Here is a 200,542-nt window from a genome sequence, read left to right on the forward strand (position 1 = left end):
GTAGGGGACGTGACCGACCCGACCCTCGTCGTAGGCGTCCTTGACCCCCGTCAGGTCCCGCTGATAGCGGAGCGTGTGATCGACGCCGACGGCGATCCCCGCCCGATCGGCGGCCGCGAGCAGCTCGTCCGCCTCCGCGGTCGATCGGGCCAACGGCTTCTCGACGAAGACGTCGACCCCGGCGTCGGCGGCGCGTTCGACGGCCTCAGCGTGGAGGACGGGCGGCAGCGCCACGACCGCCGCATCGATAGACTCCGCATCCAAGAGTGCCTCGTAGTCCGCGTAGGTTCGGGGAACGCCGGCGCGTTCGGCCCGCTCGCGGTTCTCCGCCAGCGCGTCGGCGGCCGCGAGGACCTCGACGCCCGGCATCGCAAGGGCCGACTTCAGGTGAACCGTGCCGATGTTTCCGACACCGAGCACGCCGAGCGAGAGCGCGCTCGAATCGGTCCACCGGTCGAGAAGTCGTCGTGGCATCTGCCGGAGAACGGACCGGCGGCGTGCTTTGTTATCGTCGCCGTACAGAACGGGCCGCCGCTGTAGCCCGCCGTTCCTGTTACGGACCGTTACTGTCCGCTTTTCGGGGAGTGATCGGACGGGCGCCGTCGGCCACCGGTTCCGCGCCGACGCGGTGGGCCACGTCGGCCATCGTCTCGACGGTGAGATCGGTTTCGGCCCGGCGACGATCGAGGTACGAGAGGATCGTTCGCATCCGCCGATCGTCGCGCTCGTCCGTGAGGTTGTTCGGGTGGAGCCACATGTGGAAGATCCCGTCCGCGCGCGCGGCCTCGTCGATTCCGCGGCGGGCGACGGCGATCATCGGGTCCGCCCAGATCGACTCGGCGACCGTCCGCGCCCGCCCCTCGAAGCCGAAGAGGAACAGCGACGCCGGAACGTTCACCAGTCCGTACTCGTCGACGATCGGCTCGACCAGGAACGAGCGGTTGCGAACCGTCGAGTCGAAGATGGCCCCGGTGCCTTCGCGGAACGGCGTCCGGCCGCGGTAGGCGGCGATCCCCACCTCGGCGAGGACGTCCCGGTGACCGGTCTCGTTTCGCGGAAAGATGAACGACTCGATCGACTGTCCCCAGGCGGCGGCGAGGTCCTCACAGCGTTCGAGTTCGGCCACCGCGAGTTCGCGATCGGTGGTCGGGTCGTCGAACAGCACGTGAGAGAACGAGTGGCTGGCGAACTCGTGGTCGACGTCGGACTCGAGGAGCGCGGTCACGAGATCGGGGCCGAACCGCAGCTCCTCCCGATCGCGCCAGTCGGTTCGCTCCCGCTCGAACCAGCCCTCCGGTGCCGGGTGCGCCGGGTGTCTGCCGTCGCACGATTCGAGCATGAGGTGCCCGACGACGCCCCACGTCGCCGGAATCTCGAACTCGGCGAGTAATTCCAGCATGGCCGTCCACCCGCGGCGGCCGGACTCGACGCGCTCTCGCGGCAGGACGTCGAAGTCGTGGAATCCCCAGCCGAGTTCGGCGTCGAGCGAGAGCACGACGCTACCCACGGCACCCACCCCGGTCGGTAGCTCGCATACCCGTGTCAGATCGGAGACGGTCCTTTTGTTATTGTTCGCCTTTCGGGACCCACACGCGATCGTGACGATCGGCGACCGTCGACGCGAACCGCACTCCGAGGCCGACCCGCGATCGCGGAGTCCAGGCCGAACGGAGGCGTTCGCGAACGTGTCGGGGCCGGGTCACCGACGGGATCAGACCGGGTACGCCGGCGCGATCCGACGGCGGGGCGCTCGGGAGCGATCGGTGACAGTCCGCTGCCGTGTACCGCCACCCTAACGGATCGGCTCCCAACCTATTATCTCCATTACAAAGCGGCCGTCCCGCCACCTGCCCGACAGCGGGCGTTCTAGCGCCACGATACTCACTACGCAATCATGAGCGGATCCACAGGTTCGTCCGAGCGGGCGTTCGTCCTCGGACTCGACGGCGTGCCGTGGCGACTCGTCGAACAGTGGAGCGACGGCGGTGCGCTCCCGAACTTCGCTCGGCTCCGCGAGGAGGGGGCGTCCGGGCGGCTCGAGAGCACCCGGCCGCCGACGACCCCGCTCGCGTGGCCGTCGATCGCGACGGGCGTCTGGCCGGACAAACACGGCGTCTACGGGTTCCAGAACCTTTCAGCCGAGTACTCCCACGAGATGTACACGAGCGCCGACGTCCGGCAGCCGACCCTCTGGGAGCAGGTCGGCCCGGCCCACGTCGGGAACGTCCCGATGACCTATCCGCCGCGGGAGATCGACGGCACCATGGTGACCGGGATGATGACACCGTCGACCGACCGCGAGTTCACGCACCCGCCCGATCTCCGCGACGAGATCGCGTCCCGAATCCCGGAGTACGAGATCAGCCTCGACTACCCCGACTACGCCGATCGGCTCGACGAGTTCCGGGCGGCCGTCGACTCCGTGCTCGAAACGCGCCGCGAGGTCCTGCGGCTCCAGATGGAGCGGGCCGGCGACGACTGGCGGCTCTTTTTCTTCGTTTTCACCGCGCCCGATCGCTTCCAGCACCTCGTCTGGGAGGAAGACCTGCTGCTCGAACACTACACGCTGCTCGACGACCTCCTGGGCGAAGTGATGGCCTACGTCGACGAGCACGACGCCGACCTCTACGTCGTCTCCGATCACGGGTTCGGACCGATCCACCAGCTGGTTTACGTCAACCACGTGCTCGAGCGGGAAGGGTACCTGTTCAGAGCCGAAGACGAGGGAACGCGCGGCGCCCTCGCGAGCCTCGGCATCTCGCGCGATCGCATCACCGACGCGCTCGATCGCGTCGGCATCTCCGAGGAACTGCTCGTGTCGAAACTCCCGCGGAGCCTCGTCGACTCCGTCGCCCAACAGATCCCCGGCGAACACGCCCTCTACGACGTCGACTACGATCGGACGGTCGCGTTCGTTCACGACGCCGGGAACTGCTACGTCAACGACACCCGGCGGTTCGAAAACGGCGTCGTCGATCCGAGCGACGTCGACGAGGTCAAAGCCGAACTCGCCGAGGTCTTCGAGTCGGTCACCGACGCGGACGGGCGTCCGGTACTCGACGTCTTCGACGGCGACGAGCTGTTCCCGACCGACGACGACTCGCCGGACCTGATCGTCAACGGCATCGACGGCTACGACGTCCGAAACTCGGTTACGGATCACGTCTTCGGCGAGACGGGGACGACGACCGCGAGTCACCGCAGCGACGGGATCGTGCTCTGTCGCGGCCCGTCGATCGACGCCGGCGCGACCCTGCGCGGCGCGCGGGTCGTCGACGTCGCGCCGACGGTGCTGCACGCGATGGGCGAACCCGTCCCCAGGAACACCGACGGACGGGTGCTCTTCGACGCCTTCGCCGACGACGCGCGGCCCGCGCGGACCAAGGTCGAACGGATCGACGTCTCCCGGCGTGACCCCGAAGAAGCGATCGACGACGATTTCGATGGCGTCGAGGACCGGCTGAAGGGGCTCGGCTACATGGAGTGAGCCGGTTCGGCCGGACACGCGCTAGAATCGATCGCCCGGAGCGATCGATCGCGTCGGCGCCGTCGGAGCGTTACACTGGCCGAACTGTTTACACCGTTCACACAGTTTAAACCGTTTTCCGCCGGAGACGCCGGCCGGTGACGACGAATCGCGCGATCGGCGGCGAACTACCGGGCGGGTCGAACGCGCCGATACTTCGACTTCGCAGTCGCGTACGCGGGGTAGAGCGCGTTGTACACGCTCGCCGGCGCGTTGCGCGCGCTCGCTCGAAGCAGGCGATGGACCAGCGGCGACTCGGATTCGGAGACGAGTTCGTCGAGATCGGCGTCGACGAGCCACTCGAAAAAGGCCCGTTCTTCGGGCGAAGACGGCTCGGTCTCGCGGACGCGATCGCGGATGTCGTCCCACATGTACCGCTCGTCTTGGCCGAGAACCCACTCGCCGCGTTCGAGCGATCGCCGGAGATCGCGGTAGTCCGCGTCCGAAAACGGGTAGCCGTGGTCGGTCGGGTCGAGCCCCGCCAGACGGAGCCCGACGGCCGTTCGATAGCACTTCTCGCACTCGCCGCAGTTGCCCTCCATCCGGTCGTTGCAGGTCTGAAGCTGCAGGGCGGGCTCCTCGGCGCGAACGTACTCCGCGATCCGATCCAGCCGTTCCTGTCGGGTGCGGTCGTAGCCGTCGTGGTGACACCGCGTCCCGCTCCAGCGGACGGCGTCGTCGACGTCGGGGCGGGATCCCCACTCGAGGTCGATCCCCTCCCAGTGGGTGGCGGCGACGTACAGCTCCGACATCCCGCGCGCGTAGGCCATCGGGGCGCAGAGGCCGAGGAGGCCGAGCCCGTGGCCGACGGAGCTGTACCACGCCCCGTCGACGAACCGCTTGTAGTGGGCCAGCAGCATCGGGTGGTCGAGAAACGAGAGCATGTTGGACTCGACGAACGCCGTCTCCAGCCCGTGATCCGCGGCGAAGCTGGAGACGCGCGATCGAAGCTGGGCCCACTTCACGTCGTCGGCGGGGGCGGGCGTGATCGTCCACCCTCGAACGCTGATCAGGGTTGGCGACTCCTCGCGGTGGGTCACGTACGAGTACGTCGAGTCGACCCCGCCGGTGAAGAGGAGGCCGCTCTCCTCGCCCTTCTCCCCGTCCGTACCGGTATCGGAGTCGTCGCGGGGCTCGGGGTCGATCGTCCGGCGGGCGTACAGCTCGCCGCCCTCCATGAAGTCGTACATCGAGCACAGCGCATCCCGAACATCCGCTAGCGCGCGGGCGAACGTCGCGTCGACCTCGTCGACGTAGACGTCCGCTCCGTTCGCCCACGCGACGGGACAGACGTGCGCGAGAACGGGAACGGCGAGCACCCCTTCAGGCACCGACTCGATCGGGACGTCGTAGCTGACGCTGAACGGGTCGTCCGTGAAAAACCGCTGCAGATCGGCGGTGGTCCGGACGGTACACTCGAGGGTCGTTCCGTCGGCGGCGGGTCGATCGAGGACGATAGATGCCATGAGTAAGACGTGTTGTCGCTCGAGAGAGCACGACCGCGGACAAAAATCGACGCGTTCGTTGATCGATCGGGAACCGAGAAGGCCGCTCGTAGCGATCGACCGGGGAGCGATAGGATCGACGTACGGCCGCCGGGCATACGGCGAACGGTCGAATCCGATCAGCGACGGATACCGGCGAATTTCACCATCTCGACGACCGTCGCGGGCGATTCCGAGATCGAGCGTAGGAGCTCTATAACAAACCTCGCCATCGGTGACGCTCACCCGAAGACATGCGTGTCGACCGCCACTCGGCCAGCGCCGGGAGTGAGACGGAATGAGACGGCGGACGATGGACAGCACCTTCGCCGTCGGGTTCCTCGCCGTCGCGATCGCCGTCCTCGTCGCGCGAGCGAATCCGGCGACCGCGTACGAGCCGTCGATCTACGCGGCGACGCCGACGGCGACGTGGGTCGGCTTCGGCGTCGGTCTGGCGATCGCCGTCGCGACGGCGATCGCCTGTCGCGGCCGCGAGCGAACGATCGGCATCGCGCTCGGCGCGCTGACGGTCACGGCGATCGTGAGCCTCCCCGTGATCAGGAGCTACCGCTTCCTCGGGATGGGGGACGCCCTCACCCACCTCGGGTGGGTCCGCGACATCGTCGACGGCACCGTGTCGCCCCACGAACTGTTCTACCCGGGCGTCCACTCCCTCGCGACCGTCTTCCACGTCGTCGGCGGCGCCACGATCGAGCGCGGACTGCTGCTCAGCGCGATCGCCCTGTTCGTCCCGTTCCTGGTGTTCGTCCCGCTAGTCGTGCGCAGTGTAACCGGTAACGGCCTGGCGGTGGGCGTCGCCGCGATCCTCTCGTGGGCGGTGTTGCCGATCAACAACATCGCGACGCACATGGGCATCCACACGAACTCGAACGCTCTCTTTCTGACGCCGGTCGTCATCTTCGCGTTCGTCGCCTACCTGCGCCGCCGGGCGACGGTCGAACGACTCCCGATCGGGATCTCGCCGTTCAACGCGCTCATCTACCTGACCGCCGCCGCGCTCCTGTTGGTCCACCCCCAGCAGATGTTCAACATCATCGTCCTGCTCGGAGTGATCGCCGCCGTCCAGTTCCTCGCGCGCAAGCGCTACGACGACCATCCGATGGTGGCACAGCCGACGATGTACGCGCACACGATCGTCCTCGGATCGCTCTTCACGGTCTGGGTGGCGAGCGACGAGACGTTCAGAAGAGCCTTCGCAGGGCTCGTGTACGGGCTGATCAGCCAGAACGTCGGCGCCGGTGCGGAAGTCGATCAGCGGGAGTCGTCGCTCACGGAGATCGGCGCCAGCCTAAGCGAGCTGTTCGCCAAACTGTTCCTCGAGATGGCCCTGATCGGACTGATCGTCGGCCTGTTCGTGCTGTTGGTGTGGCTTGGCCGCACGAAGCTCGATCGGGAGCCGAAGTCGTTCGTCACCTACTTCGGCATCGCGCTGGTGCCGCTGGGAGGCGTCTTCGCGCTCTACTCCCTGGGGACGCCGACGATGGCGTTTCGACAGGTCGGATTCATCTACGTCGTCATCACGATTCTCGGAGGAATCGCCATCGCACGGGGGATCGGCGCGCTTTCGTCGGTGATCACGACGCCGGGCGCCAACGCGGTCGCCGCGGTGTTCCTCGGCGCCTGTCTCGTCCTCGGCCTGGTGACCGTCTACTCCTCGCCGCTCATCTACGACCCCAGCCAGCACGTGACCGAAGAGCAGTTCAGCGGCTACGAGACCGGACTCAATCGCGCCGCGGCGGAGCGGCCCCACGTCGGACTCGGCTACGATCCGTTCCGCTACGATCACGGGCTCAACGGGGTTGAACGCGACGGTGCGCTGAGCGGAGCGTCGACGGCCAGCGGAGAGGCCAACGCGACCGAGTTCAACGACGGCAACTACAGCGGCGCCTACCACGGACTCGACTACTACTTCATCGTGACTGAGTGGGACGAAACGCGCGAGATCGAGGTCTACGAGGAACTCCGCTACAGCGGCGGCGCGCTCCGGGAACTCGAAACCAGTCCGAGCGCCGACAAGGTGATCTCGAACGACGAGTTCCGGATGTACGACGTCGAGAGCGAACCGCCGACCGCCGAGTGACGACTCGGCCGTCGGACGGGCGCGGCCGATCGCGTCGCGGCTTCCGATCGACGATCGATCGGAAGCCGACCGCTATTATTTTTTGATCCGCGTGCACGTGCGCGAGTGTCGGGTCCCGCTGACCGGCGGATTCCGCCGATTCGACCGGCTTCGGCACTCGGCGGTGCGAACGGAACGGTCCGCGTCCCTGCGCCGGCGCGGCGGGCGTCGATGATGAAGCGAGCGCGACCCAAATGCCAGTCCGTAATCCGGCACTGCTTCGCTCCGCCGATCGTTTCGCGAACGAACGACTCCATCGGATACCGGCTCCGAAGAGGGCCAAAACCGACGAATTCGGTCGGTAGTGATCCATTACCTCGAGAAACGCGGGGTTTGTCGACTCAATTTCGCGGTATTCGTCGCTGAAGATAGTCGTAACTTCGAGAACGTTTTGGAATAGAATCTGACCGACTATGACTCGTTCAAAATACTATCTGTAAATTTAACCGATGATAGCAAGGAAAAGTTTATGAGTGTAAGCTCGGGTTACGGAATTGTATGGCGCAGAATCCCCGTACGTCCGAATCGGACACCGCTCCGACTACCGGTCGTAAGCCGCGATTAAGCCGCCGTAACTACGTTCGATCGCTCGCGACCGTCGCAGCCGCGACGGCAACCGCCGGCGTCGCCGGTACCACGGCAGCCGACGAGAAGTACGAGACGATCCCGGCCGAAAACCAGTCGATCACCGTCGGCGACGGCGAGACCTGGGAGAACAAGCTGATCGACATGACCACCGGGCAGGACATCACGATCAACGCCCAGGGGTCCGAGTGGACCATCCGGAACATCGGGTTCCAGGGCAAGAACGTCTCCGGAACCGGTTCGGCGACGTTCGGCGTCGCCGACACGGGGGGCACCAGCACGATCGAGAACGTCTACCTCGGCGACGGCTCCGACGATCGAAACGCGACCTCCCACGGGTACGGCCAGACCGCGGTCTGGGTCAACCCAATCCACAGCGGACACCTCGACATCAAGAACGTCAACATCCAGAGCTTCGCGGACAACGCGATCTACGCCTCCGCGCCCGGCCTCCCCGGGAAAGGCGGCGGCGGTACGGTTCACATCGATAGCAGTTTCGCCGCGAACTGTTACGTCTCGCACTACCGGCTCGGGTCCGAAGGCAGCAAAGTCACCAACTCGAACGTCCTCATCAACGACGACGGGTACGAAGGCCGCGGTATCTGGGCCTGGACCCCCGGCACGATCAAAGTCGAGGGCTGCCAGCTCGAGATGAACGGCCACCACACGGCGATCGACGCCGGCGCGAACGGCAACGCGACGTCCGTCGTCGTTAGCGAGACCGACTACGACAAGCAAGCCGGCATCGCCGAACACGCCGGCTCGGCCGTCAAACTCAAGGACGATGTCGGTACCGACCCCGAGGCGTCCATTCCCGACGGCGTTCCAACCTCGCCCGAAGAAGCGGCGAACGGCTCCGGCAAGTAACGACGATCGACTCCCTCCACCCGTTCCGATCGACAACCATCGCTGACGGCCCCTCCACTGATCGACGCCCGCCGGTCCCCCGCTGACGCAGGCCTTCCATCCCCGCTGACGCGCCTTCCACCTCCGCTGACGAACGCTCTCCCTCCGTCGACGAATACCGCCTTCACTGCCGCACCTTTTCTACTTCCGTTTCCGAGCCAAATCACGTCCCCGTCCCGGCACCGTCCCGATCGACCCTCTCGCAGATCGAATCCGCCGGTGTGGCGATTCGGCGGTCCTCGGCCGAAGTAATGCGCGACTACCGTCGCGATTTCAGGAACCACCACGCCCTGATTATTCCTCGGGAAATCGTTCATAGTTCACGTACTAAACGCTCCGGTTTGAGTTACATTCAGTTAATTTTATGGGTGTTACAGGGGAAAGTTTATATTGGTAGTCTCGGATTACCGGAGTATATGGCACGCGAACCTTCGGTCCCTGATGCGGAGCGGTCCGACGACGCCGACTCGGACGACGGTAATAGCGGATTACTCCACCGGCGTTCGTACATGAAACTCGCGGGCGCGACGACCACCGCGGCGGCGATCACGGGCGCTGCCGGCGGCGCGGGTGCGGCGGGGGGCGACTACGACGTCGTCGAGGCGAACGGGCAGATCGTTCGAGTAGGGCGCGGCGAAACGTACGAAAACAAACTGATCGATCTGACGACCGGGAACGATTTTCTGCTGCTGATCGAGGGGGGCGATTCGATCGTCCGGAACGTCGGCTTCGAGGGGCTCTACCGCGGGAGCCAGTTCATCATCTCGATCGCCGCTCCCGACGGCGACGTCCTCGTCGAGAACGTCTACCTCGGCGACGGGGCGACGAAAGAAGGGGAGAGTTTCGTCCACGGTCCCGGCGCGGTTTTCATGCACAAGCGCAGCAACGCGAACGTGACGTTCCGCCGCTGCAACGTCCAGGGCTACCCGAACAACGGATTCTACTGTTCGAACACCGCCACCGGGGGCAGCGTTCGGTTCGAACGCTGCTTCGGGAAGAACAACGGCGTCTCGACCTTCCGGTGTGCAAGCGGCGACGACGAGATCGTCGACTGCGTCGCCTACAACGACGGCACCGACTACGGTCACGGCTACGGCGGGTACATCGAAACGAACGGCCGGCCGGTCTGGATCTGGAACGGCGGCACCGTCTCGATCCGGAACTCCCACTTCGCCGATGGCCCGTACCCGTACGCGCTCGTCGCCGGCGCGAACGGCTCGCCCGGCCGCGCCTCGTTCGAGAGCGGCGGCTACTCCGGCGCGATCCAGCGCGCGAGTGGCTCCACAGTCTCCGTCGCCGACGCCGTCTCTCGAGAACCGGATCTCTCGATTCCCGACGGCGTTCCCCGATCGGCCGAGGAGGCGGCCGCCGGTGAGAACACCGACGCCGAAGACGAGTCGGCGAACGAGGAGTCGGACGATCCGGCGACCGTCATCCTGATCGACGGCGATTCCGCGGGCGTGACCCGATACGAGTTCGCCGTCGACGGCGACGTCGAGAAGGCCAACTACGAGGGCGCGACGATCGACGCCAAGGACACCGTCGAGGGCGGGGTCGTCCACGGTGCGGTCGCCGACTGGAAGGACACGTTCCGCGTTCACGGCGACCTCGAACGGGTGACCGTCGACGGACCGGGCACCGTGTACGTCGACGGCGAGGCCGTCGACCCGGCCGACTACGGCGCGGAACTGCCCCACGTCCTCGTCGTCGAGGGCCGCGGAACTCCCGCGAGCTTCGAACTCACCGTCGACGGAACGATCGAACTCGACTCGGATGCCGACCCTGAAGACGAGGGAACCACGATCTCCGGTTCGACCGTCCAGAGTTCGGTCGCCGACGACAGCCTGACGTTTCGGTTCTCCGGCGCGCTCACCGACGTCACGTTCACCGACGGCGAGGCCGACGTGTACCTCGACGGCGAGCGGATCGATCCCGCCGACTACGGCGACTACGAACTCCTTCCGCACGCGCTGGTCATCGACGGCACCGAGTCCGCCGACGGTACGAGTTACTCCTTCGAGATCGACGGCGCGGTGATCAAGTCCGAGCACCTGGACGCGTCGATCGACGAGAAAGACGTGATCGAAGGCCGCGCCGTCCGTGGCGTCGTCGGGAATTGGCTCGACGCCTACTGGTTCGAGGGGGACGTCGAGAACTTCACGCTGCTCGGCGACGCGACCGTCGACGTCCAGTACAACGTTCGCGACCGGTAATCGCCGCGAACGCGATCGATAGCGGCCGCCTTCGATCGGTCGAACCCGACGCCGCTCGCCGAGGATCGTTCGGTGATGACGCGCTGAACGGAATAGAGCGGCTCCCGGGCTGGAACAGCAAGCTGGCACGCGAACTGTTTCGGTACGTCGCCGGGAGCCAACCGTATCTACGACCCTCCGCGAGTAAACATTCCCCTTGCGAACTGCCGCCGGCGAATCGGGTGATCGATTCGGACTAAAACCGATCGATTTCTCGGCGGCGAGCGCGGCCCGATCGGAGCGAATTCCACGGGATCAAAACCGACCGATGACCGCGTCGAGAATAGCGGCGATCGCCCCTGATTCACCGACTGTTCGTCTCGGCACTCACTCGATGCGCGAGAGTTTGCCGTCGACCGTCCGTTCGTGCTTCCGGTTCGTCAGGACGTGCGCGATCGACAGCGAGAAGAACGCGACGACGACGACGCCGGCCAGGGCGACCGTCGGGATCGTCGACAGGACCGGCAGTCCGAGCACTGCGGCGCTGATGACGGCAGTCCCGACGACGCTAAGCAGCGCGTACCAGCGGTCCCACCGATCCTGTCGGTGATTATCCGTGTTCAGGTACATCATCAACAGATCGGCGTTGTCGGACAGGGAGATCAGGCCGCGATCCTGGTCGTACTCGACGATTCCGGCGTCATCCATCTTGGGGAGATGGGTCTGGTACAGCGCGACGTAGACCCGCTTTCGCTGGTCCGAGCTGAGGGCGTTGACCTCCGTGTCGTTCTCCCAGGCGGCGATCTGTTCCGCGAGTTCGCCGAGGGTTACGGTCTCGTCCGTCTCGAGAAGGTACTTCAAAACTTCCCGGCGGCGACGGTTCTTCAGGAGTTCGAAAATGACGTCCTTCGAGAGTCGCTCGTCCGCGTCCGAATCGGCAACCGAAGCGATTTCGTCCGGGAGTGACGTATCGATCGACGACATTCTCAGGACCCTCCGGACGCATCTCGTCCGATCCTGCCACCCCCCCACGCTCGATGGTGACCGAGAGCGGCGTCGGACTGTCGGATCGACAGCGACCGCTGTACTTCTGATAGGCTCGCAATCACGATTGACACACCAAGTTGTACACCAACAGTGACACTCTTAAGGACGGCCACGTTTCGCACCGGCTGCAAAGACCATACCCACTGACTTCGCCGCGGCGCTCGAGGTCGAACGGATTCCGCCGCTCGGCGTCGATACCCACCCGGTGCATCGGCTATCGGTATCGACCGATTGTGTGTCTGTATCGACGGCGTACGTATGGGACGGGCGCGGGAAGTCGGGCTTCTGCCACGGTCCGACGGGGAAATCGTCAACACGGCACTAGTGCAGAACGTTCGACTGGAGCGACATAAAAGCAGACGACGGTTCGTGCTCGAAAACTGGATTTACAGCGTGAACCGGTGATTTACGTCGTGACCTCGCCGGAACGATGGAAACGATTCTTGTCGCGTGTTCACGATACCCACTACCGGGCGAAGTGACTACTCGCGTTACTTCGGCCCGAACGCAACCGATGGGACACGGTTTCGGCACGATCGTCGAATCGCCCGACTGAGTCGGGTGCGACGGGAGTGTCGGTCATCTTTCTCTCTCCAACCGCACGAGAAGACGGCGTCGTCTGCCGATCGCGATGCGACCGCCGTAGTAAGTCGGGGTTTCCCGCGAAACCATGTGAACCCCTTACAGTGCCTGCACAGTTTTGTCCGGTACTGATGACGCGGTCTATCATCGATACCACCACCGAAAACAGCGAGGCGGAGTCCGGGCTATGCCCCGACTGTGAAACCGACACCATAATCCACGATCCGGACCGCGGCGAACGCGTCTGCGAGGAGTGCGGGCTCGTCCTCACCGAAGATCCGATCGATTACGGTCCGGAATGGCGAGCGTTCAACGCGCAGGAACACGACGAACTGTCCCGCGTCGGCGCTCCGCTCACGCAGTCGATGCACGACAGGGGGTTAACGACGACCATCGACTGGCGAAACCGCGATGCGAACGGCCACTCGATGTCCGCCGACAAACACGGACAGCTCCATCGCCTCCGCGTCTGGCAGGAACGAATCAGAACGAAAAACGCCGGCGAACGAAACCTGAAGTACGCGCTCTCCGAGATCGATCGGATGGTGAGCGCGCTCGGCGTCCCGAAGCCCGTCAAAGAAACCGCGAGCGTCATCTACCGACAGGCGCTCGAACAGGACCTCATCCGCGGCCGGTCGATCGAAGGCGTCGCGACCAGCGCACTGTACACGGCCTGTCGAAAAGAGGGGATACCGCGGAGCCTCGAGGAGGTAACCTCGGTTTCACGCGTCGACCAGCGCGAGATCGGCCGGACGTATCGGTACATCGCCGACGAACTCGATATCAATCTGGAACCGACCAACCCCAGGCAGTTCGTCCCCCGGTTCTGTTCCGAACTCGACGTCGGGAAGGACGTCGAGACGAAAGCGATCGAGATCATCGACGAGACGACCGACGAGGGGCTCCACTCGGGGAAATCGCCGACCGGATTCGCCGCCGCGGCGATCTACGCTGCCGGCTTGCTCTGCGACGAGACCATTCCGCAACGCGCCGTCGCCGACACCGCCCAGACGACCGTCGTCACCGTCAGAAATCGGTACCGAGAACAGCTCGAAGCGATCGATCAGACGCCGACTACATGATCGATCGTTCGTCCTCGGTGTAGAGTTCTTCGCTGGCCAGCGCCTGGAGGTTGGCGTAGGGCACGAACGCAATGAACTGATCGTCCTCGGTGTACAGTTCGATCCCCTCGTCGACGTGTTCGTATCGCTCGCAGGCGATCTGTCCTTCCGGGAGAATTGCGCGGTACATGGGACAGTCGACTGTACGGCACCCGCCCGGATATAGTATCGGGCGGCCGGGCGCCGGTTCGATAAGCCTACCCGGTCGCGCGCGTCGGTCGAACGCCGCGAGCGTAATCGGTTTACCCGCACCGCCGCTAGGCCGGACAGTGACCGACGAACGCTCCTCGTCAGCCGGCGGCGACGATCGAATCGACTCCGCGACGCGATCGACGACCGGAGAACGTGACTCCGTTTCCGACAGTCCGCCCGGCGACCGCCGAAGCGATCGCGCCGCGACGGACGACGCGGATGCGACCGACGACCGCCGCGGCGCCGACGAGGAGTTCACCCTCGCGGACTTCCACGACGCCTCCCAGTCCGCCGGCCGTCCCGTCCTCACCGCCGCGGCGGTCTCGCGCGCCCTCGACGTCACCCACGAGACGGCCAGCGAGGAACTCGAGCGGCTCGCGGCTCGGGGGGACCTCCAGCGGCTGTCGGTCGCGACCGACCCCGTGGTCTGGTACCCCAGCGAGCTCGAGGATCTGACCGATCGCGAGCGCGTCGTCGTGTTTCCGAAGCGTCGAGAGATCGTCGTCGATCGGCCCGGCCAGTTCACCCGCGCGCAACTCTCGCAGTTCGCCCACCTCGCGGACGCGAACGGCGATCGCGGCTACCGATACGTCGTCAGGCCCGAGGACGTCTGGCAGGCGCCCCACGACGAGTTCGACGCCCTCCGGCGAACGATGCGGCAGGCCCTCGGCCGGCGATCGACCGACCTAGAGGCGTGGGTCGAGAGCCAGTGGGACCGCGCCCACCAGTTCCGACTCGCGACCCACGAGGACGGCTACACCGTCCTCGAAGCGACCAGCCCCGAGATCATGGGGAACGTCGCCCGCCAGAAGCTCGACGAGGAACACGTCCACGCGCCCATCTCCGACACCGAAGACTGGGTTCGCGAGGGGGCGGAAGCGGCGATCAAGCGCATCCTCTACGAGGCGGGGTACCCGGTCCAGGACCACCGGGACCTCGAGTCGGGCGAAGCCCTCCCGATAGAGCTCCGCGTTCGACTCCGCGACTACCAGCGGGCGTGGGTCGATCGCTTCGCCGAGGCCGGCGAAGGGGTCTTCGTCGGCCCGCCGGGCAGCGGCAAGACCGTCGCCGCGCTGGGGGCGATGGCCCGCGTCGAAGGCGAGACGCTCGTGCTCGTCCCGAGTCGCGATCTCGCCCGACAGTGGGCCGACGCCGTCGTCGAGTACACCACGCTCGAACCCGCCCAAGTGGGCCAGTACCACGGCGGGCAAAAGAACGTGCGGCCGGTGACGATCGCAACCTACCAGATCGCGGGGATGGATCGCCACCGATCACTGTTCGACGATCGCGAGTGGGGGCTCGTGATCTTCGACGAGTGCCAGCACGTTCCCAGCGACGTTTACCGGCGCAGCACCCACCTCCAGTCGCGCCACCGCCTCGGGCTCTCGGCGTCCCCCATTCGGGAGGACGATCGCCAGACCGAGATCTTCACCCTCGTCGGCCCGCCGATCGGGACCGACTGGCAGGCGCTGTTCGAGGCCGGCTTCGTCGCCCAGCCCGAACTCGAGATCCGGTACGTGCCGTGGGACGACGACGAAGCGGGGAACGCCTACGCGTCGGCCGACGGCCGGGAGAAGTACCGGATCGCCGCACAGAACCGAGGAAAGATCGACGAGGTTCGGTACCTGCTCGCCGCTCACCCCGACTCGCAGGCGCTCGTCTTCGTCGACTACCTCGACCAGGGCCGGGAACTCGCCGCGGCGCTCGACGTACCCTTCCTCAGCGGCGAGACCCCGCACCGCGAGCGGCAACGGCTCCTCGATGAATTCCGCCGGAACGAACGCGACCTGCTCGTCGTCTCCCGCGTCGGCGACGAGGGGATCGACCTGCCGACGGCCGACCTGGCGATCGTCGTCTCCGGGCTCGGTGGCTCCCGCCGCCAGGGCACCCAGCGCGCCGGCCGCACGATGCGGCCAGCCGGGGGCGCGCTCGTCTACGTCCTCGCGACCCGCGGCACGCGGGAAGAGGACTTCGCGCGGCGACAGCTCCAGCACCTCGGCCGGAAGGGACTGACCGTGCGCGAGGAGACCGTCGACCGCGGCGGCGAGGGGACGGACTGAAACGAGTTCGTACCGATCGCACGACGACCGCACGATCGGGGTGAGCGATGAGATTCGGCGGGGACTAGCCCACCTCCGCTTCCAGCGGGGCCGCCTCCGGTTCGATCGATTCGACGTCGTCGACGGCGACGACGCCGACGCCGCGTTCGAGTTCGCGTCTCACGAGCGCCGTATCGCCGTTCGCCTCTGGATCCGCAAGGTCGATTTCGACGCGGAGATCGACCGTGGTATCGTTCAATCCGGGCGCGATTTTCCGAACGCGCGCCGACTTGAGTCGGTCGACCGCGTCGATCCGTTCGATAACTCTCGTCGCGCCGTCCGCGAGGTCGCCGGCCGCGCCCAGCGGGACGCGCACGGTGACCGTCGCGACAGCGGCGGTGATGTGGCTGTTCATGACGTCCCCCGTCGAGATTCGAACTCGACGCTCGGACTCGCAGCGTCCGCGTGTTGCCTGGTACACCACGGAGGACGCCGCGCGATCCGCGTCGGCCGGCGCCGTCGAACACTACCGGCAGGGTCACCCGAACGAACCCCAAAAACAGTGTCGCCGTCCGGCCGAGCGCGGCGTCACGCGGCGCGGACGGGCGTGAACCCGACCGTTTCCGATTCGCCGGCGCGAGTGCGAATCGGAATCTGCCCGCGACCACCGTACTCGAGTCCGTTGTGAGCGGCGGACTCGATCGCATCCATCCCCGATAGAACGAGGGACGGATAGCGAGGTGCGGTGGTCGGAAGCATCGGTCGGAACCCTACAGTAAGCATTCAGCGGGACCAATATAATTGTTGTTCCGGTGTGACATGAAGTGACAATGTCCGTGCCGCCCGGTACTCGGATCGGCCGATCGCGGCCGTCACACCGACGACTCGCGGCCGCGTTACTCCTCGCGGGCCGCGAGGATCTCCTCGATCAGCCCGTCGGTATCGGCGGCCGCGAGTCTGAACGCCGCATCGTAGAACTCCCGCCCGGTGAGATCCCGGACGTCGTGTCGGGTCCGCAGCTGTGCGTCTACCAACGCGCGCGCGTCTTCGAGGCCGTCGAGCGTGTCGGGGCGTACGTACACCGTCTTCTTGGTCGTCTCGTCGAACGCGAACGCGGTCGGATCGGTCCGACCGTCCTGTTCGGTCGTCGGCTCCGCCGGTTCGGCCGTCGGTTCGGTGTCGCCATTCTCGGTCGCCGCGCCCGTCGCCGACGATTCCTCGACGGCGCCGTCCCTCGAAGTCGATCCGGACGCGGCGTCCGAATCGGCCGTCGGGGCGGCGTCAGCCGACACATTCGAATCCGCACCCGCGGTCGGGTCGGGGTCCGACCCCGAGTCGCCGCCTTCGTCGCCGTCCTCGTCGACCGCCTCGCTCAGCCCCGCGAACCGGTTCTCGTCAGGCACCGTCGACACCTCCGCGTTCGACGATCGCCGCCAGTGCGTCCAGCCGAACGAGCATGTCGCTTTCCGGATCGTACTCCGCGAGCGGGACTCCCTCGCGCCACGCGCGACGGAAGGCGATGCGTTCGCGAAGCCCCGGCCCCGGAGAGTCGGGATCGTCGAAGTGCGACGATCGGCCGAACGCCGGCAGATACTCGCCGAACTGGGATTCCTCCAGGTCGCCGATGATCCGCTTCTCCTCGTTGTCCCCCGACAGCGAGTTCGGGACGATCGCCAGGATGTCGAGGTCGATCTCCTTGCGGATCGGGCCGATCTGCTGGGTGTACATCCGTTCGAAGCCGCTGACGCTGGGTTCGCTCATCCGCAGCGGGACGATGACGTTCTGGGTCGAGATGAGCGACGCGTCGGCGAGCGGCCCCAGGTTCGGCGGCGAGTCGACGACGACGTAGTCGTAGGCCTCGCCCAGCACTGGATCGACGATCTCGTTTCTGATCCAGAGTTCGCCGAAGGTCGCGCTCCGGATGCTGTTTTCGACGCTATCCAGATCCTCGTGGGCCGGCAGCACGTCGAACGCCCCCGCCGATCGGACGACGTCACCGAGCGTGACGTCCGAGCCGTCCTCGAGGACGTCGCCGATGTGCAGGTCGCTCGTGTAGGCGTCGTGCAATCCGACGCCCTCCGTGGCGTTGCCCTGCTGATCGAGGTCGATCAGCAACACGTCGTTCGATCGGTTGGCGAGCCGTTCCGCGAGGTTGATCGCGATGGTCGTCTTGCCGACGCCGCCCTTCTGGAGGGCGACGCTGACGGCGCGTGGTGTCGTCACGTGGGTTCACCTCCGTCGTCGCGTCGACGGTCGAGGCGGTGCGGACGTCCATCGCCGCGGACACCGCGAGGACTTCGTTCGAAGTGTACACGGTGTAGACCGTTCGCACCGTGTGGAGCGTGTAGACGGCGAGCAACTCTCGAATCGTACCACGTCGAACCACACCGGCGCAGCGGAAGCTGCTGCGGCGAACGTGTAAACCGCTCGCACGTCTGAGACGGTTCGAACTGTGCACACAGTCTACGCGGTGTCGACAGTTCGGACCTCCTGAAACGTCTGGGCGGTCGAAACGCACTGCACCGTCCGATCGATGCGGCCCGTTCGGACGCCCCGTGACGTTTCGACGGTTCGCGATGTTTACACTGTGTGCACATTCTTCGACCCTCGCCCGTCGTTCGACCGGACGCGACGACTGACACGAACACTATCCCCGTGTCACGACTTAACAGTAGCGGAAACAGTCTACACGGCGTGGATTGTTTCGACTGTTGGCACAGTTCGAACAGTGTAGATAGTTTAGACCGTGTGGAAATCCAGTCAGATTCGTCCCGCAGTCGGCGAATTGGGCGTCTCCGGTCGAAAGTTGGGTGATCGAGGCAGTTTGAGCGGTGTAGACGGCTGAAACAGTGTAAAATGTGTAAACTGTGTAAACAGTGCTAACGGTCTCGGCTGTTTCGATCGTCCGGGTCCGACGCTCGCCGTCTCACCGGCCGCGCTAAACGGTGCTAACTGTGTAGACCGTTCGAGCGTCTTACACAGTCTGAGCAGTTCAAAAAGTGTAGACATCGATCGGGAGGACCGATCGGAACGCAGCTGCGACAGCGTCCGCAAACGACGAGTTGTACACGGTGTAAACAGTGTATAAAGTTCAAACCGTCCACACCGTCTTCTACATCGCCAGGCCGTGACGATTCCCGTGAAACGGACCATCGTCGATTACCATCGACCCTCATCTGGCAATTCGATCAGCCCGGTGACACGGTTGACACGGTCTACAAAGTTGATACGTTCTACACCGTGTAGACGGTCCTAAATGCGAGTACGCGATTCGGTCATGGCGACCCTCCTCTTCGGCGAAAGATCGGCGCGCTCGATCGGAGGCCAATATTCAAGGTCACGGGTTCGAAGTGTATGGATAGCATGAACGCGTCGGGCCAACCCGGGGTGGGACGTCGGTGAGCGACCAGCGGGAGATCCTCGTCGGAGAGACCGACGACGGATCGGAGCTGTGGCTTCCCGTCGTCGAACTCCTGACCGGACGGGGATTCGTCACCGGAAAATCGGGCTCCGGAAAGTCGAACACCGCGTCGGTCATCGCCGAAGAGCTCCTCGAAGCGGGATTCCCGCTGTTGATCGTTGACACGGACGGCGAGTACTACGGGCTCAAAGAGGAGTACGAGATGCTCCACGCCGGCGCCGACGAGGAGTGTGACATCCAGATCGGGCCGGAACACGCCGAACAGATGGCCGCGCTCGCGCTCGAGGAGAACGTCCCGGTCATCCTCGACGTCTCCGGCTACCTCGACGAGGACGTCGCCGACGAACTGATCCGGGAGATCGCGCGACAGCTATTCGTCAAGGAGAAGAAACTCAAGAAACCGTTCCTCCTCGTCGTCGAGGAGGTCCACGAGTACATCCCCGAGGGCGGCGGCGTCGGCGAGACCGGAAACCTCCTGATCAAGATCGGGAAGCGAGGCCGAAAACACGGCCTCGGGATCTTGGGGATCAGCCAGCGGCCGGCCGACGTCAAGAAGGACTTCATCACGCAGGCGAACTGGCTCGTCTGGCATCGCTTGACCTGGGACAACGACACGAAGGTCGTCGGTCGAATCATCGACACCGAGTACGCCGAACGCGTCTCCGATCTGAACGACGGTCAAGCGTTCGTGCAAACCGACTGGACCGAGGTAAACGTCCGAAGGGTGCAGTTCCGCCGAAAGCGGACCTTCGACGCCGGCGCGACACCCGGACTCGACGACTTCGAACGACCCGAGCTCAAGTCCGTCTCGGACGCCCTCGTCGGCGACCTGCAGAAGATCTCGGAGCGAAAGGACCGGGAGGAAAACCGGATCGTCGAGCTCGAGAACGAACTCGAGAAGAAGGAAAAACGGATCGAGACGCTCGAGGACGAACTCGAATCCGCGCGGGACATCTCGAATGCGGCGAAGCAGATGGCCGACGCCCTGACCCGTCCCGAGACGATTCAGACCCAGCTTCCCGACGCCGACGAGAATCTGCGACGGCTCCACGACGAACTGGCCGAACTCGAGGCCGAGCGCGCGGACCTCGAAACCGAACGCGAGAAACTCGAATCGCAACTCGCCGATCGAGGCGAACGAATCGACGACCTGGAAGCCGAGGTCGATCGACTGCGCGCGACGAACGAACGGTTACGCGATCGACTCGAGGCCGAAAAGACGGCGCAGGGATCGAACGAGGCCGACGACGCCATCGTCCAGCCGACGGCCGACGGAGTCGAGATGGGATACACGCCCGACGACGGGGCGACCGATGTGGACATCCTCGTGGCGAATCACGACGACCGCGACGACGGCACGTTCGGACTCGCGTGGCTCGACGAACGGATCGGGCGGGCCTGCGAGAACTCGCAGTGTTCGCCGCCGACCGCGAAGACGGTCGTGAGCGCCCTGGCCCGCGGCGGGCCGCTCGAAACGGAAGCCGTCGCGGCGGAGGTGGACCGATCGACGGTCGCCGTCCAGAGTCTCCTCTCGGAACTCCGCACCGAATCCGTGCTCGAACGGCCGGCCGAACGAACGTACGCGCTGAGCGATCGCGCGCGATCGGAGCTCCGGGCGGCGGTCGCGAACGACTGATTCGTCCGGTTCCGTCGAGATCACTAGAAGGGTGGCGATGTCGCGTCAAATGGCGACGATCTCGGTCGGAGTCACCCGCTTTCGAACGGACAGGACGGCGTGCGATCGCGGGAGCCGCGTCGCGGTTTCGTACCGCACGTTTCCGTCGTCGACCGACCGCAACCGCGGCCGGGTAACGGCGCCTGCGGCGCCGCGATGGACGGGAACCCGCTTCGGATCGTCGAGACGAGTTCGATGGCGGAGTACCCGTCATACGGCGCGAAGCCGATCGGCCCTCCCGGCGATCGAATACGCGACGGCGCCCGCTGCCCGCTCGATCAGTCGTCGATCCAGTACTTCGACTGTCGCGCGTCATCGAGGCTGACGCGGCTGTCGACGAGGCCCCGGCCCTCGAGTTTTCCGAGGGCGTAGCGGACCGTTCGGGAACACAGCCTCGATTCCGCGGCGATCTCCTCCTGCGTCAACGATCCCTCGTACTCGAGAACCTTGTAGACGAGTTTCGAACTCGGCGGAAGTTCCTCGATCAACGCGTCGCGATCGGCGCCGTCCGCGTCGGACGCTCGCTCAAGTTCGGAGTCGGACGTGCTCATCGGTTCCCTCCGACCCCCGGACTCGGGTTCGATCGTCGACGCTTCGGAGGGCGCGCCTCCGGCGCTCGGGTGGCGGACTGCCGCGACCGCGTCCCGTCGCCGGACGTGACTGTGATTCGGCGTGCGCTGGGGTGCATTCTGTACGCACCACTGAGGCCGCTTCAACATATATACGATTACCAACGTTCAGAAACATAGGGAGACGTTAACGGCGTTCAGCGTCGGAATCTCCGGGGCGACGAACCCGCCGGTCGCGGATCGATTCGGAGTAGGACCCGCAAAACCTGAGTCGAAAGGGAGGGTGCAGCGGTCGCGGCGATCGAAGCGCTCGGAGTCGACGAGCGGGCCGAGACGGGAGCCGTCGATCGTTCGGACGGAACCGACGGAAAAGCGAGGTGGCGCCGAAGAGCGATCAGCGAGGACCGGCGACGGAAGGGGCAGGAACCGAGCCTGTACGCCGTTTGCGTTCCGCGCCCACCGATCGCGGAACGCTCCGAACGCGAGGGCTATCGACGTTCCTTCGGGATGAAATCGGACGTCTTCATCTCGCGGTACGTCGAGCACTCTGGACACGCGTGGACCACGTCCCGGTTATCGCCGAAAACCCGGGCGAACTGGCGGGTAACCTGGTGACCGCAGCTGACACAGCGAGGGGAGCCCGTTTGCTGACCTGACGTCATCGGCGTCCACTTGGCGTCGGATGGTTCAGTCGACATCACCAATCCGTATCCACAGAACGGTATTTACTATGGACCCCATAATTCGCAGGCGATCGATTAGTGCGACGTTTCGGACGTGAGTTACAGTTTCGGGAGACTATCCCGAATGTCGTACCGTTACGTTCTCTCTCCGGGGAAATTCAATATTTACGACCGGTTAGTTTCGGTTTTACCCGTCGAATAGCCGCGCTCTCCGGGGGCGAGATCGAGACGAAAGCCGCCGGAACCGGCGCCGAATCGAGACCGCCCGTCCCCGGCTGCGCCACCGTCGGGAACCGGGAGTCGGTCGGACGGATGCGAGCGTCGACAGGACACTCGGCGGGGCGGTGTGATCGGTCCGCGTCCGGGATCGGCTGTTGGACGCATCGACAAGCCCTCGAGAACTCACTGACCGGAGATCGTGCCACTTCGTGACGGCGTGTATCCCACCCCTGAAGGGCAGGATTTTCGCCTATTTAGCCCATAATAATCCCGCCGATCGGAGAAGTTACTCGACATGCAAGCCGTCGTTCTCGCGGCCGGAGAAGGGACCCGGATCAGACCGCTCTCCGCATCAGTGCCGAAGCCGATGCTCCCGGTGGCCGACCGACCGCTCGTCGCCCACACCGTCGACGCGGCCGTCGACGCCGGCGCGGACGAGATCGTCCTCGTGGTCGGCTACGAGGCGGCGACGGTCGAGGCGTACTTCGGCGACGAGTACCGGGGCGTTCCCGTCGCGTACGCCGAACAGACTGAACAGGCCGGAACGGCCGACGCGGTCAACGCGGCTCGCGACCACCTCGACGGGCCTTTCGCCGTCTTGAACGGCGATAACCTGTACGATCCGGCTGCGGTCGCGCGGCTGTTCGACGCCCGTCCGGCGGTCTGCGCCGTCGAGGTCGAGGATCCGCGCAACTACGGCGTGCTCAGCACGAGCGACGGCACCGTCACGGAAATCGTCGAAAAACCGGACGACCCGCCGACGAACCTCGCCAACGCCGGCGCTTACGCGTTCCCGGAGCGAGCGGCCGAGTGGCTCGACGTTCCCCGGAGCGAACGCGGCGAACGCGAGATCACGGACGTGCTCGCGACCGTGATCGAGCAGTTCGCCGTCACGCCGGTCATCCTCGATCGGTGGCTCGACGTGGGCCGGCCGTGGGAACTGCTCGAAGCGAACGAGTGGAAACTCGCGACGTTGGACCGGCATATCGACGGCGAGGTGAGCGACGACGCGAACCTGACGGGCAACGTCGTGGTCGAGCCGGGGGCGACGGTAAAACCGGGCGCCGTGATCGAGGGGCCGGTACTGATTCGGTCGGGCGCCACGGTCGGGCCGAACGCGTACGTCCGCGGGGCGACGTTGATCGATCGAAACGCGTCGGTCGGGAACGCCGTCGAAGTCAAGAATAGCGTTCTCTCGGCGGACGCGGCGGTGAATCACCTGTCGTACGTCGGCGACAGCGTGCTCGGCCGCGACGTCAACTTCGGTGCGGGGACGACCGTCGCCAACCTCCGGCACGACGACGCGGACGTTCGGCTCACGGTGAAAGGGGATCGCGTCTCGACCGGGCGGCGAAAGTTCGGCGTCGTCGTCGGCGACGGGGTCAAAACCGGGATCGACACGAGCCTCGCACCGGGAGTGAAACTCGGCACCGGAGTGACGACGCGACCGGGAGAAGTCGTCGAACGGGACCGGTAGCCGGCGCCGAGTCGACCGGCAGCCGCGGCCGAGCCCGGCTGACCGCGATTGATTCTCCATCGCGGTTCTCGCTGCAATCGATCGCCTGGAGAGCCCCGGCCGTACATATCACGTGTGGGCTTTATACGTCGAGGGGTAGCTATCGAACCCGGAGGGAATCGATCGGGATTTCAGTACGAATCGATCGTCACGGCCCTCCACGGACGGTTTCGACGTCGTTCGAGTGCGGGTCACCGGTTGACGCCGTTCGGACCGGGACGATGGGGGTGGTCCCGGGTCCATCGGCGTCGTCGACTCGCACTCGAATCCGATCGTCTCGAGCGTTCTTCGAACATCGACCACGGCGGCACCCGCCGGGTGGAACCGCAGCGACCGAACTCCGAGTCGAGACGATGGAAAAAGAAGGGGTCGACGCCGAGCCGGTCACTCCACGGTGACGCTTTTCGCGAGGTTACGCGGCTTGTCGATCGGCCGATCGAGGAGGTCGGCGGCGTGGTACGAGACGAGCTGGAGTTGCACGTTCGCGAGCAACCCGGCGAGGTCCGGCTCGGTGTTCGGGATCCAGAGGTGCTCGTCCGCCACGTCGGCCGCCCGGTGGTCGTCCGGACAGACCGCGACGACGGGCGCGCCCCGGGTCTGCGCTTCCTCGGCGTTTTTGAGCGTCTTCTCGTCTTCGTCGCCGGTAAAGATCGCGAACACCGGCGTCTTGGGAGTCACGAGCGCGAGCGGACCGTGTTTGAGTTCCCCGGAGGCGAACCCCTCGGCGTGCTCGTAGGTGATTTCCTTGAACTTCAACGCACCCTCGAGCGCGACCGGGAACCCGAGCCCGCGGCCGATGAAGAAGTACGACTCGCTGTCCTCGTACCGCTGGGCGATCCGATCGGCCGTTGACGTCTCCAGGACGCGTTCGACCCGGTCGGGGATCGACGCGAGCTCCGGGAGCAGCGACTCCAGGTCCGCCGCGGATTCGCCGCGAACGTCCCTGGCGATGCGATCGCCCAACAGCGTGAGCATGACCGCCTGCGACGAGAACGTCTTGGTCGCCGCGACGCCGATCTCCGGCCCGGCCCGGATGAAGAGCGCATCGTCGGCTTCGCGAGCGGCGGTCGATCCCACGACGTTGGAGACGGTGACCGTGTTCGCGCCCTCCCGGTTCGCTCGTCGGAGGGCATTCAGCGTGTCCGCCGTCTCTCCGCTCTGGGTGACCGCGATCACCAGCGTGTTCTCGTCGATCGGCGGCGCGGCCACGCTGTACTCGTTCGCGAGCAGCGCGGTCGATCGGACGCCGGCCTGGTTCAAGAAGAGCGACCCGTACAGGGCCGCGTGGTACGACGTTCCGCAGGCGACGAGCTGGACCGCCTCGATCCCCTCGAAGGTTCCGGGGTCGAAATCCGAGAGAGCGATGCGGCCGTTCTCGGGGTCGATGCGGCCCTCGATCGCCTGCGCCAGCGCGGTGGGCTGCTCGTGAATCTCCTTGAGCATGAAGTGGTCGAACTCGCCCTTGCCGGCCTGTTCGGGATCCCAGTCGACCGTCTCGGACTCCCGCGCGATGGGGTTCCCCTCGAGATCGGTGAACTCGACGCCCTCCTCGTCGACGATCACGACGTCGCCGTCCTCGAGGTAGACGACGGTTTCGGTGTACTCGAGGAAGGCGGGGACGTCGCTTGCGAGGAAGTACTCGCCGTCCTCCATGCCGACGACGAGCGGCGAGCCCTGTCGCGCCGCGTACAGAACGTGTTCGCCCGAACACATCGCGGTGACGGCGTAACTTCCCTCGAGTTCGTCGATCGCTCGTCGAAACGCCGTCTCGTTCTCGTACCCCTCGTCGAGATAGTACTGGATGAGATGCGGGATAACCTCGGTATCGGTATCGCTGGTGAACTCGTACCCCCGCTTGGCCAGCCGCGCTTTCAATTCCGCGTAGTTCTCGATGATCCCGTTGTGAACGACCGCGACGTCCTGGGTCCCGTCGGTGTGGGGATGAGCGTTTTCGTCGGTCGGCGGCCCGTGCGTGCTCCATCTGGTGTGGCCGATGCCGACCGCTCCGTCGAGCGATCGGTCGGCGATCGTCTCTTTGAGTTCCTCGACCTTGCCCGAGCGCTTCTGGACGGCGATGCCGGAACCGTTTTGCACGGCGACGCCGGCCGAGTCGTATCCCCGGTACTCGAGGTTCTCGAGGCCCGTCAGGAGCGTTTCGATAGCGTTTCCGTCGCCCACTCGGCCGATAATTCCACACATCGACGATTCACCCCACGCTCGATCCCGTTCTCGGGTCGGGAGCCATCGACGGTGGTTGCGGACGCGGACGGCCACCGGACGGTCGCCGACGTCGAACGGTCACCCGCGATGATCGTGTTCGTATCATGGTCAGTTGCTGGTCCGTGTCGACTGTTCGAGACGACGAACGGGGCACGGACATGCTACAGTCCAGATTCCACGAATCCATTACTATAGACGGGCTACCAGTTCCAGTAGTATCGGAGTAATGCGGCCGGTACGTTCCGATGCCGTGACGGTTCCGGGAAAAACACAATTCTACGTTCACGCACGTTTCCGGACCGAATGTTCAATTACGAACCGGTTCGATCGAAGGACAGGAGTTCTACGCGAGTATATCCGGGGTATGTACAGGCAAAATGAAGAGGCCGTTCGTCGAGTCAGACGACGGCGACGGCTACTCGACCGGTATGTCCAAAAAACGCCGTATCGAACCTCCGGCGAGAGACGCACTATGATCGGCCGTCCGGCGGGTGGCAACCTAATTTTTGGAAATTATGAGAGAAAAAGACCAAAGGCAGTGGCTTATCTCCATCTTTTATCGTTCGATCGTGAAAATGAGGATGTCTGATTCAGTATTCAATGCTGATCGAGCATGCCACCACCTGTCATATCACCGTCATTCTACGGTTTCGCCGCTCCGAGCCCGGTCGTCCGATGGGGCCGTCCGCCGGCGAGCCGCGTCGCGACTGCGTAGCGCGTCGAGCTCACCGGCACCGACGTGACGGAGCCAGCTCCACTCGTCAATTCGGCCGCAGACGCGTCTCGACTGTTCCAAACTTCACGGGCGTCAATCGAATTCGCTGGTACGATCGAATGCCCGAAGCGATCGTACACGGCGGCTTCGCTCGAGCACGCACCGCGAATACCGGCGGATGGAACGGGTACTACGCACGGGTGGCGATCGCCGAAGGGGAGAACACGGTTCTGACGGTTGACGATGACTTCGAACGATTCGACGCGTTCGCTACCGAAGTCAGTCTCTCGCTCGGCGGATTTCGCGAACGAAGCGGATTTCTCGGAATCCGACTCCGCCGATCGGCGGTGGAACGAAATAGCACACGCCGTGTGAATCGTATCGCGCGATCGGATCGCAGAGATGTGTCGAACCGCCACGCCTTTGGCGGTCCCGCCACCATAGTGCGTATGGGTTTTGGTAGCTACGACGAATCCGAACAGCAACAACGGACCCGGAACGCCGACGACGTGGAAGCCGTCAACGTCCACGAGAACGATCACGACGGCCAGATGTCGTTCGAATCCGATCTCTCAACCGACGAACTCGTTTCCAAACTCGGTTCGATGAAAGACGACGAGTCGAGCGACTGAGACGAGCGAAAACGCAGCCGCATTGGCTCGAGTTCCCTCGTTTCGGGTTCGACTCGGCGCGTTCGACACTCGATTTTCCGCCGCGCGGCGGAGCGACTACGTCGAGGAGAGCGACGATCCGCAGAGCTTCCCGATCGCCCTGCGAAGCCGCTGTGAGACCGCCGACTTGGAGACCCCGAGTCGCTCGGCGAGTTCGTCCTGCGAGATTCCCCTCGGCACCTCGAAGTATCCCTCTTCGTGGGCGACGGCGAGCAATTCCTGCTGTTTGTCCGTCAGCGCGATCACGCCGTCGTCCTCGTCGTCGGACACGCGCAGATGCTCGACCGAGACGGAGACGTCGCGGGCTCGGCAGTGCTCGTTGAATTCGACGAGCGCGTCCCGCGTCGGGAACCGAAGCTGGACGAGCCAGCCGTCGCGGGAGCTGGTACACTCGAGCAGCCGACCGTCTACCGCCGCCGTCCCTGAGACGATCGGTACCACGCGGTCGGCGAGGGCGGCCCGGTAGACCCGCCTGTTCGGATAGCGATCGACCAATACCGGGTCGAAGATCGTCGGATCCATCGCGAGCGCGTTTTCGAACTCCTCACCGGCGCCGAACGCGGTGAAAAAGACCAGCGTCCGGCCGGTATCGACCGTCGTCCAGTACTCCGGTTCGATAGTCACGTCCGGCGCCCGGCGTAGCGTCGGCCGCAAGAAGAGATCCGGATGGTCGACGCGGAGCTGTGCGATGATCCCGCCTTCGGCGAGAGAGCGGACGCCGGACCGCTCGCCGGTCAGACCGCGATCGGCGTCAACGACGTCGATGCTCACAGGGAAATCCGCCGTCCGGACGGACGACCGAAGTAACACGGACTTACCGCGGACTCGCTCATTAAATGGCCAATTAGACCGGGACTACAAGGTCGTAGACGCTATACAGCAAACCAGTCGCCATCTCGACATCAATATTGATTCACCCGTCCAATCAACTGAACTAACCATCAGGAATAAAAGAGCGATAATACCCGTGATAAATGGTTCGTTACCGGACCTACAGGGCCGATACTCGGTCGATACGCGTCGGACGCGATCGCCCGGCGAGCCCAAACGCGCGGAAGTAATAGCTCGTTACCCGTCGGAAACGGCGGGTAGCTGCGAGCGACGGTCACCGTCGCCTCGAACGATCCGATCGGTCGGGCTTCAGTCGATCGGTCGACCGGAATCCGGTCAATCGGTTGGAATCCGCCGGTTCGTTCGAACCTCGGTCGCTCGAGCCCCGAACTCAGCCGGGGTCGAGATCCACCTGATCGAGATACTCTTCGAACAGGAGTTCGAACAGTTTCTGCTGTGCGAGCCTGATGTGACGGCTGAACGTCGGCTGCGAGACGCCGAGCGAAGAGGCGACCTCCTCGCCGGTGCTCTCTCGCGGCCACTCGAAGAACCCGCCGTAATAGGCCGTTTCCAGCGTTCTGAGCTGTCGTTCGGAGAGGCGATCGCGGAACTCGACGTCGAATGCCCGCGCCGATCGCGCCGATCGGTCCTCTTCCCTACGGGCGACCAGTTCGGTGCCGGGGTACGCCCGATCCAGCATCCCGACGAACGACCGCACCTCGACGGTACTCGAGAGTTCGATCACGAGTCTGACGCGGTCGTCGACGGGCGTGATCGAGCGCAACACGGCACCGTGGTCGGCGAGCATTCCCGCGACCGTCTCGCTCGCACAGACCAGCTCGTACAGCGGTTCGTCGCCGTCGTCGCCGAGGGTTCGAACCGAATCGATCGCGTCGGCACCGGCCGCCACTTCGCGGACGATCTCCTCGTCTGCGTCTGGGACAGTGCAGTACAGCGTCGATCCGCCCGACGATCGCGGCACGACCGCGCGCACGTCGATCCGCTCGCCGATCCGGGTGGCGATCGACGACAGCGGCTCCGAGTCGTCGCGGAAGACGACCTCGAGTTCCGTCGCGCTATCGGACACCAGCGCCCGCTTTCGTTCGATCGCCCCGACGGCGAACCCGGCGACCGTCGCGAGGTGCTCGACAATCGCTTGCATCCGGTCGTCGAACACCTCGCCGTTTTCCGCATAGACCGTAACCGTCCCGACGGTGAAGTCATCGTACGCGAGGGGAACGCTCAGCGCGGCCCGGAATCCGCTGTCCGAAGCGAGTCTGCGCCATCCCGATCGATCGGCGTCGACGTTCTCGACGAACGTCGGCTCCCGGGTCGCGGCGGTTCGCCCCGTTGGGTCGTCCGCCGTCGGGTCGACGGCTATCGACAGCGAATCGAGGAATTCGCCGTCTCGTCCGGCCCACGTCCGCGGCGTGACCTCGTCGCTTCCGACGTCGACGTCGCCGACCCAGGCCAACTCGATCGACCCCTCCTCGGCCGCGTCGAGCGAGACGAGTCCCTCCGCGAGCCGTCGTTCGACGGCGTCGCGGGTGTCCGCGCGAAGCAGGTCGCGGACGAGTTCACGAGCCCGATCGATACGGGAGACGATCGATTCGAGCCGCGATCGGTCCCGGTCGACCTCGCGGCGACGGGCCGCCGTCGCCAGCAGGTCCACGCCGATCGCGCCGAGGGTCGCACACGATTCGATCGGCGCCGGGTCGAGTCCGTCGAAGGCCATCGGGTCCGTACTGGTCGCGAGGACCACCCCGCGATCGGCGACCGGCGCCGAGAGAATTCGCTCCGCGCGGATCCCGGCCCGCGAGAGGAACGGTTCCATCGGTTCGCGATCGTACACGCCGACCTCGTCGGGCGCGACGACGGTTTCCAGTAGCTCGTCGTCCACCTCGATCGACGGGAGTCCGCCGTCGTACGCCGCCGTCGACGTCGCGACCGCCGCCGGCCGCAACAGTCCATCTTCGATCCGGTACCAGGCGACCACGTCCGCCTCGGCGAACGTTCGCACGGCTTCCACAACGGCGCGGCGGACGGTCGACTGCGTCTCGGCCTCCCGGATAGCCGAAATCAGTCCTTCCAGGGTAGAGACGGCCGCGGCCGGCGATCGACGGCGGTCCCGGACGACGCAGAGCGTCCGGTCACGATCCGTCTCGTCGTCATCGAGCGGGGTCACGAAGACGTCGACCGGGCGGCCGTCGTCTCCGTCGTCGATCGTTCCCGTCACCGGGTCCATCCACCTGACGAACGGGGCCGATGCTCGCTCTCGAATCGCCGCCGCCAGCTCCGCGTCGAACAGGTCGGCGACGTCGCCGCCGACGAGCGTTCGTCGGTCGGTCAACGCGAAGAGCGCGGGGTTCGCGAACGCGATCGTCTCGCCGTCGAGCACGGCGATCCCGTCGTCCAACGAGTCGACGATCCCCTCGAGAAGAGCGAGTCGGTCCCGATCGGCCGTCGTCCGATCGGCGGCCCGTTCGGACGCGCGAACCGTCAGCCCCGACTCCGAGGGATGGACGGCGACTTCGAGGGGGCCGTCGACCCCCGGATAGGTCGTCTCGAACCGGACGACTTCGCCTGACGTATCGGCCTCGCGAAACCGCTCGGAGAACGTCGCCCGAACCGAATCGGGGACCAGCTCCCAGACGACCGTTCCCGGTTCCGGTTGGGGACCGACGAACAGCGCGTCCGCCGCCTCGTTGGCGACGCGAAGCTCCCAGTGCGGGCCGATCGCGAACATCGCGTCCTCGAGGCGGTCGATCGCTCCCTGAAAGACGTCGTCGGCTCCGGCGGCCGGGCCCGCGTCCGAGACCGTCACGACGATGCCCGCGACGGTCGGATCGGCGGTTCGATCGACCGCCGTGAGACCGTACACGTGCCAGGTTCCGTCCGCGTGGCCCACCCGCAGCGTCGCGGTCGCCGTCGCGCCGGTCGGTCCCGCCGCCGCATCCGCGATCAGCTCTCGGGCGCGGTCCCGGTCCTCGGGGTGAACCAACCTGAAGAACGTCGTTCGTTCGAGTTCCGCCGGCGTGTATCCCATCCGATCGTCGACCGCCGCGCTGACGTAGTCGATCGTCCCGTCGTCGTCGAGCACCCAGACGAGGGCGATCGAACTCTCGAGGACGGCACGGTAGCGGCGATCGGCGCGCGTCGACGCGAGTCGGTAGCGTTCGGCCGCATTTCGAACGCGCGAACTGACGAGGGGATCCGGATCGTCGGTCCCGACGACGTCCGACGCGCCGGCTTCGAGCGCGCGAGCCGCCGACTCAGTGATGGCGACGATCGGGAGTTCGGGGACTCGATCGCGGATCCGTTCGAGCGCCGATTCGGCGTTGGCGTCGGGCGGATCGAAGCCGCAGACGACGCAGTCGACGGTCGACTCTTCCAGGCGCTCGAGAGCGTCGTCGACGGTCGATTCCCGGACGACCGACTCCGGTTCGAACGCCGCCGAGAGCGTCGCCGCCGTCGCGTCGATCGGCTCGGTGTCACCGACGACGAGAACGTACGGCAGGTCGCCGACGGCGGTCGCGGCTCCGTCGCTCATCGGACTGCTCTACCTCGCGATCGCTCGTCCGCCGTCCGATCGGCCGTCGAACGGCCGAGCGCCGTTGCTATCGGTATCGTCAATTTCGTCGTATTCGTTGTATTCGTCGTCTTCGTTGCCCTCGTCGCACTCGGCGAGTTATCCGCCGGAGACACCCACGGGTGGCGCTCCACGACTCGTCGCCGTTTCACGACCCATTGCTTCCGGCACCCGATCCAGACGGACACGGTAGCCGAAATACCCTTCGCAATCCGTTAACTATCGGTTCCGTATCGGTCGGTAGCACGGGATTACGACCGCGACTGCCACCGTCGTTGTTGCTACCGTTGTCACGTCGCCACCGGTCCGCTGGCGATCGATCACTCGTCGGTTCGATCTCGAACCGTAACTACCGGAACCGGCGCGTGGCGCACGACCTCCTCGGCGACGCTCCCGACGACGAGGTGATCGAGTCCGGTCCGACCGCTCGTCCCCACGACGATCATGTCGATCTGGTTCGCCTCCGCGAACTCGACGATCTGCTCCTGGGGCACGCCGTCGCGAACGTTCGTCGTCACCTCGACGTTCCTCTCGGTCGCGACTTCCGCGGCCCGATCGACCGCCGCCGCCGCTTTTTCGTCGCGGTCGGAGCGGAGTTTATCGCTCTTGTCCGCGCTGTGGGGGCCCTCGTCGGTGACCGAGAGAACGTGCAGGGTCGCGTCGAGTCGATCCGCGAGCGCGATGGCGTGGTCGGTCGCCTGGCGAGCACCGTCACTGTCGTCCGTCGCGAGCAGCAGATCCTGGTACATCGGTTGCCTTCGGATTCGACGTCCGAAAGGATACGTCCCGGACCTGCGGCTGCCGGGCCCTGGCGCGCTTCGATCACGACGCGATCGCCATTCGACTGGACGGCTACATCGGAACCTGGAGGGGGACGCCTGACGCCGGAAGCGACACTATACCGGCCCGACGCGCTCGGAATCGAGCCGAATCGGCCTCACAGCACGTCCAAGACGAATATCGCCAAATACAGCTGTCCGAGACCCGCGACGACCATGATGCCACCGGCGATCCGTTCGAGCGTATCGCTGTAGGCGACGAGCTTCCCCGCACTCGCCGTGATCCCCATCCCGGCCGCAACCGTCAACGAAACCATGAGCAGAACGACGCTTCCGACGTAGGTCCCGAGGACGAGGATGCCCGTCGACGGGTGCATCGACAGCGCTCGAGCGATCACGCCGACGAAAAGCGGCGCGACGCAGCCGGCGCCGGCGAGCGCGTATCCAGCGCCGAAAACCCCGAAACCGAGGACGCTCGATCGGCGCTTCGGAAGCGCGAACGACAGCGAAGGCGCGCGATCGAACACGACGAGCATGCCGAAAACGAGCAGGAGCATCCCGGCGATCGGTTCGAAGAGAGTGATGTTCGACAGCGTTGCGTGTCCGACCCAGAACGCGGCGCCGAAGAGCGCGAGAAAGGTCAGGAGAACGCCGACTCCGGCGATCAGGCCGCGACTGACGGCGCCCCCGAGAGATGCGTCCTGGCCGTCCGTCTGGCTCACGTAATACCCGACGTATCCGGGTAGCAACGGGTACGCGCACGGTGAAAAGAAGGTCACGACGCCGGCCGTGAGCGCGAACGCGATCGAGGTCAGTACCGACGGATCGGCCCCGATCGACGGCGAGAACGCCCCCGCGACCATTACGTATCGGCCTCGGAGTCCCCGTCCGCTTTGATCGCCTGTTCGATTCCCGTGACGAGTTCGTCCGCCGACTTGATCCCAGAGTCACCCCACCGAACCGTTCCGCTGGCGTCGATCGCGACCGCGGACGGATAGCCGCCCTGCCAGTATCGGGCCGTCAGTTCGGCCCGCGAATCGAGGCCGAGCGTCCAGTTTCCGCCGTGGTCGTCCCACCAGTCGACGAGTTCGGCCTCGGAGATCGATCGGTTCTCGCCGATCGACTCGCTCGTGACCGAAACGAACAGGACCTCGTCGCCGATTCGATCGTTCGCCTCGGCGAGGGCGGGCATCTGCTTGACGCAGGGCGGACACCACGTCCCGAAGATGTCGACAAACGTCGGGCGATCCGGCGCGGGAACGAGCACCGTGCCGGCTTCGCTCCCCGGCGCGTCGACCGTCTCGATCTCGATCGGCTCGTCACCGGTGTTTTCGGACGTATCTCCCTCGGTCGACCCCGACGCGGGGTCGTCCCCGATCGACGGAAATCCGAACGCTGCGATAGCTCCGCCACCGACGACCACGCCCGCGCTGCCGATCCCGGCGAGGACGTCTCGGCGGCGCATCGCTATCCCTCCACCACCCGCCTGGTGTCCTCGACGATCGTTTCGACGCTGACCGCCTCGCGATCGTCGAACGCGTTCGGATACGCTCGCTCGACGATCCCGTCCTCGTTGACGAGCATGATCAGGTTGTAGTGAGTGAACGTGTACTCGCCGTGGTCGTGGGTTTGGTGGTCAGTCTCGTTCCCCGCGTTGTCTTCGTGGCTCTCGTTCCCGGCTTGACCCTCGTGACTCTCGTTCCCCGCGTGCTCGCCGTCGCTTTCGTTCCCCGCGTGGTCTCCGTGGCCCTCGTCGCCGCTGTTGCTCTCCTCGCTGCTGTCAGTCTTCGCACCGTCGCTGCTCGCGGGCAGTTCCTCGACCTGCTTGATCGGCATGCCGAAGTCCTCCTCGAGGAGTTGCTTGGCCGCTTCGTTACTCTCGGGTCGCAGGAAGTGCCAGTTACCCGCCTCGAGATCGACACCTTGCTCGTGGGCGTACTGTTCGATCGCCTCCGGCGTATCTCGATCGGGATCGAACGTCATCGCGAGCAATCCCACGTCGTCCTCGTACCCCCGCTGGGCGGCGTCCTCCTGGACGCGGCGGAGCCGCAAGAGCAGCGCCGGACAGGCGCCGTTCGGACAGGAAGTGAAGAAGTACGTCATCAAAAACGCCCGCTCGCCGACGAAGTCCTCGAGCGAAACGGTTTCGCCGGTCAGCGGATCCGGTAGCGAAAAGGACGGGAACTCCTCCCCGTGAACTGAGTGTGATGGATCGCCGCGGTTCTCCTCCGGAGGGTCGAGCACTGTCTCGTCGGAGCCGACGCCGAATGCGTCGCCGAGACATCCGGCGAGGCCGGCGACACCGGCAGCCCCGATCGATCGTAGATACGTCCGCCGTTCCATACGTAGAATGCGGGAGTCCGTGATCAAATGTCCGTTGGTTCGGTTCCCGAACGGCGTCGTTCGGCAGTATTCGCAGCGATCGCCCGATTCGGCGGTGTTCGACGCGATCGCCCGGTTCGATGGTGTTCGCAGCGATCGATCGAGGCCTGCGACACCGACGAATCGACAGGCGTTTCGCCGTCCGTCTCGAACCCTCGGATGATGCACCGTCGGGGATTTCTCCGTGGATCGGCCGTCGCGATCGGCGCGGGATTCGCTGGCTGTCTCGAGCGACTCGGTTTCGAAGAGCGATCCGCCTGGTCGAATCCGCCGCTCGTCGAAGATCGACCCGACGCCGTCTACCTGCCCGCAGGGAGCGAAGGAATGGGCAGTTACGGGAGTGCGCACAAAGGTGATTACGCCCTCGAGGTGACCTACACGATTCCACACCGGTTCTGGATTCCGGGCGAGGGCGGGAGCATGGTCGACGTTGAAACCGACGACAGCCTCCACCTCATGTTCACGCCGTGGGACGTCGAGACGGACACCGTCCTTCCGGTGGACATGCAGCTCGAAATCCTCCGGGACGACGAGCCGATCGACGGCGTCGGTAGCTCGCCGTGGCCCATGCTCTCCCAGCGGATGGGCTTTCACTACGGTGACAACGTTCCCCTCCCCGAAGCGGGGAATTACACGGCGCGCGTTCGTCTCGGTCCCGTCGGCGCCGCTCGAACCGGAGCGTTGGAGGGGCGTCTCGACTCCGCCGAGACGCTCTCGGTTGAATTCGACTTCGACCCGGCCCACGTCCACGACATCGATATCGAACCGATTGACGAGGATCGCCGCGGCGAACCCGGTGCGCTTCCGCTTATGACACACGGCGATCACGGCGACGGCGACCACGGCGACGGCGGTCACGGTGACGGTGAACACGATGGTCACGACGATCACGAACACGCCGGCGGGAAGCACGATCCCGGACCCGCGCCGACGTCTCGTGGGCCGCCGGTCGACGAACTCTCGGGCGACGTACTCGGGGGCAAGCGGAGTGCGGACGCAAAATTGTTCGCCGTGCTGACCGACGGCGATCGGTTTACCGACGAGCCGTCGTATCTGGCCGTGCTTCCGCGAACGCCGTACAACGATGTCATTCTGCCGTTTACCGCCCTGAGCGTGCGGATCGAGCGAGGAGGGACCGCCCTCCTCGAAACGCCGCTTGTCGAAACGCTGGACCACGAGTTCGGTCACCACTACGGGACCGGAACCGAGCGGCTCGAACGCGGCGACGAGATCACGATTACCGTCGATTCGCCGCCTCAGGTGTCGCGTCACGATGGATACGAAACCGCATTTTTCGACTTCGAAGACGTGACGTACACCGTGTGAACTCGGACGAGAAACCCGCCGTTGTGAAAGGAACCGCGCTGGTAACGGGTGTTCGAGAGATCGATTTTCTACAGACGCGCGACAGTGACCGTAGTGAAAGCGAACCTCACGGTAGCGAAATCGCCCGATCGAACAGTGAGAGTAGCCGAACTGTGAACGCAGCGCCGTCGAACGGTGCTCGTCGATCGGTAAGCGTAGTATCCGCCGATCGTAGTACCCGCCGATCGGTAACCGGAGGTGAACCTCAAGACGGAATTCTCGCGGTGGAGGAGACGAGGAACGGAAGTAGACTGTCGGGGGCGAACTCGGGACGTCGAGAGCGAAGTAGGTGGCGGATTAAGCGATTCGTCGATCGGTTTCAGGGGAGAAATCGCGTCGTTCCGGACGGCGAGCGACGAGAGATCTGCCGGGTGAATACCGTACGCTTACTATAACTATTGGGGGACCACGACTACGTTGGGGACATGTCTCGTGCGAACCGATCAGGGGTTGACATTGGATGTCCAGAATGTGACACCATTGTTAACACTGCCGTCCCGCCCGGCCCGGGTATTAACGTCGACGGGGATACCCACAGACTCCAGGGAAAGGATACGCAGTGCCACAACTGTGGTCACGAACTCGAACTATACTATTATTGAACTCAGCACTTATTAACACCTGTACTAGTATTGATCCACTATGGAGAACTTCAGAGTTGTACTAGGAAGAACTCCGTAGAGCGGAAGTTATCGACAGCGAGGGACGATCCCGACGGCCGATTGGACGCCTCCGACAGCGTGTCGATCGTCTGCGTGCCGCCGATCGATCGATACACTGGATTCAGCTACCTACCGGATTCAGCTACCGAAGTCTAGCAGTGGAGCCCCTCGACATCGGCGGCCCGAAATCCAGTGATCCTGGCTCGACCGATTCCTGGCGTCCGACCACACCGGGTTTCCGGTGAATCGGACCGCTTTACCCACCAGAGACCCGTCGCCGTAGCTTCGATACCACTGGAGCTTCGATGCCGCTATAGATTCGGTGACGTTGTAGATTCGTCGCCGCCGATCGCCGCCGTCGCGTTTCGAGAGGGACTGGATTGCGATCGGAGACGACTGCACTCGCACACCCGGTTTCCGGTGAAGACATGGGTGGGCCGGTGACATCCCACACCGTATTTCCGGTGAAAATGCTTGTAGAGTGAGCTGGTGAGGGGTGAAAACGTCGCGAATTCCTCGGAGAAATACGCGAACGCGCTACTCGATGCGAAGATCGATGGTACTGACGGTACGACGATCGACGGTGCTGACGCCGGCGAACGCTCCACTGGTGTTGACGAACGCTCGATCGGCTCATGGTAGATCAGAGAAGGAGAGCCTCCAGTAGAGACACACCGTATTTCCGGTGAACGCCGCATTTTCGACGTGAAACGCCGACCAATAACGGCGGTCACACACACACACACCAAGTTTCCGGTGAAACCAGGAAAGGGATCTCTCTTGGAGAGGATAGTGAGAGCGGAGTGAGGCGATGAGGGCGAACTCTCCGGAAAACGAAGACGGCGTCTGAAAAAGATGAAGGGGTCTGAAAGAGGAGGGGCCAAAAGCACAGGAAAAATAGAGAAAGCCGGAACAGGAGTGCTGGAAGGGGGTGATCGGACCTATTGAATGATCGAATCGAACTGAAGACGGAATGCCCTTCGAACGGAAGACACGCACACCGGGTTTCCGGTGAAACACGTGAACACAGCAACGCGTGACCGCAGAACGATGAGGTGATCTACTGGTCATGGGCGGCTCCTGACCGGTCCTAACCGCGGTATGACCGGTTTCAACCATGGTACTGGCTGCGAACGCCACCGATCGTAACACCGGTCAGCCATTGCGCACAGTCATAGTCAACACTAAATACTAGCAGCGCAAAAAGTCCATTGAGTAGATCGACAAAAAGAAAGTCGACTCTGTCGACAGCTGTCTTCACCGGAAATCGCCTTGTCTACTCAAGCAAAAGATCACCTCGAATTAGCCTCCCCGCACTGGTTTCCCGAATCGATCGCTCGGTAGACCGCTTCTTTGAATCTTTCTTTGGACCGTTTTGGGGCCCAATTGAGCCGATTGTAGAGTTCGATCGAACCGATCACAGAGTTCGGTTGAGTCATCCCTCTAGCATCTGTGTTGATCCTCGAACGATCTGATCGGCCCACACCGCATTTCCGGTGAACCGCAACCCCCGCTTCAACTGCACCATCCCCACCTTCACCCCCATTTCACCGGAAACTCGGTGTGTGTGTCCTCCACTTCTCCCATCGCCGATCGAAACGCCTCCAGTCTTCTCGAGAAGCCATCTCTCGGGTGAATTTCACCTGCTCACCGGTTCCGGAGTTTCGATACCAAACAGTAAAGACGTTTCACCGGAAACGTGGTGTCTACAACTATGTCGAGTTCCGGCGACGATCTCTTCACTCGAGATGATCCGATATTCGAAAACAAGGAGCTGCTCGAGATCAATCATCTGCCCGAGGAAGGTCGCATCGTCGGCCGGGACGACGAGATCTCCGATCTCGCGAACGCGGTCAATCCGGCGATTTTCGGCCAGAGTCCGAGCAATCTGCTCATCTACGGGAAGACCGGGACCGGCAAATCCCTCTGTGCAAAGCACATTTCCGAGCGGCTCATCCGCGTGGCGAAAGAAGAGGGCGTCACCGCGGATTTCGCCTACGTCGACTGCGCTCAGGACAGCACCGAAACGCAGGCCGTCCAGACGATCGCGTACTCGCTGAACGATTCGGACGTCACCGACGTCAAGATTCCGGACAAGGGATTGAGTACGTCGACGTACTACAAACGGCTCTGGAACGTCCTCGATTCGCAGTACGATGTCGTCCTGATAATCCTGGATGAGGTCGACAAACTCGACGACGACGACATTCTGATGCAACTCTCGCGGGCGGGCGAGGCGGGCAAACTCGACCACTGCAAGATCGGCGTCATCGGAATCAGTAACAAGATCAAGTACAAGGATCGAATGGACGAGCGGGTCAAATCGAGCCTCTGCGAGCGGGAGTTCGTCTTTCCGCCGTACGACGCGAATCAGCTCCGAGACATCATGGAGGCGCGCAGCGATGCGTTCAAAGACGGCGTACTCGATCCGTCAGTAATTCCTCGCGCGGCCGCGCTCGCCGCGCGGGAACACGGGGACGCGCGGAAGGCGATCGACATCCTCCGGTACGCCGGGGAGATCGCCCAGTCGAACGGCAGCGATCGCGTTCGCGAGGAGTTCGTCGTTCAGGCGCGGGAACGGGCCGAGACGGATCGGTTCCGGGAGCTCATCCGCGGTTCGACGCCACACTCCCGGTACGTGTTGCAGGCACTGGCCGTGCTCTCGCTGAACACCCCGAACGAGGACGGCTTCAGGACGACGCGCATCTACGACGTGTACGAGGAGATCTGTCGGCAGGAGGGGTCGGATTCACTTTCCCTCCGTCGCGTTCGTGACCTCCTGAAGGAACACGCGTTCCTCGACATTATCGAACAGTCCCGTCAGAGCGGCGGCAGCGCGGAGGGCAGCTACACCGAGCACCAACTTCTCGAAGATCCGGACGTCGTTCGGAAAGTCCTGGTGGAGACGGTCCAATCCGAACCCGCCGATTCGTGACCTCACGTTCGTGACCCCACGGCCTACGTGTTCGACTTGCAATCAATATTTCCTCTCGTGTTTGCTACTCGTTCTATACCCGGTCGTGTCCTCACTCCCCCTTCGTATCCTCGCTTCCCGTTACCGACGGTCTTTGCGCGACCTGTCCTCCGATCGTCGACAAGATCTCTCGCTTCGCGATGTCGACGACTCCTGCTCCGCGATCCGAGTTCGTTCACCAGAAACCCGGTGTCCCGAAGCCGTCCACGGATGCCGGTTTCACCAGAAATTCGGTGAAGGCGGTCGATTTGTGACGTAGTCGTCCGCATTCGCGCTCGAGCGGAGCCAGTGCCGGTGAGGTCATCGGAAACCCGGTGTGCGATCCGCCGGTTTTCATCGGAAGCCCGGTGTCCCGCCGTCGTGTGGATGCCGAACGGACGGTCCCGTCGCAACCGACGAGGAGACGGCTTCGTTGTAGTCGAAGAGGAGATGCCTTCGTTGTAGCCGATACGAGTCTTCGTCGTAGCCGACGAGTAGACGTCTTTGTTGCGGCTGGCGAAGAGACGGTCTCATCGCAGTCGTCGATCGCCCGTCGAATCGCCGTGTTCCCGATAGGCCGATCGTCGATCCGATCGGGGATCGGTCAGTCGGTATTCTATGCGGACTAACTACTGATTCCAAATAGAATCGATAGAATTTCGACACGATCGCTGCCGATCTATTTGAGGCCCGAATGCGTCGCGACGTCCGGGCTCGGCTGGCACGTTTCACCGGAAGTCCGGTGTCTCACTTCACACCACGTGTCGGATCGGTGAGGTTCGGCGAACTGGACGATACTGGGCGTCGATTCCCGAGTGTCGGTGATCGGTGATGGCTGGTGTCGTCGTCGATCGGTGATGACCGGTATCGTTTACCGGAACGACCGCTCGATCGGCGGGATTTCACCGGAAAGGCGGTGTCCCGGAATCAGGGCGCGTCGAACCGATCGCCGGTTTTCCATCCTCGGGGAGAGTCGTTCAATCGGTCGGCCCCGTCGTCGGTGACGACGACGAGGTCTTCGATTCTGACGCCGAACGCTCCGTCCAGGTAGATCCCCGGTTCGACGCTGAACACCATCCCAGGTTCGAGTTCGCGATCCGTACCGGCGGCGATGTACGGCGGTTCGTGAACTTCCAGTCCGACGCCGTGGCCCGTCCGGTGGATGAAGGCGTCAGCGTAGCCGGCGTCGTCGATCACGTCACGCGCTACCCGATCGATCTCCGCGGCCGCGACACCGGGTTCGACGGCGTCGACGGCTGCCTCCTGTGCGTCGCGGACGATCTCGTGTACGTGTTCGAACTCGGCCGACGGCTCGCCGACGACGACGGTTCGGGTTTGATCGCTCGGATACCGCCCCGTTCCGTCTTCGAGGTCGGCTGAAGCGGTCGTTCCGAAGTCCAGAACGATCGGGTCGCCGGGTTCGATCCGTCGCTGACCGCCGTGGTGGTGGGGAGATGCGCCGTTGGGTCCGGAGGCGACGATCGTCTCGAACGCGGGCTCGTCGCCGCCTTCAGCCGTCAGTAGTCGGTCGATCTCGGCGGCGAGTTCCGCCTCGGTCAGTCCCACGAGGTCGCGTCCCCGCGATCGGACGGCGACCGAGACCCGATCGGCGATGGCGCCGGCCCGCTCGAGCGCGTCGAGTTCGACGTCGTCCTTCTTGAGCCGAAGCGGTTCGATCGCGGCGCTCGCGAGTCCGAACTCGGCACGGGGAAGCGCGGACCGGAGATCCTGCGTGAACGTCGCCCACATCCGATCGTCGACGAGGACCGTCGGCGGCTCGCCGGACGCCTCGTCGAATCCCAGATCCGAGACGGTTCGCTCGAGCACGGCGAGGGGCTCCTCGTCGTCGTCCCAGAGCCGGAGTTCGTCGATCGGGCACCGATCGAGCTGGGCTTCGTACATCGTCGGCGCGAGAAGGACCGTCGGTCCATCCGTGGGCACGAAGAGCAGCAGGTGCCGCTCCGAGGGCGATTCGTCGAAGCCGACGAGGTACGTGAGGTTGGGGCTCGGAAAACAGACGGCCAGGTCGGCGTCGACGGCGGCGAGTCGCCGTCGGGTCGCGGCCAGCCGGGACTCGAACACGGATCTCATACCGGCGATTCGGCCGGTCGAGAAATGAACGTTTCGTGGGCGGCGCACCGACGTCGAGCGCCGTCCCGTCATCGAGCCCCGAAGTGGCATCAGGTGCCGCGGCGACGTGGGAACCGCGCGTAACTACAACGGCCGGTGCGCACAACTACAACGGCCGGTACACGGCTGATATCGGGCACTGCAACGGCCGGTACGGGGAGGTAGTAAATCCTCCCGGCGCCTGCAGGCCGCGAACCAACCCGCGATGAGGCTGTCTTGATGCAGCGAATGGTATTTCCCGAGGAGCGGTCGTCGTCGCCGACTCGTCCCTGGCAGTGCCGAATCGAAGAGAACGGCCGATCCGTCGTCGATACGCAGCTCGACGAATCGGTCTGTCCGGGATCGCTGATCGTCGTCTCGAACCGACAGCCGTACCGACACGAGTACGATGAGGCGACGGATCACGGGTCGACGGCGGCGGAACGGGAATCGGAACAGTCGGCGGACGGCACGATCGGAACGGGGTCGCTCGACGATCGGTCGATCACCGTCGACGAACCGACCGGCGGGTTGACCGCCGGTCTCGATCCCGTGATTCAGCACGTCGAGGGGACCTGGATCGCGTGGGGCGACGGCGACGCGGACTTCGCCGTCACGGACGATCGAAACTGCGTCGCGGTTCCGCCCGACGCCGAAGCGTACACGTTGCATCGAATCGACCTCTCGGAGGACGCCGTCGAGGCCTACTATCGCGGGTTCAGCAACCGGGTGCTCTGGCCGCTGTGCCACGAGTTTCCCGACCTCGTCGAACATCGGGACTCCGATTTCGAGTGGTATCGAACCGTCAACCAACGGTTCGCGGACGCGGCCGTCGAGCACGCGTCGGCCGACTCGGTGATCTGGCTGCAGGACTATCACTTCGCGCTCGCGTCGCAAGCAATTCGACGGGCGGCCCCCGACTCGGTGACCATCGCCCAGTTCTGGCACATCCCGTGGCCGCCGGCGGACACGTTCCGTCACTGCCCCGCGGGGAAGCCGATCCTCGAGGGCCTACTCGGTAACGATCTTCTCGGCTTCCACGTCGATCGGTACGTTGACGCCTTCCTCGAGTGCGCGGATCGATTCCTGCCGGCGGCCGACGTCGATCGGGAAACGAGAACCGTCCGTCACGACGGGTCGACGACTCGCGTCGTCGCGACGCCGATGGGCGTCCACGCCGACTCGTACGCGCGGAACGCTCGATCGGCGTCGGTGGATCTCGGATCGACGTTCGAGGAGGCGGCGATTCCCCGCGGCTGCGCCGTCGGACTCGGGGTCGATCGCCTCGATTATTCGAAGGGGATTCCCGAACGGTTCGCCGCGATCGAGCGGTTCTTCGAACGGCATCCCGGGTGGCGCGGCGAGTTCACGTTCGTCCAGAAAGCGACGCCGTCGCGGACCGAGATCGAGACGTACCAGCAGTACGGCGAGTTCGTCCGGAGCGAGGCGGATCGGATCAACCGGCGGTTCGCCCGTCCCGACTGGCAGCCGATCGTCTACATCGAGGAGTACATCTCGAACGAAACCCTCGCCGGGCTGTACCGCCACTCGGACGTCATGGTGGTGAGCGCGTTGCGCGACGGGATGAACCTGGTCGCACAGGAGTACGTCGCCGCGAGCATCGACGGGAACAGCTGTCTGCTCTTGAGCGACAGAACCGGTGTCCACGATCGACTCGGATCGCACGCGCTCACGATCGATCCGACCGACACCGAAGGGGTGGTCGACCAGCTCGAACGGGCGCTGACGATGCCGCCGCACGAACGACAGTACCGGATGAACGCGCTTCGGTCCCGCGTCTTCGACGGCGATCTCGAATCGTGGATGGGAACGCAGTTCGACTGGATCCGGCGCGTGCACGCGGACGGCGCGAGGGAGCGCACCGACGCGGCTCTCGACCGGGAGCGGAACCGAGATCACGATCGCGACTCGCACGAACCCACGCCCCCGGTATAACCGATGTCGGAACGGACGCCACCTGCCCTCGTCTGGGAGCAGCGCGATCGGATCCGAGAGCGGCTTCGCGGCGCCTCCGAACTGCTCGTCTGTCTGGACTTCGACGGGACGCTCGCACCGATCGTCGAGGATCCGGACGAGGCGACGCCGCGGCCGGAAAACGAGGCGGCGGTCGAGCGACTCGCCGCCCACCCGGCGATCACGACCGCGATTGTCAGCGGCCGTGCGCTCGCGGACGTCCGCGAGCGAATCGACGGGCCGTCGATCTACGCGGGGAACCACGGGCTCGAACTCGAGCGCGAGGGGTCGGTCGCCGTGCATCCGGTCGCCCGGTCCCGCGCGAATCGCCTTGCGGCCGTCACCTCGGCCCTCGAAGAACTGGCTTCGACGGTGCCGAGCTGTCGGGTGGAGAACAAGCGGCTGACGGGAACGGTCCACGTTCGATCCGTCCCCGAGGCGGCCCGACCGCTACTCCGCCGTCGAACCCGCGAGATCGTCGATCGGATCGGCGGCGACGATCTCGAGATCTCGACCGGAAAACGGATTCTGGAGATCGAACCCGCCGTTCCCTGGGGAAAGGGGAACGCGGTCGAGTTACTCGAGACCGATCGCTCCGCCGGTGTGCGGTCGATCTACGTCGGCGACGACGTCACCGACGAGTCAGCGTTTCGGGCCGTCGAGCCGGAGGGCGTCGGAGTCCGAGTCGGGGGAGACGATCCGTCCGTCGCCTCGGCGCGAGTGGAATCCCCGTCCGCGGTCGGCGGGCTCCTTCGGTGGATCGAATCGATCGCCGACGAGGTAGTCGACGATCCGCCGACCCCCTCGAATCCGCCGGCGCTCCCAAGGTCGACGTAGCGGACGTCGAGTCCGGGATTCGGATTCCACTCCTGCCGACGCAAGTTGACAAATCCGGTGCTTTTCCGCCGGTAGTTGTCATTCCTATCACAACTTCCACCGATCGACGACAGCAGCGGCACGATCGAGGCGGTAAGATTCGAAAGTATTAGTCAGTGCTGGATATATAGTGAGATAGGAGCGTGACAGCAAGTGAAATTACGCCAGCCAACTGATTTCCTGATCCTCGAAGAGCTCGAGGACAAGGGTCGAAACGTCGCGACGAATCTGGCCGAACACACGGGTAAGAGCCGAAAGAACATCAATACGAGATTACCGGTCCTCGAGGATTACGGACTCGTCCGGAAGATCGGCCCCGCGGAGCGGTCCGGACTGTACGAGATCACCTCTCTCGGGAAGGCGGCGATCGTCTACCGGGACCAGTACGACGAGGTCGACGACTTCGAGACGCTCATCGAGGGTCCCAACGCCGGGTCCGCGAACGGCGGGGACCAGCAGCGGAGCTTCGCACGCGGCGAAGACGAACGGAGCGAAGAGCAGTAACGACGCTCGCGATCGATTCGTACCGACGGTACCAGCGTCCGGTCGTCGCGAGGATCGAGTGTACGGCCGTCACGTGGGCCAGCGCGCGGCTGCCGCGGGAATCGGTTACGACGGTGGTGCGGCGTCCCGGATCGGCGTGTTGTCCGCGTTTCCTTCGCGTTCGAGTGGTTACGCCGGAAGACTGCCGCCGTACCGCGCCAGTTCGCGGCGCGCGCACGCCGAGAAGACGAGGTTGAGTCGGCGTTCGAGCCCGTCGGGGTCCGGATACGACGTGCCGCAGGCGGATTCGCTTCGATCGTGATCCGGGCTCCAGGCGTAGCTACTGAGCATCGGCGTCGACACGATGGCGTCGCCGTATCGGTAGGCGACGCCGTGCTTGTGGCCCAGCCCGAGCGCGTGACCGATCTCGTGCGCGAGAATCTGTATCGAGCGCGTCGGCGCCGCGTTCGGAACGATCTTCTGGCTCGCGTCGACGTCGTCCCTGGCGAGCAGGTCGTCGAACGGCGGGAGCGCCGCGAGGTGTCGAGCGCCGCCGACCGACGCGACGTGCGGGATCCCGTATCCGGTCGGTGCGGTGACCATCTGCCCGTCCGTGATCAGTACGTTAGCGTCGGCCGCGGGCTCGATATCCCGCCGACCGATCGCCCCGGACGCGACGATTCGAGGCCACTCCCCGCGGCTGGTGATTCGCGCACCGTCTTCGGTCGAAACCGATACGACGCCGCCGGCCGAGAGGTCGAGCGACCAGTGGTCGAAATCGAGCATCGACCCGAGGTACTCGAGGACGCGATCGATGACGCCGTCGTACGTCGCGGCGGTTTCCGAGAGCCAGACGCGCACCTCGAGGGTGGTTTTCGGTGTTCGCATCGCGTACCCGATCGTCGCGAGCGAACCGACCGTCCCGATCGCGCCGAGAAACGCACGCCGCTTCACGGGGGTGGTTCTCGCGGAGGAAGACAAGTAGGCGCCCGTTCACTCGTACACGCTTTATACGTCGTTCGACGAGGGAGCGGGAAGGGAGACGCGCGGGTTCGCCGGCTCGGGGGTTTCCACTCGTAGCTCGACGAGGCTCGTTGTCGGGACGTCGAAGTGGACGGACAGTCACGCGCCGCGGTTCCGGACGGGGCGATCGAAGCGTCGATTCCGTAGTCGTCGCCCCGGGTTCGGACGGAAATCGGCGGTCCACGCGCCGAACTCGACGGCGATCGCGCTGTGCCGGATCGCGACGGCAGCATACGATTCGAACGAATTCCGCATCGACGTTCGTGTTGGATAGATGCTTTCCCCTTCGAGCCCGTACCGGACGGTGATGACTCGTCCCGCCACCGAACGCGCGAGTAGTCAGCCAGCGCGACGCAAGTCACTGCTGTTCTGTCTGGAGTGCGACCACCGGAGCCCGATCGATGGCGATTGGCTCCGCGAAGAACGGGGTGAGTCCGTCGCCTACGTCTGCCCGGCGTGCGAGACCACGATCAGCGAACGGCCGCGATCGACCGAGCTCGAGTCGCGGCGACCCCGGGTTCAACCCGCAACCGCCTGGAGCCGAGTCCTGTACACCTCGATCGACGTCTGGCGTGCGAGCGTCGACGCGGGCCTCCTGAGCGTTGCGGCGATGACGCCAACCCGTCCTCGGCTCGATCGTGCGTAGTTCGATCGCACGTAACGTCGGTAACGCGGTTCTCCTTCCTCTCGACTTCGACGGTGTCACCGAGACGCCGTCAGCGGCCGACGACCGGTAATCGGGAGTCGAGCCACCACTTGTCCAGTTTTCGCCGCGGAATTTTCACGCCGCGACGCATCGGGGCGCCCTGCCTCCGGTTACATGTGGTCAAACGTCCAGCTTTATATCTAACTCAGCATATTTGCCAACGACAGCAGAGCTTTAATAGTGGAGATAGTCCGTTACGACGAATAAAAGATGACGGATGGGAGCTTAACGACCGCGGAAGAGGAGGTACTCGAAACGATCGACGCGGAGGACATCAACTTCCTTCGCCTGCAGTTTACCGACATTCTGGGTACGGTCAAGAACGTCTCGGTGCCGGCCCGGCAGGCCGAGAAGGCGTTTATCGAGGGGATTTACTTCGACGGATCGTCGATCGAGGGCTTCGTGCGGATTCAGGAGTCGGACATGCGCCTCGTGCCCGACCCGGAAACGTTCGCGATCCTTCCGTGGAGAAACCACGACGACGGCGCCTCGGCGCGGATGATCTGCGACGTCTACGACACCTCCACGGGCGAACCGTTCGAGGGAGACCCCCGATACGTCTTGAAGAACGCGCTCGAGCGTGCCGACGAAATGGGATACACGGTCAACGCCGCACCCGAACCCGAATTCTTCCTGTTCGAGGAGGACGAGGAGGGGCGCGCGACGACCGAGACCAACGACGCCGGCGGCTACTTCGACCTCGCGCCCAAGGACCTGGCGAGCGACGTTCGCCGCGACATCATCTACGGCCTCGAGGACATGGGCTTCGAAGTCGAGGCGAGCCACCACGAGGTCGCCGAAGGCCAACACGAGATCAACTTCACCTACGACGACGCCCTCGCGACCGCCGACAACGTCGCCACATTCCGCATCGTCGTCCGCGCGATCGCCGCCGAACACGACCTCCACGCGACGTTCATGCCGAAGCCGATCCCGCGGATCAACGGCTCGGGGATGCACACCCACATCTCGCTGTTCACCGACGACGGCGAGAACGCCTTCCACGACGACGACGACGAGTTCAACCTCTCCGAGACCGCCCGCTCGTTCCTCGCGGGAATCCTCGAACACGCGCCGGCGATCACGGCCGTCGCCAACCCGACGGTCAACAGCTACAAACGGCTGGTGCCGGGCTACGAGGCGCCCGTCTACGTCGCCTGGTCCGACCGCAACCGATCGGCGCTGATCCGCAAGCCGGCCGCGCGCGTCCCCGCGGCCTCGCGCGTCGAACTGCGCTCGCCGGACCCGTCGTGTAACCCCTACCTCGCGATCGCGGTCATGATCCACGCCGGCCTCGACGGCATCGAACGGGGCCTCGAAGCGCCCGACCCGGTCCGCGAGAACATCTACGAGTTCGACGAGCGGAAACGCGAAGCGTACGGTATCGATACGCTGCCGTCGAACCTCGGCGAAGCGGTCGACGCCCTCGAGGCGGACGAGGCCATCTACGCCGCGCTGGGCGAGCACATCGGTCCGAAGTTCGTGGAAGCCAAGCGCGCGGAGTTCCAGGACTACCTCGTCGACGTCTCCCGGTGGGAGCTCGATCGCTACCTCGAGACGTTCTAAGGAACCCGGTCCGCTTCGGCGGCTCCCGACGCGCGCCGATTACGCGACGACGTACGCGTCGTCCCGCTCTTCGACGTGCCCGGCGCTGGCCAGCGTCTCGAGCAAACTCAGGATGGCGATCTTCTTCATCGACAGTGTTTCACTCATCTCGTCGGCCGTCGCCCCGCCGGTCGCCGAGAGGTACAGGTACACGAGCTTCGCCTGCGCCGATTCGAGGTCGTCCGGAATCGGTTCGATCGCCTCCGGGGAGAGCCGATGCTGTTGGTGTCGTCGAACCGTCATTATTCGATCGAGAGGACCACCTTCGGATATATAAATTTCCGTTCTAATTGAGTTTATATCGTTTTTGAGGTATTAATATGCGGATCGTTCGCACCCATCCACTTCGCGAACCGGGCGCGGCGCTCGCGATCGGCGGACGGATTCGCCGTCCCGTTCGAAGGGCGTTTTACCGTCGTCGTCCCACGTCCGAACGGGATGACGAGAACCGATCGACCGACGCCGCCGCCGGAACTCGACGACGACCTTCGCGCGTTCCTCGAGGCGCTGGGGGAGGCGGACCTCGAGACGCTTCGTACCGTCGCGACCTACGTGGACGAGCTGGTCGCCTGGACCGACGCCGAACGGAACGCCGAATCCGGGTCGTCGACCGGATCCGACGAGGCGACCGCCGGTCACCGCGATCGGTCCGCCGACGAGGAAGCGAGCGGGAGCGAGGATCCGCCCGATGATCCGCCGTTCCCGGACGACGTTCCCGACGGTGCCAGCGTCTCGGTGGACGAAATAGCGGGCACGACGTACTACTACTTCCAGTGGCGCGAGGGCGACGAGATCCGGTCGAAGACGGTGGCTCGCGACGAGTGACGACGCGACCGCCGATCGGTAGAGACGCGAAACGCCGGCCGCGACGGTCGGTACTTCCGAACGGTCGCCGTCACTCGGCACCGAGCTCGTCGTCGTCGATTCGAACGACCGCCAGTTCGTCCCGATCGCCGAGCAGTCGGAACGCGAACCCTCCGTCGGTGCGTTCGACCTGGAGGTCAATCGTCGTGACGTCGGCGGTCACTTCTTCGGTGTACGACGGCCCGTTCCCGGCCTCGTCCGGGCCGATCGCGTAATCGTCGTAGGAGACGTGCGTCGAGTCCTCGATCAGGTCGTCCTCGCCGTAGACGTCCGCGTCGATCCCGCTTCCCTCGACTTCCTCGATCTCGAGGCGGTAGGTCGAAAGCGACATACGCCGCGTTTCTCGCGGCCGGAGGATGGCCATTCGGCTTACATGCGCTTGCGACCGGCCCTCGGCCGCGTTCGTCGAGCCGCTCGGAGGAATCCGGCTCCTCGCTCGGCGCGAGCGCCCCGCTCCGCTGCCGCGCCGATCGGTGCTACACCGATCGGTACGAGCCGAGCCGGGTTCCATCGAGCAGGTACGCCTCGCCGTCGACCAGCCCCGCCGGCAGAAACGGGGCGAGAAACGACTGGCCGGGGACGTTGATCCAGGTGCCGCCGACCAGGTCGTTGAACGCCGGCACGACGACCACCCGCGGCGGGCGCGGGGACTCGGCTCCCGGGGAGAGCCAGGGGAGGCCGTCGTACGCCGGCCGATCGCGAAACGGTTCCGGGGTGAGGCGGCCGCGAAGCCACGCCCGTTCGACGCGACTGCCGCCGACTTCGTCTTCGAGGCGGACGCACGGGTGCTCGTGTCCCAGACAGACCACGTCGCAGTCGAGCACCTCCGGCGTCGGCCACGTGTGCCCGTGACAGACGCCGACGCGGTCCAGCGCGACCCCCTCTCCGGGGACGACCGCGGCGTCGTCGAGCCAGGTTTCGATCCCGCCGTCGTGGTTCCCCTTGACGACCGTCACCTCGAGCTCCGCCGGCAGCGATTCGAACAGCACCTCGAGTTCGCCGCGCTCCGCGCCGCCCGGATCGCCGATCGAGTGCATGAGGTCGCCGAGGACTACGAGTCGCCCGGGCGCGGTCCGCTCGATCAGCCCCAGGAGTTGCTCGCGGCGATCGGCGGCCCTGCTGGGGACGTCGACGCCGCGCTCGTATCGGAGTCCGGCCTCGTAGCCGGCGTGGTAGTCGGCGACGAGCAGCGTCCGATCGTCTCCGATCGTCGCCGTCGCGGCCGGTTCGCCCGGAACGGGTTCGACGCGGGCCGGTGACGTCCGGGGCCGGTCGTCCGTCATCGATCGCGTTAGATCGCCTTCAGCGTCCCGTCGTCGGGTTCGTAACACTGTCCGCCCATGAGCGCGTCCTGGATGGCGTCTTCGACTTCGCCCTCGCTCGCCCCGGTATCGGCGGCGACTGCCTCGACGAGTTCGGCGCGATCGGCACCCGAGCCGTCGTCGAGCTCCTCCATCGTCTCGACGACGAACGACTCCAGATCGACGTCCTCCGCGGCCGGTGCATCTTCGTCCGCATCAGTCTCGTCTTCATCGACTTCGTCTTCGTCGGCTCCCGTCGATTCCTCGCCGTCGATTTCTGGAGCGGATTCCGCTTCGGGATCTTCGAGCTCGTCGTCTGCGACGTCTTCCTCGTCCGCTGTCGTCTCTGCGTCAGCTTCGGCGTCCGTCGGTTCGCCGTCGAGACTCGACTCCGGCGGCGCGCCGAGGTCATCGGCATCGGATTCGGACGCGCTCGCGGCGGACTCGCTGCCGTCGTCCGCCGGTTCTTCGGCGGGCGACGAGGTATCGATCTCCGACTCGCCCGGCTCGTCCACGTCCGCACCGGTGGTGAACTCGGTGCCGTACTCCTCCTCGATCTGTTCGCGCTCCTCCTCGTCCATCTCGTACATGCCGCCGTCGAAGTCGCCGATATCGCCGTCGGTCGAATCGACCGCGTCGGCTTCGTCGGCCGCATCGGCGTCGACGTCGCCGGTCTCGGCGTCCGTCTCGTCGATCGCCCCGTCGTCGCTTCCGGAGCTATCCCCGTCGAAATCGCCGAGATCGTCGGTCTCGGCCGATTCGCCGGTTTCGGCGGCTGCGTCGATCGCCGACTCCGACTCCGACTCCCCGTCGCTCCCGGTCGATTCGGGGGCGGCGCTCGCCGTTCCGGCGGCCGATCCGCTGGCGGTCGCCGCGACCGGTTCGGCTTCGGGTTCTTCCGCGTCGGACTCGTCGGCTGCGTCGCCCTTGGACTCGGCAGCCGAGTCGTCGATCGCCTCGACGTCGGCCGCGTCGACGTCCGCGAGGGTCGCGAGGTCGCCGAACGTCCCGCCGATCTCGGGACTGGACGCGTCCGGATTCAGGGTGAGGCCGCTCACCTGCTCGCGATCGCCCGCGACGACCTCGACGGCCTCGATCGCGCAGTCGCGCAGGGCGGCGAGGTAGTCGGCCGTCGTCCCGTAGTGGTCTCTGGCGAGCGGAATCCCCGAGGCGAGCCCGCGGTCGACGCCGGCCTCGCGCAGCGCCGCCGTCAGCGCGTCGTCGCTGGCGTCGCGTTCGGCGACCCCGGCGTAGGTACCGATCCGGTCGAGGGTCTGCTCGGCGGCGCTGACGACCCAGCGATCGCGCGTGTCGGCGTCGACGGGCGCGATGCTCTCGGGGCGGATCGACGTGTAGACCCGATCGGAGTCGTCGGGCTGGTAGGTCCGGGCCTTGCCGGTCACAGCGACGAACACCGGCGGTTCGAGCTGTTCGAGGGCGGCCAGTTCGTCGGGCTGGTACTGGCCGGCGTAGACGACGAACGCGCCCGTCGGATCGACGACGCGCGCGCGGAGCATCTCGTCGTTGACCGCCGTCACCTCGGTGAGCGTCCCGACGGCGAAGAGTCGGTTGAGTCGGGCCCCGGTCGGCGTGATCACGTAGTTGGGGGCGCGTTCCTCGTCGCTTTCGGCGTACGACAGCGACGCGTCGTCGTACTCGGCGGCGAAGAGACGGTAGGCGATCTCGCGCCCCGGAATCTCCTCGTCGCCGTCGCCGTTTGCGCTCATGCTCGCACCTCCTCGAGGAATGCCGCGGCGCGTGCGGCCGGATCGTCGTCGCTTTCGTCGAACGATTCGGCGTCGAGGTTCGCCCCGTACTCGTCGACCGAGAGGTGACCACGAATGCGGTACTCGCGGCCGACGATTCGATCGCGGATCTCGTCGGCGACGACTTCCTGATCCATCGCTTCGCGGGCCTGCTCGAGGGCGTCCTCGAGCGTCCCGCCGTAGACGTCCTCGGTCAGATCGTCGTCGAGGACGACCGTCACCGTACCGGTGCCGTCGTCGAGGATCGCCTTCACGCGCAGGTCGTCGATGCCGTCGACGTTCCCGTGGGTGCGACACTGCCCCTTCTGGATGACGCGGTAACACTCCGGACAGCGCTGGATGAGCCCGGAGCCGTCGCGGACCGCGATCGCGTTCCCGACGAGTTCGACGTCGTAGATGCCGCCGGTGCGGACCGCCTCGCCGACCTCCATCGTCGTCGCGTCCGCGCCGACCTCGATCTCGCGATCGAGCGGCGTCACGGTCGAGAACTCGGAGACGTTGATCTCGGGGACGCCCCGGAACTCCTGGACGTAGGCGTTCTCGATGCGGACGGGCCCGCCCTCCTCGATCGCCGGCGCCGGATCCCAGTTCGTGAACGGCAACCGGCCGCTCTCGTCGCCGAAGACGCCGCTGAGGATCTCCGTCTCGCCGTCCCGCCCGTCGATCGTCCGTCGCTCGTACTCGAGGACGTCAACCTCGACGTTCACGGCGCGATCGCCGGTCTGGAGGTCGGCCAGTTGCGCGTCGCCGCCGATCTCGTGGTCGACGTCGATCGCCTCGTCGACGAACGACAGCGAGGTGCTCTCGCCGAGGTTAAGCTCGGGTTCGCCGTCCCATTCGCGGACGCCCGCGTTGCCCGCGGTGATCGTGTTGCCGGGCGAGAGGCCGAAGTCCTCCCAGGCGGTGTAATCGATCGCGCCGGTTTCGTCGGCGATCCGTCCCTCGACGATGACGTGATCGTCGCCCTGATAGCGGATCGATCGCTCGCCCGCCGCGAGGACGACGCCCGTCACGGTGACGTTGCCGTCATCGGGCGTGATGTCGCCGATCTCCTTGGCGGCGGGCGCGCCGCCACCGCTGCTTCCGCCGCCGTACTTGCGGCGCAGGCTCTGTTTCGCTTCGTTGATCGGGACGCTGTACTCCACCAGGTTCTGCAGGTCAGCTTTGACCTCCTCTTTGTCGACGCCGAGGTCGGAGGCAAGATCCTCGGCATGATCATCGAGTTCCATCAGTGGCCATTCGAGTGGGGGATTAAAAAGCGTTCCCGCGGGGCGGTGAAAGTGAAGCTCCTCGATCCGGGTCCCGGGACGTTCCGGATCGCGATCCGGCGGGTGCGCGGACGGATCCGCGATGATTTAATAAGCGATCGGCGAAACCGGTGTAGACGTGGCTTCGATCGTCGATGTCGTCGCAATCGCCCTGCTCGCGGGTGCCGCAACGGGTCTCGGTGCGCTGCCGATCCTCGTTACGGACCGCATCAGCCACCGGTTCTACGACGCCGCGATCGGTCTCGCGGCCGGAATCATGTTCGGCGCGGCCGTCTTCGCGCTCGTGGTGCCCGGCCTCGAGTTCGGGTCGCTGTGGGAGGTCGTCGTCGGCATCGTCGCCGGCGCCGCGTTCCTCCTCGCTGGAAACCGACTCCTTCCGCACGTCCACCTCGTGATGACCGGCGAGGGCGATCGGACGTTTCCGCCGTCGACCGCCGCCGAGGAGGTCATCGAACCCGAGGATATCATCGAAGCCGTGGTGGCCGCTGAGGCAAACGGCTCCCGATCCGAAGGCGACGGAGCAGCGGCGGACGTCGACTCGAACGCGCGACGGGCGATCCTGGTCGGGAGCGCGATCACGATCCACAACGTTCCCGAGGGGCTGGCGATCGGCATCGCCTTCGCGGGCGGTCTGGAGGCCGTCGGCGTCGCGCTCGCCCTCGCCATCGCGATCCAGAACGTCCCCGACGGGTTTGCGATGGCCGTTCCAGCGAGCCAGACGGACCTCTCGAAACTGAAGACCATCCTGTACACGACGCTGTCGGGCGCGATTCCCGAACCGATCGCGGCGGCGTTCGGATTCGCCCTCGTCGCGCTCGTCACCGGGCTCTTTCCGATCGCCGCGGGGTTCGCCGCCGGGACGATGATGGCCGTCATCTTCCGGGAGCTGATCCCCACCAGTCACGGCCACGGGTACGCAGATATCGCCACCCTGACGTTCGTCGTCGGCTTCGTCGTCATGGTGATCGTCGACGTCGGGCTGGCCGTCTGAGCGCGCCGCTTCGTCTCCCGCAGATCCCGGAAACCCGAGCATACGAGACCGAACGGCTAAAATCCGAAACGAAGTCGTTACCAGCGGGAAATCGTATGGCATTCGGGTATACGAACGGGCAACCGGACCGTGATCAACGGTCGAGATCGCCGCGGGGTTTCCGACAACTATCCCCGGACGCTACGACCAGTATTATCGAACGCGACCGTTTACCTGCTCGTATGGTTGCCCTGTCCGCGCGGTTCGAAGCGTTCCGCGAGTCGCAACTCGCACAGGTGATCGGGTCGGTCGGGTTTCTCCTCGCAACCGGGATATAGACCACGAAGCACGTGGCGGATCGATCGTCGGTTTCGCTGGTGTTAGCACTCTTCTTCGGACTTGTCGGAATCCGTGGACTGTATCGTGGAGGTAGTGGCGAGTTCGGGTGACGTCGCGGACGGAGTTGGCGCCTTTCGTCTTCACGAGCGTTCGGTCTTCACGCGGTGTCTTCTTTAGGGCCGCTCTCGCAGTGTGGGTATGCACGTGGTCGTCAACGCCGCGATGAGCGCGGACGGCAAACTCTCGTCGCGACGCCGGGAGCAGATCGCCATCAGCGGCGACGAGGACTTCGCCCGCGTCGATCGGCTTCGGGCCGACAGCGATGCCGTCGTCGTCGGCGTCGGGACCGTCCTCGCGGACGATCCGCACCTCACGGTCAAAGACGAGACGCTCCGGGGGGAGCGCCGCGACGCCAGCCGCCCGGCCAATCCGGCCCGGGTAGTCGTGGATTCGACGGGGCGAACGCCGCTGGACGCGGCGATCCTCGACGACGCGGCGTCGACGTACCTCTGCGTGAGCGAGTCCGCGCCCGTCGATCGCCGGCTGGAACTCGCCGATCGCGCAAAGCTGGTGACGGCGGGCGACGATCGGGTCGATCTGATGCGGGCGTTCTCGGCGCTCCGGGACGCCGGCCTCGAACGGATCATGGTCGAGGGCGGCGGCGAACTCATCTTCTCGCTGTTCGCGGCCGGACTGGTCGACGAACTCCGCGCGTTCGTCGGTCCGACGGTGATCGGCGGCCGCGACGCGCCCACGCTGGCGGACGGCGAGGGGTTCGTCGAGAATTTCCCGGCGCTCGAACTCGTCAACGCCGAGCCGCTCGACGACGGCGTGCTCCTGCGGTGGCGAACGGACGCCGAGTGACGGCGCCCGCTATCGACCCAAAAACCGCCTCGATCGGCTCACGCCCGTTCGAGTTTCGCGTCGAACGTCTCGCGCACCTTTTCGACCTTCGGCGCAGCGTGCATCCGGCAGTAGGCGTCCTGCGGGTTCTTCTCGAAGTAATCCTGGTGGTACTCCTCTGCGGGATAGAACGTCTCGAGCGGCTCCAGTTCGGTGACGACGTCGTCGTCGTACTCCTCGTCGAGCGCCTCGACGTACGCGTCGGCCTGCTCGCGCTGCGCGTCGGTTTCGTAGAGGACGATCGATCGGTACTGCGATCCGACGTCGGGCCCCTGCCGGTTCAATTGAGTCGGATCGTGGATCGTGAAGAAGATCTCGAGGAGGTCGTCGTAGCCGATCGTCTCGGGATCGTACTCGACCCGAACGACCTCCGCGTGACCGGTCTCACCGGAGCAAACCTCCCGGTAGGTCGGGTCGTCGGTGCGACCGCCGGCGTACCCCGAGGTGACGGAGTCGACCCCGTCGAGTTCCTTGAACGCCGCTTCGATGCACCAGAAACAGCCGCCGCCGAACGTCGCGGTGTCGGTCATGTGCGATACTTAGCCCCTGAATCGTATGTAGTTGACGCGGATCGATCCAGGCGGCGGCCTGTCGCGCGTACGCTAGCCTCACATCATCGCGCCGTGAAGCGCGTCAGATCGGGCCGCTCTCGGCCAGCGTTCGAGTTCGAGGTCGACGAGAATCGGGTCGTTACTCGGACTCGTTTCCGCCTCCCGTTTCGTTGCCGCCCTCGGTCTCGTTTCCGCCTTCGGTTTCGTTTCCTTCGGTTTCGTTTCCTTCGGTCTCGTTCCCGCCACCGCCGCCACCGCCGCTTTCGACCTGGATCTCGCCGTTCATCGTCCCCTCGTGGGGCTGGCAGACGTACTGGGTCATCTCGCTTGTGACCTCGTCGACCGTGAGCGTCTGGGTCTCGCCCTGTTGGTCCATGACCTCGGTCGAGTAGTCGTCGACGACTTCGTCGTTGTCGTTGCGGATCTCGATGTTGTGACCCTGGCCGTCGAGGTTCTCCCAGGTGATGTCGTACGATTCGCCTTCCTGCAGGACAAGCGTCGGATTCGTCTGGTCGGCGATCTGATCGGGTGCTTGTCCCTGCCATCCCTGGACCTCGCCACCGAGTTCGATCTCCGTTCCGGACTCGATCAGTTCGCTACTGCCGCCGCCGCCTCCGCCGCCGTCACCGCCATCACCGCCGCCGTCACCGCCATCACCGCCATCGCCGCCGCCACCGCCTCCGCCGTCTGTACAGCCTGCGGCCAACGGGGCGACGGCGGCGGCGCCTGCTAGTTTGAGGACGGTTCGTCGGTCGGGCAGAGTGTCTTGGGTCTCTTCCCCCATGCGAACCCCTTCTGAGTGCCCATAGTTAAAATCCAACCAAGCAATGGCGGATAATCAGTGCATTATGCAAGAAGTGAGCAAATTACTATAAAAGCATCTATCAAATATCGTGAAAGACTCGAAAGTATATACAAACGAATCCGGTGCTGGGCCCCTCGGAGAGCCGTCGGGAGGTCAGCGCCGAACGGCGTCCATCGAGCGACGCGGACCGTCACGTACGATTCGCACAGCGTAGACCGTTTACGGCGTCTCCGTTCAGCGCGGTGTACAGCACCGGTCGGAAGCACCGAACGGGTCGATCGCCGACGAAACCGCCGAGCACGGCTACCGAACTCGAGCGAGCGAACCCGGCTGCGATCGCCGGCCTGGGGAGATCAGCGGTCGACGTGCGGGTCGTTAGAACTCCCGGGTCACGTCGGCCCAGAGATCGAGCGACCGCCGGTTCGATCGGGTGATATCGACGCGAAACTCCTGCTGGTCGTCGAGGTCGATGGAGACGCGATCGAAATCGACCGCGTACCTGGACTTGCGGTGGCGGCCGCGACGAACCCCGTCGGTTTCGGCGACGAGCCGCGCGTCGGTGAGGCGATCGAGTTTCCGGTAGGTCGACGACAGCGGAAGCTCGGCCGCCTCCGAGATCTCCGGGACCGTCATCGGCTGCTCGAGAACGGCGATGATGGTCCGACAGTCCTCGTCGTCCAGGACGGTGATGACGTCCCGAAACGGAGGCGCGTCGTCGGGCGGAGAGATCTCGAGTGACATCTGACGCGGATCGGTTCGCACCGGAGCCTAAAGACACGTTTGATCGTGACGCGCTCGTCACCGTTCGGAGCCGAGTGGAACCGATGCCGTAGCTACATATACGGCGGGATCGACGCCACTCGTATGAGCGACGATCGGACGCCCGACTCGACGATCGAGAACACGCCCGGCCAGGGACGAACGCCGACGCCCGAGCGGATCGAACCGTCCGCACCGGCGGAGTTCGGCCTCGTGCAGGTCTGGTGGGGTGACGGCAAGGGCAAGACGACGGCCACGCTCGGGATGGGAATGCGCGCGGCCGGTCACGGCTACCGCGTCCACGTGCTCCAGTTCATGAAGGGCGGTGCGTCGAGCGTCGACGCCGTCCGCGGCGAGTACAACGCGATCGCAACCCTGCCGGGGATCAGCTACGAGAACCTCGGCCACTACGGCTGGCACGGAATGGCCGACGGCTCCGCCGAAGAGGATCACGAGGCGGAGGCGCAGGCGGGGCTCGAACGGGCCCGCGAACTGCTCGACGCGGCGGCCGACGCCGCCCTCGACGAACCGATCCCGCTCGACGCCGACCCCGAGGTGGGGATGCACATGCTCGTTCTCGACGAGATCCTCTACGCCGCCGATCGGGGCCTCGTCGGCGAGGACGACGTGCTCGATCTCGTCGAATCGAAACCGGCCGACCTCGAACTGGTCCTTTCCGGGAGCCACGTCGAACCCGAGTACCTCGCGGACGTCGCTGATCTCATCACGAACGTCCGGAAGGTGAAACACCCGATCGAAGGGGGTCAGCGCGCGCGTCGCGGAACCGAGTTCTAACTGTTCGTCCGTTCTCGCGTCACCGCCCCGACTCGGCGGGATAAATGTTATGTGTGATGTAATGCATTACATAGAGCATAACGAATGAGCGTCGAAGTACGACTGCCCCTTCCCGACGAGCAGGTCTTCCGGTACGGGGCGATGGACGACAGCATCGAGATACTCGCCCGGAACCCGTCGGAGGAATTCTCGAACCGAGAGCTGCAGCGACTCACCGGATACGGCGGCCCCAGCGTCTCGAAGGCGCTCTCGCTGCTCGAAGCGATGGGGGTGGTCGTCAGACGCGACGCCGGGAACCGAACGCTCTACCGGATCGACGAGCGGCGGTTACGCGAGCCGGACGATCCGCTCCTCGAAATCCCACAGCCGTCATTTCGAGAACCGCTGCGGCGGTTCGTCCGGCGTCTCGACGACGAGCTGGATTCGATCGCCGGGATCGTCTGCTTCGGCAGCGTCGCCCGCGGCGAGGCCGATCGCGCGAGCGACGTCGACGTCTTCGTCCTCGTCGCCGACGAGGAGGCGGTCTCCGCGCGGCGAACCGTCGCGGACGTCGTTCGAGACCTGGAGGCGGAACCGATCGACGGCGATCGGTACGAGTTCGAGGTCTTTGTCGAGTCGCCCGAGAGCGCCCGCAAGCGAGGCGCGGATCTCCGGCCGATATTCCGGGAGGGAGTCACCCTGGTCGAGAGCGAGACGCTGCGGCGAGTGAAACACGAGATCTTCGGGGTGGCAGAATGACCTCCAGGGAACTCGAAGCGGCGCTCGCGGACGCGGAGGACGCGTTCCAGCGAAAGCCCGAAAACCCGGAGGTGGGGCTCGAGTACGTCTCCGATCCGGCTCTCATCCAGCTTCGGAAGGCGTGTCGCCTCCTCGACGCCGCCGGCTTCCTCCGCGATCGAAACGGACACTTCACGGTCATCATCGAGAGCTCGTTTGTCGCGATCGAGCGATCGATCCAGTTCTACGTCGAGGAGAAGGGGTACGACGTCGCCGGCCAGCGCCACACCGAGGTGTACGAACTGGGAGTCCGCGCCGGCCTATTTTCGCGGGACGTCGCCGATCGGCTCGAAGCGCTCTGGATCGAGAACCGATCGGAATCGTACTACCGAACCGGCGTGGCCGGCGAGTACCGCGCGCGAACGATCCACGAACTCGCAACGCGACTCCACGACGAGATCGTCCGGTTGACCCGGACGCGAGACTGCATTTGCGAGTGACCGGCGCTGACCGGTACCGAGGACGGCGGGTCTACGTATTCGGGAGTTCGCGGATCGAAGAAGGCGCAGCGGGACAGGTGCCAGCACAGTTATTACCGATCAACCGAAATGTCGCGATAGCTGATGGGTGTCATACGCGCTACCGACCTACGGAAGTCGTACGGGACCGTCGACGCGTTAGACGGGCTGAGTTTCGCGGTCGATCGGGGCGAACTGTTCGGATTCTTGGGTCCGAACGGGGCCGGGAAGACGTCCACGATCCGCGTGCTGACGGGGCAGATCGAACCCGACGCCGGTGAGGTCAGCGTTCTCGGCGTCGACCCGGTCGAACGGCCGATCGAGACGCGTCGTCGGGCGGGAATCTTGCCGGAGCAGGCGTCGCCGCCGAGTTTCCTCACGCCGCGGGAGTACCTGGAGTTCGTCGGCGAGGTTCGGGGTCTCGACCCCGATCGCGTGGCCGATCGAGCCGGCCGGTGGGCCGAGCGGCTCGGATTCGAGAGCAAGCTCGATACGCTCCACACGGATCTCTCGCGGGGCCAACAGCAGAAGGTGATGATCGCCCAGGCGTTCCTGCACGAACCCGACGTCGTGTTCATCGACGAGCCGCTCGCGAACCTCGACCCGCTCGTCCAGGAGCAGGTCAAGGCGTTTCTCGTCGGCTACGCGGCCGCGGACAACGCCGTCTTCGTCTCGACGCACAACATCGAGGTCGCCGAGGCGATCTGTACCCGCGTCGGGATCGTCGCCGACGGGCGGCTGGTCGCCGAACGATCGGTTTCGGATGCCACCGACGCGTCGCTTCTCGAGTTGTTCCTCGATCGCGTCTCCGACGAAGCGGCTCGCGATCTCCCCGCATGCTCGACAGCATGAGTCGATCGACGCCCCGGCCGTCGACGATCGACCGGACGCTGTTCCGGGCGCTCGTTCGCGAGGAGTGGCGGCTTCACACCCGGCTGTTCGGCGGCTGGCGCTTCGCGCTGTTTCCGGTCATGGTCGCCGTACTGGCCGGTCTCGGTGGGCTCGCGCTTCTCGCGAACGGCACCACGACCGGGACGGTCGTCACCGGGTTGCACGTGCTCGCGCTCGGGTTCGGCCTCTACAGCGGGACGGCCGGTTTCGTCGGCTCGGACATGCTCGAGAACGTCTTTGGGGACCTCTCGCTCGTCCTCGCGTCGTCGACCACCCTTCCGATCGGGCGCAGACGGTTGCTCGGCCTCTTCCTGCTGAAAGACGGGCTCTTCTACGCGCTCGTCTTCGTCCTCCCGATGGCGATCGGCGCCGGACCGCTTCTGGGGCTTACCGCGGGCACCCCGTTCGCCGTCGCGACGCTCTGGACGTCCCTCACGATCGTCTTCGCGGCCGGAATGGCGATCACCGTCATGCTGATCGCCGTCCGGACGCGGGGCGTTTCCGTGCGGGCGATCGTGGCCGCGGTCGGTGTAGCGATAGCGCTCGCCGTACTCTCGGGCCGGGACGAGCTCGCCGTGGTCACGGCCGCGATCGTTCCGATCGAGTCGCCCGCGATCGGCGCCGCGTTAACGGTCGGGACGATCGCTGTCGGAGCGATCGCGCTGGCCGTCTACGACCCGACGTACGGCCGCCCCGCCCGGACGGCTAGCGACGGGTTTGCCCGTCGAAACGGCCCGGTTCTCGCCGCGGAGGAGCCGTTAGTCAGGAAGGCCCTTCTCGACCTGGCTCGGTCGTCCGGCGGCGTCTGGAAGCCGTTCGTCTCGGTCGGGATCCTCCTGTCGCTCGTCGCCGCGCTGGTCGGGGTCGTCGACTCGATCACCGGCGTCGAGCCCGCGCCGGGCGTGTTCTTCGGCGGCGTTCTCGGACTGTCGGCGTTCACGACGTACAACTGGCTCACGCAGTTCGACTCGGTCGAATCGTACCTCGCGTACCCGGTGTCGGTCGCGGACGTGTTCGACGCGAAACGCGCGGCGTTCGTCCTCGTCGGGGCGCCGGCGGTCGCCGCGCCGTACCTCGTGGCCGTGGTCTGGTTCGAGGCCACCCTCGTCGACGCCGTCGCGGGCGCGGTTCTGCTCGCCGGCTACGCGCTGTACTACTACGGCCTCACGGTGTACATCGCCGGCTTCGATCCGAACGAGTTCCTGTTCGACGCGGTCCGGTTCGCGCAGTTCACCGCCGGCGTCGCCCTCCCGCTCGTCCCGACGCTGGTCGCGGGGTTCGTCGTCGGTCCGCCGTCGCCGCCGATCGCCCTCGCGATCGCACTTTCGGGCGTCGGCGTCGGGGCCATCGGCTGGGTACTCTCGAGCCGGGCCGGACCGCGGTGGGAACGGCGTCACCGAACCGGATGACGCCTCGAGATCGTGCGGCTTCGCTCGGCTGATCCCGAGCGCGTCGACGCGTTCAAAAAATATCGGCCGTGCCCCTGATTGCCGGTTCCGTCGCCATCCCGAATCGATCGGTCGCCGGCATCGGATCGGTATCGCCGTCACGTATTGAACGTACAGGTCGTTCTCCTCGATAGACGCGAATTTATTACGCTTCGACTGAATTTATCGCAGTTCAGACTGACAGGACAGTGTGAACGACGGCGACGAGGCGGGACGATCGTTCGAGAGCGATCCGACCGCGACGATCGGGACGGGAGCTCGGCCGGGAGGGAACCGATAGGACGAATACCACCGCACGCGCGAGTACCGCCTACGCGGATGACACGGACCCTCCTCGTCGCCGGTACCGCGAGCCACGTCGGCAAGTCGACGGTGGCCGCCGGCCTCTGCCGTCTCCTCGCCGATCGGGGCGTCTCGGTCGCCCCGTTCAAGGCGCAGAACATGAGCAACAACGCTCGCGTCGTCGTTCGCCCGGACATCGGCGCGGGCGCGGCCGACCACGGTTCCGCAGCCGAAACGGACGGCGGACCGGGAGACGGGACGAACGGCGGCGCGGTCGATCGGTGGGGCGAGATCGGCGTCTCCCAGTTCGTCCAGGCGCGGGCGGCCCGAATCACGCCGACGACCGACTGCAATCCGGTCCTGTTGAAACCCCGCGGGGAGGGGGAGAGCCAGGTGGTCGTTCAGGGGCGGGCCCGCGAACACGTTCCGCCGGGGACCTACTACGAGGCGTACTGGGACGAGGCCCGGGCGGCGGCCGAGGAGTCCTACCGACGGCTCGCGGCCGAACACGACGTGATCGTCGCCGAAGGGGCGGGCAGCATCGCCGAGATCAACCTTCACGATCGCGACCTCGCGAACGTCGAGCTGGCCCGGTTCGCGGACGCGGAGATCCTCCTCCTGGTCGACATCGAACGGGGCGGCGCGTTCGCCAGCCTCTACGGAACGATCGAACTCCTGCCCGCGGACCTCCGGGAACGGATCGTCGGCGCGGTCGTCACCAAGTTCCGAGGGGAGCCGTCGCTGCTCGATCCCGGCATCGACGAGATCGAGTCCCGAACCGGCGTCCCGATCCTCGGCGTCGTCCCCTACGACGATCCGGGGCTCCCGGAGGAGGACAGCGTCGCCCTGCCGGCGACGAGCGAGCGCGCCGCGATCGGCGGCGACGACGGCGTTCCCGACGAACGGAGGATCAGGATCGCAGTTCCGCGGCTCCCGCGTATCTCGAACGCGACGGATCTCGAGGCGCTGGCGGCGGAGCCGGGGGTCTCGGTGCTGTACGTGCCGGTAGACGGCGACGACGATCCGGCGGGTCGACTCGCGGCGGCCGACGCGGTCGTCATCCCGGGAACGAAGAACACGGTTGACGACCTGCTCGCGCTCCGGCGGGCCGGGTTCGACGACGCGCTCGCGGCGTTCGACGGGCCGATCGTCGGCCTCTGCGGCGGCTACCAGTTGCTCGGCGAGCGGATCACCGACGCGGCCCTCGAGGGGACCGGAAACGAGGACGTCGTCGACGGGTTCGGTCTGCTGCCGATCGAGACCCGCTTCGACGCCGAGAAACACCTCGAACGGACCGCGGTGCCGGTCGACGGGACGGCAACGCCCCTTCTCGCGGGTGCGTCGGGAACCGCGTCGGGGTACGAGATCCACGCGGGTCGAACCGAGGCGCTCGAGGCGGTCGATCGGCCGCTCGGCGAATCGAGCGCCGCGGTCGGGTCCGTCCTCGGCACGTACCTCCACGGGGTCTTCGACAACGAGAACGTCCGGCAGGCGTTTCTCGATCATGTTGCCGCGTCGGCGGGCGTCGATCGACCGGAAATCGCCGGTGGCGCTCCGGGTCCCGTCAACGGAACGCCGTTCGATCGCGCCGCGACGCTGGTTCGCGAGCACGTCGACCTCGCCGCGCTAGGCGCGCCGTTCCGGTAGGTCGGTGCGGCGAAACGACGGCCACGGCTCGACGATCAACCTCTTCGATCGGCGATCGGCTCCGCCCGCCGCGTTCGCCGATCGCGTCAGGCCGGACCGTTCCGGTAGGTGCCGAGCAGTTCTTCGAGGATGATACACTCCTGGTCGGTCTCGTCGTAGTGGATGTCGATGAACCGCTCCGCGGCCTCGTAGTTCCCCCGCAGGCCCTGTTTCCGGACCGTGATCACGGCGTCCAGGAAGAACGTTCCGCCGTCGGTACCCAGCGCTTTCGCGTGATCCTCCTCGGAGATAGCGAGTTCGGACTTGATCTCCTCGAAGTTGAAGGTCTTCACCTCGTGGTCCGGATCGATCAGCGCCAGAACGTACTCCGCGGAGAATCGGTAGAACTCGGATTTGCTCTCGAACATACCGTCTTCGACGAGCGCGTCAATCTGCTCGACGACCTCGTCCGGGTACCTGACGGTATCTTTCGCCATGCAAAGAACGTCGTCCGTACTAACCTATTATTGTTTCGGACGGATTACTCTCTTCTGACAGTACTGGTGCGCGCCGATCGTCATCGTATCGGATCGCTCGCGGGCGGCTCGCTCGTTGCTCGCGCCGACTCTCGGAACGGGACGAACGATGAAGGCGCTCCCGGGAATAGCGAGACTGGATTCGCGTGCTCCGGAAGACGTCGAACCGTCTGATCCGACCGCCGCGAACGTCGATCGAAGAGCGATTCTCCGGCGGTATGCGTCGTCTCCGATCGGCGCGTCGATCAACGTCCAACTACATGAAGATTTATTATTTATCGTGTGTAACAATGAGACGCAATGCCAGACGAGGACGAGCTCCGCGAGCAGATGATCGACGCGTTCGAAGGGGCGGATTATCCGATTTCGAGTCCGATGGACCTCGTTCCGGCGCTTCCGAACGGGCCCGGCACGAAGTTCGAATCCGGCGATTACTCGATCACCGCCATGGAACTCAACACCAAGACATCGGGCGGCGACTGGCCCTACGAGGACGTCGAAACGTTCGTCGACGACATCATCGAGGATCTCAAAGACCAAGGCGAAATTTAACGGGGTCGATCTGGTCGGATCACGGTTCGGTCGTGTCCGGCCAGAATCGCGCCAGCTAGCTCCGATTATCGTCGACCGATCGGTTCGAATCCGCCGGGTTTCCGGGAGGTGCCGTCGATGCCCGTCGGCCCAGCACCACCAGGTTTATATCAATACGTCACGTTAGTGGATAAAACGGAGGAGTCACCGCGGTACGCTCCGCGGATCGGATTTCGACGCGGACGCTCGTGACGGCTCCAGTCGATGCCCCCGCAATGAATGTGACACAGCGAGACGGCCGGATCGTTCTCATCACGGCCTCCGACGAGCGACAACGTCGCCTCGAGGCGATCCTCCGTCGCGAACTGTCGGGTTCGGTGCGGTCGATCGAACCGGAGACCGACCTTCGATCGGAACTCGACGTCGATCGCGACCCCGAGGAAGTCGGCCGGGAGTCGACCGCGGCGGGCGCTGATCCCGACGCGGGCATCGATGCGACGGCGCGCCCGATCGGCATCGTGATCGCGTTGAACGGGCCGGACGAGATCCGACGGACCGTCCGACGAGTTCGGACGGTCGTTTCGGCGCCGACGGTCGTCGTCCCGAAGACGGGATCGGAGCGGGCGGCGACGGCCGCCTACCGAGCGGGAGCGACGGCGTACGTCGCCGAGGACGAGGACGTCGTCGCTCGGGTCGTCGAGACGATCCGGTCACAACCGTCCGACGCCGCCGACCGGAGTTCCGGCCGCAGCCGCGAGTCTTCCTCTCGACGGACGCACTTCGAGACGCTCACCGAGATCAACGCGGTGGTCCGGGACGTGATCGAAACGCTGGTCGAAGCGCCAACGCGGGAGGCGATCGAACGCGAGGTCTGCGACCGACTCGCCGAGTCGGAGCTGTACTGCGGGGCGTGGATCGCCGGACGGACCGGCGATCGGCGCCTCGCCTACCGGATCGGGGCCGGGCGGGCGGAGGCCACGCTGGATCGCGTCACCGACGTCGGCGCCGAGACCCTGCCGACGGTTCGGCGGGCCGTCGCGACGGACGCGGTCCAGGCTGATCCCTGTTCGCCCGGGGCCGACGCGACCCCCGAGCCGCTGTCCGACGCGATCCGTGCGGACGGCGTGCGATCGATCCTCGCCGTTCCGATCAGTTACGACAGCGCGACCTACGGCGTCCTCACCGTGTTCACGAGCCGATGTGACGACTTCAGCGGGAGCGAACAGGCCGGATTCCGGCTGCTCGGGGAGACGATCGGCTTCACGATCCAGGCCGTCAAGAACCGCCAGTTGCTCTTTGCCGACACGGTCGTCGAACTCGAGTTTCGAATCGACGGCGGCGAGACGTTCTCGTTCGATCTCTCGTCGGCGTACGACTGTCGCTGCTCGCTCGAGTGGGCCGGCACGACCGCGAGCGGACGCTCGTTCCAGTTCGTGACCGTCGAGGGGCTCGACGGGGAGACGGTTCTCGCGGAGGCGCGGGACCACGAGTCCGTCGAGGAGTGTCGGCTGATCCGGGACGGGATGGGCCGCTGTACGATCGAGATGCGGCTCTCGGAATCGGGGGTCCGGACGCTGGCGAACCACGGCGCTACGATCCGCGACGTCACGGTCGAAGACGGCGTGGGTGCCTGCGTGGTGGAGGTCCCGCAGGACGCGCCCGTTCGCGAAATCGCCGAGGCCCTTACCGCCGTCTACGAGAACACGGAACTGGTCGCCCGTCGGCAGATCGATCGACCCGTCCGGACGGCGGCCGAACGACGCAACCGGATCGTCGATCAGCTCACGGAGCGCCAGCACACCACGTTGCGGCTGGCGTACTACGGCGGCTTCTTCGACTGGCCGCGCGAGAGTACGGGCGAGGAGATCGCCGAGGCGATGGACGTCTCGCCGCCGACGATGCACCAGCACCTCCGGAAGGGACTGAAGACGGTTCTCGGCGAGTTTTTCGAAGCGGGCGGCGGCACGGACTAGCCCGCCACGCCGCGGGAGTCGCGCGCCGAAAATCCGTCCGACTACGACGGGGCGGGTAGGTGGTGGTTCGAATGGCGGCCCCGCGCATCGGACGACCTTCGTTCGGCGAAATTCGCTCGGCGGAAGGCACTGTTCTGTACGGGCTCGCGGGAGATAACGGTGGCCGTACGCGACGGCGGGCGATCGACTCGGGACAATCCGGACGGTCAGTCCGACCCGGCGTCGTCGATCGCCCGATCGGTCGCGGTGTCGACGAGGCCGTCTGCGAGCAGCGTCGCAACGGCTTCGACGTCCGTGTGAACGGGCCGGTCCGTCTCCAGCGGCGCCACGACCGTCCGGACGAGCGAGCGGACCGCTTCGGTGCCGACGCCGAGTTCGAGGTCGTCGGCCGCGAAGGCGTCGGCCGCGTACTCGGCGGCCTCCGTCGCGCAGACCAGTTCGGCCGCCACGATCTGGGTCGCGTTGTCGATCGCCGTGCGCGCGTGCAGCGCCGACTGGGCGCTCATACTGACGTGATCCTCCTGGCCACCGCTGACGGGCGTGTTGTCAGTCGACGCGGGGCCGATCGATCGCAACTCGTTGAGCAACGCGGCGGCCGTGTACTGGGCGATCATGTAGCCGGACTCGACGCCGCCGTCCCTCGCGAGAAACGGCGGGAGGTGCGGCTCCTGGAGGTTCGGGTTGAGGATGCGATCGATCCGCCGCTCCGAGATGGCGGCGAGATCGGTCAGCGCGAGCCGGGCGTACTCCAGCCGGAGCGCGAGCGGTGTCCCGTGGAAGTTCCCGCCCGAGATGACGCCCGCGCGGTCCGTGCCGGAGGCCCGATCGTCGACGCGCTCGGCCGGGAAGACCAGCGGGTTGTCCGTCGCGCTGTTGAGTTCGATCTCGACGCCCTCGCGGAGGTGGGCGAGCGCGTCCAGGACGGCGCCGTGGACCTGCGGGAGACAGCGCAGCGAGTAGGCGTCCTGGACCCGATCGCAGTTCCGGTGGGCCTCCACGACCTCGCTCTCGGCGGTGAGGCGGCGGATCCGCTCGGCGCTCTCGCGCTGGCCCGCGTGCGGGCGGACGTCGTGGATCGCCGGATCGGCCGTCGCCGTCGTCGCCAGCGTCGTCTCGATCGTCAGCGCGCCGGCGGCGTCGGCCCCGCGAGCGAGGCGCTCGCCGTCGACGACGACGAACGCCGCGAGGCCGGTCGTCAACTGCGTCCCGTTGATGAGCGCGAGCCCCTCCTTCGGTGCCAGCGAGAGCGGCTCGCGATCGATCGCGGCGAGCGCCTCTTCACCGGAAACCCGGTGTGTCGTCCCGCTGTCGTCTCCCGTTTTGTCCCCTTCGACGATCGCCTCGCCCTCGCCGATGAGGACGAGGGCCATGTGGGCCAGCGGGGCGAGGTCGCCGCTCGCGCCGAGGCTCCCGCGGGACTTGACGACCGGGCGGACGCCCTCGTTGCACATCGCGACGAGGGTGTCGATGACGTCCTCGCGAACGCCGGAGTATCCCTTGACGAGGGCGTTGATCCGGGCGACCAGCATCGCCCGAACCTCCTCGCGTGCGAGTTCGCGGCCGGCGCCGGCGGCGTGACTGCGAAGGAGGTTGACCTGCAGCTGCTCGATCTCGTCGGTCGGAATCCGCTCGTCGACGAGTTGTCCGAACCCGGTGTTGAGCCCGTAGACGGCTTCGCCGCCGTCAACGACGTCCGCCACCCGTTCTCGCGACTCGCGAACCCGTTCGCGTGCGGACTCGGGGACGCTGACCGGAGCGTCGTCGCGCGCGACCGCGACCACCGCGTCCGGGGTAAGGCTCTCGCCGTCGAGTTCGACGGTCACGGAATCCCTCCGTCGCGACGACGGCGATCGATCGACCGCGCCGGCGTCGGCAGCGCGAATTCGATTCGTCCGGATCGCATCGTGTCGGCGGCGGATCGTCCGAGCGTCCTCGTACCTGTCATATGTTCACCTCGACACGCGCTTTTATCACGGTATCGACGGCGAACGCATCGAACCGATCCCGCCCTCGAGATCGATCGCTCGCGCGGCGATTCGGGTTGCCGCGGAGAGCGCTTCGACGGGCGTACGGCCCGGATCACGATCGAGCTAGCCGCAGCCCCGAGGGCATGTTCCCGCTTCCCACACCGTCACGCGAATCGGATAGTCAGGGTATCTTAAAAGTCGTCCATATGAACCCGAGCGTCGATCACGCCGCCCGGACTCCGATCGATCGAGTATGGCGCAACTGACGCGGTCGCCCGAGGTCGACAGTGGCCGGCCGGAGGTGGACGGTTCGTGGCAGTGAACGTCCCTATCGAAGGCGTCTTCGAGGGAACGAACGGTCGGTACTACACCGGTCGACAGGTCGAGCGGCGCCTCCGGACGGGCGCGTGGATGCCGTGCATTCAACAGCGGAATCCGGATCGGCTACTGGTCGAAGTCGCGGACGGCGCCTTGCTCATGCTCGCGCCGATCGAACCGACCGACCTCCCCTCGTGGACGGAGATCCGAATCGACGGCCGGGGCGCTCGCGTGGTCGACACGCGGCGCCCGATTCCGGAGTGATCGGTTTCTCGACCGGCGGAACCACCGGTCTCGATCGCCCGGTAACGAGCGTCTGCTCTCGGCAGGCTACGTTCGTCGATCGTCGAATTTTCGCACTCTTACGGGTCACGAAACTGTCGTGACGAGCGAATTCGGGCGAGTTTCACACGTTTTCGAGCGATAGAACTATCGCGATGGGCGGCTCCGCACGCTCTCAGAAAATCCGGCGCAGTGGCCCGATCGAAGGGCGAACGTACCGTTCACGTAGCGAAACGGACGTCGGTATCGGAAAGGCGATCCGGCCAACTCGGACGATCCGGCCGATTGCTGACGGCGTCCAGGCCGCGTTCCGACGCGAACCGGCGTCGTCCGCTCGTCACGATCGACACGTCCCGTCGCACCGCCTCTCTCGAACGCTCGATCGGAGACGGTTTCCACCGCGCTCCGCAAACGCTTATCTTCGATCGCCCGTACCCTGCCCGTATGACCGACGGGTTCGGATCGAGCGTCGACCTGCTCGCCGTCCGGTGCGACGCGCTCGGCGGACCGGCCGGCGGCCCGCCGAGCGAGACGCTGCTGGCGGACGTCTGCGCCGAGTTCGATCCGGACCTCGTCTACGTCGTTCGCGACGGGCGGGACGCGCGGGTCGTGGGCCGTCTTCGACGGACGTTCCACGGCCCGATTGTCGATCCCGCCGGTCCGGCGTCGGTTCGCACCGAGACGATCGGCGGCGTGACGATCGCCGTCGCGAGTCGCCTTGCCGATCTCGAGGACGCGATCGGTTCTGGCGCGGCCGGCGCGGAGGACGCGGTAGACGCCGCGTACGTCGTCTGCGATGGGATTGACGCGACGGCCGACGAGGTAGCGTTGGAGGCGACCCTCGACGGCGCGGAGACGATCGCGCGGTACCGATCGCGGTCGCGATCCCGGGCGGAGTCGCCGGCCGAGACGACGTTTCTCACCGGCTCGCTCCCCGCGAGTTACGACCACGTCTGGCGCGCGTCCGTCGACGGTCGGGAGGTCCGCCTCCCGATTCGCGGTCTCGGGCCGATCCCGCGATCGGGCGCGCCCGAACTCGCCCGGCTCACCCTCGCGTCGAACGGGGCCGTCTCGGTCTCCTCCGTGCCGGCCGATCGGTTCGGCCTGCGGGCGCTCGAGGGGGTCGGCCCGACGACGGCGCGACGGCTCCGCGAGGTGGGCTACGACTCTCGCGAGAGGGTCGCCGGCGCGTCGCTCGCCGCCCTCCGATCGGTGCAGGGGATCGGCGACGAGACGGCCTGGACGATCCGCGCGAGCGCCCGATCGCTGGCCGAGGGCCTCGTGATCCGTCGGTCGGCGGAGCCCGTTCCCCCGGTCCGTTCGGACCCGATCTTCGTCGACATCGAAACCGACGGCCTCGCGCCGACGATCGTCTGGCTGATCGGCGTCTACGACTCGCAACGGGGGACCTACGTCGACTTTATCGACACCGATCCCTCGCGCGACGATCCGGGCGCTGCGACGCGATCGTTCGTCGAGTGGTTGGCGGCCGAGTACGATCGGCCCGCCCTCGTGACCTGGAACGGCCACGGGTTCGACTACAAACACCTCGATCGGTTCGTCTCCCGGTACGCGCCCGGTTACCGCGACTACTGGCGGGAGGACGTGCTGAAGTACGACTGCTACGACTGGGCGGTTCGACGCGACAACGCCGTCCTGCCGGGCCGGACGAACAGACTCGAGGACGTCGCCGAAGCGATCGGCGGCCGGCGCGACGGCGCGGCCGCGACACTGGACGGAAAGACGCTCGCGGGGGCGGTCCGGCGGACGATCGAGTCCGATCGCCCGGCCGGGATCGACTGGGAGGCCGCCCGCGCCTACTGTGAGGCCGACGTTCGCGAGTTGGCCGCGGTGTACGACGCGATCGAAGCCGCGGACATCGAACGGGCGACTCCCGTCTCCGGTTCGGGACGGGGGAGCGAACGCGAGAGCGAGGGTGGGACGGCGGAAACGACCCAGACCGGGCTCGGTGATTTCTGAGTATGGACGACGCGCACAGCGAGAGAGAATCGAACGCGGACGAATCGGCACGCGGACTCGAGCTGACGGGGCCGGAACTGCTGGAGACGTACCCGGACCGCCGCTACCGAGGACAACTCGAGGAGCGGATCACGATGCCGGCGCGGGACGCGACTCACGTCGCCGCCGAGTCGGTGCTGCCGCCCGAGCTCGCGGCGAAACTCGAGTTCGATCCGTGGAGTCACCAGGCGTCGGCGCTTTCCGCGCTCGCGGCCGGCGAGAACGTCTGCGTCGCCACCTCGACCTCGTCGGGGAAGACGCTCGTGTACGCGCTCCACGTCGCCCGCCGCTTCCTCGAGAATCCCGAGGTCCGGGCGCTGCTGGTCTATCCGACGAAGGCGCTCAGTCGCGACCAGGAGCGCGAACTCAACGAACTGCTCCGGGGGACGCTCGATCTGGACGTCTCGATCGGCGTCTACGACGGCGATACGAAGGCCGAGGAGAAGCGCCGGATCCGCGAGGAGGCGAACGTCGTCATCACGAACTTTGCGGGGTTGAATCACTACCTGGAAGGCCACCACCGCTGGGCGAACTTCCACGCGAACTGCGATCTGATCGTCGTCGACGAGGCACACGGCTGGACCGGACTCAGCGGGATGCACGCCGCGTGGATCCTCAGGCGCGCACGCCGGATCGCCGACTGGTACGGCGGCGACCCGCAGTACGTGCTGACCACGGCGACGATCGGCAACCCCGCGGAACACGCCGAGGCGCTGACGGGCGAGCCGGCGACGGTGATCGACGAGGACGGCTCGCCGCGCGGCCGGCGCGACCTCCTGTTCTGGAACCCGCCGACCGACGACCGCGGCGGCGAAAACGCCGGGAGCGATCCCGGCCAGGACGCCTGGAACGAGTTCTCGAAGCGGCCGGCGACCGTCGAGGCCCCGGAGGTCTGGGCGCACCTGTGTTACCACGGCGTGTCGTCGCTGCTGTTCTGCGGCTCCCGGAAGGGGACCGAACTGGCCGTCGATCGCGCCGAGTCGTTCCTCGCCGACGACCGACGAACCTATTCCGGGAGCGCCGACTTCGCGCCGTACAACGCGGGCCACGGGAAGCGATCGCGTCGCGCGACCGAGGGCCGGCTCAAAGACGGCCGACTCGACGGCGTCGCGACGACGAGCGCGCTCGAGGTCGGCATCAACGTCGGGGGGGTCGACGGCACCGTTCTGCAGGGATATCCCGGCTCCCGGCAGTCGTTCTGGCAGCGGATCGGCCGCTCCGGTCGCGACGAGCGCGACGCCCTTTCGGTGTTCGTCCCCAGCCACGCCACGCTCGACCAGTACGTGCTCCGCCATCCGGAGTACGTCCTCGAGGAGGAGCACGAGCGCGCCGTCGTCGACCTCGAGAACAATCCCGTCTACCGCCGGCACGTCAACTGCGCGGCCCAGGAACTCCCGCTCACCGAAGCCGACGCCGATCGGTTCGGCGGTCTCGACAGGCTCGAACGCGCCGTGGAGTTCGGGCGCCGACTGGGCGAACTCGAGGGATCGCTCGCCGGCGGCGTGACCTACGCCCACCGCGATCGCCCTCAGGACGCGGTGAGCCTCTACGCCTCGGGCGGGAACGCGTTCGAGGTGCGGCTGGCCGGCGACGGCGCGATCGACCATCAGCCGATCGGACGCGATCGGGCCTACCGGGACTACCACGAGGGCGCGATCGTCCGGTTCCAGGGGGACCAGTACGAGGTCGTCGCGCTGCGAGAGGACGGTCCGCAGCCGTACGTCGAACTCCGTCGGGTCGACGCGGACTACTACACCCAGTCGCAGGGCCGGGTGACGATCTACGATACGACGGTCCGCGAATCGCGCGAGGTGGGACCGTTCCGGCTCAACTACGGCTACGGGACGGTGACGATCCACTACGGGACGTACATGCGCCGCGAGATCGGTTCGGGGGACGTCCGCGCCGTCGGCCTCGAAACCGGCGTGCCGCCGCTCGAGATGCGGACGCAGCTGTGCTGGGCCGAGGTCCCGGCCGACGTCGAACGCGCGGTTCGCGCGGCCCACAGCGGATACCACAACGCGGAGTGCGAGGGGATCCCGCCCAGACTGCACGGCTACCTCGGCGGCATTCACGCCGTCGAACACGCGATGATCGCCGTCGCGCCGCTGGAGTTGAACGTCGACGCGGCCGACCTCGGCGGCCTCGCGACCAACCGGCTGCCCGAAACCCCCGACCGCAGCGGCTGGTTCCTCTACGACGCGGTCGAGGGCGGTGTGGGCTTTTCCCGGCGGATCTACGACGAGTACGAGGCCGTCGCCCGGCGCGCTCGCGAGCTGATGGTCGACTGCCCCTGCGGCCGCGACGAGGGCTGTCCGGCCTGCCTGATGGACGATCGGTGCGGCAACGACAACAGGCCACTTTACGCGCCGGCCGCGACGGACGCGATCGACGCCCTGCTCGGCGCGGCGACGGCGGACGAGATCGCCGCCGACGCGACGATCGACGACGAGCGACGACCGCCGGCGTCGATCTCGTAGCCGCGTCCGCGCTTCGCCCCGCGGCGTTCCCGTCGCCGGTCACTCCTCGTCCGACGGCAGTTCGTCGGGCTCGACCTCGCCGTCGAGGTACTTCTCGCCGAGGTCGGTGATGTCGTACATTCCCATTCCGTGTTTCGTCAGGAGGCCGTGATCGACGAGGACGCGACACCGATAGGCGACGTCCGGCGCGCGGAGGGCAACGTCCTCGGCGACGTGATCGGGCGTGAAGACGTCGTCGTCCCGCATCAGTTCGAGAATCTCCTCGTCTCCCGGTTCCATCCACTCGGGGGTCCGATCGGTCATAGTCTCCTCTTTCTGCTGGAATACCGTGTTTGTGTCGACTGCCGACCCGGATCTGGGGTCGGCACGTCGCGGCCGACCGATCAGCCGTCGAGAAACCCGAGCTCTCGGGCGATCAGATCGGCGATGTGGTCCGCGACGTCCGGGTCGACTTGCGCGACGTCGTCGCCGTCGTGGCGATGGTCGTTGTGTCGCTCGATCGTCTCGGCGAGCTCCGCCAGCGGAACGCGGGAGGCGGTATCGCACTCGGAACAGACGATCGGGACCAGCGGATCGTTCTCGTCGGCCTCTGATGGCGGCGCCATTTTGCGGGAATCTCGCGGGGATCGTCAAAATGTCGTCGGTTCGACCGGCATCGTCGACGGTAGTGTCGGCCAGCAGTATTATTAGTCCGTGCTCGAATCCTCAAGTAGACGGGGTGGACGCGACCGTCTATCGGCGGGTTCGACCCCCGCAATCCCCGTCTCGCTGTCGGTCGGGCGCTCCGCGATTCCCGATCCAGTGCCCCGTTCCCTGTCTTCTACGGCCCGGTAGGCTCGATCGCGGTACCGGTGTGGCTCATCGACGTCTCCCGAGGAGCGCGGCGATCGTCAGCGCGACGAGCGCAGCGAGGACGCCCATTCCGGGCAGTCCGTCGTTCTGGCTGCCGTCCGACTCCGCGTCGGAGTCGTTATCGTCGGTTTCTCCGTCGCTCTCGTTGGCAGTTCCGTCGTCGTCACTCGCCGGATCGGTCTGGTTTCCGTTGCGATCGAGCTGCAGGACGGCGACGACCTGCCCGTGCGACGCGTTCGGTTCGTACGTCCAGCTTCCGCCCACTTCCTCGTACGATTCCGCTGCCTCGATCGGGTCGATGCCGGTGTCCCAGCCGTCGCCGCCCGGTTGCTGCTCGATGTAGCCGACGACGTCGATCTCGTCGGCGTGCTCGCCCTGGACGCTGGCCTGGCCGTACTTGATCGTGATGTCCTCGGGGTGGCCGTGCATCTCGATACAGTGAGAATCCATGTAGCCGTCGCCTTGGATCACGTTCGGATCAGTGCCGAACTGGTCAGCGTCGAGCGGCCGCTCGTAGTTGTCGGTCAGCGGGAGGTCGACGACCATCGGGTCCGCCTGGGAGTGCCACGACAGGTTGTCGCCCGTCGGGATGACCACGCTCGTGTTCGGAACGGTCTCCCCGACGATCGGGTCGCCGGCTTCGTTGAGCAGCGTCACGCAGATCTTCCCGGAGCCCTCGCCGAGGTAGGGATTGCGGTACTCGTCGCGCGGGTTGACGTAACTGATCCAGTCGCCGTTGGGGTCGGTTGCCTCGTAGTACTTGTCCCCGCGTTCCGGGGCGGACTCGACGTACGCCTCCTCCGAAACGTTGTCCGACTGCGCCGCGATCGCGTTCTGCGGCGACGCGGCCGCCTGGGATGCGGTCGCGGCGCCGTCGACGGTTGCGGTGCCGGCGGCCGCTCCGACGACGCCCGGCGTGAGGAGTCCGAGGGCGACGACGAACGCGGCGATCGCTGCGCCGCAGCGAGCGATCGTCGCCCGATCGTTCGGAATCGATGACTGTCGTGATCGCGTACTGATCATCGGTCCACCGGTTCCGGGTCTTCCGAATAGACTATGCGCCGCCTACCGGACGATAGGCTCCGATTACTCGCGGCGTTCGTCGGAGTAGCCGCCGACTATCGGTTCGGGAGGGACCGCCAACCGGGACCGACGCTCGCCGTCGCGGGCTTGCTTGGACACGCCGAACCGACTTTCCGAGTCGGATCGAACGTCCGTCGATGCGCTTTCGGCTAGATCCCAGCGAGAGTCGGCTGTCGGACGGCGTCCGAGGTGAACCGGCGGGGACCAGCACGGAACGATACGCCCGAGACGCGATCCTCGCGATCGGCGTCGCCGCCGTCGCGTACGCGATCGTCCGGCGGTTCGCATCCGAATCCGACGACGAGGCGTCGCAGACGCGCGATCGGGCTGCTGACGCGCAGTCCGCGGGCGAACGGATCCCGATCGGCGACTCGGGAGAGACGGCTGCCGAGACGACCGACGAACCGGTCGCCGACGAGGAGACGGCCGCCGAGCTGACGGACGAGGAGCGATCGCCCGAGGAGCTCGAGGAGCTGGCGGCGTCCGACGTGCAGGACGAACCCGCGGAACCGGGGGAGATGGCGATCGACGAGGAGCTCGCCGACGAACTGGTCGACCAGGGCGATGCCGGCGGCGGGAACGGCCGATCGGCCGACGAACCGTCCGGCGGATCGACCGACGATCGGGCAGCCGAATCGGACGACGAGTAGACGGCCGACGGGTCACGCGCCGAGGAGTGACGCGATCGTGCCGGGAACGTGGCGCTTATCCGCCGCTCGCCCCTAGAGCCGCCGATGACCGACGGGGACGTCGCGGCCTTCACGCACCTCGGATCGACGGTTCGCGGGGCGCTCTCCGAACGCGGGTTTTCGACGCCGACCGCGCCGCAGCGACTGGCGATTCCGCCGCTGGCGGCCGGCGAGAACACGCTCGTGATCGCGCCCACCGGGAGCGGCAAGACCGAGACGGCGATGCTGCCGGTGTTCGACCACCTCGTCGCCGACCCGCCGGAGGGGTTCGGCGCGCTCTACGTCACGCCGCTGCGCGCGCTCAACCGCGATATGCGCGAGCGCCTGGAGTGGTGGGGCGACTACCTCGACCTCGATGTCGACGTCCGTCACGGCGACACGACCCAGTACCGGCGGGGCAAACAGGCCGAGAATCCGCCGGACGTGCTGGTCACGACGCCCGAAACCCTGCAGGCGATGCTCACCGGTGACCGTCTCCGCGAGGCGCTCCCGGACGTCTCGCACGTCGTGATCGACGAGGTCCACGAACTCGCGGCGTCGAAACGCGGCGCGCAACTCGCCGTCGGCCTCGAGCGTCTCCGGGACATCGCGGGCGGCTTCCAGCGGATCGGCCTCTCCGCGACGGTCGGCGATCCGGGCGAGGTCGCGAACTTCCTCACCGGCGGCCGGGCCTGCGAGATCCGCGAGATCGACGTCGGGAGCAACGTCGACGTCGCCGTGTGCCGCCCGGAGATCACCGACGAGGACGAGACGCTGGCGGGAAAGCTCATGACCGACGCCTCGACGGCGAGCCACGTCCGCCTCATTCGCGATCTGGTCGATCGGCACGAGTCGACGCTCATCTTCGTCAACACCCGGCAGACGGCGGAAGCCCTCGGCTCGCGCTTTACCGAACTGGACCTCCCGATCGGCGTCCACCACGGCTCGCTCTCGAAGGAGGCCCGGATCGACGTCGAGGACCGGTTCAAGGCCGGCGAGTTGGACGCGCTCCTCTGTACCTCCTCGATGGAACTCGGCATCGACGTCGGCCGCGTCGATCACGTGATCCAGTACCAGAGTCCGCGGCAGGTTACCCGACTCCTGCAGCGGATCGGCCGCGCGGGCCACCGCCAGGACGAAGTTTCGAGCGGGACGATCGTGTCGACCCGGCCCGACGATACGTTCGAGGCGCTGGCGATCGCGCGCCGCGCCCGCGAGGGCGAGGTCGAGCCCGCGGCGATCCACGAGGGGAGCTTGGACGTCGTCGCGAACCAGCTGCCGGCGATCGTCCAGAGCCGCGGCGCGACCCGCGTCGGCGAGGCCGTGGAGACGATCACCCGGGCCTACCCCTTCCAGGACGTTTCCGAGGAGACGATCCGCGAGATCCTGTCGGAACTCCACCGGAACCGGATCGTCTGGTTCGACGAGAGCGCCGATCGGCTCGAGACGACCGGCGGCACCTGGCAGTACGTCTACGCGAACCTCTCGATGATCCCCGACGAGGAGACCTACGAGGTCAACGACATCGCCTCGGGCACCCGAATCGGCACCTTGGACGAGCGGTTCGTCGTCAACTTCGCCCAGCCCGGCGAGGTGTTCGTCCAGCGCGGCGAGATGTGGCGAATCGCCGAGATCGACGACGACGAGGCGACCGTCAAGGTGAGTCCGATCGAGGACCCCGCCGGCGAAGTGCCGTCGTGGATCGGCCAGGAGATCCCCGTCCCGCTCGCGGTCGCGAGCGAGGTCGGCGAGATTCGGGGGGTCGCCGAACCGCAACTCCGGTCGGGGGCCGACGCCGCGTCGGTCGGCCGGGATCTGGCCCGCCGCTATCCGGCCGACGAGTACACGCTCGCGGACGCCTGCGAGCAACTCGAGCGCCAGGTCGACGCCGAGGTCGCGATGCCGACCGACGAGCGCCTCGTGCTCGAGCGGCGGGGCCGAACCGTCGTCCTGAACGCGTGTTTCGGTCACAAGACGAACGAGACGCTCGGACGCGTGCTCTCGGCGCTGCTCGGCCAGCGCGCCGGCAGTTCGGTCGGGCTGGAGATCGATCCCTACCGGATCGAACTCGAGGTGCCGAGTTCGATCGCCACGAGCGATATCGTCGACGTCCTCCGCGAGACCGATCCCGATCACGTCGAGGCGATCGTCGAACTCGGTCTGAAGCGATCGGACGCGCTCGCGTTTCGCCTCTCGCAGGTGTCGGCGAAGTTCGGCGCGCTCAAGCGTTGGCAGGGGTCGGGTCGGCTCTCGAACTCCCGGCTGCTTTCGGCGCTGGAGGACACGCCGATGTACCGGGAAGCGATCCGCGAGGTGTTCCACGAGGACTTAGACGTCGAGGGCGCCCGACGGGTTTTGCACAGCGTCCAGGGAGGCGAGCTGGAACTGGTGACCGAACGCGGCCGGACACCGATCGGGCGGGGCGGCCGGTCGTCGGGCAAGGAACTGCTCGCGCCGGAGAACGCCGACGCGAGCGTCATCCAGACGGTTCGCGAGCGCATTCGGAACGATCGGGTCATCCTGCTCTGTACCCACTGCAAGGAGTGGAAGGTGAAGACGAAGGTCAAGCGCGTCCCCGACCAGCCGAAGTGCCCCGAGTGCGGGTCGACGCGGATCGCCTCGCTGAACCCGTGGGCCGACGAGGTGGTGCAGGCGGTCCGGGCCGAGGAGAAAGACGAGGAGCAAGAGCGGATGACCGAACGCGCGTTCCGCGCCGCGAGCCTCGTCCAGAGCCACGGCAAACAGGCCGTGATCGCGATGGCCGCCCGCGGCGTCGGGCCGCACAACGCCGCGCGGATCATCAGCAAACTCCGTGAGAACGAGGATGACTTCTACCGAGACATCCTCTCCACGGAGCGCGAGTACGCACGCACGCAGTCGTTCTGGGACTGACGATTGCCGAACTCGGTATCCGTAACGGCCATACGACTCCTGCCCGATGCATCGAGTATGAACTTCGCGCCGGGGGCCTGGAAGTACGCCGTCGTCCCCCTGCTCGTCGCGCCCTTCGCGCTGATCATCAGCGCCACCGCCGGGCTCGTCACGGCCGCGATCGGCGTCGCCGCGCTCGCCTTCTTCCGCGACCCCGATCGGACGCCGCCGCCGACGGGCGTCGTCGCGCCCTGCGACGGAAACGTTTCCGTCATCCGCGAGGAAGGCGATCGGGTCCGCCTGGGGATCTTCATGAACGTCTGGCACGTCCACGTCGTCCGCGCGCCGGTCGACGCGACCGTGACCGACGTCGAGCACGTGTCCGGGGCGAACAAGCCCGCGTTTTCGAAGGAGTCCGATCGGAACGAGCGGGTCCACGTTCGCGTCGTGACCGAGGACGGCGAGCTTCCGTCCGGTGACGGCTCGAGCGACGAGGGCGCCCTCGCCGACGAAGGCGGCCTCGTCGGGGACGGGCCGGCCGGCGACGATCGCCCCCTCGACGGGGAGTCGACCCCGGCCGACGCCGCGGTCCCGCCCAACGACGCCACGATCACGCTGATCGCCGGCGCCTTCGCCCGGCGCATCCACCCCTACGTCGAGGCTGACGAGCGGCTCGATCGCGGTCAGCGCCTCGGTCACATCGCCTTCGGAAGCCGCGTCGACGTGCTCTTCCCGCCGCCGATCGAAATCGACGACCTCGCCGTCGAGCTCGGCGACTCGACGACGGCCGGCGAGACGGTCGTGCTGGAGGCGGCGGACTCGGCGCTCGAGGTCGATCTCGGCGTCGAGGAACCGGGACGCGACGCGGAGTCCGATAGCAGCGACGCGGCGTAGGGGCGCCCCGTCCCCGAATCCGTCGACCGGGGCCGCACGCTCGCCGGTCTCGTCGCGGCCGTCGCACCACCTCGACGCGCGGATCTCGAATCGCACAGCGCTGTCAACCCGCTCCGTAAAGGCACCGGGCCTGCTCGTTACGTCACCCCGCCGAAGATATTGTGTCAGAAGCGATAGTATCGTGGCGGTACTCGCGAAGTCGACGGTCAGTGAGGGTGGCCACTGAAACGTACGATCACGGCTGCAGTGCGCGGTTATCGGGGATTCACGAGGGCATGCTCTGCCACTGTCTGTCACTAGTACTTACTAGTAATAATTCCTTCACATGGATCGATTTATTAGCGCGAGCGTCTACGTTGTAATAGTTCGCGATGAAGTCTCCGGACGAGAGCGGCCGGCACGCGTTCGAATTTCGTCGCCAGCTGGGCGTGATACACGCGAGAGCGGTCCAACTCGAGGACGAATCGCTCGGACCGCTTACGCCGGACCAACGAGACGCAGTCGAGGAGATCGTCGAGGCGACTCTGAAGTTGACCGCGGAGACGGCGCAGTCGCTGGAAACTGGCGACGAGGGACGATCGACTCCCGGCGACGAGGTGGCCGTCGACGAATCGACCGCGTCGCTCGAGCCGTCGACGCCGCCGGACTCGATCGTGCTCGCGATCGGCGACGACGAGGAGTTCGTGGCGGCGCTCGAGGCGCAGTTCGAACGCGCCGGTTACGTGGTGCGCGGAGCGAGCGACGACGACGACCTCCGCGCGGCGCTCGACCGGTCGCGCCCCCAGCACCTCATCCTGGACTGTCGGTTTCCGTCGGGTCGGTCGCTCGAGGGGCTCGAACGGACGCTCGACGACCTCGACGACGACACGTCGGTGACGCTCGTGTCGACGGTCGCCGGCGACCACCCGGGCCCGTTGCAGGGGATCGCGGGCGTCCTCGCGGCGACCGTCGCCCCGGACGCCCTCGAGCGCCTCTTCGAGAACCGATTCGGACTGCCGATCAACCCCTCGGCTTCCGATCCGACCGCGATTGCGGTTGTCGGCGACGTCGACGATCGGCTGCTCGAGACCCTCGACGAACTCGACCGCCGAGTTACGCGAGACACGGTTTCGACCGAGGAGCTCGATGCGGTCGAGCCGAGCGACGTCGACTGCGTCTTCCTGTCCGAAGCGGCGATCGACGCCGTCGAGGAATCGACGCTGGCCACTCTTCGGTCGCCGATCGAGGAGGAAGCCGTACCGCTCGTTGCGATCGGGCCGACGCCGACCGACGGCGAGTGGGTTCCGATCACCGGTCGACAGACGTTCGCACAGACGCCCATAACGGCTGCCGAACTCGCGGCAACGGTGCTCGCCGCGATCGAGCCATCGCCATCAGAACGCCAATGACACGTCGAGTCCTGATCGCCGAAGACGACGCGCCGATCCTGGAAATACTCCGGTACAAGCTCGATACCGAGGGCTTCGACGTCGTGGCCGCCGAAGACGGCGACGAGTGCTGGGAGCACCTCCAGTCGACCGACGAGCCTCCCGAGGCGCTCTTGCTCGACATCATGATGCCGGGACTGGACGGGTTCACGGTTCTCAAGCGGCTTCGCAACGACGAGCGGTACGCCGACATCGTGGTGATCATGGTTACGGGCCGCGGCCTCGAGGAGGACGTCCTCCGCGGATTCGAACTCGGGGCCGACGATTACGTGATGAAACCGTTCAACCCGTCGGAGATCGTCGTCCGCCTCGAACGCCTGCTTCGATAATGGTCGGGCTACCTGAGATCGGACTGTTCGAGGTGTTCGTCGCGATCGTCGCCGTCTGTCTGTTCGCCGGCGCGATCACGGTGTCGCTCTCGGCCGTGCTCTTCTGGTTCGATCGCCGGCGAGAGGCGGTTCGACTCGACATCCTCCCTGCGCTGTTCGAACAGCTCGAGGAACCCGGCCCGGACGCGGCGGCGTGGTACGACGGCCTCTCGCCGATCGAACGCTACGTCGTTCGGCGGACGGTCGCCCAGTATCTGTGACGGCTTCGAGGCGGCGACTTTCAGCAGCTGGTCCAGCTGTCGACCGAACTCGGACTGGACGATCGCGCGACCTCGATGCTCCGAAGCAGGTCCATGTTCAACACGCTCCGCGGGCTCATCTGGCTCACCCTGCTCGAGCGGCCGGTGTCGATGGAGCTGTTGCGAACCCACTGCGCGGGGAACCAGGAGACGCGGACCGCGGCTGCGCGGCTCCTCTGTGCGGTCGGCGACGAGAACGCCGGCATGGACGGCACCGCGATGCTGCTCCGCGACGGCAACCGCCCGCTGACGGTGTTCGGACTCGACACGCTGTACCAACTCAATCGGCGGGACGCGACGCCGTTGCTGTCGCTCGCAGCTATCAACGCCGACGTGTGGGAGAACGAACTGCTGCTCCAGTGTTTGACCGTCCTCGCGCACTGTCAGTCGGCGGAACGGCTCGAGTACTTCGAGTGGCTTCCGCCGCTGCTCGACGCCTCGCCGCAGATCCGGGCCGGCGCGCTGATCGCGTTCGGTCGGCAGGGGTGGCGCGAAACGTTCCGCGATCACGTCGACGTCGAACGGGTGCTCACCGATCCCCACCCGCAGGTTCGGACCGCCGGCTACGAACTGCTGAGCCGGTGGGGAGACGAGCGAGCGATCGAGTGGCTGCGCTACGCCGTCGTCAACGATCCGGCCGATCGGTCTCGCCTCGCCGCGGCCCGCACGCTGGTCGCGAGGGGGCACGACTTGCCGCCGCCGAACCCGTCGGACGCCGCTGCAGCCCGAACGATCAAGTGGGCGGACGCGGAGGTACGATCGAGACGGAGGGTTGCGACTGGATGGTCGTAGGAATCGGTCTGGAGCCGATATTCTGGCTGTCGAGCTGGTTTTTCTGGCTTATTTCGCGATCGTCAACGGGAGTTACCTGTTCATTCACCTCGTCTCGATCGCCTCGCTCCAGTGGAACGTCCGGGATCGGCTGCTCAACCCGACGTACAATCCGTACCGATCGCCGTTCTTTCCGGGGATCGCGATCGTCGTCCCCGCGTACAACGAAGAGGCGGTGATCAGCGACTCGGTCCGCTCGCTTTTGAACCTCGAGTACAGCGTCTTCGAGGTCGTCGTCGTCAACGACGGCTCGAACGACGGGACGCTCCGGCGGCTCCTCGAGGACTTCGAACTCGATCCCGTCGGCGAGGACGTGCCGTTCGACCTGCCGTGTGAGCCGGTTCACGAGGTCTACCAGTCGAACGAGGTCGACCTCGTGGTCATCGACAAGGAAAACGGCGGGAAGGCCGACGCGCTCAACGCGGGCGTTTTCTTCACCGATCAGCCGCTGTTCTGCGCGATCGACGCCGACAGCATCGTCGAGCGAGGGTCCCTCCTCGAGGTGATCGAACCGTTCTTGCAGGATCCCGAACGGACGATCGCGACCGGCGGTGCGGTTCGCGTTGCGAACGGCTGTTCGATCACCCGGGGCACCGTCACCGAGGTCGCACTGTCGGGCAACCGGCTCGCGCCCCTTCAGACGGTGGAGTACCTTCGGGCGTTCCTCTCGGGACGGGTCGGCCTCAGCGCGTTACAGAGCCTGCTGATTATCTCTGGCGCGTTTGGGGTGTTTCGAACGAGCGCGGTGCGGGAGGTGGGCGGATACTCGACGAACACGATCACCGAGGACATGGAGCTGATCATCCGACTGCACCGCCACTACGTGGATACCGACTACCGGATCGCGTTCGTTCCGTACCCCGTCGTGTGGACCGAGATTCCCGACGATAGACGGGTTCTGGCGAGCCAGCGGATGCGCTGGTACCAGGGGCTGCTCGAGACGCTCTGGATGCACCGGCGGATGATCGGCAACCCCAAGTACGGCGTCATCGGCCTCTTCGCGCTCCCGTTTTTCTTACTCGTCGAGGCGATCGGCCCGCTGATCGAAGGGGTCGGCTACGTCATCGTCCCCATCGCGTTCGTCTTCGGCATGTTGAACGTCCCGTTCTTCCTGCTTTTTTTGGGCGTCGCGGTCGGAATCGGGACGTTGCTCTCCTGGCTGAGCGTCCTCAACGAGGTCATCAGCTTTCGCCGCTACCGGAACCCGAAGGATATCGTCACGCTCCTCGCATACGGATTGGCCGAACACGCGCCGTACCGCCAGTGGAAGGCCTGGATCGCGTGGCTCGCGCTCGCCCGATACGTCCGCGGCGACTCGGCGTGGGGCGAGATGGTGCGGGTCGGATTCGAGTGATAGCGATCGACGCCCTCGATCGCTCGTCGTTCGATCGCATCCGGTCGCGCGATCGGAACGTGCTGAAGTCGATACGGATCGGAGACGATCGGTCGCTGGACCCCGTTTACTGTCACTCCGATCGTTCAGTCGATTCTACTGAACATAAACGGCCGGAATAAAATTCGATACCTCTATCTGAGAAACAAATAAGTGATCGCTCGCCTTTTTAGTAGCACGATGGAAATCCCTGCCGTAGTACTCGCAGCGGGCGAAGGGAGGCGATTGCGACCGCTGACACACCACCGCCCGAAGCCGATGCTGCCGGTCGTCTCGAAGCCGATTCTCGAACACGTATTCGACTCGCTGATCGCGGCGGGAGTGACGGATATCGTCGTCGTCGTCGGCTACGGTCGGAACCGCATCCAGTCGTACGTCGGATCGAGTTACCGCGACGCGACGATACGGTACGTCGTTCAGGATCGGCAACTCGGGACCGGACACGCGCTGTTGACGGCTCGATCGGTCGTCGACGGCCGCTGTCTGGTCATCAACGGGGACCAGATCGTCACCAGCGACCTCGTCGACGAGGTCCTCTCGGACCACGACGCGACCGATTCCGTCGCGACGATCGGCGTCCTCAACCGCGCCGAGGTCGGGGAGTACGGCGGTGTGTTGCTCGACGACGACCGGGTTACCGAAATCATCGAACGGCCGTCGGACGATCAAAACTACCGGCTCAACGCCGGCGTGTACGCCCTGGAACCGACGGTGTTCGACGCCGTCGAAGCCGCGACACCGGACGCCGGCGAGCACTCGTTGACGGACGCGTTCCGGCGGGTAATCGAGTGGGGCGAGCCGGTTCGCGGCGTCGTGTCGCCGGGACCCTGGATCGACGTCAAGTATCCGTGGGACCTGTTGCAAGCCACCGAAACGCTGATCGCCAGCGACGCGTACGACTACGCGATCGAGCGCATCGATTCGTCGGCAACGATCCACGAAACCGCGGTCGTCTCCTCGTCCGCGGTCGTCGCGGCGGGGTGTGAGATCGGCCCCGGTGCGGTCGTCGGCCAGGACGTCAGCCTCAACGAGAACGTCACGGTGGACGCGAACGCGGTCGTCGAACGTAGCGTCGTCGACATGGACGCACGGATCGGTCAGAACGCGACCGTGATCGATAGCGTCGTCGGACAGGGCGTCGGCGTCGGTCCCGGAACGGTCCTTCCCGGGGGCCCGAGCGAGGTCCGCATCGGCAACCGGATCCACGAGAACGTCCAATTCGGCACCCTGCTCGCCGATCGGGTTCGAGACGAGGGCGGCACGACCTACGCGCCGGGAACGGTGGTCGGTGCCAACGCGCTCGTTCGCTCGGGCGGGACCGTCGACGGGACGATCGCCTCCGGGACGGAGGTGCAACCCTGATGTGCGGGATCATCGGCTACGTCGGGTCGAGCGGAGAAACGCTCGGCACGCTCCTGCAGGGGCTTTCGAACCTGGAGTATCGGGGTTACGATTCCGCCGGCGTCGCTCTCGCGGCTTCCCCGCTCACCGTCTACAAAAAGCAGGGCGAAGTGGATGCGCTCGAGGACGCGATCCCGAACCCCGCTCCCGAGGGACACGCCGGGATCGGTCACACGCGGTGGAGTACGCACGGCCCGCCGTCGGACGCCAACGCCCATCCGCACACCGACTGCCACGATCGCGTGGCGGTGGTTCACAACGGCATCATCGACAACTATCAGGAGCTCCGCGACGAACTGACCGCGTCCGGCCACGAGTTTCGCAGCGAGACGGACACGGAAGTCGTCCCGCATTTGATCGAGTCGTTTCTCGACAACGGTGCGAACCCGGAGGAGGCCTTTCGGTCGGCGATCGACCGGATCTCGGGTAGTTACGCGATCGCGGCCGTGTTCGACGAAACCGAAACGGTGTACGCGGTCCGAAACCAGTCGCCGCTCGTCTTGGGCCTCGGCGACGACGGAACCTACCTCGCGAGCGACGTCCCCGCGTTCATCGAGTACACAGACCGGGTCGTCTACCTCGACGACGGGGAGTTTGCGCGGCTCGAGCGGGACGAGGTCGTCGTGACCGATTCGGACGGCGCGGCCGTGGAGAAATCCGTCGAAACGATCGACTGGGACCCCGAAGACGCCGGCAAGAGCGGGTACCGTCACTACATGCTCAAGGAGATCCACGAGCAGCCACACGCGGTTCGCCAGTGCCTGCGCGGACGGGTGAGCGAACGCGACGAGTCCGTCCTGTTCGAGGAACTACCGAATCTCGATGCCGACGGCCCCGTCCACTTCGTGGCGTGCGGGACGTCCTACCACGCGGCGTTGTACGGCGAGTGCCTCCTTCAGGAGCAGGGCACCGCGGCGCAGTCGTTCGTCGCGAGCGAGTACGACATCGATCGGATTCCGGTCGACGAGGAGACGCTTGTTATCGGAGTAACCCAGAGCGGCGAGACTGCCGACACATTACGGGCGCTCCGAGGGGCGAACCGAAGCGGCGCGACGACGCTCGCGGTGACGAACGTCGTCGCGAGTTCCGCGGCGCGCGAGTGCGACGATGTCGTCTACATCCGGGCGGGACCGGAGATCAGCGTGGCGGCGACGAAGAGTTTCGTCGGTCAGCAGATCACGCTCGCGCTGGTCGCGAACGCGCTCGCCGGCGGCTCCTCGCCTGCGTTCCGCAGGGCGCTTCGGAACCTTCCCGATCAGATCCAGCGGATCCTCGACGAGTCTGCCGCCCGATCGGTCGCGACGACGTTTATCGGGTCCGACGCGTACTTCTTCATCGGTCGGAACTACCACGTCCCGGTCGCGCTCGAGGGTGCGCTGAAGATGAAAGAGATCACCTACGAGCACGCCGAGGGGTTCGCCGCGGGCGAACTCAAGCACGGTCCGCTCGCGCTCGTCACCCGGAAGACGCCGGTCATCGCGCTGGTGACCGGCGACGAACCGACCGCGACGAAGATCCTGGGGAACGTCAGCGAGGTAGCCGCCCGCGACGCGCCCGTCATCGCCGTCACGGACTCGCCGGGCGGCGTCGGTCAGGTCGCCGATCGCGTCCTCGTCGTCCCGACCACCCACCCGTGGCTCGTCCCGGTGCTGGTGAACGTCCAGTTGCAACTGCTCGCGTACTGGACCGCGGACGAACTCGAGCGTCCGATCGACAAACCGCGAAACCTGGCCAAGAGCGTCACCGTCGAGTAATTCCGACTCTGTTGAAACCCTCACACGGTGAGAGGTTTCAGTAGTCTTGCTGAATACAAAGCGCGGTTGTGATACGAATTGAGAGGAGCGGTGATCGGTCGGTGTAGGCGAAGAAACTAACGGTAAAGACCGAAACGTGCTGCACAACCTCTACTCCTACCGGGACCGATGGAACAGACGGAATGCCAAATGGCGATACTTCGTTGCAAGCGGCGCTAAACGGTAGTCGTGAACATCCCACTGTCCCCCGCACGCCGGAAGAACTTGCCGTGGAGGCGCGAGCGGCTGTCGATGCTGGAGCTACCTCTCTCCATCTTCATCCGTATGATGAGAACGGCCGCCAAACGCTTGCAGCGGAGCCGTGCGCCAACGCGTTACGCGCAGTCCGCGATGCGTGTCCCGGCGTTCCGATTTCCCTCAGCACGTCAGCGGGCATCGAGTCCAGTCCTGAGCGGCGACACGAACTCATTATGGCTTGGACGGAACTTCCGGACCTCGTGACGGCCAACCAAGGTGAGACGGGGATTCACGACCTCTGCGAGCTACTCGTTGAGCGTGGTATCGAAATCGAAGCGGGTCTTCTATCGCTGGACGACGCGCACACCTTCGTCGAATCGGGAATCGCATCACGTTATAAGCGTGTGATGGTTGAACCACTGAACCCCGATCCCGATGATGCTGTCGCTCACGCCGAATCCATCGAGCAGACGCTCACTGAGAGCGGCATCCAACTTGAACAGGTCCATCACGGCGACGGCATCGCTTCGTGGGCGGTTAATCGACGCGCCGTCGCGCGCGGCCACGGCATCCGTACCGGGCTGGAGGACACAACGGTCCTTCCTGACGGACGTTCGGCCAGAAATAACGGGGAACTGGTCGCTGCCGCCGCGACTTTGTTCGATTCGGGTACTTGATCACAGGATTCTGAGTCGCGATCAATGAGAAATTAGGTTGTCTTCTGTAGCGATAGATAAGCAGATTCTCTTCCGGGTAGTTCAGATATTCGAGGCGAAATAAGGGGATTGGCGTGCTGCGTACATCCTGTAGTTTGTTCAGATTATCCACTATTACACCACTCAGTGTCGGCATCAATCACTGAACGGATAGACGCTAGCCAAGTTACACTATCTAATTTATTATAGGTTCTTCAGGATACATTCTTGCTATCGTCGAAAGCCCTTCTTGGCTTAGCTCCCCCGAACATACAGTATGGAACAGTTCTCAATAATAAAGTCCGTGATCGATCGTGCGCGAGAAGAGAAAGTCAGTCTTCTCGCCGCAAGCATCGCCTATTACGCCTTCTTTTCGATTATCCCGTTGTTGCTGCTTATCCTCGCGATCGGGTCACTTATTGGGGGACAGACGCTCGCGGACCATATCGTCGGGTTTGTCGAAGATCACCTCTCATCACAGGGCCAAACCGTGGTTGAACAAGCACTAACGACTCCCGCCGGTCGAGGTGGCGCATCGGTTACCGGGATCGTTGGATTTGTCTGGGGGGGTCTTAAGGTATTTCGGGTACTCAGCATCGCATTCGATCAGGTGTACCAGGTAGAAGAGGAATCGTCGTTGGCTCGCCAGATCGTAGACGGCACGTTAGTGTTGACGTTGATTGGGCTCTCAGCGGTCATCATGTTCGGGCTCGGGGCGGTGATCCACCACGAGGAACTGATCGATATCCCAGGTATCGATATCCTTGGGTGGATAGGGTTGGGCATGGGACTTATCGTTTTATTTTTCCCGATATTTTACGTGATGCCGCCAGTAGAGGTACGTCTACGGGAAGTGGTCCCTGGGACGGTATTCACTGTCTTCGGCTGGTTCCTCTTCCAGGCTGTATTCCAGCTGTATGCTGGAAATGCCAGCGACTACCAAGCCTATGGGCTACTCGGGGCCGTGCTCTTATTTCTCACTTGGTTGTACTTTGCAGGTATTCTCCTTCTGCTCGGAGCGGCGATCAACGCCGTTTTCGCGGATCGATAATCTGTACAGGCGGCTCTGTTAAAATACTTAATATCTTACATATCATAGAGGTACTCTCTGCCGGCACTGTCTAGATCACCTCTGCAGGAGGTTGACGATCGAGTGCTTGATTCGGTCGGTGCCGGTTGTAATAGCGTCCGGACTGCTAGAGCCAGCATCTGACAGCCGGCCGACTGCCCACCCAACTCATATGAAAACGGTCAGTTCGATGTTTGAGGGTGTGAAACCACTTCTCGATGCGGTTTCGGAGCTCGTAGTCGAGCCAACCGCCCGATCCCAATTGAGAGAGGACAGTCCGATAGCCGTAGCCATCGACGGAAAACACAGCGTCTGAGCGGTCGTGGTTCTCGGTGAGTCGATACAGGAACGCAGCCACCGGATCCGTCCTACGCCGACTGAACAACTCAATATCGAGTATGAGCCTCGTGTCCACGTCGATCGCGGCATAGACCCAACACCAACTGCCGTTGATCTGGACAACGGTCTCGTCGACGGCGACCCGCGACGCCATCGGCGGGTCTGGGGCGCTGTCAGCCAACCGTTCTTTCCACTGCTAGAACGCACTATGAGAGCGTTGAACACCCAGTAGCTCTAAAAGACAGCGACCGTCTCCCTAATCGACAGCCCCGCCGTATGGGGAGGGGACTCCATGCCGCCGAACGGGTGTCGGCGTACGCTCATTCTCAAACTACTCGCATCTCAAACTCGCTCAACTAGACAGTGCGGCATAAACCGTCTCGATCATCGTGCAGTCTTACCGACTGGGAGGTTCGCGAGATCAACGTGAACCTCCCTCTTTCGGTGGGGAACCTCACAAACCGAGGTCTTTGCCTCCGGGATCGCCGACATCTCCCTCAAGCTGGGATAACAGCTTTTGACGCTTCTCTTCCGGGAGGTTCTCGATTAGGTTTTGTAGGTCGTCGACCTGTACATCCTCTGGGTTAGGTAGGTTACTACTCATAGTACTCACCGCCACGTTTACGATCACATTTTACTCACGGCCAGTTACAGCCGCTGTGTAGTTCTCAATAATTCGAATTGACACGCAACGAGGTTAGCGCGACGTTCAGCGTAGCCGCACCGCATATAGGGGGTCCCTCGCTGACTACCCCAGGTCCCCGTCTGCGGATCACGTTCGAGTTCACTCGGCCTCCCGGCCCTAAGAGCTCGAGATATCTGACACCGCTCCTCTCTTCACTCGCCTGGGCCCGCTGACTTACTAAAGCCATCTGCCCCCTCTTTTTCTCACTTGCTCCCGCTCTCATCAGGAGCCGTAATTCCGACTCGGCCTCAGCCGTCCAACTCTGCCCGGGCGTCCTCGAGGTGACGGCGCTCGATCACCACCTCGTCGGCCCGCTCGTTCGCCGTCTCCGGATCGTGTTCGGTGGCGACCTCGCGGATCGCGGCCATCGACGCGCTTCTGATCAGCGCCTCGAGATCGGCGCCCGTGTACCCGTCCACCGCCGCGGCCAGCTCGGCGAGGTCGACGTCCTCGTCCAGCGGTTTGCCGCGCGCGTGGACCGCGAGGATCTTCTCGCGGGCGTCCCGATCGGGTTCGCCGACGAGCACGTGGGTGTCGAGGCGCCCGGGGCGCAACAACGCGGGATCGATCTGGTCCTTGCGATTCGTGGCGGCCAACACGACGAGGTTCGGATTCTCCCGCATCCCGTCCAGTTCCGTCAGCAGCTGCGAGACGATGCGCTCGGTGACCTCGTGACCCTCGCCGCGGGCGGCCGTGATCGCGTCGATCTCGTCGAAGAAGACGATCGACGGGGCGGCCTGTCTGGCCCGTTCGAACACCTTCCTGATCGCCTTCTCGCTCTCGCCGACGTACCGATCGACGATTTCGGGGCCGTCGACGCGGACGAAGTTGACGTCGGTCTCCCCCGCCAGGGCGCGGGCGAGGAGCGTCTTCCCGGTGCCCGGCGGCCCGTACAGCAGAACGCCCGAGGGCGGCTCGGTGTTCGTCACCTCGAAGAGCCGATCGTAGGTCAGCGGCCACTCGACCGACTCCCGGAGCGTTCGCTTCGCGTCCTCGAGCCCGCCGACGTCCGAGAAGTCCGTCGTCGGCGACTCCGCCACGTACTCGCGCATCGCGGAGGGTTCGATCGACGCCAGCGCCTCGTCGAAGTGCGCTTTCGTCACCTCCGGCTCGCGGTTCCACGCCTCGCGGTCGTCCGCGTCGGTCGGCCGACCGCGGATGGCGGCCATCGCGGCCTCGCTCGCGACCGCGTCGAGGTCCGCGCCGACGAAGCCGTGGGTCCGCCGGGCGATCGCGTCGACGTTGACGTCGTCCGCGAGCGGCATCCCTCGGGTGTGGACTTCGAGGATCTCCTTGCGGCCCGCTTCGTCGGGCACGCCGACCTGGATCTCGCGGTCGAACCGCCCGCCCCGTCGGAGGGCAGGATCGATCGCGTCGACGCGGTTGGTCGCCCCGATGACGATCACCTCCTCCCGCGGATCGAGGCCGTCCATCAGCGTCAGCAGCTGGCCGACGATCCGGTTTTCCGCGTCGCCGTCGCCGTCGCGCGCGCCGGCGATCGAGTCGATCTCGTCGAAGAAGACGATCGCGGGCGCGTTCTCCTGGGCCCGATCGAACGTCTCGCGCAGCTTCTCCTCGGATTCGCCCTTGTACTTGGACATGATCTCCGGCCCGGAGATCGTCTCGAAGTAGGCGTCCACCTCGTTGGCGACCGCGCGGGCGATGAGCGTTTTCCCGGTGCCCGGCGGGCCGTACAGCAGGACGCCCGACGGCGGCTCGACGCCGAGGCGCTGGAACAGCTCCGGCTCCGACAGCGGGAGCTCGATCATCTCGCGGACGAGTTCGAGCTCCTCGTCGAGGCCGCCGATGTCCTCGTAGGTCGGCCCGGCGGTCGGCGGCTGTTCGGTCGCCGCGCCCCCGCCGCTCGCCTTGGTCGCGCTCGCCGCGTCGCCCTCGCGCGCCCCTGTCGCTCCCGGTTTGTCCGAGTCGTTTGGACCGGAGCCGACGATCCGCACCGTCGTCCCGCTGGTGATTCGGACGTCTCCGACCGGATCGGTGTCCGTGACGCGGAACGGCTCCTGTCCGATCCCCTCGATCCGGATCTGTTCGCCGGCCCGGACCGGGCGATTCCGGAGCTTCTTCGTCGCCGTTCGTTCGGCGACTTGCCGCTGGTTCGCCGAGAGCGAGGGCGGCGGCGATAGTGTGACCCGATCGGCCTCGCTGATGGCGGACGTTTCCGCCGGCCTGACGGTGACGGTGTCGCCGACGTGGACCCCGGCGTTCGCTCGCGTGTCGGCGTCGATCTGGACGACGTTTTCCGGGACCGACGGGTCGGCCGGCCACATCTTCGCGACGGTTCGCGCCTCACCCTCGATGACGACGGTATCCCCGCTCAGGACGCCGAGTTGTCGCCGCGCGAGTTCTGGAATCCGTGCGACGCCACGTCCGGCGTCTCGCTTCTCGGCCGCCCGGACCGAGAGCGTGACCCCGTCTGACTCCGACTGACTCATACGCGAGGAGTTGTCGCTCCCCCGTCTTGAGAATTGTCCTGCGAGAAACGGTCCCGTCCGGCCGGGATCGGCCGGCCGTACCATCACGACGCGCTGTCGCCTGTCAATCGGTGCGAGCCCTCTCCGTCGGACGACTCTCGGAATCGTACGCCGTCGATCGTGCCCGGTGAACGGGAACCCCGCGGGGGGACGGCGAGTGGCAGTGCCGGCCGCTCCCTCGCGGAGTCACACTGCAGCGTGCAGTCGGCCTTTCACGATCATCGGCAATGAATGTTTGTGCGAACTACAGTTCCTGGGTCTGGCCGCGCGACCGACGTCGAACTTCCGCGTCGCGGCCGCGGCCGCGACGCGCGATTCGCGACGGTTTGAACCGGGAGTCCATGCCGCGCCGGAGAAACGTCTTTGATCGTCCGCGGAGAGGTTCGAATATGGTGGTCCAGACCGAACGGGACGACGCCACCTGGTACGAGTGCGAAACCTGCGGCCTGCTGTTCGACGACCGATCGGACGCGGCCGACCACGAGCAACACTGCGACGGGAGCGATCCGTCGTACATCCAGTGAGCGACAGGCGACGAGCGACGATCGTCGGCGAGCGCCGGCTCGCTCACTCTAGTCTCTCGCGGTGTTCGGCGGCGAGTTCCCGGGCCCGATCGAGCGTGTGCGTTTCCGTCCAGCGAACCCGCTCGCCATCCCCGTATGCGAGGGCCGTTTTAAGGTCGTCGCGCAACACCCCGTGCTCGATCGCCCGCACCGTCCCGTCGTCGTCACCGAGTTCGTAGACGCCGGGCCGATCGGGTGCGCGGGCGACCGTCTCCCGATCGAGCTCGCGCCACGGTTTCCGGAGCGGCATCAGTTCGCTCCCTCCTCGACCCGGCTCTCGTCCTCGACCCGGCTCTCGTCCTCGCCGCTGTCATCCGCGTCGACGAGTTCGTACGCGTGTTCGCTCACCTCGTCTTCGGCGAAGACGAACACCCGTCCGTCTGCGACGGCGGGATCGGCCTCGACGCGGATCGAGTAGGCTTCGGTCGCGACGGTCACCCCCGGAAAGAGCTCCTCCTCGTCGTCGCGATCGAGCATAACGCGGCCGACGCCGGTCGATTCGAGGATGTCGTCGTGGGTGTTGCGGTCGTTGACGTAGGTCATGACGCCCTCGACGCCGTCGGGGTCGGTGACCAGGACGTGGACTTCCTTGCCGGGTGGCGTCGTGATTGTCCGCTCGACGGGCCTTGGCGGCCCGTGATAGAACACCTCGCGTCCGTCGAGGTAGCGGACGACGACCCCGCCCTCGACGAAGTCGACGCCGATCGTGCTGGGTGCGACGTTGCTGCGCGCGCTCATACGCCGTCGTTCGATCGGATCGGGGAAAAGCGACACGTTCCCGGCGGCGACTCCGGCCAGAACGGCGGCGACCGTCAGCCGTAAATACGCACCCTGAGACGTTTCGGTATGGACGGCCGCGCCGTCGCCCCCGCAGCCGGAACGGTCCTCAACGCGCTCGCGACCGGCACCGGTTCGGCGTTCGCGATCGACCTCGAGACGACAGCCGCCGTCGACCTCACCGACGACGGCGAGGTCGTCGGCGAGATCGCCGCCCGGCCCGAAGCCGATGCGACGCTAATCGAACGCTGTGCCGCGCTCGCGATCGAGGCGTACGCTGACGCCGCAGACCTCGACTCCGCTGCGATGGGTGCGCGAATCCGAACCGACAGCGACGTCCCGATGGCTTCGGGACTGAAGAGCTCCAGCGCCGCGGCCAACGCGACCGTACTCGCCACGCTCGACGCGCTCGGCGTCGCCGACGCGGTCGATCGACTCGACGCCTGCAAACTCGGCGTTCGCGCGGCTCGCGAGGCGGGCGTCACCGTGACGGGCGCGTTCGACGACGCCAGCGCGAGCATGCTTGGCGGCGTGACGGTCACCGACAACACGAACGACGAACTGCTCGCCCGCGAGGCGATCGACTGGCACGCGCTCGTCTACACGCCCCCCGAGCAGTCGTTCAGCGCCGACGCCGACGTGTCCGCGTGCCAGCGGATCGCCCCGATGGCAGACCTCGTCGCGGAACTCGCCCTCGACGGCCGCTACGGCGAGGCGATGACGGTCAACGGCTTCGCCTTCTGTGGCGCCCTCGACTTTTCGACGGGGCCGCTGATCGACGCCCTGCCCGACGTGACCGGCGTCTCGCTCTCCGGGACGGGACCGAGCTACGTGGCCGTCGGCGATCGCGACCGGCTCGAGGCGGTCGCGGACCGGTGGCGCGAGCGGGAGGGAACGACACGATTACTGCGAACGCGAACGGACGGCACACGAACGACATGACCCAGGACCCGAACACGGATCGGCAGACGGATCGACTCCCCGAAGAGATGACCCTCGACGAACTGCGCGAGGAGATCGAGACGATCGATCGCGAGATCGTCGAACTGATCGCGCAACGGACGTACGTCGCGGACACGATCGCGCAGGTCAAAGACGAACGCGACCTGCCGACGACCGACGAAGAGCAAGAACAGCAGGTGATGGACCGGGCGGGAACGAACGCCGAACAGTTCGGCGTCGACGCGAACCTCGTGAAGGCGATTTTCAGACTGCTGATCGAACTGAACAAAGTACATCAGCGTGAAAACAGATAGCATATAACAAACCGTTCGATCGATTCCTGAATATAGCCGGAACGGTACCGTGACGACGGTCAGAGTCCGCTTAACGAACGCAGTAATTTTTCGAATATTTGTTCAAAGAGGCGAGACAGTGATTCAATTTTAAGGTATCTACTCTCGACCGCTAGTGCATGTTAGAACCAAGCGTCGTCCTTGCGTTCATCCCGGTCGCAATCGCTCTCATCGTCTCACCCGGCCCAGATAGTATCTACACGTTGACGCGGAGTATCAGCGATGGACGCACTGCCGGTGTCACGGCCGCGCTCGGGTCTTCGACGGGGAGTATCGTGCACACGACCGCCGCCGTACTCGGGTTCTCGGCAATCCTGCAAGCGTCCGCGTTGGCGTTTACTGTCGTTAAATTGGTCGGCGTGGCGTATCTCGTTTATCTCGGCGTTCAGACGCTCAGAAATGCAGAAAAATTCGAAATTTCTCCGGATAGTACTAGCTACACGCCGCGCGAATCGTTTCGAAGCGCCCTGCTGATTAACGTTTTGAATCCGAAAGTGGCGGTATTTTTCCTCGCTTTCCTCCCGCAGTTCGTCCGACCGGAGAGTTCTTTCACCCTCCAAATTTTCACGCTCGGCGTATTGTTTGCGAGTCTCGGATTCATTTATCAAGCAATGCTCGCGGTATTCTCTGCGCGAGCAAGACGAGTGATTACTGAACGCGAACTCGTGAGAGATGCCCTTCGTGTGGCCAGCGGAAGTGTCCTCATCGGATTCGGGGTTGAACTGGCACTCGAACGAAGAACTCCTGCTTAGATTTACGGAGAACACCTGCGATACCGGCTACAATTTCGGACGCTGCGAAGAAAGCGACAAAGCAGGCGAGTGCTGTAACATTGATCCAAGACCTGAACAAAGTAGAACAGCGTGAAAGTTACGCGTAACCTCAAGGACGCAGGCTATTTGGATTTCGAGTTCGATAGTGGCAAGACAGCTGAACCCGGCGTTCTGTGACCCGTGGAAATGTTGATCGTCCCACACCACGTTCTGGTGGGTGAGTATGAGCACGTCCGGCCCACTTACCGCCCAACAGGTTTCCGAACTCGTGATGGCGAACCGAGCAATCAGAGCACCTTACTACCAAGCCGACCACGACGATGGAGTTCGATTCACGGATCTGGAGAAGGGCCTCCAGTGGGGTGTCGACGTCATTCCAGCAATGCTGGGTCTGTTCCGCGTTGAGCAAGACGCCCGGGACGACCACCCCGACGGATGGGTGGGATTCGCTCGCCAGTGGCGAGGAGGGACGTTGCGACTGGATTTCGACCTGTTTTCCGGATCCGAAGAGCCAGACCCGATCGTGGTCGTGACCGCGGTATCAGGTCGAGAGGGGGAGAACACCATCACGGATGAGGACTTCGGGGAAATCGAGCTGCCGGACCAGGTCCCGACCCAGGAGGAGTGGGAGGACCGGGAAAAACAGTATCAGAAGGCGCGGCGGAACGATGATACCGACGGGTCGGCAGCGGTTGAGGCCTATATTGCAGCGCTGCCGGGGTGGAAGCGGGAGTTCGCAACGCGATTCGACGAGATTATCCAACGGGAAGTGCCCCACGTGCGCCGTGCCGTGCGGTATCATCAGCCGTTCTATGGCGTCGAGGATACCGGATGGTTCGCGTCTTTCAGTGCGTTCTCGAAACACGTGAAACTCTCGTTCGTGTGTGAAACGTACCTTGAGCCGGAGCCACCTAGCGGAACGGCGCCGCAGAGACAGGCTCTCGATCTGAAGGCGAGAGACGCGCTGGACGAGGAGCAGGTCGCGTCCTGGATACGGCAAGCCGCTGACGATCCGGGGATGAGCTGGTGAGGAAGCCCACGTCTGTGTGATGGCCGTAAGCCAGCGACGAATCCTGCCCGCAGGCGTGTGTAATCACTGTCAACGCTGTATGTAACATTGAAGCCGGGGAACGTGTAACCGATCCGCGCCTGCATTCAGCACGGGTGTCAAAACATGTCTCCGGCTGGAGGTTTCAACAGAGCCACGGCACAGTACCATCGTGGACGCGGTTGTCGGTCGGTCGGTGGACGTTTCCGGGGGTATTCACAGTAGACCGCTGGCTGCCGTACTCTGTTGGTTATAAATGATGCCGAGTAATCGAACCGATCTGTCGCGTTCGAGCGTTTCAGATTCGAAAAGGGGCTTTCTTTTACATGTGTTCCGGTTTTCGACCGCTCACTCGAGGAACGATCGGATATCATCCACGGCGCTTCCGTGGCTCCAGTAGGCGTCTTCGGGAACGGCGTCGAACCAGTCGACTTCTACTTCGTCCCACGGGCCGAAACTGGGGTCGTCACCGACTGGCTCGCCCGCCACGGGAGCCGTGCGTAGGACGACGTCGTAGCTCGTCGTTTCGCGCTCTTCGTCGTTCGCCAAGCACCGAGTCAGCTGAGCTACGCGTTCCGCGCGGGCGATAGTGACACTGACGTCAGTCAGTTCCTCGCCGACGTTTTGACCGGCGAGAACCCAGTCCTCGTCCGCGCCGACTGGTCCATACGGCAGTCTCCACCCGTGTGGACTGTTCATCAGCAGCGCTGCTCCTGCCGCGTTAGTGACACCGACCGCAACCAGCCCGTCGATCGATTCAAAGTAGTCAAACTCGTCCTGTTCGTCGGTACACTGCTCTTCTCCGAACTCGACATCCGTCCGGTCACGGAGGGAAATCGGGTTGAGAAGCGACTCCATTACCGGCGACTTGTCGGCCCCCACTCTTGTTAGTTCGGATGGAAGTACGGTTCGGATACTATTCACGCTGGACACCAACGAAAGCGGAGCCGTCGAGGGAGTCGAAGGCGATAACAGAGACGGAATCTGTACCCGCCCGAGCCCTAAACAGGGTTCTTTCGCGCGAGAATCGCTGAATCAATCGAGACGGAGACTTACCGTGAGCGTTTCGTCCACCGCTATTATCGGTTCCGAGGCGAGACTTCCGATTCCGATTCGCGCCGGGTAGTATCGCGTGAGACGACGGATCGCAGCGCTCCTCGACTCCGATTCTCCCCGATCGTCGCTCGCGCGTCCGACTCGAGACTCCGTGGAACGAGGATCGATTCGAAAGAGCGACGGTTCATCGTTCGACCGCCGCAGTCGCGCGGATATTCCGCGACGATCGACCGACATCGAGTGCGAACTCCCCGCCTTCAGTCACCCACTCACCCTGCTCCGTCTCGTACACGGCGAACGCCCGTTCGTCGACGCCGACGTCGATCGTCCGAGTCTCGCCAGCGCCGAGTGAAATCGCCTCGAATCCGGCGAGTTCGCGGGGCGGACGGGGAACGCTCGCGTCCCGATCGCGCACGTACAGTTGCACGACGTCGCGACCGCGGCGTTCGCCGGCGTTTTCGACAGTTACCGTAACGGATGGACCAGTCTCGTCGAAGGAGACATCGAAGTCGTCGTACTCGAACGCCGCGTAACTCAATCCGTGGCCGAACGGGAACAGCGGCTCAATACCGTACTCGTCGACGTGTCGGTAGCCGACGAACACGCCTTCGTCGTGCTTCGCCTCCGGATAGTCGCGGGGCCCGTCGACGCCTGGATATCTCTCCGCCGAAGCCGCCGGATACTCGTCCGCGGCCGCGAACGTCACCGGAAGGCGCCCGCCCGGATCGGTCTCGCCGTAGAGGAGCGACGCGATCGCGGTTCCTGCTTCCTGGCCGGGGTACCACAGTTCCAGTACGGCGTCGACGGAGTCGATCCAGGGCATCTCGACCGGACCCGCCGTCTGGAGCACGACGATCGTTCGCTCGGCGATGTCGGCGACGGCCGAAATCAGTGCGTCCTGACGCCCCGGGAGCGAGAGGGAGTCCCGGTCGCGTCCTTCGGCGGCGTCGTCCTGAACGACGAGCACGGCGACATCCGCGTCCCCGGCGGCTGATCGGGCGTCTTCGATCGGAGAGGTCCAGGCCGACGCTATCCTGCCGAGCGACGGCACCTTCCGTCCGAAGGGCGGCGACGTCTCGATCGGCGGGTGGCCCCGCTCGGCGACGACGCGCCCGGTGCTCCGCGCCCGGATTCCTTCGATCGGGCTGACGGATTCCGTCGCTCGGACCGCCGAACTACCGCCGCCGCCGGTCTTGGCCTCATCGATGTGCGGACCAATCACGGCGACCGCCGCCTCGCGGTCGAGCGGGAGCGTTTCGGCCGCGTTCTTCAAGAGAACCGCTCCGCTGGTCGCGATCCGTTTTGCGAGTTCGCGGTGCGTCGGTGGGGGTCCGGCGACCGATCGTCGCTGCCCGTCGAGCGCGCCGACTCGCTCATGAAGCGTGAGGACCCGTTCGACCATCTCGTCGAGTCGGTCCTCCGCGAACCCGTCCCGATCGAGTTCGCGGGGAAGCGTTCGCGCGAACGACGATCGGTGTGGACTGGCGTCGCCGCCCGGCCCGCCCTTGTTTTCGAACAGCCACGCGGCCGCCTCTTCCGGCCCCGGTACCGTCTCAGGCCAGACGGTCTCGACGAACCGGAGGAGTTGCAATCGATCGTCAAGCATCGCCGCCCAATCGATTGCTCCCACGCCCGGCATCTCGAGGTCGAGTCCCGCCCTCGCAGCGTCGGGTCCGTTTTGAACGGCCCACCAGTCGGAGACGACCGGGCCCTCGAACTCGAACTCGTCTTTGAGGACGTCGGTGAGCAGCTTCCGGTGTTCCGTCGCGTAGGTGCCGTTCACGCGGTTGTACGCCGCCATCACCGCGCCCGCGTCACCGTCCTCGACCGCCGCCTCGAACGCCGGGAGGTACCGCTCGCGGAGCGTACGCTCGTCGACCTCGGCGCTCACGCTGACGCGTTCGTGCTCCTGGGTGTTCGCAACGTAGTGTTTCGGGGTCGCAACCACGTCCCGCGATTGGATGCCGCGGACCGTCGCCGCGGTGACGCGCGCGGAGTGGAAGGGATCCTCGCCGTAGTACTCGAAGTTGCGGCCGCAGGTCGGGACGCGAACGAGATTGCACGCCGGTGCGAGGATGACGTCGACGCCGCTCTCCCGGGCCTCGGAACCGATCGCCTCGCCGAACTCCTCGGCGAGATCGACGTCGAAGGCGGCACTGAGCGCGAGGGACGCCGGGAACGCGGTTCCGCCCGTCGACTTCACTCCCAGCGGCCCGTCTTCGAACCGAAGCGCCGGAATATCGAGTCGATCGATCGGTGGGAGATATCCGGCGGCGCCCGCTTTCGGGGCCCCCCAGTCGGGATAGGTCCCGTGAACGAGCCGTACTTTCTCTTCGAGCGTAAGCGCCTCGACGACTTCTGCGATCCTGTCCGCGTCTTCCGCTCCGTCGTTCGTTCGTAGAGATCCTGCCATTTCGATACGATAGCTGGGTAGCGATACGGGTTGCAACCGTGATAAATTGACGGCGATGGAGCCGCCCTTCGCACGCGGTGCGATATCCCGCCGGGTCAGAGCGCGCTTTCGCCGCCGAAATTCGACGGCCGCCGGCGTGGGCGTCACGATCGTCTCCTTGAGGAAGTCACTGTTGTTAATTAACTATCCCACTGAATGAAAATACTAACCGACAGGTTGACAATAAGTCGCCGTGTCGATTCCACTATGCCCGGGATCCTCTGGAGGACAGTCGAACGACTGGGATACGTTTCCGCGGTCATTCTGGTGCTGGCGATCGGCGCCTACCAGGGAATCCAAACCGAGACGTTCAACGTCGACCTCGACTGGCTGGTGGTTCAGATTATCACCGTCGACGCCGTTCCGGCCACGATCGCGTTTTCCACGCTCGTTACCCTGAGCGGCGTGATGCTCGCCCGCGAGGTCTACAGCGAACACGATCCCGACGAGCGCGTCCTAGACGGTCCTCGCGTCGCCGCTGTCGTTCCCGTGTACCGCGACGCTAACGTGATCGGGGAAAGCGTCGGGACGCTGTTGGAGTCGAACTACCGGAACCTCGAGATCGCCATCGTCGGCGAATCCGACGACGAGCCCACGCTCTCGGCCGCCCGCGAGTACGCCGACCACCCCGACGTACGGGTGCTGGTCAACCGCTATCCCGGGTCGAAAGCCGGCGCGATCAACGACGCCGTCGAGCGTCTCGAAGCCGACTACTTCGCGGCCTTCGACGTCGACGAGCGGATCGATCCGGACTTCATCCCGATCGCGATGTACCAGCTCACCGAAGCCGGTCAGGACGTTTTTCAGGCTCGGCGGGTCCCCCGGGTAACCGGGCCCGTGGAGGCGCTCGCCTACTGCGAGCGGCTGCTCTTTCACGCCAGCTACAAACTGGTCGAACCGCTGGGGTTTACGTACTGCCGGAGTTCCTCCTCGGCGTTCACCCGGGAGGCCTTCGAAACCGTCGATGGTCTCGATCACGTGCTGACCGAGGATATCGACTTCGCCCACAAGTGCTTCCGTGCGGGGCTTGCGGTCCGTCAGTCCCGGAGCGTCACCAACGAAATGGAGGCCCCGCACACGTTTCGCGATCTCTGGTACCAACGGAAACGCTGGCGGCTCGGCCACATCGAGCTATTCTTCAAGGCGGTGACCGGCGGCTACGAACGGGGCGGTCTGCGCGGAAAGCTGTCGACGGCGCGGATCGTGTTCAGTCTCGCGGCCAGCGTCTTCCTCGTCGCGCTCGCCGCGAAAGTGGCCGTGTTGCTCGTCCTCGATCTCGAGACCTTCTTCCTGCTTCCGTTCGCGGCGATCGCCCTCACGGTGGCGCCGGTCCTCTATCGGGATTACGAGGCGGGTCACGTCGTTACGCTCACGCCGATGATGATGCTGGTGCCGCTGGTCTACCCCGGATTCGGGTTACTGACGATCCGCTGTGCGTTCGAGTACCTTCTCAGTTGGAACGGCGAGTGGTACGAAGTCGAGAAAGCCGGCGCGTGAGAGAGGGCGTTCGGTGCAACGCTACGGCCGGTCCTCCCGTTCGACGGCGGTTTCGTTTTCGGTTCGCGGTCTCTCGCTCGACGAACCGCCGCTCATCACCCGCTCCATCTCGGCCTCGAATTCGTCGTCGTCGATCTCGCCCGCGACGTACCGTTCCCTGAGGCGCCGTTTACGGTCTTCGCGCGTCGGTTCCACGGTCTCCGAGATGTCGAGCCGTCGCAGGAGCGGAGACGTCCGTTCGAGCCGCTCGACGACCGCGACCAATCGATCGCTTCGAGGCAGTGACGCGCTCCGAAGGACGGAGACGACGGTTGCGGCGAGAAACGCTCCCGCGAGGAGTCCGAGGGCGAGCGCAACCACCACCCACTCGGCCGCTTCTCCAAGCATCGCCAACAGGACGGCCTCCTCGCCGTAGTACGCGTTTCCGGATAGCACCGACAGCGCATCCAGTACGCCTATCAATCCGACACCGACCAACAGCACTCCGGTGATCACGAATCCACCGAAGTACAGCCAGTGGCGAGATGCCATGCGTCGATATCGGTTCCGGGGGAAAGTAAACGTACGCACATTCGTCGACGGCCGGTTCGACCGACCTGACGCTTACAGTTCGGGGATCGAATCCCGAACTGAACGCGCGACCCACATTACAACCAAAAAATAGACAGATATTCGCTACAAATAGTTCACGTCGATGCAACGAGGGTCCACTAGCCGTCGGACGCTCCTCAAATTCGGCAGCATCGCCCTCGCGACCGGTCTTGCGGGTTGTAACGATCGATCGCCCCCTGCCGATACGTCCCCGGGACAGGCCGACAATCGATCGACGGAGACGCGACCGCAGGCGGATGGTAGCGTGTACACGCAGGTCTACCGGGAGACGATCTCGTCCGTCGTACTGGTTCGGACGAGCCAGGGCCAGGGGACCGGATTCCTGTACGACGACGCCCACGTCGTAACGAACGCTCACGTCGTCGGGAGTGCGCGTACCACCCAACTTCGATTCGACGACGGAACGTGGTCTCCCGGCGAGGTTCGCGGAACCGATGTTCACAGCGACCTCGCGGCCATCAGACTCGACTCGCCGCCCGACTCGGCGACGCCGCTTTCGTTCGCCCAGAACCGGCCCGTCATCGGTCAGGAAGTCGTCGCCATCGGGAACCCCTACAATCTCGACGGCACCGTTACGACGGGCGTCGTAAGCGGGACGGACCGGTTGATTCCGTCCCCTGGCGAATATCTGATCCCGGACGCAATCCAGACGGATGCGGCGATAAATCCGGGCAACAGCGGCGGTCCGTTGATGTCCGTCGACGGAACGGTTATCGGCGTCGTCAATTCCAAGCGCGGCGATAACATCGCCTTCGGGATCTCGGCGGCTCTCACGCAGCGTGTCGTTCCGCGACTCATCGAACGCGGGGACTACGAGCACGCCTACATGGGCGCCTCGTTCGAGGCCATTACGCCGACGATCGCCGAGGCGAACGAGGTAGGCGATCGCCGCGGGTTGCTAGTGGTCGAGACCGTCGACGGCGGACCCGCCGATGGCCCGTTACGACAGAGCGAGGGGCGACTTATCGACGGAAACCGAGTTCCGGTCGGGGGAGATATCCTCCTCGCAGTCGACGGGACCGAGGTGAGTTCGCTCGAAGACGTGGCGAGTTACATGTCGCTCGAGACGCAGCCAGGCGATGCGGTACGACTGACCGTGCTACGGGACGGAGCCGAGCGGACCGTCGAACTGACGCTCGAGTCTCGTCCGACGCGTTCCCGGTCACCGCTTCGATAATCGGCCGAGACCGCACCTCTATCGGGTACGCGAGTTGTCGATCGAACGGCCCGTCCGTTCGACCGGCTGATCGCCCTCGAAGTCGACCTCGCCCAGCGGCATCGCCGCGCCGACGAGACGATCGTCGGTCAGACGGCGTTCTCGGCGCCGCTCGATAAACGCGTGTCCGACGTCGGCGACGATTCCGCTACCGATCACCGGTCGGGGGCGTCAAATGATGACCGCTCCCTCCACGAGCAACTCCCGTTCCGTTCGCTCGGCCTCTGTCCCCTCCGTGACCAGGGTCGGCTCGTCGACGGATTCCTCGAATCGATTTCGATCGGGTTCGACGCGTTCGAGCATCGCGGAGAACGTCGTTCCCCGACGCCCTTCCGCCGACACGATGCCGCCGTACTTTCGCTCCTCGAACGTGCTCTCGTCGGGATCGGGAAACTTCTCGCGGATGCGCTGTGCGGTCTCTCTGATGTACGCCGCCGCCTCCTTCTGCGAGTAACTGCTGTCGTTGTGGTACGTTTCGGCGTGTTCGTCCTCGAGTTCCTCCTGTAAGTGCTCCGGCGACTCGTAGCGAACGGCGTCTGCCGTCGTGCGGCCGGTGGCGAACCGGATATTCACCGTGAAGCTGTCGGGATAGCGCAAAATGATGGGGAAAAAGATCACGTCCGTGACGGTCGTCCGCTGTTGGATCCGCCACAGCGCCTCCTGGTAGTAGGACGTGAGTTCGCCGAGCCGATCGTTCCGCTCGCCGCGGAAGTACGCCATCGCGATCTCTCCGTGGTCGTCCCCCGCGATGCGGCGGAGCCGTCGCTCGAAACTCTCGGCCAGGCGATCGAGCTCCGCCTCGTAGGCGTCCAGCAGCGACACGTCGGGATCCGCGAGCAGGGCCGCCTTTCGCTCGCGGGCGTCCGCCACGGCCATCATGTTCTCGTGGAACACCCGCTCGGCGGCCGCGTCCGGGAGCGGCGTTCTGACCGCTCGCCGGTGCAGAACCTTCGCGTCCCCGTTGAAGCGCCGTCGCTGATCGCCGCTCATTCAGGGGTGTACTAGGCGTGACGTGCTATTAATCGGTCGGATCTCGCACCGCGTTCGATCGGCGAAAAAAGGCCTCTCGATTCTCGTCGCGGTCGGTTGCTCGCCGGTCTGTCCCCGATCGACGACGGATGATCGACGGGCATCGTCCGGTGGGGAGTGCGTCGAGGATTTTCGTCCGGAGAATCCGGACGAGCTATCCGACGAACTCGTATCCGGCGTCGCGTACCGCGTCGCCGATCGTCCTCTCGTCGACGTCGTCGTCGACGCCCACTTCGACGGTTTCAGCGTCGTGGTCGGCGTCCACGCGACGGACGCCGTCGACGCCCTCCAGGGCGGTTTCGACGGTTCGTTCGCAGCGGGCACAGGACGTTCCCGAAACGGCGATCGTCTGTCGATCGGACATACGCGACGATCAGAGTTTCGAAGGGATGACCCTTGCGGCGACATCCCAGCAGGTGAGTCGCTTCGCGGACGGCTCACCCTCGCGACCGAATCGGTCGGGACGAGCGGACGTGCCGATCGAACCGATCGCTCACTCGAGTTCCGCGAGCCGTTTGGTCTCCCGTTCGAGTTCCGCCCCCTGAAGCGTCGATCGCATGTACTCGATCGATCGGTCGTACCGCTCGCGCTCGACGGGGTGCGGCGTGCCGTCCTTGCCGCCGTGGGCGTACGCGTACTTCGCCGGGTCCTCGCGGGAGCTCTCGGCGTCGTAGACGAGTTCGCCGATCAGCGCGAGCGCCCGGAGGGAGCCGGGGCCGATCCCGTCGAGTCCAACGAGTTCCTCGTAGTCTGCGGGCTGGTACTCGTAGGCGTTTCGGAGCCGTTCGAAGGCCTTCTCGGAGAGATCGGCTTCGTGCAGGTCGTGGTGGCTCGGCATCGTCAACGCGGGATCGCGATCGAGCGCGCGCCGAACGGCTCCCCCGTCCTCCGTGTTCGTTTCCGTGGAACCGGTTCCCGACGAGGCGCCCGCGCCGAAGTCGGCCAGCGATCGCTGCCCTTGCAACTCGCGTTTGAGATGAATCGGGTCGTCTCGCACGAGATCGACGGAGACGGCGCGGGTCTCTGCAGAGGCGGCCGCCGTCAAATCGAGCGGATCCGACCGCCGCTCCTGGGCACAGATCGCCGCCTGCGGCTCCTCGACGAAGCTGTCGACGCCCTCGGCGAGCCAGTGGTACCGCCGCGCGGTCGAGTCGCCCATCCCCTGCTGGACGACGCACCACGATCCCGACTCCGAGATCGCCATCGTGTGGTGGTAGAGGGTGTAGCCGTCCTGGACGCAGCCGTTGTCCACCGCCGCGCTCAGCCGCGAGGTCCGCTTCAGTTCGTCGCGCGTTCGCGAGGGGAGATCCAGCGCGGTGCCGTCGATCTCGTCGGGAGTCCGTCGTGACTGCGCCCCCTTCCCGCCGACCACGACGACGCCGTGTCGGTACGGCGAGAGGGTCTCCTTCAGCGCGCCCATCGTCGTCGTCGTGACGCCGGAGGAGTGCCAGTCGAAGCCGATGACGCAGCCGAGCGCCTGGAACCAGTACGGGTCCGCGAGCCGCCGGAGGAGTTCGTCCCGGCCGTACTCTTCGACGATCGCCGACGCGATCGCGTCGCTCAGGTCGACCATGCGATCGAAGAGCCACGGCGGGGCCGACCCCGTGTGCAGCGGGAGGTCGGCGCTTGCGCGTCGGTCCATCGGCGATCGGGTACGCGCCGAAGGAATAAGAGGACCCGCCGCGGGCCGAAAGTGGTGCCGACTCGGCCGAACGGGATCGATGGTACGCCTGATCCGCGATCCCCTTCCGATCGCCCGCCGTTGCCGGGCACTGCTTTTCCGTCTCTGCCGCGTACTCGGCGTAAATGCCGCCGAAACTCGAAACCGAGGATCTCACGCGGGTCGCCGACGGCGAACGGCTCGTCGACGGCGTCTCGCTGGCCGTCCTCGAGTCGGAGGTCCTCGCGGTCGTCGGGCCCTCGGGCGCGGGGAAGTCGTCGTTTCTCCGACTGCTCAATCGCCTCGACGAACCGACTGGAGGAACCGTCTACCTCGACGGAACGGACTACCGGTCGATCGAGCCGCAGTCGCTGCGGCGCCGAGTCGGCTTCGTTCCGCAGCAGCCGGCGCTTCGCGAGGGGACCGTCCGCGAGAACGCGACGCTCGCGTACCGGCTGTGCGACGAGCCGATCGACGACGAGCGCGTTCGGCGGCTGCTCGCGGCGGTCGACCTCGAGGGCTACGCCGATCGGCCCGTCGACACCCTCTCCGGCGGCGAACGCCAGCGCGTGTCGCTCGTGCGGACGCTGGTGACCGAACCCGAGGTCCTGCTTCTCGACGAACCGACCGCCAGCCTCGACGCCGACACCGAGGCCAGCATCGAGCGGCTGCTGTCGGGGCTCATCGACGACTACGATCTCACCTGCCTGCTCGTGACCCACGATCAGGATCAGGCGCGGCGGCTCGGCGATCGCGTCGCCCGGTTCGAGGGCGGCGAGGTGACGGGGATCGGGACGCCGGCGGAGGTGTTGGCGTGACAGCTCGGATCGCGCCCGCTCCGACGGCGCTCGCCCCGATTGTAACCGGCCCGATCGAACAGGTCATCCGCCAGGCGACCGATCCGGCCGTCGCGTGGGGATTCCTGCAGATCGCCGTCGCCGCCGCGCTGGTTGCGGCCGTTCTCGGCATCGCGACGGTCCGGCGGTTCGACTTTCAGCGGGAGGTCGGCTCAGCGATGGGGAGGGGTTTTCTCCAGATCCTCGCCGCGGGATCGGTCATCGGCGTGTTGCTCACGGCGCACCTGGCGTGGGCGGGGCTCGTGCTGGCGTTCATGGTGGCCGCGGCGGCGTGGATCTCCCACGAACGCGCCGCGGCGATCCCCGGCGCCTTTCGGGCCTCGCTGGTCTCGATCGCGATCGGCGCGGGAGCGGTCATCGCCGCCATGACGATCGCCGGCGCGATCGAACCGACGATGCGCGACCTGATCGTCGTCGGCAGCATGATCATCGCGATGGCGATGAAGACGAACTCGCTCGCGCTCGATCGGTTCGCGAGCGAACTCGCCGCGAACCGCGCGGAGATCGAGGCGGTCCTGAGCCTCGGCGTGCCGCCCCAGCGGGCGATCGAACCGCACGTGTCGACGAGCGTCTACGGGTCGTTGATCCCGATTATCGACCGGACCAAGAGCCTCGGCATCGTCTCGATCCCGGGGCTGATGGCCGGGATGGTCATCGCCGGCGCGAACCCGATCTACGCCGCCCAGTACCAGTTCGCCATCATGATGATGCTGTTCGCGGCCGGCGGGCTGACGACGATGCTGAGCACGTACCTGATCAGCGGGTACGCCTTCACGGCGGCCCAACAGCTCGATCCCGACGTGCTCCGGGCGGCGGAGTCGTAGCCCGGGTAACGGAGTCGTATCCCGGTCGCGGAGCCCGTCGAATCGTCCTTCGCCGCCGACAGTCTCCACGCGCGATACCAATCTTCATCCACGTCTGACGGCTACTAGGCCCCATGAGTTCGGAGACGCACTACGACGTCGCGATCGTCGGCGGCGGCGTCGCGGGAACCTCGGCGAGCATTTTCACGGCCCGACACGGCCTCGATACCGTCGTGCTCTCCGCCGGAGGATCGCTCCTCCGCCGGAACGCACACCTCGAAAACTACCCCGGCTTCCCCGCCGGCGTCAACTCGCGACTCCTCCTCGAAATGATGGTCGATCAGGCCGAGCGGAGCGGCGCCGAGAGACGCGACGCGGAGGTTACGGCGATCGAGTCGACCGACGAGGGGTTCGCGATCGAGACGGCATCAGGCGAACGGCTGACGGCCGACGCCGTCATCGCGGCCACGAAGAACCGGACCGATTACCTGGCCGACCTCGACGGCGTGACCATCATCCAGCGCGGGAAGGAGTACGTCGAGACCGACGAGCGGGGCCGAACCGGCGTCGAGGGCCTCTACGCGGCGGGGAGACTCGCGGGGAAAGCCCACCAGACGGTCATCGCCGCCGGTCACGGCGCCGAGGTCGCCGTGACGGTACTCGAGGATCACGAGCGCGGCTTCTACCACGACTGGGTCGCTCCCGAGCGGTACTTCTCCGGGCGCGGGATCAACGTGCCGCCGGGGATCGAAGAGATCGACGAGGACGAACGCAGACGGCGGGAAGCGGAGTCGATCGAGGTTATGCGCGAGTACTTCGACGAGCCGCATCCCGACGAGCCGGAGCAGCATCCGGACGTGCAGTAATCCGGGCCGGTCCGCGGTGCGGAGCGCTCATTGCGCCGGTCTGGATCGGCCGGAGATCCGCGATCGCGACGCGTTCGCGACGACGAGGGCCGTCGTCGTTAGAACCGCTACGGTCGTAACCAGCGGATTCAGGAACCCAGCGATCGCGACCGGAATCGCGATCGCGTTGTAGACGAGCGCGAGCCGGTAGTTCTGGCGGCTGCGCGTTCGGACCCCCTCGGCGAGTTCGAACGCCCGATCGACGGCCCCGAGGTCGTCGTCCGCGATCGCGAGGGCCGCCGCGTCGGCGGCGAGCGCGGTGCCGCTGCCGAGACAAACCCCGACGTCGGCGGCGGCCAGCGCGGGCGCGTCGTTCGTCCCGTCGCCGACCATCGCGACGGGGCCCTCGTTGGCGAGCGCGCGGATCGCGGCCGTCTTCCCCGCGGGCGGGACGCTCGCGAAGACCCGATCGACGCCGGGATGCGCGCTGACGGCGTCGGCCGCCCGCCGATCGTCCCCCGTGAGGACGACGACCTCGACCCCGCGCTCGCGCAGGTTCGTCACCGTTTCCGCCCATCCCGTCCGGGGCTCGTCGCCGACGACGACTATTCCTTCGGCCGATCCGTTCCGACCGACGACCACGGGAAGGTGGCCGCGTTCTCGGGCGTCATCGATCCGTGTTTCGAGACTCGGTTCGACGGCCCACCCCCGATCGGCGAACAGATCGGGGTGGCCGACGAGGACGCGATCGCCGTCGACGATCCCTTCGACGCCGGTCGCGTGGCTCCGGAACTCGCGCACCTCGCGGTCGTCGCGCGTCTCGCGGTCGCCGTCGCGGTCGATCGCGCCGCCGTCCGTCCGTGCGTCGGGCCGGTCGCCGTCGGATCCGGTTTCGGCGTCGAGAACCGCGGCTTCGATCGCCGCGGCGGCCGGGTGGGAACTGCGCTGTTCGAGGAGGGCGGCGGCGACCAGCAGGTCGTCCGGTGCGTCGGCGTGGCGAACGGTCATCTCGCCCGTCGTGAGCGTGCCGGTCTTGTCGAAGACGATCGTCTCGACGTCGCGAAGTCGGTCGAAGACGGTCTCGTCGAAGACGACGATGCCGTTTTCCATCGCCTCCCGGAGCAATGTCGCGACGGAGACTCGCGTCGCGAAGCCCAGCGCCCACGGACTCGCGACGATGGCCGCGAGGCACGCGGCGAGGAACGCGGTCGTGGCGGTCCCGCCGCGAGCGATCGCGCCGAGACCGGCGAGGCCCACGGCCGCGACGACGATCGGGACGAACCGGCCCGCGATCGCGTTGCCGCGCCGTTGGCCGCCGTGGTCCGCGCTCTGTACGTTCCAGACCGACCGGACGAGCCGATCGATCCGACTCGTCGTTTCCGGGTCGGGATCGATGACGGCGACGCCGGACGTCACGACGGAGCCGCCGACGACGTCGTCGCCCGCCGCTTTCGTGATCGGCAGGGATTCGCCCGTGACGATCGCTTCGTCGACCGTGCACTCCCCCTCGGCGAGGACGCCGTCGACTGGGATCCGTTCGCCCGCGGGGACCAGGACCCGGTCGTCCGCCGCCAGGTCCGAAACGGGGACCGTCGAGGTCGTCCCGTCCGGATCGAGCCGACGGGCTTCGTCCACCTGCGAGACCGTGAGCGCCGTGAGGCGGTCCATCGCGCGCCGTTTGACGTCCGTTTCGTAGAACGCCGCGCCCATCACGAGGGCGGCCACGAGGATCGTCAGGTCGTAGTAGATGTCCGTCCACCCGAGGACGAACGCCACCGTCCCGTACGCGTACGCGCTGACGATCGTGACGGTGGCGAGCAACTCCGCGGTCGGCTGCCGGAGCGTTACGCCCACGTACGCCCCGCGCAGCAGCGGCCTGCCCGTCAGGTAGAGGATCGCACCTGTCAGGACGACGAAAACGGGGACGTGGAGGTAGCCGTCGTTGCTCGCGAAGCCGCCCTCGTAGAGGGAGAGGAACCACCAGTCCGAGAACTCGGCGAGGTAGGTCGGATAGAAGATCGTCACGAACGGGACCAGCAGGAACGATCCGAACACGACCCCGAACACGTAGCGCAGTTCGAACACGTCCTCGGTTCGGCGCTTTCTGAGGCCGGTCATCTCCCGGTCGCGTCGCGTCGTTCCGGTCGGCTCGGCGCTGTCGCCGTTCCCCGGCTCTCCCCCGTCCTCGCTCTCGCCGGTTTCGGCCGTCGCGTCCTCCCGGAGGTACGCCGTGTAGCCGACGGTGCTCAGCGCGTCCCGGAGATCGATCGGCGACGTCCGATCGGGGTCGTGATCGACCCTGACCGTCTCCGTCACGTAGCTTGCCGCCGCGTTCGTCACCCCGTCTCGGGTTTCGGCGATCGACTCCAGGAAGGACTCGCACGTCGCGGCGTGCATCCCGTCGACGCGGAAAAACGTTCGCTCGGACCGCCCGTCGTCCTCGGTCGCGGCGTCGATCGCGCCGGCGTCGTCACCGCTCTCGGTCTCGCTCTCGCGGTCCGTTCCTGTCGTGCGAGCCGCCCCGGACTCGTCGCTCCCGCCAACGGTGCCGGGTTCGAGAGCGGCGGAGACGTCACGACAGCCGGTCGAGCAGAATCGAGTCGAATCGGCCGTCGCGACGGTCGGCTCGTCGAGTGGCTCGCCGCACAGCGCACAGCGTCCGTTGTCCGGCCGTCGATCGTCCACGTTCGCTAGTCACCGCGGAGTGCAATAAGCGTCGACGACAGCCGGTCTCGCTGAAAATTTCCCCGCGGATTACATTCGCCGATTACTACCGATAATGAGAGGGTAAAGCTTATGCTTAACTGCTGGGCTTTGCCGGGTATGGAACGTCCAGATACGGACCGACGCAGTTCAGTTACCGAGACACAACTTCCGAACGTCATCACCGTCGAAGGACAGGGCACACCCGCGAGCTTCGAGATCACGGTCGACGGTGCGATCGAGATGGATGGCGCGGTCGCCTCCGAGGAGGCCACGATCGTCTCTGGGACGACTGCCGAAGGGACGGTCGAAGCCGACGTACAGCGGTTTCGATTCTCCGGCGAACTTCGGGACGTGACGATCGTCAATCGCGGCGGACTCGGCTCCGAGGGCGTCGTCGATCCGGAGATCTACGTCGAGAGCTGACCGGGGCGGACGCCCTCCGGCCGGTCGATCGTCCACGGTCGAGTGATGCCACCGAACGTCGAGTCTCTCTTCGACGCTCGATTTTCTCTTGGACGCGATCGTCGACTGGAGAGACGTGCGTCGTCGGCGTCTAGGCGGCCGAGGCGGTGACCGGGACTGTCGCTCTCGGCTCCGGTCCGGAGCGCGAGTTCACTCGGAATCGACGGGAGTCGCCTCGACGACGGTTCCGATCATCGACCACCCCGACTCGTCCGGCCCCTTCCGACCGACGAGCACCGACTCGTTATCCTCGCTCGACACGAATCGATACGCCGCGTCGTCTCCCTCTCGCGTTCCTTCGGCCTGAAACTCCTGCTGGAAGAACTCCGCACCGGAGACGTGAAAGACCCCTTGGGTTCCGTCGGCGAGCGTGAGCGCGACGGGATCCGGACTGATGTTGTGAATTCGCTTCGCAACGGGGTTGAGCGATGCCATGGGTACGCACTCGCGTCGCGAGACTAAACGGTTCCCGAAACGATCCCGTGAGGTTGTCCGCCGTCGTCGATCGGTTTCGTTTCGAAACCGGTCGGCTCTGCCGACTGGGGAAGGGCTTTTTGTCGCGGTTGGATAGCTCAACTCGATTCTCGTGCCCCGCTCCATCCCGAACCCGATCCGGTCGTGCATCCTGTGGATCGGGGTCGCGCTCGCCGGCATCGGGCTCGTCGACCCCGACAGAGCGCGGCGGACGGCGGATCTCGCGTGGCCGCGGATCGTCACCGGCCTCGCGCGCATGTCGAAAAGCGCCGTCGACGTCGCGATGGTCGGGGTGGCGCTCGGCTCGGCGGCAATCGCGGGCGTCGGATTCGCGTCGCCGTTCTGGGGGCTCGCGTTCACCGTCGGCGGCGGCGTCGCCGGCGGCACGATCGCCCTCGTCTCCCAGCGCTACGGCGCGGAGGCCTACGAGGGTCTCGGCCAGGCCGTCCGATCGAGCGCGCTCCTCGTCATCGTGCTGTCGGTGCCGATCACCGTTGTCTTCTGGCGGTACCCCGCGGAACTGATCTCGCTGCTCGGTTCGGATCCGGCGGCGATCGAGTACGGCGCGACCTACCTCAGGATCGTCGGCCTCGGGATCCCGTTTGCCGGCCTCAACCTCATCGGCAGTCGGACCTTCGTCGGAATGGACGACGCGTGGACGCCGATGGTCGTCAGGGCGGGCGGCGCCGTCGCCAACATCGTGCTCAACGCGGTCCTCATCTTCGGCTTCGACATGGGCGTCGGCGGCGCCGCGCTGGGAACCGTCCTCTCGAACGTCGTCGTGACGGCCGCGTTCGCCGCGGGTCTCGTCTCGGGTCGGCTTCCCGGCGTCGGGACGCTTCCGGTCAGCGTCGACCCGCTCGGGGGCTACCTCCACCGCGAGACGATCTGGGATCTCACGACGATCGGCCTCCCGGTCATGGGAACGAAACTCGTCTGGACCGCCGCCGAGTTTCCGATGCTCGCGATCGTCGCCATCTTCGGGTCGGAGACGGTCGCCGCCTACGTGATCGCCCGGCGCATCTGGGGGCTGATGAACACGCCCGGCTGGGGCTTCGGCCTCGCGGCCTCGAGCCTCGTCGGCCAGGAACTCGGCACCGGCGACGAGCGCCGCGCCGAGCAGTACGGCCGGGAGATCGTCCGGTTCGCGATCGCCGTGTACATCGTCTCGGCGCTCGTCGTCCTCGTCCTCGCGGAACCGATCGTCCTCGCGTTCACCAACGATCCGACCGAACTCTCGATTCCGACGGCGGTTTCGTTGATCTACGCGGCCTGCGGCGCCGTGACTCTACAGGGGATCTACACCGGCGCCGCGGGCGCGCTCAAAGCCAGCGGCGACACCCGCTGGCCGTTCTACAGCCAGTTGTTGGGGATGTTCGGACTCGCGATCCCGATCGCCTACCTCGGCGCGGCCGGACTCGCGGTCCCCTCGCCGGGAACGGTTCCGCTCCTCGGCGTCGCGATCCCCGGCGTCTCGATCCCGGCGTTCGGGGTTGCGGGGCTCTACCTCGCCTTCCTCGCCGAGACGGCGATCCCCGCGGTGATCAACTACTACCGCTTTACCACCGGCCGGTGGAAGGTTATCAGTCGCGGCTACCGCCCGGAGCCGACCCCGAGCGACGATTGACGGGATGTCGATGGATCGACTCTCGACGAACGACGATCGAGCCGCTACCGATCCGGTCGCCGGCGATCGACGAACGTCGATCCCTTCGACCGCGATCGATTCGCCGTCCGCCGCGCCTCGATCGCACCCTGTCGCCGATCGTCCTCGAGAAACTGACGCTATTCGCCCGCGATCCTGAAGCTGTCGCCGTCCTTCTCGACGAGATCGTTCCGGCGCAGCGATCGGACGATGCTGTAGAGGCTCAGTTTGGGCAGCTTCGTCGTTCGCTGCAGTTCGTCGATCGTCTGGCCGCCCTGGAGCCGCAAACTCAAGTAGAGGAGCTTCGCTTCCGCCGATTCCACGGTCTCCGGAATTGCGACGGGCGGTTCGTTCAGCGTTCGTTCGTCCGTGGTGACTGTCATACTGCACCTTCTATATTCGACGATATTAAAGGTGGTCTACAACGATCGTCGAAAACCGGCAGACGAAGCGTCGTTCGAACGAGCCGATCGGACGAGCGGCGGGTTCGAACGGGAGTTCCGCGGTTACAGGTCGGGGATCGGAACGACGATCACGGGCCGCGACGCGTTCTCGAGCAGCCTTCGCGCCGTCGATCCGAGGTCGGCGGTCGCGTCCGGGGCCCCGCTGCGGGCTCCGATCACGATCTCGTCGGCGCCGACCTCGCTCGCGGCCGCGAGCAACTCGGCGGTCGGCTCTCCTTCCCGGAGTTCGGTCTCGACCGAACCGACCGCCGACAGGCGAACCGGGGCGACGTTCAACGCCTCCTGCCGATCCCGCTCGGCCGCCCGATCGTCCGGCGGCGCGACCGCCACGGCCGTCACCTCGTCGTCGGCCGTCGCGCGATCGTCGAGGTAGTCGCAGGCCGCCGCCGTCGTGTGCACCGAGTCCGTCCCGAGGAAATAGCGCATACCGACTCGAGGGCCAGCAGCCAAAAGAAACTGTGGAACGGCGGCGGCCGCGGGCGGCCACTCACTCCAGCCGCGAGAACAGCTCGACCTCGTAGCCGTCCGGGTCCTCGACGAACGCCGCTCGCGCGTTCGCAGCCTCGATCGTCGCGGGTTCCCGCACGACCGGACAGCCGGTTCGCTCGACGAGCCGTTCGAACACTTCGTCGGCGTCCTCGACGATGATCGCGAGGTGGCTGATCCCCGAGGGATCGATCTCGGCGTCCGGGTCGTGCGTGAACTGGATCTCGGTGCCCAGTTCGTCGCCGGTCACGTAGTAGTTGTGGACGCCGTCGTCGGTGTGGAAGTCGTAGCTGTACTCGAGGCCGAGACCGTCCTCGTAGAACTCTTTCGTCGCATCGAGGTCGGACACTCGGATCGCGGTGTGGTGTACGTCCATGGGATCGGATCCAGGGCCGGTCGTATAGTTCCGTCGCCACGGGCCGGCGTCGCGGAGGCACCGATGGAGGACCGTCGGGTCGCCCACCGCGCGATATGCACGTTTATGCCGGTACGGTCCGTCGTCCAGGACGACATGAGAGCCGTACGCCTTCACGAGCACGGCGGTCCGGACGCGTTGCGGGTGGACGAGATCGATCGCCCCGATCCCGGCGACGACGAACTCCTCGTCGAGGTCGCCGCCGCGGGCGTCAACCCCGTGGATACCTACTTCAGGGAGGGATCGTACGAACCGGTCGCCGTGCCGTTCACGCCCGGCGTGGACTTCGCGGGGACCATCGCTGAAACGGGTGCCGACGTCGACGAATTCGAGGCCGGCGATCGGGTCTTCGGGACCGGGATCGGGAACGGCTCCTTCCAGGGCAGCTACGCCGAGTACGCGGCCGTCCCGACCGATCGCGCGGTCCACCTTCCCAACGGCGTCGACTTCACCCAAGCCGGCGCGGCCGGCGTCATCGCTGTCACCGCCTGGCGCGCGCTGATCGACCACGCCGGCCTCGATCCTGCGGAGTACTGCCTGGTCCACGGCGGCTCCGGCGGCGTCGGCCACGCCGCCGTCCAGATCGGCACCGCGATGAGCGCGCGCGTCATCGCGACCGCTGCACCCGAGTATCACGACGCCCTCGAGGAATACGGCGCCGAAACCGCACTGGACTACGGCCGGGACGATCTCGCGGACGCCGTCCGCGACGCGTCCGGTGGCGGCGTCGACGTCGTGCTCGATCACCGACTCGACGACTACCTCCAGTTCGACGCCGACGTGGCCGCGACCGGCGCGCGCGTGGTCGGCATCGGCGAAAACTCGCCCGATCCGGGCTTTACGAACGACGGCGCCGCCCGATCGAAGGACGTCTCCTACCAGTTCATGAGTATGTTCAACACGCCGGATCTCCGCGTGCCGCTCCGCGGGGCCGCCCACCTCATGGATACCGGCGCGCTCTCGATCGAGATCGACCAGACGCACGGCCTCGACGAGGCCGGCGACGCCCAGCGCGCCGTCATCGAGGACAGCCTCTTCGGCAAACTGGTCGTCGAACCGTAACGGGAGTCGGAGCGCGGAACCAGATTGCGTTCGATCGCCTGTCCTTCGTTTCCGGGGCGATCGTTGCCGGATTCGGGGCGCCTCCTTCGTCGCCAACAAATCGAGGTAGTGAGCGGTACGTGATTCTCTCCTGAAAATCGCGTTAATTGGTATCTATCAACAAGGTCTATCCGTTTCCGTCACCCTACGTGCTAGGGAGGAACAATGACAGACAAACCCCACCAAAACCTGGCCATCATCGGTCACGTTGACCACGGGAAGAGCACGCTGGTGGGCCGCCTCCTATTCGAGACCGGAAGCGTCCCGGAGCACATCATCGAACAACACCGCGCGGAAGCCGAAGAGAAGGGCAAAGGCGGCTTCGAGTTCGCCTACGTCATGGACAACCTCGCCGAGGAACGCGAGCGCGGGCTGACGATCGACATCGCTCATCAAGAGTTCGACACCGACGAGTACTACTTCACGATCGTGGACACGCCCGGCCACCGCGACTTCGTCAAGAACATGATCACGGGCGCGAGCCAGGCCGACCACGCGGTACTCGTCGTCGCGGCGGACGACGGCGTGGCGCCCCAGACCCAGGAGCACGTCTTCCTGGCCCGCACGCTGGGCATCGACGAACTCATCGTCGCCGTCAACAAGATGGATATCGTCGACTACGAGGAATCGACGTACAGGGAGGTCGTCGAGGAGGTCACCGGGTTGCTCCAGCAGGTTCGGTTCGACACCGATGACGCCTCGTTCATCCCGATCTCGGCGTTCGAGGGCGACAACGTCGCCGAGTCCTCGGACAACACGCCGTGGTACGACGGCGAAACCCTACTCGAGGCCCTGAACAACCTTCCAGAGCCGGAGCCGCCGACGGACGCACCACTTCGGCTCCCGATTCAGGACGTCTACACGATCTCCGGAATCGGGACGGTCCCGGTGGGCCGGATCGAGACGGGGCAGATGCGCCCCGGCGACGACGTCGTCTTTCAACCCAGCGACGTGGGCGGCGAGGTGAAGACGATCGAGATGCACCACGAGGAGGTCGACCTCGCGGAACCCGGCGACAACGTCGGGTTCAACGTCCGCGGCATCGGCAAGGATGACATCCGCCGCGGCGACGTCTGCGGCGCCGCAGACGATCCGCCGAAGGTCGCCGAAACCTTCCAGGCCCAGATCGTCGTTATGCAGCACCCGTCCGTGATCACGGCGGGCTACACGCCGGTCTTCCACGCCCACACGGCCCAGGTCGCTGGGACGATCGAGTCCCTCGACAGGAAGATGGATCCCGCGAGCGGCGAGGTTGACGAGGAGGACCCCGACTTCATCCAGGCGGGCGACGCCGCGGTCGTCACGGTCCGACCGCAGAAACCGCTCTCGATCGAGCCGTCCAGCGAGATTCCGGAACTCGGAAGCTTCGCCGTTCGCGACATGGGCCAGACCGTCGCGGCCGGGAAGGTTCTCGAAGTGAACGAGAAGTAATGAGAGAAGCCGACTGCGCCGATCGCGGCGACCGATAGCCTTCGATCGAACGGACATCGCTCGTTCGGTCTCCGATCAGCCGTTCGACTTGCCAACGATCCCGGCCAGGCCTCTCGCGGGCGACCGGCGGCGGATGACGCGTTTTGAGTACCCCTTCGAATCGTCTGGATCGCACGGCTTGGCCGGGCGTTCGTCGGACGATCGACGTGACCGTTTTCGCACGTTCGCATACTCGATCGGTGATCGTGGATCGTCGCGACGGCCACGGTGGAGACCGGTCTGCTCCGGGAGTGTCGGGCACCTACAGACCCTCCGTGTGGCCACGTCTACTCCTCTTAGATGATCGCGTTTGTCGATCGCGTTTCGATCGGTCCGCCACGAAATCAGCCGCGCCCGGATACCCCGAGAAAAATACACTCTAATAATATTGGATAGACTATATGAATTATTATTTAGTATTATATATAAGTGGTAATTTTCGTGATATTTGGATAACTTGATAATGGATGAGTAATTGATCACCAATTGGAGTGGATCGGGAACCAAGAACCACAATACTGGGAAAATCGGGCGAAAAAGGCTCAAATAACGTTATTACAAAAAATAGATGGTGGTGATGAAGGGGTGGGGCCTTGGTTATCGAATAGTTGGAATATTTGGTTCTGACCCGGCATTTATTCGGGCGAGAGGCCATCGAGAATTCGAGAAAATTATCGAACGGCGGATGGAAACTGTAGCCGAACTATAATCTGATAGATCTATTATGCTATAAGTAACTCCTCTTCTAGATTATTTGACTGTTGGTGGATAATACCGGCTGTATGTAATAGTAGTCGTTTGTCCGTCGCCCGTAATGATCCATTCACGTCTCCCCCAGCGGTAAGTCGCGATCGGCCGGAGTAGCGTTCCTCGCTGTAGATCTGTTTACAATAGTATGGCTGTAATATGGTGGAACGCATTGGATTCGACGGCTAGCTATCGATCGGCAGGAGAGGTATCGGATTCTTATCGCGCTTCGCGTCTAACGAGCGGAACCGGCCATCCCAAATCGAGAGATGGCGCCGATAACTGTGCTATCGGACGAGATCAATCGTTAGGGTTCACCCTCGTTTCGTATCTACGTGCAGGCCGAATTTCGCGTCAGTACCCCCGGTTTGCGGACGGAACAACGGATACCCGTGGAGCAAGCGGATCGAAGCCATCGAAGCACCGCATTTCTCATCAAAACCGGCTCACTGACCGGACTTCGAGTCAAACGAAAACGGCCGTCGAATCCGAACTGGGTCGCCGCCTTGAACGTGACTGAATGATAGATCCGGCCGAGAAATACCGCTGCGATTTTATCGACAAAACCGAAATCATCCCTGTTTAGACTCGACGTCGCCGCCGTCGCGTACGCGATCGGGTGCGAGCGAAACGCTTAACATGGGAAAATGTTACTCTATGAGTAGAAACGAGACCAAATACGAATGGGGACCGATTCAACGCCAGGGGACGGATCGATATTTGCCGACGAGCGACTGCTGGATCCGGAGTACCTTCCGACCGATCGCTTTGCCGGACGGGACGAGGAGATTGCGAGCATCGAATACGCCGTGACGCCGATCGTATTCGGCACGCAACCGGACAACGTTCTCATCCACGGTCGATGGGGGACGGGGAAGACCACGTGCGCGACGTACAGCATCCGCCGTGAAGTCCAGCACGCCCGCGAGCAGGGGGTTCGAGCCGGCTTCGTTTACGTAGACTGCGGCGACCGTCCGACCGAGACGAACGTGACGCGCACGGTCGCCCAACGGCTGAACGATCCGTCGATCACCGAACTCGCCATTCCGGAGACCGGGCTCAGCCTCCGGGAGTACCGGGATCGGTTCCGGACGGTGCTCGACGCTCGCTACGACGTGGTGCTCGTCGTGCTCGATCGGATGGATCGAATGGACGACGAAACGCTGCCGCTGGAGTTTGTCCTCTCCGACGCGGACGGTCCGAGAGACTGTGCCGTCGGGATCATCGGTATCTGTGACGGTGTCGTCGAGGACGTTGCGAACGAGGCGGTCGAGTCGAGCCTCTGGGACAGCCACATCGGATTCGACCCCTACGGGAGGGACGAGTTGCTCGAAATTCTCGACCCACGGCTCGACGCCTTCGCCGATGGAGCGATCGTCGACGAGGCGATTTCTCGGGCTGCGAGCATCGCGTCTGAGCCGTACGGAAACGCTCGGACGGCGATCGATCTGCTCCGGTTTGCGGGCGAGCGGGCGGACGAGCGTGGTGACTCGGTTGTGACGGCTGAGACGATCGAGAGCGTCGCCGCTGACGTCGAAACGATCCGAACTCGTGAGGCTATCGCTTCGCTACCGCGGCACTCTCGACTCGCGCTGTTGGCGCTCGCATCGGTATCGAGCGACCGACCCGGGGAGTCCGTTCGAACGACGACGATCCACGAGGCCTACGAGGGGGTCTGCCGAGACCACGATACGCGCCCGCGGACGGCCCGCCGCCTTCAGGACTTCCTCAACGAGCACGCCGACCTAGGCTTCACGCAAACAGCCGCCCACTGGGGCGGTCGCGGCGAGGGCAACTACAAGACACACCGGCTCACCGTCGATCCGGAGGTTATCGCGCTGGTAGTCGACGATCGCTGAGCGACCGGCGCGCGATCTAGCCGAACGCGGAATTCGCTATCGATAGAACTTTTGTATACGTTCATGAAATACGCGGCTACGGTATGAAAAAGTTAGTCAACGATCCGGCAGCTGTGGTAGACGAAATGCTCGACGGGATGGTCGCCGCGTACCCCGAGGAACTGCGTCGTGTGGAAGACACGAAAGTCCTCGTTCGGACCGCCGCTCCCGTCGACGACAAGGTCGCGGTCGTCAGCGGCGGTGGAAGCGGCCACGAACCGAGCCATGCCGGCTTTCTCGGCGAGGGGATGCTCGACGGCGCGGCGGCCGGGGAAGTGTTCACGTCGCCGACTGCGGACGAACTCAGTGAGATGATCCAGGCTTGCGACGCCGGGGCGGGCGTGGTCTGCGTCGTCAAAAACTACGAGGGCGATGTAATGAACTTCGAGACCGCGGCTGAGATGGCCGAGATGGAAGGCGTCGACGTCGAGCTGGTCGTCGTCGACGACGACGTCGCCGTCGAGGACTCAACGTACACTTCCGGCCGGCGCGGCGTCTGCGGGACGATCTTCGTCCACAAGGTGGCGGGCGCGGCGGCCGAGCGAGGCGGCGACCTCCGGGAGGTGCGGCGCGTCGCGGAGAAAGTCACCGATAACGTCGGTACGATGGGGATCGCGCTCACGTCGTGCGCCACGCCGGAGAAGGGTGAGCCGACGTTCGACCTCGGCGAGGACGAGATCGAACTCGGCATCGGCATCCACGGCGAGCCCGGCGTCGAGCGGACCGGTGTCATGGACGCTGACGATGTCGCGACGAAGCTGACCGCAGCCGTTCTGGACGACGTCGAACCGGAGGGCACGGTCGCAACGATCGTCAACGGGATGGGCGGCACGCCGCTCTCGGAACTGTTCGTCGTCAATCGGGCCGTACAGGAGTTCCTGGCCGAGGAAGGCCTCGAGACGTGGGACGCCCGAGTCGGCGAGTACATGACGTCGCTGGAGATGGCCGGCTGCTCGATCACGGTTCTCGACCTCGACGACGAGCTCACGGACCTGCTGAGCGATCCCGCGAATACGCCCGCGTTCACGGTATGAGCCGACTGACGACTGGAAGTCCGAAGGGATTATCATCACGTGACCTAACACCATACCATGGCTTCTCGAGAGACGGAACGTGAAGCGATCCTGGAGGCGGTCGATCGGATCGCCGCCCGCATCGAATCGGAAAAGCAGCACCTGGCCGACCTGGACTCGGCGATCGGCGACGCTGATCACGGGGCGAACCTCGACCGCGGGTTTCAGGCCGTCGTCGAGAAGATCGAACAGAAGGACGACGCCGAGACGCAGGAACTGGTAAAGACGGCGGGCATGGCGCTCATCTCCAAAGTCGGCGGCGCATCGGGGCCGCTGTACGGCGGGTCCTGCATGCACGCCAGCCAGGAACTCGAAGACGGGATCACCGCCGAGACGACCGTCGCGTTCGCCGAGGCCTACCTCGAGAAACTGCGCGACCGAGGCGGTGCCGAGGTCGGCGACAAGACGATGGTCGACGCCCTCACGCCGGCGGTCCACACCTACAAAAAGTCGATCGAAGTGGACGAGTTACCGCCGCTGGAAGCGCTCGCAAAGGCCGTCGACGCGGCCGAACGCGGCGTCGAGTTTACCGTGCCGCTCAAAGCCGCGAAAGGGCGGGCCTCGTACCTCGGCTGGCGGTCCGTCGGCCACCAGGATCCCGGCGCCACGAGCACGCTGCTGATTCTGGAAGAGCTCCTCGCCACTGCCCAGGTGTATCTCGACGGGAACGTGGACGTTACCGCCGCTTCCCCGACGATTCCGGACGAAGACGTGGAGAACCAGGGGGAGTGAGATGATCGGAGTACTCGTCGTTTCACACAGTCGGAAAGCCGCCGAAGGAATCGGAGACATCGCTCGCGAGATGGGCGGAGACGCCCGGATCGAAGCCGTTGGCGGCGACCCGGACGGCGGGATCGGCACCTCCGTCGACGACATCCGCGACGCGTTATCGCGACTCGCCGACGGAACGGACGGCGTGGTCGTTCTCGCCGATCTCGGCAGCGCGGTGATGAACGCGGAGATCGCCGTCGAAGCGGCCGACGAGGACGTGGAGTGCGTCGTCGTCGATGCGCCGATTCTGGAGGGGGCGCTCAACGCCGCGGTCGCGGCGTCGAGTCCGAACGCGAGCCTCGAAACCGTCGAACGGGCCGCGGCTGAAGCGGCCGAACACGCGACGGGGACGTAGCCCCGAACGCGCGGATTGACTCCGTTTCGCGGCGCCTCTCGAACGGCTGCGATTCAACCGCCGCGAGCGTCTCCTCCTCTTCGGAGCCAGGCAGATTTGGAGGAAACCGTAATCGCCGGTAGGGGTACGAAATGACGCGCCGTCGGTCTGCGTTCGCAGACGTGCGGACGGACTCGGGAGTGATGTGTCGGCGCGGAACTAATTAGAGCAAACCGAGTGAGTAAAGGTAGTGTACGTGTAATCTGTGGGTACTGACATGGAGCGAATTATAACGGTGGTTCCGGAGGCTGGCCTCCACGCGCGACCGGCCTCGGAAGTCGTCCAGACGGCCACCGAGTACGAGAGCGAGGTTACGATCGCGCCGGTCGATAGCGAGGAAACCGTAGACGCACGGAGCATGCTCGCCGTCGCCGGGCTCTCCATCGAGTGCGGCGACGAAGTCAGGCTCGTCGCCGAGGGGGCCGACGCCGAAACCGCGCTCGACGCGCTGGTCGAAATCCTTACGACACCGGAATCCGACGCGGGAGAGCCCGAGCGATAAGCGAACTGGAAAGGATCGGCGTCGAACCGCTGTCGGGCGTCAGTACCGTGCGGTGGGGACGAGGCACCGATCGAACTGGGAGATCCAGCGTCACCTGCGCCCGTCGATTCGGACGCCCGACGGGTGACGGTGGCCGACCACTCGCGAAGCGGTCCGCTCCCTGCTTTGAGCGATGGCCGAACATCCGTCGGCATCGTTGGCGACATTCGGTCACCCACTGGCATCGTGAGCCCTCTGCTTCGTACGAGACGCGAAATTCCGGACCGCCGTCTCGACAGCAGTCGTACAGCAATTCAGTAAAGATACGCTGGGTTTTACCTGGGAAGAATAGTAAAAAATCGAATATATTTGCGGTTCCAATACTCACACGTCACAACAGGGACCAGCTCCTACTCCGATGAAGTGACGACCCACCGTGCGAACTCGGCGGAACCGATGGCCTCGATCGTATCCGGCTTTTCGGCGTGTTCGAAGCGCTGGTTCGATCGACAGGTGTAATTTCGACCGAGCAGCGTAGCGGAAGTATTCCGTCGAAATCGACCTCGACGGCGTTTTCAGGACCATCGCTGCTATCGTTCCGCGTTTCGTGTCGACTGCGGCTCCATTTTCTGGTCTGCAGTGAATCGGTAGCCGGCGATATGGACACGACACACCGTATAACGTTCATGTCTACAAATGTGATACGTTGGGTGTCTCGTCGTTGAATCTACTCGTTGCGTTCGCACTCGATACCGGGGTCAAGGTCCATCCGCGAGCTGGCCTGAATCACTCCTTCCACGGATTTCAGGGTGGCGAGACTGTTCGCAGCTCTCGATGGGCCAGATCGGATACCGCTTCGCGGACGCGATCGCCGCCACGGTCCGTGTCGACCGCCCGATCTCGGCCGCCGATCGTTCTCAAAACGAGACGGTTTCGTCTCGTTTTCAACTACAGAGACAGTCGGTGACTCCGAGTCATTCCGGTGAATCCGCTCTCTATCAACGCGTGGAATCTCCCACATTTCCCCGCTCGTCCGAATCGGTGGCGACCGGGATTCTACCCGGCGACGTCTCGTTGGCGGTCCACCAATCGTGCGCGGTCACTCACTCGAACCGTTCGACGTCGACGCCGCGATCGAGCGTCCGGTCGTAAACCTCGAGGACCCGATCGACCGTCACGCCCTGGCTCAGTTCCGCGACGGCTGCGCGGCCGTTCGACCGCTCCTCCCGCCGAAGGATGTCAGCGAGGCCGTCGACGAGTTCCGTATCGGACGTCGAAACCGTCGACGGTTCGACGCCGTCGAGCCGTTCGCGGACGTCCCCGACGTCGAGCGCGACGACGGGGAGGTTGCACGCGAGGGCCTCCTTGACGGCGGTCGGCGAGCCCTCGCGATCCGAGGTGAGCACCAGCGCGTCGGCGGCGTTCATGTAGACCGGAACCGTTTCGTGGTCGACGCCGTGGACGACCTGGAGGTTTACCGGCCGGTCGAGGCGGCTATCGACCGCTTCGACGACGCGTTTCGCACGCGGGTAGTTCTTGACGGTTCGATCCGGAGAGTAGGGAAACAGTACGTGGTACTCGTCGCTGGCCCAGCCGACCTCGTTCCGCGCCCGATCCCGATCGGTCGGTCGGAATCGGTCGAGGTCGATACCGAACGGGATCACCTCGCAGTCGCCGTCGAGCTGTCGGCGCATTTGGTCGGTCATCACGATCACTTCGTCGCAGCGAGGCGCGCAGACGCGCGTGAGCGGTCCGACCGGACCGGCGAGATCCGATCCCCACAGCGTGAGGACGACGGGCAGCCGTCGCTGCGCGAGGGCCATCGGCGCAGTCAGTCCGTAATGTGCGTGAAGGAGGTCGTACCCGTTGCGACCCTCGCGGATCACCTCGGGAAAGAACCGTAGATAGTCGGTTACGCTCCGAGACTCGGTCGCCGAGACGTGTCCGGGAACGCTCCGACAGTCGATCGAGACGCCGCGTCGTTCGAGTTCGTCGATCTGTTGCGTTAAAAACGGGGCCTCGTCGTACGTCGTGAGGGCGAGCACGTCCATCGATCGATGTTGCCGGAATTCCGACCGAGGCGCGCATTGTTAATGGTTCTCTTTTCGGCCGCCCACGATGACTTTCACGACGACGGACGGATCGTACGGACGCCGGATGCGCGGTGTCGTCCTGTACGCGGTACCTTACGATGAGCGCTCGGCGATCGACGGTTCGGGGCTCGCACTTCGCATCGTCTTTGGCGTTTTCGCGTCCGTATTGCACACGGTGGAATCGTCGAAGTCTTGCGACTGAGGGGAGGTAAGCCCGTTTCGGCGACAAATCAGGCACGACTGTTCATGGGGTAACCCGAACTTGGAAGTCAGAAAGACTTGCTTCAGACCGTCGCGTACCGGATCGGCAGCGAGTCGACGCCGTAGATGAACGAACTGCGGGTCGGCTGAAGCGTCGTGTCGGGAATCTCGACGTCCGCGAGCCGGCCGAACAGTTCCGAGAGGGCGACATCCGCTTCGAGGCGGGCCAGCGGCGCGCCCAAACAGTAGTGAGCTCCGTAGCCGAATCCGATATGTTGGTTGGGCGAGCGATCAGGAACGAACGAGTCGCCCTCGGGGAACTGACGATTGTCGCGGTTGGCCGAGCCCATCCAGGCGACCACTACCTCGCCCGCCTCAATGGATTCGTCCCCGATAGTCACGTCTTCGGTCGTGAACCGGCTCATCGCCTGCACCGGCGACCGATAGCGCAGAACCTCCTCGATGGTCGGCGTCGGAACCACGCCCGCCTCGGTGTAGGTCTCGAATAGATCGTTCTCGCCGAAACAGCGCATGGCGTTGGCGATCAGGTTCGTGGTCGTGATATTGCCCGCAACGAGCAACAGTATGCAAAGTCCAACCATATTCTCGGGGGGCAGAGGTTCGCCGTCGATCTCAGCGTTTGCGATCGTCGAGATGAGATCCTCGCGCGGGTCCTGGCGGCGCTCCTTGATGAGCTGCATAAAGTATCCGCTCATTTCCTGAAAGAGCTCAATCTGGCGCTCGGCGAACGCCTCGCCGCTCTCGGGGTCGCTGGGCGCGGCGATGAGCGCATCGGACCATTCCTTGAACTGGTCGCGTTCTTCGACAGGCACGCCCAGCAGCTCCGCAATCACCATGACTGGTAACGGATAAGCGAACTCCTCGACGAGGTCGATCTCGCCTTCCCTGTCGAGTGCATTGTCGAGGAGCTCACCGGTCAGATCCCGGATTCGAGGTTTGAGCTCGCGGATGGCCTGCGGGCGAAAGGAGTCGTCAACGACGTCGCGAAGTTCGTCGTGGCGCGGTGGATCCTCGGAGACCATCGAACTGATGGCCATTTCCTGGCCATCCATCTTGGGGCTGACGAAGTCAGGAGCGTTCTCAGGGTCCACCGAGAACGTCGCGTCGTCTCCTAGGATCCGCTTGACGTCGGCGTAGCGAAAGACGTCCCACGCATTGCGCTCGGGGTCGTAATGGACGGGCGCGTTCTCGCGCATCTCGCGATACCAGTCGAACGGTTCGAGCCACGCTTCGCGCGTTGAAAGTGCCTCGGGAAACACGTTTGCTCCCTGCGGTTCTATCGACATACTCTGAATAACAGCGGACAAGGAGATGGGCTGACTGCCTAGGATCTCAGGCAGTTTATTCTTTTACGCGCGTGTAGTACCGGTAACTCACATGAGAGCGCTGACGTTCCTCGTGGACATGCGGTCGTCGCACCCGGACTTCCGGCTGTTCGACGAAGCGTCGGGGATCAGCAGAGAACGCGTCTACCACGTCAACATATTGGAGAACGGGACGACAGTCATGCTGGGTCGGCTTCGAGGCGACCTTGACCGTGCGAGACAGCTGATCGAAGACCGGCTCGACGTGCTCGGTCTCAGCATTTCCGGCGACGGTGACGAAGGCGGGCTAGTGTATATCCACACGCGACCACCATCGGAGATCAGACGGTTCCTGAAACTTCCGCGAGAACACGAGGTATTCTTCGATTTTCCGGTAGAAGGCACGCGTGACGGCAAGCTGCGGGTCGTCATGGTCGGCGAGACGAACGAGGTGTTGCAGGAGGCCCTGGAGGACATTCCAGCGGAAATCGATGTCACTGTCGAACGGATCAGTCCGTACCTGGAGCACTCCGCGAACGTCATGCCGACGCTGACCGACCGCCAGCGGGAGGTGCTCGATGTCGCGCTCGAACTGGGCTACTACAACGTCCCGCGGCGAGCCACCCATCATGACATCGCAGAGCAGCTGGGGCTCACGGTCGGGACGGTATCGGAACACCTCCAGAAGGTCGAGGCACGGGTGTTCGGAGCGCTCTTTGACTGAACGTGCCCGACGCGACGACGGTGGTCCCGGCCGGAATCCTCGATAGAGCGCCGTTGATATGGGCTCCCCAGCGCCTGTTGGGATAGCTATCAATTTCGGCTTAGTCCGTACTACGTCCATCCTCTGTATCTATCCCAATCTACGTTAACGGCAAGGAAAGCGACCTATCGGATATCCTTAGTTTTGAGACAACTTCGGCCGGATCAAGCCTCGATGGAGAACACACTAGATTTGCTCTCTGGACGGGATTGTCGGATATCCGATGCATATAAGGTTGGTATCGAAGTGACCGAACACCTTCGAGATGGGAGTCCCTATGTGCAGGGGTTAGCGACGTGACAATCCGTGCTGACACCCTCGAAGACTCGTATCCCGATTGGCATCCTGCTCCAGATTCCTTTCTCGGAATGATTCGCCTGTTCATCTATCGGGAGATCACGGACGACAGCTATCGGACCCTCACCTAGTATCAGGAACTCGCCGATGCATTCGGTCTGGATTACGTCCCCGACGGGTCCGTACTCTCGCGCACTTGGCACAACCGGTTCGACGATGGAGTCCGCGAGTTCGTAACAATCGCCGCTCACTTCGTCGTGAAAGAAGTCGATGACTATGGCCTCTCTGTTTCCGCAGTTCGCCCGAAAGCAGACGTCACCGACCGAGAAGACGATTCATCCTCTGAGGGAGAGGACGATGCAACGGCTGGCCGTGAGTTTTCCGAGGAACAGATTTATCGAACGACGCGCCTCGCACGGGATCACGGCTTCGACAGGTTCGACTCTGGGCGCGCTCAGAACGCCTCCTACGATGACACGCAGTTTTTCGAGTTACAGACATTCATGGGGATGGTCGGTTGTGGCACCGCCCAAGGTGTAGTGCAGTTCAAATTCCGCTGAGGCAACGAGTATGGGCCCCATGGAGATACCAACCTCCGTGTTGTCAAGAAGTTCACTTCGAACGACCTACTCGACGGATTTGATACAGCCACAGATAACCTCCTTTCGGCAATCGCATCTGATGCCTCGTTTCGTCGCCCCGTACCGGCGGCCATTGACATCACGACGGTCCCGTACTACGGGGATGTTGAGGGGATGCCGATGGTGAGTGGCACGAAGGACAGAGAGGAACGGGCCTTCAAATTCGCGACGCTCTCAATCTTAGTGAAATATCCCATTGGTGGTCGCTATCGAACCCGTGCGTGAGCGTTCACCGCGGGATGAGAGTCCGCCGAATCAGATGCACCGCATCATCCGCGGATTAGTTCGACGAGCGACTGAGCACGTTCCCATCGAGATGGTGCTGTATGACCGCGAATTCGATTCGGTGCGGGTGATTCAGACCCTCTCGAATCACGACGTGAACTATCTCATCCCGAAGCGAATTACTAGCTCCGAGAGGGAGGTAATCGAGACAATGGAAGAGGAGAGACAGGAGGTTGCCGTCGAATCGGCGTCCGTCCACGTTGAGGCCGGCTCGCACCCGCTTCGGTTTCTGTACGTTCCGTCGACGAGCGCGGGGGAACGACCGTGTTCGCGACAAATCTCCGAGTCGGGCCGGATGAAGCTGAGACGTTTTGTCGACGCTGCAGCCGCCGCTGGCAGATTGATAACGAGTATAAATCGATCAAAGGCGATTTCCTGGCGAAGACTTCCTCAAAAGACTATCGAGTACGGCTGTTCTACTTCGTATTCGCAGTGCTACTGCACAATATCTGGCGGCTTACTGATTTTCTGTTGAAAGCAGGTGTCGGTGGGGAGATAGACTACGCGCCGGTTTTGACGGCTGGTGAGTGTGTCGAATTGGTTTGCTCAGCACTGATCCCGCCGGATTAGCGCTCTACACCAACTCAGGTTACTCGTTGTGAGTGGCGACACTCTACGAGACGTCGAATTTTGAGCTATTTTCGCGTATTCGGTGATGTATAACCGATTGAGGCGGTTGATTCCCTACCACTTTGACCAATTAGAACCACGATTTACCCAGGAAATTCGAGAAAACAGTCCGCCCTCCGAAACTGTGTGGGTCTACGACGCTCAAATTCGATATAGCACCATGTGATATATTGCCGGTGTGCAGTGGATGCTTCGATCGAAGTGTTCTTCCTCGCACTGCCAGAACCCATTACCGAACCGATCGTGCTACCCGCAAAAGTAAACGTCAGCGGGCCGAACGGCTCGGCATGGACGGTCCCGTTCTCGTTCCCTACGATGGAAGTGACGCCGCGGGAGCGGCGCTAGAACACGCCTTGGACGTCGTCGCCGACGCGGGCGCCACGCTTCACATCCTCTCCGTCGCCGACACGACCCTTCCCTCCCTCGTTCGATTCGAAGAGCGCATCGGCGACGCGCTCGAAGAGGAAGCGAAAGCACTCGCCGAACGCGCACGGTCGTTAGCCGAGGATCGGGGGGTTTCCATCGTCGGTAGCGTCGTTCGGGATGCGCCGCGGGAGGCGATCCTCGAGTACGCCGCCGAGCACGACGTGGGTTGTATCGTTATGGGCGCCCACGGTCGCCGGGGGATCGGCGAGTACGTGCTTGGCAGCACGACCGAGCACGTCGTCAACGCGAGTTCCGTTCCGGTACTAACCGTTCGCGCCGGCGAGGACGTGACGCGATCGTATCCCTACGAAACCGTCCTCGTCCCGACGGATAACAGCGTCCACGCGCGAGCCGCACTCGAGTTGGGATCCGAAATCGCGGCCGAACACGACGCCGCGTTGCACCTACTGTTCGTCGTCGACGAGCTCCCGGAGACCATCGATCCGCGATCGGTGCGACTTTCCGAGGACGTCGAACGAAACGCGACCGAGGTGCTCGACGAGGCGGCGACGATCGCCTCGCGGGCGGGCGTCGGCGACGTCGTCACCGCGATCGAGCCCGGGTCAGTTCCCCGCGAAATCACCGAGTACGCCGAGTCGAATTCGATCGACCTCGTCGCGATGGGAACCCACGGCTGGTCAGGATTCGATCGGTTCCTGCTCGGGAGTTTTACCGGACGCGTCGTCCGTACCGCGCCCGTGCCGGTGGTGACGACGACGGCGGCGGAAGACGGAACGGAGACGTAGCTTTCATCCGCCGGTCTCGCCTCGATCGTCGAATTCGATCCCTGAAGGTCCGGTTCGACGGTCCGAACCGGATGAGTGTTCGTCGAGGGCTTTCTGGATCGATCCGCATTGAGTGTATTCCGAATCCGCCGATCCCGTCGGCTGCGCCGAAATAGATAATTGCATGACTATTCTACTAATCAGGTTGTCCCATCCAGACAACCGAAATAAGTAAAATATCGCGATTCCTCTCGCCAATTTGAATAAACCAAAAGAAGCTATATTGAAGCCACGGGCATTTCGTGGGCGTGCAGAGGTCGAAACGATGGTCGGATGTTCCTCGATCGACGAGAACGGCGTTCGATCGAACCGACCGTTGTGACGCCGCAACGTTCCGTTCGCGTCCGTTTTAGGCCGGCCTAAGATTCGAAACCATTTTACACGATTACGCGAGCCTAATCGACATGGACGAAGACGGCACGAGCCGAAACGGGATCACTCGACGGGACGCGGTCAGGTACGGGAGCGCCGTCGTCGGCGGTGGAGTACTCGCCGGCTGCATGGGGACCGAGCCGAACGACGGTGAGGATGAACGGGGCGGAGCCGCCGCCTCGTCGGACGGCTCGTACACGGTCGAGATGGAACCGGTCGGCGAAATCGCGTTCGACGACGTTCCCGAAACGTGGTTCCCGTACACGGCGGACTACGCCGATATGGGCGTCGCACTCGGGCGGGGCGACGGGTTGCTGGCGATCGGCGTTCGAGCGCGGTACGGGACGCACCTCTACGAGGAACTGCCGGGCGTTTCGATCGACGGGGACGGATTGACGGAGCTCTGGCAGGGGAGCACCGGGAAGGAGATCTTCTACGAACTCGACGCCGATCTCCACGTCATCGATCCGAACTTTATGGTGAACCAGCTGGGATGGAGTCAGGAGGACGTCGACGAAATCGACGACACGGTCGGCCCGTTTTTCGGCAACACGATCTTCACGCGGGTGTACGACTGGCACGACTACGCCGACTACTCGATGTACGAAGCCTTCGAAAAGCTCGCCGAGGTGTTCCGGGAACGAGATCGGTACGAAGCCTTCGCGCAGTATCACGACGACGTGCTCGCCGACGTTCGGAGTCGGCTCCCCGACGAAACGCCCGACGTGGCGGTGCTGTATCCCGCGGAGGTTCCGCCGGAGTCGTTCTATCCGTACCTCGTCGGCGCCGGGACGCAGTCCAAGCACTGGAACGATCTCCGGGTCGGCGACGCGCTCGCGAAACACGGTTTCGAAGACGCACAGGCCGACGGCGGCACGATCGACTACGAGGGGCTCCTCGAGATCGATCCGGACGTGATCGCGATCCGTCTCCAGGGCGAGATCACGCCGGCGTACTTTGAGGACGAAATCGTCTCCCACCTCCGGGGCCACGACATCGCGAGCGAACTCCGGGCGGTGCAAAACGATCGCGTCGTCTACGGCGGCCTGACCTATCAGGGTCCGATCATCCACCTCTTTCAACTCGAACGAGCCGCGAGGGAGCTCTACCCCGACGAATTCGATGGGGAACGGCTGTTCGATCGCCGTCGGGTCGCGGATATCGTCACCGGAACCGACTGAACTCGAACGCCGCCGGTCGCGATCGGAACGCGATTTACTCTCTGACGGCGCCGGCGTTTGACCGGCCGACTATCAGAGGAGTTATTACGTTTTAGGGTTGCCTAAAATACATGGCAGAACAGGGCCCGATTCGCGGGGTACCGACGCGCAGAGACGCAATCAAGTTCGGCGGTGCGATCGTCGGGGGCGGCGTGCTGGCCGGCTGTCTCGGCGGGGAGCCGTCCGAATCGGAATCGGACGGCTCGTCTTCGGGGACCGACTCGTATTCGGTAACGATGTCGCCGGTGGGGGAGGTGACGTTCGACGCCGTTCCGGAGACCGTGTTCACGGTGTTCACCCAGTATGCGGATATGGCGGTGGCGCTCGGATACGGCGACGCCGTCAACGCGGTGTACGTTCCCGAGATGTCAGGGACGACGATGAACCACTACTACCACCACCTCGACGGCGTTTCCTTCGAGTGGGAGGACCTCCACGATCCGCTGACCGACGGGCTTTCGAAGGAACTGCTCTACGAACTGAACAGCGACGTCCACCTCGTGGATCCGGCTTGGGTGTCGACGCAGGACGGCTGGAACGACGGTGACATCACAGAGGTTGGGAATCAGCTCGCACCGTGGTTCGGAAACTTTTACAGCGGGACGCGGGCGGCCGCACCCGACGGATACGCCGACTACGAGTACTACGGTCTGTGGGATCTGTTCGGGAAGGTGGCGGAGGTGTTCCGCGAGCGGTCTCGCTACGAAGCGCTCGCGGCCGTCCACGAGGACCTCCTCGATCGGATCGAACGCGAGTTGCCGCCGGAGAGCGAGCGACCGACGGCCGTCCGCGTCACCTTCGACGCCGAGGCCGGGGTGTTCTACACCTACCACCTCAACAAACCGGGATACTGGCTGGCGGACACGCGTCCGCTGGGGGCGATCGACGCCTTCGCCGACGCGGACTGGGACGGTCTTTGGGGACAGGTGGACTACGAGGTGATGGCCGAGGCCGATCCAGACGTCATCCTCCACCTCTGGGGAATGACGCCCTCTTACAGCATGGCGGACGTGCGCGCGGCCCTGGAGGACGACCCGGTCGGGCGTGACCTGACGGCGGTCAAAACCGATCGAGTGTACGCACAAGGGATGCGCTACCAGGGGCCGATCATGAACCTGTTCCAGATCGAGATGACCGCGAAACAGCTCTACCCGGACGTGTTCGGGGAGTGGCCGGCGTACGAAGACGGCGATCCGTATCCGGAGATTCCGGACGACGAGCGCCTGTTCGATCGCGATCGGGTCGCGGCCGTCGTCAACGGAGAGGTCTGAGTATGGCCGCCACGAACCCTGACGACCCCGGCGAGTCGAACGCGCACGATCGCGACGTGGTCATCGTGGGTGGCGGTCCGGCGGGTTGTTCGGCCGGCCTCTTCTGCGCCCGCGAGGGCCTCGAGACGGTTATCTTCGACCGCGGCCGATCCTCGATCAAGCGCTGTGCCTACCTGGAGAACTACCTCGGCTTTCCCGGCGGGGTCGACGTCGAGACGCTGTACGGGCTGATGCACGCCCACGCCGACGCCGCGGGCTGTGAGATCGTCCCCGATCTCGTCGAGTCGATCGAACGTGCCGGCGACGCGGAATTTATCGTCGAACCCCAGGAGGGCAAACCGATCACCGCGACGCGAGTGATCGCCGCAACCCGCTACGACGGCGAGTACATGCGCGGACTCGACGACGACGAGGCGATGTTCGTGACATATGACCACCACGGCGAGAACGAAGAGTACTTCGACACGAGCTACGCGGCACGCGACGGGACGACGCCCGTCGACGGGCTCTACGTCGCCTCGCCGTCGGAGGAGGACGACCAGGCGATCACGGCGGCCGGTCGCGGTGCGCGCGTCGCGAAGTGCGTCGTCGCCGACGCCCGCGTCGACGGCGACTGGTGGCCGGGCGTCGCGGAGCGTGTCGACTGGGTGCGACGGGAGGCGGAACGCACCGACGAGTGGGCCGATCGCGAGACGTGGATCGAGTGGTTCGACGACTCGTTCGCGGAGGACGCGCCGATCGATCCCGAATCGGAACGGTTCCGACGGGTTCGCGAGGCGTACGTCGACGAGGCGCTGGCGGGGTACCTGACAGCGGCGGCGATCGACGAGCGGACCGACGCGGGCCACGAGGCGCTCGCCAGCCACCTCGATCCGGAGGCGATCGTCGAGGCCCTGGACGAGGAGACGCTGCTTGACGTCATCGACGACGCCAGCATCCGAGCATACGCCGCCGACGGCGAGTGACTCGACGACCGGGCGCGAATTCCCGATCGGGTCGGCGATAGTTAGGCCGGCCTAAAATAGAAAGCGTTATCAATTTTTAGGCTAGCCTAAAATTATGGCAGGCGACGAAACGGCGTACGGGTCGACTATCGACGGAGAGGAGCGAAAGTGTGTCGGGGTCGACGGGTCGATCGTCGGCGGTGATCGCTGAATGCTCGCCCGCGAGTGGGTTATCGCGAGTAACTACCGCGACCCGACGGATTACGACATCCCCGAGTTGCCGATCTGGCGGGTGTACCGGGGCGAGTGCGGCCGCGTGGCGTTCGCCGACGGCGACGGCGAGCCGTTCATCGCCGCGGACCGGCCGGTCCCGGTCCGGCGATAGCGGCCGGCGCCCGTGAATCGCACACCGCCCGTCGACCGCCGCTGCCACGACGGAACGCCGATCGAACGAGCCGCGTCACAGCTATGATTGGAAACACACTGGGCGACATCCGCGTGTACATCGAGTCCCTCGCGACGGAATCGGGACGGTACTTCCTTGTCTGCGGACGGACGGGGGATCGTCCGGTTCCCGCAGCCGGACTGTCCTTCGAGAACCGAGCGGTGGCCCGCGCCGCGGCGCGAGCGACCGAACAGTACCGCGCAGCCTTGCGTCGGTACGATCCGCAGGTCCCCACGTACGACGTGATCATCTGCGAGGAGCTTCCGGACGATCCGCCCGGCCGCGATCGACGATGGGCGGCCGACGTCGACGGCGACGACCCGCGGCGAAGACCCGAATCGGCGCCGATCCCGAGAGAGCGACGCGGTGCGATCGACTTCTGTCACACCGTCGCCGGCGTCGTTTTCGAGGCGATCGCCGCGTCGTCGCACGCCGGACTCCAGACCGCGGTCATGGAGACGTACCTCGACGTCGCCGAGACGATCGACCACCCCGACGAGCTCTGTCTGCGACTCCTCGAAAGCATCGCGACGGAACTCGACGCCCGACTCGACCCCGCCGAACAGGCCTCCCTGCTCGCCAGGGCGGCGACGACCCTGCCGATCGAGTCCGATCGTCGGGGGAGCCGCGACGAGTTCGAATCGCTCGTCGACGTACTCGCGGAGCTGCAGTCCGTCGGGTTGCTCGATTCGGCCCGCGTCTCGCTTGCTCCGGACGACTTCGGTTCGTCGGGCTGGTCCTGCTCGGTTCGGCTCGAAGGCTATTCGCTCGCCGCCGCGCCCGAGCGGATCGTGACGCTCCCGATCGTCGTCGAACTGTTCGCGAGACTGTCGACGCGGTCGATAACGATCACTGACGCCGAGCGGATCGATCGACCCTCGCCGGTCGCGTGGCGCGTGCGGATCACCACCGCCGAAACGGCCCATCCGCGCGGGCTCGTCTGCATCCGGGACCGTTCGTAATTCGTTTCCTTGCCGTCTTCGCCGACCGCTGCGACGAGCGCCGGAGAATCGTCCGCCGTCTTCCCGCCCGGCGCGTCCGGACCCGCGCCGCGTCCGAGGATCGCGTCACTCGACTCGGGGTGCCCGTTCGTCGGTTCGGCCGGGGAGTTCGAGTTCGATCTCGAGTTCCGGTTCGCCGACGCCGTCGAAGTCGATCTCCAACCCGACGGGCTCGCCGACCGCGAACGGCAACTCCCACTCGTCGTCGGCGATCGTCAGTTCGTCGCCGTCGCGGAGCTGCTCGCCCAGGGCGATCAGGAACTCGCCGGCCTCGCTGGCGTCGAGGCGGTACTCCTGTTCGAACTTGCGGCCGGTTCGGATGATCGTTCGCTCGTCGTCGCCGGTGGATTCGTCGGTCGACATCGTCACGGTGACCAGAGGGCTTCGACGGTTATGTCGATCGCGGTCGAAGCGAGTTCGGTGCGGGCGGCGCGACCGTCCACGGCCGGAATGCGTCGGAGGAGTCGGACGGACCGTCCTCGGCGATCGAAAACACAGTTTTAGGGTGATGGACCGGGAGGGTACGCACGGATGATACACGGCGCCGATCTCGCCGATCCGCTCACCCGATCGATCGGGCGGTCGGAGCCGCCGCGCCCCGCCGGCGTCGCCGTACCGATCGCCGGCACCGATCGCCGAAACGACGAGGTGACCCGCGCGTGACCGACGTCGCGATCGCGGACGCGATCGACGCGTACCTCCAGCGGAAGGCCGTCGGCGATCCCGACGGGCCGGGCGCGGGGACGTACGCCGCAAACGCCGAATCGATCCTGCGGCGCTGGGCGGAGTGGCTCGACGCGGAACACGACGTGACGTCGCTGTTCGCCCTCGAATCGGCGCAGATGCGGGCCTACGCGTCCGAACTGAAGGACCGAACGGAGCGCGGAACGTACACCGCCTCGACCGCGGGAACGTACTACGCGGTCGTCCGGGCGTTCCTCTCGTGGTGCGTCCGCGGGGAGATTCTGGAGGAGAACCCAGCCGCGAACGGGGACGCGAAGCGCGCGTTGCCGTCTGCCGACGGTCGGTCGGACGGCGACCTCTGGACGGGCGGGCAGCGGCGCGCGCTGGAGCGCTACGTGCGCGATCGGGCGCTCGACGCCCCGGAAGACGACCACGAGACGCGACGATCGCGGCTGCGCGAGTACGCGATGGTGGCCCTCTTCGCCCACTCCGGCGTCCGGGGCTCGGAGCTGTTCAGAGTCCCCGAAGACGAGCGGCGAACGGGGGCGACCTGGGACGACGTCGATTTCTACACGGGGACGATCGACGTCCTCGGTAAGTCCCAGCGGCTCGAAGAGGTGCCGCTCCCCGCCGCGGCGCGGACGCCGCTGCGGCGGTACCGGGTCGTCCTCGACCCGCCGTCGAACGACTGGCCGCTGTTTCCGACGCGGCACGCGCCGTCGATCGCTCGTCGGGTCAGGGAAGCGCTCGCCGAGCGCGGGCACGACGAGGCGGAGGTCGACGCCCTTCTGGCCGATTCGACGGCCGGCGAACTCGCACGCGAGCGATCGATTGCGCCGCCGGCGATCACGACCGAAGGCGCGCGATCGGTCCTCAGACGACTCTGCGAGGAAGCCGACATCGACGTCGAGGGCGGATACCTCACCCCGAGCGGCGTCCGCGCCGAGCCCGACGAGCACCGCTACCGTCGGGAAGCCAGCCCGTCGAAACCGACGCTTCGAGCCTCCGTCGACGAACGGTCGATCGCCGTGCCCGAGGAGCGACCGACGGCGCTCGACGTGGATCGGCGATCGCGAGACGAGCCGTCGGAGTGAGTCCGTCGAACGCGCCGAGCTCGGTCGCCGAGTTCGGGTGCAGAACCGGTCACATTCGCTGAAAAAGAGGGATGATGGCACGGGTCGTACCCCTACCGATGGACGCCGAATGCCAACACTGCCGGTGGAACGGTGACGCGAACGAACTCAACTGGATGATCGTCGAAGGCAACGACGTCGTCGGCGCCGAACGCGTCTGCCCCGAGTGCCGGAACGCGGACGTCGTCCTCCTTGCGTGATCGGCGGCCTCGTCGCTGGCGCGGGTCGCGATCGACGATTCTGACAGCAGTGTACACAGCGACGATAGCTTTTCGCGGGTATCGAATCCCGAACTCAACTTCCGCCCCAGACCACCAGTAGCCACAGGATGACCGTCAGCAGGAGCGTCAACAGTAGGATAGTCGTACCGATGCTCGCCCGCAGGTGGATCGTCGACGGGCGGCCGCCGTCGGCTGGTCGGCGCTCCTCGACGTCGACAATCCAGTTGGGGAGCCGGTGGGCGGCCTCGTCGACCGCCAGCGTGGGGTTGTTGCCGACCCAGTAACAGCGCGTGACGAAGCCGACGACGATCCGATCGACTGCGGAGAACGCGTCGGTGACTGCCAGCATCGACCACCGGCCGGTGTAGTAGGTGATCGGCACCACGACGGTGGCCGGATCGGGCAGGTCGATTTTCGAGAGCGGCTTGCGGATAACGGCGAAGCCGACCAGCGAGACGGCGAGCAGCATCGCCGTCTCTTCGAGGTGACCCAAGCTGTACGGGTGGAGGTGCCCTTCGGAGCCCTCGCCGTAGTAGAAGTGCGTTCCTTCGATCCCAGGCAGGAAGTCGACGAGTCCCTGCCACCAGACGCCGAGGAAGAGGCAGGCCCCGCCCACGGCGAGCATCGCCACCGTCTGCCCGGTCTTCGCGTCCGCGACCTCGACGTCGCTCTCGCCGTGGAGGAACGCGTAGTAGCCGAGCTTGATGAACGAGAGCAAGGTGCCGATCGCGCCGAGCAACAGGAGGTAGTACAGGTACTGGTACTCGGGGGCGCCGTAGCTGTGCGGATCGGCCGCGTCGAGGATCATCCCCTTGCTCACGTACCCGTTGAAGCCGGGCATGGCGGTGATCGAGAGCGCGCCGAGCGCGAACCCGATCGCCGTGAGCGGCATCTCGCGCCAGAGGCCGCCCAGCTTGTACAGGTCGTTCTCGCCGGTGCGGTAGATGATGACGCCGACGGCCATGAACAGCAGGCTCTTGAACAGGATGTTGTTTAGCAGGTGGCCCATCGCGCCGGCGGTCGCGAGCGTCGTCCCGACGCCGATGCCGGCGACCATGTACCCGACCTGGGCCTGGATGTGGTACGAGAGGAGCGCGCGCATGTCGTGCTGGAGCAGCGCGAAGGTAGCGCCGTAGACGGCCATCGCCCCGCCCATGTAGGCGAGAAGGAGGAAGCCCTCCTCGGGAAACGCGCGGTAGAGGACGTACGCGCTCGTCTTCGTCGTGAACACCGAAAGGAACACCGACGCGGCGATGTGCGGCCGCGGGTAGGTATCCGGAAGCCACGTGTGCAGGCCGATGAACGCGCAGTTGACGCCGATACCGAGCGCGGCGAGTACGGCGGGTAGTCCGGCCCCGATTCCGCCGTTATCGGCGGACACGCCGACGCCGTAGACGAACGAGTCGACGGCCACGTAGTGGGCGACGACCGCGAACATGACGAGCACGCCGCCGATCCCGTGGGCGATCGCGTACCGGAAGCCGGCGCGGACGGCGTCGCCGCCGTAGTGCCAGACGAGTACGGTGCTCGTGACCGCCATCAGCTCCCACATGAACAGCAGCGAGAGCCAGTCGCCGGCGAAGACGGCCGCGACACACGAGGCCATGTAGGCCAGCGCGATCGCCGTCATCCCGCGGCTGGCGTCGCTCGAGTAGGCGTAGACGACGCCGAACGCCCCGAGGAAGCCGAGGCCGGCGCCGACGACGCGACTGAACTCGTCCACGAAGAACAACTGGACGTCGGAGAAGCCGAGGAAGGTGATCGTCGCGTGTTCGCCTGCGGGCACGAACAGCGAAATCGCCAGCACGCCGAACAGGCTCAGCGCGCCCGCGGCGAAGCCGAGCGCTCGCGGGAGGACGAGCATCAACAGCGCGGCGACGAGCAGGAGCGCCGGCGGGTACAGCACCGTCAGAGCCTCGATCGTCGTCACGGGACGGTCACCCCCGTCACCGTCTCGACGACGGACGCGGCCAGGTCGAGGAAGACGGCCCAGCCGGGGACGACGCCGAGGACGACCGCGCCGATCGCGATCACGACGATCGGCATCAACATGAGCCACGTGCTCTCGGACAGCGGCGACGTCCGCTGCCAGCCGCCGATCGGCGGCCCGCCGGTGTGGTGATCGTCGCGGTCGCCGTGGTGGTCGACGCGACCGACGTGTTCGCCCGTAACGGTCTCGCGGGGGCCGTCGTCAGGGACCGTGTGGTCACTCGGGTACTTGTCGACGGCGTACTCGTACTCCTCGTCGTCCTCGATCTCGTCGGATTCGTCCGTTTCGTCGCCGTCGGGGTCGAGTTCGGGCACGGTCTCCGCGTCCGGGCCGCGGTCGGACCCGTGCTCTGGTTCCGGTTCCGAGCCGCCGTCCGCGGCGACGTGCTCATCGTCGGCTCCCGCCTCGGCCGCGTACGACTGACGCTCGCCGCCGATCGGGAATTCGAGCAGCGGTTTCGCATCGTGGCGATCCTCGCTCTCGAAGAACGCGGTGTAGACGACGGGCCAGAAGTACGCGATGTTGAGCACGCCCGAGACGAGCAAGCTGGCCGCGAAGATCCAGTAGCCCCAGGCGCCCCCGGCGGCCATGTTTCCGGCGCCGATCAGCATGTAGAACTTGCTGACGAAACCGGCGATCAGCGGCATCCCGGCCATCCCCGCGGCGCCGATCGTAAAGGCGGACATCGTCAGCGGCATCCGCTTGCCGATGCCGGCCATCTCGCTGATGTAGTCGGTGTGGGTCTCGACGTGGATCGCCCCCGCGCAGAAGAACAGGGTGAGCTTCGCGAACGCGTGGGCGGGGATGTGGAACAGCGCCCCGAGGATCGCGTAGGGATTGAGCAGCGAGAGTCCGAGGACGATGTACGACAGCTGGGCCGTCGTCGAGAACGCGAGCCGGCGCTTGAGGTGGTCCTTGCGCATCGCGATGATGCTCGCCGCGGTGAGCGTGAACGTCGCCAGGATCGCGATCGGGACGTTCAGGCCGACCTCGCCGATCGCCGGCACGTCGAGCGGCAGGTCGCGGATGAGATCGACGCCGTACACCTCGAGGATGACGCGGGCGACGCCGAACGCGCCGGACTTGACGACGGCCACCGCGTGGAGCAGGCCGGAGACGGGCGTCGGCGCGACCATCGCGTCCGCGAGCCAGGAGTGCAGCGGCATCACGGCGGCCTTGACGCCGAAGCCGGCGATGAGCAGGAAGAACGCCGCCTGCGCGTACGCCGGATCGGCCGCAGCCGCCTCCGCAAGCGCCGACATACCGCCGGCTTCGAACGCGAGGGGTGCGGCGTCTTGGGCGAGATACGGCTGCGTGAGCCAGTACACCAGCACGGTGCCGGCAAGCAGGAACACCCCGCCGCCGAAGAAGGTGTAGGCGAGGTACTTCCGGCCGGCGATCCGCGCTTCGGAATCTTCGTTGTGCGCGACCAGCGGGTAGGTGACCAGCGACAGCAGCTCGTAGAAGACGAAGATCGTCACCAGATTGCCGGCGAAGGCGATCCCGATCGCCGTCGAGAGACTGGCCGCGAACGCCGCGAAGAAGCGCGTCTGGGCGTGCTCGTCCAGGCCGCGCATGTAGCCGGTCGCGTAGAAGGACGTGAAGATCCACAGGAAACTCGCGAGCAGCGCGAACAGCATCCCGAGCGGATCGGCTCGCAGCACGAAGTCGATGCCGTGAAGGAATTCCACGCCGAGCGACCCGCTCAAGCTCCACTCGTAGACAGTGCCGTCGAGGACGCCGGGGAGCATGCTGGCGACGATCGCGAACTTCGACAGCGCGGCCACGACGGACCAGCCCTCGCGGACGTTCGGGCGGCGGTGCGAGGCGACGATCAGGACCACCGCGATCGCCGAGACGAGCACGGCGGCGAGCGGTCGAACCGATTCCACCATCAGGCGAACACCTCTGTAACGAACGGGTCGAGAAGCTCGAAGAACCACCCGCCGCTGAAGCCGAGCGCGACGACGAGCAGCGCGCAGGCGATCACGACGGTGCGCATGCCGATCGAGGCGGCGCGCGGATCGCGGCGATCCCTACGGCCGCCGTCGGTAGCCTGCACAGCGTCGGCAGCGCGGTCGTCGGTAGCCGAGCCGTCGATCTCGCTACCGGGTCCGCCGCCGCCGTCGGTGGCGACCCGACCGGCAGCGCGGAGAGACTCGGCCGGCAGCGCCGGCGTGAAGTACATCTTCTCGAGCAGTCTGGCGACGTAGGCGAGCGTAAGCATCGTACTGAGGAAGATCACGGCCGCGACGGGCCACATCTGGGCTTGGACGGCCCCGACGGCGATGTACCACTTGCCGACGAAGCCGATCGTCGGCGGAATCCCGACGAGCGAGAGGAGCATGACGGTCATCGCCCCCGCGGTGATCGGCCGCCGGTCGGCGAGACCGGCGTACTCGTCGACGGTTCGGGCGCCGGCGCTGACGGCGATCAGGCCGACCGCGAGGAAGAGACCGGCCTTCATGAGACCGTGGCCGACGAGGTGGATCGTCGCGCCGACGAGCGCCGTGTCGGTCACGACGCCGTAGGCGGCGAGGATCAGTCCGAACTGCGAGACCGACGAGTACGCGAGCATGCGCTTGAGTTCCTGCTGGATGACGGCCAGGGTCGTCCCGGCGAGGACGCTGACGCAGCCGACCGTCACGATCAGTTCCGTCGCGTACGGCGTCGAGGTCACGAAGTCGACCCCGAAGACGGAGTAGAGCAGCCGGCCCAGGGCGTACGCCGAGGCGGTCGACACCAGCGCCGCGATCAGCGGCGTGACGCCGTCGGGCGCACGCTGGTAGGCGTCGGGCTGCCAGGTGTGCAGCGGCCACTGGGCGACCTTGACGGCGAAGCCAATGAAGATGAAGGCGAACGACGTCCGAAGGAGCGTCACCTGCCGGCCCTCGGCCGCCGGAATCGCGTCCGCGAGAACCTGCATGTTGAGCGTCCCGGTCGCCATGAACAGGAAGGCGACCCCGATGAGGTACATCGACGCGGCGACGGTTCCCAGGATGAGGTACTTCAACGCCGCCACCGCGGACTCGGGGCCGTCGCCGCTCGCGACCAGCGCGTAGGTGGCGAGGCTCGTGATCTCGAGGAAGACGAACAGGTTGAACACGTCGCCGGTCATCGTGATGCCGAGCAGACCGCCGGTCAGCAGCAGGTAGGCGGTGTAGAACGTGTTCCCGCGCGGGCCGCCCGTGCGCGTGTACGCGAGGACGCCCGCCGCGGTGGCCGTCACGAGCACTGCGAACACCATCGAGAACTGATCGGCGACGAGTTCGATGCCGTAGGTGTTGGAGTAGCCGCCGAGGGGGTGCTTCACCTGCCCGGTGGTGTAGACCGAAATCGCGAGCGCGACGGCCATCCCGAACAGTCCGGTCGTCGTGATCGCCGCGATCGGCCACCCGGCGCGATCGTAGCGGAGACCGAGCGCGATCGGTAGCGTCGCTGCGAGGATCGGGACGGCGATGAGCAGCGCCGGGAGAAGGGTGACGCTATTCATCGGCGCGCACCTCCCGGAGGGTGTCCTCGCGGAGCGTGCCGTACTCCGCGTAGATGCGGATGATCAGCGCGAGGCCGACCGCCGTCAGCGCGATGCCGACGACGATGGCGGTCAGCACGATGACCTGCGGTAGCGGACTCGCGTACTGGCCCGTAAACACCACGTCCTCGCCGACGATCGGCGAGTCGGCGCCGTCGACGTAGGCCATCGAGATGAAAAACAGGAAGATCGCCGACTGGAAGAGGTTGACCCCGATCAGCTTCTTCACGAGGTTCTCGGTGGCGATCATCATGTACATCCCGATGCCGAGTAGGACGAACAACAGCGCGTACGCGTAGTGACTTGCGAGATACTCAATCATCGTCGCTCACCCCCGACTCGTCGGCCGCGGGTCGATCGATCGGTCCGGCGTCGGACTGCGACTCGGTGCCAGCCCCGGACCCGGCCTCGACCCCGGGGCCGGCTCCCGATCCGCCGCCCTGTCGCTCGGGCGTGAATCCCGCCGCCATCGCGAAGAACAGCGTGATGACGACGCCGGCGACGATCAGGGAGATGCCGCCGATTTCGACGGCTTCCATGTACCACTTCTGCTTGGGCCCGATGACCTTGTACAACTGGTCGTAGTCGAGGAACCGCCCGCCGAGCGCGATCGACGCGAGGCCGATCGAGACGAAGACGAGCACGCCGCCGGTGACGAGCGAGACGATCACCGAGTTCTTGAGCCACTGGCGGGTCGGTTCGATGCCGAACGCGAACGCGAGCATCAGAACGGTGACGCCGACGATGGCGCCGCCCTGGAAGCTCCCGCCCGGCGTGTCGCCGCCGTGGAGGATCATGAACATGCCGTAGGTGAGGGTAAACGGCGCGATGATCTGGACGGCGGTCATGATGACCTGGCTCTCCGTGTACGTATCGTCGACCGGACCCGCCATCAGACGAACACCTCCCGTTTCAGGACCAACAGCGTCGAGACGCCGGCGGCGAAGACGACGACCGCCTCGCCGAAGGTGTCGAATCCACGGTACGCGGCCAGCACCGACGTGACGGCGTTGTGGACGTGCGTGTCCTCGTACGTATTCTCGATGTAGTAGACCGACGGCGACTCGACGCCACCCCGGCCCCAGATCGGGGCGTCGGTGACGCCGACGGCGTACATCTCCGGCAGCACCGCCGCCAGGAGAACGACCACGAACGCGCTTACGACGATCAGTGCCGGGACGTCGATCCGCTCGACGAGGCGATCGGTCGTCGGCCGCGACGTTCGCACGATCGTCAGCAGCAACAGGATGGTCGTCACTCCCGCGCCGATCGCGGCCTCGGTCATTGCGACGTCGGGCGCCAGTAGGTAGGTGTAGAGGATCGCCATCCCGAGGCTGTAGGCGCCGAAGACGATGATCACCGCCAGCACGTCCCGGAACAGCGCGGTCGCGACCGCGGTCGCGAGGATGAACGCGGCGAGCGTGTAGACGAGCGCGCTCATCGGACCTCACCTCCGTCGGTCTCGGCGTCCGTCGCTGGCTCGGTCGGACCAGCGTCGGTTTCGGCCAGCTGCGGCTCGACGCCCGACTCCGCCGCGGAGCGAGCGATCGCGTGCGCCGCCGTCGGGTTCGTGATGAACACGAAGAATAGCAACAGGACGGTGTACACCGTCGCGTGTTGCCACCCGAGCGCGAGCGCGACGCCCGCGAGCGCGAACCCGGCCCCGAGCGTGTCCGTCTGCGAGGCGGTGTGCGCGCGCGAGTAGATGTCGGGGAGCCGGATGACGCCCACCGTCGAGACGAGCGTGAAGAACAGCCCGAACCCGACGAGGATCACGACCGCCCAGACGCGGATCGTCTCGATCACAGGACACCACCTCGCTCGACCGTGAACTTGGAGATGGCGATCGACAGCAGGAAGTTCAGCAGGGCGTAGATCAGCGCCACGTCGAGGAACCACGCCTCGTCGAGCCCCGCCGCGAGCAGGGCGAGGACGACGACCGTGTTCGTCCCGAGAACGTTCACCGCCAGCAGTCGGTCCTGCATCGTCGGGCCCGCGACCGCGCGATAGAACATCGCGATCGCGAGGACGACGAACCCCGCCGCCGCCAGCACGAAGACCTCGCCGAGGTCGGGGATCACACCTCGTCACCTCCGACGATTTCGGCGTCGCCGCGTTCGCGCGGCGAGGCGATCGCCGCCGATTCGCGGCCGTAGAAGACGAAGCGGATCCCCTTCTCGAGCCCGCCGTCGAAGAGGTCCTCGCGCGCCGAGGGGATCAGCGTGTGGACGATCAGGTGCTGATCGTTGGCTCTGACCGTCAGCGTCCCCGGCGTGAGCGTGATGCTGTTGGCGAGCGCGAGCAGCGGCAGGCCGCTGCGGACCCGCGCGTCGACCCGCGTTAGCGTCGGCTCGATCGGCATCGACGGCCGGAGGATAACCGCCGAGACCGCGATGTTGGCCTTCACGATTTCGTAGAGCAGGTACGGGATGTAGATGACAAACCGCAGGACGCGCAACGGCGACTGGACGCGATCGAGCGGGAACCGGAACGTGACGTTCGACAGGGTGACCGCCACGATGGTGGCGACCGCCGCGCCGGTGACGAGGTCGAACGGATAGGTCGGATCACCCAGGACGAGGTAGAAGCCAAAGGAAATCCAGAACGTCGCGAACAGCTTGTCGAACCGCTCCACGCCGTCGCCGACCAGCCGCTCGTGGCGAGCCGGGCGGTCCACGGGCGCTTCGTCGTAGGCGAGCCCGACGGCGTCGAGTTCGCGCTCCAGCGGCTGGATCATCGAACTCGTGACGCCGGGTCGGTACTCCGGATCGAGCACGACGCGATCGAGATCGTGCTCGTCGGCGTACGCGGCGAATATTTCGGCGTAATCGCGCGGCCCGAAGAGGTACTCGTCGGCGCCGAGGACGGCGGTTTCGATCTCGACCGCGGACCCGCTGGCGTCCTCTTCGACCCAGTTCTTCGCGCGTGCGAGCAGATCGTCTGCGTCCTCGAGGTGCCGGGCTCCCTCCGGCGCGTCGGACTCGTAGGGGAGCGCGACCACGAGGTGGCACTCGAGCGCGTCGGCCGACTCGAAGGCATCGCGGACGGCGTAGCTAACCGTCTGTCGGACGGTCACCGTGTCCGACAGCGGCACGAGTACGCGATCACCCGCCATGCGTCCCACCCGGTGACCGTCGTTGGTTACTCATGACTCTGGCTGTTAGTCGGACCAAGCGGTAGCCGGAGGAAAACGATTTCGTTCTCCACTTGCAGCCGCCGCGGACAGTTCGGTTTTCCGACCGGTCCCGACGGTTCGATCGCGTTTTCGCGGCTCGATCGATGAACGGGCGTATTCGAACCTGCTCGCGCCGATCTCGCACCACCGCAGGTGGCCCCCGCGTTCGCGTTCACAACCACGCTCGAATCTGCGTGTTCGTCCGCGTGGACGACCGGTGAGTCGGATGCGTACATGTACTACGAAGCGGGACGCCGACGGGACGATCGCACCCTGTTCGTGATAGCGCGTTGAATCGTCCCCGGTAGAGAGAATCTCACGTACCAAATACTGTGGGTAGTACGGTTATGACCATCGAACCGAATCGTCAGTTCAGACGGACGGCGCGAACGACCGTCGAGATGCGATCGGCGGTCGATCCGGCGATACAGCGACTGCTCTGTATATTCCCAAGAAGATACAAAATAAAACAATAGATTATATATGTTATCTCATCGAACATCACAACTCATATTAGTTAGAAATCAGTGGCGAAAAGTTTACGTCAGCATAGTTTCCCTCTCCGATTGCAGCCCATGAGCCCGAACGTCGAAGGTCGTCCCCGCGCTTCCGAAAGCCCCTCCACCTCGCCGGAATCCGTCGAGACCGACGGCCTCCCTCCGGACGATATCTTCCACATCTTACAGACCAACCGTCGTCGAGACGCGATCGCCTACCTGCTGAAAAACGACAGCCCCGTGAAGATGCGAGACGTCGCGGAGTTCGTCGCGGCGAAGGAAAACGGGACGACGGTGGCGCAGTTGACCTCCGCACAGCGACAGCGCGTGTACATCCCCCTCTACCAGTCACACCTCCCGAAACTCGATAGAGAAGGAATCATCGAGTACAACAAGTCTCGCGGAATCGTCCGGCCGACGGACCGACTGGAGATCTTCCGCCCGTACCTGGAGATGTCCGACGACGAGTTCGACCGGTCGGCTCGGAGCGGCGATCGATCCGCTCGCCTGCGATCCGAAATGGCGTACTACAGCGCGGCGACCGCCGCGAGCGTCGGTCTGCTGATCGCCGCGAAGATCGGTTTCCTCGCGCTGTCCGGGTTCCTCCTCGGCGCGATCATCACGCTCCTGTTCGTGACGACCGTGACCGTTACGAGTCACGCCCGCTCGCGGACGCCGAACCGATCGGCCGACGCGTGACGGACGACGCGCGACGCTGACGGCCCGGGTGTGACACTCGACGACCGCGCGGACTGTTCTCTCTGCCCTTCAACGCGCGACGCCGCTCTGTCGCGCGCCGCCGCGGCTCGACGCGAACTTTCATTTCAGTCACCCGCGTCGGTTACCGGTATGCCCGATCACGATTTCGACGCTGACGTCGTACTCGTCGACGGCGCACGAACGCCCCACGGAACGCTGCTCGGCTCGCTCGCCGACGTCGAGCCGGTCGAACTCGGCCGGATCGCCCTCGACGGCCTGCTCGATCGAGTCGCCGTAGACGGCGGAGACGTCGACTGGGTGAGCCTCGGGAACGCCATCCAGGCCGGCATCGGACAGGTTCCCGGCCGGCAGGTCGTCGTGGAGTCCGAACTGCCGAACGAGATCCACGCGACCACCGTCAACGAAGCGTCGGGATCGGGGCTGCGCGCGATCGCGCTCGCAGTCGATCGGATTGCGGCGGGGCGCGCCGACCTCGCGATCGCGGGCGGGTTCGAGTCGATGACGAACGCGCCGTGGATCCTGCCGGACTACCGGAAGGGACGGCGCTACGGCGATATCGAGATCAAGGATTCGATGCTGCTGGACTCGCTGTGGGACGTCAACCTCGACGTCCACATGGGCGAGATCACTGAACGGATGGTCGATCGCGAGGGGATCTCCCGGGAGGCCCAGGACGAGTACGCCCTCGAGAGTCACCGGCGGGCCGCCGAGGCGATCGAGGCCGGCGAGTTCGACGCGGAGATCGTTCCGGTCGAAACCGGCCGGGAGACCGTCGATACGGACCAGGGACCGCGGCCGGAGTCGACGCTCGAAGACCTGGCCGACCTCCCGACGTCGTTTCGCGACGACGGAACCATCACGCCGGGAAACGCCTCGAAACTCAGCGATGGCGCGGGTGCCGTGTTGCTCGCCGACGCCGAGGCCGCGGCCGATCGGGGCCTCGAGCCGATGGCGCGGGTCGTCGATTACCGCGTCGTCTACCGCGACCCCGACGAGTTCAATGAAGCCGTCGGCGACGTCGTGGCCGAGTTACTCGATCGCAACGGGCTTGACGTCGACGACGTCGACGCCTACTGGATCAACGAGGCGTTCGCCGCCCAGTCGGTGTACGTGATGGATCGGCTCAGTATCTCCCGCGAGCGGATGAACCCCGCCGGCGGCGCTATCGCCTTCGGCCACCCGATCGGGGCGTCCGGCGGCATGCTCGCGACCAGTCTGGCGTACCAGTTCCGAGACGACGACGCCGTCGATCGGGGCCTGGTCGGGATGAGCGTCGGCGGCGGCGGGGCGATCATGGCCCTGCTCGAGGCCGTCTGACGGGACGCCGGTTTTCGGGCCGTCCGCGGTCCCCAGCGGGTCTTCGAGGGGTTTACCTGTCCGTCGTTCCGACTGCCTAGGGATGACGCTGTACTCCCGGGTTCGCCCGCTCGCGTTCAAACTACCCGCCGAGACGGCCCACGAGCTCGGCAAGCGGACGCTCCGGGGCGTCCAGTCGACGCGGCCGACGCGCAAGGCGACGGCGTACGCGTACCGCTTCGAGCACCCCGCCCTCGAAGTTGACCTGTTCGAGACGACGTTCCCGAACCCCGTGGGGGTCGCCGCCGGGTTCGACAAGAACGCGGAGGTGACTCACGCCCTCGAAGCGCTCGGATTCGGCTTCGTCGAGATCGGGACCGTCACGCCCTATCCGCAGGCGGGCAACGATCGCCCGCGACTGTTCCGCCTGCGGGAGGACGAGGCGATGGTCAACCGAATGGGGTTCAACGGCGACGGGATGGTGCGGGTCAAGGAGCGCCTCGAGCGGGACGGCGCGCCCGACGTTCCGCTGGGGGTCAACGTCGGCAAGATGAACGCCTCAACCGAGCGGGAAGCGATCGAGGACTACCGGCGCGTCTTCGATCGGCTCGCGCCGTTCGCCGACTACGTCGTGGTGAACGTCTCCTGTCCGAACACACCCGACGAGTTCGACGAGGCTTCGCCCGCGCACCTCCGAGCGATCTTCGAGACGCTCGAGGCCGAGAACGACGAACACGTGCCGATCCTCGTGAAGATCGGCCCCGACGATCCCGAGGAGTCGGTCCTCGAGCTGGTCGACATCGTGCAGGCGTTCGACCTCGACGGGCTGATCGCGACGAACACGTCGACGAGTCGGGACGGGCTTCGGTCCGAGAGCCGCGAGGAGTGGGGCGGGCTCAGCGGCAAACCGATCGCCGAGCGATCGACGGCGGTGATCCGAGCGGTTGCCGACTACACCGACGGCGAGTTGCCGATCGTCGGCGTCGGCGGCGTCGACTCGGCCGAACGCGCCTACGAGAAGATACGCGCGGGCGCCTCGCTCGTCCAGCTCTACACCGGCTTCGTCTACGGCGGCCCCTCGACCGCCAAACGGATCAACCGCGGACTGGTCGAGTTGCTCGAGCGCGACGGGTTCGCGACGATCGAGGACGCGGTGGGCGCCGATCTCGACTGACCGGTCACTCGAACCGATACGTTTCGACGGTCCGGATCGCGTAGCGAGCGGAGAGGAGGCCCGCGCAGACGGACAGCACCGTCGTCCCGACTACCCCGATCAGCGCGACGACCAGCCGAGAGGTTCCGAGGAGCGAGGCGATCGCGTGGCCGACGATCGAACTGTGCGCGACCAGCGTCGGCGCGGCGACGATCGCGATCGTCGCGGAGTAGACGGCGAAGGCGGTTACGCTCGGAACGATCGCCTTCGTGCGTCGAGAGACGCTGACGGCTTCGAACCGAGGGACCGCCGCGCCGACGCCCGTCGCGATCGGGCCGGCACAGACGGTGAGGACGACCGCACTGGCCGAGAGCGTCGCGACCGCCGGCGCGGAGTGCGGGCTGATCAGGCCGAAGCCGACGGTCGCGGCGACGGTGATCGGGGTGACTACCAGCGCCCCCGCGATGGCGTGGCCGGCGACCAGCGCGCGACCCGCGTTGGCGCTGAGAACCGTCACCGGAAGCGCTGCACCCTCGTTCCCGACGACATTGAGCGTGAACAGCGTCCCCGAGATCCAGGCGCCACAGAGGACGATCCACAGGGGAAACGAACTCCCGACCGTTCCCGACTGGACGACGTTCATCGTCGGGACGACCAGTAGCACAAACGGATACATGACGAACGAGAGGGCGATCGGCTTTCGCCGCGCCCGCTTCCAGTCGACCGTCGCGACGCCGACGGCCGATCGAGGGAAGATCGCGGCGAGGCGCGACGTCGCGATCGCGGCCGCCGCCGACGCCCACCCCTCGTTGCGATCGGTGCGATCGTGAGCCACGCCGTCGGCGTACCAGAGCGACGCCGCGAGCCGCGCGAGAACCGGACCGCTGGCGAGGAGAAACGCCGCGCTCGCGACGACCGCCGCGGCGGCCCGGCCGATCGACGCCTCGTCCGCCGTGCCGACGAGCGCGAGGTCGGCGTACCAGCCGATCGGCGTGGGCTCGAGCAACCAGACGAGCGGTTCGACGATGGCGGCGACGTTCTGGGTGACGAGGATGCCGAAGTACGCGAGTCCGAGCGCGGCGAGGAAGACGGTCCTGAGCCGTGCGAGGCGCCGCGATCGCGCGCCGACGGTTCGAACGCAGAGCACCAGGCCGTATCCCGTGAGCAAGCCGGTCACCAAGGGCGCGACGAGCGCCAGTGCGGCGACCGGTGCCGCGAGCGGAAGCTGCCCGCCGACGGCGAACGCCGCCGCGAGCGCGAGGGCGTACGCCGCGGCGGGAAGTCCCCACAGGAGGAGTTCGGCGAGGACGAGGCCGCCGAGCAGGTCGCGATGGGACACCGTCGTCAGCAATCCGTCGAGGCAATCCGGCCGTGACGCCGTGTTGTACGCGCGAAATCCGCTGAACGCCGCGGCGAACAGCCACGCGTAGATGACCACGGACCGCGTCCACCGGAGCGGACTCCCCAGGGATCCGTCGGCGATCGCGGAACCGAACAGAAACGCGCCGACGAGTCCGGCGATCGCGATGGGGACGAAAAACAGGCCGGCGATCGCGAGTGCGAGCAGTTGCACCGGCTGGTTCCGGACGGTTCGCCACCGGCGCCGGAGCTCCGTTCGGGCGATCGCGACGACGCGAGATCGCCGGCTCACGGCCGTTCCACCGGCCTGGCGCCGTGATCGGTCGTGACCGCGAGGAACACGTCCTCGAGCGTCGAGTTGCCGTCGCTTTCGACCTGTGCGGTTAGGTCGTCCGGACGCCCCTCCGCGACGATCCGACCGCCGGAGAGGACGCCGACCGTGTCGGCGAGCTCTTCCACGACGGACAGGATGTGCGTCGACAGAAAGATCGTCCGTCCCCTGGCCGCCATCTCCGCGATGGCGTCGACGACCGTTCGAGCGGCCCGCGGGTCGAGCCCGCTCGTCGGTTCGTCGAGGAAGACGACCTCGGGCTCGTGCAGCAGGGCCTGGACGAGCCCCACCTTCTGGCGCATTCCCTTCGAATAGTCGTCGATTCGCTTCCCGGCGTCCGCCGCGAGGCCGAACCGATCGAGCCAGGCGTCGATCCGCCGCTCGGCCTCCGCAGGCGGGATGTCGCGCAGTCGAGCGAAGTACTCCAGTTGCTCGAATCCGGTCAGTTCGTCGAAGACAGGCGGCGATTCGGGGAGGTAGCCGATCGAGTCGCGGACGGCGTCGCGATCGGTCACCGGATTCCCGGCGATCGTCGCGGCCCCGGCGCTGGGCCGAGTGAGCGTGGTCAGCATCCGCATCGTGGTCGTCTTACCGGCGCCGTTCGGACCGAGAAAGCCGTACACCGTTCCGCGTTCGACGGAGAGATCGACGCCGTCGACGGCCGTGACGGATCCGAACCGCTTCGTCAGGCCGTCGGCGTCGATCGCGAGTGGAGGACTGGACATGATACCTGTACGCACCGATTACTGCCCGGGCCTCACTAACGTTTGGTTACGCAACAGAACGGGATCGGAACGAACGCCGACGGCGAACGGCCCGTCGATCGGGACCGGCGGACGAACTGTTCTCGGAGCGCTCAGTCGACGTCGACCCGCGTGCCGTACCCGGGCTCGCCGACGACCTCGCCGTCCTCGAAGACGACTTCGCCGCGAACGACGGTCGCGATCGCTTTTCCGACGAACGATTCGCCCACGAACGGCGTCACGCAGTTCTTCGAGTGCAGCTCCGACGCGTCCTCAAGCGTCCACTCGCGGTCGGGGTCGACGATCGTGAAGTCGGCGTCGGTGCCGACCTGTAGCGACCCCTTCCGCGGGTACATGCCCCAGACCTGGGCCGGGCGCGTGGAGTGCCGTCGAACCCACTCCTCGAGGGAGAGTCGCCCCTGATCGACGAACGTGAGCATCGCCGGAACCTCCGTCTCGAGGCCGACGAATCCCGAAATCGCCTCCCAGGTATCGCCGAACGGGTCGTCGACCAGCTTCTCCTCCGGCGTGTGCGGCGCGTGATCCGTCGCGACGCAGTCGATCGCGCCGCCGTCGATCCCGACGTCCCAGAGTTTCTCGCGTTCTGCGGCGTTCCGGATGGGAGGCTGGATCCGCGCCGGATTCCCGACCTCGCGCATGACCTCCTCGGTGAACCAGAGGTAGTGCGGACAGGTCTCGGCGGTGACGTCGACGCCGCGTTCCTTCCCGCGGGCGACCGCGTCCGCCGCCGAACCGGAGGAGACGTGGAACATGTGGACCTTCGCGCCCGTCTCCTCGGCGAAGGTGATCATCCGCTCGACGGCCTCCTGTTCGGCGATCACGGGCCGCGATCGGGAGTGGTCGATCGGCTCGTTTCGCCCCGCCGCCTGGAACTTGTTCGTGTAGTAGTCGATGATCTCGCCGTTTTCCTCGTGGAAGCCCAGCCGCTTTCCGGTCTCGCGAATTCGCGCCATCGCCTCCAGGATCTCGCCGTCGGTCGGCGCGGGCACGCCACCTACCGTCGACCCGAGGAATATCTTGTAGCCGAGGGCGCCGGCCTCGTCGATCGCCGGGATGAGATCGAGGTTCTCGCTCGTGACGACGGCGTAGCTCTGGAAGTCGACGTGGGCCGACGCCTCGCCGCGCTCGAACTTCAGCTCGAGGTGTTCGGGCCGATCGATGACGGGATCGGTGTTGGGCATCCCGACGACGGTCGTCACGCCGCCGGCCGCGGCCGCTCGGGTGGCCGACTCCCAGTCCTCCTTGTACTCGAGGCCGGGTTCGCGGTTGTGGATGTGGCAGTCGACGATCCCCGGAACCAGCACCTTCCCCGCCCCGTCGAGGACCCGATCGGCCGCCGGAAGCCGATCGCTCCGCCCGACGGCGACGATTGTGCCGTCCTCGACGGCGACGCCCGCGTCGGGGGTCCGCCCGGCGGGGGTCACGACGGTACAGTTTCGCACGACGAGATCGACGGTCATTAGCGATCCATTGCCGAGGACCGCGCATATAGCTTCTGTTGACCGCTGGGCCCAGCGGCGGCGCGCCATCGATCGGCGGAACGGACGCCTTACGCGAGGTTAGGCCGGGAGTACGTTCGAGAACGAGTCGGATACTAAACAGAACGGGGCTGGTGGATGCCGGATAATGGATTCGACTACCCTTCGGGACCGGACGGTGCTCGTGACGGGCGGCGCCGGCTTCATCGGGAGCCACCTCGTCGAGACTCTCGAGGCCCACAACGACGTCCGCGTCTTGGACGACTTCTCGACCGGCGACCGGACGTACCTCCCCGACAACGTGACGGTGATCGAGGGCGACGTCCGCGATCCGATCGCGCTCCAGGAGGCCGCACGCGGGGTCGACGTGATTTTCCACCAGGCCGCGGTCGTCAGCGTCTCCCAAAGCGTCGACGAGCCGCGGCGGACCAACCGGACGAACCTCGACGCGAGTTTGCTCGTTCTCGAACAGGCTCGCCAGGAGGACGCCAGGGTGGTCCTCGCCTCGAGCGCGGCGATCTACGGCCACCCGTCGGAACTGCCGGTCCCCGAAAGCGCCGCCACCGATCCGACGTCGCCGTACGGCGTGCAGAAACTCGCGCTCGACCAGTACGCCCGGCTCTACGGGGAGCTGTACAACCTGCCGACCGTCGCCCTGCGGTACTTCAACGTCTACGGTCCGCGCCAGCGCGGGCCCTACAGCGGGGTCATCTCGACGTTCTTGGAGCAGGCCCGCGCGGACGAGCCGATCACGATCGAGGGGGACGGCGAGCAGACGCGGGACTTCGTCCACGTTTCGGACGTCGTGCGGGCGAACCTCCGAGCGGCGGTCACCGACGACGTCGGCGAGGCGTACAACATCGGGACCGGAACCCGAACGTCGATCCTCGAACTCGCCGAGTTCGTCCGCGACGCGACCGAGTCGACGTCGCCGATCGTCCACCGGGAGCCGCGATCGGGCGACATCAGACACAGCGGAGCCGATGTCTCGAAGGCGGCCCGAGACCTCGGGTTCGAACCGCGGGTCGGCCTGGAGTCCGGAATCGCGTCGCTCGCGGACGGCGGATCGCTGACGCCCGTATCCGGGACGGAACCGGCCGATTCGAACACCGACCGCGGAACCTACAGTTGAGTCGCCCGTCCGGGGCGGACATCGAGTTCTCGGAACGCGGTCGGGTCGATCCCGTCACCGATCGATACAGTCGTAACTCGATGCGTCTCATCGGCCGGTTTCGGCGCCGGAAGCCGAACGAAACGGACGAATAGGGGCCATCCGACGACGAGTAACGCGCGTTCGCATTCGTGTAGGTGAGAGATAACTATCGGCGTCAACGGTCAACTCGTCAGTATGAGTGCGATCGAGAGTCTGATCGTCTTCGGCGTGAGCCTCCTCATCGGCGCGTTCGGCATATACGCGGGCGCAAAAGTAGTCGTCGACTCGGAGGATTACACCTACGCGATCGTTACCGCCCTTATCGGGGCGATCGTCTGGGCGATCGTCGGGTTCTTCTTCGGATGGATCCCCTTGCTCGGGCCGCTACTGGTCTTCATCGCGTACCTTGCGGTGATCAACGCCCGATATCCCGGCGGCTGGGTCGACGCAGCGGCGATCACGATCATCGCGTGGTTGTCCGTGCTGATCGTCCTGTACGTGCTGGCGCTCCTCGAGGTGACCGCGTTCGACGCGGTCGGCGTCCCCGGCGTCTAGAATCGGTCTCGTTTTCGTCGCTCGCTCGGCACGAGTAGCCGGCGCGGGCGTCGGCCGATCCGACGGTAAATCGACGGCCCTGCGACTGCGGAATGGGGGAGCGGATCGACGGGCACGATCGCGTCGTCCGTGCCGACGGGTTCAGTCGTTTCGATCGTCGCGTCGAGTCGGTACCGGCCGTCGCCGAGAGCGGCGCGCTCCGACGAACGTCGCGGGTTCGTCGTTGATGGGTCTCGTCGGTCCCTGTGGGCTCGCGCTGCTGTGGGCGGCGGACTTGTTGGATCGGCTCGCGAGTCGGCGCGTCGGTCCGGCCGTCGGAGTAGCGTCTCGATCGTCGGTGCCGCGTCGATACCCGTCACTATCCGTCGATCGGGCCGGAAACGGCGGATGCCGCGCGTCGGTCTCCAGCGTGCTCGGGCGAGGCGATCGAACGCGAGGCCGGCCCGAACAGTCCGCGTACGCGGCCCAGTAGTCGTCCGCAGGGCGTCCGCGCCCGGTATCGAGGAGACGAGTCGGCACGATCGTACCCCCGTCTGGCTGTCACGTGTGGGGCGCGATGCACCGACGTGATCCGATCAAAATACGCGTATTTCACGAGACGAGGCCCAGCTCGCCTAGATTTCGCGGACGGTCACGTAAATAATCAGTTATCGCACAAATCCCGCACAACTCGAACAAATAGTTTCGAACGTCCGTCCGAGTTTATTCGGTCGCTCCATCAACTCCGCGACATCCGATGAGGGACAAACATATCGAAAAACAGAACGATAGGCGGCCGACATCAGTAGGGTCCGGCTGAGTCGGGGATCCCGCCATACTCCGCGCGTATCAGGCGGTAGAAACGTTCGTACAACGTGAAATACAGCCGACCAAGTAACAGAACATGTCTTACGAGAAATACTTTGTAGAACGGTCACGACGGTATAGGAGAGGAGAACCGTGAGTCCGAACAGTACGGGTCGATCGCCATGAGTGCCGCCGTCCGAGCGGCGGAAACGGCCGTCTCGTTCGAATCGGCCGTCGCGAGTTTGGAACCCGCACAGTTGACGGTTCCTCTACAGCTTCACTGGGGACCGCACCTCGCTGCGATCGGCGGAATAGTCGTGCTGGCGCTCCTCGGCGGGATACTCGCGCTTCGGAACCGCCTGGAAGAACGACACGCGCTCGCCTCGATGCCGGAGTCGAACGCGGAGACCGAAGAGTTCGTGACCGATCGGGAGAAAGTCCAACAGCTCGTCAATGACAACGGGGGTCGGATGAAACAGTCGGAGATCGTCGACTCCGTGGAGTGGTCGAAGGCGAAGGTCAGCCGGTTGCTCGCCGAGCTCGAGGAGGACGACGAAGTGACGAAACTCCGCCTCGGTCGGGAGAACCTCGTCTGTCTGGCGGGCCACGAACCGACGGCATCGAAGTCGCCCGAACAACCGCAAAACGAGTAAGGGATCGTCGCATCTGTCGACAATCGTGGTTTTCTTGTCTCGAACGAGACACTGAGAGAGGCGCCAGGAAGCCGTATTATCCAGTTTCTCGATGAAATGGTAGTACCGGTTTATCTGTCATAATCCGCGATTCGTGGATGCCTTACGGCACACCATGAATGCACGCAATCAACTACTCGCTGTACTCACAGCGCTGATGCTGCTCACGACCGGGTGGGCGATGGTCGTCACCGTCGGTGCGACCTCCGGGACGAGTGGCGATGAGCACGACACCGGCGTCGAGACCGAAGAGCCGGTCGCGAACCAAACGGCCAACGAGACCCCGGCCGACGAGCACGATACCGGCGTTGACGGCGTCGAGACCGGAGAGCCGGTCGCGAACCAAACGGCCAACGAGACCCCGGCCGACGAGACCCCGACCAACGAGACACCGGCCGATGAGGAGGCCGTAGCCGAAGACGACAACCAGTCGGCACAGGTGACGTTCGAGGACCAGGCGACCGACGGTCAAACCGTCGTCGTCGACTCGGTCACGCTGGACGACGGCGGCTTCGTGGCGATCCACAACAGTAGCCTGCTCGTCGGGAACGCCGTCGGGAGCGTAATCGGCGTCTCCGAGTACCTCGAGCCCGGAACGCACGACAACGTTACCGTGACGCTCGACGAGCCGCTGACCGAGGACGAGACGCTCATCGCGATGCCCCACCTCGACACGAACGCTAACCAGACGTACGACTTCGTCGAAACCCAAGGCCAGGAGGACGGCCCCTACCTCACTCCCGAGGGTGAACCGGTGACCGACGACGCCGTCGTGACGGTCGACGGCGAACAACAGGTGGGCGAGAACGTAACCGAAGAGAATGTTACCGAAGAGAATGTTACCGAAGAGAATGTTACTGAAGAAGTCGTTGAAGAGAACATAACCGAAGAGAACGAGACCGACGCGATCGGCGAAGAAAACGAAGGGATCGTTGAGGAAAACGAGACCGAAGAGGTCGTTGAGAACGAAACCGACGAGCCCGCCGTCGAGGAAGACGGTGCTCCCGAAGAGATCGACGTTACGATCGAGCAGGCGCAGATCATCGTGATCGTGGCCGACGGTGACGATCTCGGTGACGATGTCGCCGAAACCGACACGGATGAAGCGGACACCGATACGAACGAAACGGACACCGATACGAACGAAACGGAGACGGGTGTAGACGAGGACGAAGCCGACGCAGATGACGAAGACGAGGACGAAACGGCGACGAATATAGACCAAGGCGAAGCAGACACGGGCGATGAAGCGGACACGGGCGATGAGGATGAAGCGGACACGGGCGACGAGAATGAAGCGGACACGGGCGACGAGAACGACAGTGGGGCCACGGTCATCGAGGAAAACGAATCGACGGAGAGCCTGCTCGGCTGAGCGGGTAGCCGTTCACGACCGATCGAGCAGCCTTTTTTACCGTACGGTAATCGGAACGACGCGCACAGGATCGCGCGAGAGTTCGCTCGAGCTGCGGCCATTCGTGTCGGAGCTTGCGGGACGGATCCGAGAGCCGAGCCGACGATCGAACCTGTCTCTCGGTCAGCCGAACAGTCGATAGATGCTGCTGGCGGCGACGGTGAGAAGGACAAAGACGCTCGAGAGGACGGGATCGATGCTCGAGACCGCCGGGAGATCGAGCCCCGAGAGGGCGACGACGGCGAGACCGAGCACGCAGAGACCGAGGTGTAGCTCTAACATCGAGGACTGGTCGGAACTGTGTCCATCGACGTACGTGAGGACGTCGTCGAAATTCGGGCCGGGCGTGATCGTCTTCGCGTCGGAGTCGTACTCGATGACCGCGTCTTCCTCCAGCTGTGGGAGGTGCGTCTGTTGCAACGAGACGTAGACGCTCTTGTAGAGATTGTTCGGGACGGGAGAGGCGTCGGACTCGCTCGCGGCGATCTCGGTAGCGACGTCGGAGACGTCGACGGTCCCCGACTCGACGGCGAGCAACTGTACGATGGCCCGGCGTCTGTCGTTACCGAGGATGTGAAAGACCTCGCTCTCTGCGAGCGACTCAGTTCGATTCGTCTGGACAGACATTGATCAGCAAAAAACTTCGATTATCGGACACTCCACCACCTATTACCATGTACGTCACTTCTTCGCTGACCACTAACTTTAACGTGCGGTATTATTTTCAGTATTATAAATAGCGGTTAAATTACTGGTTTGACGGGTGACTGCTCCCGCCGGCAGAACGACGAACGCAACTCACTCCCGGACGAGTGGAAAACGAACGGATGCTCAGTCACCGGGGAGGTGACCGCCGGATTGCATCTCTCGATACGTCGTACACGCCGGACAGCCGTGGACGACATCGCCGTTATCACCGAAGACGCGGGCGAACTGCTGTGTGACGTGGTTGCCACAGTTACGACAGCGAGCGCCCGCCGTCGACGATTCCATCGGCTTCCAGTTTTGTTGTGAGGGGGTCATATGTGCGGTGGGGGTGGATGGTACCGGACGAGCGGCTGCCCGATCGCGAACACCGCGCCCACGGCGGCTTTTCCGGAAGACACATCGTGCCGTGCGTTCCGGGGCCGGACGCCGCGGGTCGGATGGCGGTCTCGCGAACCGACTGCAACGCTCGTCCGGACATCAGTCCATCGAGGGGGGCAGATCCGAATAAAGGACGCCGACCGTTCACTCCGAGTAACGAACGCCGACCGCGGAAACTCCGTATTTCCGCCCGAGATCCTCGCACACCGGCTGTGAACCGGATTTTGCCGTGCGCCGTCCGAGATCGTCCTCGCCGTGGATTCACACGGATTGGACCGTATTCGGCGTGAAAACTTCGGATTGACCGGACGGTCACGCGCACGAAAGGGATAGTTTCCGATTCGAAACCCGACGTTTCGCGTTCGAATGACGCTCCTTCTGAGGATAAGGTACATCGTTATAAAATACCACTATGGCTTACCGATCGTAGCGCTGGAAGAAATGGAGTCAGTCGCGCCAGTCGTGGACGGTGGGTCCATCTGTCCGGTATCGACACCTCTCGGTACAGAGAGCGAACGACCCCAGCCCGTGGGAGACGGGTACGTACAACTATGTCAACGAACGTGAGTAATACGCGATCGGAAACGACGGACGACCCGGCGGCGCAACTGGACGTCCTCGGGGACGAGTGCGCCCGAACGATCCTTGTGGCGACGAGCGAGGGTCCGAAGACGGCAAAGGAACTGACCGAACGGACCGATAGTTCGTCCGCGACGGTGTATCGGCGAATCAATAACCTGCTCGAGAGCGACCTCCTGGCGGAGTGCGTCCGGTTCGACGAAGACGGATCGCACACGACGGCGTACGAGGCCACGGTGGATTCGCTCCGGGTCCGGATCGGCGCCGACGGGATACAGGTCTCGGTATCGAGTACCGACGCGTGACCGATCCGAAATCTCACGCAACGGACGCTCTGCGGGGCGGCCTCCCGGTCGCCTCGCAGTCCGTACGGCGATATCGAGCGACGGTTCGCCTCAGCTGACAGTCTCTGGAACGATCGTTTTCTATCGCGAACGATCGCTGAAAACCGGGCTAACAGCGCTGTATGATACGGATAACAAATATCTACTCAGTGGAACGGTCACTGTGATTGAGCAATGCACGATCTGACCGGCTTCCAGCGGGACCTGCTGTACGTGATCGCAGGTGCCGATCGACCGTCGGGACAGTCCGTGAAGGACGAAGTCGAGAAGTACTACAGCTCCGAGATCAATCACGGTCGACTGTACCCCAACCTCGACACGCTCGTCAACAAGGAGCTGGTCGAGAAGGGACAGCTCGACAGGCGGACGAACTACTACGCGATTACGGAGGCCGGTCGACGGGAGATCGAAGAGCGTCGCGAGTGGGAGGCACAGTACGTCGATTTCTAGCGATCGGTGTGTGCTGCGACCGGACGGTGGGGTTGAAGACCGAAGAGCCGCGGCGACGCCCCCGGACGTTCGAGACACGATCGGACCGGCTAGTCTCGACTCGGGTTTTCGAGGCCGACAGCCCCGCTCTCGGTGGTATCTCCCCACCAGGACGAGTAATATCGCCATAACAAACCGACAGGGAGTACTCCGCTACATCGATTATGGGCTTCGTATCGACGGCACTCGAATCGGCGGGCCGCCCGCGACCGGAGGCAAGCCGATGAGTCACGGGACGAGCACCCGGACCGGCGTCGGGCTCCTCCGGCGGTATCCGTTCGACCTCGCGTTGACGTCGCTCGCGGCAGCGGCGGCGTACCTCGTCGTTACGTCGTACCCCCAGGGAAGCGCGCTCAGACTCGGTCTCGCGCTGCCGCTCATCCTCTTTCTGCCGGGATACGCGCTGGTTTCGCTGTTGTTCCCGGCCGCCGATCGATCCGCTCGGGCGTCGGCCGCGACGGTCGCCGAACGGCGCCCGCGGGGCATCGACCTCGCCGAACGGCTCGCACTTTCGCTGGCGCTCTCGATCGCGATCGTTCCGGTGCTCGCGATGGGACTGGCCGTGACCGAATGGGGGCTCGCGACCGAGTCGGTCGCCGCCGGACTCGCCTTCGGGACCGTGGGTCTGGCCCAGGTGGGGGTCGTCCGTCGGCTCAGAACGCCCGAAGCGCAGCGCTTCTCCGTCGCCCCCCTCGATCGACTGCGCTCGAGCGAGGGCGGAACGGTAACCCTCTCGGGAATCGTGCTCGCAATCGCGATCGGCGCGGCCGTCAGCGCGTTGCTCGTCGCGATTCTGCTGCCCGCGTCGGCGGGCGGGTTCACCGAACTGGCGCTGTACACGGAAAACGACGAGGGCGAACTGGTCGCCGGCGACTTTCCGGACGAAATCGCCCCCGGCGAGCCGATTCCGATGACGGTCTCGATCGAGAACCAGGAGGGAACGGACGAGGAGTACACGGTCGTCGTGCAGCAACAGCGGTTCGAGAACGGCGATGTCGTCGATCGAACGGCGCTCGAGACGGCCGACGCCAGCGTCGCGGACGGGGCGACCGGGAGGGGCGAGTGGACCGTGACGCCGACCGCAAACGCGGGCGAGACGGTCCGGATAAGCGTCCTCTTATACGACGGCGAGCCGCCCGCGGAACCGACGAACGAAAACGCGGCGGAGGATACGTACTTCTGGGTCACGGTCTCGGACGGCTAGCCGGGTACGCGTCGATCGCGTCCGCCCGAGACTCGCGTCGACGTCGAGCCGGGACGAGACGGAAGCCACCCGTAGAGTGACGGAGTCACGACTCGAGGAACGCAGAAACCGACCGCGTCGAGGCATCCGACCGACGGCGGGAATCGTTATCGGCCGACGCCGATCGTCGTACCCATCGATCCGGGTCGGCGTTCGACGTGCTGTGCCACCGACACGGCGAGGACGATTACGGAGAGAACCAACGCGATCGCGGGCGCGACGGCGGCCGAAACGGGACCGACCGAGAGCCACGAGAGCGCCAGCGCGACGATACCAAGCGTCGTGACGCCAGCGTAAACGCGGTGCCACGGCCGCTGGCCGTCGAGTCGTCGATCGAGATAGGGCTCGAACAGCTCCTCGTTCGGCAGCAGTTCGATGGTGTGGTCGTCGGCGTTCCAGTCGACGATCCCGTTGTCCTCGAGCATCGGGAGGTGGGTCTGGTAGAGCGAGATGTAGACCCGACGTCGCTGCGTGCGGGTTACCTCGTCCCGATCGACATCGTTCTCCCAGGCGGCGACCTGTTCGACCAGCGGCGCGAGGTCGCACGAGCCGCCGCGTCGGGTCAGGTACCGGACCGTTCGTCGTCGTCGGGCGTTACTGAATACGTCGAAGAGTTCAGCCTGTGTGAGTTCGGTGTCAGTCATGGGATACCAGTTCGTTCCCGTTCCCGGCGTCCGGGTGTGGTCGGATACCTCACACCACCCAGTCCCACCCTACGACCCTTTACTATCGCTCAGCTACCCATCAGAAAGGGATTTGTACCGGTTAGCGCTCGTGACTGACGACCAAGCCGATATTTCCGCGGGAGTGAACGCGGCGAACCGACGAGCGTGCCCCCGATCGACCCGGTGGCCCGCCGACGCCGAATGTCATCTCTCGATCGCTGTAGTTTGCGATTACGGACCAATCACGTCGGGGATAACAAAGCCTCGTTACCCGCTGTGTCAGGACGACTGCCCACACGGGTATCGATACGTTATGAAACGAAAACACGGACGACGATTCGGCCGGCGGCCCCGGCCCGAATCGTCTCGGTCGGATGCTACGCGGCGTAAGCGGGGTGTATCGCCGTGAGCCGGTTCGTCTCCGGAGAGAACTGTACGGTCGACGACGAGGCCGCGGTCGGATACGGCGACTTCGACGAGCCGACCCGCGTCGGGGACGACGCGACGATCAGGGCCGGCTCGATCGTCTACGGCGACGTGACGATCGGCGACGGCTTCGCGACGGGCCACGACGTGCTCGTCCGCGAGGGGACGACGATCGGCGACGACGTCCTCGTCGGCACCAAGACCGTCATCGACGGGACGACGACGATCGGCTCGCACGTGAGCCTTCAGACGAACGTCTACGTTCCCACCGAGACGACGATCGAGAGCAACGTGTTCGTCGGACCCGGCGCCGTCATGACCAACGACGAGTACCCGGTCCGACGCGACGACGGCCTGGAGGGACCGACGATCGAGGAGGGTGCATCGATCGGCGCGAACGCGACGCTGCTCCCCGGCGTGACCGTCGGGTCGAACGCGTTCGTCGCCGCGGGCGCCGTGGTGACCGACGACGTTCCGCCGGACACGCTCGCGGTCGGCGCGCCCGCGACGGCCGAATCGCTCCCGGAACCGCTTGAGGGACCGAACCAACTCGCATGACCGACACAGACACCGATATCGACGCGGACGCGGAGACGAGTATCGACGCTGGAACGAGCGGAGACGCGGACCCGATGCAGGCCGGGGCGGACGCCGGAACGCGAGTGCCGATCGCCGATCCGACGCTCGACGAGGACGCCATCGGACGCGTCCGATCGCTCCTCGAGAGCGGAACGCTGGCCGACGGGCCCGAGGTTCGGTCCTTCGAGGAGGAGTTCGCGGCGTTCTGCGGGGCCGATCGCGGCGTCGCGACCTCGAACGGGACGACGGCGCTGCACGCCGCGCTCGAGGCGCTCGGCGTCGGGGAGGGTGACGCCGTCGTCACGTCGCCCTTCTCCTTCGTGGCGAGCGCCAACGCCATCAGGCTCGCGGGCGGCGTGCCGGTCTTCGCGGATATCGACCCGGAAACCTACACTCTCGACCCCGAATCGGTCGCGGAGACGGTCGCCCGGCGAGACGACGTGGTCGGGTTGCTTCCGGTTCACCTCTACGGGCTACCGGCCGACGTGCCCGCGCTGCTCGACGTCGCCGACGATCACGACCTGTTCGTCGTCGAGGACGCCTGTCAGGCCCACGGCGCGACGGTCCGCGGCGATCGGGTCGGAACGTTCGGCGACGCCGCCTGCTTCTCGTTCTACCCGACGAAGAACATGACGACGGGCGAGGGCGGCATGGTGACGACCGACCGCGACGACGTCGCCGATCGGGTCGCCCGCTACGTGAACCACGGCCGCGGCGAGACCGGGACGGGCGGCTACGACCACGTCGAGCTCGGGCACAACTACCGGCTGACGAGCTTCGGGGCGGCGATCGGTCGCGTCCAGCTCCAGCGGCTCCCATCGCTGAACAGGGCCCGACGCGAAACCGCGAGCGCGTACGACGACGAACTCGCGGACCTGCCGCTCGAGACTCCGACCGAGCCGCGGGGGTACCGCCACGTCTACCACCAGTACACGGTCCGAACCGACGATCGAGAGGGGCTCGCGGCGACGCTCGAGAAGCACGGCGTGGACACGTGCGTCTACTACGACACGCCGATCCACCGGCAACCGGCCTACGAATCGGTGAGCACGGCCGCGACGCGGCTCCCGCGAGCCGAGCGCGCCGCCGAGGAGGTCCTCTCGCTGCCGGTCCACCCCGGCCTCTCCGATCGCGACCGACGTCGCGTCGTCGAAGCAGTGCGAGACCACTACGCAAATCAATGACACAGCGAGCCTACGTTCGCGCCGGCGTCATCGGCGTCGGCGCGATGGGGGAGAACCACGCACGGGTGTACAGTGAACTGCCGACCGTCGACCTCGCCGGGGTCTGCGACCGCGACCGAGAACTCGCGCGGGGGGTCGCCGATGAGTACGGGACCGAGTCCGTCACGCTCGAGACGCTGCTCGAGCGCTGCGACGTCGTCACCGTCTCCGTGCCGACCCACGTACACTACGACCTCGTTTCGACCTGTCTCGACGCGGACGTCCACGTTCTCGTCGAGAAACCCATCGCCAGCACGGTCGAGGAAGGGCGGGCGCTCGCGGCCCAGGCGCGGGACGCGGGCCTCGTCCTGCAGGTCGGGCACATCGAGCGGTTCAATCCGGCCGTCCAGACCGTCACCGAGCTGATCGACGATCTCGAGGTGATCGCCGTCGAGGCCGAACGGCTCGGACCACCGGTCGATCGGACCGCTCGAGGAAACGTCATCTTCGACCTGATGGTCCACGACGTCGACGTCGTCGGCGCGTTGCTCGACGAGCAGCCGTCGGGGATCACCGCCAGCGGGACCGACGACGGCCAGTACGCCACGGCGGCGATGCGCTACGGCGACGTGGTCGCGTCGCTGACGGCAAGCCGGCTGACCCAGAAGAAGGTTCGAAAGCTCTCCGTGACGGCCAAGGAGTGTCTCGTCGAGGTCGACTACCTCGAACAGTCGGTCCTGATCCACCGCGACTCCTATCCGGAGTACCTCACCGACGACGGCCAGAATCGATACCGACACGAAAGCGTCGTCGAACGACCGCGCGTGGCGAACGGCGAACCGCTCCGGCACGAACTCGAATCGTTCGTGCAGTCGGTCCGAACCGGAACGGAGCCCGAAGTGACCGCCCAGGACGGGATCGACGCGCTCGAGATCATCCAGGAACTCGACTCCCTTGTCGAGTCCGATCGCAGAGAGCAGGAACAGGAGGTGGAAGCGTGACCGATCGGACTCGCGACGGCATGAACGACCGGAACGATCGGAGCGATCGAAACGGGACCGCGCCGTACGACACGGAGCTGCCCGAGAGCCGGTTGCGCGAGCGCCTGACCGGCGGCGACGTCCCGGTCGCCGTCTACGGCCTCGGCAAGATGGGGCTTCCGCTGGCCGCGGTGTACGCCGAGACGACCGGGAACGTGACCGGAGTCGACGTCGATCCCGAAGTGGTCGAGACCGTCACCGCCGGCGAAAGCCACGTCGTCGGCGAACCGGGTCTCGACGACCTGGTCGCGGAACAGGTCGCCGCCGATCGGCTCGACGCGACGACCGACGGCCCGACCGCCGCGCGGAAGGCCCGGATCCACGTCATCATCGTGCCGACGCTGCTCGACGACGAGAACCGGCCGGATCTGACGACCGTCGAGGCCGTTGCCGACGACATCGCCGTCGGCCTCGACCCGGGCGACCTCGTGATCGCCGAGTCGACGCTGCCGCCGCGGACTTGCCGGGACGTCCTGGGGCCGCACCTCGCGAGCGAGAGCGACCTCGATCCGGACGAGTTCGGCCTGGCTTTCTGCCCCGAACGAACCTCCTCGGGGACCGCGCTGCGGGACATCCGCGGACGGTACCCGAAGGTCGTCGGCGGCGTCGACGACGAGAGCACCCGCGCCGCCGCGATCGTCTACGACGAACTCTCGGACAACGAGGTCCGCCCCGTCTCGGACGCGACGACGGCCGAGTCGGTGAAGGTGTTCGAGGGGATCTACCGCGACGTCAACATCGGCCTCGCGAACGAACTGGGTCGGCTGGCCGACGAACTCGAGATCTCGGTCCGCGAGGCGATCGAGACCGCCAACGACCTGCCGATGTGTCAGCTCCACGACCCCGGCCCCGGCGTCGGCGGTCACTGCATCCCCTACTACCCGCACTTCCTGCTCTCGCAGGCCGAGGAACCGATGGCGGTGACCCGGACCGCCCGCCGGGTCAACGACGAGATGCCGTCGGTCGTCGTCGATCGCCTCGAGCGCGAACTCGCCGTGGCCGGCGCCGACCTCGCCGACGCGTCGATCGTCGTTCTCGGACTTACCTACCGACCCGGCGTCGAGGAGACGCGAGCGTCGCCGGCGCTCGGCGTTATCGAGGCGTTGACCGATCACGGCGCGGACGTCGCCGGCGTCGATCCGCTGGTCGATCCGGCCGACTACGGCGCCCGTCCCGTCTCGATCGGGGCCCTGCCCGACGAGTCGTTCGACGCGGCCGTCCTGGTCACGCCGCAGGAGGCGTTCGACGAGATTCCGTGGGACGAACTCGATCCGATGGTGGTCGTCGACGGCCGCGACGCCCTCGACCTCTCGGGAACCGACCACCGCAGCTACACGCTCGCGGGGTCGCTGGACGGCCGATCGCCCCGGGCGTCTCGATCCGCCGACCCGCCCGGGGTCGAACCGACCGCGCCGGACGGCGGTCGATCGGCGCCGCGAGAACGACCCGATCGCACCGAAACGCGCGGGGGAAACGATGTATAAAGACCGCACGATCGGCGTCGTCGTCACGGCGTACAACGAGGAGGCGTTCGTCGGGAGCGTCATCGAGACCGTGCCAGGGTTCGTCGATCGGATCTACGCCGTCGACGACGCCTCGCCAGATGACTCGTGGGACGTGATCCAGCGGGTCGCCGACCAGATCAACGGAGCGATCGAACCGGAGCGAGCGATCGCCGACGGCGGGGACGGACGTCGGGTCGTCCCGATCCGACACGACGAGAACCGCGGCTACGGCGCGGCCGTCAAGACCGGCTACGAGCACGCCCTGGAGGACGATATCGACGTCGTCGCCGTCATGAACGGTGACGGCCAGATGGACCCCGAGATCCTCGATCGGATCGTCGATCCCGTCGCGACCGGCGAGGCCGACTACGCGAAGGGGAACCGATTGCTCGACCCCGAGGATCGCGAGGGAATGTCCACCTTCCGCTTCGTCGGCAACGCGTTGCTGACCGGCCTCTCGAAGTTCGCAACCGGATACTGGACCATCGGGGACCCCCAGAACGGCTACACGGCCATCTCGCGCGAAACGATCGAGGGACTCGACCTCGACGCGATTACCGATCAGTACGGCTTCCTCAACCACATCCTGACCCATCTCAACGTCAACGATCGCCGCGTCGTGGACGTTCCGATGTCGGCCGTCTACGGCGCCGAAGAGAGCAGCATTCGGTACCTCCCGTTCGTCAGGTTCGTCTCGCTGCTGTTGCTCCGGAGCTTCTGCTGGCGATTGAAGGCAAGATACGTCGTCCGGGAGTTCCACCCGGCGGTCGTCTTCTACGGCGCCGGAACCGCGGGAATCTCCGGCAGTCTGGCCGGGTTCGCCGGGACGCTCCGGGGCGACGCGGGCGATCGGATCACCCCGGCGCTGGCGTCGTTCGCGACCGGCTTGCTCGGACTCGTCGCCCTCGGAATCGCAATCTGGCTCGACGCCGAGGAGAACGCGCCTCTCGAGGAGACGCGGGACGAGGATCACGTCGCCGACGAGGACGGGCGAGTGGATCGCCTGGAGCCTCACTCGATCGAGTAGGTCACGATGTCGTCCCCATCGCAGGTCGGACACCGGGTCGTTCCGGCCGAGACGTTCGTCCCGCAGGTTCGACACTCGCAAACGATCGACGCGTCTGAGTCCATCGAGTCGGACGATTCGGTATCCGACTCCGACCGCGGGAACAACTCCGAAAGGATACTAGAGAGCGACATAGAATCGTGATTGTCGACCCTTTTCCAAACGTAAATAAAAGGGTTTCCCTTTCTCACACGTCACGAACGGGTCAGGATCCGCTTTGGAACGCCGCTGAGGGGCGGTAAGGGCGTTATTTACTATCGGTGGCGCTAGCCTCCCACTCGACGAGTCACGATACAGATGTCTCTTCGTCAGCCTCTCGACGGCGACGCCCGACGCCGATCGCGACCGGTACCGGGCCCGATCCCCGGAAGCAGGCGTCGGACCGATCGGCGGGTGAGGGCCGCTCGAACGACTGTCGAACGCGCGAACGCCGGACGCGCCGGTGCGCTCGACGATCGGCCGGGGGCGCCGCATAGATGACCGACGCCGCCGAACGGGACCGATCGGGGTCGATCCGCACCGACGCCGGCGCCGGTGGGTCGGCGGCGCGCTCGATCGCACGCCGGCTCGAGGAGCTTCCCCGGGACCGGGCGCCGATCCCGGACGACGCGACGTTCGCGCTCTGTCTCACGCACGACGTCGATCGGCCGTACAAGGGGTTCCGATCGTTCTATCGGGCGCTCCAAGAGCGGCCGACGTACCACCTCAAAACAGCGCTGTCCCCGTCGAACCCGTACTGGCAGTTCGAGGAGATCATGGCGCTCGAGGAGGAGCTCGGAGTCCGGTCGGCGTTTTACTTCCTGAACGAGCAACACCTCCTCGCCGATCGGCCGGTCGGGGACTGGTTCGCCGCCGCGAACTGGATCGAGCACCTCGGCCGGTACGACGTCGCCGCGCCCGAGATGGCCGAGATCGTTCGCGAACTCGACGCCGGCGGCTGGGAGGTCGGACTCCACGGCTCGTACCACACGGCCGACGATCGCGAGCGGTTGCGCGAGGAGAAAGCGGTCCTGGAGGACGCCCTCGGACGGCCGATCGCCGGCGGTCGACAGCACCACCTCCGCCTCTCGGTCCCCGAGACGTGGCACCACCATCGGGCGATCGGGCTCCGGTACGACTCGAGCCTGGGATCGGGAACGGAGTGCGGATTCACCGCGGGCTACCGGCCGCTCCGCCCCTTCGGCGACGACTTCCGCGTCTTCCCGGTGACGATCATGGAGCAAGCCCTCCCCGATCCCGACGCCCGGTACGACGACGCCCGCGACCGCTGCGAGGAGGTGCTGCTTGAGGCGGCCGCCAACGACGCAGTGATGACGGCGCTCTGGCACCCGCGATACTTCAACGAGCGCGAGTTCCCCGGCTACCGAACGCTGTACCGGTGGCTCGTCGAGCGCGCCCAGGAACTCGGCGCGTGGATCGGCTCGCCCGAACAGCTCTATGCGAAGCTCGAAGGGGCGTCGGAAACCGACGCGTCGACGCCGTCCAGGCGCTGAGCGCGTCTCGATCGGACGGCGGAAGGAATCGAGCGAGCGAGTCGATCGGCCGCGATCGAAGGACCGGTCGGGGCGCTCAGTCGCCGCCGATGCCGACCGACTGGGCGGCCTCCGACGCCGCCGGCCGATCGAACTGCCGCAGCGAATCGACGTCGCCGACGCGACCCCGATCGCGCGCCACGTCGACGATGACTTCGGTCAGATTCGCCTTGTCCGCGAGGAACTCGGTGCGCCGTCGCTGCCACGTTTCTTCGGCGTCGTCGTCGCGGAGCAACCGCATCGAGAGGTCGATCACGTCGTCGAACGCGGCGACGTTGTGGATCAGGCCCTGGTTCTCGAGTTCGACGAAGTTCCCCATGTCGGAGTCGCCGACGAAGGAGTTCGATCGGATCGCCGGCGTGCCGAGCAGCGCCGCCTCGGTGACCATCGTCTGGGTGTCCGCGACCAGCAGTTCGGCGTCCGCGAGGACGTCGTGCAACAGCGCGGGGTGGAGATCGAACGGCCGCGCGGGGAGGCCGTCGAAGTCGACGTCGCCGCCCTCGTCGGAGACCAGCACTGTCGTCTCCTCGCTCAGCCGCTCGATGAGTTCATACCGCTGCTCGCCGGTGATCCCACGCTTGCCGACGTCGTGCTGGGAGCCGAAGGCGTTGAGCCGAACGATCGCGTACGACTCCTCGGGGCCGAGCCCGAGCTTCGATCGGATCGACGGGTTCGGCTCGTAGATCTCGGGGTGGAGGTACGCACACTCCTTGAACCCGGGGAACACGTAGTGGTCGTCCCCGAGGTCCTTGCGGAAGGTGTTCGGCGTCAGGATCGCCCGGGCGAAGGGCGTCGAGAGCGCGTGGTCGAGCGACGCCGGTTCGGAGTCGATGAGCAGGACCGTCGGCGTCCGGCTGACGGCGCCGGTGTGGGCCGCGTAACTTCCCATCCCGAAGATCAGGTCCGGATCGAACCGGCGGGCGCGGCGGATCGCCCGCACGTAGTGCGCTGGCAGTCGGCTCAACAGCGATCCCTTCGAGGTGTCGCAGTAGCCGTACACCTCGTAGGGGATGTCGTACCACTCGAGCAGATCGACCGTGCAGGTGTAGTCGCGCGCGAGGACGAAGACCTCGTGGCCCCGCTCCTCGAGCGCCTGCACGGCGTGTTTGTACAGATGGACGTGCGCCGGCGTGTTTGCGAAAAACAGGTATCTCATGCTGAAAGGCCACCCTGTCCTGATCGATCGATGAGACGGCCGACGAGGTTTGTTATCGGTCTCATACCGGCGGACGGTCGCCGCCTTCCGGAGGCATCGGCGGCGATCGAGGGGGTCTCGCCCCGATAGGCCGAGCCTGCGCCGAGTGGTGACGCCGTACCGCCTCGACGATCGCGATCGGAACGGCAGCGACGGAAAGCGGCCGGTAATTCGGCTCGAATCCGTCGATCTGCGGTTCGTCGCTCCCGAATTCGGTCGGCTAGCCGCCCCGTTACCCGGCGTAAACGACCGCCCGCTCGGGCGTACCGTGCGAATAACAAGAGCAGTAGTTCCCAAACGCGTGACTATTATGGACGTCGAACGGATCGACCTCGCGGAGTGGCGCGACGCCCTTCCAGCAAGCGGCACCGAAGTGTTCCACGACCCCGACGCGCTCTCGGTGCTCGCCGACCACACCGACAGCGAGTTGCACCTGTACGGCGCGTACAAGGGCGATCACGCGGTCGGGCTCGTCCCCGCGTTCGTCGCCGAGCGATCGATCGGTAAAACGGTGTTCTCGCCGCCCGTCTCGTTCGGCGTGCCGCGGCTCGGACCCATCATCAACCCGCACAGCCCGAAACAACGGAAGTGGGAGCAGATCAACGACGAGCTGGCCAACGGGATGATCGACGCCCTCGACGTCGACGAGCGGACGACCCTCTTTCGAATGACCTGTCCCGTCGGCTACACCGATCCGCGACCGTACGGCTGGAACGACCTCGCGATGGAGCCGCAGTTCACGTACGTCGTCGACGTCGAGGGGTGCAACGACATGGAGGACGTGATGACGGGGTTCAGCAAGAGCCTCCGAAACGAGATGCGCCGATTCGAAGATCTGGACCTGACGATCGAGACGGAGGGGATCCAGTCGGCGCTGCGGATCTACGACGACGTCATCGATCAGTTCGAGAAACACGACGATACGCCCCCGATGACGCACGCGTTCCTCCGCGATCTTCTCTCGTCACTCGACGACGATCGGTGGCGCGTCTACGTGGCCCGCGGGCCGGACGGGGAGTACCTGAGCGGGATCGTCACCCTGTACTCGAACGACCTCGCTTACTACTGGCAAGGCGGCGTCGTCGCCACTTACGAGAACGTGAGCGTGAACAACATGCTCCACCGGACGATCCTCGAGGACCTCGTCACCGATCCCCAGTTCGACTCCGTCTCGGGATACGATCTCGTCGGAGCGAACACGGAGCGGCTCTGCGAGTACAAGGGCAAGTTCAACGGCGACCTTCGCCCGTACTACGTGGTCGAATCCGCGGGCGTCGAAATGCAACTGGCGAAGACGGCCTACCAGAAGTTATCGGGCTCGATCGGGAAGACCTGACGATTCGCGTCGATCGAACCCGCCGTCGGATCGATGCCCGACCGCTCCGATTCTCCGTCGGTTCTCCGTCACGAGCAGCTCTCCGAGATGGACGCAGCCCAGAACCGATCCCGCGCGGCCCGTTCACCGAATGTTGTCCACGTAACCCAGTTGCTCGAGTTGGGCGACCGTCTCGTCGGTGAGCATGGCGTCGAATCGCCGGGTGGCGACCTCGCCCCGCGCGTCGCAAAGGCGCCGGTGGAGTTCCCGCCAGTGCTTCCGATCGGCGGCGTTCGACGGTTTCGTCCGGGCGTCCAGGTCGCGTTCGAACTCGATCGTCTCCTCGCCGTCTTCGACGCGGGTGAGCAGGACGCGCTCGCGATCGAGTTCATCCCCGTCGTCGCCGGTCAACTCGACGGAATCCGAGTCGCTGATCCGGTCCGCGAAGAGCTTCCGCCCGGACCGGCTGCGAACGCCGTGATAGGTTCGGTACGGGCCGGTTGCGGTGAAAAAGATCCGTTCGCGGCGCAGGTCCGAGGGCCGCTCGGCCGCCGTACCCTCGGCGGAGTCGGGAACTGGAACGTCGAGTGCGCGCAGCACCGTCGGGATGAGGTCGATCTGGCTGACCTGGTACTCGACGGCGGCGGCGTCCCACGCCGGGTGGCCGACGATCAGCGGGACGCGGACGAGATCGTCCCAGAACGCCGGCGTCGGCGTGTGTCCGAGCATTCCGTGTAACTCGCGGTCGAATCCTTCGCCGTGATCGGCCGTGAACACGAGCACGTCGTGGCCCGGAACGTAGTGGTCGCGCTCGATTAGCGTCTCGACGAACGACGCGATCCGATCCCGCAGGTACTCGCAGGCGGCCAGGTAGGCCTGTTCGACGTCTTCGACGTCCTCGTCGGACGTCCCCGCGCCGCGGTTCCGGACGATCGCTGCGGACGAGAGGTCGGCGAGTTCCTCGGGTCGTCGATCGGCGTGTAACGGTCTGTCGGCGAGGTACTCCGCCGGCGGTTCGAACGGGTGATGGACGTCCATGTAGTGGATCCAGTGCATCTGGCCGCCGGAGGTGTCCTCGAGGGCGTCGAGAACTGAGCGGTGGTGGGTCTCCGCGGAGACGTAGTAGTTGGCGTCCGAGGCCACCGCTGACTCGATTCGGCCGAGCACGTTGAAGTACGCCCACCGACAGGCGTCGAACAGCCGATCGGAACCCGTCCGCTGGACGAGCGTCTGGGCGCGGTTCTTCCAGTTCGGCGTTCCCGTTCGACCGCCACCGAACCCCCGATCGTAGTTCCGCTCGGCCCCGAAGATGACGTTGTCGCTCCACAGCGAGCACTCGTAGCCCGCATCAGAGAGCGCTTCCGCCAGCGTCGTGAGACCGTCGTCATCCCGGCTCTCGCCGAGTTTGAGGTTCGGCGTCGCGTTCGCTACCCGATCGCAGTAGACGCCGGCCGCCAGTGCGGGCATCGAACTGCCGGTGTTGCTCGCGGTGGCGAACGCGTTGCGGAACTCGACCCCCTGGATCGTGGCGGCGAGTTTGTCCATCCAGGCCTCGTAGGCGTCGGCCCGGAGCGAATCGACCGTCAGGACGAAGACGTTCGGTGATCGGTCAGGCATGCTGAGTATCCACGTGTCGGGACGGTAACGAGAGTCGACGATAGTAGTTTAGCGCCTAACTGACAGTAGTCTGTGATGACAGGTCTATCCCGGTCGACGCACGTAACGGATTCACGCGGCGCTGGCAACGAACGGGAGACTCGGCCGCGCTCGATCGCGGTCATCGGGCGAGCGCGTCGTCCGTCCCGACTGCGACCGCACGAGACGAATCTGTAACAGTTTTTCCCGTCGGTCGGGCGGACGTGATCGTCGCGCCGCAGGGGGTCGGAGTGACCGACCTCGTCTACGTCGCCACCGTCATCGAACTGTTCCGATCGACGACGTGCTCTCGGAACTGCTCGACCACCCGTATCGGCGTGCGCTGTGCGACTACGGAACTCGGTCGTCGATCTCGACGCGATCGTTTCGGCCGAGTAACGAACAGTTTCTTCGCCCCGTCCCGTTCGACGTCGACGGTCGCCCCAAATTTTTCGATTCGGAACCGCCGGTCGGGCCTCCAGACGTCCACAGAGTGACAGTACTGCGAAAATCTCCGCTCGCATCCGATCGCATGAAATTCCCGACCCTATAAATAAGATCGCCAAATGAACGCGAGCGTTCACCGCTCGTAATGGTGCATTACCAAAATACATGACGACGCAATTCGAGAAGCAATCCTCGATTACTCGCCGATCGTACCTCCGAGCGGCCGTCGGAGCCGCGGGACTGGCAGCGGTCGGGAAAAGTGCGGCCGCGACCGACAAAGAATACGACGTGATCGAGGTTCCGGCGGGGCAAACGCACAGCGTCAACCTCGGTGACGGTGAGGTTCTGGAGAACGTCCTCTTCGATATCAGCGCTCGGAACGCCCGGATCGCGGTCCGGGCGCGGGCGAACGACTGGACCATTCGCAACGTCGGCGTCAGAGGGCGCTGGGACGGGACGCGGAACAGCGTCCACCCGTTCGTTCTCGAAGTGCCGGACCCGAACGCCGAGGGCCGCGTCGAGAACGTCCACTTCGGGACGACGACCGCATCCAATGCGGATTACGCCAACGGCCCCGGCGGTCCGTACGTCTTCCCGGGCCACGCGGGACACATCACGTTCGATCGGGTCTACCTACAACACTTCCAGGATAACGGCATCTACGCCAGCCCACCCGGCCTCCCCGGCAAGGGAAGAGGCGGGACGGTGACGATCGAAAACTGTCTGGCGTACCGCTGCGGGACGTCGAACTTCCGCCTGGGCAGCACCGGTTCCGAACTCCGCAACTGCGTCTCGGTCGAGGGCCACCGCGGATTCTGGGGTCAGTTGAACGAGACGACGGTCGTCGACTGCGACTTCATCGACAACAACAGCGACATCGCCGCCGGCGAAAGCCAGTACGCGACCGGTCGAGACGCCGAAATCACGCTCGAAAACTCGCGGTGGGTCGGCGAGGAGCTCACCCACACGAGCGGAGCGCGGATCGTCGGCGAATCGGAAGGCAAGCCGAAGGTACGCGTGCCGGCGGGCTGTCCGGAAACTCCGAGACAGGCGGCGGCCGCCCAGGGTGGCGACGAGTGAGACGTCACCATTGTTCCTGATAGTCCAGGGATCCTGAGTAGCCTATAAATAAGAAGATCATATAAACGCGAATGTTCTCTTGAGCGTCTACCTTCGTCCTGACTGCTATGGCAGACGACTCTGCAAATTCGGTCGGGAAACGACGGCTTAACCGGCGATCGTATCTTCGAACGGCCGCTGGCGCGGCGGGATTGGCGGCGTTCGGGAAGAGCGCGGCTGCGGCCGGCGAAGAGTACGACGTCATCACGGTGCCGGCGGGAAAGACCCACCGGGTGAACCTCGGTGACGGTGAGGTTCTGGAGAACGTCCTCTTCGATATCAGCGCTCGGAACGCCCGGATCGCGGTCCGGGCGCGGGCGAATAACTGGGTCATCCGAAACGTCGGCGTCAGAGGGCGCTGGGACGGGACGCGGAACAGCGTCCACCCGTTCGTTCTCGAAGTGCCGGACCCGAACGCCGAGGGCCGCGTCGAGAACGTCCACTTCGGGACGACGACCGCATCCAATGCGGACCACGGGAGCGGCCCCGGCGGTCCGTACGTCTTCCCGGGCCACGCGGGACACATCACGTTCGATCGGGTCTACCTACAACACTTCCAGGACAACGGCATCTACGCCAGCCCGCCCGGCCTCCCCGGCAAGGGGAAAGGCGGGACGGTAACGATTAAGAACTGCTATGCCTACCGCTGCGGGACGTCGAACTTCCGCCTGGGCAGCACCGGCTCCAAACTCGAAAACTGCGTCTCGATCGAGGGCCACCGCGGATTCTGGGGCCAGCTGCGGGAGACGGAAGTCGTCGACTGCGACTTCATCGACAACAACGCCGACATCGCCGCCGGTGAGAGCGGCTACTCGACCGGGCACAACGCCACGGTCACCGTTCGCCGATCGCGCTGGACCGGAGCGGAGTGGACCCACGCGAACGGGGCGCGGATCGTCGGCAGTTCCGCGGGAAGTCCGCAGCGACGGATCCCCGAAGGCTGCCCGACGAGCCCGGAAGAGGCGGCGGCAGCGGCGGGTGGCGACGGATCCGGCGGACAAGAGAAACCGTACGTCCCCGAAGGGGACTTCACGCTCGAGTTCGCGACGAACGACTCGTACGCCGAGTACCTCGTCGAACTGAAGGCCGACGCGGTCGAACCCAGCGACGACGCTGACACCCACGGACACGAGTATCAGGACCGCGTGTTCGAACTCGACGATCGCTGGTACGTGCACGGTCACATCGGCTCGGGCAGCCACGAGACGTTCGACGTGAAAGGCGGGTCGATCCGGTGCATCGGCGAACTCGAGGGAGCGACGCGAATCACCGCCGATCGGCGCCGGATCGACCCCGCGGAGTTCGATGAGATCGACGCCGTTCCCGAAGGGGGACCGGGCCTCTCGAACGTCGTCGTCTTCGACGGACGCGGCACCAGCGGAACGACCGAGTACGAGTTCGCGGTCAGCGACGCCGTCGAACCGAGCACCGACGAGGGTGCGACGATCGACGAGGAAGCCGTCGTCGAGGACACCCATGCGAAGGGAGTCGTCGCGAACTACCTCGATGCCTGGCGGTTCGACGGCGAGATCGAACAACTGAGCATCGACGGCGACGCCGCCGTCCGCGTCAACGGCGTCGAGGTCGATCCGAGCGAGTTCGACGCGGTCGACGGGGACGAAAACGAGGACGAGCCGAACCTGGTGAACACCGTCGTCGTCGACGGTCGACGCGCGACCAGCCGCACGACGAAGTACGAGTTCGCGGTCAGCGACGCCGTCGAACCGAGCACCGACGAGGGCGCGACGATCGACGAGGAAGCCGTCGTCGACGGCACCTGCGCGAAGGGAGTCGTCGCGAACTACCTCGACGCCTGGCGGTTCGACGGCGAGATCGAGCAGTTCAGCATCGACGGCGACGCCGCCGTCCGCGTCAACGGCGTCGAGATCGATCCGAACGAGTTCGACGAGGTCACCAGGTAACGACGTCGAGAACCGCGTAACAGTTCGATCGAACTGTGGGTTTTTGGCTACGCAGATCTCGTCTAGGGAGATGGGTGGCTCTAGCCGAAGATGAACACGAGTCTATCACTATAGAGAATGTATTTGATAAATGATGGGTTCCACTCACTATCTTCAGTTCGGTTCGAGTCCACCACGCGTTTTCAAGGTTATTTAGTCACTCGCTGAACGTCTATGTCTCCCCGCGCCAGCCCCCAAGCTCGGCGATTCTTTCGTCAATCAGCTCGGCTGCCGACTGACCCTCTGTCGACTCTGACTCTGTCATGCTTTCTTAGAAGATTGCCGGCACCCTAGAGGTAGCGGACTTCGATATCAGCCGCGAGCACGCCGAGCAGCAGCGGATCGCATTGGGTTGTTCACGGCTTCGTGCTCGCTGCGGCGCGCTCTCTCGATATTCAGCGTACTCGAAGCCGGCGGGCCCACGGCTTGACGAGGAGGTAGGTTCCCGTGAGTATGAGGCCGAGAAGGGGGAAGAGGGGGAGGTAGACCACGGGAGACACCTCGCTGCCTGTGGCAGAAAACGAGAAGAAGCCTGCAGGGGGAATGGTAACCAGGAACAGGACCGCGATGACGCGGTGGGTTCGGCGCAGGAAGACGTTGATTGCCATGCGGCTCTTATGACTCTACTTGATTGGCGAGTTTTTCGAAGGCAGCGTCCCATCTGGCAGTTGCCTGATCGACGCCGCCAAATTCGGGGATTCCCTCGAATAGCGCGGTCACTTCGGTCCCATCGGGGACTTCTTTGAAGGTGACGGTGGCCGTGTACCTGGCGTCCTCACCCAACTGCTCGACCATAGACTCGTCGGTAAAGACGATTTTCTCGGGTTTCGTGAGTTCCTGGAACGTGCCTGTAAACGGATGGGAATGGGGTTCTGTCTCCTCGGTCGATCCCTCGAGCCATATCCGGAACGTCCCGCCCTCCTCAGGCTCTACATCCTCGACTTCGGCTTCGAACCCCGGTGGGGGCGCCCAAACGGCGAGGTCGTCCGGGTCGAGGAACGCTTCGAACACCCGTTTGGGCGGCGCCTCAATCGTACGGGTAACGGTGAAGCTTCGTTCCTCATCATCTGCGGATTCTGTCATGGAGTCCTCCGACCGGTGGTTACGTGTTTCATGGTTGTTCGTTTTCTAGATGGGCACCCAATGCGTCTAAGCGATCCTCCCAGAAGATACGGTATTGGAGTAACCAGCTGAATGCGTCGCTCATCGGCGCAGCTTCCAGGTGGCACCGGCGAACCCGGCCATCCTTTTCGATTTCAACGAGACCAGCGTCCTCCAGAACGTGCAAGTGTTTCGAGACTGCTGCGAGTGACACGTCGTGGGGTTCAGCTAACCCACTAACGGGTTCTGGACCGTCGGCCAACTGTTCGAGGATCGATCGTCGGATCGGGTGAGCGAGTGCGCTGAAGATCTCGTCTAACTCGTCATCTTCTAACACTCGTTCAACCATCTAGTTGAATCACCACCGCGAAGACGCTTAACCGTTTCGTTGAATGAATGGGGAGTGTCTCCGGTTGTCCGTGTTCGGGTACTAGACCAGGGAACAGTCCTCCGATATTCGTACTGCTCATCTCGTGTCTTCTCCACGGGATTACGTCGGCATCAAACTTAGCTAATCTCCGCTGCAGACTCGACCGAGAACGGACGTTCCTGGTAGTGCCAAAACGCTATGCCAATAACAAAGATGCCTCGAAGATACTCAATAGAAGACACTGAAAGATACAAACCCGGCAATGAAGAATAAGACCATTCCTACGAACGCGTGCACGGTCGGGGAGAGATTCGTGCCCGCGAACACAGCCGTAAACACGACGTAGTGCACACTGAGAGCCGCGATTATGGCGAGTACCACACAGAAGATGACCTTCCCCCAATCTTGGTCCGGATATGATTCGGTTTCATTGGGCGATTCTACGGTAGCAGTTGTTTCTTTTGACATGGTCTTGGTCTCCAGATGGTCATTCAACCACCTAGTTGAATAGCGGCATAGTAGGTACTTAGCACTTTCGGCAAATATATTGCTAGCTCGATCACTCGTAGTGCCGCCTTCAGAGCCGAACGAGCCGATAATATCATCTTTTTGATTGCATCGGAATCTGGGATCATGTATCCGCTTCTTGAGATCGTTTTTCTAGACGCTATCTGAGTAGGCAACTAACCCGGCCTTCGCCCGGGCTGGTAACGTTTCAGCGCTCGTTCGACCCGATGCCGTAGCGGCCCATCCGACAGTATCGGAGCGAATCGACGGCGTGTTCCGTTCTTCGGTCCGAGCTTCGAAAGGGTTCCACCGACGACGATAGGTGCCCCGGAACGGCGGCCAAATACTCCATAACAAAGGGGCCCACCCCCGAGTGTCCGGCACGACCGAACGATGCATCTCCGCCAGCAGGATACTATCGACGACGGTGTCGGCGCGACGGGCGCAACCGCCGCGGGAATCGGCGAGCGGGACGCTCGCTGATGTCGATCGGAGAGCGGATTTCGCGGGGCCTCAAGGCGACGTTGGGAGCGAACCTCCTCACCGTCGCCGCGAACGGCGTCCTCAGCGTCGTTCTCGCCCGGTTCCTCCTCGCTCCCGACGAGTACGGGCTGCTCTTTTTCGCGCTCGCGGTGTTCAACGTCGTGATGGTCTTCGGAACGCTCGGGCTCCCGTCGTCGGTCGCTCGATACGTCGCCGAGTACGGCGAAGGGGCCCCCGAGCAGGTTCCGCACATCATCACGGCGTCGCTTGCAGTCCTGTTCGGACTCACAGCGATCGTCGGCGCGATCGTCTCGCTCGGGAGCCCGTGGATCGCGACAGCCCTCGAGGAACCCGGACTCGAGCCGCTGCTGGCTCTCGGGTTCGGGTACGTCGTCCTCCGCGGAGCGCGGACGTACCTCGCGAAGGTGTTTCAGGGGTTCAACAGGGTCGACTACAGCGCCGCCGTCAACTCGGTCTTCGCGGTGGGCCACGTGATCTTCGCGATCGGCTTCGTCCTGCTCGGATTCGGGGTCGTCGGCGCGTTCGCCGGCTACCTCGTCGGCCTGGCGGTCGCCGTCGCGCTCGGACTGGTGATCCTCTACGTCGGCTTCTACCGAACGTTCGAGCGCGCCCCGCAGCGGGAGGAGGGGCTCCTTCGCCGGATCCTCGAGTACAGCGTCCCGCTGACGGCGACGAGGAGCGCGAACGTGATCGACAAACAGATCGACACGATCCTCGTCGGCGTCCTGCTGAACCCGACCGCGGTCGCGTACTACACGATCACGAAGCAGGTCACCAGCGTCACCGAGACGCCGGCGAAGGCCCTCGGGTTCACCATCTCCCCGACCTACGGCGAGCAGAAAGCCGCGGGTCAAGGCCATCGCGCCGCCCGGCTGTACGAGCGATCGCTCGAACACGTCCTCCTCCTGTACGTCCCCGCAGTCGTCGGACTCGTCCTCGTCGCTGATCCGATGGTCCGGTACGTGTTCGGCCCGGAGTATCTGGGCGCCGTTCCCGTCTTGCAGGTGCTCAGCGTGTACGTCCTGTTGAGCGCGATCAACAACATCACCAGCGACGGTCTCGACTACCTCGGTCGCGCCCGCGATCGGGCGATCGTCAAGTCGACGACGGCCGGCGCCAATTTCGGGCTGAACCTGCTTCTGATCCCGGTTTGGGGCGTCGTCGGTGCCGGCGTCGCGACCGTGCTGACCTTCTCCGTCTACACGGGTGCGAACGTCTACATCATCAGCCGCGAGTTGCCGATCCGGTACGCGTCGGCCGCTCGAACGCTGGTCGGGGTGACGGGCGTCTCGCTGGTGATGGGGCTGGGCGTCTACGCGCTCCGCTCGTTCGTCACCGGACCGGCGACGCTGCTCGGCGTGATCGGGTTCGGGGTCCTCGTGTGGGTCGTCGGGACCGCCCTCGGCGGCCTGCTGGACGTCAGGCGGACGGTACGGTTCTTGACGTGACCGGTCTGCGACGGGGGCGCCACCGATCCGTCGCCGACGCTTCGACCGTGATCGACGATCGCCGCGGACCGATCGAACGGTGACGGTCGGCGGCGGCTCCGCGTCGGTTCGGATCGCCCCGATTTCGGCGGGCGTCGAGGACTCGGCGATCGGATCAAGCGAGGAATAACAATGGCCGATGTTTGGGACAGTTCAGACAGCGGAGTACGCGATCTGTATTATGAACGGAAACACGGCGGAAAAGGCGTTCGTACTGGGTATCGACGGCGTCCCCTGGAATTTACTGCGAAAGTGGAGCGAGGCGGGCGAGTTGCCGAATTTCGGGCGGCTCTTCCGGGAAGGAGCGACGGGGCCGCTCGAGAGTACGTTCCCGCCGACGACCCCGCTCGCGTGGCCGTCGATCGCGACTGGCACGTGGGCGGACAAACACGGCATCTACGGCTTTCACGCCCTCGAAGGGGCGTACACCCACCGCGTGTACACCGGCGCCGATCGCAGTCGGCCGGCGCTGTGGGACATCATGACCCCCGCCGTCGCCGGCAACGTACCGATGACGTATCCGGCCGACGAGATCGACGGCGCGATGGTCAGCGGGATGATGACGCCCGAGCGCACCGAGCAGTTCGCACATCCGTCCGAACTGCACGCGGAGATCGAACGCGAGATTCCCGACTACCGGATCGGCCTCGACTGGTCCGAGTACACCGACGATCCCGATCGGTTCGTCGGTGACCTCGACGGCCTCCTGGCGGCGCGGCGATCTCTGATGCACAAACTCGCCCGCGAGAACGAGTGGCGACTGTTCTTCTTCGTCTACACGGCGCCCGATCGCCTCCAGCACCTCGTCTGGGACGAGGACGTCATCCTCGACCACTACCGACAGCTGGACGAGATCGTCGGCGAGGCGATGACCTACGCGCGGGAGGAAGACGCGACGCTGTACGTCGTCTCTGACCACGGCTTCGGGCCGATCTCGACGTTCGTCAACCTCAACTCGCTGCTCGCCTCGGAGGGGTTCCTCGAGCGAAAGGGAGCCGACGGGGCGCGCGGCTCGCTCGCATCGCTTGGGCTAACGAAGTCCACGGTGCTCGACGCGCTCGATCGAGTCGGGATCACCCCGGACGCGCTCGTGGAACACCTTCCGAAGGGGGTCGTCGATAGCGTCGCCGAGCAGATTCCGGGCGATCACGGGCTGTACGACGTCGACTTCGACGAGACCGTCGCGTTCGCACACGACCCGAGCCAGATCTACGTCAACGACACCGAACGGTTCGACCGGGGGATCGTCCCGCCGGAGCAGGTCGAGTCGGTCAAACGCGACGTCGCCGCCGCCCTCTCGGACGTCACCGACCCCGAAACGGGAACGCGAGTGCTCGACGTTCGCGATGGTGACGAGTTGTTCCCGACCGATCCCGACTCGCCGGACCTGATCGCCGTCGGCCGCGGCGAGTACGAGGAGAAGACCAGCGTCGCCGACGAGCCGTTCGAGCCCGCCGGCGACAAAGCGGCCAGCCACCGGTCCGAAGGGATCTTCCTCGCGTGGGGTCCGACCGTCGACGAGGGCGTCTCCGTCGAGGGCGCGTCGGTCGTCGACGTCGCACCGACGGTCTGTCACGGCGCCGGAGTGCCGGTCCCGGAGGCTGCCGACGGCCGCGTTCTCGAGGCGGTGTTCGACTCGTCGTCGGTCGGCGCCGTCGAGAACCGGCGCTACGACGCGCAGTCCGCGGATACGTCGAACGACCCCGACGACGAGAACTTCGACGGCGTCGAGGATCGGCTTCGCGGTCTCGGCTACCTGGAGTGACCGGAGCGCCTCGACGAGCGACTCCACCGCGACCGACGACGCCGACGACCCGCTGATCTTCTCTTACCGACGAGCCCGATCGACGCGCCTCCCGACGGGGCGTATTCGGGCGATCGGTTATGTATCCGCCGCGTGGACGTAGTACAGTTCGAACTCGCCGTTCGACTGCACCCGATCGACGCCCTGTTGTCTGGGTATGTCGTTAAACTGTTCTTCGGAGTACCGCAGCCCCTGGTAGGACCGCAGTTCGCGGTCGCGATCGGACTGGGTGACCGTCAGGTACCGATCGTCGGAGAACTGCGACGGGAGCCCGTCGTCGATCTCTTCGCTCTCGACCCCCTGGTGTATCCGCGTCCGTTCCTTCTCGCCGGAGAACGCGTCCGCGTACCGGTTCGGGCCGGCGCGGATGCCGAGGAACGTCACGTTCTCTGCCTGATTCTCGAAGGCAGTTTCGTGCCCCTCCATCGACATCTCCGTCACGTGCGGCGACGAGTTGTAGATGTACGGCGACGGGAACACGGCGAGAAGCGAGAACAGCAGCAGGAACACAAACCCGACGACTACGACGCCGTGAAGCGCCCCCGTCGCGACACGACCCGAGGCGGCGGCAGCGCTCGACATGGTGTAGGCGATGGTGACCGCACCCACGACCGTGGCCAGCAGCAGCATCAACCCGAGCACGCGGAAGTACATCTGGCTGTAGGAGCCGATGAAGTAGACGACGAACAGCCCGGTCATCCCGACCAGACTGACGGTGAAGTACGGGATCAGGCCGTTCGTCTTTCGCGTCACCGATCCGTCGAATCGCCAGAGCGTCCACAGAACCAACAGCCCGGCGAGCGCGATGAAGACGAGGCTCGGGCCGAAGAGTTTCAGGACCAGTTCGGCGACGCTCGCGCCGAGTTGGCCGAGCGAGGTGCTCTGCGAGTCGACCGACGCGCCGGCATTTCCGCCGCCGATGAAGTACTGCGCGGCGCTGCTCGCGGCGTAGCCCACCGAATCGATGATAAAGCCGTGGTTTGAGATCCAGGCGAGAAACGCGACGAGGATCAGGGCCGTCTGGCCGTAAATCGGTCGATGCGTCGCGATCGGATGGTCGGTTCGGTACCGCCGAACCAGATACTGGAGCACACAGATCCCGAGGAACGCGACTAGCAGATGCGCGGCCAGCTGTGGGTGATAGAACACGAGCGCGACGAGCGTGAGCGCGAACAGCGCTCCCAGCGCGGACGAGCGGCGTATCAACGCCGGGTCGAGCACGTACTTGAGCAGCAGAAACACCGCGAACGACGAGAACAGGATCGCCTGCGACATCGCGTGGGGGACCATGAACGTGCTGAGCGTCGTAATCGGCAGGAAGAGCAGCGCCGAAAACGCGCCGATAGCGAGGCTGTACCGGCTGTCGAAGACGGTCGCGGCGGACAGCGTCACGAAGCAGAAGAACAGCGACGTGAGGACGACGATGACGAGCAGGGCGGCCTGGGTGAGGTCGATCCCCACCGTCACGGAGAGGACGGTTGCGACCGTGTGGAGGGCCGGGTACGGCAACTCGGTCGGCGCGAACGCCCCGGACCGGATCCCGCGCATCCACCCGAGGTGCGTAAGCGCGTCCCCGGCGCCGTAGAACCGATAGCCGCGGAGCACGGGCAATCCGGCGAAGACGGCGATCGCACCGCCGGCGAGTCCGAGCGCGAACCGCCGGTTCCAGTCGCCGCGCGATCGAACGGCGACGATCAGGGAGAGCATCACCGCCGCGGCGAACAGCGCCCAGAATAGGCGTGGCGTACTCGTGTAGAGGGACAGTTCGTACCCGCTCGCCGGCGACGTGTGCGCCGTGACGGCCGCGCCCGCCAACGCCAGAAACCCGAGGGCGAGGAGCCCACGTTCGACCAGTGAAGACGACTCCGACCGCGCGTGTGTCATTGCGCAGGATACGTGTCGATCGCCACCTTGTTATGATGACGTTGACGCCGGCTCGATCCGAACGGCGGAGCCTTGAACCAGCGATCATCGACGGTTCGACGGCGGACGCCGGGAGGTTGCCGGCGACGACGAAACCGACGGTCGATTGCGAGTCGTCCGGCCGGCGGATTCGATCGCGATCCGTGCAGCCGTCACATAACAAAAAGGCGCTCCCTGAAAGTCCGGGTCGAGCACCTATCGGGCTATGCACGTTCTGCATCTAACGTCGAAGGAGAATTCGCCGCCGTTCGAGCTTCAGATCGAAGCGCTCGAGGGGCGTGGTATCGAGTGTACGACGATCTCGGTTCCGGGAACGGTAACGGCGAGTTCGAGTCGGTCGGTCGCCGACTACGTCCGGTTCCATCCGACCGTCCTGAAAGAATCGTTCGGATCGTACGATCTCATCCACGCGAACTACGGACTCACGGCACCGTTCGCGCTGACACAACCGAATCTCCCGGTCGTCCTGTCGCTCTGGGGAACGGATCTCGACGGCGAACTCGGCTGGGTGAGCAGACTGTGTGCGGCCTACTGCGACGCCACGATCGTCATGTCGGAGGGAATGAAACGGGATCTCGATCGGGACTGTTACGTCATCCCACACGGCGTCGACTTCGAAGTGTTCGAACCCATGCCGCGGTCGGCGGCGATCGATCGGCTCGGGTGGGATCCGGACGCGAAACACGTCCTCTTCCCCTACAAAGCCGAACGGGAGGTGAAGAACTACCCGCGGGCGGAGCAGATCGTGGAGGCGGTTCGAGCGGACGTTCCGGAACCGATCCACCTCCAGACCGCCCGCGACGTCCCCCACTCGAAGATGCCGCTGTACATGAACGCGGCGGACTGCCTCCTGTTGACGTCGGATCACGAAGGTTCCCCGAACGTCGTCAAGGAGGCGCTGGCGTGTAACCTTCCCGTCGTCTCGGTTGACGTGGGCGACGTTCGCGAGCGGCTCGACGGCGTCGCGCCCTCGGAAGTGTGTCGGACCGACGCCGAACTGCAACTGGCGCTCGCGTCGATTCTCGACGAGGGAACGCGATCGAACGGCCGCGAGCAGGCCGAGGGGATCAGCAAAGAGCGGATGGCCGTCCGGATTCACGACGTCTACCGGAACGTCCTCAGTCGGGACGATGGACGCCGAGACGAGCGGACGGCGAACCGTCGAGAGTCCCTCTCTCGGAACTAACCCGTCCGAGCAGGGCGGACGGGACGGTAGCGGTTCTTTTCTGCGGATCGATTCGAGACAGGCGACGAGCGGCCGTCAGCACTACGGCCGATCGACGACGGTGCGTGTACAGGCCGTCCCGCGGAACGAGCGCCAAGCGGTCGACCGGCTCCGTGCGACGGACGCCGTAGCGACACCGCTCCGGTTCGACGGCGACCGATCCGGAGCCGACGCTCGCGCGACGCGACGAAATTCCGCGCTGGGATCGAGAACCCGGCGCGGACGACGACGTGGCGTGGACGACGAGAGCGGACCGATCCGGTCTCGCCGCTCGCCACCGATCGCCGAGAAATACAGTGTGATCGTTCGGGAGCCGGTTCCGCGCGATCGCTGCGGCCGAAGCGGAGTGCGCTACAGCCGAGCGCGCGCGACGAGGGCGACCAGAAGCGCCCCGAGCGCCGCCGCGACGATACCGAACCCTGGCATCGATTCGTCGTCGTCGACGGTCACGTCCGTCGTCTGATCGTTCGCACCGACGGTGTAGGTTCCGGATTCGTTGAACTCTACGGTCGACTCAACGGTCGTCGTCTCGCCGGGACCGAGCTCGACTTGCTGTCGGTCGACCACTTCGCCGTCGACCGTGAACTGGACGGTTCCCGTCACCGGTCCGGACCCGTCGTTCTTGGCGGTCGCCTCGACATGGGCCGGTTCGCCGACCGACGCGTTCTCATCGACGGTCAGGTCGGTGACCGAGAACGAGTCGCAGCCGCCGGACTGGATCGTGATCGGTTCGCTCATGTTGAGCGACGTCCGTTGGGGATCGTGGGGCGGCCCCGAGACGACTTGCCAGTCGGAGATCTCGCCATCGTACTGCTGCATGTCGGCGTTGTCATTGAAGAACGGGACGATCTCGATCGCGAAGTCGCCATCTAGACCCCCGTTGAAGACGGCACCGTCGCTTCGACCTTCAGTAAAGGTCCAGGAGATTCGACTCGTCGCTCCCCGGTGATCGAACTCGTCGTCGGCTCCGGGGTAGTTGTCGTCCTCGATGACCCACTCGCCGTCTTCCGGCAGGTTGTTGACCTGCATCGTCACCGCACCGCCGGAGGTGTTTCCGTTGAGTTGATCGTGGACGAAGGCGAGACTGAGGCCGTCACGACTCTTGTGCAGGAACATGATGCTCGTATCGTCTTCCTGCAGATTCGTCGTCCCGTGTGAGCTGTACGTGAACGAGTGGTCGGAAGCGTTCTGGTCCGTCGTGTTCGGCGTTCGGTAGTCGTAGAACTCCGTCGCGGACTGGTGGCCATGTCCGAGCGGTTCGATCGTCATGCACTCGTCTCCCTGTACCACGGAGTACTGCTCCGAATTCGACTGTACTGGCGCCGCGCCGACGGTGGTGACACCGACCGTCGCCCCGAGGACGACGGCGACTACGAGGCCGATCGTCGCGAACGCCGTTTTTCTGGGAAGGCGATCGTCTTGAGACTGGTTCATCTCACCTCTGGCAACAGGCTATCTTCAAATTGTTATGACATCGTTTGCGCCCCTGAACGGTTCGCGTTCCGATCGCGACGAACGACAGGTGGTGATACCCCCGATAGTTCGCGCGACGAAACCGATCGGCCCCTCGAGATCGATGTCGGTAGGAGGTGCCATACGGGCCGTTACAGGGCGTATAATCGAGGTAGCGGCTTGTTCGATTCGGAGATCGGCGATTCGTCGTCGGTTTCGAAACTGCAACGGAGCGAATGCCGCCGGAAGACGATGGACGAGTGCGCAACGACCGTCGGAAGGAACTTACGATCGACGAGTGCGGATGCCGATCGCCAGTCCGAGGAGCGCCAACGCGGACGCCGCCACTGCCGCCGTGACGCCGAATCCGGGGACGTCGTCCAATCCGGATTCGCTCGCCGTGACGGTCACGTCGACGGTGGCGTTGCCCGCACCGACGGTGTACGTCCCGGGCTCGTCGAACTCGACGGTCGACTCGACGGTTGTGGTTTCTCCCGGACCGAGCGTCACCTCCTGCTCGTCGACCGACTCGCCGTCGATCGTGATCGGGACGGGAGCCGTCTCTTCGGTGTGGCCGTCGTTTTCGACCGTCGCCTCGACGGCGATCGACTCGCCGGTGGTCGCCGTCTCCGCGACGGACAGATCGGTGACCGAGATCGAGCCGCAGCCGCCGGATTGGAGCACGATCGGTTCATCCATCTCGAGCGCGGTTCGCTCGTGGCCGCCGTCGGTCGCCGAGATCGCCTGCCACTTGGTAAGTTCGCTCTCGTACACCTGGAAGTCGGCGTCGTCGTTGAACGCCGGATCGATCTCGATCGCGAACTCGTCGTCCAGTCCGCCGCGGAACGCCGCACCGTCGGTCCGGTTTTCTTTGTACACCCACGTCATGCGACTCGACGTCCCGTTGTGGGTGAACTCGTCAAGCGGGCCGTCCACCCTGACGTTATAGTCGTCGTCCTCGAGGACCCACTCGCCCTCTTCCGGGAGCCCGTCGATCTGCATCGTCACCGCGCCGCCGGGGGAGTCGCCCCCGAGCCGATCGTTGAGGAAGACGAGGCTCGTCCCCTCGCTCCCCTCGTAGAGGAAGAGGTTGCTCGTGTCGTTCTCCTGTAAGTGCGTCGTTCCGTGGGAGCTGTAGGTGTGCGCCATCGGGTCGGTCTCCGCCGTTCGGTAATCGTAGAACTCCTCGACGGTCTGGGAGCCGTTGCCGAGCGGTTCGATGGGGTAACACTCCTCGCCCTGGACGATCGAGTACTCGTTCGCCCCGTCGCCGTCCTGGGCGGTCGCGTCGATTGCGGCGCCGCCGGCGCCGATTATGAGTCCGAGGACGACCAGTGCCGATAGGAGCGCCGCCGAGAGCGCGTGCGATGCGAATCGATCGATAGTGGATCGGGGTTTCATTATGTACCTCCGGAGTGCCTGATCGGAAGGCCGGATACCCCGAACTCCCCCTATCGTGCCATTGTTATGAAGTCGATTAACCGAGATCCGAGTTTCCGCGGAGCGCCGCCGATCGGCCCCGGATCGGGCCGAGCGACGGGAATCTTCGTCGATCGGTTCGCGGCCGACGCCGTCCCGATCGGGGCTGCGACCGATAACTACCTCGATCTCCGGCCCGCGTCCGGAGAATTATCCGCCTCCGCCCTCGCCTTCATCGCCACCGTCACCCTCGTCTTCACCGCCACCGTCACCGCCGTCCGCACCTTCATCCGTGTCACCGCCGTCGCCCGTATCGCCCTCACCTTCACCGCCATCGCCACCGCCATCGCCACTGCCTTCACCCTCGTCTTCACCGCCGCCTCCGCTCTCATCTTCACCGCTGTCGCCTCCGCTCTCGTCTTCACCGCCACCGTCACCGCCGTCCGTACCTTCATCCGTGTCGCCTCCGTCACCCGTATCGCCCTCCTCGTCACCGCCCTCGTCGCCGGTCCCGTCTCCGGCATCCGCGTCACCGTCCGATTCGGGTTCCTCACCCCCGCCATCGGCTTCGCTCGCGTTCTCTCCCTCGCTTTCCTCGCCCTCGCCGGGCTCGTCGCCGACGCTGTCGGTCACCTCCGTCCAGACGTGCGTGTATCGGTAGGCGTTATCGCTCGTGGGCGTCGTGGGTACCTCGCCCCGGTAGAGCAGTACCGAAATCCGGACGTCGCCGTCCGTCGTCGTGGGCGTAACGTTCCGTTCGCCGTAGGCGGTTTCGCCGTCGCCGACGGTGTATCCGATCCGCTGTAACTCCGTCCGATCGACGACCTCGCCGTCCTCGACGCGCTGTTCCTGTACGACGACCGTGTACTCCATGTCCTCGCGCTCCTGGTTCTCGACCGCGATGACGAGCGGAATCGACTCGTCCGGCCCGATCTCCTCGGGGTAGCCCGCCGCGACGAAATCACCCGAACCGTCCTCCGTAAGCAGTCGCAGGTCCGTGTACTGTTCGCCCTGCTGGGGTGCGACGAACGCGTAGCCAACGGTCGCCAGCGAGAGGAGGATGCTGATCGCGAGCGCGACGTTGACGATCGCGCGAACCGACGAGTTCGCGCCGACGGTCGCCGCGCGAACGGCGCCGAGTCGCCGACCGAGCCGCACCCGATACCGCTCCGAGGCGGGAACGGCGAGCCGTCGACCGATCGCGAGGCAGCTTCCGACCACCGAGAACCCGCTGACCGCCCCGACGACGACCGGCGCGGTGAATCCCCACGGGGTCGTCGCGATCGCCAGCCCGAGCAGCGGGAGCAAGGCGAGGCTCAATCCGAACGAGATCGCCGCGCGTTCGCCGTCGCCGAGTTCCCGAGTTTGGGCGATCGGCCCCGCGGCCCCGCTAACGGGGGTCGCGCGCGGAAACAGTACGGAGAGCGTCACGTATCCCGGAACGAAAAACAACAACGGAGCGCCGATCGCCGCTCGCAGAAGCCGGGAACCGGTCGGTACGACTACCAACAGGACGGCGGCGACGAGCGCGAAGCCGCCCGCGACGAACAGATCGATCGGCGCGCCAGCGAGGAGGCTTCTGCTTCGTCGTTCTATCGCCGCGAACGGTTTTGTCAAGACGTCTTTCATCGAAACTACTGGTTATCTGGCGCTCAATCGGATCGGCCATTGTTAGTTATCGGATACCGACGGTCGAAAGCGTGGACGAGCCGCCGCTCGCCGTCGACGCGATCGGCGTACGACGGGGCCGGGGCCCCGGAATCGGTCGGTTCGCGGCGTCCGCTACGATCGGTGACCGATCGGACCCGACCGCCGCGAGGAACGCGGCGAGAAGGGGGTCCCTGACGGGATCGAACGCGTCGCCTACGCGAACGCGAGGTTCGCGCGCGACGTGCCGGCGATCCTGACAGTACGGTTGCGGCGGGAGAAACAGAATGCTTACAAAGTACGTGTGAGGCGACCCGTTTCGCATGGGATACCGGATTGCGGCCGGCCGCGCCGATCGAACGGAGGGAATCGACGGATGAGCATCGAAGTTCGAGCCGCGACGGACGAAGATCTCGACAAGTGGAACGGATACGTCGAGCGATCGCCCCAGGGAACGCTGTGTCACGAGCACGAGGCCCTGCGAGTGCAGGCCGAACACGCCGACGCGAAACTGCACCCGTTGATCGGATTCAAAGGGCAGGAACCGGTGGGTCTGTTCCCCGTCTTCGAAATCCAGAAGCAGTTCGTCACGACGGCGTTCTCGCCGCCGCCGCGCATTCGCGTTCCGTACCTCGGCCCCGCGTTTCTGAACATGGGCAAGCTGAAACAGCGCAAGCGCGAGCGCCGGCGGAAGCGGTTCATGGACGGCTGCTTCGAGTGGATCGAGCGGGAACTGGCGCCGAAGTACGCCCACCTGCGGACGTCGACCGCGTTCGAGGACTCGCGGCCGTTCAAGTGGAACGAGTACGACGTGACGCCGGAGTACACCTACGTCGTCGACCTCGATCGGGACGAGGAGGACCTGCTGATGACCTTCAGCAGCGACGCTCGGAGCAACATCACGAACACCGACGAGGACGCCTACGAGACGTACGTCGGCGGCGACGAGGAGATCCGCGCGATCGTCGAGCAGGTGCGAAACCGATACGAATCGCAGGGGGTCACCTTCGACGTGCCGACGGAATTCGTGCTCGATCTCGCCGATCGGGCCGACAACGGCGCGGTCAAGCCGTACACGCTCCGCGTCGACGACGAGTTCGTCGGCGGCATCCTCGCGCTCGAGCACGGCGACACGACGGGCCGGTGGCTCGGCGGCGTTCGAACCGACGCCGACGTCGACGTCCCGACGAACGATCTGCTCGACTGGGCGGTGATGGAGGACGCCCTCGATCGCGGCCTCGCGGCGTACGACCTGATCGGCGCGGACACGCCTCGGATCAACCGCTACAAGGCCAAGTTCAACCCCGAACTGCGAACCTACTACAGCATCGAGTACGGGTCGTGGGGCATGCGGACGGTCGCGTCGCTGTACGATTCCGTCAAGTGATAGATTGCGGCGGCCGCGCGACGGTAGTCTCGGTGTGAAAGGAAACAACGAAACGATGTATACGGATGATTGACTGTCACAACGATAATTCAACCCATAACGAAGGTTCAACGCTGAAGATCTGTCACCTATGAGCGGTTCTTCACTCCGGACGCTGCTGGTCGGGATCGACGCCGCCTGCGATCGGGTGCTCGACCCCCTGTTCGAGAACGGCGACCTCCCGGCGCTCGAAGCGATCTACGAGAACGGGGCGAGCGGCGCGCTCGAGTCGCAGATTCCCCCGTGGACGGCGTCGGCGTGGCCCTCGCTCTACACGGGGATGAACCCCGGCAAGCACGGCGTCTTCAGCTTCCTGAAATTCGAGGGTTACGACTGGGACGTGGTCAACGCGACCGACGTGCGCGAGCGGACCCTGTGGGAACTGCTCGATCGGCGGGGCATCACCAGCGTCGTCGTCAACGTCCCTGTAACGCACCCGCCGCGACCGTTCGACGGCGCGCTGATCCCGGGGTACACCGCCCCGGAGGATCCCGACTGCCATCCGAACGGCCTCCTGGAGGACGTGCGGGACGCGATCGGCGAGTACCGCGTCTACCCCGACGAAAACGATCCGCTCGGGGCGGCCTACACCGACTGCGTTCGCATGCGCGGCGAGGCGTTCCGCTACCTCGCCGATCGGTTCGATCCGGAGTTCGGCTTCGTCGAGTTCCAGGCGACCGACTCGATCTTCCACGAGCGCCCGGACGACGACGCGGCGATCCGATCGATCTACCGCGAGGTCGACGAGCAACTCGCCGGGATCCTCGACGCCTGCGAGCCCGAAACCGTGATCGTCGCGAGCGACCACGGGATGGGGCCCTACGAGGGCCACGAGTTCCGCGTGAACCAGTTCCTTCGCGAGCGCGGCGACGTCGCGGCCGTCAGCGGCGGCGCGGGGATGCCGACGTGGGCGACGGTTCGGGACGGCAGTTTGAAGCGAGGAAAGGAGGCAACGAAGCCCGACCGCGGCGTCACCGAGCGGGTCATGGCCGCCGCCGCGAAGGTCGGCATCACGAGCCAGCGGATCGGTCGGGTCGCCGAACGATTCGGCATCGAGGACGTCGTCGCCGAACACGTCCCCGCCGCGCTCGTCAACGCGGGCGCGACGCAGGTCGACTTCCCGTCGTCAACCGCCTACATGCGCTCGCGGATCGAACTCGGCGTCCGCATCAACCTCGCGGGCCGCGAGCCGAACGGCGTCGTCCCGCCGGAGGAGTACGACGCCGTCCGCGATCGGCTGATCGACTCCCTCCAATCGGTCGAAACCCCCGACGGCGAGTCCGTTTTCGAGGACGTACAGCCCAGAGAGGCGTACTTCCACGGCCCGGAAAGCGAGCGCGCGGTCGACGTCGTGACCGTGCCGTCCGACTTCGATCACTTCCTTTCGGCGACGCTGCGCAACGAGCAGTTCGGCCCGCCGAGCGAACCGTGGAACCACAAGCTCCAGGGGACGATCGCCATCCGGGGAGCGGCGGCCGATGACGACGCCGGCGTGGGGAGCGCCCACCTCTTCGACGTCGCACCGACCGTCCTCTCGACGCTCGACGTGCCGTACGACGAACGCATGGACGGGACGCCGCTACCCTGCGTCGACCCGGCCGGTTCGAAGGAGTACCCGCGGCTCGACGCGGACGAAGCGGTCGAGACCGCGGACGAAGCGGTGGAAAAGCGGCTGGCCGACCTCGGCTACCTGGAGTAACTCCGCACCGACTCGATTTTCCGCGTTTCGATCGGACCGACGGACCCCGTCGAGCTCCGTCCGCGATCGGCGCCGAACGCGCTATCCCGAGCGCGATCGCGGCCGCAGGTCCCGGCGCACCGACGCTCCCAGCCGATCGACGTCGCCGCGCGACTGGGCGACGTCGACGAGCACGTCGGTCAAATTCACGAGGTCGCCGAGGTACTCCCGTCGCCGTCGCTCCCAGCGGTCGTTCGCACCGTCGTCCGCGAGGAGCGCGAGCGAGCGAGCGAGCAGACGATCGAAGGCGTCGAACTGCTCCGCGAGGCCGGCGTGTTCGAGTTCCCGGAACTCGCCGTACTCGTGTTCGTCGGTTCCGCGGTACCGGAGGGCGGGCGTGCCGAGCAGCGCGGCCTCGGTGACCATCGTCCCGGTGTCGGAGACGACGAGGGCGGCCTCGGCCATGGCGTCGTGGATCAGCGCCGGGTGGAGGTCGTACGGGCGGGCCGGCAGCCCCTCCAAAGTCATCTCGCCGCCTTCATCGGAGACGAAGACGGTCGCGCGCTCGCCGAGCCGACGGAGCAGGGCCCGCCGTTGGCGGCGATCGAACCCCTCCAGATCGGTGTCGTGGAGCGCGTCGAGCGCGTTGAACCGGACGAGGACGTACTCCTCGTCGGAGCCCACGCCGAGGTAGTCTCGAACCTCGGGGTCGGGATCGAAGACCGCGGGATGGAGGTAGGCGCACTCCTTGAAACCGTCGAAGGTGTAGTGGGCGGAACCGAGATCCCGACGCGTGACCGCGGGAGAGAGGATGCAGTCGGCGAAGGGCCGCGAGACGGTGTGGTTGAAATCGCCGGGTTCGTCGTCGAGGACGAGCACGATCGGCGCTCCGGTCAGCGTGCCCGCGGCCGCGGCGTACGGTCCCCGGCCGAAGACGACGTCGGGGGCGAACCGCCGGGACTCGATCGCGATCGACAGCAGCTGGCCGCCGAGTTCGGCCGCGAAATCGAGTTTCGAGTAGCCGGCGGTCTCGTGGGAGCCGTACACCCGGTACGGCAGGCCGAAGAACTCGAGTAGGTCCGTCGTACAGGCGTACTCCCGCGTCAGCACGAGGACGTCGTTGCCCGCGTCTTCGAGGCGCGCCACGGCGTTGCGGTACAGGTGGACGTGTGCGGGGGTGTTGGCGAAAACGAGGATCCGCATCGATCGAGGCTAGCCGCCGTCGAGCCATTGTAATAGTACACGTACAGCGGAACAACCGTTCGACGGAGCGGTCCCCGGTAGTTCGGGGACGTCGACTCGAACCGGCTCACCCCATCCCCGATCGGTACCACTCCATCGTCTCCGGGAGGTGGTGTTCGAGCGGGCGGTAGGTGTAGCCGAGTTCCTCGTTGGCCTTCCGCGAACTGTAGAACAGCCGTCGAGTCGCGAGTTTCGCCATCTCGCGATCGAACGGGAATACCTGACGATCGGTGACCGTGCGGACGGCCTCGGCGACGGGACCTGCCGCGTGGATAGCCAGAGCCGGGACTCGGACCCGCGCGGGGGAGCCGTCCGTGTACTCGGCGATCCGCGAGACGGCCCGATCGTACGTGAGGTTCTCGCCGCCGAGGAGATAGTGCTCGCCGGAGTCGCCGGAGTCGTACGCCCGAAGCAGGCCGTCGACGACGTCGGAGACGCCGACGATGCTCAGGCCGCCGGGCAGGTGAGCGGGCATCGTCGGCTCGAAGCCCATCGCGAGCAACTGCGCCGTGAACGCCTCGTCGCCGGGACCGAAGATCGACGTGGGGTGGACGGTGACGGCGTCCCCGACCGTCTCGGCGTACTCGTCGACGAGGTCCTCCGCCGCCGCCTTCGAGGCCTGGTAGGCGCCGATCGGCTCGGCGACGTCCGCTTCGTCGGCAACCGCTTCCTCGCCGTCCGCCGGAGGCCGACGGGTTCCGGCGGTGCTGGTGAAGACGACGCGCCCGGCATCGCGGTCCTCGCACGCCTCCAGGAGGGTTCGCGTTCCGTCCCGGTTGACCCGCTGGACCGTCTCCGGGCCGGCGCTCCAGAGACCGATCCCGGCGAGGTGGAAGACGACGTCGGTCCCGTCGACGAGCGATCGGAGCGTCTCGCCGTCGAAGACGTCGCCCACGTACCACTCCACGTCGTCGAGGCCGTCGCGGTTCGACGTGGGCCGGCTGAGACCCCGGACCGTCCAGCCCTCCGAGGCGAGCCGTTCGCAGAGGTGCGACCCGAGAAAGCCGGTGGCCCCGGTGACGGCCGCGACGGCCCCGTCGGTCATAATCGCGGTCCCCCGTCGAGTTGCGGCGGTACGACGTCGCCGCTGATCGCCGCGTACGTTCGATAGGCGAGCGACACGGCGGGGTGCGGGTTCGTCGTCGTCGGCAACTCGCCCGACGGGAGCCGTTCCCGGAGCGAGGCCGTGTCCACCCCGTCGACGTCGACAGCGTCCGGTTCCGGCGACTTCGCGTAGCGAAGCGCCTCGTCCTCGTCGAGCGAGCGATCGAGCAGCCGAGCGCCGATCGCGTCGACCGCCGGAATCGGTCCGGCGAGCAACGCGTCGGCGGCGTACGGCTCGCCGGCGTACGCGATCGTCGCGTCGAGAACCGAACAGACCGGGTCGACGGCGGCCGTGGCGGCGGCCGCGGCGATCCCGGCGTCGGTCGATCGATCGACCAGGCGAGCGAGCGTCCGCATCCCGCCGGCGACCGGCCCGTCGCGCGTCGGCCGCAGCGACGGGACGGGGACGACGGCGTCCTCGAGCAACCGCTCCGGGACGGCGAGCGCGACGGATCGATCGGCGACGGTTCGCGTCTCGGTGACGCGCGAGGCCGCGTCGTCGACGTCGACGAGTTCAGCGCCGAACCGGTCGAGGACGTCCGGATAGCCGAGAAACTCGGCCGTCCGGTCGAACGACAGTACCCCGCTCGTTCCGACGACGGCGACGGCCGCGCCGGTCTCTCGCTCGAGGGTCGCGACGAGCGCGCCGACGACGGCCGGGTCGGTAACGACGCCGGACGACGGATGGAACGGGTAGTGCGCGTCGGGAACGATCGCGATCCCGTCGGCCGCCGCGAGCGATTCGATGCGCGGTTCGAGCAGTCGCCGGATCGGCGTTTCCAGCGCCGCCATCCGCGTCTCGACGGACGGCGTCCAGCCCTCGCGGTGGGAGCCGGTCGCGATCGCGGTCCCCCGGACGGAACTCATCGCATCACCTCTGACGGTTCGACGCCGATCGCCGACGGCTCCGACGCGGCCAGTTCGTAGGCCCGCTCAGCCAGTTCGAGCGCCCGCCGTCCGTCGCTCCCGTCGATCGGCGGCGACTCGTTCTCGCGGACCGCCTCGCAGAAGTCGGCGAGGGCGTCGTAGTGCGCCTGGAGGTAGAACGTCGGCCCGAAGATATCGGGCTCGGATCCGGTGAACCGACTGACGACGTTCGAGAGCGCCGCTCGGGCCGCGCTCGCGTAGAAGTTGTCGGGGAGAAACTCCTCGTTCGAGATCGTCCCGGTGATCCCCTCGAGACGCAGCCGCGTGTTCACCTCGGGCAGTTCCTCCCACTGGTAGGAGCCGCAGTGAAGGGTGATCGCGGTCCCGGTCTCTGGCGCCCTGAGGAGGACGGTTGCGGCGTCCTCGACCGGCACGTCGAGAGCCTGCCCGAGCGCCGCGTCGCGGACCTCGAGCTCGCCGAAGAGCCACTCCAGCAGGTCGAAACAGTGGATCCCGAGTTCGTAGAGCGATCCGCCGCCGGCGGCGTCCGCGTCGAGCGGCCAGGTCGGCGGTCGCCGTTCGGCGGGCGGCCGGCCGAGAGGATGATCGTTGAGTCGGGTGATCGCGGCG

Annotated in this window: 173 protein-coding genes and 2 pseudogenes; 97 read left to right on the forward strand and 78 right to left on the reverse strand. The window is 65.4% G+C overall.

Translation table 11 applies throughout. The features are described 5' to 3' along the window. Positions 1 to 9 precede the first annotated feature (9 nt). Complete coding sequence (locus MUH00_RS21485) at positions 10 to 540, forward strand: hypothetical protein (RefSeq protein WP_247004880.1); 531 nt, start codon at positions 10 to 12, stop codon at positions 538 to 540. A gap of 13 nt (positions 541 to 553) precedes the next feature. On the opposite strand, the gene MUH00_RS21490 is transcribed toward MUH00_RS21485, so the two are convergent. Further along, positions 554 to 1,507 (reverse strand): polysaccharide deacetylase family protein, encoded by a 954-nt coding sequence (locus MUH00_RS21490; protein ID WP_247004881.1) that lies wholly within the window; start codon positions 1,505 to 1,507, stop codon positions 554 to 556. Between the two features lie 387 nt (positions 1,508 to 1,894). On the opposite strand from MUH00_RS21490, the gene MUH00_RS21495 reads away from it, so the two are divergent. Then, positions 1,895 to 3,487: an alkaline phosphatase family protein gene (locus tag MUH00_RS21495; RefSeq protein WP_247004883.1), complete on the forward strand. Its 1,593-nt coding sequence runs from the start codon at positions 1,895 to 1,897 to the stop codon at positions 3,485 to 3,487. Positions 3,488 to 3,654: 167 nt separating this feature from the next. Here MUH00_RS21495 and MUH00_RS21500 read toward each other — a convergent pair whose 3' ends face one another. Beyond that, entirely contained in the window at positions 3,655 to 4,992 is a 1,338-nt protein-coding gene (locus tag MUH00_RS21500; protein WP_247004884.1) for a hypothetical protein, read from the reverse strand. Between the two features lie 316 nt (positions 4,993 to 5,308). Here MUH00_RS21500 and MUH00_RS21505 point away from each other — a divergent pair, with 316 nt between their 5' ends. The 3 genes from MUH00_RS21505 to MUH00_RS21515 all read left to right on the forward strand — a co-directional run bounded on the left by MUH00_RS21505 (position 5,309) and on the right by MUH00_RS21515 (position 10,854). Next, positions 5,309 to 7,111 carry a hypothetical protein gene (locus MUH00_RS21505; protein WP_247004886.1) on the forward strand — a complete coding sequence of 601 codons (1,803 nt, stop codon included), beginning with the start codon at positions 5,309 to 5,311 and terminating at the stop codon, positions 7,109 to 7,111. Positions 7,112 to 7,648: 537 nt separating this feature from the next. Beyond that, positions 7,649 to 8,602, forward strand: a complete 954-nt coding sequence (locus tag MUH00_RS21510; protein ID WP_247004887.1) for a hypothetical protein — start codon at positions 7,649 to 7,651, stop codon at positions 8,600 to 8,602. Positions 8,603 to 9,057: 455 nt separating this feature from the next. Further along, entirely contained in the window at positions 9,058 to 10,854 is a 1,797-nt protein-coding gene (locus MUH00_RS21515) for a hypothetical protein (protein ID WP_247004889.1), read from the forward strand. Positions 10,855 to 11,220: 366 nt separating this feature from the next. Here MUH00_RS21515 and MUH00_RS21520 read toward each other — a convergent pair whose 3' ends face one another. After that, positions 11,221 to 11,817 carry a DUF7344 domain-containing protein gene (locus tag MUH00_RS21520; RefSeq protein WP_247004891.1) on the reverse strand — a complete coding sequence of 199 codons (597 nt, stop codon included), beginning with the start codon at positions 11,815 to 11,817 and terminating at the stop codon, positions 11,221 to 11,223. A 776-nt stretch (positions 11,818 to 12,593) separates the two neighbouring features. Between MUH00_RS21520 and MUH00_RS21525 the strand changes: the two genes are divergently transcribed. After that, complete coding sequence (locus MUH00_RS21525; protein WP_247004893.1) at positions 12,594 to 13,544, forward strand: transcription initiation factor IIB; 951 nt, start codon at positions 12,594 to 12,596, stop codon at positions 13,542 to 13,544. On the opposite strand, the gene MUH00_RS21530 is transcribed toward MUH00_RS21525, so the two are convergent. Then, the gene (locus tag MUH00_RS21530; RefSeq protein ID WP_247004894.1) at positions 13,537 to 13,713 is read right to left on the reverse strand and encodes a hypothetical protein; all 177 of its coding nucleotides are present in this window, start codon (positions 13,711 to 13,713) and stop codon (positions 13,537 to 13,539) included. The two genes, MUH00_RS21525 and MUH00_RS21530, sit on opposite strands and share 8 nt — an antisense overlap. 139 nt (positions 13,714 to 13,852) lie before the next feature. On the opposite strand from MUH00_RS21530, the gene MUH00_RS21535 reads away from it, so the two are divergent. Beyond that, positions 13,853 to 15,835, forward strand: coding sequence for a DEAD/DEAH box helicase (locus tag MUH00_RS21535; RefSeq protein ID WP_247004895.1), 1,983 nt, complete (start codon positions 13,853 to 13,855; stop codon positions 15,833 to 15,835). A 64-nt stretch (positions 15,836 to 15,899) separates the two neighbouring features. Here MUH00_RS21535 and MUH00_RS21540 read toward each other — a convergent pair whose 3' ends face one another. The 3 genes from MUH00_RS21540 to MUH00_RS21550 all read right to left on the reverse strand — a co-directional run bounded on the left by MUH00_RS21540 (position 15,900) and on the right by MUH00_RS21550 (position 18,037). Next, a complete protein-coding gene (locus tag MUH00_RS21540; protein WP_247004897.1) occupies positions 15,900 to 16,229 on the reverse strand; it encodes a hypothetical protein in 330 nt (109 codons plus the stop codon). Between the two features lie 481 nt (positions 16,230 to 16,710). Next, positions 16,711 to 17,217, reverse strand: coding sequence for a DUF7970 domain-containing protein (locus MUH00_RS21545; RefSeq protein ID WP_247004898.1), 507 nt, complete (start codon positions 17,215 to 17,217; stop codon positions 16,711 to 16,713). Beyond that, the gene (locus tag MUH00_RS21550) at positions 17,210 to 18,037 is read right to left on the reverse strand and encodes a ParA family protein (RefSeq protein WP_247004899.1); all 828 of its coding nucleotides are present in this window, start codon (positions 18,035 to 18,037) and stop codon (positions 17,210 to 17,212) included. Before MUH00_RS21550 ends, MUH00_RS21545 begins: the two co-directional genes overlap by 8 nt. A gap of 1,175 nt (positions 18,038 to 19,212) precedes the next feature. On the opposite strand from MUH00_RS21550, the gene MUH00_RS21555 reads away from it, so the two are divergent. Further along, the gene (locus MUH00_RS21555) at positions 19,213 to 20,871 is read left to right on the forward strand and encodes an ATP-binding protein (RefSeq protein WP_247004900.1); all 1,659 of its coding nucleotides are present in this window, start codon (positions 19,213 to 19,215) and stop codon (positions 20,869 to 20,871) included. A 317-nt stretch (positions 20,872 to 21,188) separates the two neighbouring features. On the opposite strand, the gene MUH00_RS21560 is transcribed toward MUH00_RS21555, so the two are convergent. Together MUH00_RS21560 and MUH00_RS21565 are read right to left on the reverse strand one after the other, a co-directional pair. Next, positions 21,189 to 21,461, reverse strand: a complete 273-nt coding sequence (locus MUH00_RS21560) for a MarR family transcriptional regulator (RefSeq protein ID WP_247004901.1) — start codon at positions 21,459 to 21,461, stop codon at positions 21,189 to 21,191. A gap of 506 nt (positions 21,462 to 21,967) precedes the next feature. Then, complete coding sequence (locus MUH00_RS21565) at positions 21,968 to 22,177, reverse strand: DUF7563 family protein (protein WP_247004902.1); 210 nt, start codon at positions 22,175 to 22,177, stop codon at positions 21,968 to 21,970. Positions 22,178 to 22,676: 499 nt separating this feature from the next. On the opposite strand from MUH00_RS21565, the gene glmU reads away from it, so the two are divergent. Next, positions 22,677 to 23,858 carry a bifunctional sugar-1-phosphate nucleotidylyltransferase/acetyltransferase gene (gene glmU, locus MUH00_RS21570; protein ID WP_247004904.1) on the forward strand — a complete coding sequence of 394 codons (1,182 nt, stop codon included), beginning with the start codon at positions 22,677 to 22,679 and terminating at the stop codon, positions 23,856 to 23,858. Between the two features lie 423 nt (positions 23,859 to 24,281). Here the strand turns inward: glmU and glmS (MUH00_RS21575) are convergent, their stop codons facing one another. After that, a complete protein-coding gene (glmS, locus tag MUH00_RS21575) occupies positions 24,282 to 26,096 on the reverse strand; it encodes a glutamine--fructose-6-phosphate transaminase (isomerizing) (protein WP_247004907.1) in 1,815 nt (604 codons plus the stop codon). A gap of 1,185 nt (positions 26,097 to 27,281) precedes the next feature. Here glmS (MUH00_RS21575) and MUH00_RS21580 point away from each other — a divergent pair. Next, positions 27,282 to 27,464 carry a DUF5786 family protein gene (locus tag MUH00_RS21580; RefSeq protein WP_247004908.1) on the forward strand — a complete coding sequence of 61 codons (183 nt, stop codon included), beginning with the start codon at positions 27,282 to 27,284 and terminating at the stop codon, positions 27,462 to 27,464. Positions 27,465 to 27,560: 96 nt separating this feature from the next. Here MUH00_RS21580 and MUH00_RS21585 read toward each other — a convergent pair whose 3' ends face one another. The 6 genes from MUH00_RS21585 to MUH00_RS21610 form a co-directional block, all read right to left on the reverse strand. Continuing rightward, positions 27,561 to 28,274, reverse strand: a complete 714-nt coding sequence (locus tag MUH00_RS21585) for a helix-turn-helix domain-containing protein (RefSeq protein ID WP_247004910.1) — start codon at positions 28,272 to 28,274, stop codon at positions 27,561 to 27,563. A gap of 451 nt (positions 28,275 to 28,725) precedes the next feature. Then, positions 28,726 to 31,884, reverse strand: a complete 3,159-nt coding sequence (locus tag MUH00_RS21590) for a bacterio-opsin activator domain-containing protein (RefSeq protein ID WP_247004912.1) — start codon at positions 31,882 to 31,884, stop codon at positions 28,726 to 28,728. A gap of 359 nt (positions 31,885 to 32,243) precedes the next feature. Then, the gene (locus MUH00_RS21595; protein ID WP_247004914.1) at positions 32,244 to 32,672 is read right to left on the reverse strand and encodes a universal stress protein; all 429 of its coding nucleotides are present in this window, start codon (positions 32,670 to 32,672) and stop codon (positions 32,244 to 32,246) included. 188 nt (positions 32,673 to 32,860) lie between these two features. Continuing rightward, complete coding sequence (locus MUH00_RS21600; RefSeq protein ID WP_247004916.1) at positions 32,861 to 33,565, reverse strand: cytochrome c biogenesis CcdA family protein; 705 nt, start codon at positions 33,563 to 33,565, stop codon at positions 32,861 to 32,863. Then, entirely contained in the window at positions 33,565 to 34,167 is a 603-nt protein-coding gene (locus MUH00_RS21605; RefSeq protein ID WP_247004918.1) for a TlpA family protein disulfide reductase, read from the reverse strand. The genes MUH00_RS21600 and MUH00_RS21605 overlap by 1 nt, the downstream gene beginning before the upstream one ends. A 2-nt stretch (positions 34,168 to 34,169) precedes the next feature. Continuing rightward, positions 34,170 to 35,045, reverse strand: a complete 876-nt coding sequence (locus tag MUH00_RS21610) for an SCO family protein (RefSeq protein ID WP_247004920.1) — start codon at positions 35,043 to 35,045, stop codon at positions 34,170 to 34,172. Between the two features lie 201 nt (positions 35,046 to 35,246). Here MUH00_RS21610 and MUH00_RS21615 point away from each other — a divergent pair, with 201 nt between their 5' ends. After that, positions 35,247 to 36,410: an iron transporter gene (locus MUH00_RS21615; RefSeq protein WP_247004922.1), complete on the forward strand. Its 1,164-nt coding sequence runs from the start codon at positions 35,247 to 35,249 to the stop codon at positions 36,408 to 36,410. A gap of 2,415 nt (positions 36,411 to 38,825) precedes the next feature. Then, the gene (locus MUH00_RS21620) at positions 38,826 to 40,046 is read left to right on the forward strand and encodes a Cdc6/Cdc18 family protein (protein ID WP_247004923.1); all 1,221 of its coding nucleotides are present in this window, start codon (positions 38,826 to 38,828) and stop codon (positions 40,044 to 40,046) included. A gap of 945 nt (positions 40,047 to 40,991) precedes the next feature. Here the strand turns inward: MUH00_RS21620 and MUH00_RS21625 are convergent. Continuing rightward, complete coding sequence (locus MUH00_RS21625; RefSeq protein WP_247004924.1) at positions 40,992 to 42,155, reverse strand: M24 family metallopeptidase; 1,164 nt, start codon at positions 42,153 to 42,155, stop codon at positions 40,992 to 40,994. Between the two features lie 267 nt (positions 42,156 to 42,422). On the opposite strand from MUH00_RS21625, the gene MUH00_RS21630 reads away from it, so the two are divergent. The 3 genes from MUH00_RS21630 (at position 42,423) to MUH00_RS21640 (ending at position 45,527) form a co-directional block, all read left to right on the forward strand. Further along, positions 42,423 to 44,129 (forward strand): alpha,alpha-trehalose-phosphate synthase (UDP-forming), encoded by a 1,707-nt coding sequence (locus MUH00_RS21630; protein WP_247005022.1) that lies wholly within the window; start codon positions 42,423 to 42,425, stop codon positions 44,127 to 44,129. A 3-nt stretch (positions 44,130 to 44,132) separates the two neighbouring features. Further along, the gene (gene otsB, locus MUH00_RS21635) at positions 44,133 to 44,984 is read left to right on the forward strand and encodes a trehalose-phosphatase (protein WP_247004925.1); all 852 of its coding nucleotides are present in this window, start codon (positions 44,133 to 44,135) and stop codon (positions 44,982 to 44,984) included. Positions 44,985 to 45,176: 192 nt separating this feature from the next. Beyond that, entirely contained in the window at positions 45,177 to 45,527 is a 351-nt protein-coding gene (locus MUH00_RS21640; RefSeq protein ID WP_247004926.1) for a winged helix-turn-helix domain-containing protein, read from the forward strand. A 168-nt stretch (positions 45,528 to 45,695) separates the two neighbouring features. On the opposite strand, the gene MUH00_RS21645 is transcribed toward MUH00_RS21640, so the two are convergent. Continuing rightward, positions 45,696 to 46,460 carry a peptidase M10A and M12B matrixin and adamalysin gene (locus tag MUH00_RS21645; protein WP_247004927.1) on the reverse strand — a complete coding sequence of 255 codons (765 nt, stop codon included), beginning with the start codon at positions 46,458 to 46,460 and terminating at the stop codon, positions 45,696 to 45,698. 376 nt (positions 46,461 to 46,836) lie between these two features. Here MUH00_RS21645 and MUH00_RS21650 point away from each other — a divergent pair, with 376 nt between their 5' ends. Together MUH00_RS21650 and glnA are read left to right on the forward strand one after the other, a co-directional pair. Further along, positions 46,837 to 47,175, forward strand: a complete 339-nt coding sequence (locus tag MUH00_RS21650; RefSeq protein ID WP_247004928.1) for a DUF8106 domain-containing protein — start codon at positions 46,837 to 46,839, stop codon at positions 47,173 to 47,175. Positions 47,176 to 47,445: 270 nt separating this feature from the next. After that, the gene (glnA, locus tag MUH00_RS21655; RefSeq protein ID WP_247004929.1) at positions 47,446 to 48,801 is read left to right on the forward strand and encodes a type I glutamate--ammonia ligase; all 1,356 of its coding nucleotides are present in this window, start codon (positions 47,446 to 47,448) and stop codon (positions 48,799 to 48,801) included. Positions 48,802 to 48,840: 39 nt separating this feature from the next. Here the strand turns inward: glnA and MUH00_RS21660 are convergent, their stop codons facing one another. Beyond that, entirely contained in the window at positions 48,841 to 49,083 is a 243-nt protein-coding gene (locus MUH00_RS21660) for a MarR family transcriptional regulator (RefSeq protein WP_247004930.1), read from the reverse strand. 195 nt (positions 49,084 to 49,278) lie between these two features. Here MUH00_RS21660 and MUH00_RS21665 point away from each other — a divergent pair, with 195 nt between their 5' ends. After that, positions 49,279 to 49,665, forward strand: a complete 387-nt coding sequence (locus MUH00_RS21665) for a hypothetical protein (RefSeq protein ID WP_247004931.1) — start codon at positions 49,279 to 49,281, stop codon at positions 49,663 to 49,665. 70 nt (positions 49,666 to 49,735) lie between these two features. Here MUH00_RS21665 and MUH00_RS21670 read toward each other — a convergent pair whose 3' ends face one another. The 4 genes from MUH00_RS21670 to MUH00_RS21685 all read right to left on the reverse strand — a co-directional run bounded on the left by MUH00_RS21670 (position 49,736) and on the right by MUH00_RS21685 (position 54,000). Next, positions 49,736 to 50,035, reverse strand: coding sequence for a hypothetical protein (locus tag MUH00_RS21670; RefSeq protein WP_247004932.1), 300 nt, complete (start codon positions 50,033 to 50,035; stop codon positions 49,736 to 49,738). Between the two features lie 145 nt (positions 50,036 to 50,180). Beyond that, positions 50,181 to 50,987, reverse strand: a complete 807-nt coding sequence (locus MUH00_RS21675) for a metallophosphoesterase (protein WP_247004934.1) — start codon at positions 50,985 to 50,987, stop codon at positions 50,181 to 50,183. 8 nt (positions 50,988 to 50,995) lie between these two features. After that, on the reverse strand, positions 50,996 to 52,732 hold the full coding sequence (locus tag MUH00_RS21680) for a hypothetical protein (protein ID WP_247004936.1): 1,737 nt from the start codon (positions 52,730 to 52,732) through the stop codon (positions 50,996 to 50,998). Further along, on the reverse strand, positions 52,729 to 54,000 hold the full coding sequence (locus MUH00_RS21685; protein WP_247004939.1) for a Single-stranded DNA binding protein: 1,272 nt from the start codon (positions 53,998 to 54,000) through the stop codon (positions 52,729 to 52,731). Before MUH00_RS21685 ends, MUH00_RS21680 begins: the two co-directional genes overlap by 4 nt. 157 nt (positions 54,001 to 54,157) lie before the next feature. Between MUH00_RS21685 and MUH00_RS21690 the strand changes: the two genes are divergently transcribed. Both MUH00_RS21690 and MUH00_RS21695 read left to right on the forward strand, forming a co-directional pair. Beyond that, positions 54,158 to 55,030, forward strand: coding sequence for a ZIP family metal transporter (locus tag MUH00_RS21690; RefSeq protein ID WP_247004941.1), 873 nt, complete (start codon positions 54,158 to 54,160; stop codon positions 55,028 to 55,030). 516 nt (positions 55,031 to 55,546) lie between these two features. Further along, entirely contained in the window at positions 55,547 to 56,212 is a 666-nt protein-coding gene (locus MUH00_RS21695; protein ID WP_247004943.1) for a 2,5-diamino-6-(ribosylamino)-4(3H)-pyrimidinone 5'-phosphate reductase, read from the forward strand. 38 nt (positions 56,213 to 56,250) lie between these two features. Here the strand turns inward: MUH00_RS21695 and msrA are convergent, their stop codons facing one another. The 3 genes from msrA to MUH00_RS21710 form a co-directional block, all read right to left on the reverse strand. Continuing rightward, entirely contained in the window at positions 56,251 to 56,781 is a 531-nt protein-coding gene (msrA, locus tag MUH00_RS21700) for a peptide-methionine (S)-S-oxide reductase MsrA (protein WP_247004945.1), read from the reverse strand. 160 nt (positions 56,782 to 56,941) lie between these two features. Then, complete coding sequence (locus MUH00_RS21705) at positions 56,942 to 57,586, reverse strand: cupredoxin domain-containing protein (protein ID WP_247004946.1); 645 nt, start codon at positions 57,584 to 57,586, stop codon at positions 56,942 to 56,944. Positions 57,587 to 57,982: 396 nt separating this feature from the next. Then, entirely contained in the window at positions 57,983 to 58,348 is a 366-nt protein-coding gene (locus MUH00_RS21710) for a helix-turn-helix domain-containing protein (RefSeq protein ID WP_247004947.1), read from the reverse strand. 123 nt (positions 58,349 to 58,471) lie between these two features. Here MUH00_RS21710 and MUH00_RS21715 point away from each other — a divergent pair, with 123 nt between their 5' ends. The 6 genes from MUH00_RS21715 to MUH00_RS21740 all read left to right on the forward strand — a co-directional run bounded on the left by MUH00_RS21715 (position 58,472) and on the right by MUH00_RS21740 (position 64,664). Beyond that, positions 58,472 to 59,161 (forward strand): cob(I)yrinic acid a,c-diamide adenosyltransferase, encoded by a 690-nt coding sequence (locus tag MUH00_RS21715; RefSeq protein ID WP_247004948.1) that lies wholly within the window; start codon positions 58,472 to 58,474, stop codon positions 59,159 to 59,161. Between the two features lie 84 nt (positions 59,162 to 59,245). Further along, a complete protein-coding gene (locus MUH00_RS21720) occupies positions 59,246 to 59,899 on the forward strand; it encodes a nucleotidyltransferase domain-containing protein (RefSeq protein ID WP_247004949.1) in 654 nt (217 codons plus the stop codon). Continuing rightward, positions 59,896 to 60,378 (forward strand): DUF8154 family protein, encoded by a 483-nt coding sequence (locus MUH00_RS21725; protein ID WP_247004950.1) that lies wholly within the window; start codon positions 59,896 to 59,898, stop codon positions 60,376 to 60,378. Before MUH00_RS21720 ends, MUH00_RS21725 begins: the two co-directional genes overlap by 4 nt. Before the next feature lie 123 nt (positions 60,379 to 60,501). Then, entirely contained in the window at positions 60,502 to 61,248 is a 747-nt protein-coding gene (locus tag MUH00_RS21730) for an ABC transporter ATP-binding protein (RefSeq protein ID WP_247004951.1), read from the forward strand. Continuing rightward, complete coding sequence (locus MUH00_RS21735; protein ID WP_425603077.1) at positions 61,233 to 62,696, forward strand: hypothetical protein; 1,464 nt, start codon at positions 61,233 to 61,235, stop codon at positions 62,694 to 62,696. Before MUH00_RS21730 ends, MUH00_RS21735 begins: the two co-directional genes overlap by 16 nt. 357 nt (positions 62,697 to 63,053) lie before the next feature. After that, positions 63,054 to 64,664 carry a cobyric acid synthase gene (locus tag MUH00_RS21740; RefSeq protein ID WP_247004952.1) on the forward strand — a complete coding sequence of 537 codons (1,611 nt, stop codon included), beginning with the start codon at positions 63,054 to 63,056 and terminating at the stop codon, positions 64,662 to 64,664. Between the two features lie 86 nt (positions 64,665 to 64,750). Here MUH00_RS21740 and MUH00_RS21745 read toward each other — a convergent pair whose 3' ends face one another. Further along, entirely contained in the window at positions 64,751 to 65,140 is a 390-nt protein-coding gene (locus MUH00_RS21745) for a ribbon-helix-helix domain-containing protein (RefSeq protein ID WP_247004954.1), read from the reverse strand. A gap of 339 nt (positions 65,141 to 65,479) precedes the next feature. Here MUH00_RS21745 and MUH00_RS21750 point away from each other — a divergent pair, with 339 nt between their 5' ends. Both MUH00_RS21750 and MUH00_RS21755 read left to right on the forward strand, forming a co-directional pair. Beyond that, a complete protein-coding gene (locus MUH00_RS21750) occupies positions 65,480 to 65,731 on the forward strand; it encodes an MTH865 family protein (RefSeq protein WP_247004955.1) in 252 nt (83 codons plus the stop codon). Positions 65,732 to 65,985: 254 nt separating this feature from the next. After that, positions 65,986 to 67,683, forward strand: coding sequence for a bacterio-opsin activator domain-containing protein (locus MUH00_RS21755; protein WP_247004957.1), 1,698 nt, complete (start codon positions 65,986 to 65,988; stop codon positions 67,681 to 67,683). Positions 67,684 to 67,889: 206 nt separating this feature from the next. Here the strand turns inward: MUH00_RS21755 and hutH are convergent, their stop codons facing one another. Then, positions 67,890 to 69,506 carry a histidine ammonia-lyase gene (gene hutH / locus MUH00_RS21760; RefSeq protein ID WP_247004959.1) on the reverse strand — a complete coding sequence of 539 codons (1,617 nt, stop codon included), beginning with the start codon at positions 69,504 to 69,506 and terminating at the stop codon, positions 67,890 to 67,892. A 456-nt stretch (positions 69,507 to 69,962) separates the two neighbouring features. Between hutH and MUH00_RS21765 the strand changes: the two genes are divergently transcribed. The 3 genes from MUH00_RS21765 to MUH00_RS21775 all read left to right on the forward strand — a co-directional run bounded on the left by MUH00_RS21765 (position 69,963) and on the right by MUH00_RS21775 (position 74,749). Next, positions 69,963 to 70,232: a hypothetical protein gene (locus MUH00_RS21765; protein WP_247004961.1), complete on the forward strand. Its 270-nt coding sequence runs from the start codon at positions 69,963 to 69,965 to the stop codon at positions 70,230 to 70,232. 462 nt (positions 70,233 to 70,694) lie between these two features. After that, positions 70,695 to 72,230, forward strand: coding sequence for a ribonuclease H-like domain-containing protein (locus tag MUH00_RS21770; protein ID WP_247004963.1), 1,536 nt, complete (start codon positions 70,695 to 70,697; stop codon positions 72,228 to 72,230). A 2-nt stretch (positions 72,231 to 72,232) separates the two neighbouring features. Further along, entirely contained in the window at positions 72,233 to 74,749 is a 2,517-nt protein-coding gene (locus MUH00_RS21775) for a DEAD/DEAH box helicase (protein ID WP_247004964.1), read from the forward strand. 39 nt (positions 74,750 to 74,788) lie between these two features. Here the strand turns inward: MUH00_RS21775 and MUH00_RS21780 are convergent, their stop codons facing one another. The 3 genes from MUH00_RS21780 to MUH00_RS21790 all read right to left on the reverse strand — a co-directional run bounded on the left by MUH00_RS21780 (position 74,789) and on the right by MUH00_RS21790 (position 76,624). After that, entirely contained in the window at positions 74,789 to 75,052 is a 264-nt protein-coding gene (locus MUH00_RS21780; RefSeq protein WP_247004966.1) for a helix-turn-helix domain-containing protein, read from the reverse strand. 80 nt (positions 75,053 to 75,132) lie between these two features. Next, on the reverse strand, positions 75,133 to 75,354 hold the full coding sequence (locus MUH00_RS21785) for a DUF8149 family protein (RefSeq protein ID WP_247004967.1): 222 nt from the start codon (positions 75,352 to 75,354) through the stop codon (positions 75,133 to 75,135). A 253-nt stretch (positions 75,355 to 75,607) separates the two neighbouring features. Further along, positions 75,608 to 76,624 carry a PGF-CTERM sorting domain-containing protein gene (locus MUH00_RS21790; protein WP_247004985.1) on the reverse strand — a complete coding sequence of 339 codons (1,017 nt, stop codon included), beginning with the start codon at positions 76,622 to 76,624 and terminating at the stop codon, positions 75,608 to 75,610. A 197-nt stretch (positions 76,625 to 76,821) separates the two neighbouring features. On the opposite strand from MUH00_RS21790, the gene MUH00_RS21795 reads away from it, so the two are divergent. The 12 genes from MUH00_RS21795 to MUH00_RS21850 all read left to right on the forward strand — a co-directional run bounded on the left by MUH00_RS21795 (position 76,822) and on the right by MUH00_RS21850 (position 90,534). After that, complete coding sequence (locus MUH00_RS21795) at positions 76,822 to 77,334, forward strand: hypothetical protein (RefSeq protein WP_247004987.1); 513 nt, start codon at positions 76,822 to 76,824, stop codon at positions 77,332 to 77,334. Between the two features lie 84 nt (positions 77,335 to 77,418). After that, complete coding sequence (locus MUH00_RS21800; RefSeq protein ID WP_247004989.1) at positions 77,419 to 80,244, forward strand: DEAD/DEAH box helicase; 2,826 nt, start codon at positions 77,419 to 77,421, stop codon at positions 80,242 to 80,244. A 57-nt stretch (positions 80,245 to 80,301) separates the two neighbouring features. Then, entirely contained in the window at positions 80,302 to 81,117 is an 816-nt protein-coding gene (locus MUH00_RS21805; RefSeq protein WP_247004991.1) for a protein sorting system archaetidylserine decarboxylase, read from the forward strand. Between the two features lie 371 nt (positions 81,118 to 81,488). Next, positions 81,489 to 82,505 (forward strand): hypothetical protein, encoded by a 1,017-nt coding sequence (locus tag MUH00_RS21810; RefSeq protein ID WP_247004993.1) that lies wholly within the window; start codon positions 81,489 to 81,491, stop codon positions 82,503 to 82,505. Further along, positions 82,502 to 82,873 (forward strand): response regulator, encoded by a 372-nt coding sequence (locus MUH00_RS21815; RefSeq protein WP_247004995.1) that lies wholly within the window; start codon positions 82,502 to 82,504, stop codon positions 82,871 to 82,873. Before MUH00_RS21810 ends, MUH00_RS21815 begins: the two co-directional genes overlap by 4 nt. Next, a complete protein-coding gene (locus tag MUH00_RS21820) occupies positions 82,873 to 83,133 on the forward strand; it encodes a hypothetical protein (RefSeq protein ID WP_247004997.1) in 261 nt (86 codons plus the stop codon). Before MUH00_RS21815 ends, MUH00_RS21820 begins: the two co-directional genes overlap by 1 nt. A 93-nt stretch (positions 83,134 to 83,226) precedes the next feature. Continuing rightward, positions 83,227 to 83,964, forward strand: coding sequence for a HEAT repeat domain-containing protein (locus tag MUH00_RS21825; protein WP_247004999.1), 738 nt, complete (start codon positions 83,227 to 83,229; stop codon positions 83,962 to 83,964). Continuing rightward, on the forward strand, positions 83,945 to 85,357 hold the full coding sequence (locus MUH00_RS21830; RefSeq protein ID WP_247005001.1) for a glycosyltransferase family 2 protein: 1,413 nt from the start codon (positions 83,945 to 83,947) through the stop codon (positions 85,355 to 85,357). The genes MUH00_RS21825 and MUH00_RS21830 overlap by 20 nt, the downstream gene beginning before the upstream one ends. Positions 85,358 to 85,576: 219 nt before the next feature. Then, positions 85,577 to 86,758 carry a sugar phosphate nucleotidyltransferase gene (locus MUH00_RS21835; protein ID WP_247005003.1) on the forward strand — a complete coding sequence of 394 codons (1,182 nt, stop codon included), beginning with the start codon at positions 85,577 to 85,579 and terminating at the stop codon, positions 86,756 to 86,758. Further along, entirely contained in the window at positions 86,758 to 88,551 is a 1,794-nt protein-coding gene (gene glmS / locus MUH00_RS21840) for a glutamine--fructose-6-phosphate transaminase (isomerizing) (RefSeq protein WP_247005005.1), read from the forward strand. The genes MUH00_RS21835 and glmS (MUH00_RS21840) overlap by 1 nt, the downstream gene beginning before the upstream one ends. A gap of 182 nt (positions 88,552 to 88,733) precedes the next feature. Further along, a complete protein-coding gene (locus MUH00_RS21845; RefSeq protein ID WP_247005007.1) occupies positions 88,734 to 89,465 on the forward strand; it encodes a 3-keto-5-aminohexanoate cleavage protein in 732 nt (243 codons plus the stop codon). 295 nt (positions 89,466 to 89,760) lie between these two features. Beyond that, positions 89,761 to 90,534, forward strand: a complete 774-nt coding sequence (locus MUH00_RS21850; RefSeq protein WP_247005009.1) for a YihY/virulence factor BrkB family protein — start codon at positions 89,761 to 89,763, stop codon at positions 90,532 to 90,534. 70 nt (positions 90,535 to 90,604) lie between these two features. Here MUH00_RS21850 and MUH00_RS21855 read toward each other — a convergent pair. From MUH00_RS21855 to MUH00_RS21865, 3 genes and pseudogenes are all read right to left on the reverse strand, one after another. Then, positions 90,605 to 91,222, reverse strand: a pseudogene (locus tag MUH00_RS21855) (IS6 family transposase); the annotation flags it as partial. A gap of 123 nt (positions 91,223 to 91,345) precedes the next feature. Beyond that, positions 91,346 to 91,495, reverse strand: coding sequence for a hypothetical protein (locus tag MUH00_RS21860; RefSeq protein WP_247005011.1), 150 nt, complete (start codon positions 91,493 to 91,495; stop codon positions 91,346 to 91,348). Between the two features lie 329 nt (positions 91,496 to 91,824). Continuing rightward, on the reverse strand, positions 91,825 to 94,026 hold the full coding sequence (locus tag MUH00_RS21865) for an AAA family ATPase (RefSeq protein WP_247005012.1): 2,202 nt from the start codon (positions 94,024 to 94,026) through the stop codon (positions 91,825 to 91,827). A gap of 428 nt (positions 94,027 to 94,454) precedes the next feature. On the opposite strand from MUH00_RS21865, the gene MUH00_RS22935 reads away from it, so the two are divergent. Then, positions 94,455 to 94,589 carry a DUF7128 family protein gene (locus MUH00_RS22935; protein ID WP_256464818.1) on the forward strand — a complete coding sequence of 45 codons (135 nt, stop codon included), beginning with the start codon at positions 94,455 to 94,457 and terminating at the stop codon, positions 94,587 to 94,589. Positions 94,590 to 94,632: 43 nt separating this feature from the next. Here the strand turns inward: MUH00_RS22935 and MUH00_RS21870 are convergent, their stop codons facing one another. Next, a complete protein-coding gene (locus MUH00_RS21870) occupies positions 94,633 to 94,878 on the reverse strand; it encodes a DUF7508 domain-containing protein (RefSeq protein ID WP_247005013.1) in 246 nt (81 codons plus the stop codon). Then, positions 94,878 to 95,366: a DUF5796 family protein gene (locus tag MUH00_RS21875; RefSeq protein ID WP_247005014.1), complete on the reverse strand. Its 489-nt coding sequence runs from the start codon at positions 95,364 to 95,366 to the stop codon at positions 94,878 to 94,880. The genes MUH00_RS21870 and MUH00_RS21875 overlap by 1 nt, the downstream gene beginning before the upstream one ends. Before the next feature lie 108 nt (positions 95,367 to 95,474). Between MUH00_RS21875 and MUH00_RS21880 the strand changes: the two genes are divergently transcribed. From MUH00_RS21880 to MUH00_RS21895, 4 genes are all read left to right on the forward strand, one after another. Continuing rightward, positions 95,475 to 96,347, forward strand: coding sequence for a shikimate kinase (locus MUH00_RS21880; protein ID WP_247005015.1), 873 nt, complete (start codon positions 95,475 to 95,477; stop codon positions 96,345 to 96,347). Further along, a complete protein-coding gene (locus MUH00_RS21885; RefSeq protein ID WP_247005016.1) occupies positions 96,344 to 96,661 on the forward strand; it encodes a chorismate mutase in 318 nt (105 codons plus the stop codon). The genes MUH00_RS21880 and MUH00_RS21885 overlap by 4 nt, the downstream gene beginning before the upstream one ends. Before the next feature lie 158 nt (positions 96,662 to 96,819). Next, positions 96,820 to 97,452 (forward strand): LysE family translocator, encoded by a 633-nt coding sequence (locus tag MUH00_RS21890; RefSeq protein WP_247005017.1) that lies wholly within the window; start codon positions 96,820 to 96,822, stop codon positions 97,450 to 97,452. 244 nt (positions 97,453 to 97,696) lie between these two features. Continuing rightward, entirely contained in the window at positions 97,697 to 98,503 is an 807-nt protein-coding gene (locus MUH00_RS21895; protein ID WP_247005018.1) for a DUF1801 domain-containing protein, read from the forward strand. A gap of 366 nt (positions 98,504 to 98,869) precedes the next feature. On the opposite strand, the gene MUH00_RS21900 is transcribed toward MUH00_RS21895, so the two are convergent. Further along, positions 98,870 to 99,379, reverse strand: coding sequence for a hypothetical protein (locus MUH00_RS21900; RefSeq protein WP_247005020.1), 510 nt, complete (start codon positions 99,377 to 99,379; stop codon positions 98,870 to 98,872). 382 nt (positions 99,380 to 99,761) lie between these two features. Continuing rightward, positions 99,762 to 102,137: a beta-glucosidase family protein gene (locus tag MUH00_RS21905; protein WP_321576109.1), complete on the reverse strand. Its 2,376-nt coding sequence runs from the start codon at positions 102,135 to 102,137 to the stop codon at positions 99,762 to 99,764. A 99-nt stretch (positions 102,138 to 102,236) separates the two neighbouring features. Between MUH00_RS21905 and MUH00_RS21910 the strand changes: the two genes are divergently transcribed. Continuing rightward, a complete protein-coding gene (locus MUH00_RS21910) occupies positions 102,237 to 103,526 on the forward strand; it encodes a glycosyltransferase family 2 protein (protein ID WP_247004739.1) in 1,290 nt (429 codons plus the stop codon). A 21-nt stretch (positions 103,527 to 103,547) separates the two neighbouring features. Here the strand turns inward: MUH00_RS21910 and MUH00_RS21915 are convergent, their stop codons facing one another. Beyond that, on the reverse strand, positions 103,548 to 104,057 hold the full coding sequence (locus tag MUH00_RS21915; RefSeq protein WP_247004740.1) for an SHOCT domain-containing protein: 510 nt from the start codon (positions 104,055 to 104,057) through the stop codon (positions 103,548 to 103,550). Between the two features lie 163 nt (positions 104,058 to 104,220). On the opposite strand from MUH00_RS21915, the gene MUH00_RS21920 reads away from it, so the two are divergent. Then, complete coding sequence (locus tag MUH00_RS21920) at positions 104,221 to 105,315, forward strand: S1C family serine protease (protein ID WP_247004742.1); 1,095 nt, start codon at positions 104,221 to 104,223, stop codon at positions 105,313 to 105,315. Positions 105,316 to 105,525: 210 nt separating this feature from the next. Here MUH00_RS21920 and MUH00_RS21925 read toward each other — a convergent pair whose 3' ends face one another. The 3 genes from MUH00_RS21925 to MUH00_RS21935 form a co-directional block, all read right to left on the reverse strand. Next, positions 105,526 to 106,344 carry a hypothetical protein gene (locus MUH00_RS21925; protein WP_247004743.1) on the reverse strand — a complete coding sequence of 273 codons (819 nt, stop codon included), beginning with the start codon at positions 106,342 to 106,344 and terminating at the stop codon, positions 105,526 to 105,528. A 193-nt stretch (positions 106,345 to 106,537) separates the two neighbouring features. After that, positions 106,538 to 106,747 carry a heavy-metal-associated domain-containing protein gene (locus MUH00_RS21930; RefSeq protein ID WP_247004745.1) on the reverse strand — a complete coding sequence of 70 codons (210 nt, stop codon included), beginning with the start codon at positions 106,745 to 106,747 and terminating at the stop codon, positions 106,538 to 106,540. A 129-nt stretch (positions 106,748 to 106,876) separates the two neighbouring features. Then, the gene (locus tag MUH00_RS21935; RefSeq protein ID WP_247004747.1) at positions 106,877 to 108,025 is read right to left on the reverse strand and encodes a DUF763 domain-containing protein; all 1,149 of its coding nucleotides are present in this window, start codon (positions 108,023 to 108,025) and stop codon (positions 106,877 to 106,879) included. Positions 108,026 to 108,189: 164 nt separating this feature from the next. Between MUH00_RS21935 and MUH00_RS21940 the strand changes: the two genes are divergently transcribed. The 3 genes from MUH00_RS21940 (at position 108,190) to MUH00_RS21950 (ending at position 110,569) form a co-directional block, all read left to right on the forward strand. Continuing rightward, positions 108,190 to 108,861, forward strand: a complete 672-nt coding sequence (locus MUH00_RS21940; RefSeq protein WP_247004749.1) for an ABC transporter ATP-binding protein — start codon at positions 108,190 to 108,192, stop codon at positions 108,859 to 108,861. Beyond that, positions 108,858 to 109,724: an ABC transporter permease gene (locus MUH00_RS21945; protein ID WP_247004751.1), complete on the forward strand. Its 867-nt coding sequence runs from the start codon at positions 108,858 to 108,860 to the stop codon at positions 109,722 to 109,724. The genes MUH00_RS21940 and MUH00_RS21945 overlap by 4 nt, the downstream gene beginning before the upstream one ends. Positions 109,725 to 109,837: 113 nt before the next feature. Next, the gene (locus MUH00_RS21950; protein WP_247004753.1) at positions 109,838 to 110,569 is read left to right on the forward strand and encodes an NAD(P)/FAD-dependent oxidoreductase; all 732 of its coding nucleotides are present in this window, start codon (positions 109,838 to 109,840) and stop codon (positions 110,567 to 110,569) included. Positions 110,570 to 110,596: 27 nt separating this feature from the next. On the opposite strand, the gene MUH00_RS21955 is transcribed toward MUH00_RS21950, so the two are convergent. Beyond that, positions 110,597 to 113,233, reverse strand: a complete 2,637-nt coding sequence (locus MUH00_RS21955) for a heavy metal translocating P-type ATPase (RefSeq protein ID WP_247004755.1) — start codon at positions 113,231 to 113,233, stop codon at positions 110,597 to 110,599. Positions 113,234 to 113,371: 138 nt separating this feature from the next. Between MUH00_RS21955 and MUH00_RS21960 the strand changes: the two genes are divergently transcribed. Beyond that, entirely contained in the window at positions 113,372 to 113,677 is a 306-nt protein-coding gene (locus MUH00_RS21960) for a hypothetical protein (RefSeq protein ID WP_247004756.1), read from the forward strand. Positions 113,678 to 113,866: 189 nt separating this feature from the next. Here the strand turns inward: MUH00_RS21960 and MUH00_RS21965 are convergent, their stop codons facing one another. After that, a complete protein-coding gene (locus MUH00_RS21965; protein WP_247004758.1) occupies positions 113,867 to 114,151 on the reverse strand; it encodes a DUF8072 family protein in 285 nt (94 codons plus the stop codon). A 151-nt stretch (positions 114,152 to 114,302) separates the two neighbouring features. On the opposite strand from MUH00_RS21965, the gene MUH00_RS21970 reads away from it, so the two are divergent. Beyond that, a complete protein-coding gene (locus MUH00_RS21970) occupies positions 114,303 to 115,817 on the forward strand; it encodes an MATE family efflux transporter (RefSeq protein ID WP_247004760.1) in 1,515 nt (504 codons plus the stop codon). A gap of 158 nt (positions 115,818 to 115,975) precedes the next feature. On the opposite strand, the gene MUH00_RS21975 is transcribed toward MUH00_RS21970, so the two are convergent. The 3 genes from MUH00_RS21975 to MUH00_RS21985 form a co-directional block, all read right to left on the reverse strand. After that, positions 115,976 to 116,218 (reverse strand): helix-turn-helix domain-containing protein, encoded by a 243-nt coding sequence (locus MUH00_RS21975; RefSeq protein WP_247004762.1) that lies wholly within the window; start codon positions 116,216 to 116,218, stop codon positions 115,976 to 115,978. A gap of 123 nt (positions 116,219 to 116,341) precedes the next feature. Then, on the reverse strand, positions 116,342 to 116,725 hold the full coding sequence (locus MUH00_RS21980; RefSeq protein WP_247004764.1) for a universal stress protein: 384 nt from the start codon (positions 116,723 to 116,725) through the stop codon (positions 116,342 to 116,344). A gap of 61 nt (positions 116,726 to 116,786) precedes the next feature. After that, positions 116,787 to 117,161 (reverse strand): VOC family protein, encoded by a 375-nt coding sequence (locus MUH00_RS21985; protein ID WP_247004766.1) that lies wholly within the window; start codon positions 117,159 to 117,161, stop codon positions 116,787 to 116,789. A gap of 135 nt (positions 117,162 to 117,296) precedes the next feature. Between MUH00_RS21985 and MUH00_RS21990 the strand changes: the two genes are divergently transcribed. The 7 genes from MUH00_RS21990 to MUH00_RS22020 all read left to right on the forward strand — a co-directional run bounded on the left by MUH00_RS21990 (position 117,297) and on the right by MUH00_RS22020 (position 125,156). Beyond that, a complete protein-coding gene (locus MUH00_RS21990) occupies positions 117,297 to 118,262 on the forward strand; it encodes an NADPH:quinone reductase (RefSeq protein ID WP_247004768.1) in 966 nt (321 codons plus the stop codon). A gap of 204 nt (positions 118,263 to 118,466) precedes the next feature. Continuing rightward, positions 118,467 to 119,732, forward strand: coding sequence for a translation elongation factor EF-1 subunit alpha (tuf, locus tag MUH00_RS21995; RefSeq protein ID WP_247004770.1), 1,266 nt, complete (start codon positions 118,467 to 118,469; stop codon positions 119,730 to 119,732). A gap of 1,469 nt (positions 119,733 to 121,201) precedes the next feature. After that, complete coding sequence (locus MUH00_RS22000; protein WP_247004772.1) at positions 121,202 to 122,377, forward strand: Cdc6/Cdc18 family protein; 1,176 nt, start codon at positions 121,202 to 121,204, stop codon at positions 122,375 to 122,377. Between the two features lie 83 nt (positions 122,378 to 122,460). Further along, entirely contained in the window at positions 122,461 to 123,450 is a 990-nt protein-coding gene (dhaK, locus tag MUH00_RS22005; protein ID WP_247004774.1) for a dihydroxyacetone kinase subunit DhaK, read from the forward strand. 57 nt (positions 123,451 to 123,507) lie between these two features. Then, positions 123,508 to 124,221 (forward strand): dihydroxyacetone kinase subunit DhaL, encoded by a 714-nt coding sequence (gene dhaL / locus MUH00_RS22010; protein ID WP_247004776.1) that lies wholly within the window; start codon positions 123,508 to 123,510, stop codon positions 124,219 to 124,221. A gap of 1 nt (position 124,222) precedes the next feature. Then, on the forward strand, positions 124,223 to 124,615 hold the full coding sequence (gene dhaM, locus MUH00_RS22015) for a dihydroxyacetone kinase phosphoryl donor subunit DhaM (protein ID WP_247004777.1): 393 nt from the start codon (positions 124,223 to 124,225) through the stop codon (positions 124,613 to 124,615). Positions 124,616 to 124,871: 256 nt separating this feature from the next. Beyond that, the gene (locus MUH00_RS22020; protein WP_247004778.1) at positions 124,872 to 125,156 is read left to right on the forward strand and encodes an HPr family phosphocarrier protein; all 285 of its coding nucleotides are present in this window, start codon (positions 124,872 to 124,874) and stop codon (positions 125,154 to 125,156) included. A gap of 1,082 nt (positions 125,157 to 126,238) precedes the next feature. On the opposite strand, the gene MUH00_RS22025 is transcribed toward MUH00_RS22020, so the two are convergent. Together MUH00_RS22025 and MUH00_RS22030 are read right to left on the reverse strand one after the other, a co-directional pair. After that, positions 126,239 to 127,186, reverse strand: coding sequence for a glycosyltransferase (locus MUH00_RS22025; RefSeq protein WP_247004779.1), 948 nt, complete (start codon positions 127,184 to 127,186; stop codon positions 126,239 to 126,241). 326 nt (positions 127,187 to 127,512) lie between these two features. Beyond that, a complete protein-coding gene (locus tag MUH00_RS22030; RefSeq protein WP_247004780.1) occupies positions 127,513 to 128,736 on the reverse strand; it encodes a cytochrome P450 in 1,224 nt (407 codons plus the stop codon). A gap of 91 nt (positions 128,737 to 128,827) precedes the next feature. Here MUH00_RS22030 and MUH00_RS22035 point away from each other — a divergent pair, with 91 nt between their 5' ends. From MUH00_RS22035 to MUH00_RS22070, 8 genes and pseudogenes are all read left to right on the forward strand, one after another. Further along, a complete protein-coding gene (locus MUH00_RS22035; protein WP_247004781.1) occupies positions 128,828 to 129,478 on the forward strand; it encodes a helix-turn-helix domain-containing protein in 651 nt (216 codons plus the stop codon). A 213-nt stretch (positions 129,479 to 129,691) separates the two neighbouring features. Then, a pseudogene (locus MUH00_RS22040) lies at positions 129,692 to 131,310 on the forward strand (transposase). Positions 131,311 to 131,657: 347 nt separating this feature from the next. After that, positions 131,658 to 132,542, forward strand: coding sequence for a universal stress protein (locus MUH00_RS22045; protein WP_247004782.1), 885 nt, complete (start codon positions 131,658 to 131,660; stop codon positions 132,540 to 132,542). Between the two features lie 443 nt (positions 132,543 to 132,985). After that, positions 132,986 to 134,134, forward strand: coding sequence for an ABC transporter substrate-binding protein (locus tag MUH00_RS22050; protein ID WP_247004783.1), 1,149 nt, complete (start codon positions 132,986 to 132,988; stop codon positions 134,132 to 134,134). A gap of 110 nt (positions 134,135 to 134,244) precedes the next feature. Continuing rightward, positions 134,245 to 135,444: an ABC transporter substrate-binding protein gene (locus MUH00_RS22055; protein WP_247004785.1), complete on the forward strand. Its 1,200-nt coding sequence runs from the start codon at positions 134,245 to 134,247 to the stop codon at positions 135,442 to 135,444. Positions 135,445 to 135,446: 2 nt separating this feature from the next. Beyond that, a complete protein-coding gene (locus MUH00_RS22060) occupies positions 135,447 to 136,409 on the forward strand; it encodes an NAD(P)/FAD-dependent oxidoreductase (protein WP_247004787.1) in 963 nt (320 codons plus the stop codon). Positions 136,410 to 136,599: 190 nt separating this feature from the next. Then, positions 136,600 to 136,773: a hypothetical protein gene (locus MUH00_RS22065; protein ID WP_247004789.1), complete on the forward strand. Its 174-nt coding sequence runs from the start codon at positions 136,600 to 136,602 to the stop codon at positions 136,771 to 136,773. An 83-nt stretch (positions 136,774 to 136,856) separates the two neighbouring features. Next, complete coding sequence (locus MUH00_RS22070; RefSeq protein ID WP_247004791.1) at positions 136,857 to 137,795, forward strand: DUF7551 domain-containing protein; 939 nt, start codon at positions 136,857 to 136,859, stop codon at positions 137,793 to 137,795. A gap of 105 nt (positions 137,796 to 137,900) precedes the next feature. Here the strand turns inward: MUH00_RS22070 and MUH00_RS22075 are convergent, their stop codons facing one another. Beyond that, complete coding sequence (locus tag MUH00_RS22075; protein ID WP_247005028.1) at positions 137,901 to 138,197, reverse strand: amphi-Trp domain-containing protein; 297 nt, start codon at positions 138,195 to 138,197, stop codon at positions 137,901 to 137,903. 168 nt (positions 138,198 to 138,365) lie between these two features. Between MUH00_RS22075 and MUH00_RS22940 the strand changes: the two genes are divergently transcribed. The 3 genes from MUH00_RS22940 to MUH00_RS22085 all read left to right on the forward strand — a co-directional run bounded on the left by MUH00_RS22940 (position 138,366) and on the right by MUH00_RS22085 (position 139,851). Next, positions 138,366 to 138,497, forward strand: coding sequence for a hypothetical protein (locus MUH00_RS22940; RefSeq protein ID WP_256464817.1), 132 nt, complete (start codon positions 138,366 to 138,368; stop codon positions 138,495 to 138,497). Further along, positions 138,494 to 139,612: a tyrosine-type recombinase/integrase gene (locus MUH00_RS22080; RefSeq protein WP_247004793.1), complete on the forward strand. Its 1,119-nt coding sequence runs from the start codon at positions 138,494 to 138,496 to the stop codon at positions 139,610 to 139,612. The genes MUH00_RS22940 and MUH00_RS22080 overlap by 4 nt, the downstream gene beginning before the upstream one ends. Before the next feature lie 98 nt (positions 139,613 to 139,710). Continuing rightward, a complete protein-coding gene (locus MUH00_RS22085) occupies positions 139,711 to 139,851 on the forward strand; it encodes a hypothetical protein (protein ID WP_247004795.1) in 141 nt (46 codons plus the stop codon). 94 nt (positions 139,852 to 139,945) lie between these two features. On the opposite strand, the gene MUH00_RS22090 is transcribed toward MUH00_RS22085, so the two are convergent. The 9 genes from MUH00_RS22090 to MUH00_RS22130 are packed head-to-tail and all read right to left on the reverse strand — an operon-like array spanning position 139,946 to position 148,509. Beyond that, a complete protein-coding gene (locus MUH00_RS22090) occupies positions 139,946 to 141,802 on the reverse strand; it encodes a Na(+)/H(+) antiporter subunit D (RefSeq protein WP_247004797.1) in 1,857 nt (618 codons plus the stop codon). Then, a complete protein-coding gene (locus MUH00_RS22095) occupies positions 141,799 to 143,757 on the reverse strand; it encodes a proton-conducting transporter transmembrane domain-containing protein (protein WP_247004799.1) in 1,959 nt (652 codons plus the stop codon). The genes MUH00_RS22090 and MUH00_RS22095 overlap by 4 nt, the downstream gene beginning before the upstream one ends. After that, the gene (locus tag MUH00_RS22100) at positions 143,757 to 145,355 is read right to left on the reverse strand and encodes a monovalent cation/H+ antiporter subunit D family protein (protein ID WP_247004800.1); all 1,599 of its coding nucleotides are present in this window, start codon (positions 145,353 to 145,355) and stop codon (positions 143,757 to 143,759) included. Before MUH00_RS22100 ends, MUH00_RS22095 begins: the two co-directional genes overlap by 1 nt. Next, complete coding sequence (locus MUH00_RS22105; protein ID WP_247004802.1) at positions 145,348 to 145,716, reverse strand: cation:proton antiporter subunit C; 369 nt, start codon at positions 145,714 to 145,716, stop codon at positions 145,348 to 145,350. Before MUH00_RS22105 ends, MUH00_RS22100 begins: the two co-directional genes overlap by 8 nt. Then, positions 145,709 to 146,287: an MnhB domain-containing protein gene (locus MUH00_RS22110; protein ID WP_247004804.1), complete on the reverse strand. Its 579-nt coding sequence runs from the start codon at positions 146,285 to 146,287 to the stop codon at positions 145,709 to 145,711. Before MUH00_RS22110 ends, MUH00_RS22105 begins: the two co-directional genes overlap by 8 nt. After that, on the reverse strand, positions 146,287 to 146,835 hold the full coding sequence (locus MUH00_RS22115) for a DUF4040 domain-containing protein (protein ID WP_247004806.1): 549 nt from the start codon (positions 146,833 to 146,835) through the stop codon (positions 146,287 to 146,289). Before MUH00_RS22115 ends, MUH00_RS22110 begins: the two co-directional genes overlap by 1 nt. After that, entirely contained in the window at positions 146,832 to 147,200 is a 369-nt protein-coding gene (gene mnhG, locus MUH00_RS22120; protein WP_247004808.1) for a monovalent cation/H(+) antiporter subunit G, read from the reverse strand. The genes MUH00_RS22115 and mnhG overlap by 4 nt, the downstream gene beginning before the upstream one ends. Next, positions 147,197 to 147,475, reverse strand: a complete 279-nt coding sequence (locus tag MUH00_RS22125) for a cation:proton antiporter (RefSeq protein ID WP_425603075.1) — start codon at positions 147,473 to 147,475, stop codon at positions 147,197 to 147,199. The genes mnhG and MUH00_RS22125 overlap by 4 nt, the downstream gene beginning before the upstream one ends. Then, complete coding sequence (locus MUH00_RS22130) at positions 147,472 to 148,509, reverse strand: monovalent cation/H+ antiporter subunit E (RefSeq protein WP_247004810.1); 1,038 nt, start codon at positions 148,507 to 148,509, stop codon at positions 147,472 to 147,474. Before MUH00_RS22130 ends, MUH00_RS22125 begins: the two co-directional genes overlap by 4 nt. Before the next feature lie 635 nt (positions 148,510 to 149,144). On the opposite strand from MUH00_RS22130, the gene MUH00_RS22135 reads away from it, so the two are divergent. The 3 genes from MUH00_RS22135 (at position 149,145) to MUH00_RS22145 (ending at position 152,256) form a co-directional block, all read left to right on the forward strand. Beyond that, the gene (locus MUH00_RS22135) at positions 149,145 to 149,765 is read left to right on the forward strand and encodes a DUF7344 domain-containing protein (protein ID WP_247004812.1); all 621 of its coding nucleotides are present in this window, start codon (positions 149,145 to 149,147) and stop codon (positions 149,763 to 149,765) included. A gap of 150 nt (positions 149,766 to 149,915) precedes the next feature. Next, positions 149,916 to 151,103: a thiolase family protein gene (locus MUH00_RS22140; RefSeq protein WP_247004815.1), complete on the forward strand. Its 1,188-nt coding sequence runs from the start codon at positions 149,916 to 149,918 to the stop codon at positions 151,101 to 151,103. Between the two features lie 82 nt (positions 151,104 to 151,185). After that, on the forward strand, positions 151,186 to 152,256 hold the full coding sequence (locus MUH00_RS22145; RefSeq protein WP_247004817.1) for a quinone-dependent dihydroorotate dehydrogenase: 1,071 nt from the start codon (positions 151,186 to 151,188) through the stop codon (positions 152,254 to 152,256). 4 nt (positions 152,257 to 152,260) lie between these two features. On the opposite strand, the gene MUH00_RS22150 is transcribed toward MUH00_RS22145, so the two are convergent. The 3 genes from MUH00_RS22150 to allB all read right to left on the reverse strand — a co-directional run bounded on the left by MUH00_RS22150 (position 152,261) and on the right by allB (position 156,149). Then, a complete protein-coding gene (locus MUH00_RS22150; protein WP_247004818.1) occupies positions 152,261 to 153,886 on the reverse strand; it encodes a hypothetical protein in 1,626 nt (541 codons plus the stop codon). Continuing rightward, positions 153,883 to 154,650, reverse strand: coding sequence for an ABC transporter ATP-binding protein (locus MUH00_RS22155; RefSeq protein WP_247004819.1), 768 nt, complete (start codon positions 154,648 to 154,650; stop codon positions 153,883 to 153,885). The genes MUH00_RS22150 and MUH00_RS22155 overlap by 4 nt, the downstream gene beginning before the upstream one ends. 131 nt (positions 154,651 to 154,781) lie before the next feature. Then, entirely contained in the window at positions 154,782 to 156,149 is a 1,368-nt protein-coding gene (gene allB, locus MUH00_RS22160) for an allantoinase AllB (protein ID WP_247004820.1), read from the reverse strand. 166 nt (positions 156,150 to 156,315) lie between these two features. Here allB and MUH00_RS22165 point away from each other — a divergent pair, with 166 nt between their 5' ends. The 4 genes from MUH00_RS22165 to MUH00_RS22180 all read left to right on the forward strand — a co-directional run bounded on the left by MUH00_RS22165 (position 156,316) and on the right by MUH00_RS22180 (position 160,728). Further along, entirely contained in the window at positions 156,316 to 157,299 is a 984-nt protein-coding gene (locus tag MUH00_RS22165) for an NAD-dependent epimerase/dehydratase family protein (protein ID WP_247004821.1), read from the forward strand. A gap of 216 nt (positions 157,300 to 157,515) precedes the next feature. Next, a complete protein-coding gene (locus tag MUH00_RS22170; protein ID WP_247004822.1) occupies positions 157,516 to 157,875 on the forward strand; it encodes a hypothetical protein in 360 nt (119 codons plus the stop codon). A gap of 968 nt (positions 157,876 to 158,843) precedes the next feature. Beyond that, a complete protein-coding gene (locus MUH00_RS22175; RefSeq protein ID WP_247004823.1) occupies positions 158,844 to 159,314 on the forward strand; it encodes a helix-turn-helix transcriptional regulator in 471 nt (156 codons plus the stop codon). 196 nt (positions 159,315 to 159,510) lie between these two features. Then, the gene (locus tag MUH00_RS22180; protein ID WP_247004824.1) at positions 159,511 to 160,728 is read left to right on the forward strand and encodes a DUF7282 domain-containing protein; all 1,218 of its coding nucleotides are present in this window, start codon (positions 159,511 to 159,513) and stop codon (positions 160,726 to 160,728) included. A 162-nt stretch (positions 160,729 to 160,890) separates the two neighbouring features. Here MUH00_RS22180 and MUH00_RS22185 read toward each other — a convergent pair whose 3' ends face one another. Then, positions 160,891 to 161,394, reverse strand: a complete 504-nt coding sequence (locus MUH00_RS22185) for a DUF7344 domain-containing protein (protein ID WP_247004826.1) — start codon at positions 161,392 to 161,394, stop codon at positions 160,891 to 160,893. Between the two features lie 204 nt (positions 161,395 to 161,598). Beyond that, complete coding sequence (locus tag MUH00_RS22190) at positions 161,599 to 161,760, reverse strand: DUF7563 family protein (protein WP_247004828.1); 162 nt, start codon at positions 161,758 to 161,760, stop codon at positions 161,599 to 161,601. 644 nt (positions 161,761 to 162,404) lie between these two features. On the opposite strand from MUH00_RS22190, the gene MUH00_RS22195 reads away from it, so the two are divergent. The 3 genes from MUH00_RS22195 to MUH00_RS22205 all read left to right on the forward strand — a co-directional run bounded on the left by MUH00_RS22195 (position 162,405) and on the right by MUH00_RS22205 (position 164,469). Then, entirely contained in the window at positions 162,405 to 162,737 is a 333-nt protein-coding gene (locus tag MUH00_RS22195) for a winged helix-turn-helix domain-containing protein (RefSeq protein WP_247004830.1), read from the forward strand. A gap of 213 nt (positions 162,738 to 162,950) precedes the next feature. Further along, positions 162,951 to 163,226, forward strand: a complete 276-nt coding sequence (locus MUH00_RS22200; RefSeq protein WP_247004832.1) for a helix-turn-helix transcriptional regulator — start codon at positions 162,951 to 162,953, stop codon at positions 163,224 to 163,226. A gap of 262 nt (positions 163,227 to 163,488) precedes the next feature. Beyond that, positions 163,489 to 164,469 carry a DUF1616 domain-containing protein gene (locus MUH00_RS22205; protein WP_247004834.1) on the forward strand — a complete coding sequence of 327 codons (981 nt, stop codon included), beginning with the start codon at positions 163,489 to 163,491 and terminating at the stop codon, positions 164,467 to 164,469. 146 nt (positions 164,470 to 164,615) lie between these two features. On the opposite strand, the gene MUH00_RS22210 is transcribed toward MUH00_RS22205, so the two are convergent. Then, the gene (locus MUH00_RS22210) at positions 164,616 to 165,152 is read right to left on the reverse strand and encodes a ClbS/DfsB family four-helix bundle protein (RefSeq protein WP_247004836.1); all 537 of its coding nucleotides are present in this window, start codon (positions 165,150 to 165,152) and stop codon (positions 164,616 to 164,618) included. Positions 165,153 to 165,578: 426 nt separating this feature from the next. On the opposite strand from MUH00_RS22210, the gene MUH00_RS22215 reads away from it, so the two are divergent. The 6 genes from MUH00_RS22215 to MUH00_RS22245 all read left to right on the forward strand — a co-directional run bounded on the left by MUH00_RS22215 (position 165,579) and on the right by MUH00_RS22245 (position 172,445). Then, positions 165,579 to 166,157: an acyltransferase gene (locus MUH00_RS22215; RefSeq protein ID WP_247004838.1), complete on the forward strand. Its 579-nt coding sequence runs from the start codon at positions 165,579 to 165,581 to the stop codon at positions 166,155 to 166,157. Beyond that, positions 166,154 to 167,362, forward strand: coding sequence for a DegT/DnrJ/EryC1/StrS family aminotransferase (locus MUH00_RS22220; protein ID WP_247004840.1), 1,209 nt, complete (start codon positions 166,154 to 166,156; stop codon positions 167,360 to 167,362). Before MUH00_RS22215 ends, MUH00_RS22220 begins: the two co-directional genes overlap by 4 nt. After that, positions 167,359 to 168,342, forward strand: coding sequence for a Gfo/Idh/MocA family protein (locus tag MUH00_RS22225; protein ID WP_247004842.1), 984 nt, complete (start codon positions 167,359 to 167,361; stop codon positions 168,340 to 168,342). The genes MUH00_RS22220 and MUH00_RS22225 overlap by 4 nt, the downstream gene beginning before the upstream one ends. Beyond that, the gene (locus MUH00_RS22230; protein WP_425603076.1) at positions 168,339 to 169,865 is read left to right on the forward strand and encodes a nucleotide sugar dehydrogenase; all 1,527 of its coding nucleotides are present in this window, start codon (positions 168,339 to 168,341) and stop codon (positions 169,863 to 169,865) included. The genes MUH00_RS22225 and MUH00_RS22230 overlap by 4 nt, the downstream gene beginning before the upstream one ends. Continuing rightward, positions 169,858 to 170,913: a glycosyltransferase family 2 protein gene (locus MUH00_RS22235; RefSeq protein ID WP_247004844.1), complete on the forward strand. Its 1,056-nt coding sequence runs from the start codon at positions 169,858 to 169,860 to the stop codon at positions 170,911 to 170,913. Before MUH00_RS22230 ends, MUH00_RS22235 begins: the two co-directional genes overlap by 8 nt. A 515-nt stretch (positions 170,914 to 171,428) precedes the next feature. Further along, positions 171,429 to 172,445, forward strand: coding sequence for a polysaccharide deacetylase family protein (locus MUH00_RS22245; protein WP_247004848.1), 1,017 nt, complete (start codon positions 171,429 to 171,431; stop codon positions 172,443 to 172,445). Positions 172,446 to 172,521: 76 nt separating this feature from the next. Here MUH00_RS22245 and MUH00_RS22250 read toward each other — a convergent pair whose 3' ends face one another. Further along, a complete protein-coding gene (locus tag MUH00_RS22250; RefSeq protein ID WP_247004849.1) occupies positions 172,522 to 173,640 on the reverse strand; it encodes a DUF354 domain-containing protein in 1,119 nt (372 codons plus the stop codon). Positions 173,641 to 173,989: 349 nt separating this feature from the next. Here MUH00_RS22250 and MUH00_RS22255 point away from each other — a divergent pair, with 349 nt between their 5' ends. Further along, positions 173,990 to 175,015: a GNAT family N-acetyltransferase gene (locus tag MUH00_RS22255; RefSeq protein WP_247004851.1), complete on the forward strand. Its 1,026-nt coding sequence runs from the start codon at positions 173,990 to 173,992 to the stop codon at positions 175,013 to 175,015. Between the two features lie 123 nt (positions 175,016 to 175,138). Here the strand turns inward: MUH00_RS22255 and MUH00_RS22260 are convergent, their stop codons facing one another. Next, positions 175,139 to 176,611 (reverse strand): sulfatase-like hydrolase/transferase, encoded by a 1,473-nt coding sequence (locus MUH00_RS22260; protein WP_247004853.1) that lies wholly within the window; start codon positions 176,609 to 176,611, stop codon positions 175,139 to 175,141. Positions 176,612 to 177,241: 630 nt separating this feature from the next. Between MUH00_RS22260 and MUH00_RS22265 the strand changes: the two genes are divergently transcribed. Together MUH00_RS22265 and MUH00_RS22270 are read left to right on the forward strand one after the other, a co-directional pair. Continuing rightward, a complete protein-coding gene (locus MUH00_RS22265; RefSeq protein ID WP_247004855.1) occupies positions 177,242 to 178,156 on the forward strand; it encodes a hypothetical protein in 915 nt (304 codons plus the stop codon). A 107-nt stretch (positions 178,157 to 178,263) separates the two neighbouring features. Then, on the forward strand, positions 178,264 to 180,117 hold the full coding sequence (locus tag MUH00_RS22270) for a hypothetical protein (protein WP_247004857.1): 1,854 nt from the start codon (positions 178,264 to 178,266) through the stop codon (positions 180,115 to 180,117). Between the two features lie 434 nt (positions 180,118 to 180,551). On the opposite strand, the gene MUH00_RS22275 is transcribed toward MUH00_RS22270, so the two are convergent. Genes MUH00_RS22275 through MUH00_RS22285 form a run of 3 tightly spaced genes read right to left on the reverse strand, consistent with a single transcriptional unit; the run spans position 180,552 to position 181,606 of the window. Next, a complete protein-coding gene (locus MUH00_RS22275; RefSeq protein WP_247004858.1) occupies positions 180,552 to 180,764 on the reverse strand; it encodes a hypothetical protein in 213 nt (70 codons plus the stop codon). Between the two features lie 7 nt (positions 180,765 to 180,771). Continuing rightward, entirely contained in the window at positions 180,772 to 181,239 is a 468-nt protein-coding gene (locus MUH00_RS22280; RefSeq protein WP_247004860.1) for an SRPBCC domain-containing protein, read from the reverse strand. Between the two features lie 28 nt (positions 181,240 to 181,267). After that, positions 181,268 to 181,606, reverse strand: a complete 339-nt coding sequence (locus MUH00_RS22285; RefSeq protein ID WP_247004861.1) for an ArsR/SmtB family transcription factor — start codon at positions 181,604 to 181,606, stop codon at positions 181,268 to 181,270. A gap of 1,010 nt (positions 181,607 to 182,616) precedes the next feature. On the opposite strand from MUH00_RS22285, the gene MUH00_RS22290 reads away from it, so the two are divergent. Next, positions 182,617 to 184,086, forward strand: a complete 1,470-nt coding sequence (locus MUH00_RS22290; protein WP_247004863.1) for a flippase — start codon at positions 182,617 to 182,619, stop codon at positions 184,084 to 184,086. Positions 184,087 to 184,306: 220 nt separating this feature from the next. Beyond that, positions 184,307 to 185,890: an alkaline phosphatase family protein gene (locus MUH00_RS22295; RefSeq protein WP_247004865.1), complete on the forward strand. Its 1,584-nt coding sequence runs from the start codon at positions 184,307 to 184,309 to the stop codon at positions 185,888 to 185,890. Between the two features lie 117 nt (positions 185,891 to 186,007). Here MUH00_RS22295 and MUH00_RS22300 read toward each other — a convergent pair whose 3' ends face one another. Then, positions 186,008 to 187,813 (reverse strand): hypothetical protein, encoded by a 1,806-nt coding sequence (locus MUH00_RS22300; protein WP_247004867.1) that lies wholly within the window; start codon positions 187,811 to 187,813, stop codon positions 186,008 to 186,010. Between the two features lie 244 nt (positions 187,814 to 188,057). Here MUH00_RS22300 and MUH00_RS22305 point away from each other — a divergent pair, with 244 nt between their 5' ends. Then, positions 188,058 to 189,038, forward strand: coding sequence for a glycosyltransferase (locus tag MUH00_RS22305; protein WP_247004868.1), 981 nt, complete (start codon positions 188,058 to 188,060; stop codon positions 189,036 to 189,038). 390 nt (positions 189,039 to 189,428) lie between these two features. Here MUH00_RS22305 and MUH00_RS22310 read toward each other — a convergent pair whose 3' ends face one another. The 3 genes from MUH00_RS22310 to MUH00_RS22320 form a co-directional block, all read right to left on the reverse strand. Further along, positions 189,429 to 190,511, reverse strand: coding sequence for a CARDB domain-containing protein (locus tag MUH00_RS22310; protein ID WP_247004870.1), 1,083 nt, complete (start codon positions 190,509 to 190,511; stop codon positions 189,429 to 189,431). A gap of 303 nt (positions 190,512 to 190,814) precedes the next feature. After that, the gene (locus MUH00_RS22315; RefSeq protein WP_247004872.1) at positions 190,815 to 191,930 is read right to left on the reverse strand and encodes a CARDB domain-containing protein; all 1,116 of its coding nucleotides are present in this window, start codon (positions 191,928 to 191,930) and stop codon (positions 190,815 to 190,817) included. A 228-nt stretch (positions 191,931 to 192,158) separates the two neighbouring features. Next, positions 192,159 to 193,577, reverse strand: a complete 1,419-nt coding sequence (locus MUH00_RS22320; RefSeq protein WP_247004873.1) for a DUF1616 domain-containing protein — start codon at positions 193,575 to 193,577, stop codon at positions 192,159 to 192,161. Positions 193,578 to 193,971: 394 nt separating this feature from the next. On the opposite strand from MUH00_RS22320, the gene MUH00_RS22325 reads away from it, so the two are divergent. Further along, on the forward strand, positions 193,972 to 194,982 hold the full coding sequence (locus MUH00_RS22325) for a GNAT family N-acetyltransferase (RefSeq protein ID WP_247004874.1): 1,011 nt from the start codon (positions 193,972 to 193,974) through the stop codon (positions 194,980 to 194,982). Between the two features lie 130 nt (positions 194,983 to 195,112). Then, the gene (locus MUH00_RS22330) at positions 195,113 to 196,720 is read left to right on the forward strand and encodes an alkaline phosphatase family protein (RefSeq protein ID WP_247004875.1); all 1,608 of its coding nucleotides are present in this window, start codon (positions 195,113 to 195,115) and stop codon (positions 196,718 to 196,720) included. An 81-nt stretch (positions 196,721 to 196,801) separates the two neighbouring features. Here MUH00_RS22330 and MUH00_RS22335 read toward each other — a convergent pair whose 3' ends face one another. From MUH00_RS22335 to MUH00_RS22350, 4 genes are all read right to left on the reverse strand, one after another. Beyond that, positions 196,802 to 197,902, reverse strand: a complete 1,101-nt coding sequence (locus MUH00_RS22335; protein ID WP_247004876.1) for a DUF354 domain-containing protein — start codon at positions 197,900 to 197,902, stop codon at positions 196,802 to 196,804. A gap of 106 nt (positions 197,903 to 198,008) precedes the next feature. Next, positions 198,009 to 198,986, reverse strand: coding sequence for an NAD-dependent epimerase/dehydratase family protein (locus tag MUH00_RS22340; RefSeq protein WP_247004877.1), 978 nt, complete (start codon positions 198,984 to 198,986; stop codon positions 198,009 to 198,011). After that, complete coding sequence (locus MUH00_RS22345) at positions 198,983 to 199,912, reverse strand: DUF362 domain-containing protein (protein ID WP_247004878.1); 930 nt, start codon at positions 199,910 to 199,912, stop codon at positions 198,983 to 198,985. The genes MUH00_RS22340 and MUH00_RS22345 overlap by 4 nt, the downstream gene beginning before the upstream one ends. Continuing rightward, entirely contained in the window at positions 199,909 to 200,346 is a 438-nt protein-coding gene (locus MUH00_RS22350; RefSeq protein WP_247004879.1) for a hypothetical protein, read from the reverse strand. Before MUH00_RS22350 ends, MUH00_RS22345 begins: the two co-directional genes overlap by 4 nt. Between the last annotated feature and the right edge of the window lie 196 nt (positions 200,347 to 200,542).

Origin of the sequence: Halosolutus gelatinilyticus (assembly GCF_023028105.1) — an archaeon.
GTDB classification, from domain to species: Archaea; Halobacteriota; Halobacteria; order Halobacteriales; family Natrialbaceae; genus Halosolutus; species Halosolutus gelatinilyticus.

Coding starts and splice junctions, on each gene's coding strand:
- MUH00_RS21495 (WP_247004883.1), top strand. CDS start 1,895: ATGAGCGGATCCACAGGTTCGTCCGAGCGGGCGTTCGTCCTCGGACTC.
- MUH00_RS21500 (WP_247004884.1), bottom strand. CDS start 4,992: ATGGCATCTATCGTCCTCGATCGACCCGCCGCCGACGGAACGACCCTC.
- MUH00_RS21505 (WP_247004886.1), top strand. CDS start 5,309: ATGAGACGGCGGACGATGGACAGCACCTTCGCCGTCGGGTTCCTCGCC.
- MUH00_RS21510 (WP_247004887.1), top strand. CDS start 7,649: ATGGCGCAGAATCCCCGTACGTCCGAATCGGACACCGCTCCGACTACC.
- MUH00_RS21515 (WP_247004889.1), top strand. CDS start 9,058: ATGGCACGCGAACCTTCGGTCCCTGATGCGGAGCGGTCCGACGACGCC.
- MUH00_RS21520 (WP_247004891.1), bottom strand. CDS start 11,817: ATGTCGTCGATCGATACGTCACTCCCGGACGAAATCGCTTCGGTTGCC.
- MUH00_RS21525 (WP_247004893.1), top strand. CDS start 12,594: ATGACGCGGTCTATCATCGATACCACCACCGAAAACAGCGAGGCGGAG.
- MUH00_RS21530 (WP_247004894.1), bottom strand. CDS start 13,713: ATGTACCGCGCAATTCTCCCGGAAGGACAGATCGCCTGCGAGCGATAC.
- MUH00_RS21540 (WP_247004897.1), bottom strand. CDS start 16,229: ATGAACAGCCACATCACCGCCGCTGTCGCGACGGTCACCGTGCGCGTC.
- MUH00_RS21560 (WP_247004901.1), bottom strand. CDS start 21,461: ATGAGCACGTCCGACTCCGAACTTGAGCGAGCGTCCGACGCGGACGGC.
- MUH00_RS21565 (WP_247004902.1), bottom strand. CDS start 22,177: ATGTCGACTGAACCATCCGACGCCAAGTGGACGCCGATGACGTCAGGT.
- glmU (WP_247004904.1), top strand. CDS start 22,677: ATGCAAGCCGTCGTTCTCGCGGCCGGAGAAGGGACCCGGATCAGACCG.
- glmS (WP_247004907.1), bottom strand. CDS start 26,096: ATGTGTGGAATTATCGGCCGAGTGGGCGACGGAAACGCTATCGAAACG.
- MUH00_RS21580 (WP_247004908.1), top strand. CDS start 27,282: ATGGGTTTTGGTAGCTACGACGAATCCGAACAGCAACAACGGACCCGG.
- MUH00_RS21590 (WP_247004912.1), bottom strand. CDS start 31,884: ATGAGCGACGGAGCCGCGACCGCCGTCGGCGACCTGCCGTACGTTCTC.
- MUH00_RS21595 (WP_247004914.1), bottom strand. CDS start 32,672: ATGTACCAGGATCTGCTGCTCGCGACGGACGACAGTGACGGTGCTCGC.
- MUH00_RS21600 (WP_247004916.1), bottom strand. CDS start 33,565: ATGGTCGCGGGGGCGTTCTCGCCGTCGATCGGGGCCGATCCGTCGGTA.
- MUH00_RS21605 (WP_247004918.1), bottom strand. CDS start 34,167: ATGCGCCGCCGAGACGTCCTCGCCGGGATCGGCAGCGCGGGCGTGGTC.
- MUH00_RS21610 (WP_247004920.1), bottom strand. CDS start 35,045: ATGGAACGGCGGACGTATCTACGATCGATCGGGGCTGCCGGTGTCGCC.
- MUH00_RS21615 (WP_247004922.1), top strand. CDS start 35,247: ATGCACCGTCGGGGATTTCTCCGTGGATCGGCCGTCGCGATCGGCGCG.
- MUH00_RS21620 (WP_247004923.1), top strand. CDS start 38,826: ATGTCGAGTTCCGGCGACGATCTCTTCACTCGAGATGATCCGATATTC.
- MUH00_RS21625 (WP_247004924.1), bottom strand. CDS start 42,155: ATGAGATCCGTGTTCGAGTCCCGGCTGGCCGCGACCCGACGGCGACTC.
- MUH00_RS21630 (WP_247005022.1), top strand. CDS start 42,423: ATGGTATTTCCCGAGGAGCGGTCGTCGTCGCCGACTCGTCCCTGGCAG.
- otsB (WP_247004925.1), top strand. CDS start 44,133: ATGTCGGAACGGACGCCACCTGCCCTCGTCTGGGAGCAGCGCGATCGG.
- MUH00_RS21650 (WP_247004928.1), top strand. CDS start 46,837: ATGACTCGTCCCGCCACCGAACGCGCGAGTAGTCAGCCAGCGCGACGC.
- glnA (WP_247004929.1), top strand. CDS start 47,446: ATGACGGATGGGAGCTTAACGACCGCGGAAGAGGAGGTACTCGAAACG.
- MUH00_RS21660 (WP_247004930.1), bottom strand. CDS start 49,083: ATGACGGTTCGACGACACCAACAGCATCGGCTCTCCCCGGAGGCGATC.
- MUH00_RS21665 (WP_247004931.1), top strand. CDS start 49,279: ATGACGAGAACCGATCGACCGACGCCGCCGCCGGAACTCGACGACGAC.
- MUH00_RS21670 (WP_247004932.1), bottom strand. CDS start 50,035: ATGTCGCTTTCGACCTACCGCCTCGAGATCGAGGAAGTCGAGGGAAGC.
- MUH00_RS21675 (WP_247004934.1), bottom strand. CDS start 50,987: ATGACGGACGACCGGCCCCGGACGTCACCGGCCCGCGTCGAACCCGTT.
- MUH00_RS21680 (WP_247004936.1), bottom strand. CDS start 52,732: ATGAGCGCAAACGGCGACGGCGACGAGGAGATTCCGGGGCGCGAGATC.
- MUH00_RS21685 (WP_247004939.1), bottom strand. CDS start 54,000: ATGGAACTCGATGATCATGCCGAGGATCTTGCCTCCGACCTCGGCGTC.
- MUH00_RS21695 (WP_247004943.1), top strand. CDS start 55,547: ATGCACGTGGTCGTCAACGCCGCGATGAGCGCGGACGGCAAACTCTCG.
- msrA (WP_247004945.1), bottom strand. CDS start 56,781: ATGACCGACACCGCGACGTTCGGCGGCGGCTGTTTCTGGTGCATCGAA.
- MUH00_RS21705 (WP_247004946.1), bottom strand. CDS start 57,586: ATGGGGGAAGAGACCCAAGACACTCTGCCCGACCGACGAACCGTCCTC.
- MUH00_RS21710 (WP_247004947.1), bottom strand. CDS start 58,348: ATGTCACTCGAGATCTCTCCGCCCGACGACGCGCCTCCGTTTCGGGAC.
- MUH00_RS21715 (WP_247004948.1), top strand. CDS start 58,472: ATGAGCGACGATCGGACGCCCGACTCGACGATCGAGAACACGCCCGGC.
- MUH00_RS21720 (WP_247004949.1), top strand. CDS start 59,246: ATGAGCGTCGAAGTACGACTGCCCCTTCCCGACGAGCAGGTCTTCCGG.
- MUH00_RS21725 (WP_247004950.1), top strand. CDS start 59,896: ATGACCTCCAGGGAACTCGAAGCGGCGCTCGCGGACGCGGAGGACGCG.
- MUH00_RS21730 (WP_247004951.1), top strand. CDS start 60,502: ATGGGTGTCATACGCGCTACCGACCTACGGAAGTCGTACGGGACCGTC.
- MUH00_RS21735 (WP_425603077.1), top strand. CDS start 61,233: ATGCTCGACAGCATGAGTCGATCGACGCCCCGGCCGTCGACGATCGAC.
- MUH00_RS21740 (WP_247004952.1), top strand. CDS start 63,054: ATGACACGGACCCTCCTCGTCGCCGGTACCGCGAGCCACGTCGGCAAG.
- MUH00_RS21745 (WP_247004954.1), bottom strand. CDS start 65,140: ATGGCGAAAGATACCGTCAGGTACCCGGACGAGGTCGTCGAGCAGATT.
- MUH00_RS21750 (WP_247004955.1), top strand. CDS start 65,480: ATGCCAGACGAGGACGAGCTCCGCGAGCAGATGATCGACGCGTTCGAA.
- MUH00_RS21755 (WP_247004957.1), top strand. CDS start 65,986: ATGAATGTGACACAGCGAGACGGCCGGATCGTTCTCATCACGGCCTCC.
- MUH00_RS21770 (WP_247004963.1), top strand. CDS start 70,695: ATGACCGACGGGTTCGGATCGAGCGTCGACCTGCTCGCCGTCCGGTGC.
- MUH00_RS21775 (WP_247004964.1), top strand. CDS start 72,233: ATGGACGACGCGCACAGCGAGAGAGAATCGAACGCGGACGAATCGGCA.
- MUH00_RS21780 (WP_247004966.1), bottom strand. CDS start 75,052: ATGACCGATCGGACCCCCGAGTGGATGGAACCGGGAGACGAGGAGATT.
- MUH00_RS21785 (WP_247004967.1), bottom strand. CDS start 75,354: ATGGCGCCGCCATCAGAGGCCGACGAGAACGATCCGCTGGTCCCGATC.
- MUH00_RS21790 (WP_247004985.1), bottom strand. CDS start 76,624: ATGATCAGTACGCGATCACGACAGTCATCGATTCCGAACGATCGGGCG.
- MUH00_RS21795 (WP_247004987.1), top strand. CDS start 76,822: ATGCGCTTTCGGCTAGATCCCAGCGAGAGTCGGCTGTCGGACGGCGTC.
- MUH00_RS21800 (WP_247004989.1), top strand. CDS start 77,419: ATGACCGACGGGGACGTCGCGGCCTTCACGCACCTCGGATCGACGGTT.
- MUH00_RS21805 (WP_247004991.1), top strand. CDS start 80,302: ATGAACTTCGCGCCGGGGGCCTGGAAGTACGCCGTCGTCCCCCTGCTC.
- MUH00_RS21810 (WP_247004993.1), top strand. CDS start 81,489: ATGAAGTCTCCGGACGAGAGCGGCCGGCACGCGTTCGAATTTCGTCGC.
- MUH00_RS21815 (WP_247004995.1), top strand. CDS start 82,502: ATGACACGTCGAGTCCTGATCGCCGAAGACGACGCGCCGATCCTGGAA.
- MUH00_RS21820 (WP_247004997.1), top strand. CDS start 82,873: ATGGTCGGGCTACCTGAGATCGGACTGTTCGAGGTGTTCGTCGCGATC.
- MUH00_RS21825 (WP_247004999.1), top strand. CDS start 83,227: ATGTTCAACACGCTCCGCGGGCTCATCTGGCTCACCCTGCTCGAGCGG.
- MUH00_RS21835 (WP_247005003.1), top strand. CDS start 85,577: ATGGAAATCCCTGCCGTAGTACTCGCAGCGGGCGAAGGGAGGCGATTG.
- glmS (WP_247005005.1), top strand. CDS start 86,758: ATGTGCGGGATCATCGGCTACGTCGGGTCGAGCGGAGAAACGCTCGGC.
- MUH00_RS21845 (WP_247005007.1), top strand. CDS start 88,734: ATGCCAAATGGCGATACTTCGTTGCAAGCGGCGCTAAACGGTAGTCGT.
- MUH00_RS21850 (WP_247005009.1), top strand. CDS start 89,761: ATGGAACAGTTCTCAATAATAAAGTCCGTGATCGATCGTGCGCGAGAA.
- MUH00_RS21860 (WP_247005011.1), bottom strand. CDS start 91,495: ATGAGTAGTAACCTACCTAACCCAGAGGATGTACAGGTCGACGACCTA.
- MUH00_RS21865 (WP_247005012.1), bottom strand. CDS start 94,026: ATGAGTCAGTCGGAGTCAGACGGGGTCACGCTCTCGGTCCGGGCGGCC.
- MUH00_RS22935 (WP_256464818.1), top strand. CDS start 94,455: ATGGTGGTCCAGACCGAACGGGACGACGCCACCTGGTACGAGTGCGAA.
- MUH00_RS21870 (WP_247005013.1), bottom strand. CDS start 94,878: ATGCCGCTCCGGAAACCGTGGCGCGAGCTCGATCGGGAGACGGTCGCC.
- MUH00_RS21875 (WP_247005014.1), bottom strand. CDS start 95,366: ATGAGCGCGCGCAGCAACGTCGCACCCAGCACGATCGGCGTCGACTTC.
- MUH00_RS21880 (WP_247005015.1), top strand. CDS start 95,475: ATGGACGGCCGCGCCGTCGCCCCCGCAGCCGGAACGGTCCTCAACGCG.
- MUH00_RS21885 (WP_247005016.1), top strand. CDS start 96,344: ATGACCCAGGACCCGAACACGGATCGGCAGACGGATCGACTCCCCGAA.
- MUH00_RS21890 (WP_247005017.1), top strand. CDS start 96,820: ATGTTAGAACCAAGCGTCGTCCTTGCGTTCATCCCGGTCGCAATCGCT.
- MUH00_RS21895 (WP_247005018.1), top strand. CDS start 97,697: ATGAGCACGTCCGGCCCACTTACCGCCCAACAGGTTTCCGAACTCGTG.
- MUH00_RS21900 (WP_247005020.1), bottom strand. CDS start 99,379: ATGGAGTCGCTTCTCAACCCGATTTCCCTCCGTGACCGGACGGATGTC.
- MUH00_RS21910 (WP_247004739.1), top strand. CDS start 102,237: ATGCCCGGGATCCTCTGGAGGACAGTCGAACGACTGGGATACGTTTCC.
- MUH00_RS21915 (WP_247004740.1), bottom strand. CDS start 104,057: ATGGCATCTCGCCACTGGCTGTACTTCGGTGGATTCGTGATCACCGGA.
- MUH00_RS21920 (WP_247004742.1), top strand. CDS start 104,221: ATGCAACGAGGGTCCACTAGCCGTCGGACGCTCCTCAAATTCGGCAGC.
- MUH00_RS21925 (WP_247004743.1), bottom strand. CDS start 106,344: ATGAGCGGCGATCAGCGACGGCGCTTCAACGGGGACGCGAAGGTTCTG.
- MUH00_RS21930 (WP_247004745.1), bottom strand. CDS start 106,747: ATGTCCGATCGACAGACGATCGCCGTTTCGGGAACGTCCTGTGCCCGC.
- MUH00_RS21935 (WP_247004747.1), bottom strand. CDS start 108,025: ATGGACCGACGCGCAAGCGCCGACCTCCCGCTGCACACGGGGTCGGCC.
- MUH00_RS21940 (WP_247004749.1), top strand. CDS start 108,190: ATGCCGCCGAAACTCGAAACCGAGGATCTCACGCGGGTCGCCGACGGC.
- MUH00_RS21950 (WP_247004753.1), top strand. CDS start 109,838: ATGAGTTCGGAGACGCACTACGACGTCGCGATCGTCGGCGGCGGCGTC.
- MUH00_RS21960 (WP_247004756.1), top strand. CDS start 113,372: ATGGAACGTCCAGATACGGACCGACGCAGTTCAGTTACCGAGACACAA.
- MUH00_RS21965 (WP_247004758.1), bottom strand. CDS start 114,151: ATGGCATCGCTCAACCCCGTTGCGAAGCGAATTCACAACATCAGTCCG.
- MUH00_RS21975 (WP_247004762.1), bottom strand. CDS start 116,218: ATGACAGTCACCACGGACGAACGAACGCTGAACGAACCGCCCGTCGCA.
- MUH00_RS21980 (WP_247004764.1), bottom strand. CDS start 116,725: ATGCGCTATTTCCTCGGGACGGACTCGGTGCACACGACGGCGGCGGCC.
- MUH00_RS21985 (WP_247004766.1), bottom strand. CDS start 117,161: ATGGACGTACACCACACCGCGATCCGAGTGTCCGACCTCGATGCGACG.
- MUH00_RS21990 (WP_247004768.1), top strand. CDS start 117,297: ATGAGAGCCGTACGCCTTCACGAGCACGGCGGTCCGGACGCGTTGCGG.
- tuf (WP_247004770.1), top strand. CDS start 118,467: ATGACAGACAAACCCCACCAAAACCTGGCCATCATCGGTCACGTTGAC.
- MUH00_RS22000 (WP_247004772.1), top strand. CDS start 121,202: ATGGGGACCGATTCAACGCCAGGGGACGGATCGATATTTGCCGACGAG.
- dhaK (WP_247004774.1), top strand. CDS start 122,461: ATGAAAAAGTTAGTCAACGATCCGGCAGCTGTGGTAGACGAAATGCTC.
- dhaL (WP_247004776.1), top strand. CDS start 123,508: ATGGCTTCTCGAGAGACGGAACGTGAAGCGATCCTGGAGGCGGTCGAT.
- dhaM (WP_247004777.1), top strand. CDS start 124,223: ATGATCGGAGTACTCGTCGTTTCACACAGTCGGAAAGCCGCCGAAGGA.
- MUH00_RS22020 (WP_247004778.1), top strand. CDS start 124,872: ATGGAGCGAATTATAACGGTGGTTCCGGAGGCTGGCCTCCACGCGCGA.
- MUH00_RS22025 (WP_247004779.1), bottom strand. CDS start 127,186: ATGGACGTGCTCGCCCTCACGACGTACGACGAGGCCCCGTTTTTAACG.
- MUH00_RS22030 (WP_247004780.1), bottom strand. CDS start 128,736: ATGTCGATAGAACCGCAGGGAGCAAACGTGTTTCCCGAGGCACTTTCA.
- MUH00_RS22035 (WP_247004781.1), top strand. CDS start 128,828: ATGAGAGCGCTGACGTTCCTCGTGGACATGCGGTCGTCGCACCCGGAC.
- MUH00_RS22045 (WP_247004782.1), top strand. CDS start 131,658: ATGGACGGTCCCGTTCTCGTTCCCTACGATGGAAGTGACGCCGCGGGA.
- MUH00_RS22050 (WP_247004783.1), top strand. CDS start 132,986: ATGGACGAAGACGGCACGAGCCGAAACGGGATCACTCGACGGGACGCG.
- MUH00_RS22055 (WP_247004785.1), top strand. CDS start 134,245: ATGGCAGAACAGGGCCCGATTCGCGGGGTACCGACGCGCAGAGACGCA.
- MUH00_RS22060 (WP_247004787.1), top strand. CDS start 135,447: ATGGCCGCCACGAACCCTGACGACCCCGGCGAGTCGAACGCGCACGAT.
- MUH00_RS22065 (WP_247004789.1), top strand. CDS start 136,600: ATGCTCGCCCGCGAGTGGGTTATCGCGAGTAACTACCGCGACCCGACG.
- MUH00_RS22070 (WP_247004791.1), top strand. CDS start 136,857: ATGATTGGAAACACACTGGGCGACATCCGCGTGTACATCGAGTCCCTC.
- MUH00_RS22075 (WP_247005028.1), bottom strand. CDS start 138,197: ATGTCGACCGACGAATCCACCGGCGACGACGAGCGAACGATCATCCGA.
- MUH00_RS22940 (WP_256464817.1), top strand. CDS start 138,366: ATGATACACGGCGCCGATCTCGCCGATCCGCTCACCCGATCGATCGGG.
- MUH00_RS22085 (WP_247004795.1), top strand. CDS start 139,711: ATGGACGCCGAATGCCAACACTGCCGGTGGAACGGTGACGCGAACGAA.
- MUH00_RS22095 (WP_247004799.1), bottom strand. CDS start 143,757: ATGGTGGAATCGGTTCGACCGCTCGCCGCCGTGCTCGTCTCGGCGATC.
- MUH00_RS22100 (WP_247004800.1), bottom strand. CDS start 145,355: ATGAATAGCGTCACCCTTCTCCCGGCGCTGCTCATCGCCGTCCCGATC.
- MUH00_RS22105 (WP_247004802.1), bottom strand. CDS start 145,716: ATGATTGAGTATCTCGCAAGTCACTACGCGTACGCGCTGTTGTTCGTC.
- MUH00_RS22110 (WP_247004804.1), bottom strand. CDS start 146,287: ATGGCGGGTCCGGTCGACGATACGTACACGGAGAGCCAGGTCATCATG.
- MUH00_RS22115 (WP_247004806.1), bottom strand. CDS start 146,835: ATGAGCGCGCTCGTCTACACGCTCGCCGCGTTCATCCTCGCGACCGCG.
- MUH00_RS22130 (WP_247004810.1), bottom strand. CDS start 148,509: ATGGCGGGTGATCGCGTACTCGTGCCGCTGTCGGACACGGTGACCGTC.
- MUH00_RS22135 (WP_247004812.1), top strand. CDS start 149,145: ATGAGCCCGAACGTCGAAGGTCGTCCCCGCGCTTCCGAAAGCCCCTCC.
- MUH00_RS22140 (WP_247004815.1), top strand. CDS start 149,916: ATGCCCGATCACGATTTCGACGCTGACGTCGTACTCGTCGACGGCGCA.
- MUH00_RS22145 (WP_247004817.1), top strand. CDS start 151,186: ATGACGCTGTACTCCCGGGTTCGCCCGCTCGCGTTCAAACTACCCGCC.
- MUH00_RS22155 (WP_247004819.1), bottom strand. CDS start 154,650: ATGTCCAGTCCTCCACTCGCGATCGACGCCGACGGCCTGACGAAGCGG.
- allB (WP_247004820.1), bottom strand. CDS start 156,149: ATGACCGTCGATCTCGTCGTGCGAAACTGTACCGTCGTGACCCCCGCC.
- MUH00_RS22165 (WP_247004821.1), top strand. CDS start 156,316: ATGGATTCGACTACCCTTCGGGACCGGACGGTGCTCGTGACGGGCGGC.
- MUH00_RS22170 (WP_247004822.1), top strand. CDS start 157,516: ATGAGTGCGATCGAGAGTCTGATCGTCTTCGGCGTGAGCCTCCTCATC.
- MUH00_RS22175 (WP_247004823.1), top strand. CDS start 158,844: ATGAGTGCCGCCGTCCGAGCGGCGGAAACGGCCGTCTCGTTCGAATCG.
- MUH00_RS22180 (WP_247004824.1), top strand. CDS start 159,511: ATGCTGCTCACGACCGGGTGGGCGATGGTCGTCACCGTCGGTGCGACC.
- MUH00_RS22185 (WP_247004826.1), bottom strand. CDS start 161,394: ATGTCTGTCCAGACGAATCGAACTGAGTCGCTCGCAGAGAGCGAGGTC.
- MUH00_RS22190 (WP_247004828.1), bottom strand. CDS start 161,760: ATGGAATCGTCGACGGCGGGCGCTCGCTGTCGTAACTGTGGCAACCAC.
- MUH00_RS22195 (WP_247004830.1), top strand. CDS start 162,405: ATGTCAACGAACGTGAGTAATACGCGATCGGAAACGACGGACGACCCG.
- MUH00_RS22200 (WP_247004832.1), top strand. CDS start 162,951: ATGCACGATCTGACCGGCTTCCAGCGGGACCTGCTGTACGTGATCGCA.
- MUH00_RS22205 (WP_247004834.1), top strand. CDS start 163,489: ATGAGTCACGGGACGAGCACCCGGACCGGCGTCGGGCTCCTCCGGCGG.
- MUH00_RS22210 (WP_247004836.1), bottom strand. CDS start 165,152: ATGACTGACACCGAACTCACACAGGCTGAACTCTTCGACGTATTCAGT.
- MUH00_RS22220 (WP_247004840.1), top strand. CDS start 166,154: ATGACCGACACAGACACCGATATCGACGCGGACGCGGAGACGAGTATC.
- MUH00_RS22225 (WP_247004842.1), top strand. CDS start 167,359: ATGACACAGCGAGCCTACGTTCGCGCCGGCGTCATCGGCGTCGGCGCG.
- MUH00_RS22235 (WP_247004844.1), top strand. CDS start 169,858: ATGTATAAAGACCGCACGATCGGCGTCGTCGTCACGGCGTACAACGAG.
- MUH00_RS22245 (WP_247004848.1), top strand. CDS start 171,429: ATGACCGACGCCGCCGAACGGGACCGATCGGGGTCGATCCGCACCGAC.
- MUH00_RS22250 (WP_247004849.1), bottom strand. CDS start 173,640: ATGAGATACCTGTTTTTCGCAAACACGCCGGCGCACGTCCATCTGTAC.
- MUH00_RS22255 (WP_247004851.1), top strand. CDS start 173,990: ATGGACGTCGAACGGATCGACCTCGCGGAGTGGCGCGACGCCCTTCCA.
- MUH00_RS22260 (WP_247004853.1), bottom strand. CDS start 176,611: ATGCCTGACCGATCACCGAACGTCTTCGTCCTGACGGTCGATTCGCTC.
- MUH00_RS22265 (WP_247004855.1), top strand. CDS start 177,242: ATGACGACGCAATTCGAGAAGCAATCCTCGATTACTCGCCGATCGTAC.
- MUH00_RS22270 (WP_247004857.1), top strand. CDS start 178,264: ATGGCAGACGACTCTGCAAATTCGGTCGGGAAACGACGGCTTAACCGG.
- MUH00_RS22275 (WP_247004858.1), bottom strand. CDS start 180,764: ATGGCAATCAACGTCTTCCTGCGCCGAACCCACCGCGTCATCGCGGTC.
- MUH00_RS22280 (WP_247004860.1), bottom strand. CDS start 181,239: ATGACAGAATCCGCAGATGATGAGGAACGAAGCTTCACCGTTACCCGT.
- MUH00_RS22285 (WP_247004861.1), bottom strand. CDS start 181,606: ATGGTTGAACGAGTGTTAGAAGATGACGAGTTAGACGAGATCTTCAGC.
- MUH00_RS22290 (WP_247004863.1), top strand. CDS start 182,617: ATGTCGATCGGAGAGCGGATTTCGCGGGGCCTCAAGGCGACGTTGGGA.
- MUH00_RS22295 (WP_247004865.1), top strand. CDS start 184,307: ATGAACGGAAACACGGCGGAAAAGGCGTTCGTACTGGGTATCGACGGC.
- MUH00_RS22300 (WP_247004867.1), bottom strand. CDS start 187,813: ATGACACACGCGCGGTCGGAGTCGTCTTCACTGGTCGAACGTGGGCTC.
- MUH00_RS22305 (WP_247004868.1), top strand. CDS start 188,058: ATGCACGTTCTGCATCTAACGTCGAAGGAGAATTCGCCGCCGTTCGAG.
- MUH00_RS22310 (WP_247004870.1), bottom strand. CDS start 190,511: ATGAACCAGTCTCAAGACGATCGCCTTCCCAGAAAAACGGCGTTCGCG.
- MUH00_RS22315 (WP_247004872.1), bottom strand. CDS start 191,930: ATGAAACCCCGATCCACTATCGATCGATTCGCATCGCACGCGCTCTCG.
- MUH00_RS22320 (WP_247004873.1), bottom strand. CDS start 193,577: ATGAAAGACGTCTTGACAAAACCGTTCGCGGCGATAGAACGACGAAGC.
- MUH00_RS22325 (WP_247004874.1), top strand. CDS start 193,972: ATGAGCATCGAAGTTCGAGCCGCGACGGACGAAGATCTCGACAAGTGG.
- MUH00_RS22330 (WP_247004875.1), top strand. CDS start 195,113: ATGAGCGGTTCTTCACTCCGGACGCTGCTGGTCGGGATCGACGCCGCC.
- MUH00_RS22335 (WP_247004876.1), bottom strand. CDS start 197,902: ATGCGGATCCTCGTTTTCGCCAACACCCCCGCACACGTCCACCTGTAC.
- MUH00_RS22340 (WP_247004877.1), bottom strand. CDS start 198,986: ATGACCGACGGGGCCGTCGCGGCCGTCACCGGGGCCACCGGCTTTCTC.
- MUH00_RS22345 (WP_247004878.1), bottom strand. CDS start 199,912: ATGAGTTCCGTCCGGGGGACCGCGATCGCGACCGGCTCCCACCGCGAG.